Genomic DNA, 205,349 nt, shown 5'->3' with positions numbered 1-205,349 from the left:
CTCACCGGCGCCATCCTCAACGGATACAAACTCTCCGAAGCCGCAAAAGACGGAACACAATACGCATATTACAACTACAGATACGCCTATAAGTCCAAATCCTCCGACTGAAAACGGAAGCAATGCCGCGAAAGGCACGCCACCCTTGCCCGGGGCGCCAGTGCTGGGCTAGGGCTGTCGCAGGTCGCATCCGGAAGGGACATTGAAGACGATGAAGAAAGCCCTCATCACCGGCATCACGGGTCAGGACGGGTCCTACCTGGCGGAATTCCTGCTTGAGAAGGGCTATGAGGTGCACGGCATCAAGCGCCGGGCGTCGCTGTTCAACACGCAGCGGGTGGATCACCTTTACGAGGATCCCCATGCGCCCGCGCCGCGGCTGAAGCTGCATTACGGCGATCTGACCGACAGTTCGAACCTGATCCGGCTGATCCGCGACATCGAGCCGGACGAGGTGTACAACCTCGGCGCCCAAAGCCATGTCGCCGTCAGCTTCGAGGCGCCCGAATACACTGCCGATGTGGACGCGCTTGGCACCCTGCGCCTGTTGGAGGCGATCCGCTTCCTGGGGCTAGAGGGCAAGACCCGCTTTTACCAGGCCTCGACCTCGGAGCTTTACGGCCAGGTACAGGAGGTGCCGCAGCGCGAAACCACGCCGTTCCACCCGCGCAGCCCTTACGCGGTGGCGAAGATGTATGCCTATTGGATCGCGGTGAACTACCGCGAGGCCTACGGGATCTATGCCTGCAACGGCATCCTCTTCAACCACGAGAGCCCGCGCCGGGGCGAGACCTTCGTCACCCGCAAGATCACCCGGGGGCTGGCCAATATCGCGCTGGGGCTGGAGCCCTGCCTTTACATGGGCAATATCGACGCGCTGCGCGACTGGGGCCACGCCAAGGATTACGTCCGCATGCAGTGGATGATGCTGCAGCAAGAGGCGCCCGAGGATTTCGTCATCGCCACCGGCAAGCAATATTCGGTGCGCGAGTTCGTCACCTGGTCGGCGGCAGAGCTGGGCCTGACGCTGGAGTTTTCCGGCACCGGCGTGGACGAGACCGCAACCGTGGTATCGGTGGACGGCGACCTTGCGCCGGCGGTGCAGCCCGGCGACGTGATCCTGCGCATCGACCCGCGCTATTTCCGCCCCGCCGAGGTCGAGACGCTGCTGGGCGATCCGTCCAAGGCCAAGCAAAAGCTGGGCTGGGTGCCCGAGATCACCGCGCAGGAGATGTGCGCCGAGATGGTGGCCGAGGATCTGAAGGCCGCGCGCCGTCATGCGCTTTTGCGCGAACACGGGCTGGACCTGCCGGTCAGCCAGGAGGGCTAGGCGATGGCACGGATCTATGTTGCGGGTCACCGCGGGATGGTGGGCGGGGCGATCCTGCGCCGGCTGCAGGCGCGCGGCACGGATGAGGTGATCACCCGGACCTCGGCGGAACTCGATCTGACCGACCAGGCCGCGGTGCGCGCGTTCTTTGCCGCGGAACGGCCCGATGTGGTGATCCTGGCCGCCGCCAAGGTGGGCGGGATCGTCGCCAACGACAGCTACCCGGCCGAATTCATCCGCGACAACCTGATGATCGAATGCAACGTGATCCACGAGGCCCACGCCGCCGGGGTGCAGCATCTGCTGCAGCTGGGATCGTCGTGCATCTACCCGAAGATGGCGCCGCAGCCGATGGCCGAGGACGCGCTGCTGACCGGCCCGCTGGAGCCCACGAATGAGCCCTATGCGATCGCCAAGATCGCCGGGATCAAGCTGTGCGAAAGCTACAACCGGCAATACGGGCGCGATTACCGCTCGGTGATGCCGACGAACCTTTATGGTCCCGGCGACAACTTTCATCCGCAGAATTCCCACGTCCTGCCTGCCCTGATCCGCCGCTTCCACGAGGCCGTGCAGGACGGGCGCGACGAGGTGGTGATCTGGGGGTCTGGACGGCCGATGCGCGAGTTCCTGCATGTCGACGACATGGCCGAGGCCTCGCTTTTTGTGCTGGATCTGCCCAAGGCGGTCTATGACCGCGAGACCGAGCCGATGCTGAGCCATATCAACGTGGGCTCGGGCACCGACGTCACCATTCGCGAACTGGCCGAAACGGTGGCGCGGGTGACGGGGTTCGAGGGCCGGCTGAGCTTTGACGCGACGAAGCCCGACGGCACGCCGCGCAAGCTGATGGACGTAAGCCGCCTGGCGCGGTTGGGCTGGTGCGCGACGATCCCGCTGGAGCAGGGCATCGCCGAGACCTACCGCTGGTTCCTGGAACAGCCAGCGGATGCGCTGCGCGCCAAATAGGTCCGCCGCGGACGTCGGGGCTTGTTCAGTGACGCCATTTGGCCACAGCTTTTGGGGTTTGGTCTCTGGTTCGGGGTTTCTGGTCTGGGTTGAATTGCTGCGGCCTGGGCGCTTGCCTAATGTGCGGCGTCAGATGGGGGGCTTCGGCGTGGCACAGAAGAACGACAGATGGGGCAGGCTGCTGCCGGCGCTGCTTTCCAGCGCGGCGCTGGTCGGGGCGCCTGCGGTGCGCGCGCAAGCGGCCGTGACGGGCCCCGGTGCGCCGAGCCTGAACTTCTATGGCGTGTCGGGGCTGATCGACATGCCCTCGGCCCAGCCGCAACCCGATGGCCAGTTCGACCTGAGCGTGTCGCATTTCGGCGGCACCACCCGCACCACGATGACCTTTCAGATCTCGCCGCGGATTTCGGGAAGTTTCCGGTATTCCTCGATCTTGCACTGGGGGTCGCCCACCGGCCAGCACCTCTATGATCGCAGCCTCGACCTGCGGTTTCAGCTGCTGCGCGAACATGGCTACCTGCCCGATCTGGCCATCGGGGTTCAGGATCTGGCCGGCACCGGGGTCTATTCCAGCGAATATCTCGTGGCGACCAAGTCGCTCGGGCCCCGGCTGAAGGTGACGGCGGGGCTGGGCTGGGGGCGGCTTGGCAGCTATGGCGCGATCGGTTCGCCCTTTGGGCCGCGGCCGGCAAACAATTTCGGCTATGGCGGCACGCCGCATCCCGGCGAATGGTTCCGCGGCCCGATGGCGCCCTTTGGCGGGATCGAGTGGCAGGCGACCGACCGGCTTGACTTCAAGCTCGAATATTCCTCGGACGCCTATACGCAGGAGGTGAAGGCCGGCCTGTTCCAGCGCCGCTCGCCCTGGAACGCGGGGGTCGAATACCGCGTCAACAAGCAGCTGCGGCTGGGGGCCTATTACCTTTACGGTTCCAAGGTGGGGATCAGCCTGCAGATGGCGCTGAACCCGAACGACCGGCCGACCGGCGGGGTGCTGGGGCCGGGGCCGCTGCCGATCGCGCCCCGGCCCGCGCGCGCCGCGGACCCGGCGGCCTATGCCACCGGCTGGGTGGTGGAGCCGGGCAAGGTGGACAGCCTGCGCGACCAGACCGCCAAGCTGCTGGCCGCCGAGGGGCTGGAGCTGCAATCGCTGTCGGTCGATGGCACCACCGCGCAGCTGCGTATCGTCAACAAGCAGTACAAATCCGTGCCGCAGGCGATCGGGCGGGCGGCGCGGGCGCTGAGCCGCAGCATGCCGGCCTCGGTCTCGACCTTCCAGATCGTGCCGATGGTGGCTGGCGTGCCGGCCTCGATGGTGACGATCCGGCGCGCCGATCTGGAACGGCTGGACTTCGCCCCCGACAATGCCGTGGCGCTGCGCAAGCGGGTGACGATCGGCGATCCGACGGCGCCGTTCGCGCTGTCCGCGCCGGGCCACATCCCGCGCTTCACCTGGGGGATCGGGCCCTATGTCCGGGCAAGCCTGTTTGATCCCCAGGATCCGGTGCGCGCCGATTTCGGGCTGCGGCTGGGCGCGGGCTATCGCCTGGCGCCGGGGCTGATCCTGTCGGGCGCGGTGACCAAGAAGATCGTCGGCAATCTGGACCAGTCGACACGGGTGTCGAATTCCAAGCTGCCGCATGTGCGCTCGGACGCGAACCTTTACGACAAATACGGCGACCCGGCGCTGGAGCGACTGCAACTGGCCTGGTATCGCCACCCGGCGGAGAACATCTACACCCGGGTGACGGTGGGCTATCTGGAACGCATGTTCGGCGGCATCTCGGCCGAGGTGCTGTGGAAGCCGGTCGCCAGCCGCCTCGCCCTGGGGGCCGAGCTGAACTACGTCAAGCAGCGCGCCTACAGCGATGGCCTGGGCTTTCGCAATTACCAGGTGGCGACGGGCCATGTCTCGGCCTATTACCAGTTCAACGGCGGCTATTTCGGCGAGATCGACGCGGGCCGCTATCTGGCCGGCGACTGGGGCGCGACGGTGACCTTCGACCGCGTCTTCGCCAATGGCTGGCGGGTCGGGGCCTTCGTGACCAAGACCAATGTCTCGGCCGCGCAATTCGGCGAAGGCTCGTTCGACAAGGGGCTGCGGATCCAGATCCCGCTGTCCTGGGCCCTGGGCTATCCGACCCAGGCCGGCAAGCTGAGCGTGATCCATCCGCTGAGCCGCGACGGCGGCGCGCGTCTGGATGTGCAGGGGCGGCTTTACGAGATGCTACGCGACAACCACCGCTACGCGATCGACCAGGATTGGGGGAGGGTGTGGCGATGACCCCGATGGGACGCACGCTTGTGGTGCTGGCATTGGCCGCTGTCGGCCTGGCCGGCTGTAGCTCGAACAAGGTGGCCGAGGGGCAGGACAAGCTCTATCTGCGCACCGCCAAGCAGGTGCTGAGCTTCAAGAAACCGGCGCAGCCGCATCTGACGCGGGCGCAGATCACGTCGCTGAAGCGGCCGCTGTATCTGGCGGTGCTGCCGAAGCGCGGCGCGCGGGCCTATCTGCTGCACATCGGGGCGAATGGCGATGTGGCGACCTGGTCGTCGACCGACGGGATCATGATCTCGCTGCGCGACGGGGTGGTGGTGCGCACCCTGGGGCTGGGTCAGGATCTGATGTCGGCGCGCCTGCCTTCGGCGGCGGTGCTGCGCAAGGGCGCGGGGACGGTGAGCGCGACCTATTACTACCTGACCGGCGATGATCAGAGCTACGGCGTGCCGGTCACCTGCCAGCTAAGCCGCCTGGGCCGCCAGACGGTGCAGATCGCCGGGCTGAGCTATGCGACCATGCATGTGCGCGAGGCCTGCGCGGGCGAGGGCGGGCAATTCACCAACGACTACTGGATCGAGCCGAATGGACAGATCCGCAAGTCGCGCCAGTGGATCAGCAAGGAAGTCGGCTACCTCAAGCTCGAGGACCTGCGCCCATAGGCCGGGGCGAGATCAGCCCATTGTTCGCCGTCTCGCGATCGCCTAGGGAATAGCCAGCCCTTGAAACAGCAACACGGGATGGCCCGCGATGACAGAGATTGAGCTTGGCGATTTCACGATCGGCAACACCCGGCCGATGATCCTGATCGGCGGCGTCAACGTGATCGAATCGCGCGATCTGGTGATGCGCGCCGCCGAAAGCTTTGCCGAGACGACGCGCAAGCTGGGCATGCCCTATGTCTTCAAGGCCTCGTTCGACAAGGCCAACCGCTCCTCGATCCGTTCCTTCCGCGGGCCGGGCCTGGAAGAGGGGCTGAAGATCCTGGCCGAGGTCAGGGAAACTTTCGCGGTGCCGGTGATCACCGATATCCACGAACCGCATCAGGCCGCCCCGGTGGCCGAGGTTTGCGATATCCTGCAGATCCCCGCCTTCCTGGCGCGGCAGACCGATCTGTTGATCGCGGCGGCCCGGACCGGGGCGGTGATCAACGTGAAGAAGCCGCAGTTCATGAGCCCCGGCCAGGTGGGCAACCTGGTAGAAAAGCTGCATGAAGCCGACAATGACCGCGTCATGCTGTGCGAACGAGGCGCCAATTTCGGCTATGACAACCTGGTCGTCGACATGCTGGGCTTTCGCGTCATGCGCGATGTCACCAACGACGCCCCGGTGATCTTCGACGCCACCCATGCGCTGCAAACCCGCGAATCCGGGGCCAGCGCCTCGGGCGGGCGGCGGCGGCAGGTGGCCGATTTGTCGCGCGCGGGCTTGGCCGTGGGCATCGCGGGGCTGTTCATCGAGGCACATCCCGATCCGGACGCCGCACTTTGCGACGGCCCAAGCGCGTTGCCGCTGGATCTGCTGCCCGCCTTCCTGGCGCAGATGAAGGCGATCGACGATCTGGTGAAATCCCTGCCGCCGCTAGAGATCCGCTGATCCATTACCCCCGCCGCCCCGCGTGTCGTTGGGCATTTTAGGCGAAACCTCGAGATTTCCGCGCCGCCGGCCGGGCCGCTGTTGACGGCTCGGAAACTTTGCTCTGGCACAACGGGGATTGCACGGGGGTGCAGGGTGAAAAGGGGTGATGTGGTGGGCATCAAATATGCCGCGACCATCGTGGCGGATCCTGGCGTCATGTCGGCGGGGATCACGGATTTCTCGATCTTTGACAGCGGCGGCGGGCTGACGCTTTATTCCGCCACCGGGCCGGATGGTGGCCTGGCGGCCTATCGGATCGGGACGGATGGTACCGTCCGCGCGCTGAATCAGTTGCCTTTCGGGGCGGGTTCGACCCTTCCGACAGCCACCCGCCTGCTGCATGTGGATCTTGGGCTTGGAACCGATGGCCTGGCCGCGCTGGGGCGACAGGGTCCAACGCTAGACACGTTTCGGCTTGGCTTGGACGGGGCACTGGGGTCGGTGCGGGTGGATCTGACGCCGGATCTGGGCCTGGCCGAGACGCCGGGGCTGGGGCTGCAGCTGGGTGCTCATGTCGCGCTGGCGCAAGCCGATGGCGCCGTTCTGCGCAGCTTTGGCCGTGACGGCACGGGCCTGCTGGTGCAGCGCGACGCGGTGGATGTGATGGCGCAGACCGGGCTGAACCGGGGCGGCGGAATCACCGCGGTCTCCGGGGTCAGCGTCGGCGCGGATGATTATCTGCTGGTAGGTGTCGCGGGCGCCGATGTGGTGATGAGCTACGGCCTGGGCGCGGATGGCCGCTTGCAACTGGTCGATCAGATCGGGTTGACGTCGGGCCTGGGCATCGCCGATCCGACGGCGATCGAGACGGTCGCGATGGACGGGATCAGCTATGCGGTGATCGCCTCGGCCGGAAGTTCCAGCCTGACGGTGGCCCGGATCGGCGCCGATGGCAGGCTGACGCCGGTGGATCAGGTGCTCGACAGCCTTGCCACCCGGTTCGGCAGCGTGACCTCGCTGCGGGTGGTCCAGGCCGACGGGCATGTCTATGTCCTGGCCGGCGGGGCCGACGACGGGCTGAGCCTTCTGACCCTCACGCCGGGCGGACGGCTGGCGCATCTGGGCTCGGTCGAGGATACCGCAAGCCGCGCGCTTGCATCCGTGCAGGCGGTGGATCTGGGGGCCTTGGGCGGGGTGCTGAACCTGTTCGCCGCTTCAGCGACAGAGCAGGGGATCGCACATCTGACATTGTCCACGGCCGAACTGGGGACGGTGACCCGCGGCGCGCCGGGGGCGGTGACGGTTTCGGGGGGCGGCGGTGCCGACATCCTGATTTCCGGGGACGGCGCCAACAGCCTGCGCGGCAATGCCGGCGCCGATCTTTTCGTGTTCCGCCCCGAGGCGGCCCCGGCCGGCGGCAAACTGGGCGAGGTGCTGGATTATCAGCCGGGCGTGGACCGGCTGGATCTGTCGGCGCTGCCGCTGTTTCACGGCGTGTCGCAGTTGAGCGTAGCGCAGCAAAGCTGGGGCGCACGGCTGAGCTATGGCGATTGGTGGGTCGATGTGCGCAGCGACGGCGGCGGCGCGCTGACGGCGGCGGATTTCACCGATCGGGATGTGGCGGATCTGGACCGCGTCTATCTGGGCAATGCCGGGGACGAGGCGGTGGTTCTGTCCGATGCGACGGTCAGCGGGCAATCGGGCGATGGGTCTGGTCCGGCTTCGGGCACCGCCGGGTCCGATGTGCTGGTCGGCACGGACGGCGGTGATCTGATCGCGGGCCTGGAAGGTGCCGACATGTTGCGGGGCGGTGCCGGTGCCGACATGCTGGACGGCGGCTCCGGCAACGACACGCTGGAGGGTGGTCCAGGTGCTGATTGGCTGATCGGCGGCGAGGGACTGTCGGATGTCGCAAGCTATTACGGCGCGGCCCAGGGAGTGGGCGTCAATCTGAAATCGCCTTCCGCGAATACCGGCGATGCCATGGGCGACAGCTATTTGGGGATCGAGGTGGTTCTGGGCTCTGTCCACGCCGACGATCTGCGCGGCGATGGCTATTCGAACACTCTGGTCGGGCGCGAGGGCGACGATTTGCTGCTGGGACGGGCCGGTCGCGACATGCTGCGCGGCGATGCCGGCAACGACACGATGGACGGCGGCTATGGCAGCGACACGCTGCGCGGCGGCGACGGCAACGACGTGCTGTACGGCAGTCAGGGCAATGACCGGATTCTGGGCGAGGCCGGCAACGACCGTATCGTCGCGATGCTGGGCAACAACAAGCTGTTCGCCGGGGCCGGGGCCGATACTGTGATGGACGGGCCGGGCGCCTCGCGGCTGATTGGGAATGCGGGGTCGGATTTCCTGGTCGGGGGCGCTGGCAATGACACCATCGTGGGCAATTCCGCGCATGATCGGCTGGCCGGCGGCGAGGGGCGCGACAAGATCGTGGGCGGAACCGGCAACGATTACATGGTTGGCAACAGCGGCAATGACTGGTTCGTTTTCAACCCCGGCTACGGCCGCGACACGATCGGCGATTTCAGCGTGGCCGAGGGCGATCAGCTTTACATCAACAGCGGGTTCGGCGCCGCAGATGCGCGCGCCGTTATGATGCTGGCGCGCGACACGGCGAAGGGGCTTGATTTCACCTTTGCCGACGGCACCGAAGTGCTGCTTGCCGGCCTGCACGACACCGCCGGCCTGGAGGCGCAGATCGTTATCTTCGGCTGACGGTTTCGGTGCCAGGCGTGGCGATCACAGGGGGCTTGCGTGATCTTCGGGCTACCCTCGGGTCAGATTTCGCTGGTGGTGAAGGATCGCGTCGCGCAGGGTTTCGTGCCAGGTCAGACGCCCGCCTTCCAGAACCGCGCCGCAGGTGCACAGCTTGCGCACCTGGCCCAGCGAATGCGACACATAGATCGCCCCCGCGGTGCGCAGCCGGTCGCGCAGCATCCGCTCGCTCTTCTTGCGGAAGCGCGCGTCGCCGACGCTGGTGACCTCGTCGATCAGGTAGTGATCGAACGGCAGACCCATCGAGGCACCAAAGCTCAGCCTTGCGCGCATCCCGGAGGAATAGGTGCGGAAGGGTTCGTGGAAATGCCGCCCCAACTCGGCAAAATCGGCGACGAAATCGACCAGTTCGTCGCTGTCGACGCCGTAGATGCGCGCCACGAATCGCACATTCTGCGCGCCGCTCAGATCGCCATGGAACGAGCCCGCGAAGCCCACCGGGTAGGACACCGACCCCTGCGCCAGGATCTGGCCCGAGGTTGGCTCCATCGTGCCGGCGATCATCTTCAGAAGAGAGCTTTTTCCAGCCCCGTTGCGGCCCAGCAGGGCGACCGACACCCCGGCCGGGAATGTCGCGGTGATGCGGTCGGCCACCACATGGCGGCGGCCGTGGATGCGGTAGGATTTGCTTAGCTCCACCAGACGGATCATCGCCGGTCGCGCACTGAGTAATAGATCAATGCCGCCACCGCCCAGCCCAGAACCAGGAAGGCCGCCAGCATGTTGAGCAGCATCGAACGGCGCGGATATTGCGGCGAATCGGCCAGGGTGGGGCGGATATAGGCCGCCAGATAGCGCGATTGCTGCTGCGCCTGTGACAGCGCCATGTCATAGGCCGCCAGCGCCGAGGTATAGGCGCGCTGGGCGAAGTCCTGATCGGCCGAGAGGCGCTCGTATTCGGAGACGAGTTGGGCGTAATTCTCGCCCGAAGGGCCTTTGCCGTTGGCGCTGAACCGGTCGCGTTCTTCTTCCATGCGCTGGCGAATCAACGCGATGCGCCGTTCCGACTGGCTGATGCGCAGATCACCCTTCTTGGTGTTCTCGCGTAGCAGGTCCAGGGCGATCAGAGCCTGCGCAAGCTGTTCCTGCAGCGAGTTCAGCAGCCCCATCTTGCCCTGGATATCGGCCGCCGGATCGACGATCCGGCTGCGCATGCGAAAGGCCGTCAGCGCCTCGCGCACGTCCTTCAGGCGGATCTTTGCGGTTTCCAGTTCCTGGCGGGCGTAGCGGGTGGCATCCTCGCGCGCGATGTCGGAAAGCGCGTTGATGCGGCGGTGGCTTTCGTCGAAGATCGCCCGGGCGATGCTTTGGGCATCGGCCGCCGCGAAAGCGCGGGCGGTCAGTTCCATCAACCCGGTGGCAGGATCGTAGGAGAGGCTGATCATGCGGTTCCAGTAATCGGTCAGCCCCTCGATCCCGACCTGTGGGTCAAGGCCAAAGACCGGGTCCGTCGCATGGGCGGGCGACCAGAGGGCGCGCAGATCGGCCTGCTTGTCCACGGCGCGCACCATCTCCTGGCTCTGGATGAACTGATAGAGGATGTCCATGTCGGAAGATGAGGACGCCCCGCCCGCCAGCGCCGAAAGCCCGCCCAGCAGATCCAGGGACGAACGCATCTGTTCGGTGCGCACCGCAAAGCCCACGGTCGAGCCGTATTGATCCGCCGCAACCTTCCACAGATAGCCCCCGGCGATCAGCACCGGCAGCAAAACGACCAGGATGAAACTGATGATCAGCCCCTTGTGGCGCAACCGCAGCCGGGCGCGGCGGGCCACCGGGCGCAGCGCGGGCGGATCGGGCGCCACGATCCGCTGCACGCGGGGCATCTGCGTCGGGGCCTTCGCGGGCGGCTTGCGATGCGCCACGGGCAGGGGTTTGGCATCAGGGGCGTCGGTGATCGTCATGATCGCCAATTCACCACGGAAGGATTGAGCCTTCTTTAACCGCTTTGCCGCAGTCTCGCCCCTGACGGCCAGAATGGTCTCCGGCGTGGAAGGGAGGAACGCGTGCGCACAGCGGCATATCAGCCGGAAAACAAGCTCGGTCCCAGCGGACTGGGGCGATTCGCGCTGCCGCGCAGCGTGTTGGCCCTGATGCTGCGCGAAATGGCCACGACCTACGGGCGTTCGCCCGGCGGCTATCTGTGGGCGCTGATCGATCCGATCGGGGGTATCGCGATTTTGACCTTCGTCTTCACCTTCTTCCTGCATCGCCCGCCGCTGGGCGAGAATTTTCCTCTGTTCTACGCCACTGGCTATCTGCCGTTCCTGATCTACAACGCCATCGCGCAGAATCTGTCGCAGGCGATCCTTTATTCGAAACCGCTGCTGGCCTACCCGCGGGTCAGTTTCGTCGATGCGCTGCTGGCGCGATTCGTGCTGGCGTTCCTGACCCAGGTGCTGGCGATGTATCTGGTGATCCTGGGGATCGTCATCGTCTTCGACCTACGGTTGTGGCCACAGCCTTGGGCGATCCTGAACGCGCTGGGCATGGCGGCGGCACTGGGCGCGGGGGTGGGCGTGCTGAACTGCTATCTCACCACCGCCTTTCCCGCCTGGGCCCGGGTCTGGGCCATCGCCACGCGGCCGCTGTTCCTGATTTCGGGGGCCTTCTTCCTGTATGAGGGCCTGCCGCTGACCGCGCGAGAGGTCCTGTGGTTCAACCCGCTGATCCACGTCACCGCCGAGATGCGGGCCGGTTTCTACACGATCTACCCGGCGGCCTTCGTCACGCCGGCCTATGTCTACCTGCTGTCCTTGGTGTTGCTGGCAGCGGGGCTGATGCTGCTGAGGCGGCAGTCGCGCAACATGGCCGCGGAGGGTTGAGATGAGCGCTACCGGATGGATCGACCGTACCTTTTTGCACACCCCGATCTGGGGCCGCGGATTGCACCGGGCCCGGGTGCTCGTGCGTTTTCTTCTTCCGGCGCCCTGGCGCTGGTCCTACGCGCGAGAGATGCGATGCTCGCGTCTTTTCGACCGCCAGTTCTATCGCACGACCAATCCACATCTGCATCCGCTGTTCCGGGCCTGGCCCGAACGCCACTTCGCCATTTTCGGCGAAGCGATGGGCCTGCGCCCCAACCCCGATTTCTGTCCGCGCGCCTATCTTGCGCTCAATCCCGACCTTGCGGGTCAGACGGCCGCGCCCTTCCGCCATTACCTGCGTGCCGGCCGGCATGAGCTGCGCCCCACCAAGACCCTGCCGCCGGTGGACCGCACGCTGCCGATCCGGCCGCCGGTGCTGCGCCCAAGGCCCGCGACGGCCCCGATCGCCCTGGTGGTTCATATCTACTATCACGACATGTGGCCCGAGATCGCGGCGGCGATCGACGCGGCCGGGCTGGAACATGATCTGTTCGTGACCATCACCCACAAGGGCCCTCCGTCCGAGGCCCTGCGTGACCGCATCGCGCTCAGCCACCCGCGGGCCCGGGTGATCCTGATGCCCAATCACGGGCGCGACATCTTCCCCTTCCTGCATCTGGCCAATGCCGGCCTGCTGGACGGCTACAGCGCCATCGGCAAGCTGCACACCAAGAAATCCCCCCACCGCCAGGACGGCGACCATTGGCGTCGTCACCTGATCGGCGGCATTCTGCCCGGCTCCGACACCGCCGACCTGCTGGCGCGCTTCCTGGCAGATCCGCAGGCGGGCTTCTGGGTCGCGGACGGGCAGCAATACGAGGGCGATGAGTGGTGGGGATCGAATCGCCGCAAGGTCGCGCATCTGCTGCATCGGGTCGAGATCCGCGACGATGATTTCGCGCTCTCCTTTCCGGCCGGGTCGATCTACTGGATGAAGCCGTTGATGCTGACGATGCTGAAGGGTTTGCGGCTGAATCAGGCAATATTCGAGCCTGAAACGGGCCAGGTCGACGGGACGCTGGCCCATGCGGTGGAACGGGCGCTGGGGCATCTGGTGCAGGCCGCCGGGATGCGGATCGTTCAGACCTCGCAACTGATCGAGACGCCGCCGCCCCCCGCCCCGGTGCGGCCGGGTTTCGTCTCGGCCGCCTATTTGCCGCAGTTTCATCCGACCGAGGAAAATGACGCCTGGTGGGGCAAGGGCTTCACCGAATGGGCTTCGGTCACCCGGGCGCAGCCCCAGTTCCCCGGTCATCACCAGCCGATGCTGCCGGGAGAGTTGGGTTTCTACGACCTGCGACTGACCGAGGTGATGGCGCGGCAGGCGCAGCTGGCGCGCGGCGCGGGGATCGATGCCTTCTGCGTCTACCATTACTGGTTCGACGGAAAACGGGTTCTGCAGCAGCCGATGGAACGGCTTCTGGCCAGTCCAGAGACGGATTTCCCCTTCTATCTGTGCTGGGCGAACGAAAGCTGGCGGCGCAACTGGGATGGCCTTTCGGGCGAGGTGCTGCTGAAACAAGGTTACGCGCCGGGGTTCGAGGCGGCGCTGGCGCGCGATCTGATGCCCTACATGCGCGATCCACGCTATGCCCGCCCCGACGGCATTCGGCCGCGTTTCGTCATCTACCGCCCCGAAGACATGCCCGAACCCGCGGCAAACATCGCCCGGCTGCGGGCGGCCTGGCGTGATCTGGGCCTGGGAGAGGTCGAGCTGGGCGCCATCCGTTTCCATGTCGCGGGCGAAAATCCGGTGGAGCAGAGCCTTTTCGACTTCTGGATCGAGATGCCTCCGCATGGCTTGGTGCAGGGGCCCGATATCCTGTTCGGCGGGCCCAGAGGAAATCGGCTGGGCCTGGCCCCGGCCGAGGGATTCGAGGGGCTGATCTACGATTACGCCGCGGTGATCCGCAACAGCCTGCGCGCCGATGCCGCGCGTCCCGACAGGCTGATTGCCGGGGTCATGCCGTCTTGGGACAATACCGCGCGGCGCGGCGCGGCCGGCCATATCGCCTATGGTGCCAATCCCGCTCGTTTCAATCACTGGCTTTCGCAGCTGGGGGCGGCGCGGCTTGGCGCCTCCTATCGTGGAGAGCTGTTCATCAACGCCTGGAACGAATGGGCCGAGAAGGCAATGCTGGAGCCGTCCGAGCAATACGGCCGCGCCTGCCTCGACATCCTGGCCCAGTGGACCGGTGCAACGCAGAGGTAGAGATGGCCCGACTTGTCCTTCACATCGGTCTGCACAAGACCGCGACGACCACGATTCAGGACACGCTGTTCCACAATCGGGCGTTGCTGAGCGATTACGGCCTGATCTACCCTTTCGTGGGCGAAACCCGCGGCCATCATGGGCTGGTCTCGCGCTGGGTGCCGATGCCGCGGCCCTATTCGCTGCGCGGCGACCCCGAGGCCGAATGGATCCGCATCGCCAAGGATTACGCCGATGCGGAAGGGATTGTCTTCCTGTCGTCCGAGGAATTCTCGCGCGCGCATCCGCGCCGGGTGGACCTGGACGATCTGCGCCGCCTGTCCGAGCCTTACGAGTCCGTTCAGGTGATCTGCATGCTCCGAGGCCAGCGGGCGTTCCTGCAATCGGTCTATGCCCAGATTTCGCGCGACCGTCCGGCCCCCGAGGTTCGCGCCTTTATCCGCTCCGCGCTGTCCAGCGGCTTCGCCGACGGGTTGTGGATGGATTATAAGGCCCTGGCCGCCCATCTAGAGACCGCTTTCCAACCCGATGAGCTGACCTTCCTTAGCTACGAAGCCGCGGCCGCGTCCGAAGGTGGCGTGGTGGGCGAGATGCTGCGCCAACTGGGCTTGCCGCTGGAGGCATCGGCGCTCAAGCCCTTCGGCGCCGGCAATGGCCGTTCGAATGTCTCTGCGGACCCGCTGGCGGCGATGGTGGCGGCAGCGATTTCGCGCCCGGGCGTGGCGCCGGCGCCCCTGATCGGGCTGGTCGATTCGGTGCTGCGCGGTCAATTCGGCGCCGAGATGCGCGGCACGATCTTCACGCCCGACGAAAGCGCCGAGATCGTCCGGCGCTTTTCCCCGTTGAACGCCAGTTTCGAAAGCTGGCGCAGCGCACTGCAGCCGGACCTGAAGCTGGCCTCCCTGTCCGTGTCGGGCGAGGAGATCGGCCGAGATCGCCTGACCCGCCCCGTCTGGGAAAAGATCGCGCGTGCCGTGTATCGCTCAGGCGACACCGCCCAGGCGGCCCGGGCGCGGAAGGAAGCGATGGTCGGGGCGTCGCCGTAAACCGCTGCGTAAGACCTGGCGCTTAGGCTGTGTGAATCGGGACAGGCCGTGGGGGCCGGCCCGACCAGCTGCAGGAGGCGCAGATGCCGCGGCCCGCCCGATCCGACGAAGTCACCATTCTGCTGGCGCTGTATAATGGCGCCCACAGCCTGGCTGATCAGTTGCAAAGCTATTGCGATCAGACCCACTCGGACTGGCGGCTGATCGCGTCGGACGACGGCTCGACCGACACCGGGCCGCAGATGGTAAGGGAGTTTGCCGCATCCGCTGGGGGGCGGCCGGTCAGCCTGATCGACGGGCCGTGTCGCGGTTTCGGGCAGAACTTCCTGCATCTGATCCGCGCCGCCGGACCTGATACGCCTTACGCGGCGCTTTCTGATCAGGATGACGTCTGGCTGCCGGACAAGATCGCGCGCGGGCTTGCGCATCTGGCCCGGGTGCCACCCGAGGTGCCCGCCCTTTACGGCAGCCGCACCTGGGTGTGCGACCGTGATCTGCGGCGGCTGTGCCTGTCACCGCTGTCGCGCCGCCCGCCCGATTTTCGCAACGCGCTGATGCAGTGCATCGCGGGCGGCAATACGATGATGCTGAACCGCGCCGCACTGGATCTTGCCCAATCCGCGGCGGACGAGGCGCGGCAGATCGTCTCGCACGATTGGTGGCTTTATCAGATCGTCTCGGGTGTCGGCGGGCAGGTGATCTATGACGCGCAGCCAACGGTACTTTACCGGCAACATGGCGGCAATCTGGTCGGCGCGAATGTCGATTTCCGGTCGCGTATGCGGCGCTTGCGGATGCTCTTGCGCGGCAGGCTTCGCGATTGGAACGCGATCAATCTGCGGGCGCTCGACGCCTCTGCCCACCGCTTGACCGAGGAAAACCAGCATCTTCTGCGGGGGTTCGCCCGGCTGCGGGCGGCGCCGGCGGGGGCACGTTTCGCGGGGATGCGCAGGCTTGGTCTTTACCGGCAAAGCCGACCAAGCCAGGCTGCGCTGCTGCTGGCGGCGCCATTGGGCCTGATCTGAGTCACGCCGGCATATTTCCGCCCTGTGTCATCTTGCCTTGGTGCGGTGGCTTTGCGAAGGGACTAGGCAGGATTTGGATAGTGAAGCGGTGGGTCCATGGACGACAGCATCCCTGCCTGGGTGGACGGCGCGCTTACGCCGTTGGAAAAGCTTGCCGTGCATCGCCGCGGCTTGCGGCACAAGGCCGTTTCGGTCTTCGTGCTGGATGGCGAGGAATTGCTGATCCAGCGTCGGGCGATGGGCAAGTATCACACCCCGGGCCTGTGGGCGAACACCTGCTGCACCCATCCGAAATGGGACGAGGCCCCGGTGGATTGCGCCGTACGTCGGTTGCATGAAGAGCTGGGGATCACCGGTCTTTACCCCAACCACCGTGACCGCGTGGAATACCGCGCCGATGTCGGCGACGGGATGATCGAACACGAGGTGGTGGATATCTACATCGCCTATGCCTCATCCGACATGAAGATCGTCCCCAACCCCGAAGAGGTGATGGCCGTGCGCTGGGTCAATCTCTTTGATCTGGACGCCGAGATCGCGCGCCATCCAGAACGTTTCACGCCCTGGCTGCGGATCTACATGCGCGAGCACAAGGGCCTGATTTTCGGCACGCTGATGCGTGGCTAGGCGCCTTGCAGGCCCAAAGCCCGGGCCGTCGCGCGAAATCCGTCGGTCGCCTTCACAAGCTCGGCGCTGATGCCCGGTTCGGACAGGGCGTGGCCGGCCAAGGGGACCATCTTCAAGTCGGCCCGCGGCCAACCTTCGGCAAGGTCATAGGCCGAGCGCGGAGGGCAGATCATGTCATGGCGGCCCTGGACGATCACCGCGGGGATATGGCTGATGCGCTGCTTTTGCGCCAGGATCCATCCGTCATGGTCCAGAAAGCCCTGGTGGGTGAAGTAGTGGTTCTCGAGCCGGGCGAAGGCATGGGCATATTCCGATGGCCCCTCGCCGCGCAGGCCGCCGCCTTCGATCGTGGCCAGGGCGTTCTCCCAGCCGGCCCAGAGCCGGGCAAAGCGGGTTTCCTCGGCGTAGTTGCCGCTGAACAGGCGACGGTGATAGGCGGCGATCAGGTCTTCGCGCTCGGCTTCGGGAATGGCACCGGCGAAACGGTCCCAAAGTTCGGGCCAGAAATTGCCCGCGCCGCCGCCGTAGAACCAGTTCAGCTCTCGGGCGGTCATCAGGAAGACGCCGCGCAGAACCAGCGCCGCCGACCGCTCGGGGTGCCGAATCGCGTAGATCAAGGACAGCGTCGCGCCCCAGCTGCCGCCGAAGACCATCCAGCGGGTGATACCCAGGGTTTCGCGGATCCGCTCCATGTCGGCGACGAGATCCCAGGTGGTGTTTGCCTTGACCGAGGCATGGGGGCGCGAGCGGCCGCAGCCGCGCTGGTCGAACAGGATGGTGCGATAGACGGAGGGGTCGAAATAGCGCCGCATGGCGGGGCTGCAACCGCCGCCCGGGCCGCCGTGCACGACGATCACCGGAATGCCGCGGGGCTGTCCGGATTGCTCGACGTAGATCGTGTGTCCGCCGCCGACCTCCATCATCCGCTGGTCGAAGGGTTCGATCGCGGGGTAAAGGAAGGCGCCTGCGTGCTTTTGGCCTGCGGTTTTGTCCATGGTTGATCTATATAACGCAAAAGCGCCCTCCGCCACGGGGGACGTGCCCGATTGGACAGGAGTTGAGATGGAAAGTGCAACCACCGTCGACGCCGCCGAAGTGGCCAAGTTCGAGGCGATGGCCGCCGAGTGGTGGGATCCGAACGGCAAATTCAAGCCGCTGCATCAGATGAATCCCTGCCGGCTGGATTACATCACCCGCCAGATCGCCGCTGAATTCGGCCGAGACCTGACGGCGCCGAAGCCTTTTGCCGGGTTGCGGCTGCTGGACATCGGCTGCGGCGGGGGGCTTCTGTCCGAGCCGATGGCGCGGCTGGGGGCCGAGGTCTTGGGCGCCGATGCGGCCGCGGGCAACATCCCCGTGGCGCAGTTGCACGCGCGGCAATCGGGGTTGGAGATCGACTATCGCAACGTCACTGCCGAGGCGCTGGCTGCGGCGGGCGAGCGGTTCGATGTGGTGCTGAACATGGAAGTGGTCGAGCATGTGGCCGATCCGCTGGCCTATATGAGAGCCTGCCACGATCTGCTGAAGCCCGCGGGGCTGATGATCTGCTCGACGTTGAACCGCAACGCCAAGAGTTTCGCGATGGCGATCGTGGGTGCCGAATGGGTGATGCGCTGGCTGCCGAAGGGCACGCATGAATGGCAGAAATTCATCACCCCGGACGAGTTGTATGACTTGATCCGTCGCGCCGGCCTGGAGCCGGTCGATCGCAAGGGCATGGTGTTCAACCCGGTTGGGTGGACCTGGAGCCTGTCAGCACGTGACCTGTCGGTGAACTATGTCACCACCTCGGTGCGGCGCGGCTGATCCAGCGGCGCGCGCGTTGCGCGCAAGCCTTTCGTCGGGGGGCGCGGCCCCCCGGGTTGGAGTATTTTCGCCAAGGTGAAGACATAGGCGCCTTCCCTTTCATTGTTCCCCAAATACGCGGGCGGCGCTGTCAGCCCTCGCCCTCGGCGCAATGGCGGCGGAAGGCCTTTTTCAGCATGTCGAGTTCGGCGCGCAGCAGGGCGAGTTCGGCGCGCAGATCGTCTTCCAGTGCGGCGCCCGTGACGATGGTGATGTGTTCAAGCAGCGTGCCGCTGGGGCCGTGGCGGATCAGGATGGTCTGGACGCCTTCGCTCAGCGCCGCGGCGGGGATCGGGACCTCCAGCCGCCAGTTGCCCGGCGCGGCGGGGTCGGGGGTCAGGCGGGTGCCGGGGACCGGCCGGTCGAGATGGGTGATCTCCAGCGCCGGCTCGGCCTCGTCGGTCCCGCTCAGGCGGCCGGTCCAGAGGCCCTCGGCGAATTGCAGCTTTGTCAGGGTCGGCACCGGCATGGGATCCTCAAATTTCGGCCCGGGGGCGGCGGCTGAAGGCCACATCGCGCAGGGTGATCTGGTTCATCCGCGGAGTTTCGAAGATCAGGTCGACCCAGATCTTTTCCACCCGTTTTTCGTTGATGTCGGAATAGCCAAGGTCGAATTCCACCATCACGGCGGGCGTTTGCAGGGGCAGTTCGCGCACCACCTGATCGGTGTTGGGGCCGTGCTTGACGTTCAATCGGGCGAAGATCTCGATCCGGCGTTCCAGATCAACGATCGCGTCCATGCGGATCACATGGCGCCGGCCCAGGCCCTGGCAGGCCTCAGGCGGGAAATCGAGCACCAATGACAGGAAGCTTCCGTCGAAGCGGAACACGTCAAGGCGCGCTGCGAAGGGTGCGCGGTCCTCGGCGGCGTGGTTGCGCAACTGGCGCAGCGACAGCTCGGACTTGTCGCAATCGTGGAAGATCGTGGCCTCTTGGCCCAGCTGGGTCTGATTGACGATTTCGGTCAGGCCGGGCGGATCCTGCGGGCAGCGCCAGAGCGCGGGGCGCCAGGCCCAATCGGACCCGATGGGTCTGCGCGGCCTGTCCGCGTCCATTGCGATCAGCGCCAGCTTGCCGTCGGCGGCATGGGTCAGGCGGTCGATCTCGCGGCGGATTTGCCCCGCCTCTCCATGCAGGGCACGCAGGGCGTTCGGATCCAGGCTGTCCATCGTCTTGATCGCCTGGCGCCAGCGCTTCAGCATCCGGCGTTGCGCGAACTGGTCAAGGAACTTGCCGAACTTGCCCTGCATCTTTCGCTGTCGATCCCCTGACGGTCCCTGATCCTGCGCCGGTTTCGGGTCAGTTTCAGGATGTATCGCCGGAAAGGGTGAACAAAACCACCCCTTGCGATCATTCCTTAGCCCGTGGTCTTGCGCGGGGCAGGGTGGGGCGATGCCGCGCGGACCTGGGCCATGAACGCGCGCAACAAGGCTTCGGAATGGCGCGCCGAGATCGGTCGCCCCGGCAGCCCGACGACCGAAAGGGTGACGATATGGCCGTTGAGATCGAAAAGCACCCGCCAGCTGACGGTCGGGTCGGGGCGGGCCGAACTGTCGCGCAGATGCAAAAAGAAGGCACCGTCGCCGTCGTAATGGCCCAGGATCGTCACCGTCCGCGCCTTGCCCGATCGGCTGAGCGCGGCGCGGCCGGCGCGCGATTCGAAATAGCGCGCCAGGCGCTTTTCCGACCCCGCGATTCCGGCGCCGCTGCTGCCGGCCGAGACCGCCGCGGTCAATATCGCGGGGGCCTGGGGCCGCGGCTGGGTGCTGACCCCCGAGATAGAGGCGCAGCTGCCCAGCAGCACGAAGGTGCCTGCCGTCGTATCCCGGCTGCCCTTGGTGTCGATGCAATAGCCCGCCGGTCCTTCGATCACCACGCTGCCGCGGGCGACAGGCATGCTGCGCGGAGCCGGTAGGCTGGTACAGCCCGCCACCAGAAGCAGCAGGACCGCCGCGGATTTCAAGGCCCAGCCCCGCGCGATCGACGGCGCTTTCGGGGGCGTCGGGTGCGCCGTTCGGGTGGCGCCAACGCGGGCGGGGCGCCGCGCCATGTCGGAACAGCGGGTGCGCATTGCGTGCTCCATCAGCAGGGTCGCCTTTCGCATACTGGCCTGGTCGGGCGGGGGCAAGGCGCTTGCGGAACAAGTGTGCGATGGCCCGCCCAGGCGCACGGGGATGTGTGCCGACGGTTTCGCGCAGGCACGGCGCCCGCCCCGGGCAAGCGTTGACAAGCGTTGAAGAGCGCGCCGCCGGATTGATTGCAATTCCGCCGCACGGGGCTTATCTGACGGCCAGGATACCGCGACGCGAAGGCCTCAGCCCAGATGAACTGGATTTCGAACTACGTCCGCCCCAAGATCAACTCGCTGTTTTCGCGCCGCGAGGTGCCCGAGAACCTGTGGACCAAATGCCCCGAATGCGGGACCATGCTGTTCCACCGCGAGCTGACCGAAAACCTGAACGTCTGCGCGACATGTGATCATCATATGGCGATCACGCCGCGGGCTCGGTTCAGCGCGCTGTTCGACGGCGGCATCTTCACCGAGGTCGAGGCCCCCGAACCCCTGCCCGACCCGCTGCATTTCCGCGATCAGAAACGCTACCCCGACCGGCTGCGCGCGGCGCAGAAGGCCACCGGCGAGAAGGGCGCGATGCTGGTCGCCGAAGGCGAGATCGGGCGCACCCCGATCGTCGCCGCGGCGCAGGATTTCGCCTTCATGGGCGGCTCGATGGGGATGCAGGTGGGCAACGCGATCATCGCCGGCGCCGAGCGCGCGGTGAAGTTGAAGCGTCCGCTGATCCTGTTTTCCGCCGCCGGCGGCGCGCGGATGCAGGAAGGCATCCTGTCGCTGATGCAGATGCCGCGCACCACCGTCGCCGTGCAGATGCTGAAAGAGGCGGGCCTGCCCTATATCGTCGTGCTCACCCACCCCACCACCGGCGGCGTGACGGCAAGCTATGCGATGCTGGGCGATGTGCAGATCGCCGAACCCAACGCGCTGATCTGCTTTGCCGGACCGCGCGTGATCGAGCAGACGATTCGCGAAAAGCTGCCCGAGGGCTTCCAGCGCGCCGAGTATCTTCTTGACCACGGCATGCTGGATCGCGTCACCCACCGCAAGGCGCTGCGCGAGGAACTGATCACCATCGTGCGGATGCTCACCGGCCAGCCGCCGGCGGTGAAGGGCGATCTGCCGCCGCCGAAAGACGCGGCCCCCGCCCCGAAAGCCGACCCCGCCCCCGAGGCGCCCGAGGGGGATGCCCCGGCGTGAGCGACCTGCTGTCGTCGGATGCCCTGCTTGCACGGCTGCTGACGCTTCACCCCAAGAAGATCGACCTGACGCTTGACCGGATGCACCGGCTGCTGGCGGCTTTGGGCAACCCCGAACGCGCGCTTGCCCCGGTGATCCATGTGGCGGGCACCAACGGCAAGGGCTCGACCCAGGCGATGATCCGGGCAGGGTTGGAGGCCGCGGGCGAAAAGGTCCACGCTTATACCTCGCCGCACCTTGCGCATTTCCACGAACGCATCCGCCTGGCCGGCGAGCTGGTGAGCGAGCCGATGCTGGCGCGGCTGCTGGAGGAATGCGAGCGCGCAAACGCGGGGGCGCCGATCACCTTCTTCGAGATCACCACCTGCGCCGCCTTGCTGGGCTTTTCCAGGGTCGAGGCGGATCACGTGTTGCTCGAGGTCGGTCTTGGCGGGCGGCTGGACGCGACGAACGTGATCGACCGGCCGGAACTGACGATCATCACGCCGGTCTCGATCGACCATCAGCAATATCTGGGCGACACCCTGGCCCAGATCGCGGCCGAGAAGGCCGGGATTCTCAAGCGCGGCGTGCCCTGCGTGGTGGGGCCGCAGGACGAGGCCGCGCTCGAGGTGATCGAGGCCCGCGCCGCGCAGCTGGGCGCCCCGCTGCTGGTGCATGGCCAGCACTGGCACGCCTGGGAAGAGCGCGGCCGGCTGATCTTCCAGGATGAGAACGGCCTTCTGGACCTGCCGCTGCCCAACCTGCCCGGCCCTTTCCAGATCCTGAACGCCGGTGCCGCGATCGCCGCGCTGCGCCATCTGGGCCGCGACGACACCGCGGCCGAGGCCGCCGTTACCCGCGCCTATTGGCCCGCAAGGATGCAGCGCCTGCGGACAGGACCGCTGGTCGATGCCGCGGGCCGCGCCGAGCTGTGGCTTGACGGCGGGCACAATCCGGCGGGCGGCCAGGCGGTGGCGGCCGCGCTGGCGGGGCTGCCGCCGAAGCCCACGCATCTGATCTGCGGCATGCTGAACACCAAGGATGTCGGCGGCTACCTGCGCCCGCTGGCGCCGCAGGTGCGCGATCTGCACGCCGTTTCGATCCCCGGCGAAAGTGCCACACTCCCCGCCGAAACCACCCGTGACGCGGCGCTGGCCGAGGGTATCACGGCGACGACGGCGGCCTCGGTGGCCGAGGCGGTCGCCGATATCGTCGCCACGGACCCGCAATCGCGCATCCTGATCTGCGGCTCGCTCTATCTTGCCGGCGCTGTGCTGCGCGAAAACGGCTGACCCGAAGCGATCCGCCCCTTCATCTTGGCGAAAATACTCCGGGGGGGGTAGGGGGGGCAGAGCCCCCCTTACGTCTGCGTTCCCCAGGTCGCATCCTGCATTTCGCGCAACCTGCTGGCGGTGCGCTCGAATTCGAACGTGCCCGCGCCCTCGACATACAGCTGTTCGGGCTGGTCGGCGGCGGAACAGATCAGCCGCACCCTGGCCTCGTATAGCGCGTCAATGAGCGTGACGAAGCGCTTGGCCTCGTTGTAGTTCGAGGCCGACAGATGCGGGATGTTTTCCAAGATCAGCACCTTCACCCGGTCAGCGAGGGCCAAATAATCGGCGGGACCCAGCGGCTGGCCACACAGGTCCCAGAAGCTGGCCCGCGCGACACCGTTCAGGAAGGCGGGCAATACCACGCGCCGGCCGTTGACCTCGATGTCCAGCGGCGCACCGGCTCCGCCTCCGGTCAGGTCCTGCCAGACCTCGTCCAGCGCCGCGCCCGCGCTGCCTGCCGGGGTGAACCAGACCTGCGCGCCGGTCAGCCGGTGCTGCCGGTAATCCTCGGCGCTTGTCAGTTCGCGCACCTCCATCCGGTTCTGCAGCAGGTCGATGAAGGGCAGGAAAAGCGCCCGGTTCAGCCCATCCTTGTACAGATCCTCTGGCACCCGGTTCGAGGTGGTCACCACCACTACGCCAGCATCGAACAGCTTCTGGAACAGCCGCCCCACGATCATCGCATCGGCGATATCGGTGATCTGCATTTCGTCGAAACACAGCAGGCGCGTAGTCTCGATCACCGATCTCGCGACGGGTTCCAGCGCGTCGGGGATCTCCTGCTTGCGGGCCTCGGCCAGACCCCTCTGGATTTCCTGCATGAAGGCATGGAAATGGACCCGGCGCTTGCGGCGGATGTCGGTCGCCTCAAAAAACAGATCCATCAGCATCGACTTGCCGCCGCCGACCCCGCCCCACAGATAAAGGCCCTTCGGCGGCTCGGGCGGTTTCTGGAACAACCGCTTCAGCCCGCGGGCCTTTTCCGAGGTTTCCTCCAACGCCAGACGCACGGCTTCCAGTGCCGGCAGGACGGCGCGCTGGGCGGGGTCGGGGCGCAGGCGGCCCTTGGCGACCCGGGCATCGTAGATTTCGGTAAGTGTTTCGCGCATGGGGCCGATGTAGCCTGTGATTCCGACAAGGAGAAGGGCCGCCCCGATCGCTCGGGACGGCCCTTCGAATTCCGGCTGCGGGCAGCCTCAGCCCTGGCGGGCCTTGAACCGCTTCTGCGTCTTGTTGATCACATAAACGCGGCCCTTGCGGCGCACGATCTGGCAATCGCGATGACGCTGCTTGAGCGAGCGGAGCGAGTTGCGGACCTTCATCGGTCGATCTCCTGTTCGCGGCGCGCGTGCGCCTTGAAAAACGAATGTCCCCGGCGTGACGCCCCGGGGACGGTTAAGAATGGTGGGCGGTACTGGGATCGAACCAGTGGCCACTACGATGTCAACGTAGTGCTCTACCGCTGAGCTAACCGCCCACGCCCCGTGCATCCGCCCGTTTCCCGATCCCGAAAGAAAAGGACGCGGGGCGAACCGCGTCGGTCGCTGGGTCTATAAAAGGAGTCGTTCGCCGGTTCAAGGGGTTTTGGCAAGTTCGCAAAAGCAGACTATATTGCTGCCAAGAGGAAACGCATGACCCGCGCCAGCGCCGCTTACGATCTATATCTTCCCGCCCGGCGAGCGTCAGGCGTGGTTTTCTCCTCGCCGCATTCTGGGCAGGAATACGGGGCCGCGTTCCTGGCGGCCTCGGTGCTGGATCCACACGCGATCCGCTCGTCCGAAGACGCCTTCGTCGACCGCCTGTTTTCCGACGCGCCGAAACTTGGCGCGCCGCTGATCTGCGCCCGCGCGCCGCGCGCCTTCGTCGATCTGAACCGGGCCGTGGACGAATTGGACCCTGGGGTGATCGCCGGCATTCGCACCGCCGGGCACAACCCCCGCGTCACCTCGGGTCTGGGCGTGATTCCCCGCGTCGTCTCGAACGGGCGTGCGATCTACCGGGGCAAGATCAGCGCGGAAGAGGCACACCTGCGCCTGCACGGCTACTGGAAGCCCTATCATGACCGCCTGCGTGCCTTGATCGACGAGGGGCTGGCGCAGTTCGGGCAGAGCCTGCTGATCGATTGCCACTCGATGCCGCATGAGGCGATCCAGCACCACGGCCGGGTCGGCCGCCCGCACCCCGAGATCGTCCTGGGCGACCGCTTCGGCGCTTCCGCCGACGGTGCGGTGACGGAGGCGGTGGAAGCCGCATTCGCGGATCAGGGCTTTCGCGTCGCCCGCAACGTGCCCTTCGCGGGGGCCTATATCACCCAGGCCTATGGCCGCCCGATGCGGGGCCAGCATGTGGTGCAGGTCGAAATCGACCGCGCGCTTTACATGGACGAACAGACGATCCGCCCGCATCCGCATTTTGCCGAGGTCCAGGCCGCGCTGACCCGCGCGATGGCCACCATCGTCAGCACGCTGGGTCAAAGTGCACGCCCGCTGGCCGCGGAATAGGATCTGGCGGACGGCGACCTTGCCGTCTGCGCCCCCCAAGAAGCATATCGAGACCGAAGCAAGCGCGGGAAACGCCGCATTGCATTCTTTCCGGTCCAGATATCCCGCTGGGGTTTCGGGGGTGCGAAACCAGGGCGCGGACGTCCGCGAAGGGCCTGGCCCGCGGGCCGGCCGCCTGGGCTTCAGGCCCGGCGGCTGGCGATGTCGGTGATGCCCAGAACCTCCAGCACCCTGGCCTCGATCTGCTGGGCGTTCAGGCCCGCGACGGCATACATCGCGGCGGGGCTGGCCTGGTCGATGAAGATGTCGGGCAGCACCATCATGCGGAATTTCAGCCCATGGTCGAAGACGCCCGCTTCGGCCAAAAGCTGCGCGACCTGGCTGCCAAAGCCACCCACGGCGCCTTCCTCGATGGTGATCAGGGCCTCGTGCTCGGCGGCCAGGCGCAGGATCAGGTCGCGGTCCAGCGGCTTGGCGAAGCGGGCGTCGGCGATCGTTGGGGTGATTCCGCGCTGGCCAAGCGATTCCGCCGCCTTCTCGACCTCCGCCAGCCGGGTCCCGAAGCTTAGGATCGCGATACGCTTGCCCTCGCGGATCATTCGGCCACGGCCGATCTCCAGCGGTTGGCCGCGTTCGGGCATCTCGACACCCACGCCTTCTCCGCGTGGGTAGCGGAAGGCCGAGGGGCGGTCATCCAGCGCATGGGCGGTGGCGACCATGTGCACCAGCTCGGCCTCGTCGGCGGCGGCCATCACCACCATGCCGGGCAGGTTGGACAGGAAGGCCGTATCAAATGCGCCGGCATGGGTGGCGCCATCCGCCCCCACCAGCCCGGCGCGGTCGATGGCGAAACGCACCGGCAGCCGCTGGATCGCCACGTCATGCACGACCTGGTCATAGCCGCGCTGCAGGAAGGTGGAATAGAGCGCGCAGAACGGCTTCATCCCCGCCGCCGCAAGGCCGGCCGAGAAGGTCACCGCATGCTGTTCGGCAATGCCCACGTCGAAGCAGCGCCGCGGAAAGCGTTCGGCGAAAAGGTTCAGCCCGGTGCCGTCCGGCATCGCCGCGGTCACCGCAACCACCTTGTCGTCGGCCTCGGCCTCGCGGATCAGCGACTTGGCGAAAACCTTTGTGTAGGACGGCGCGTTCGAGGGCGCCTTCTTCTGCTCGCCCGTCACCACGTCGAACTTGGCCGTGGCATGGCCCTTGTCCATCGCGCGCTCGGCCGGGGCGAAGCCCTTGCCCTTCTTGGTGATCACGTGGATCAGCATCGGCCCTGTCGCCCGCGCCCGCACCGTGCGCAGCACCGGCAGCAGTTGCTCCATGTCATGTCCGTCGATCGGGCCGACATAGCTGAAGCCAAGCTCCTCGAACAGCGATCCGCCCACGGCCAGACCCTTGAGCACATCCTTGGCCCGCTTCGCGCCCATCTGGAAAGGTTCGGGCAGCAGGCTGACGGCGCCCCGGGCGGCGGCCTTCAGTTCCTGGAAGGGGGCACCGGCGTAAAGACGCGACAGGTAGGATGACATCGCCCCCACGGGCGGCGCGATCGACATCTCGTTGTCGTTGAGGATCACGAAGAGGCGGGTCTTCAGGTGGCCTGCGTTGTTCATCGCCTCATAGGCCATGCCGGCGCTCATCGCGCCGTCGCCGATCACCGCGATCGTGTCGCCCACCCCGTCGGCGCCCAGATCGCGTGCCACCGCAAAGCCCAAGGCCGCGCTGATCGAGGTCGAACTATGCGCCGCTCCGAACGGGTCATAGGCGCTTTCCGACCGCTTGGTGAAACCGCTCAGGCCGTTTTCCTGGCGCAGGGTACGGATCCGGTCGCGCCGGCCGGTCAGGATCTTGTGGGGATAGGACTGGTGGCTGACATCCCAGATCAGCTTGTCGCGCGGGGTTTCGAAGACCGCGTGCAGCGCCACCGTCAGCTCGACCACGCCCAGCCCCGCGCCCAGATGACCGCCGGTTTCCGACACCGCGCTGATCGTTTCGGCGCGCAGTTCGTCGGCCACCTGGCGCAATTCGCGGTCCGACAAATCCTTGAGATCGGCGGGCAGCGACACGCAGTCAAGCATCGGGGTCTGGGGTCTGTCACTCATTTTCGGGGCCCTCCCGGGGGCGCTTAGCTGTCGCGGGCAATAACGAAGCGCGCGGCCTGCCGCAAGCGTTCCGCCCCGTCGCCATAGCCGGCAAGCGCGGCTTCGGCCTGTTCGACCAGCGCCCGGGCCCGGGCGCGCGCGCCTTCCAGACCCAGAATCGATACGAAGGTGGCCTTGCCCGCGTGGGCGTCCTTTTGCAGGCGCTTGCCCGCCTTCTCTGCGTCGCCCTCGACATCCAGAATGTCATCGGCGATCTGGAAGGCAAGGCCCAAAGCCGTGGCATAGCGGCCCAGCGCCGACGGATCGGCGCCGGCCAGATGCGCGCCGGCCTCGGCCGACCAGCGGATCAGCGCACCGGTCTTGCCGGCCTGCAATTCGGTGATCTGGTCGAGCGTCAGCGGCACGGCGGCGGTTTCGGCGGCGATGTCAAGCGCCTGGCCCAGCACCATGCCCCCGGCCCCGGCGGCCCGCGCCATCGACCCCAGCAGCGCCACGCGCCGCTCCGCCGGACCCAGCGCCTCGCGCGACAGAAGCTCGAACGCCAGCGTTTGCAGGGCGTCCCCGGCCAGCACGGCGGTGGCTTCGTCCCATTTCACATGCACCGTGGGTTGGCCGCGGCGCAGGTCGTCGTCATCCATGCAGGGCAGATCGTCGTGGATCAGCGAATAGGCATGCATCGCCTCGATCGCCGCCGCCGCGATGACCGAGACCTCGGGCGCCAGCCCGTGCAACCGCGCGCCTTCCATCACCAGAAAGCCGCGCAGGCGCTTGCCACCCTGCAGGGCGTAGCGCATCGCGTGAATGACCGGCTGATCGGCGCGGTCGGCAAGTTCGGCGTCCAGAAACGACTGGATCAGGGCCGCGTCCGCGGCCAGGACGTCGGGGAACATGTCAGAGGCCTTCGGCGGGCGTGGTGCCCACCGCGCGGCCTTCCTGCGCGCGGATCAACTCCACCTTCTCCTCGGCTTCCTTCAGCTTTTCCTCGCAGCGTGCCTTCAGCGCCGCGCCGCGTTCGTAAAGCTTGATCGACTGCTCCAGCGGCACGTCGCCGCGCTCAAGCTGGCCCACGACCTGCTCCAACTCGGCCATGGCCTGCTCGAAGCTCATCTGATCCACCGGCTTGACCGTCTCGCTCATCCGCTGCGCTCCATCAATTCCCGCACATGCCGGGCACTGCTTTCGCCCAGGGCCTGCAAATCATATCCCCCCTCGAGTGTCGAGACCACCCGGCCGCCGCAATGGGCCTCGGCCAGGGCGCAGATCTCTGCCGTCAGCCAGCCGAAATCCTCGGCCCGCCATTCCAGCTGAGCCAGCGGATCGGCGGCATGGGCATCGAAACCGGCCGAGATCACGATCAACTCCGGCTTGAAGGCATCGACGGCGGGCAGGATCACACGCTGGTAGGCGCGGCGCATCTCGGCGCCGTCGCTGCCGGGCGCCAGCGGCAGGTTCAGCACGTTGTCATGCGCGCCGCGCTCATTCGCCGCGCCGGTGCCGGGATAAAGCGGCATCTGATGCGAGGAGCAGAACAGCGTGCGGGCCTCGTTCCACAAAAGGTCCTGGGTGCCGTTGCCGTGGTGGACATCGAAATCCACCACCGCGACGCGCGACAGGCCGTGGTGATCGAGCGCCCGCTTGGCCGCGATCGCGGCATTGCCGAACAGGCAAAACCCCATCGCCGTTTCCCGCTCGGCATGGTGGCCGGGCGGGCGACAGGCGACAAAGGCGTTGCGGTCCTCGTCGCCCAGCACGGCGTCCACGGCGGCGCAGACCCCGCCGACGCCGCGCAGCGCCGCGGCCCAGGAGCCGGGCGCAAGATAGGTATCGGCGTCGAGCTGGCTCCAACCCTGCACGGGCACCGCGCCATGTACCCGGTCGATGTAGCTTTCGGGGTGGCAGCGGGCGATTTCGGCGCGCGCGCCCAGGGGGGCGGTGCGGCGATCCAGCCCCGCGAAGCCTTCCAGTGCCGCCGCGACCGATTTCAGCCGCGCGTGTTGTTCGGGATGGCCTGCCGGCTCGACATGGCCCAGGCAGTCGTCGTGCATGTAGATGATGGTCATCCGACCCTCCTCCTGCGTTCACCTTGGAAGACATACTCCCAAGGTGGCCCGGATCAAATCCGCAGTGTGGGGCGCGGCCCTTTTGGGCCTACAATTTCGCGCCCCAGCTGATCGAGGCGCGCTGGCGGGTGTAGAATTCGCCCATCAGCCCGATCATCAAACAGGCGATGCAGACATAGATCGGATAGGAGATCGTCGAGTTGTGCGGGTTGTAGTTGATGAAGATGAAGCCGCGCGCCTGGTCGATGATATGGAACAGCGGGTTCCAGTCGAAATAGGACAACAGCGTCGGCGTCAGCGTGTTGGCCACGAACATCTTGCCCGAGGCGATCATGTTCGCCCGCCCGTAGACCAGCGCCAGCAGGCCGATCAGTTCAGGCTGCCAGGGCTTGAAGGCGCGAAACAGCATTCCGATCGACAGGCCCGAAAACCACGCCAGCAGCAGCATCCCCATGGATTGCACCGGCTCGTAGACCGTGAAGGGCGTCATCGCGCAATAGTAGAGCGTCAGCACGAAGGTCATCGACAGGATCTGGATATAAAGCGCGCTCAGCGCCGCCGCCCCGACCGCGACGATGGTGTTCATCGGCGCGTGCTTCATCATCTGCGAGGTCGGCCCATCCGCCCCCACCACCGCCTTCATGGTCTTGGTGTGGGTCATGTACATGAACACGCCCGACATGATGTAGAGGATGAAATCCCCACGGATCGCGCTAGAGCGCAGCTTCAGCACCACGATCAGGACGTAGAAGACGACGATCATCAAGATCGTCTGGAACATGTTCAGCAGCAGGCCGACGATCGCGTTGCGATGGGTCTTGCGCACATCGCGCACCGCGACGTGATAGATCAGCTCCAACTGGCCAAGGGCCAGCCTTAGGGTCGATGGCGGTAGATCCTGCCTGAACATGCCTGTCGCATTCCTGCTGCGCCTGCGGAACTCAGGCCCCCTTATCGCCGGCAAAGCTTGCCGAACCCTTGCGGGCGGATGATAAGGGGGCAACCCTTTATTATCAACTGCCGGGCGGGAAACCTTGCCGGCGCACAGGAGAAACAATGCCTAACCCCGACCTCGACCAGATGATCCTCGTCTTCCGCCGTCTCGCGCTGGCGGCAGGCGACCGGATCATGGAGATCTACAATGCCGAGGATTTCGAGGTACGCACAAAATCCGACGCCAGCCCAGTGACCGAGGCCGACCTGGCGGCTGATGCGCTGATCTCGGCCGGGTTGCGGGCGGCGTTTCCCCGGATCCCCCTGGTGACCGAGGAACAGGCAGCCACCCATGGTCAAAGCCTGTCGACCTTCCTGATCGTCGATCCGCTGGATGGCACCAAGGAATTCGTCAAGCGGCGTGGCGATTTCACCGTGAACATCGCCTATGTCGACAACGGCGTGCCCCTGCGCGGCGTGGTCTATGCCCCTGCGCGGGGGCGGCTGTTCTATACCCGGGCCGATGGCGCCTCGGTCGAGGAGACGGGCGATTTCGATCCCGACATCCCCGGCCCCGTCACACCGCTGCATGTCGCGGTCCCCGACAACGACGCGCTGATGGTCGTGGCCTCGAAATCGCACCGCGATCCCGCGACCGACGCCTATATCGCGCGCTACCGGGTGCGGGATCTGAAAAGCGCGGGGTCTTCGCTGAAATTCTGCCTGGTGGCGACGGGCGAGGCCGATCTTTATCCCCGGCTCGGCCGGACGATGGAATGGGACACGGCGGCGGGCGACGCGGTGCTGCGCGGCGCGGGCGGCGCCATGGTACGTTTCGACGATCACACGCCCTTCCGCTATGGCAAGCCCGGGTTCGAGAACCCGTTCTTCATCGCCCATGCCCCGGGTGTCGATCTGAAGCCGGCGGGCTGAGCCGATGAAGACCCTGATCGTCATTCCCGCCCGCTACGCATCGACCCGCTATCCGGGCAAGCCTCTGGTGGCGCTGACCGGCGCGACCGGCCAGTCACGCACGTTGATCGAACGTTCTTGGCGCGCGGCGATGGATGTCCGGGGCGTCGACCGCGTGGTGGTGGCCACCGACGACGACCGCATCCGCGACGTGGCGGAAGGCGTGGGCGCCGAGGTGGTGATGACTTCGGCCTCGTGCCGCAACGGCACCGAGCGCTGCGCCGAGGCGCATGATGCCCTGGGCGGAGGCTATGATATCGTTGTCAACCTGCAGGGCGACGCGCCGCTGACGCCCGCCTGGTTCATCGAGGACTTGGTCGCAGGGCTTTCCGCCACCCCCTCGTGCGAGGTCGCCACCCCGGTGCTGCGCTGCGATGGCCGCATGCTGAACAGCCTGATCGAGGACCGGCGCGCGGGCCGGGTCGGCGGCACCACTGCGGTCTTCGGGGAAGGCGGCAGGGCGCTCTATTTCTCGAAAGAGGTGATCCCCTTTACCGGCACCGTCTATGCCGATGCCGACGAGACCCCGGTTTTCCACCATGTCGGTGTCTACGCCTATCGGCGGGCGGCGCTGTCGGCCTATCCCGGCTGGCATCCGGGGCCGCTGGAAGGCCTCGAAGGGCTGGAACAATTGCGATTTCTGGAACAGGGGCGCGCGGTTCTGTGCGTCGAAGTCCAGGCGCGCGGCCGCCAGTTCTGGGAGTTGAACAACCCCGAGGACGTGGCCAGGATCGAGACGATGCTGGCGGCCATGGGCGCGCCCTAGGCAGGCAATGGGATAGGCAAGCGATGGGCGGGTCATGACAGAGCATGGGACCAGCATCGTCATCACCTCGCGCCACAGATCGGCGGCGCTGCGGCGCTGCCTTTGCGCGCTGCACCAGCAGGACCACCCCAGGATCGAGCTGATCGTGGTCGCCGACCCGGCCGCCTGTGCCGCGCTGGCGCTGCTGGCGGACCGGGTGAAGCTGATCCCTTTCGACAAGCCCAACATCTCGGCCGCCCGCAATCTGGGTCTGACCCAGGCGGCGGGGGAGGTAGTGGCGTTCATCGACGACGACGCGGTGCCCGAACCCAGCTGGATCCGGCGCCTGGCCAGGCCCTTCAACGACCACCGGGTCGCCGCCGCGACCGGCTTCGTGCGCGGGCGCAACGGGATTTCCTATCAATGGAAGGCTGCGTGGATCGACCACTTGGGCGAGGACACGCTGCTGGATGTGGACGCGACGGCGGCGACGCTTCATGCGGGTGACGCGCGGCGCGCGGTAAAGACGCAAGGCACCAACATGGCGTTTCGCCGGGCACCGCTGATGGCGGCGGGCGGTTTCGACCCGGCCCTGCATTTCTATCTGGACGAGGCACATGTGGATCTGACCCTGGCCGCCGCGGGGCATCTGACCGCCGTGGTGCCGGAGGCGCAGGTTCATCACAGCTTCGCCGCCAGCGAACGCCGCCGTGCCGACCGCGCGCCGCTGAGCCTGGCCGAGATCGGCGCGTCCACCGCCGTCTTCCTGCGCCGTCACGCCGCGCAGGAGGATCCCGCGCCGGCGCTTGCCCGGCTGCGTGCCGCGCAACGCAGGCGTCTGTTGACGATGATGGTGGATGGACGCCTCTCTCCGCCCGACGTGAAGCGGTTGCTGGCGACGCTGGAGGCAGGGCTGACCGAGGGCGCGGCACGGCCGCTGCCGGCGCTGGGGCCCCTGGCCGACGATCCGCCACCCTTCCGCGCGCTGCCCGGCACGGGGCCGCGCCCCGGCGTGGTGTTGGCAGGCAGGCCATGGTCGCGCCGCCAGCTGCGCCGCGCCGCGCTGACCCAGCTGGAGGCCGGGCGTATCGCTACGCTTCTGTGCCTTGGCCCCAATGCGCGCCCGCACCGGATGCGGTTCGACACCGAAGGTTATTGGGAGCAAAGCGGCGGGCTTTTCGGTCGTTCCGAGCGCAGCGGCCCGCGCTTTCGGTTTGCCCGGTTCAACGACCGCCTGCGCCGCGAAATCGGGCGTATCGGTCAGTTTCGGCCAGTCGGAACCGAATAGCGGGGGCGGGGGTTCTCAACCCAGGGCGCCCTTGCTAGACAATGACATACTTTTGGCGTGAAGGCGTACTATTCTTGCGATCCCATGATGCGGTCCGGGCCGCGGGATCGGTCTGTATTGGAACATGGTCGCCGCGACGGTGCGACCCAGGGGAAGAACAAGCATGAAGAGCAAGGTGACGAAGGCGGTTTTTCCCGTGGCGGGACTCGGGACCCGGTTCCTTCCTGCAACCAAGTCGATCCCCAAGGAAATCATGACGCTGGTCGATCGCCCGCTGATCCAGTACGCAATCGACGAGGCCCGCGCGGCCGGCATCAGGGAATTCATCTTCGTCACCTCGCGCGGCAAGGGTGCGCTGGAGGATTACTTCGACCACGCCCCGCAGCTGGAACAGGAACTGAAGCGCAAGGGCAAGACCCAGCTGCTGGAAGTGCTGAAGAACACCAATATGGATAGCGGCGCGATCGCCTATGTGCGCCAGCACAAGGCGCTGGGCCTGGGTCACGCGGTCTGGTGCGCGTCGCGCCTGATCGGCAACGAGCCGTTTGCCGTGATCCTGCCCGACGACGTGATCGCCGCCGAAAAGCCCTGCCTGCAGCAGATGGTCGAGGCCCATGCCGAGACCGGCGGCAACATGGTCGCGGCGATGGAGGTCCCGCCCGAGAAGGCCTCGGCCTACGGTGTTCTGGACGTGGCCGAGGACCTGGGTGACAGGGTGCGCGTCAAGGCGATGGTCGAGAAGCCCAAGCCCGAGGAGGCGCCTTCCAACCTGGCGGTGATCGGGCGCTATATCCTGACGCCCAGCGTGCTGCGCAACCTCAACCGCAAGAAGACCGGTTCTGGCGGCGAGATCCAGCTGACCGACGCCATCGCCGAGGAAATCACCACGTCGAACGATGTCTATGGCTACCGCTTTCAGGGCCAGCGCTACGATTGCGGGTCAAAAGCCGGGTTCCTGCAGGCGACGGTGGCCTTCGGGCTGGCGCGTGACGAATTGCGCGACGAATTGTCGGCCTATCTGCAGGAATTGGTCGGCCTGCAAAGGGCCGCGCAATAACGTCGGCCCGGCAATGCGACGACCCACCGGGGGCCGCGCCGCCCCCGCCGGTGCGACTGCTGGATCTTTCGCGGCTTGTCGCCCGGGCCGGCAAGGGGGCGGCCACTGGCGTCGACCGGGTGGAATTTGCGTATCTCGAGGCGCTTCTGGCGCGGCCCGAGCCGCTGTTCGCGCTGATCCGTAGCACGCTGGGCGTCGTCTTGCTGGGCCCCGACGGCACCGCCGCGCTGCGCGACCGCCTTGGCGGAGCGCGGCCCTGGGGCGCGCCCGACCTGCTGGGCCGGCTGTCGCAACGCCGCAACATGCCCCGCGCCGCCGCCGAGGCCGATCTGCGCCGGCTGGCCACCGGCCGGGCGCGTCCCTCGGGCCTGGCGCGGCTGCTTCGGCGTCACCTGCCGGCCGGGTTCGCCTATCTCAACACCGGCCATGCGCATCTTTCGGCACGGGTGTTCGACGCGGTTCACGCGGCGGGCGGGCGGGCGGCAGTGCTGTTGCACGACACGATCCCGCTCGATCATCCGGCGCTGTCGTCGCCCGGGATGCCCGAGGCCTTCGCGCGGCGCCTTGCCGCAGTGTCCCGGGGCGCCGATCTGGTGATCTGCAACTCGAACGCCACGCGGGCCGACGCCATGCGGCATTTCGCGCGGCTGGGCCGGGTTCCCGCGATCGTCGTCGCGCCCCTGGGCATTGATCCGCCGCGTCCCGACCGTTCCGCGCTGCCGCCGGGGTTGAACCTTCGGCCTCCATATTTCGTGTCGCTCGGCACGATCGAGCCGCGCAAGAACCATGCCCTGCTGCTGGACGTTTGGCAGGATTTCATGCGCGATCCGCCGGCCGGGGGCGTGCCCGATCTTTATGTCATAGGCCGCCGCGGCTGGAATAACGCGGCGCTTTTCGCGCGGCTCGAAGCCCGCCCGGACCATGTGCATGAGCTGGGCCCGCTGCCCGACGGCGCCGCGGCCGCGCTTCTGGAAGGCGCCGCGGGGCTGCTGTTTCCCAGCCTTGCCGAAGGCTTCGGCCTTCCGCCCGTCGAGGCCGCCGCCCTTGGGGTGCCGGTGCTTTGTGGCGATCTTGCGGTCTATCAAGAGACCCTGGGCAATTACCCGGTTTACGCAGACCTGAGCGACCGCTATCTTTGGCGTACAAAAATCGAGGCCATGGCTGCGCAGGCAGGCCCGGCGGAAGGGACGAGCGGTGGCGTGGCGCGGACATATCCGCGCCTTCTGACATGGGCGGATCATTTCAAGCTGGTGTTAAGCCTGACGTGATAGCTCTGCACGGACCATGACCTGCATGTGCCTGGAGGCAGAGAACGGTTGGGACTGTGGAATTCATATCTGCTGCGCCTCGCCCGCAGGCGCTGGAGACTCCGCGCCTTTCGCAAGCGGCGTGAACTGACCACCGTCGCCAATCGCACGGGTGAAATCGGCCGGCATGATATCTTGGTCTTTTCGACGCTGCGCAACGAACGGGTCCGTCTGCCCTATTTCCTGCAGTACTACCGCGACCTCGGGGTCAACCACTTCCTGTTCGTCGACAACGGTTCCGACGATGGATCGCGTGAATACCTTTGCGATCAGTCCGATTGTTCGGTCTGGACCACCACGCACAGCTACAAGCGGGCGCGCTTTGGCGTGGATTGGCTGAACTGGCTGCAATGGCGCCACGGCCATGGCCATTGGACCCTGGTCGTCGATCCCGACGAATTCTTCGTCTATCCGTTCTGCGACACGCGCTCGATCCGGGCGCTGACCGATTGGCTGGATGCGTCCTCGATCCGGTCCTTCGGGGCGATGCTGCTGGATATGTACCCCAAGGGCCGGATCGACGCGCAGCCCTACAGCGAAGGGGACGATCCGTTCGAGATCGCCAATTGGTTCGACAGCGGCAATTACATGATCGAACGGAACCGCCGCTATGGCAACCTGTGGATCCAGGGCGGGCCGCGGGCGCGGGTGTTCTTTCCCGAAAATCCCGAACGCGCCCCGGCGTTGAACAAGATCCCGCTGGTCAAATGGCACCGCCACTACACCTATGTCAGTTCGACCCACATGCTGCTGCCACGGGGGCTGAATCTGGTCTATGATGAATGGGGGGGCGAGAAGGCCTCGGGCTGCCTGCTGCATGCCAAGTTCCTGGACAGCTTCGCGAAGAAGTCCGACGAAGAGCTGGAGCGCCGCCAGCATTACGCCAACAGTCACGAATACCGTGCCTATGCTGCCGGATTGCAGGACGACCCGGACCTGTGGTGCAAATGGAGCGAGAAGTACATCAATTGGCGCCAGCTCGAGATCCTGGGCCTGATGTCGAAAGGCAATTGGGCATGAGGGCGCGCGCATGACGATCGGCTTCATCATGCTGTGCCACACGGCGCTGGACCGGGCGGCCGAGGTCGCGCGCTACTGGGCCGAACGTGGCTATCCGGTGGTGATCCACGTCGACAAGCGCGTCAGCCGCCAGGGCCACGGGCGTCTGACCCGGCTGCTTTCGGATCTGGACAATATCCGCTTCTCCGCCCGTCACCGCTGCGAATGGGGCACCTGGTCGCTGGTCGCGGCGACGCAAAAGGCCGCGACGGTCATGCTGCGCGACTTTCCCCAGGTGCGCCATGTCTATCTGGCCTCGGGGTCCTGCCTGCCGCTGCGCCCGGTCGAGGAACTGGAAGCCTATCTAGCCGCCCATCCGCGCACCGATTTCATCGAATCCGTCACCACCGAGGATGTCGGATGGACGGTGGGGGGGATCGACCTTGAACGTTTCACCCTGCGTTTCCCGTTCTCGTGGAAGCGGCACCGCCGGGCCTTCGATTGGTATGTGAAATTCCAGCGCCGCATCGGCTTCAAGCGGCACATTCCCGACGGTGTGGTCCCGCATCTGGGCAGCCAGTGGTGGTGCCTGACGCGGCAGACGTTGTCGGCCATCCTGCAAGACCCCGAGCGCGAGACGCATGACGCCTATTTCCGCCGCGTCTGGATCCCGGACGAAAGCTATTTCCAGACCCTCGCGCGGCTCTATTCCACCGATATCCAAAGCCGCTCTTTGACGCTGTCGAAGTTCGATTTCCAGGGCAAGCCGCATATCTTCTACGACGACCACCTGCAGCTTCTGCGCCGCTCGGACTGCTTCGTGGCGCGCAAGATCTGGCCGCAGGCGGACAGGCTGTATGATACCTTCCTGCGTGGCGCCGGGCCGCAGCAGCCGCGGGCCGAGCCCAGCCCCGGCAAGATCGACCGGCTTTTCGCCAAGGCGGTGGAACGGCGCACCCGGGGGCGCCCGGGTCTTTACATGCAAAGCCGTCACCCCAACGAGAACTGGGAAAACGGCCGCACCTGCGCGCCCTATTCCGTGTTCGAAGGGTTTTACGAGCTGTTCGAGGATTTCGAGACCTGGCTGTCGAAGACCACCGGAAGCCGCGTCCACGGCCATATCTATGGCCCCGAGCGCGTCGAATTCGCCGGCGGCGAGACCGTCTACAACGGTGCGCTGTCGAACAGCGCGAAGCTGCGCGACTACAACCCCCACGCCTTTCTGACCAACCTGATCTGGAACACGAGGGGAGAGCGCCAGTGCTTCCAGTTCGGCCCCGCCGACACGCAGGATGCCAGCTGGTTCATGGCGCTTGATCCCAATGCGCAGATCTCGGTCGTGTCGGGGGCCTGGGCGGTGCCGCTGTTCCGCTCGAACCTCGATTTCGCGGCGATCCGCAAGGAGGCGGCGCGGCTGCAGAAAATCGAGGGCGAACATCTGAACATCCTGCGATCGCCCTATGCCAAGGCGCGGGTACGGATCTGGACCATGGCGGACTTCGTCGAAAGCCCGATGGAGCCCATGCAGACCATCATCGACGAAATCAACCCCCGTGCCCTGCGCCGTCTGGCCGAGGCGCCGAAGATGGTGGATCTGACCGGCTTTGGCCAGTTCCTGCAGAACCTCAAGAACCAGGGAATGCAGCCCCTTCTGATGGGCGATTTCCCGGTGGGCGATCTGCCCCGCGCGCCCGGCGCCCGCCGGTCACGGCCCTATCTGGTGAAGTGAGCCCGCGAGATGCCGCAAAAGCCTTTCGATCTTTTCGTGGTCCTGGCCGAGATGCGGACGGGGTCGAACTTTCTGGAGGCCAATCTCAACGAATTCGGCACGCTTGCCTGCCTGGGAGAGGTGTTCAACCCCACCTTCGTCGGCCACAAGAACCAGTCCGAGCTGTTCGACATGGATCTGACGCAGCGCGAGGCCGACCCGCTGGAGTTGCTGCGCCGGATGGTGGCGCGCAGCGATGCGCTGCCGGGGTTTCGGTTTTTCCACGACCACGACCCGCGGGTGCTGGAACATGTGATGGCCGATCCGCGCTGCGCCAAGGTGGTGCTGACGCGCAATCCGGTGGAAAGCTATGTCTCGCTGGCGATCGCCAAACAGACCGGGCAGTGGAAGCTGACCAACGTCAAGCATCAACGCCAGGCCAGGGTGCATTTCGACGCGCCGGCATTCGAGGCGCATCTGGAACAGATCCAGGCCTTTCAGATCGAGATCATGCATGCGCTGCAGGTCTCTGGCCAGACGGCGTTCTACATCGACTACGAGGATATCGGTGATGTCGAGGTGCTGAACGGGTTGGCGAAGTTCCTGGGCCGCGATGAGCGGATCGAGGGCATTTCCGACAAGCTGAAGAAGCAAAACCCCGAACCCCTGTCCGAGAAGGTCGAGAACCCCGAGGAAATGGAGGCCGCGCTGACCCGCCTCGACCGGTTCAACCTGTCGCGGACGCCGAATTTCGAACCCCGGCGCGGCCCGGCGGTGCCAGGGTTCCACGCAGGGGCCGAGGTCGGGCTGCTTTACATGCCCGTTCAGGCGGGTCCGGAGGCGCAGATGCTGGCCTGGCTGGATAGCGTGGGGCAGGGGCTGGTCGGCGGCTTCACCCAGAAGGCGCTGCGGCAATGGAAGCGGCGCCATCCGGGGCACCGCAGCTTCACCGTGCTGCGCCATCCCGTGGCCCGCGCCCATGCGGCCTATTGTGCGCAGGTTCTGGATCCGGCGCGGCGCGATACCCGCGCGGCGCTGCGCCGCTATCAGGTGGCCGCGCCCGATGCCGGCGCCGATCGCGCCGAACTGCGCGCGGGGTTCCTTTCGTTCCTGTCGTTTCTGAAGAAGAACCTGGCCGGCCAGACCGGGCTGCGCATCAACGGCGCCTGGGCCAGCCAGGCGGCGTTGTTGCAGGGCTTCGCCCGGTTCCAGGGCCCCGATCTGGTGCTGCGAGAGGAACGCCTGCCCGAGGGCCTGGCCTATCTGAGCGCCGAGCTGGGCATCGACTGCCCCCCGCTGCCCGCCGCCGAGGATCCGCCCTTTGCCCTGACCGAGATCTACGACGACGAGGTCGAGGCAGCGACGCGAGACGCCTATCAGCGCGACTACATGTCCTTCGGCTGGGGGCCATGGCGGGGCTAGGCCCGGCGCAGGCCCCGCTTGCGGCCTGGGCGCGGCGTGCCCCAGGGGCCGCGGTCAGTCCAGCAGGTCCTGATCCTCGCCCAGCTTCGGCGAGGGGCGGGTCAGGTTCAGATCCGCCCCCGAGAAGCGGAAGGGAGAGCGCACGCCGGGGATGCCGTCCAGTTCCACCTTCATCTGCCGCGCCTTGATCTGCGGATCCTCGAATACCTCGGCCAGATCATTGATCGGCCCCGCCGGGATGCCTTGGGCCTCGCACGCGGCCAGAAGATCCGACTTGGTCCAGCGCAGGGTGGCTTCGGTGATGCGGCGGGTCAGATCGGCGCGGTTGCCCAGACGGTCGGCATTGGTGCGGAACTCTGGCGCCTCGGCCATGTCGTCGAGGCCCAGCACGGCGCAGAGGCGCCGGTATTGCGCGTCGTTGCCGGTGGCGATGATGATCCAGCCGTCGGCGCAATCATAGACCGCATAGGGCGCCAGGTTGACATGGGCGTTGCCCATCATCGGCGGCGCCTTGTCGGTGGCGAAATAGTTCAGCGCCTGGTTGGCCATGATCGCGGTGGCCACATCAAGCAGTGCCATGTCGATATGCTGGCCCTCGCCCGTCGTGCCGCGCTGATGCAGTGCTGCCAGAACCGCCGTGGCGGCATAGATCCCGGTGAAGATGTCGGTGACCGCGACGCCCACCTTCTGCGGCTGACCGCCGGGTTCGCCGGTGATGCTCATCAGCCCCGACATGCCCTGAATGATGAAATCATACCCAGCCCGATGGGCATAGGGCCCGGTCTGGCCGAAACCGGTGACCGAGCAGTAGATCAACCGCGGGTTCACCCGGCGCAGGCTGTCATAATCCAGCCCGTATTTGGCCAACCCCCCGACCTTGAAATTCTCGATCACCACATCGGCATCGGCCACCAGGCGGCGCACCTGTTCCTGCCCCTCGGGGGTGCGGAAGTCGATGGTGACCGACCGCTTGCCGCGGTTGGCCGCATGGTAATAGGCGGCCGAGCGGTCGCCGTCACGCTCGATGAACGGCGGGCCCCAGCGGCGCGTGTCGTCGCCTTCGGGGGCCTCGACCTTGATGACCTCGGCGCCAAGGTCGGAAAGGGTCTGGCCGGCCCAGGGACCGGCCAGGATGCGCGCCATCTCGATGACGCGGACGCCTTCCAGGGGTGCTGCCATCACCCTTACTTCTTCAGCAGCCCGTCGAGGATCTTCGAGAAGGCAGCGTAATCCATGTTGGAATATTTCTTCCCGTTGATCATGAAGGTCGGCGTGCCGTCGATCTTGTCGGCCGCGCTTTCCTTCTGGAACTTGGCCACCATCGCCTGCGCCATCGGCCCGTCCTTCAGGCATTGGTCCATCTGCCCGTCGGTCAGCCCGGCGCTGCGCCCGATGGTCTTGAGCTTGGCGATCACCTTTTCGGGCGATCCCGCGCCGACCCAGTCGGGCTGCTGGTCGTAAAGCATGTCGGCGATGCCGAAGAAACGCTGCTCGCCGCCGCAGCGGGCGATCATGTCGGCCCACAGACCATAGCGGTTGAAGAAGAAGGCGCGGAAGGTGAACTTCACCTTGCCGGTGTCGATGTAGTTCTTCTTCAGCTTCGGATAGACGGTGGCGTGGAATTCCGCGCAATGCGGGCAGGTGAAGGCCCCGTATTCGATCACATGGATCGGTGCATTGGGGTTGCCTTCGGAATAATCCGGCACGGCGGGCAGCTTGGCCTTGGCATCGGCCTTGGCGGCGGCGCCATTCTGCGTGGCCTCGGATTGCGCCACCTTGGTCTGGCCGGTGTCGGCCTGGGCGGCGGTGGCGACGGTACCGGCCCACATCAGGGCGCCGACGACCAGCAGGGCGGCGCGCAGTGTGCTCGGGAGTGACTTCAACATGACAATGCCTCTTTTATTTTCGGGGCCGAGTAAAGATGTTTTGTCCCAAGGCTTCAAGAGCCGCCCTCAGGCGCTCATCGGTGATCGCGCCCGAAACTTCGGCAGCCTTGCGCTGCACTTCGGGCGAGGGCGGGGCAGGTGCGGGTTTGGGCGCATGGGTAAATTCGACCTGCCCTTCGGCAAAACCGGTGGGTGCGGTCTGGGTGACATGGACCCGGCTGATCGCGGCGTAGCCGTAACAGGCGTTCACGCGTTCGCGAATCACGTCCTTCTTCATCTCGACGATAGGGGCCTGGGCGCCGGTGGTCAGCAAGGTCAGCGTCGCGCCGAAGCCGTCGCGCGGATAGCTGACCTTGACCGGGCGGGCCATGCCGGCGATCTCTTCGCCCGCGATTTCGGCCCAGTGGGTCAACAGCCGGGTCACCGCGAAGCCGCGGCTTTCGCCGGCCTTGCGAATCCGCTCCTTCAGCAGGCCCGAGGCCGGCTCGAACCCGCGCATCCGGCGGGACGGGGGAGAGGGGCGTTTGCTCATCCGGCTGTCAATCTCCATTCCAACCCGTATTGTAAAGCGCCTGGGGCCAAGAACCAGCAAGATGAATCGAGGGAGGCGTAATTTTGCGCGATGGAAAGGCCGAAGCGGCGGCGCTGCTGAGTTGGTACGACAGTCACGCGCGGGTGATGCCCTGGCGCGTGGGTCCGGCCGAACGCGCCGCAGGTATCCGCCCCGACCCTTACCGCGTCTGGCTGTCCGAGGTGATGCTGCAACAGACCACGGTGGCGGCGGTGCGCGACTATTTCCGCCGCTTCACCGGGCGTTGGCCGGATGTCGGCGCGCTGGCGGCGGCTGCGGATGCCGAGGTGATGGCCGAATGGGCAGGTCTTGGCTATTACGCCCGCGCCCGCAACTTGCTGAAATGCGCCCGCGTGGTGGCGGGGGATCTGGGCGGAGATTTCCCAGATACGCCGGACGGGTTGCGCGCCTTGCCGGGGATCGGCCCCTATACTGCCGCCGCGATCGCGGCGATCGCCTTCGATCGCCCCGCGACGGTGGTGGACGGCAATGTCGAGCGTGTCGTGGCGCGGCTTGACCGGGTCGAGGCACCGATGCCCGGCTCGAAGCCGGAGCTGGCGCGCCTGGCGGCGCGGCTGACGCCCGAGGCCCGGCCCGGCGATTTCGCCCAGGCGATGATGGATCTGGGCGCGACGATCTGCACGCCGCGCAATCCCGCCTGCGCGCTCTGTCCGCTAGAGGGGTTTTGCAAGGCGCGCGGCGCGGGGGTTCAGGGCGATCTGCCGCGCAAGAGCGCGAAGCCGCCAAAGCCCACGCGGCGCGGCTACACCTATGTGGCGCGCCGCGACGATGGCGCCTGGCTGCTGGAGGAACGCCCCGCGCGGGGGCTTCTGGGCGGCATGCTGGGCTGGCCCGGCAGCGATTGGGCCGAGGCCCCCGATCCCGCCCCGCCGGCCGAGGCCGAATGGCGGCCGGCGGGCGAGGTGCGCCATACCTTCACGCATTTCCACCTGATCCTGACGGTTCTGGCCGCCCGGCTTCCAGCGGATGCGACGCCCCGGCGCGGAACCCTTGTGCCGGGGCCGAAGTTCAGCCCCGGCGCGCTGCCCACGGTGATGCGCAAGGCGCACGACGCGGCCCGCGCGCTTGTGGAAAATTGAGCGCAGGCGCGGCGCGACGCTATAGTGGTGCCCTAGGGGCGAAAGGGGACAAGATGGAACCGGCGGCGGGCCAGGCGGATCAGATCTTGAAGCTGCGCAACGCGCTGCCGTTCTGGTTGTCGCTGGGCATGGTGCCGCTGATCTGGCTGGGGGTTGTGCAGGGCGGGCTCTGGGTTGCGGTGATGCCGTTCTACACCTGGGGGATGTTTTCGCTGCTTGACGCGCTGACCGGGCTGAACCTGGAAAACGCCGATCCCGCCACGCCCGAGACGCGGCTGTTCTGGTATCGTCTCATCACCTTGATCTGGGTGCCGATCCAGCTGACCGCCCTGTTCGGCGGCATCTGGTATGTCACCCATATGGGCCATCTGAGCGGGCTGGAAACGGTCGTGCTGTTCTTCGGCATGGGGGTGATGTCGGGTACAATCGGCATCAACTACAGCCATGAGCTGATGCATCAACAGCCCCGGATCGAACGCTGGCTGGCCGATATCTTGCTGGCCAGCGTGCTTTACAGTCATTTCCGGTCAGAGCATCTGCGGGTGCATCACCTGTATGTCGGCACACCGCGCGATCCGGTGACGGCGCGCTACAACGAGGGTTTCCACCGCTTCTTCGCCCGCGTGTTGCGCCAATGCCCGGCCTCCGCCTGGCGCGCGGAACGGGCGATGCTGGCGCGGGCCGGGCGCCCGGTCTGGCATCCGTCGAACCCGTTCTGGCGCTACGGCGCGCTGCAGGTGGTCATGCTGGCGCTGGCGCTGGTTCTTGGGGGCTGGCTGGGGCTGCTGCTGTTTCTGTGGCAGGCGCTGGTGGCGATCTGGCAGCTGGAGCTGGTGAATTACATCGAACACTATGGGCTGACCCGGCGCCATCAGGGGCAGGGGCGTTATGAGCATGTGCTACCCCGCCACAGCTGGAACGCGGCGCATCGGGCCTCGAACTGGCTGTTGATCAACCTGCAGCGCCATTCGGACCACCATTACAAGCCCGATCGCCGCTTTCCGCTGCTGCAGACCTATCCGCCGGAAGAGGCCCCGCAATTGCCCTTCGGCTATCCGGCGATGACCGCGCTGGCCATGATCCCGCCGCTGTGGCGACGCCGGATGAACCCGCGGGTGCGCGCCTGGCGGCGCAGCTATTACCCCGAGGTTTCGGACTGGACACCCTACAACAAGGGTACCAACCCGATGCCGCGCGGGGCCAGCTGATGGAGCTTCTGCTTTACAACCTGGCGCATCCGACACCGCTGTTTCTGGTTCTCGGCCTCATCCAGCTGGTCGCGATCTATTTCGTGTTCCGCGCGATCCGCACGGCGCGCACGCCGCAGGGCGCCGTGGGGTGGGTGGTCTTCCTGATCGCCACGCCGCATTTCGCGGTGCCTGCCTTCCTGTTCTTCGGCCATGCCCGCTATCCCGGCTATATCCGCATGCGCCGCGCCATGTCCGAGGTGATCGCGACGCTGCGGCGCGAGGGCAACAAACATGCCAACGACCCCGACATCCCCAGCGACAGCCCGCTTGCCAGCCGCATCTCCGGGTTCGAGCGTCTGGCCGGCTTCCCTTCGGTCGGCGGCAATTCCACACGGCTGCTGATCGACGGCGCCGCCACGTTCGACGCGATCTTCCAGGCCGTCGAGGCGGCGCAATCCTATGTCCTGGTCCAGTTCTACACGATCCGCGACGACGCCCTGGGCCGCGAGCTGGCGGCCTTGCTGAAGGCGCGGGTGAAGGCCGGGGTGGCGGTGCATGTGCTGTACGATTCGATCGGGTCGAGCGGCCTGAGCAAGAAATTCCTGCAAGATCTGCGCGACGCCGGCATCGATATCCGCAACTTCCACGCGCTGCGTCAGGCACGCAGCCGGTTTCAGGTGAACTTCCGCAATCATCGCAAGATCGTGGTCGTCGACGGCAACATAGGCTTCGTCGGTGGCCACAATCTGGGTGAGGAATACCTGGGCCACAGCAAACAGATGGGCGCCTGGCGCGATACCCACCTGCGCATCGACGGCCCGGCCGTCGCCCAGCTGCAGCTGGCGTTCGCGGAAGACTGGCTGTGGTCGTCGGGCAACAAGCTGGTGCTGAGCTGGAGGCCTGCACCCACCAAGGACGATCGGCGCATTCTGGTGATGTCGACAGGACCCGCGGACCGGTTCGAGACCGGCAGCCTGTATTTCTCGAACGCGATCGGCGCGGCGCGGGAACGGGTCTGGATCGCCTCGCCTTATTTCGTGCCTGACGGCGACGTGCTGACGGCGCTGAAGCTGGCGGCGTTGCGGGGTCTCGACGTGCGCCTGCTGTTGCCCGAAAAGCGCGATCATTGGCTGGTCTGGCTGGCCGGGCACGCTTATTTCGACGAGGTCCGCCGCGCCGGGGTCAAGCTTCTGCGCTATCCCGAAGAGGACGGGTTCCTGCATCAGAAGGTACTGTTGATCGACGACGAATTCGCGGCGATCGGCAGCCACAACCTGGACAACCGCTCTTGCCGGCTGAATTTCGAATCCTCCGCCCTGGTCTTCGACAGCGATTTCGCCGCCGAGGTGGAGGCGATGCTGAGCGCCGACATGGCGCGGGCGCGGCCGGTCAGACGGCGGCTTGACGAGATGGGATTCTGGCTAAGCAACGCAGCGCTGGCCGCGCGGATCTTCGCGCCGGTGCTTTAAGGTCGGGTGGTGCCGGACCGAAAAGGCCCCGGCCTGGGGTCAGGACGGGGCAAGTGGCGCCGCACAGGTCAAATCGCGGCGCAGGCATTCGCTTGGTGTGAGCTCAGTGCGGCCGATCGGCCATTTCGGCGCGGATCTGCTGACGCAGCACGTCGATCGGGATCGTCCTGCCCTCGCGCTTGAAATGCCAGTAGGTCCAGCCGTTGCAGCTGGGCGCCCCTTCCAGATGCGCACCCACCTGATGGATCGACCCCTTGATGTTGCCGTGGGTGTCCGATCCGACAAGCGTGCCGTCGGCGCGCACCTTCACCCGGTGGCGGCCGTTCATGGACCACAACTCTTCGCCCGGGCGCAACATGCCGCGCTCGACCAGCTGGCCGAAGGGCACCCGCGGCTCGGCGCGTTTCGAGGTGGAGACCTCCAGCGCGGACTTGTCGAAGCGGCGCACGCGGCTGATGCGCTTCTCGGCCACCGCGCGGTAGCTTGCCTCGCGCTCGATGCCGATGAAATCGCGGCCCAGCATCTTCGCCACCGCGCCGCTGGTGCCGGTGCCGAAGAACGGATCCAGCACCACGTCGCCGGGGTTCGTGGTCGCCACCAGCACCCGGTGCAGCAGGCTTTCGGGTTTCTGCGTCGGATGGGCCTTGTCGCCGTTGGCATCCTTCAGCCGTTCGTGCCCGGTGCAGATCGGCAGCACCCAGTCCGAACGCATCTGCACGCCTTCGTTCAGCGATTTCAGCGCCTCGTAGTTGAAGGTGTACTTGCTGCCCTCGGCGCGGCTGGCCCAGATCAGCGTCTCATGCGCGTTGGTCAGCCGCTTGCCGCGAAAGTTCGGCATCGGGTTGGATTTGCGCCACACCACGTCGTTGAGGATCCAGAAGCCCTGGTTTTGCAGTTCCGCGCCCATGCGAAAGACGTTGTGATAGCTGCCGATCACCCAGATCGCCCCGTCGGGTTTCAGCAGGCGCCGCGCGGCAGTCAGCCAGTCGCGGGTGAACTTGTCATAGGCGGCGAAGCCAGAGAACTGATCCCAATGGTCGTCGACCGCGTCGACCTTGGAATTGTCCGGCCGGTGCAGATCGCCCCTAAGTTGCAAGTTGTAGGGCGGGTCCGCGAAGATCAGGTCGACCGAGCCCGCAGGCAGGCTGTTCATGACCTCGATGCAGTCACCGTCCAAAATCTGATTGAGCGGAAGCGCGCGCGCCTCCGGGGCTTTTGTCTTCGTCATCTCTGCCTCTGAATGCCGCGCTTTTTCGCGCTGTCTTGATGGCAACAAAGATGAGTCAAAGCTGATTCGTCGTCAATTTCTTTTTTGAATCAAGAGTTTAACGATTTGTCTTGATACAAGATATTGTGGATGGGTTTGAATGAACGTCTATGGTGAGGGGTGATCCCCAAATCTCGAATCGCCTGTTTATGGGCGGGGCTTGGGTAGCCGGCGTTGCGTTCCCATCCGTAGCCGGGGTGCTGTTGCGCCAAATCCACCATCAGCCGGTCGCGCACCACCTTGGCCACGATCGAGGCAGCGGCGATCGACAGGCTTTTCGCATCGCCCTTCACCACCGCCTGGGCGGGCAGTTCCAGCCCGCGGGGGATCATGTTGCCGTCGATCAGCACCTGATCGGGCGGGCGGGGCAGGCCCGCGATGGCGCGCAGCATCGCCAGGTGGCTGGCGCGCAGGATATTGATCTTGTCGATCTCTTCCACGCTGGCATGGGCGACGAAGACCTCGGCCGTCGCCAGGATGGCGTCGTGCAGCGCGTCGCGTTGCTTCGCCCCCAGCGCCTTGGAATCGCGCAACCCCCCGGGGATGTTCGCGGGGTCCAGCACGACGGCGCAGGCGGTGACCGGCCCGGCCAGCGGCCCGCGACCGACCTCGTCGACGCCGGCGACACGGGTTGCGCCCTGGGCCAGAAGGGCGGATTCAAAGCTGAAATCTGGGAGGATCTTCATGGCAATGAGGGAAGCCCAACACCCTGTCCGGCGCAACCTGAAAATGGTCAGGCGGGGCTTCCCTCGCAGCCCGGTCGCCCGGGCATTCGGTAAGAAAGTGGGCGGATGAGGGGACATCCGCCCCAGTTGCGCGGCATTGGTGGCCGCGCTAGGGCCGCGGCTCTGACGGCCACGGCCCGATCCTGGGCCTAGTCGTCGTCGCGGGCGTGACGGTAGTAATCGGGGTCGTGGTAGCGATGGGCGCGGCGCCAGGCTTCGCGGCGCTCCTGTTCGCGGCGACGTTCGGCACGCCATTCGGCACGCTGGCGCTGTTCTCGCAGCCAGGCCCGGTGGCGCCATTCCGCGCGGCTTTGCCAATCGTCGCGATCCTGCGGCGGCGTGATATAGGCGGATTGCCGTTCGCGCTTGCGGTTGTTTTCGGCGTTGACGGCGGCGGCGATGGCGGCGATGGCCGCGGCGCCGACGACGAAGCGGGCGAAATCACGCTGGTCGGCCTGGGCGGGCGCGGCGGCGAACGCGCCCAGACCCAGGGTGGCGACAAGTGCGGCGGCGGTGGCTTTGGTGCGGAACATGGGGGCTTTCCTAACTCATGTTGCGGTTTCGATCTGCAGGCGGCCCAAGCGGGCCTGTCGCGGTGAGGGAAAGGTGGGGCCGGGGGGTGAAGTTAAGCAATATCGCCGCCCTGTTATCGGATAACAGCGCCCAGAACCCCCTGTGGTTATTGAATAACGCTGCGATTGCGCCCATGGTGGCGGGCATGAACAGACATCTGATCCTTACCGCCCTGGCCGCGCTACTGGCACTGACGCTTGCAGCCCCCGCGAGCGCCGATTGCTATGCGGATTACAAGGCCAAGAAGGGCGATCCGCTTCGGCTGTCCTACGGGGTGATCCAGCTTTCGGGCGGGGCCTGCGCGTCGAAACAGGCCGCCGCGCCGGAGATTTCCCGCCGCATCGCGAAAGGTGGCTGGACCTTGCTGACGGTCGTCTCCATCTTTGGGCCCGATGGGTTAGCGCAAAGGAAAGCCAGTGCCGGAGCCAACTTCCTCCGTTACTGATCCGGCCGAGACGCTGCGCGCGGGCAACCGTGTCGTGACCTTCGGCATCATCGCGATCGTGGTCATCCTGCTGGGGGCGGCGGTGCTGCTGTTCGTCAACCTGCCCGACGCCAATGCCTTCAACGCGCGGGTCGAGCGGATTTTCGTGCAGAACGGCAACCTCAACACCCAGGGCGAGGTGAAGCTGCTGGAGATCCTGGCCCAGTCGGGCACCGCCTTTGCCGATGTGCTGTCGAGCTATCGGGTGGTGATCTTCGTTCTGTTGATCTTTGCCACGGCGCTTTTGCTGGCGGCGCTGGTGTTTCTTGTCACGATCATCACGCTGAACCGGCGCATATCGGCGATTCAGCGGACCGGGATCCAGGTGTCGTCGCTGCTGATCAGCCGGGCCGACAGGGCCGTGTATCTGAACAACATGGAATTCAAGCTGACCGAGGCGGCGATCGAGACATTGGCGGTGCTGGCCGAGGCGCGGATGGACGACGAGGTGCTGTCGGGCGCCGAGATCGAGGCGATGATCTCTGGCCGCGACGCGGCCGAATGCGAAGAGGCCGCGGGTGCCACGCGGATCAAGCGGCTGCGCGACACGCTGGGCAACCAGATGGTCAGCGAGTTGCTGGTCAAGAACATCGCGCGACGTGGCTATATGCTGGCGATCGAGAAGGACGTGATCCGCATGGTCTGAGGCGCCGGCGGCGGGGGGCGCTGCCCCCCTGCACCCCCCGGCGTATTTGCGGAACAATGAAAGAGCATGGGTTGCACGGCGCTGGAGGGGGTTCTATACGCGGCCCCCTTGATCTTTCCCTTTGGTAGTTGGGGGATTCGCCCATGCAGACGCCGTTCTACCTGATCGACAAGGCAGCCCTGCGGCGCAACATGGAGATCGTCGCGCGGCTGCGCGAGGTCTCTGGCGCGAAGGCGCTGCTGGCGCTGAAGTGTTTCGCCAGCTGGTCGGTCTTCAATCTGATGCGCGACTACATGGACGGCACGACCTCGTCCTCGCTTTACGAGCTGCATCTGGGGGCCGAGAAATTCGGCGGCGAGACCCATGCCTATTCCGTCGCTTGGGCCGAGCACGAGATCGACGAGGCGGTGGGATATGCCGACAAGATCATCTTCAATTCCATCGGCCAGCTGGAGCGGTTCGGCGAGCGTGCCGGGGGGATCACCCGCGGGCTGCGGCTCAATCCGCGGTTCTCGACCAGCGGGTTCGATCTGGCCGATCCGGCGCGGCCGTTCTCGCGGCTGGGCGAGTGGGATCCGGTGAAGATCGAGGGGGTGCTCGACCGGATCTCGGGGGTGATGATCCATTACAATTGCGAGAACCGCGACTTCGCGCTGTTCGACCAGCAGCTGGGGCGGATCGAGGCGGAATTCGGGTCGATCCTGCAGCGGCTGGATTGGGTCAGCCTGGGCGGCGGTATCCATTTCACCGGCGAAGGCTATCCGGTCGAGGCCCTGGCCGCGCGGCTGAAGGCGTTCTCAGAGCGTTTCGGGGTGCAGGTCTATCTGGAACCCGGCGAAGCGGCGATCACCGACACCACCACGCTGGAGGTGACGGTGCTGGATATCCTGGAGAACGAGAAGAAGCTGGCGATCGTCGATGCCTCGATCGAGGCGCATATGCTGGATCTGCTGATCTACCGCGAAGCGGCCCGGCTGCCGCAGGAGGGCGATCACGCCTATCAGATCTGCGGCAAGTCCTGCCTGGCGGGCGATATCTTCGGTGACGCCCGGTTCGTGCGGCCGCTGCAGGTGGGCGACCGGGTCTCGGTGCGGGACGCCGCCGGTTACACGATGGTCAAGAAGAACTGGTTCAACGGCGTGAAGATGCCCGCGATCGTGCTGCGCCAAGAGGACGGAAGCCTCACCGTGGTGCGCGATTTCGGCTATGAGGACTACCGTGCGAGCCTCTCCTGAGGCGACCCACCCTGACACGAAAGGAGGCTTTCCGGAATGAAACGGAACGTGCTGATCATCGGCGCCGGCGGCGTGGCCCAGGTCGTCGCGCACAAATGTGCCCATCACAATGACGTATTGGGCGATCTGCATATCGCCAGCCGCACCAAGGCCAAATGCGACGCGATCGTCGCCAGCGTCCAGGAAAAGGCGGCGATGAAGGTGCCCGGGCCGTTCTCGACTCATCAGCTGGATGCGATGGACAGCGCCGCCGTGGCCGCGCTGATCCGCGATACCGGCTGCCAGATCGTCATCAACGTGGGGTCGGCCTTCATCAACAAATACGTGCTGGAAGCCTGCATCGAGACCGGCGCGGCCTATATCGACACCGCGATCCACGAGGAGCCCGACAAGATCTGCGAGACGCCGCCGTGGTATGCGAACTACGAATGGAAGCGCAAGGAGGCCTGCCGCGAGGCCAGCGTGACCGCGATCCTGGGCGCGGGCTTCGATCCGGGGGTGGTGAACGCCTATGCGCGGCTGGCGGCGGACGATTATGTCGAAGAGGTCGAATCGATCGACATCGTCGACATCAACGCAGGCTCGCACGGCAAGTATTTCGCCACGAACTTCGACCCCGAGATCAACTTTCGCGAATTCACCGGCACGGTCTATGCCTGGCAAAACGGCAACTGGACCGAGAACAAGATGTTCGAGGTGGGGCGCGAATGGGATCTGCCCGTCGTCGGCAAGCAGAAGGCCTATATGTCGGGCCACGACGAGATCCATTCCCTGGCGGCGAATTATCCGCAGGCGGATGTGCGTTTCTGGATGGGCTTCGGCGACCACTACATCAATGTCTTCACGGTGCTGAAGTCGCTGGGCCTGCTGTCCGAAAAGCCCGTGACCACCGCCGAAGGGCAAGAGGTGATCCCGCTGAAGGTCGTGAAGGCGGTGCTGCCCGATCCGGCCAGCCTGGCGCCCGGCTATACCGGCAAGACCTGCATCGGCGATCTGGTGAAGGGCAAGACCGGCGGCAAGCCGGTCGAGGTGTTCATCTACAACGTCGCCGATCACAAGGACGCCTACGAAGAGGTGGGCAGCCAGGGCATCAGCTATACCGCGGGCGTGCCGCCGGTCGCCGCGGCGATCCTGGTCGCAGGCGGCACCTGGGACACCGGCACCATGGTCAATGTCGAAGAGCTGGATCCCCACCCCTTCCTGGGCCTGTTGAACGTCATGGGTCTGCCGACCTCGATCCGTGATGCCAACGGCGACCGGCCGCTGTCCTTCGACTGAGGCGCAAACCGCGAATGCGCCGAGAAACGTCGCAGGCAGGCATTTGCAAGCGCGTGGGGCGGCGTTAAGTCGCCCCAATGTCACGCGCCAACGGAAACACCCCACATGACCTCCTACACGCTTCGCGTCACCTGCCCCACCGCCCGCGGGATCGTCGCCGCGACCTCGGCCTTCCTGGCCGAGCATGGCTGCAACATCACCGATTCGGCCCAGTTCGACGATGCCGAGACCGGGCGCTTCTTCATGCGCATGTCCTTCACCTCGGAAACCGGGGTGCCCCTGGCGGAGCTGCGCAAAGGCTTTGCCCCTGTGGCCGAGAAATTCGGCATGGAGGCCGAGATCCTTGACGCCAGCCGCCGCAAGAAGGTGGTGATCATGGTGTCGCGCTTCGGGCATTGCCTGAACGATCTTCTGTATCGCTGGCGCATCGGGGCGCTGCCGGTCGACATCGTGGCGGTGATCTCGAACCACATGGATTACCAGAAGGTCGTGGTGAACCACGACATCCCCTTCCACTGCATCAAGGTCACGAAGGAGAACAAGCCCGAGGCCGAGGCCGCCCAGATGCGCATCGTGCGCGAGACCGGGGCGGAACTGATCGTGCTGGCGCGCTACATGCAGGTGCTGTCGGATGAGATGTGCCGCGAGATGTCGGGGCGGATCATCAATATCCATCATTCGTTCCTGCCCAGCTTCAAGGGCGCGAACCCCTACAAGCAGGCCTATGAGCGCGGGGTGAAGTTGATCGGGGCGACCTCGCACTACGTCACCGCCGATCTGGACGAAGGCCCGATCATCGAACAGGACACGACGCGCGTGACCCATGCCCAGAGCCCGGCGGATTATGTGGCGCTGGGCCGCGATGTGGAAAGCATGGTGCTGGCGCGCGCGGTGCATGCCCATATCCACGACCGGGTGTTCCTGAACGGCGACAAGACGGTGGTGTTCCCGGCCTCGCCGGGTGGCTATGCCTCGGAACGGATGGGCTAGGGCGGTTTTCCTTCGGGCCGGCGGCGGCCGCGGATCGTCGCCTGCCCACCGACGGCGAACCCGTGGCATTGCTCGCCGCGACCGGGCGGGGCCGCGCTTTCGGTACCTCGCCTAGCTTATGCCGAGAAGCCCGATGCGAACAGCACAGGCAACCGCTTCCGAGGTGGTAAGCGCCGACAGCTTGCGCCGCAGGTTGCGGGCGTGCAGGTCTACCGTCGGCAACGAGATGCCGAGTGTCCATGCGATCCTGTCGCGCCGCAGCCCGCCCGCAAGCAGTTCGAGTACGTCCTGTTCACGCGCGGTAAGCTGCGGCCCGGCAACGGCTGTCTCCGACGCCGCCCGAGGCTGGACGAAAAGAACGACGCGGATGCGCCGGTGGCCGAGTGGCAGGATATTGACCTGCATGACCGATCCGGATTGGTGATCCTCCGGCCTTAGCACGCTTGGCGCGGGGCAGGTGCCATCGGCCGCACGCGCGAGCGCCGCGAAGAAGGCGCTTTCGGGCTCGACGACGAAGATGCCGCTGTCTCGGACAGCCGGGCCGACGACCTGCTGCGCCATTGCCTCGGCAAAGAGGATTCGGCCGTCAGGGGCAAGGTCCAGCCAGGTCAGGACCGGCCCCTGCGCGTCTTTCGCCTCTCCCTGGTATGCGCCGACCATCTTGCCGCTGTCTCTCTTGCCGCTTCCATTCCGCCCCGGCCGCACGGGGTGTCCGCGGTGTCAGACTAGTGTGCGCGATGATGGCGCTTCGCCCCCCATAAGGGGGGGCACCGGAAATTCGCCCGAAAAACAGGTTCCGGGCCTGGTTGCGCGAAGGATCCTGTGCCGTCCCCTTGTCGCGACGTGCCTGCTTCGGTTTACTCGCCTCACGAAAGGGAGAGAGGCCGTCATGTCCCAGTTGCCGCCGCGCCAGCGAGGTTCCCAGTTCTTCCAGACGCTGGTTTCGGTCCTTCCCAGGTCCCATGCGCTGTCATTGCCGCCCGAGGAAGACCTGCTGGAGCGGTCCGAACTCGAAACCATGAGCGAGCGCTTCTTTCACCGCAATTTCGCGGAGTGCGACCTTTTCGTGAACCTCTACGACCGATTTGGCATGCGCCAGATCGACCCGTTCATTGCCGAGGGCAAGCCCGGCTTTCCCGCGACGATGGCGGTGCCCGCGTCCTCGCCCAGCGGCTGCACGTTCGTGGTGGCAGAGGCGGCCCTGTTTTTTCTCTATGACCGGGTCGCGCAATGGGATGACGCGCCCGGCCATCTTGCCTTCGTCGCGGTGCGGATCGGGCCGGAACTGCTGCCCGCGCTCGGGGATGGCGCCCCCGCCGGGCCCGCCCTGTCGCGCAGCGAATATCTGCTGCTGTCACATCTGCTGTGCGGCGAAAACCTCAAGGCGGCGGCGGCGTCGCTGGGGGCTTCCTATGACACCAAGCGCAAGCAGGTGCAGCTGATCCTCGACAAGTTCGGCGCCGCCAGCCAGACCGCGCTGCTGCGGTCGCTGACGCTGGAGGTGACGGCAAGGGTGCTCGACGCGCTTCTGCCGCGGCAGCGGCGCCGGCCGGAGGCTCAACTGGTCAAGCGCCAGTTCGGGCGTGATGTCGTCGTCAACACGATCACAACGGACGACGGGCTGGATCTGCCGGTGTGGGAATTCGGCGCCCGGCGGGGCCGGCCGATCCTTTACTTTCACAACATGCTGACCCCGGTCGTGTTTCGCGACGACCTGCCCGAGGTCTTGCGCCGCCATAATTTGCGCTGGCTGGTCGTGCCGCGCCATTTCCTGGATGCGGCGAGCGGCCCGGGCGACACCGATCTTCGGGTGGCGCGGCTGATGCGGGCGCTGGCGGATACCGTCGCCCATCTTACCGATGGGCCGGTGACCTGCCTGGGCGAAAGCGCGGGTGTCTCTTGGGCGGTGCATTTCGTCCGTCGCAATCCCGACCTGGCCGAACACCTGTTCCTTCTGGCAACCCCGCAGCCGATGCCAAGCCTGGATGACGCGCACGGCCCCACGATCTATGCCGAGATCTCGGACAAGCTTCGACGCGATGCGCGGGTCACTGCGGGGCTTGCACGGGTCTACAATGCGCTGGCACGGGTGCCGACGCTGGCGCGCAGGGGCTTGCGCCATCTCTACCGCCAGTCCCCGCCGGACCTGGCCACGCTTGAGAAGATGTTCACACAGGCGCCTTTCTTCGACTGGTTGCGTCTGATCGCCAATGTGGCGACGCGCAGTTCGATGGAGGAGATTACCGTGCTGCAGCGCAACTGGCTGGCCGATCTTCGGGCGCTCAACTGCGCCGTCACCTTCATCCATGGTGCGCAGGATACGATCAGTCCGCCAGATGAGATCGAGATCCTCGCCGATAGCCTGCCCGTTGCCGAATTCCTGCGCATCGAGAACGCCGGCCATTTCGTGATGAGCCAGCATTTTCCAGCCCTCGCGGCGCATATCGCGGCGCTGCCCGGTGGCCAGGTCGGCTGATCGGCGCGGCCGGCCTCTTCATGGCGAAACCCCTCAGGCCCCGCGGCCCGGTGTCAGACGCATGGCGCAACGCAGTGCAGGGCAACAATACCCGGGGCCTGGGCGCTTCGGTCGGGATCATCGCGAAAACCCGGTAGCCGGCAAGATCGGCGGCCATATGCGATACTTCGCGCCCGGTGTGGCGCCTGGCGAATCGGCCTCTCCAGCCTCAAGCCCTTCGCGCCATGGCCGTGCTGGCAACCCTGCGGGAACCGGCCTAGCCCCCGGAATGCGCCCAAGCGCACGGCCTGTCGTGGATGGGCCGCGGCACCCCGTTCTTCGACCCCGAGACTATCTCGAAAGCCTATACGGACACCCGTCTGCGCGACGATGGCATGCCCCTGGGCCAGATCAAGCATCTGCTGGGGCACACAAGTACCGCAATGTCGGCCAAGTTTGCCCACCTGGAGAATCAGGGTGTGGCGGACGAGGCCCGGCAATGGATGCAGAGGTGGACGAACCGCTGACACAATATCGGCGCGTATGGGTTTTCCCTGCTCGCCGGTAGGCTGCTAGGAGAAGCTAGCCTGTTGTTGTTATCAGGTTTCAGTGGTGAGCCGTGCAGGATTCGAACCTGCGACCCACTGATTAAAAGTCAGTTGCTCTACCAACTGAGCTAACGGCCCACGCACGGGCGCCTCATTAGAAGGAGCGCCCCGAAGGGTCAAGAGGCCTGACGGGAAAATCGCGACCGCTCTGGCAAAAAACTCGGGCGGGGCGTATATCGCGCGGCATGAAGGACGCACTCTCTCTCTCCGGCCTGCCGTTCATGAAGATGCACGGTGCCGGCAACGACTTCGTGGTCATCGACCAGCGGGGACGGAAGAGCATTGTCTCGGCGGCGCTGGCGCGGGCGTTGGGCGACCGCCACCGCGGCGTGGGCTTCGACCAGCTCTGCACGATCGACGACGATGCGGGCGCCGATGCGCGGCTGGTGTTCTGGAATGCCGATGGTACGGTCGCCGGCGCCTGCGGCAACGCCACCCGCTGCGTCGCCCGCCACCTGATGGACGAGACCGGCCGCAACCGGCTGGAGCTGCGCACCGAACGCGGCCTGCTGACCGCCGAGGACGCGGGCGGCGGGCTGACCCGCGTCAACATGGGGCCGCCGCAGCTGGACTGGGCGGCGATCCCGCTGGCGCGTGCGGTGGACACGCTGCACCTGCCCCTGCCCGGCAATCCCGTCGCGGTGGGCATGGGCAACCCGCATTGCGTCTTCTTCGTCGAGGATGCCGAGGCGGTGGACGTCGCGGGACTGGGGCGGAAGGCCGAGCACGACCCGCTGTTTCCAGAGCGCACCAATGTCGAGTTCGCCTCGGTGCTAGGATCCGATCGCCTGCGCATGCGGGTGTGGGAACGCGGCACCGGCATCACCCTGGCCTGCGGATCGGGGATCTGTGCCGCTGCCGTGGCCGCCGCACGGCGCTCGCTGACGGGTCGGCAGGTCACGGTCGAGGTCGACGGCGGCACTTTGTCCGTCGACTGGCGCGACGATGGCGTTTGGCTGACCGGCCCCACCGCGCATGTCTTCGATGGGGTGCTCAGCCCCGCATTCCTTGCCGCCCACGCATGAAACCGCCGGTCTTTTCCACGCTCGGCTGCCGGCTCAACGCCTATGAGACCGAGGCGATGAGGGAGCTTGCCGCCGAAGCCGGGCTTGATGATCTGGTGGTCGTCAACACCTGTGCCGTCACCGCCGAGGCCGTGCGCAAGGCCAAGCAAGAGATCCGCCGCCTTTCGCGTGAGAACCCGGGCGCCCGGCTGGTCGTCACCGGCTGCGCGGCGCAGACCGAACCCGAGACCTTCGCCGCCATGCCCGAGGTCACCCGTGTCATCGGCAATGCCGAGAAAATGGAGGCCGCCACCTGGGCCCGGCTGGCGCCCGACTGGATCGGAGAGACCGAGCGCGTCCAGGTCGACGACATCATGTCGGTGCGCGAAACCGCCGGCCACCTGATCGACGGCTTCGGTCGCCACCGCGCCTATGTGCAGGTGCAAAACGGCTGTGATCATCGCTGCACCTTCTGCATCATCCCCTATGGGCGCGGCAATTCGCGCTCGGTCCCCGCGGGCGTGGTGGTCGAGCAAATCAAGCGCCTGGTCGATCGCGGTTTCCAGGAGGTCGTGCTGACCGGGGTGGACCTGACCTCGTGGGGCGCCGACCTGCCCGGCGAACCGCGGCTGGGCGATCTGGTGATGCGGATCTTGCGATTGGTGCCGGATCTGGCGCGGCTGCGCATATCGTCGATCGATTCGATCGAGGCGGACGAGAACCTGATGCTGGCAATCGCCACCGAACCGCGCCTGATGCCGCACCTGCATCTTTCCCTGCAGGCCGGCGACGACATGATCCTGAAGCGGATGAAACGCCGCCACCTGCGCGACGACGCAATCGCCTTTTGCGAAGAGGCCCGGCGCCTGCGCCCCGACATCGCGTTTGGCGCCGACATCATCGCGGGCTTTCCGACCGAAACCGAGGCGATGTTCGAGAACTCGCTGAAGCTGGTCGAGGATTGCGGTCTGACCTGGCTGCATGTCTTCCCCTACAGCCCGCGCAAGGGCACGCCGGCGGCGCGGATGCCGCAGGTCGTGGGGCCGGTGATCCGCGACCGTGCGGCGCGGCTGCGCGCCGCCGGGGCCGCGCAGGTGGCCCGGCACCTCGCGGCGCAGCAAGGTCGCAGCCATCCGGTGCTGATGGAAGGCCCGCGCATGGGCCGCACCCCGCAATTCGCCGAGGTGGATTTTGCCCGCGACCAGCCCGAGGGCCGGATCGTGACCGCCACGATAACCGGCATCGACGGCCAGCGGTTGACGGCCTGAAGTCCGCTTCCGCGCGCGCGCCGGGTCGGGCGTGGCGCGCGCCCGGGGCCGCGCCCCACGCGAACAGAACATGACGCCCGCGCAGGCCGCGCTAGGGCCCCGGCGGTATGTCCACCGGTTCAAGCCAGGGCTTGATATCGACCAGCGGGGTGCCATCGAAACAGTCAAGCGCATCGACGACCAGCACGCCGCTTTCGGCGTCGATCGCCACCACCGTCACCGCGCCCAGCGAAATCGGGTTCGGCCGTACCGGCGAGCGCAGGGTGAAGGTGCCGCGCAACTGGTCGGCATGGCCAGGGCGTTGCACGATCAGATCGCGCCGCGCGCGGTCCATCCAGTACAGCAAGATCACCTTCGATCCGGGCACCAGCCCCGTCAGGCCGGCGCGGTAGGGGGCGTCGACCTCTACCCGGAAATCGCCGCCGCGTTCGCGCGCCCGTGCCAGATTGCGCGGGCAATCGCCGCGCTGCCAGGGGCTGCGCAGCCTGCCGATGAAGGTCAGGCCCACATCGGGCGCCGCACCCGGATCGAAGCCTAGTTCAACCTCGCCTTCGCGTGTCGTGTAATCGCTCATGCCGTCTTCCGAACCGTGTCGCCCAGGTCGAGACGCGGGGTCAGTTCAATCGTGATGCCTGGCGCGTCGCCCGCCTTGCCCGCGACGATCTCGGCCGCGCCGCGGCCGATCTCGATCCGGCAGGCATCCATCGTCGCCAGCCGGCACGGCAGCCCGTCAAGCAGTTCAACCCCGTTGAAGCCCGCAAGCCCCAGCTGGCCGGGCACGTCAATCCCCCGTTCCAGGCACCAAAGCAACCCGCCGCCACCGATCATATCATTGGAATAATAGATGAAATCGAGATCCGGGCTGCGTTTCAGAACGGCTTCGGTCATCTCGCGGCCCTTCAGCAGCGCCGAACCGCCGGAATAGAATTCGCGGTCCGCCAGTTCCAGCCCCGCTTCGGCCAGCGCGGCCTCGAACCCCTGCATCCGCTTGCGGGCGCGGTGGTCATTGGGCATCTGGGTGCCCAGGAAAGCGATGCGCCGATAGCCCGCCGCAAGGATCGCCTTGGCCATCTCGCGCCCGGCCCGCAGATGCGAGATGCCGACCATCGAATCCACCGGCGTGCCGTCGACATCCATGATCTCGACCACCGGCACGCCGGCATTCGCCAGCATCGCCCGCGCCGCGTCGCTGTGCTCGATCCCCGCCACGATCAGCCCCGAGGGCCGCCACGACAGCATCTCATAGATCACCCGGTCCTCACGTTCCGGCAGGTAGTTGGTCACCCCCACCACAGGCTGCAATCCGGTGTCTTCCAACTCGTCGGAAATTCCGCGCAGAACCTCGGGGAAGACCATGTTCGACAGCGACGGGATGATCACCCCGACCAGATTCACCCGCTGCGAAGCCAGCCCTCCGGCGATCCGGTTCGGCACATATCCCAGCGCCTTCGCCGCCTGCAGTACCCGCGCCCGCGTCGCGGCCGATACCTCACCGCGGTTGCGCAGCACCCGGCTGACGGTCATTTCCGACACGCCCGAGGCTTCGGATACGTCGCGAAGCGTCAGCGTTCGGCGCTTGGGGGGGGGGCTGGTCAATGGCATCTGTCCGAATATTGCGCTGCTGGCCTCTTGTTAGCGATAAAGATTACGGCTTCCAAGTCACCTCGGTCCTCACCGGCCGCGCAGCAAGGCTGGCCCAGGCGATTTCCTGCACGGAAGGCGGCGCTGGCTGTGGCCGGTCCCTTTACTTGCAGTGTTTCGCCCCTGGTGGGGCCATCAGGCCGCGCGTTACTATGTTGCGGCTATCTGGGGAGCGGGATAGAACACCGTCAAGGAGGTTGTGTCCGCGTAGCTCAGCTGGATAGAGCACAGGATTCCTAATAACAAATTGGGCGTTGTACTTGGAAACGGTGCAACGGATCTGCTCAAAGTCGGGGAAAGCTACGGCCTATTCGTGCCTTGCCGATCCCGAGCCAAGCCTCGCAAGAGGAAGGTGTAGAGACTGGACGGGCAGCACCTAAGGGCTTGTGTCTAAGGTGAAGGGACAGTCCAGACCACGAACGCCGAACGGCGGCGGTGAAAGCCGAAGTGGTATGAATCCTGGGGCCGTGGGTTCGAATCCCGCCGCGGACACCATCCTTCCGTCGATCCGGGTTCATCGGGCCGGCATGCGCCGCGTCTGACCATTGGCAGGCGGCCATGTTGCCTGGCCCGGAAGTTGTCTTGGCGCCAAGCAGCAAGACACCATCTGGCCCGGCGGCGCGCGGCGCAGGCGAACCAGATGGCGCGGATGGTCTGTCCCCCGAAGGCGTGTGACGGATACGGTTGCTAGAGCGCCGCCACCGCGCGAGCCAGCACGTTGAGTCCGACGACAAGATCTTCCTCGCGCGTGTCTTCCTCGAAATTGTGGCTCACGCCGCCGATCGAGGGCACGAACAGCATCGCCACAGGCATATGACGTGCGACATTCGTCGTATCATGCAGCGCCCCCGAAGGCATCCGGCGCCACTTGCCCGGCGCCTCGGCTTCGGCGGCCTCGGCCAGCGCTTGTTGCAGGCGGTCGTCCATGGTCACCGGCTCCAACCCCAGCATACGACCGAATTCCAGACCAAGCCCGCGTTCCGCGGCCACTTCGGCGGCGGTCTCGCGAATGATGGTTTCCATCCGAGCCAGCCGGTCGGATTCGCCGTCGCGCCATTGCATCGAGAACGTCACCCGCCCCGGCACGATGGACGATCCGTTGGGGTGAAGGCTGACATGGCCGATGGTCCAGACGGTTTCGGGCCGCACGACATTGCGCAACCGGTCGTTGAGCTTCCGGTTGAAATCCGCAAGCCCCTGAAAGGCGTCGCGGCGCAGATGCATCGGCGTCGTGCCCGCATGGTTCGACTGCCCGGTCAGGGTGATCCGCATGTCGCGGATGCCGACGATCGAGGTGACCACGCCGACCTGCTCTTGCGCGGTATCAAGGTAGGGGCCCTGTTCGATATGCGCCTCGATGAAGCCGGTGAAGCGCGCGGGGTCGAGGAAACCGCCCGACACCAGATCGGCCATCCGGGCGCGGCCCTGGGCATAGGTACTGCCATCCGAGGCCGTCAGGCCATCGGCGTCTTCAAGGCTGCGTCCGCCGGCCCAGACGGTCGATCCGGTGGTGACGCCATAGCGCCCCTCCTCGTCCTGGAAGCTGACGACCGAGACCGCGGGGCCGCCGGCCTCTTTCGCGGCGCGCGCGACCTCCAGCGCGGCCATCACGCCATAGGCGCCATCCAGCCAGCCGCCCTCGGGCTGGGTGTCGGAATGCGAGCCCATCAACAGGCTGGGGCCGTCGCCCGCCAGCCCGAAAAGATTGCCCACCGGATCGAAATAGGGTGCGAGGCCGGCGTCGCGGAACTGCCCGGCCAGCCATTTGCGCGCTTCGATATCCTTGTCGGAATAGGCGGGGCGCACGACCCCCGTGCCCACCGCGCCGATTGCGCGCAGCGCATGCAAGCTGTCGAGGAAACGCTGCGGATTGGGGTGCATGATCTGGCCCTCCATCGGTCCGTTTTATCCGCCCCTCTACCAGCCCGGCGGCCCGATGGCCACTTGGCGGGCCGGAAAACTTCGCATAGGCAGGGGCGCAAGAGGGACGATAGATGACACATCTCTGGGTACGGGCCGAGCAGCGCCCGAACGAGGAACGGGTGGGCCTGACACCCGAGGGCGCGGCGATGCTGATCGCTGCGGGGCTGCGGGTGACGGTCGAGGAAAGCCATGCGCGCGCGATCCCGATCGAAGGCTACCGCGCCGCGGGCTGCGAGATCGCGCCCGAAAACAGCTGGTCCGACGCGCCACGGGATTCCATCGTCTTCGGCCTGAAAGAGCTGCCCGAAGACGGCACACCGCTGATCCATCGCCACGTCATGTTCGGCCATGCCTTCAAGGGCCAGCCCGCGGGGCAGGCGCTGTTGCGTCGCTTCCGCGCCGGGGGCGGCATGCTTTATGATCTGGAATATCTGGTCGACGAGGCCGGGCGCCGGGTCGCGGCCTTCGGCTACTGGGCCGGGTTCGCCGGCGCAGCCGTGTCGCTGAAATGCTGGGCGGCGCAGCTGCGGGGCGGTATCGCGGGCCCTGTACGCCAATACCCGGACAAGGACGCGCTGCTGTCGGATCTGCGCGCCGAACTGGACGCCATCGGTGCCGCCCGCCCACGCGCCCTGGTGATCGGCGCCCTGGGACGCGTTGGCACCGGCGCGGCGGATCTTTGCGCCGAGCTGGGGGTGGCGGTGACCAAGTGGGACATCGCGGAAACCGCCCATGGCGGCCCCTTCCCCGAGGTGCTGGAACACGAGATTTTCCTGAATTGCATCCTCGCCCGCCCGGGCTGTCCGGTCTTCGTGCCGGCATCGGCCACGACTGATCCGCGCAAGCTGCGGGTGATCGGCGATATCGCCTGCGATCCAAGTTCGGATTTCTCGCCGATCAAGGTCTATGACCGGGTGACCGATTGGGAAAAGCCGGCGCTGCGGGTGGCGCAGGACCCGCCGCTCGACGTCACCGCGATCGACAACCTGCCCTCGATGCTGCCGGTGGAAAGCTCGATCGACTATGCCAGCCAGCTTCTACCCGCGTTGCTGACCCTTGGCGCACTGTCCGAAGGCGTCTGGGGTCGGGCGAAGGCAGAATACGACCGCCACAGCGCAAATCTTCAGGAGGCATGACATGACGATCCATTGGTGCGGCACCGGCCTGTCCGCGATCCCCGGCCTGCGCCGCCTGATCGCGGCGGGACACAACGTGACGGTCTGGAACCGGACGGTGGACAAGGCACAGGCGGCGGTGGGCGATATCGCCGCCGATATCCGCGCCTATACACTGGAGGCGCTGACAGAGGCACTGAAGCCCGGCGACGTGGCGGTTTCCATGCTGCCCGCCGACCACCATGTGCCGATCGCCCAGGCTTGCCTGGGCCGCGGGGCGCATTTCGTATCCTCCTCCTACATCGCGCCCGAAATGCGCGCATTGGACGAGGCGGCGCGCGAACGTGGGCTGGTGCTGGTGAACGAGGTCGGCCTCGACCCAGGGCTTGACCACCTGATGGCGCATTGGCTGGTCTCGGATTACCGCAAGTCGAAGGCCTATGACGGCGCCAACGTGCTGTCCTTTACTTCCTATTGCGGTGGCATCCCGGCGCAGCCCAACGCGTTTCGCTACAAGTTCTCGTGGTCGCCGCTGGGGGTGCTGAAGGCGCTGCGCTCGCCCTCGCGCAGCTTGAAGAATTTCACCGAGCTGAAGGTCCAGCGCCCCTGGGACGCGATCAGCCGCTACGACGCGCCGCTGCCGAAACCCGAAAGCTTCGAAGTCTATCCCAACCGTGATTCGCTGCCCTTCATCGAGGATTACCGCTTCGATCCCGAGTGGAAGGTGAAGGATTTCGTACGCGGCACGCTGCGCCTGAACGGCTGGGCCGAGGCCTGGGCCCCTGTCTTCTCCGAGATCGAGACGCTTTCGGGCCCCGAGGGCGAGGCCCGGCTGAAGGAGATGTCCGATCAGTTCTGGCGCGATAACGCCTATGCCGAGGGCGAGGCCGACCGGGTCGTGCTGTTCGTCTCGCTCAAGGCCGAGAAGGACGGCGAGGCAGTCTATCACAAGACCTGGGCGCTGGATGCGCAGGGCGATGCGCGCGGCACGGCGATGGCGCGGCTGGTATCGCTGCCGGTGTCGCTGGCGGTGGAATCGGTGCTCAAGCGGGAGATCCCGGCTGGCGTTCATCCCGCGCCGCATGATCCGAAGCTGGTGGAACGCTGGCTGGAGAAGGTGAAGGGCCAGGCGCAGTACATGGCGGTGGTCGACCACCTGGCCTGAGGCGGGGTAGGCGGCCGGGGGTTTCACACCCCCGGACCCCCGTGGAGTATTTGAGCCAAGATGAAGTGCAAGGGGCGCTTTGCGTCCCGCAGTCTTGCCGGCGGATCCGCCCCGCCGGCGCGGCGCGCCCGGGCCGTCAGTCCGATCCGGGCAGTTCCACTGCCAAGCCGCGCGGTTCCACATCGACCTGGGCGATGCTGGTGGCGCCTTCGGCCGAAACCACGCCCATCGTCTCGAACTTGCGCGCCGATGGCAGGACGCGGGCCTCGAAGGAGCCCACGGCCCTGTTGAAATGGTCGACCGACTGGCGCAGCGACTTGCCGACCTTGTCGACATGGCCCGCGAAAACCCCGAGCCGGTCGTAAAGCTCCTTCGCGGCCTTCTGCACCTCGACCGCGTTCTCGGCCATCTTTTCCTGCTGCCAGCCATAGGCGATCGCCTTGACCAGCGCGATCAGCGTCGTGGGCGTCGCGATCAGCACCCGGTTTTCGAACGCATATTCCAAAAGCCCGGGGTCGGCCTCGACCGCGGCGGAGACGAAGGTTTCCCCGGGGATGAACATGACCACGAAATCCGGGGTTTCGGCGATCATGTCGTGATAGGCTTTCGAGGACAGCAGCTTCACATGTTGGCGCACCTGCCGGGCGTGGTGCACCATCTGCGCCTGCTGGGCATCCGGTGTCTCGGCTTCCAGCGCGTTGAGGAAGGCCTCCAGCGGGGTCTTGGCGTCGACCACGATCACCTTGCCGCCCGGCAGCCGGACGATCGCGTCAGGGCGCTGGCGGCCTTGATCGGTGTCGAAGCTGCGTTCCAGTTCGAAATCCACATGTTCCGCCATGCCGGCCATCTCGAACACCTGGCGCAGCTGCATCTCTCCCCAGCGGCCGCGGCTTTTGGGCGCGCGCAGCGCCTGCACCAGCTTGCGGGTCTCTTTTTCCAGGCTGGTGTTGTTGCGTGCCAGCGCCGCCATCTGTTCGCGGATCTGGCCATAGGCCTCGTTGCGGCTCTTCTCGATCTGGCCGATCATCGAGTCGAACTTGCCAAGCTTTTCGTTCAACGGCTTGACCAGCGCATCGATGGCGGTCTGGCGCTTGGCCAGATCCTCCTGCGCGGTGGATTGGTGCTGCTTGAAGCGCTCTGACACGAGGTTGAGGAAGCTTTCCGAATTCTTCTGCAACACCCCCGAGGCAAGCGACTGGAAGCGGTCTTCCAGCTCCTTTCGGATCCTGGTCATGTCCTCGATCCGGGCCTGATGCTGTTCCTTCTCGTTGCGCAGCTGTTGTTCCAGAAGCGCCACCGTCCTGTCCTGTTCGTTGAGCTGCGTGTTGGCCTCGCGCAACGCCTGTTCGGCCTCGGCCAGCCGCACGGCGTCGGCTTCCGCCACCTCCAGCCGCCGGGCCAGATCCTCGGCCGCGCGGGTCCGTTCGGCAAGGTGCCGACGGGTGCCCGCCAGCTTTCCGGCCAGCAGCACGATCAGCGCCAACGCCAGCGTCGCCGCGCCCAGCAGGAGGCGCGGGTCCGTCAGGGTGATCTCTGGTCCACCAAGGTCGATCATGTGCGGCCGAACAATCGTTCGATATCGGAAAGGCGCAATTCGACATAGGTCGGGCGGCCATGGTTGCATTGGCCGGACATCGGCGTCGCCTCCATCTCGCGCAGAAGCGCATTCATTTCCTCGGCGCTCATCCGGCGGCCCGAGCGGACAGAGCCGTGGCAGGACATGCGGCTTAGCACCGCGTCGATGCGGGCGCGCAGGGTCTGGCTGTCGCCCATGTCGGCCAGTTCGTCCAGGATGTCGCGGATCAGGCCCTGGGCATCCACCTGGCCCAGGATCGCCGGCGTCTCGCGCACCGCTATGGCGCCGCCGCCGAAGGGCTCGATCGTCAGGCCCAGGGTCGCCAGATCATCCGCCAGTTCCAGAAGGCGCGCCGCGTCGCTTTCGGACAGTTCCACGATCTCGGGGATCAGCAGCGCCTGTGCGGCGATGCCCCTGTCGGCCATCTGGGCCTTGAGGCGCTCATAGACCAGGCGTTCATGCGCGGCGTGCTGATCGACGATCACCATGCCCATCTCGGTCTGGGCGATGATGTAATTCTCGTGCAGTTGCGCCCGCGCGGCCCCCAGCGGGCGCCCGGTGTCCTCGGGGGTGGGCGCGGTGTCTTCCACCCGGGCCGAGGGCAGCGGCGTCTCGGCAAAGCCCGGCATCGGGGCGGGCGCGGGGGCCTGCATGCGGTAGGCCATGTCGCGCGCGGTGAAGCTGGGGCGGTCCATCTGGTAGACGCGGGGCGGGGTTCCCGGCTGCGGATCGGGTTCGGGCCGGAACGCCCCCAGCGTGGCGCCCGCCACGGTCGAAGAGGCGCGGTGCCCGGCCTCGGCCAGCGCGTGGCGCAGTGCCGAAACGATCAGCCCGCGCGCAAGACCGGGATCGCGAAAGCGGACCTCGGATTTCGCCGGATGGACGTTCACGTCCACCAGTTCCGGATCGCAGGTGAGGTAGAGCGCCGCGGCGGGGAACCGGTCGCGGCTGAGCACATCCATATAGGCCGCGCGCAGGGCGCCGATCAGCACCCGGTCCTGCACCGGGCGGCCGTTGACGAACAGGTATTGCGCGACCGAGGAGCCGCGCGAATAGGTCGGCAGCGCGGCATAGCCGGTCAGGCGCAGGCCCTCGCGCTCGGCGTCGATCTTCAGCGCGTTCTCTGCGAAATCCGCCCCGATCACCCGCGCCAGCCGGCCGTGCAGGGCGTCGAACAGATCGCCCGATTCGGCATCGGCGCGAAAGGTCACGCGGCCCCCGTCGTTTGATGTTGGGCCGCCGCCCGACACGTCGCGCAGGATGAAGGCGACGTGGGGTTCGGCCATCGCCAGACGCCTGATCACCTCGCCGATCGCCTGCGCCTCGGCCCGGTCGGAGCGCAGGAATTTCAGCCGCGCGGGGGTGGCGTAGAACAGATCGCGCAGTTCCACCACCGTGCCACGGGTCAGCGCCGCGGGCTTTACCGGCGCGATGCGGCCGCCCGCGACGGCGATCGTCGCGGCATCCGCCCCCGCCGCGCGCGAGGTGATCGTCAGCCGCCCCACCGCCCCAAGCGAGGGCAGCGCCTCGCCCCTGAAGCCGAAGGAATGGATGCTCAGAAGGTCCGAGCCGTCGATCTTCGAGGTCGCGTGACGGGCCAGCGCCAGCGGCAGGTCGTCGGGCGTCATGCCGCAGCCGTCGTCGGTGATGCGGATCAGCGTCTTGCCGCCGTCGGCCTGATCCACGTTGATCCGCGTGGCGCCCGCGTCCAGCGCGTTCTCGACCAGTTCCTTCACCGCCGAGGCGGGGCGTTCCACCACCTCGCCCGCCGCGATCCGGTTGATCGCGGATTCGTCGAGTTGACGAATGATCGGACGGTCGGCCGAGCCTATGTTGGGGTTTTGGACATTCATACCACCAGAACTAGCAGGTTCACAGAGATTCGGCCACAGGCGACCGGCATCGCCCGGCCGCGTCCGGTGCGGTCAGTTGCCGGCGCGCGCGCTGTCGGTCGCCTGCAGGCCGCGCGGCCGGCCGACCACCACGAAGCGCAGGGCATCGGGCCGGTAAAGCCGCTTGGCGACGCGGTCCAGATCGGCCAGCGTCAGCGCCTCGATCTTGGCGTTGCGGGTCGCGATATAGCTGATCGGCATCTCGTCCAGTTGCATCCCGGCCAGGATCTGCGCGATCCGGGCGTTGCCGTCGAAGCGCAGCGGATAGGCGCCGGTCAGATAGGTCTTTGCGGCGTCAAGTTCGGCCTGGGTCACGCCGTCTTGGGCCAGGCGATCCCATCCGGCGCGAATCACCGCGACCGCTTCGGCCGCCTTGGCGTTGTCCGAGGCCAGCGCCCCCAGGATCAGCGCGCCGTGGTCCATCGGCATCAGATAGGTGCCCACGCCATAGGTCAGCCCGCGCTTGACCCGGACCTCCTGCATCAGCCGTGCGGTAAAGCGGCGGCCGCCGAAGATCTCGTTCAGCACATAGGCGGCGAAGAAATCGGGATCGTGACGATCAAGACCCGGGGCGCCGAACTGGATCGCGCTTTGCGGGGTGTCGAAGGGTATGATCGTCACGCCGCCCGTCAACTGGTCGGTGGCGCGGGGCGGCATCGGCGCGCCCCGCGCGGGAAGGCCGGCGAAGAGGGTGTCGAGCATCCGGCCCAGGGCCTCGGGCGTGATATCGCCGACCGCCGCTACAAACAGCCGATCGCGTGCCATGCTGGCATGCCAGGCGGCGACCAGATCTTCGCGTGTCAGCGCGGGGACACTGTCCACCGTGCCGTCGCCCTTGCTGCCGTAGGGGTGGGCCCCGAAGGCCTGGGCGAAAAGCGTGGCACTGGCGATCGCCTCGGGATCTTTCGCCTCGGCCCGCAACGAGGACATGACCTGCGCCTTGACCCGCGCAATGGCCTGATCGTCGAAGCGCGGCGCGGTCAGCGCCTGGTGCAGCAGCGCCACGGCCTGGTCCCGGTTCTTGGTCAGGAACCGGGCCGAAACGCTGACCGAATCCGGATCGGCGCCAAAGCCGAACTCGGCGGCCAGCCCGTCGCGGGCAGCGGCGAAGGCCTGGGCGTCGCGGGTGCCGGCGCCTTCCTCCAGCAATCCCGCCATCAGGTTGACCGCGCCGCGCTTGCCCGGCGCGTCCAGGCTGGTGCCGCCGCGAAAGCGGATCTCGAGCGCGGTGAAGGGGATGTCATGCGCCTCGACCAGCCAGGCGGTGATGCCGCCGGGCGAGGTCACCTTCGCGATGTTGACCTCGGCCTTGGCGGGGAGGGCGGTGAAGGCGGCAAGGAACCCGGCGCAAAGCGTGACAAGGATCTGGCGGATCATTGGGTGACCTCGTTCTGGGGCGCGGGTATCCGGGCTGCCCGCGGGGCCGCGGTGGCTGCCCTGGCGCCCGGGGGCGGCGTCAGATAGCCGGTGACAGAATGTTCGGGCACCAGAACGGCGCGGGCCGCGTTGCGGACGTCCTCTGCCGTCACCGCGTCGAGCGTCCGGGGCCAGTCCTTCACGTCCTCTACCGTCAGACCCGCGCTCAGCGCCGCGCCATAGCGCCGGCCCAGCGCGGCCACGTTGTCGCGCGCGTAGATTTGGGCTGCGTTGATCTGGGTCTTGATCCGGGCCAGTTCCTGCGGATCCGGGCCGGTCGCAAGGAAGCGGGCAAGCACCTGGTCCAGCGCGGCCTCGGCCTGCGCCAGCGAAACGCCCTTGGCGGGTACCACGGTCAAGGAAAATGTCGTCGGGTCGACCGAGGTGCCGTCATAGCCCGCGCCGGTATAGACGGCGAGGTGCTGGTCGAATTGTAGCGCGCGGGCCAGAACCGAGGTCTGCGCGCTGCCGCCCAGCAATTCGGCCAGGACCGCCAGCGCGGCTGCCTGGCGCTGATCGCCGGCGCGGCGGTTGGGCGCCAGGTAAGAGCGGCGCAGATAGGCGTCGGCCACGCGCGGGTCGGACATGGTCAGGTGCCGGGCGGCCAGTTGCGGCGGTTCTTGCACGCGGGCGCGGGGCGGTAGATCTGGCGTCGGCTTCAGCGGGCCGAAGTGGCGCTCGGCCAGTTGACGGACCTGCTGGGGCGTGGCATCGCCAGCGACGATCAGCACCGCGTTATTGGGCGCATAATAGGTGTGGTAGAAGGCCAGCGCCTGGGCGCGCGACAGCGTTTCCATCTCGCGCCGCCAGCCGATCACGGGGGTGCCGTAGGGGCTGGCCAGGAATTGCGCCGCCCGCAACTGTTCGTTGAACAGCGCACCGGGGTTGTTGTCGGTGCGCTGGCTGCGTTCCTCCAGGATCACCTGACGTTCGGTCGCCACCACCTCGGGCGTCAGGTTCAGATGCCGCATCCGGTCGGCCTCCATCTCCATCATCCGGCCCAGGTGGCGCGCGGCGATACGCTGGTAATAGCCGGTATAATCCCAAGAGGTGAAGGCGTTGTCGCTGCCGCCCAGAGCGGCGACCGTGGCCGAGAATTCGCCCGGTTTCAGCCGGTCGGTGCCCTTGAACATCAGATGTTCCAGGAAATGCGCGATACCCGACTGGCCGGGTTTCTCATCCGCCGCGCCGACCCGATACCAAACCATGTTGACCACGACGGGGGCGCGGTGATCCTCGATCACCACCACCTGCATGCCGTTCTTCAACGAAAAGCTGGTCACCGCCTCGTCGGCGGCACGGGCACCCGGCGTCATGGCGAAAGTGGCAAGCGCCAGGGTCCACGCAAGCGCCACGCGACGCAAGAATCGCTGCATTCAACTCCCTCCAGATGCGAAGTCCGGCAAGACTACGCGCCGGGGGGCGGTGATCAAGCGATTATCACGGATGCGGCACTGCGCCGCTCATGCCGCCAAGCTATTTCTTGGTGACCTGGGGCGGCGCGCTGTCGGTGCGCACACCACGGGCGCGCCAGTATTCCAGCGCCTTGTATTGGTCCAGCGCCATCCGCTTGTAGGCCGAGAAATAGGTCGATCTCCCCATCAGCCGGAACAGCAGCTTCGGCGGGTGACGCTTGCGGAAGGCAAGATCGGCGGCGTCCAGCTCTTGCCGGATGCCGGGCTGGATGCCGAAGCGCGTGACCTGCGCCATCAACGCCCGGTCCGAGGCCGGGATCTTGGTGTCATGCAGTGCCGAGGCCCGGCCGCCCAGCGCCGTCACCGCATCGGCGACCGGCGTCGGATCGGCCAGATTGGAGCCGCCCGGGGTGGGCGGCGGCAGTTCAGCCAGGTTCTTTGGCATCTGCAACGGCTTGGTCGGCAGGATCGAGAATTCATCGGGTCCTGCCGATCCGGATTGCAGATTCAACAGATGCGGCGTCCGTTTTGACGCGCAGCCCGTCAGCGCCATCGCCGTCCCCAGGGCGATCGCCAGAGCGCCGAGCCTTGCCTGCATCCCTACCTCCACAGCCGTTTAGCCATTCCTTAGCCCAAACTCCGGGGCGCGTCACGGGGTCTTCTGGCCGGCGAACAGGACCAGTCCCAGCGCGCCGGCGAAGATCGCCACATCCGCCAGGTTGAACGAGAACGGATTCCGATAGCCACAGCAGGACATGTTCAGGAAATCTGCGACCGCACCGTAGACCAGCCGGTCGATCACATTGCCGACCGCGCCGCCGATCAGCAACCCCGCCGAAAAGCGGCTGATCCGCGAATGCCCTTCGCGCCGGATCCACACCCAGACCCAGGCCGAAATTCCCAGTGCCACCGCGATCAGCACCCAGCGCATCAGCTGCGCCGAATTGGCCAGAAGCCCGAAATTCACCCCCTCGTTCCACGCCATGCGGAAATTCAGATAGGGCGGCAGCACGTCGATCGCATGGCGCTGCGCCAGTCCCATCAGATGGACGACGACGAACTTAAATGCCTGATCAAGAGCAATGACGACCAGCGCGGTCAGGGACACAATCCGCATGATCCGCCCCTAGTGCCGGAAATGGCGCTGGCCGGTCAGCACCATCGCCAGGCCGGCCTCGTCGGCGGCCTTGATGACCTCGTCGTCGCGCATCGAGCCGCCAGGCTGGATCACGCAGGTGGCGCCTGCCGCGACGGCCTCCAGCAGCCCGTCGGCAAAGGGAAAGAATGCGTCCGAGGCCACGGCCGAGCCCTTGGCGGGGCTTTCGGGCAGGCCCATCGCCTCGGCCATGCGCTCGGCCTTCTTCGCGGCGATCAGGGCGCTGTCGACGCGGCTCATCTGTCCGGCGCCGACGCCGACGGTGGTGCCGCCCTTGGCATAGACGATGGCGTTCGACTTGACGTGCTTGGCCACGGTCCAGGCAAACAGCAGGTCGCGGATCTCGTCCTCGGTCGGCACGCGTTTGGTCACCACCTTCAAATCGGCGGCGGTGACATTGGCGATGTCGTGGTCCTGCACCAGGAACCCGCCCGCGACCTGGCGCCAGGCAATGCGCGCGGCCTTCGGATCGGGCAGCGCGCCGGTGGTCAGCAGGCGCAGGTTCTTCTTGGCGGCGAAGACCTCTTTCGCCGCGTCGGTCGCCTCGGGGGCGATCACCACCTCGGTGAAGATCTTCACGATCTCGGCGGCGGTCTCGGCGTCGAGGGTCTGGTTCAGCGCCACGATGCCGCCGAAGGCCGAGGTCCGGTCGCAATCGAAGGCGCGGGAATAGGCCTCGGCCAGGGTCGCGCCGGTGGCGACGCCACAGGGGTTGGCATGCTTGATGATCGCGCAGGCCGGGCCCTGGGCGGGGTCGAATTCCGCCACCAGCTCGAACGCCGCGTCGGTGTCGTTGATGTTGTTGTAGCTCAGCTCCTTGCCCTGATGCTGGGTGGCCGTCGCCACCCCGGGCCGGGCCGAGCCGTCATGATAGAAGGCCGCTTTCTGATGCGGGTTCTCGCCGTAGCGCATGGTCTGGGCGAGTGTGCCGGCAAAGGCGCGGCGGCGTGGGGTTTCGGTGCCGATCGCACCGGCCATCCAGGTGCTGACCGCGGCGTCATAGGCGGCGGTGCGGGCATAGGCGATCTGCGCCAGCCGCTTGCGGAAGGCCAGGCCGGTGCAATCGTCATGGGCGTCCAGCTCGGCCAGAAGGGTGTGGTAATCGGCCACGTCCACCACGGTGGTGACGAAGGCGTGATTCTTGGCGGCGGCGCGAATCATCGCGGGGCCGCCGATATCGATGTTCTCGATGCAGGTGTCGTAATCGGCGCCCTTCGCCACGGTGTCCTCGAACGGGTAGAGGTTGACCACCAAGAGGTCGATCGGGGCGATGTCATGGGCCTGCATCGCCGCCAGATGTTCCTGATTGTCGCGCAGCGCCAGCAGGCCGCCATGCACCTTGGGGTGCAGCGTCTTCACGCGGCCGTCCATCATCTCGGGAAAACCCGTCACATCCGCCACATCGGTGACATGCAGCCCCGCCTTGCGCAGCGCCAGCGCGGTGCCGCCGGTCGACAGGATCTCGACCCCGCGGGCGGCCAGGGCCTGGGCGAAGTCCACCAGCCCGGTCTTGTCGGAAACGGATATCAGTGCCCGTGTCAGCGGCATCAGGTCGGTCATGTCATAGGCCTTTCATTGCGGGTCCGCGGCAGAGCCTTCTTCAAGCGGCTCGTCGCGGTCGAGGTCGCGAATGGCCAGAGGGGTATCCTGTGCCTTCGCCAGCGTCCAGCTTATCTGGCTGGCATAGTCCGTCACGCTGGCGGCAAGCACGATCTGGCGAGACGTGCGGGGCTTCAGCCGACCCTTTTCCAGATAGACCGAAGGCTCGATGCGCAAATCGGCATGACCGTCGTGGCGGAATACCCAGATCTCTCCGCTTTTCAGGGCCAGCGACACCGCGGTGCCGCCCAGATCCAGCGCCGCGTCCACATCCGGGTGCAGGTGGAAATGCAGCGCATAGCGCACGCCGTCGTCGCGGGTCAGGCGCATGACGTCCTCGAACCGGCGGCGCTCTTCTTCCGTCAAGGCGCCCAGCGTGTCCTCGCCCAGCAGCATCCGCCCGTCCGAGGCCAGCGACAACCCGCGCATATGGGTCAGGCCATGGGTGCGGGAATAGCCACGGTGGCCAGCCAGCAGGCTGATGCCTTCGGGCGCGGCTTCCATCCTGGCGTGCACCACCTCGGCCAGATCGGTCAGCATCCCGCGCGGGCTGCTGAAGCCGGGCTTGCCCAGTCGCGACGAGGAATAGCCCTCGATCGCCAATACCGAATGCGAGGCGGTCGCGCGCCCGGCGCGGCGCCATTCCGGCCCGAAGGGCGCGCCCGAGCCGCAACTGACGATCACCGGCCGCCGCCCGGAAGTCATCTCGAATGCCAGCGTCGAGGCATGGGCGTTGAAACTGGCGCGACCGCTGGGCGGTGTGGCCGCGTCGATGATCGTGGTGGTGCGCCCGCACGAGAGCCGCGCGAAACCCATGGCCAGGCCTTGCGGGGCGCTGGCGCGGACGCCGGAATTGGCCAGCGCGTGGTCCAGCCGACCCTCGGCGCCCCGGCCGCCACCATGGAACCGGGCAAGCCCGCCGTCGGCGTGGCGCAGCGCGCGCAAGGTGGGGGCGATGCGCTCGATCGCGGCCAGGTGGGCGGCAGGGGCCATGCGTCCGGCCTCGGCCAGCGCCAGCGCAGCCCAGGTGAGCAGGGTGAAGACTTCCAGCAGTTCTTCGGGGTTGCGCGTCGGGATGCCGCCCTCGGCGTCGATACGCTCGGCGCATTCGCGCGCCAGCGCGGCCGAGGCCGGCGCCACATGACGTTCCATTCCGGTCAGGGCAAGGCCTGCGTAGATCAGACCGGTGAGCGCCTCGAACCGGGCCAGTCCGGGGCGCGCGGCGTGCCAGCGCCTGGACAGGAAGGCGGTCTGATGTGCGAGGCTGCGGAAATACAGATCCGCCGTCTTGCGCTGCTGGCCGTTCAGCAGCAGCAGCGCGTGGTTGATCCAGCGGATCAGGCGTCGGCCGGTCAGATCCGGTGTCCAGCCCGGGCCGCGGCCGCGGCCGAAGCGCAGGATCCAGCCGAAGGTCCAGTCCTGGGCGCATTGGCGTGCCGCCGCGTCGCCTACCGCCGCCAGATCGTCGAGCCAGGCAAAGCCGTGCTGCTCTTCCTCGAAGGTGGGGTCGGGCGAGGGCAGATCCCAAAGCGTGCGGCCCCGGCCTTCGATCAGGTATCCGGCGAACAGGAAATTGCCCGCCGTCAGCTGGCGGCCGCGGGCGAAAGAGCCGATCGTGCGCGGCTCGGGCTGCGAGGTGAAGCCGGTGGCCGCGCGCGAACGGGTGCTGGCGCGCGCGTAAACCCGGTTGAGAAACCGGGTCGAGCGGGCGGGATATCCGTCTTCGTCTAGGGCAGCCCCTGCCTTGCGTCGCTGCGCCATTCTTTCGGGCCTTCGCGTCTCTTGCCGGGACAGACCATAGAGGCGGGGGCTGGGCCTGTCACCGGCGAAAACGGCTATGGCCGCACCGATCGAGAGGCGAATGGCGCGCGCCGGGCACAGCGCTCAGGGCACAGGCGCGGCGCGGGCCAGAACCGCCATGTAGAAGCCGTCGATGCCGCCCCGGTCGGCCCAGTGATCGGGGCGGATCCGCAGCCCGCCCTCGGACGAGCGCCAGTCGGGCGCGATGCCGGGGGCTTCGGCGGGCAGGACGGCAAGGCCGGGGTGGCGGGCGAGCGCGGCGGTGATCTGGGCCTCGCCCTCTTCGGGCAGCAACGAGCAGGTGCAGAACACCAGCCGCCCGCCGGGGCGCAGGAGGGTGAGGGCGCGGTCGATCAGCCTGGCCTGCAGCGCGACCAGCGTGTCCAGTTCGGTGCCGTCCTTGACGAAGGGCAGGTCCGGGTGGCGCCGGATCGTGCCGGTGGCCGAACAGGGCGCGTCCAGCAGCACCGCGTCCAGCGGCGCCTGGGGTTGCCAGGACAGGGCGTCGGCGACATGGGTGCGCGCGGTCAGGCCGCAACGTGCAAGGTTTTCCGTCACCCGCGCCATGCGTGCGGCCGAGATATCCACCGCCTCGACCCGCGCGCCGGCGGCGGCCAGTTGCAAGGTCTTGCCACCGGGGGCTGCGCACAGATCGGCGACATGTTCGCCTGGTTGGGGCGCCAGCAGCAGCGCAGGCAGCGCAGCGGCGGCGTCCTGCACCCACCAGGCGCCCTCGGAATAGCCTGTAAGCGCGCTGACCTGGCCGGGCGCCGAGAGCCGCAGGCTACCGGTGGGCAGAGCCTCGGCGCCCAGTGCTTCGGCCAGGGCGGCGGCCTGCGCGGGGTCCTTCGGCGTCAGATCCAGCGGCGGGGCGGCGGCCTGGATGGCCTCGATCGCGGTAACGGAGGCCTTGCCCCAGGCGGTGATCAGGGGTTTGCGCAGCCAGCCGGGCAGTGATTGCGGCGGCAGCGTATCCCAACCCGGGGCCTGGCCGGCCTTGCGCAGCACGGCGTTGGCAAGGCCGGCGTAGCGGCCGGTCGCCTTGTCGCGGCGCAGCAGGGTGACGGCGGCATTGACGGCACCATGGGCCGGGGCGCCTTCGGCGTGGATCTCGACCAGCGCCAGGCGCAGGGCGTTCATCACCGGGGCGGGTGGCATCCGGCGCAGATGCGGCCCCAGCAGCCGGTCGGCGCGTTGCATCTGGCGCAGCGTGGCCAGTGCCAGCCGCTGTGCCCGCGCCCGCTCCGGCGGTGAGAGCGGCGCAAGTGCGCCGGCGGAATCGGCCAGCACCTCGGCCAGCAGGCGGTGCTCTTGCAGCACCGCGCCCAGCACCGACCACGCGGCCTGCCGTACTTCCTGCCCCGTCGCCATCGCACCCTCGGTTTGCCCTGATCGCCCAGGGGGGTATATCATGGCACCAGCCGAGACAAGGAATGCCGCCATGGCCGAGATGCCCGAGACCACCCGCCCCGATCTGCCCCCCGCCGCAAGGCGCGCCCTGGCCGAGGCCGAGGCCCGCCGCAAGGCCGCCGAAGCCGCCGCCCCCCTGCCGACAGAGCTGGGCGGCCGCGACGGCCCCGAGCCGGTGCGCTATGGCGATTGGGAAAAGAAGGGCCTGGCGATCGATTTCTGAGGCGTTTTGCCGGCGCCGTGCCAGCGTATTTGCGGAACAATGAAAGAGCAGGGGCCACGTTTCTGCGCTGCGGCGCATTTTGCCTTGCTGAATATGCCGCGGGTGTGGTCTGTGGCGAAAGATTGTTGCGAGGAGAAGAATCATGGATCCGCGGTCCCGCCCCTGGCGCTCGGTACTTTACATCCCCGGCTCGAAGGCGCGGGCACTGGAAAAGGCGCGCGGGCTGGAGGCCGACGCGATCATCTTCGATCTAGAGGATGCGGTCGCGGTGGAGGAGAAGGCCCGCGCCCGTGATCTTCTGGTGCGGACGCTGGCCGAGGGCGGTTATGGCCGGCGGGCGAAGATCGTGCGGATCAACGGGTTCGAGACGCCCTGGGGGGGCGATGACATCGCGGCGCTTGGCGGGGCCGAGATCGATGCGGTGCTGATCCCCAAGGTCGGATCGGCGCAGGATGTCGAGGCGGTCGCGCGGGAGATCCCGGGCGTGGCGCTTTGGGCGATGATCGAAAGCCCGCAAGGCGTGCTGAACGCCGCCGCGATCGCGGCGCATCCGCGGATGCAGGGCTTCGTGATGGGCACCAACGATCTGGCCAAGGATCTGGGCATGCGGTTCCGGCCCGACCGGCTGCCGCTGATGCATGCGCTGCAGGCCGCGCTGATGGCGGCCCGGGCCGAAGGGATCGTCTGTATCGACGGCGTCTTCAACGCCTATCTCGACGAGGAAGGGCTGGCCACCGAATGCGAACAGGGCCGCGACATGGGCTTTGACGGCAAGACCCTGATCCATCCGGCGCAACTGGCCTGCGCGAACAGGGCCTTTGCGCCCTCGGAGGCCGAGATCGATCTGGCCCGGCGCCAGATCGCGGCGTTCGATGCGGCCGAGGCCGAGGGGCTGGGCGTGGCCGTGGTGGATGGAAAGATCGTCGAAAACCTGCATATCGTGACGGCGCGGCAAACGCTGGCCAAGGCCGAGGCGATCGCCGTGATGGAACAGGGACAGGAGACGGCGTGATGACAATGCTCATTCTCGGGGTGGTGCTGTGGTGGGGCGCGCACCTGTTCAAGCGGTTGGCGCCCGGGGCGCGGGCCGGCATGGGGAATGCCGGGCGCGGCGCGGTGGCGCTGGTGCTGCTGGTGTCGCTTGTGCTGATGGTGCTGGGTTTCCGCGCCGTTCCCGCAGCGCAGAATTTCGTCACCATTCCCGGCAATGGCCATCTCAACAACCTGCTGATGGTGATCGCTGTGATCGTCTTCGGCGCGGGCATGTCGAAGGGCGTGCTGTGGACCAAGATCCGCCATCCGATGCTGTGGGGCGTGCTGCTTTGGGCGGTCGCCCACCTGCTGGTGCACAACGATGTGGCCTCGATCGTGCTGTTCGGTGGCCTGGGGCTGTGGGCGGTGGTCGAGATGGCGGTGATCAACGCCGCCGGGCCCTGGCTGCGCCCGGCCTCGGGCGGGTGGAAGCGTGATGCCGTGCTGATCGTGATCGCGCTGGTGATGTATGCGATCATTGTGGCGATCCATGTCGCCCTTGGCCTTAGCCCCAATACGGGAACGATCTACGGATGAAGCTGTACCGATTTCTGAGCGCCGATGACACTTCGGCCTTCTGCCACAAGGTCACAGAGGCCCTGAACAAGGGGTGGGAGCTGCACGGCGGCCCCACCTATGCCTATGACGCCGCCCATGGGGTGATGCGCTGCGGCCAGGCCGTGGTGAAGGAGGCGCCGGGCACTTATACCCCCGACACCAAGCTGGGAGAGCAGTGATGAAGACCAACCCGGGCCGGTTTTTCGAGGATTACCGCCTGGGAGAGGTGATCCGCCATGCCGTGCCGCGCACCGTTTCGGGTGGCGAGCGGGCGCTTTACCATGCGCTCTACCCGGCGCGCGGGGCGCTCTATTCGTCAGACGAATTTGCGCGGGGTTGCGGGCTGCCGGCCTCACCCATCGATGATCTGGCGGCGTTCCACCTGGTCTTCGGCAAGTCGGTGCCCGACATCAGCCTGAATGCGGTCGCGAACCTCGGCTATGCCGAGGGCCGCTGGCTGGCGCCGGTCTGGCCCGGCGATACGCTGAGCGCGGCGTCCGAGGTGATCGGGCTGAAGCAGAACTCGAACGGAAAGTCGGGGGTTGTCTGGGTGCGCACGACGGGTACCAACCAGCACGGAAGGAAGGTGCTGGAATATGTGCGCTGGGTGATGGTGCGGCGGCGCACGCCCGCCGACGATGCCCCTGACCCGGTGGTGCCGAAGCTGGCCGATGCCGTGGCGCCGGGCGATCTGGTGCTGCCAGAGGGGCTGCATTTCCGGGATTACGACAACGTCGCCGCGGGCGAGCCGCATCTGTGGGGCGATTACGCGATCGGCGAGGTGATCGACCATGTCGACGGCGTCACGATCGAGGAGGCCGAGCATATGCTGGCCACCCGCCTGTGGCAGAATACCGCCAAGGTGCATTTCGACGCCACCAACCGCGCCGACGGTAAGCGGCTGATCTATGGCGGCCATGTCATCAGCCTGGCCCGCGCGCTGAGCTTCAACGGGCTGGCCAACGCGCAGATGATCGCGGCGCTGAACGGCGGCGCCCATGCCAACCCCTGTTTCGCGGGCGATACGGTGCGCGCCTGGTCCGAAGTGCTGGACAAGGCCGAGACATCCGAGCCGTCGGTCGGTGCGATCCGGCTGCGGCTGGTGGCGGTGCGGCAGGGAAGTGAGCCGTTCGTGCTGCGCACCGCAGAGGGCAAATATGCGCCGGAAGTGCTGCTGGAGCTTGATTATTGGGCGCTTCTTCCCCGCTGATCACAAAAGCTTCACAAAGCGATTTGCCCGAGACGGGATCCCCGGTGATCAAGAGGTGTTCACAAACCCTTGGGGATCAACATGCGCTACCTCCTGTCTTCCGTCGCCCTCGCCGCCGCGCTTGCCGCCGGGCCAGCCCTTGCGGAGGGACTTACTGCCTCCGGCTCGATCAGCCTGACCAGCCGCTACTTCACGTATGGCCTGCCGCAGACCACCGGTGCCGCAGTCCAGCCCTCGGTCGAGTTCGGCTACAGGGGCTTCTATGCCGGGATCTGGGCGTCGAATACCTCGTCCAAGCTGGTCGGCTCGAACACAGAGGTCGACCTGTCCTTCGGCTTCCGCCACGATTACGGCCCAATCAGCATGGATCTGGGCTATGTGCGCTACACCTATTACGGGCCGCATAACAATTGCTGCGGTGAGGCGGTGCTGAGCCTGTCGACCTCGCCGGTCAAGGGCACCACGCTGGGATACCGCCTGTCCTTCGACCCGAAGTCGAAGATCGCAAACAACTCGGTCTCGGTCACGCAGGCGGTGATGCCGAAGATCGCGCTGAGCGCGTCCGTCGGCAAGGTCGCGCATGCCCAGACCTATTGGAAGTTCGGCGGCAGCTATGACCTGACCGATAAGACGAGCCTTGGCCTCGCCTGGTACGATACCACTGTCACCAAGGGTCTGGCCGTCCTGTCGGTGACCTACAATTTCAACCTGCTCTAGGCAGGCCGTGGCGGGGCCGCCCACGCGTCGCCCCGCCACAGATGCCCCGCAAGAGTTGCACAATCACGACCACGTTATAATTCATATTGTTTTTGTCAGGAATTATTGGCATCAGCATCCCGGTGTTCGAATCACTGAGGAAAAAGATGCGTATCCACCTGACCATGGCCCTTCTGTTGGCAGCCCTTTCCGCACCTCCTGCGCTGGCGGGGGATCTGGAGATCGGTGGAAACCTGACCTTCGCCAGCCGTTACCTGGCCAACGGGCAGCCGCAAAGCCGCGGCGCCGTGCTGCAACCGTCGCTGGAGATCGCATATCAGGGGTTTCATGCCGGGGTCTGGGCTTCGAACACGTCCTCCGCGCTGATCGGGTATCAATCCGAGGTCGATCTGACCTTCGGCTACCGCCGCGATTTGGGCGCGGTGAGCGTCGATCTGGGCTATGCGCGTTACCTCTACCGGGGACCGCAAAAGAATTGCTGCGGCGACGTGATCCTGGATCTGGTCGCCGAGCCGTCGCAGGGGACGGAACTGGGCCTGAACATCGCCTTTGATCCGAAGTCGAAAGTGTCGAATGTCTCGGTTTCCGCCAGCCGGGCGCTGACACCGCGCATCGCCACTGCCGGCGCGCTGGGCCGCGTCAAGGGCAGCCACACCTATTGGTCCCTGGGGGCAACTTACGCGGTGAACGACGCCACCACGGCCGAGCTTTTCTGGCATGACACAAATACCGGCAGCGGCCTTGCGGTGCTGTCGCTGAGTTACGATTTCTTCCTGCGCTGAGCGGGCCGCGCGACGGTGCCTTCGCGGCGTCAGGTTGCGATCAGCTTGCACAGGGTGGGGTGGTGCCCCGCCCTAGTCTTCCCCACCAGGAAGGCCCGCGTCTGAAAGCCAATGCGATCATAGGCCATCAATCTTTGCCAGCCGTCGCGAAAGCGCCGATATGTACCGCCGTCAGAGCGCATCCCCAGCGGCAGCGGGTTGAAGCCGATCACCACTGCATGGCGGGCGATCCGGCACATTTCGTCCACGATATCAACCCAGCGTTCCGGCGGGGCGTAGGCCTCTAACGCCTGATAGCAGATCACATAATCCTGGGACTTGTCGGCGAAGGGATAGGGGATGCTGCCCCCGTCATGCAGCGTGACGCCAAGGCCAAGCGATTCGATCAGGGGCTGATAGGGCCATCCCTGGACGCTTTCGGCCATCGGGTGATCGTGCCGGACCGACCTAAGCCGTTCGAGCAGGCGGAAATGCCAGTGCCGCCGTGGCGGCTTCACCTGCGCGGTAGAGCCGTCGACCGCCCAGGCGCAATCGGTGCCGGTGACGCGATGCCCCCCCCAGCGCAGGATCTCCAGCAGGCTGCCGTGGGCGGTCGACAATTCAAGAATGTCCTTCGGCGGGCCGCTGAGAAGCTCCGGCATATGCTGATGCAGTCTCAGCCATGAGCGCTCGCAGTTGCGGGGCCGCATCAGATATTTCCACATCACCCTTGTGATCCGATCGGATGCATAATTGCCCAGGCGATAGTCGGACCGAAACTGGGCGGGGAGTTCGGGGAACCATGCCTTGCTTTCGGTCAGTTCGAAGGGACGCATAAGGGATCTGCTTCCTGGTCTCGCTGCGAATGTCCGGCCGTGCGCGTACGCCGGTCGTTCCCAACTACCGTGAAATCGTGTTCGAAAGCTGAATCGGCGGCCGCTCCGGGTTCGAGCAGCCGGTGCGGGACTCTTGCGTCCGAAAGAGCGCGATGACTGTGATCACTAATCTGAAAGCTGTGATCACAAACTTAATCTTTTCGGCGTTTACGGTCTGAATCTGCGTCAAACTGGCGCGATCGCGCGTGACTCGGGCGAAAAAAGCGCTATTGGTCGGCTGCACAGGCGGCCCTGCGGCGCGTAAGACGTGCCCGGCCGCACAGCAAGAGGGACCCCTATGGCAGACCCAAAGCCGATCGAACGGCCACTTTCACCCTTCATGCTTGGTCAGTACTACCGGTTTCAGATGACCTCGGTGTCGTCGCTGCTGACGCGGATCACCGGCAACGCTCTGGTCGTTTCCTTCATCCTCGGCGTCTGGTGGCTGCTGGGCGCGGCGCTCGGCGGCGGCGCCTTTGACGCGGCGAACGCGGTCGCGACCTCGTGGTTCGGCGATCTGGTGTTCACGCTGTCGCTTCTGGGGATCTGGTATCACTATCTCGCCGGGCTGCGGCACCTGTATTTCGATGCGGGTCATGGCCTCGATATCGAGACCGCCGAGATGCTCGGCTGGGTCTGCATCATCGGGTCGGTCGTGCTGACCGTGCTGACCCTGATCGTCATTCAGTTCTGAGGGAGGCCGGCATGCGTTATCTCACCGACCGCAAGCGGGCCGAGCGCAAGGGCGCTTCGGGCACCGGCACCGAACATCACTGGTACATGTCGGTCAGCGCCGTCGCGCTGGCCTTCCTGATCCCGACCTTTCTTTACGTCTTCGGCCATGCGCTGGGGCAGGGGCGGGCCGAGGTGGTCGCCACCTTCGGCCATCCCTTCGGCGCGATCCTGACCGGGCTGGTGCTGTTCGTCTCGATGCAGCATTTCGCCAAGGGCGCGCAGATGATGATCGAGGATTACACCCAAGGCTCCTGGCGCCGCGGGCTGGTCATGCTGGTCTATTCGCTGGCTTACGTAATTACCGCGACCGGGCTTTACGCCCTGGTCAAGATGGCGATGTGAAGGGGCCGCGGACATGGCATCTTATGAGATCGAACAACATGATTACGACGTCGTCGTCGTGGGCGCCGGTGGCTCGGGGCTGCGGGCGACGCTGGGAATGGCGGAACAGGGGCTGCGCACGGCCTGCGTGACCAAGGTCTTCCCGACCCGTTCCCACACCGTGGCCGCGCAGGGCGGCATCGCCGCCTCGCTGGCCAACATGGGGCCGGACAACTGGCAATGGCACATGTACGACACCATCAAGGGGTCGGACTGGCTGGGCGATTCCGACGCGATGGAATACCTTGCACGCGAAGCCCCCAAGGCGGTGTATGAACTGGAACATTACGGCGTGCCGTTCAGCCGCACCGAAGAGGGCAAGATCTACCAGCGTCCGTTCGGCGGCCACACCACCGAATTCGGCGAGGGCCCGGCGGTGCAGCGCACCTGCGCCGCCGCCGACCGCACCGGCCACGCCATCCTGCACACGCTTTACGGCCAGTCGCTGAAGCAGAAGGCCGAATTCTACATTGAATACTTCGCCATCGACCTGATCATGTCCGACGACGGCGTGTGTCAGGGTGTGCTGGCGTGGAAGCTGGACGACGGCACGATGCATGTCTTCAACGCGAAGATGACGGTGCTGGCGACCGGCGGCTACGGGCGCGCTTTCTTCAGCGCGACCTCGGCCCATACCTGCACCGGCGACGGCGGCGGGATGGTGGCGCGCGCAGGCCTGGCCTTGCAGGACATGGAATTCGTGCAGTTCCACCCCACCGGGATCTATGGCGCCGGCTGCCTGATCACCGAGGGCGCGCGCGGCGAGGGCGGCTATCTGACCAATTCGGAAGGCGAGCGGTTCATGGAACGCTACGCGCCCCATTACAAGGATCTGGCCAGCCGCGACGTGGTCAGCCGCTGCATGACCCTGGAGATCCGCGAAGGCCGCGGCGTGGGCGAGCACAAGGACCACATGCATCTGAACCTGTCGCATATCCCGCCCGAGACCCTGGCCGAGCGGCTGCCGGGGATCTCGGAATCGGCGAAGATCTTCGCCGGCGTCGATGTCACCAAGGAACCGATCCCGGTGCTGCCGACGGTGCATTACAACATGGGCGGCATCCCCACGAACTATTTCGGTGAGGTGCTGAACCCGACCGCCGACAACCCCGACGCCGTGACCCCGGGCCTGATGGCGGTGGGCGAGGCCGGCTGCGCCAGCGTGCACGGGGCGAACCGTCTGGGTTCGAACTCGTTGATCGACCTGGTGGTCTTTGGCCGGGCGGCCGCGATCCGCGCGGGCGAGGTCGTTGACCGAGAGGCCGGCGTGGCCAAGCCGAACCAGGCCGGCATCGACGCGGCGCTGGCGCGGTTCGACGGGCTGCGCCATGCCGACGGCGGCACCCCCACGGCCGAGCTGCGGCTGGAAATGCAGCGCACCATGCAGCAGGACGCGGCCGTGTTCCGCACCGACAAATCGCTGGCCGAGGGCGTCAAGAAGATGGAGGCCGTCGCGGCCAAGCTTGACGACATCAAGGTCACCGACCGTAGCCTGGTGTGGAATTCGGACCTGATGGAGACGCTGGAGCTGACGAACCTGATGCCGAACGCGCTGGCCACCATCGTCGGCGCCGAGGCACGCAAGGAAAGCCGTGGCGCCCACGCGCATGAGGATTACCCCGAGCGCGACGACAAGGAATGGCGCAAGCATTCCATCATGCGGGTCGCGGGCAACAAGGTCGATCTCAGCTATCGGCCGGTCCATGTCGATCCGCTGACGCCGGAATCGGATGGCGGGATCTCGTTGGCGAAGATCGCGCCCAAGAAGCGGGTGTATTGACCAATGGGCCGCACGGGTCTGGTGTTGATGCCGCTGGGGGGCGTTCTGGCCCTGGCGTCCTGCGCACAGCAGGGCGATCTGGCGCAGCAATGCCTGCGCCAGCTGAAGCCTTACGGCGATTACCACTACCGGCAGGGGGCCGCCGTGCCCGAGGTGCGCCCGGGGCTGAACGGCACCTGGCCCGAGGCCAATGCCCTGAACGCCTGCATCCAGCAAAAGGCCGCGCGCCGTGCGAAGGCGGCGCCTGCGGCCCCGGCCCCGCGCGCGGCGGCCGGCAAGCTGCCCTTGCCCACGGCCTATCCGCTGATGCCGGGTGATGCCGCGCTTTGGCCCACGCTGACCCTGGCGCAGCAGCGACGCGCCCTGGTCTTCCTGCGCGATGGATCGACGATCCGGTCCTCGCTGGAGGGGCAGTGATGTCTCGTCCGCTGGCCGCTTTCCCGCCGCTGGCCGCCCGTTCCTTGGGTGGCGCGGCGGGTCTTGTAGATGAAACCTGCGTCATGCTGCAGTCCGGTCCGCGGCCGGTCCTGACCCGGCATGACCGCCCCGAACGGAAGGGATGATCCATGGTCCAATTCAAGCTTCCCCGGAATTCGACGATCCGCACCGGCAAGACCTGGCCGAAGCCCGCGGGCGCGAAGAACGTGCGCAAGTTCATGATCTACCGCTGGACGCCCGATGACGGCGAGAACCCGCGCGTCGATACCTATTTCGTGGATATGGACAAGTGCGGGCCGATGGTCCTGGACGCGCTGATCAAGATCAAGAACGAGATCGACCCCACCCTGACCTTCCGGCGTTCCTGCCGTGAAGGGATCTGCGGATCCTGCGCGATGAACATCGACGGCGGCAATCATCTGGCCTGCATCTACGGGCTGGACGAGATCAAGGGCGACGTGAAGATCTACCCGCTGCCGCACATGCCGGTGGTGCGGGATCTGGTGCCGGATCTGACCCATTTCTACGCCCAGCACGCCAGCATCATGCCCTGGCTGGAAACCAAGACGAACGCACCGCAGAAGGAATGGCGCCAGTCGATCGAGGACCGCAAGAAGCTTGACGGTCTTTATGAATGCGTGATGTGCGCCTCGTGCTCGACCGCGTGCCCCAGCTATTGGTGGAACTCGGACCGCTACCTGGGACCGGCGGCATTGCTGCACGCCTACCGCTGGATCGTCGACAGCCGCGACGAGGCCACGGGCGAGCGGCTGGACGATCTGGAAGATCCTTTCAAGCTGTATCGCTGCCACACGATCATGAACTGCACCAAGACCTGTCCGAAGGGGCTGAACCCGGCCAAGGCGATCGCCGAGGTCAAGCGGATGATGGTCGAACGCGTGGTCTGACGACCGGCGGCAGATGTCGAAGGGCCCGCCGGGATATCCCGCGCGGGCCTTTTTCGTCCCCGCTTAGAGGGTCCACAGCAACACGCCGCACAACGTCGTCGCCACGATCAGCGCGATGGTCAGCGGGGCATAGCTGTTGTGGATCGGTATGTCGCGCTCACGCTCCAGCATCCGGTGCAATCGCCGCGCCTGGACGTTGCCGCCGATGAACAGCGCCACCGCGATCAGCAGGAACAACGTGGCCGCGAGGCGCCCAAGCATCACCTGCGAAGGATCGCGGAACACCACATGCATCCCCAATGCGACGCCGATCGCGCCCAGACCGGTGCGGGCCCAGCTGGCCACGGTGCGCGCGATCCCCAGGGCGGTGCGCTCCTCGGCCCATTCGACCTGAAGCCGCAGCGCGTCCTCGCGTTTGTCATCCACATCCACATCCATATCGACCCTCACGAACAACGGCGCAGGAAGCACCCGGTTCCGGGCAACCGGGTCTAGGCAGGGGCAAGGGCGGTGATGGCGGGACGGGGTGAGAGGCTGGACAACGACCCAAGCGGGACTCGTTACGGCTGCTTCCTTCCGGACCTGACCGGGTTGGCGAGGCGCTCGCCCGCGCCAACCTCTCGACCGACCATCTAGGCGCTAAGGCGCGGATTCGCAAGGGCCTGTCGGGCTTGCCCCGGTCCCGGAGCGGCGGCCGGGATGGGCGACAAACCCCCGCCCGAACACTGGAAACGTTCAAGGAAATGCACTCGCCATTCGCCTAAGCCTTTGATAAATGGATTTCACGCGCCGGGCTGCCGGCGCCCGACGGCCCGCACAAGGAGAATGGATATGGCAATCACCCTTTACCAAGGTGACCTTCCGGACGGGCTGGATCTGGGGCAGGTCGTCGCCATCGACACCGAGACGATGGGCCTACTGCCGCACCGCGACCGGTTGTGTCTGGTGCAATTGTCCTCGGGCGACGGCAACGCGCATCTGGTTCGGATCGCCAAGGGGCAGACCGCGGCGCCGAACCTGCAACGGTTGCTGGCCGATCCCGGGGTGGTGAAGCTGTTTCATTTCGCGCGCTTCGATATCGCGGCGCTCTATCACGCGTTCGGTACGATCTGCGCGCCGGTCTATTGCACCAAGATCGCCTCGAAGCTGACCCGCACCTACACCGATCGTCACGGGCTGAAGGTGCTGCTGCAGGAACTGCTGGGCGTCGATATCTCGAAGCAGCAGCAGACCTCGGACTGGGGCGCGCAGGAGCTGACCGATGCGCAGCTGGAATATGCGGCCTCCGACGTTTTGTATCTGCATCAGCTGAAGGCGGTGTTCGACGAACGGCTGGCGCGCGAGGGGCGCGAGGAAATCGCGCGGGCCTCGTTCGACTATCTGCCGACGCGGGCGCAGCTGGATCTTCTGGCCGGCAACGAATTCGACATCTTCGCGCATTAGGGGGCCACCGGGCATGAGCGAAGCCAAGACGTTTCTGGATACCGCCCGCCGCGTGATCCGCGCCGAGGCGCAGGCACTTGCGGCGCTGGAAGCCAGCCTGAACGGCAATTTCTCGCGCGCTGTGCGGATGATCCTGGACGCGCCGGGGCGGGTGATCGTGTCGGGCATGGGCAAGTCGGGCCATATCGGCCGCAAGATCGCGGCGACGCTGGCCTCGACCGGGACGCCGGCGCATTTCGTCCACCCCGCCGAGGCAAGCCATGGCGATCTGGGGATGCTGACGCCCGGCGACGTGGCGCTGGTGTTGTCGAATTCCGGCGAAACGCCCGAACTGGCCAATATCATCGCCTATACGCGGCGCTTCGAGATCCCGCTGATCGGGGTGGCCAGCAGGCCCGAATCCACCCTTCTGCGCCAGTCCGACGTGGCGCTGGTCCTGCCGCCCGCGCCCGAGGCCTGCGGCACCGGGATCGTGCCGACCTCATCCACCACGATGACGCTGGCGCTGGGTGATGCTCTGGCGCTGGCGTTGATGGAACATCGCCGGTTCACCCCCGAGCATTTCCGCGTCTTCCACCCCGGCGGCAAGCTGGGGGCGCGGCTGGCGAAGGTGTCGGATCTGATGCATGGCGCGGCCGACGTGCCGCTGGTGCGCGCCGGCACCGCGATGGGCGACGCCCTGCTGGTCATGAGCCAGAAAGGCTTTGGCGTGGTTGGCGTGACCGATGCGAATGATTATCTGATCGGCATCGTCACCGACGGTGACCTGCGCCGCCACATGGACGGGCTGTTGGACCATACCGCGGATCAGGTGATGACGCCGAAGCCACGCACCATCGGCCCGGACGCTCTTGCCGAAAAGGCCGTATCCGAAATGAACGCCAGCAAGATCACCACCCTGTTCGTCGTCGAGCCCGCCATGGCGACCGCGGCCGCCGTGGGGGCGCGGGTTGTGGGGTTGATCCATATCCACGATTGCCTGAGGGCCGGGGTGGTCTGACATGGCCGCGCGCGACAACGTCCATTCGCGGCTGGTCGCCTGGCTCAAGATCCTGCTGCCACTGGCCGCGCTGGGCATGTTGTCGACGCTGTTTCTGTTTTCCCACAGCATCGACCCGACCAAGGCGATCCGCTATTCCAAGGTGGATGTGAAGAAGCTGGCGCGCGAACCCCAGGTGACGGCGCCCGATTATGCGGGGGTAACGCAGGACGGCACTGCCGTGACCGTCAGCGCGGCGGTCGCGAAGCCGATGACCAAGGCCGAAACCCCGGATCCCGCCCGCCCGGGCGCCAGTGCCAGCGGCATCCGGGCGCGGTTCGAGCGCAAGGATGGCGCCACTACCACCGTCGAGGCACCGCAGGGCCAGCTGGACCCGAACCGCCAGGAAATCAAGCTGGGCGGCGGCGTGCGGATCGACACTTCCGACGGCTACCGCATCCGGGCGCGGGCGCTGACCGGCGCGCTGGACCGCACCCATCTGCAAAGCGCGGGCGCGGTCACGGCAACCGGTCCGCTGGGCCGGATAGAGGCGGGCGGCATGGTGATCTCGGCCGAAGCACCACCCGCGCCGGCGAAATCCGCCGCCGATGTCGGTGCTGCGCCTGGGCCCTACGTTCTTGTTTTCAACGGCGGTGTGAAGCTGATATACACGCCCCCGGGAAAGGGGAATTAACGTGAACATGTTCCGCGCGTCACTGCTGGGGCTGGGTCTGGCGTTGCCGGTTCACGCCGCCATCGCCCAGGGCACCCAGGTTCCCCTGGGCGGGTTCAAGACCGATCCTTCCGCCCCGATCCAGGTGACCGCCGACAAGCTGCAGGTCAACCAGGCGGACGGTACGGCGCTGTTTTCGGGCAATGTGATCGTCGGCCAGGGCAAGATGCGGCTGTCCGCCGACAAGGTTCATGTCACCTATGCCAAGCCGGTCGATGGCCAGAAAGGCAAGATCCAGACGCTGGAAGCGACCGGCGGCGTGACCCTTGTCACCAGCCCGACCGAGGCCGCGCAGGCGAAGACGGCGGTCTATACGCTGCAAAGCGGTACCGTGGTGATGACCGGCTCGGTGCTGCTGACCCAGGGCCAGAACGTGCTGTCGGGGCAAAAGCTGGTGGTCAACCTGCCCAGCGGCATGGGCACGATGGAAGGCCGCGTCACCACCACCTTGCAGCCCAACGCCGCCCCGAAGGCCCCGCCTTCCAAGGCCAAGACCCCATGAGCAAGACGCCACAGCTATCGGTCTCGGACGGTTCGGCCGGGCTGCGGGTCATGGGGCTGCGCAAATCCTATCGCAAACGGTTGGTGATCCGCGACGTCAGCATGGAGCTGGGCCGCGGCGAAGTCGTGGCGCTGCTGGGGCCGAACGGATCCGGCAAGACCACCTGTTTCTACTCGATCGCCGGTCTCGTCACCCCCGAGGGCGGGCAGGTGATGCTTGATGGCCGCGATGTCACGCTGTTGCCGATGTACCGCCGCGCGCGGCTGGGGATCGGCTATCTGCCGCAGGAAGTGTCGATCTTTCGCGGGCTCTCGGTCGAGGACAATATCCTTTCCATCCTGGAAATTTCCGTCGCCGATCATCACAAACGCCGTGAACGGCTGGAGGAATTGCTGTCGGATTTCTCGATCACCCACCTGCGCAGGGCGCCCGCGCTGTCGCTGTCGGGAGGCGAGCGGCGGCGCGTCGAGATCGCCCGCTGTCTGGCGGCCGACCCGAAATATCTGTTATTGGACGAGCCCTTCGCAGGTGTCGACCCGATCGCGGTGGGCGAGATCCGGTCGCTTGTCGCCGACCTCAAGGAACGCGGTATCGGAGTTTTGATCACCGATCACAATGTTCGTGAGACGTTAGAGATCGTAGATCGTGCTTATATTCTGCACGATGGTAAGGTGCTTATGAGTGGCACGAGTGATGAGGTCGTGCGCGATGAAAACGTCCGCCGGGTCTATCTGGGACAGAGCTTCCGCATTTCCTGACCCGAGGCCAGGGGCGCGGGGACTTGGGGCATGGCAGTAGGCCCGCGCCTTTCGATCGGCCAGCATCCGGGGCTGGCGCTGACGCCGGGGATGCGGCAATCGCTGCGGATCCTGGCGATGCCGCCCGTGGAACTGGCCCTGGAAATCACGCGCGAGGCCGAATCCAATCCCTTTCTCACCGTCACCCCGCCGGCGCGCGGCGGACTTTCGGCTTTCGACATAGCCTTGGAGACCATGCCCGCGCGGCCCTCTCTGGGCGAGGGCTTGCGTCGCCAACTGGGCGAGATGAGCCTGCCGCCCGGTGTCCGTGCGGTCGCCGATTATCTGACCGGGGCATTGCGCGACGACGGCTATCTTGACGCGACCGAAGCGGAACTGGTTTCCGAGACCGGCCAGCCCCGTGCCGTCGTGGCCGAGGCGATCGCCGCGCTGCAACGCTGCGAACCGGCCGGGGTGGGCGCGCGCAGCCTGCCTGAATGTCTGGCGCTGCAATTGACCGATCGCGGGATCTCTCCGGGTCTGGCGGCGGAAGCCGTGGCGCATCTGGACCTGTTCGCGCAGGACGATTGGGCCGAACTGGGCAAGGTGCTGCACCTTGGCCCCGGCGAGGTCAGCGCGCTGGATGCGGCGCTTCGCGGCCTTTCGCCCCATCCGGTCGATCCCGGCGGGCCCGAGTCTTCCCCCTTGGTGCCCGATCTGGTGGTCGAGACCGCCCCGGGCGGCGGAATGTCCGTGCGCCTGGCCGAGGGCGTGATGCCCGCCATATCGCTGGACGAGGCGCTGCTGGCGCAGGTGCCGGATCCAGACGATCCGTTCGTCGTCTCGGCCCGGTCGCGCGCCGAGGCGCTGATCCGCGCCGTCTCCCATCGGGGCGAGACCTTGCTGCGAATCGGTCTGCGGCTGGTCGCCGATCAGCACCTCTTTTTTTCATGCGGGCCCGATCATCTGGCGCCGCTCAGCCGGCGCGTCCTTGCGGAAGAGCTTAGTCTGCACCCTTCCACCCTGGGGCGCGCTGTCGCAGGCAAGGTGCTGCTGACGGGCGGGGCGCTTTATCCGTTGTCGATGTTCTTTCCCTCGGGTCTGCCGATGGGGCACGGGGGCACGGTGTCCAGCCACGCGGTGAAGATCGCCATTCGCCGCATGGTCGAGCACGAACCCGCCGCGCAACCTCTGTCGGATGCGGTAATCCGCGAGCGGCTTGTCGCGGACGGCATTGACATCACCCGTCGATGTGTCGCCAAATACCGTGAAAGCATGAGGATCCCCTCATCGTTCGAGCGCCGCCGCCGCGCCGCGCGCCATCGAGGACAAGCGATGGAGGCTGGCGCTAGGGATTGAAAAAATGAACCGGGTCAAGGCCTTGCGAAATGCGGGCATCCCTGGCCCGGATAATCCGTAGGAGGCAATATGCGCTATCAGATCAGCGGTAAACAGATCGACATCGGCGAGGCCCTGCAATCGCATGTGAAGGCCGAACTGGGAGAAGCCGTTGCCAAATACGCCGGCCGCCCGACGGATGCTGTCGTGACGTTTTCGCGTGTCGCGCACGAATTCGTCTGTGAAGCCACGGTGCATCTTTCCACCGGCCTGTCGGCGGCGGCCAAAGGCCAGGCGACCGAGATCTACGCCGCCTTCGATGCTTGCGCCCAGAAGATGGAAAAACAGTTGCGCCGTTACAAGCGCCGACTGAAGGACCATCACCAGGGGCGCGCGCAACCGGTTGAATTTGGCGCGGGCTCGGCCTATATCCTCGCCGCGTCGGAAGGGACGGACGAGGCAGAGCCGGATTCGTTGCAGCCCATGATCATCGCCGAGATGGAGACGAAGATCCCTTCGCTCTCGGTCGGTGAGGCGGTGATGCAGATGGAACTGGCGCAGGCCCCGGTGCTGGTCTTCCGGAACGAGAAGCATAGTGGCGTGAATGTCGTGTACCGTCGGGAAGATGGCAATATCGGCTGGATCGACCCACGCAACAACGGTTGAGTTGAGCGCCCTTCACGGCGTCGGACAGAAGAAGGTTCATGGATCTTTCCAGCATTCTGAAGCCGGGCGCCGTCCGGGTTGTCGGGCATCTGACAAGCAAGAAACGCCTGTTCCAGGAAATCGGCGAGATCGCGGGCCAGGCCTACGGTCTGGAAGCCGCCGCGGCTGTGGACGGGCTGCAGGACCGCGAAAGCCTGGGGCCGACCGGCGTGGGCAACGGCATCGCCTTGCCGCACGCCCGGCTTGATGGGTTGGATCGGATCGTGGGCGTCTTCCTGCGTCTCGACCGGCCGCTCGATTTCGGCGCGGTCGATCGGCAGCCGGTGGATCTGGTCTTTGGCCTGTTCGCGCCGCGCGATTCCGGTGTCAATCATCTGAAGGCGCTCGCTTTGGTGTCGCGCACCATGCGCGACGCCGCCGTCTGCGCCAAGCTGCGCGCGAATGACGATGCGGCGACGCTTTATGCGGTGTTGACCGAGGACCGCGCCAGTCAGGCCGCCTGACCCGATGGTGCTGCCCTCGTTTTCCTTCGCCAGCGCCGCAGAGATCCGGTTCGGGCGTGGCCTTGCCGCCGAGGCGGCCAAGCACATTGCCGCCTTCGGCCACCGTGTGCTGCTGGTTCATGGTGCCGATCCCGCCCGGGCGCGATGGCTACGCGATTCCCTGCCGCATGTCATCTGCATTGCCTGCACGGGGGAACCGGATCTGTCCGCGCTTGACGCCGCATTGGCCAAGGCCCGCGCCGCAGAGCCCGAGGTCGTCGTGGCCCTGGGCGGCGGCGCGGTGATCGACATGGCCAAGGCGCTGGCGGCGCTGATCCCGGCGCCGGGCGCGATTCTGGATCATTTGGAGGTGGTCGGCCAAGGCCTGCCGTTGACGGTGGCACCGCTGCCGATGGTGGCGCTGCCGACCACCGCGGGAACAGGTGCGGAGGTGACCCGCAACGCGGTGATCGGCGTGCCGGAGGCACGGCGCAAGGTCAGCCTGCGCGATCTCGCCATGCTGCCGCGTCTGGCGCTGGTCGATCCGGCGCTGACCGACGGCTGCCCATGGGGGGTGACGCTGGCCTCTGGCCTTGATGCGCTGACCCAGGTGATCGAACCCTACCTGTGCACCCGTGCCAACCCGATGACCGACGCGCTGTGCCGCGCGGCCATTCCGATGGCGCTGCCCGCGCTGATGCGGCTGGACAAGGCCGAGGATCCGGACGCGCGCGATGCCATGGCCTATGTCTCGCTTAGCGGCGGGCTGGCGCTGGCGAATGCCGGGCTGGGCGCGGTGCATGGCCTGGCCGGGGTGATCGGCGGCGAGACCGGCGCCCCGCATGGCGCGATCTGCGGCGCGCTGCTGGCGCCGGTGCTGACGGCGCTGTCGGATGCGGCGGCGGCGGGCAGCCCCTTGCAGGCGCGGCTGGAAGAGGTCGCAGCCTGGCTTGCCCCGCCCCTGGGCGTTTCGCCCGACGCCGCCTTTACGGCGTTGGCTAATTGGGCCCATGGCGCGGGGCTGGCTGGACTGGGCGGGCTTGGCGTGGCCGTCGAGGCCCGCGATCGGATCGCCCGCCAGGCGCAGGTGTCGTCGTCGATGCGGGCCAGCCCCGTCACCTTTGACAGCGACGCGCTGGCCGCCATTCTTGAAGCCGCCCATAGCCCGCGCTGAACCCGTTCCCCGCAAAGGATCGCGTGAGGGTGACTTGCGGCCTCTTGATCGTTGCAACTGCAACATCTATCGTCGACCGCGCCCGCAGCGGGTGGGACGGACCGGGGGGAGGACCGGATGGGCCGCATCTTCGAGACACCTCTTTATCCTTACAGCCGTAGCCCCGATCAGGATGCGGTAGTACCTGCGCGGCACCGCGTGGTGGTCGTGGGCGCGGGGCCGGTCGGGCTGGCGACCGCGATCGATCTTGCGATGCAGGGCATCGAGGTCCTTCTCCTGGATGAGAACGATCGTGTCAGCTGGGGCAGCCGCGCCATCTGTTTCGCAAAGCGACCGCTAGAGATCCTCGACCGCCTGGGCGCCGCGCAGCGGATGGTTGACAAGGGCGTGGTCTGGCAGCTGGGCAAGGTGTTCTTCGGCGACAGGCAGGTCTATGATTTCAACCTCTTGGCGGAAGACGGCCACCGCCGTCCTGCCTTCATCAACCTCCAGCAATACCATTTCGAAAGCTTGCTTTGTGAACGTATATTCGAAATGAAGGCGGCGGACGCGCCGGTTGATCTGCGTGGCCGCAACAGCGTGACCAATATTACCGAACAAGAATTCGGATTGGAACTGGATGTGGACACCCCCGAAGGCCCCTACAAACTGCGGGCCGACTGGCTGATTGCCTGCGACGGCGCAGGATCGCCGATCCGCAAGATGATGGGGCTAGATTTCCCAGGCCAGGTGTTCGAGGACAATTTCCTGATTGCCGACGTGGTGATGGATGGCGATTTCCCGACGGAACGCTGGTTCTGGTTCGATCCGCCCTTCAACAGGGGCCAGTCGGCGCTGCTGCACAAGCAGCCCGATGGCGTCTGGCGGATCGATCTGCAGCTGGGCTGGAACATTGACCGCGAGGCGGCGGTAAAGCCCGAGAACGTCATCCCGCGCCTGCGCGCGATGCTGGGCGAGGGCGTCAAATTCGATCTGGAATGGGTTTCTGTCTATACATTTCAATGCCGCCGGATGGAACGGTTCCGCCACGGGCGGGTGATTTTTGCCGGAGATTCGGCGCATCAGGTATCGCCCTTCGGGGCGCGTGGTGCGAATTCCGGCCTCCAGGACAGCGACAACCTGTGCTGGAAGCTGGCGCTGATATGCGAGGGCAAGGCGCCGGAAAGCCTGCTGGACAGCTACGATGCCGAGCGCTTGCAAGGGGCGGAGGAGAACATCCTCAACTCTACCCGCTCGACCGATTTCATCACCCCGAAGACCGAAGTCAGCCGGATTTTCCGCGATGCGGTGCTGGATCTGTCCGCGGATCACGCCTTTGCGCGGCCGCTGGTGAATTCCGGGCGGCTGTCAGTGCCCTGTGTGCATGACGGATCACCCCTGAACACCGCCGACGCCCTGCCCGGCGCCCCGGCCCGCACCCGCCCCGGTGCGCCCTGTACCGACGCGCCGCTGGGCGAGGGCTTCCTGCTGGACCGGCTGGGTGGCGGTTTCGTGCTGATGACGATCGACGCCGAGTCACCCGATCAGGTGGCGGCCGGCGGCATCACCGCGCGGCGTCTGGCGCTGCGCGCGGGCGACGACGCCACCGGGGCGCTGGCGGCGCGTTATCTGGGGGCGGCGGCGCAGGGGGTGTATCTGGTCCGTCCCGACCAGATCGTGGCGGCCCGCTGGGCGGCCTTCGATCAGGCGTCGGTGCAGGCGGCATTGCTGCGCGCGACCGGAAGGGCATGAAGATGGCAAAGCTGATCACCACACCGAACCTGCCCGATCCGGACGGCTTCTACGAGGAATTGCTGGCCGCGCATGACGGGCTGTCGAAGGCGGAAAGCGATGCGCTGAATGCGCGCCTGATCCTGCTGCTGGCCAATCACATCGGCGATCTGCAGGCATTGCGCCAGGCGCTGGCGGCGGCGCGGCGGGAGGGGCCGGAGGCCGAATTAAAAGCGCCCTGAGCGTGCCCCACGGCGGCTTCAGCCCCAGGCGACTTCGCCCAGAAAGATGTAGCCTGCCCCATAGATCGTTTTGATAAGGCGTGGGTTTTTGGGATCTTCCCCCAGCTTTGTGCGCAGCCGCGAGATCCGCACATCCATCGCCCGGTCGAAACTGTCGCCGGCCGCGCCGCCCAGGGCCTCTTGCATCTGGGCGCGCGAGATCAGCCGTTTAGGTGCCTCCAGGAACAGCCGCAGAACCTCGCCCTCGGCATGGCTGAAGGGTACTTCGGTGCCGTCGGGACCGATCAGGACGTAGCGGTCGAAATGCGCGGCCCAGCCGTTGAAGCGGGCGATCTGAGGGCTGCGCCCGGCCTCGGCGCGCGGCTTGCGCAGCCGGGCGCGCACCCGGGCCACCACCTCGGCCGGATCGAAGGGCTTAATGATGTAATCGTCGGCGCCCAGTTCCAGCCCCGTCACCCGATCCTGCACCTGCGCGCGACCCGAGATGATGATGATCGCCGCCCCCGATTCCAGCGCCAGCCGGTGCACCAAGGCCAGCCCGTCGCGATCGGGCAGGCTAAGGTCGACCAGGCAGACATCGGGCGAGGCGCGTTTCAGCGCGGCCTCAAACTCGGTCGCGCGGCCGTAGCTGGTGGTGCGAAAGCCGGCCTCGGTCAGGGCCTCGGACAGCATGCGCCGGATCTCGGGTTCGTCGTCGAGGATGGCGACATGGGGGGGCGGATCACTCATGCGGGGCCTCGGCGGCTAGGAAGGCGGAAAGCTGGGCGGCGTCGAAGGGTTTGGCCAGCACCGCGACACCCAGCGCGGCGGCGCGCCGGCGCTGCGGATCGGCCGCGGGAAGCGAGGTCATCAACAGGCGCCGCACCCGTGCGCCGCGAGTTGCCAGGACCTCCATCAGGTCGACGCCGTTGCGCGCCCCGGGCAGGCCGATGTCGGACAGGATCAGGGCGATCTCGGGCAGGTCGGCGATGGTCAGGGCCTCATCGACGCTGCCGGCCTCGATCACCGCGTGGCCCATCTCGCGCAGCATCTCGCGCACCGAGGTGCGGATATCTTCTCGGTCCTCGACCAGCAGCACGAGGCCGGGCGCGGCGGCGGCGGTGGCGGGGGCATCCCCGGCCAGCCGCAGCGGCAGGCGCAGGGTGACGTGGGCGCCGCCCTCGGGACGGTTCGCCAGCCGCACTTCGCCACCGGCCAGCTTCGCCTGATCATAGACCATCGACAGGCCCAGGCCGGACCCTTCCGCGCCCTTGGTGGAAAAGAACGGATCCAGCGCATGTTCCAGCGCCTCGGGGGTGAAGCCCGGGCCGGTGTCGTCGGTGGTGATCTCGATCCAGGTGTCCCGCACGGGCCGGGCGTGCAGCGTGATCCGGCCAGCCGCCCCGCCGATCGCGTCGCGGGCGTTGAGGATAAGATTGACCAGCGCGTCCTGCAGCGTTCCCTGATCGACCAATACCGGCGCTTCCAGCCCGCCGGCGGTGATGCCCAGGGTGACGTTTTCGGGCAGGGTGGGGGCGGCCAGCACCCGCAGATCGCGCAGGAAGGCGGGCAGGTCGGTGGCCACCGGGCGCAATTTGCGCCGCCCCGAGATCCCCGCGATCCGGTCCAGCAGCAGCCCGCCCCTGCGCGCCGCCGCGTGGGTCGCGGCGACAAGTTCGGCGCCGTCGCCGGGCAGGTCCAGCCGCGCCAGCCGCGCCTGCAGCCCCAGGATCACCGTCAGCAGATTGGCGAAGTCATGCGCCAGCCCCGAGGTCAGCTGTGCCGCCAGTTCACGCTTGCGCGTCTGGACCAGCGCAGCGCGGGACTGGGCCTCTTTGGTCACGTCGGTGGACAGGATGTAGACGCCGTTGATCGGGCCGCCATCGATCCGGTCTGGGGTAAAGGCCACGCGGATGCGTCGGCCGCTGGTGCCGTCGGTGAATTCGAAGACATTGGCCTCGCCCGCCAGGGCGCGATGCAGGCTGGGCTCTATCCGGGCGAAGGTGTCGTCGCCCAGTGCCTCACGCCCGGTCAGGCCGATGATGCTGGCCGGGCGCTCTGGCAACACCGTCGCCAGGCGGCGGTTGGAATAGGTGTAGCGCAGGTCCAGATCCATATGCGCGATATGGGCCGGGGTCATTTCCGCGGTCAGGCGGATGCGGGCCTCGGTCTCGGTCAGCTCGCGCTTGGCCTCTTCCAGCGCCGCGTTGGTGGCGGCCAGCGCGCGGTTCGCCTGACCCAGCCGTTCGGCATGGGTCAGCAATTGGTCCGACAGTTCCGCCGAGCGGGCGCGCAGCAGCGCTTCCTGATGCTTGATCTCGGTGATGTCGGTATAGACCGTGACCCAGCCGCCCTGGGGCAGCGGGGCGCCTTCGACCGATATGGTGCGGCCGTTCGCCCGGGTCCGTTCAAGGTAGTGCGGCACGAAGGCGCGGGCGGTGTCGACGCGGGAGCGCACGGCCTCTTCCACATCGTCGACCGGGCCATATTCGCCACGATGCACAAGATAGCCGATCGTTTCCTCGAAGGAGGCGCCGGGGGTGCACAGGAAGTCGGGAAGGTCGAACATCTCCTTGTAGGCGCGGTTCGAGACGGCAAGCCGAAGGTCGCTGTCGAAGATCGACAGCGCCTGCTGGATCAGGTTCAGCCCCGCGCGCGTCAGCATGGCGGTCATCTCGACGCCGGCCTCGGGCATCCGTTCCTCCTCGTCCCTGTCCCCTGTCCCGTCCCTGTCGTGCAATCGGGCTAGCCGCCGCAGTTCATGCCGCCAAGGGCCAATCGCCAGTTGTTACAATTCGTAAGGATTGGGCAAAACTCGCGCAAGACTCGGTCCTCACGACTATTCACATGGTGGTGATGGCGCGCGCAGACGTGCCTTGCCCCGTGAAACCGGCAGCCGCCGGCTCTGGGAGGAGGAACGGCCTTGGTGTCTTCGAACGCCGGCGGAGAATATCCGTCGATCCCGGCATTGCTTGCCCGCAACGCCCGCGAGCATCCCGCCCTGGCGGCCTACCGCGAGAAGGAATTCGGCATCTGGCAAAGCTGGACCTGGGCCCAGGCCCAGGCCGAGATCCGCGCCCTGGCGATGGGTTTTCTGGCGTTGGGCATGGCGCGCGGCGATCATGTCGCCGTGATCGGCCGCAACCGCCCTGCGCTGTACTGGTCGATGGTCGCGGCGCAGATGTGCGGCGCCGTTCCCGTGCCGCTGTACCAGGAAGCCACCGGCGACGAGATGGCCTATGTGCTGGACCATTGCGGGGCGCGCTTCGTCGTCTGCGGCGATCAGGAACAGGTCGACAAGGTCATCGAGGTGCAGGACGAGATCCGGCATATCGAGCAGGTCGTCTATCTCGACAAGCGCGGGATGCGGAAATACGACCATTCCCACCTGAACGCGCTAAAGGATGTGGTCGCCGAAGGCCGCGCGGCCCACCACCGGTTCGAGGCCGAGCTTGACGCACGGATCCGTGAACTGGGCTACGACAGCACCTGCGTGATGCTTTACACCTCTGGCACGACGGGGCGGCCCAAGGGGGTGGTTCTGTCCAATCGCAACATCATCGAGACCTCGCGCGCGTCGTCGGAATTCGACCGGTTGCGGGCGGGAGACGAGGTGCTGGCCTATCTGCCGATGGCCTGGGTGGGTGATTTCATCTTCTCGATCGGGCAGGCGATGTGGACGGGGTTTTGCGTCAACTGCCCCGAAAGCCCCGACACGATGATGACCGACCTGCGAGAGATCGGCCCGACCTATTTCTTCGCCCCGCCGCGCATCTTCGAGACCATGCTGACCAATGTCATGATCCGGATGGAGGATGCCGGACGGCTGAAGAAGCGGCTGTTCGATCACTACATGGCGCTGGCCCGCCGCGTCGGCCCGGCGATCCTGGACGGCAAGCCGGTGTCGGCGTCGGACCGGCTGGGTTATGCAATCGGCAACCTGCTGATCTACGGCCCGCTGAAGAACACGCTGGGCCTGACGCGGGTACGCGTCGCCTATACCGCAGGAGAGGCGATCGGACCCGAGATCTTCGATTTCTACCGATCGCTCGGGATCAACCTCAAACAGCTTTACGGCCAGACCGAGGCCTCGGTCTTCATCACCCAGCAGCCGGATGGAGAGGTGCGTTCCGACACCGTGGGCGTGCCCTCGCCAGGGGTGGAACTGCGGATCGGCGACAGCGGCGAGGTGTTCTACCGTTCGCCCGGCACCTTCGTGGAATATTTCAACAACCCCGACAGCACCGCCTCGACCAAGGATGCCGAGGGCTGGGTGGCCACGGGTGATGCCGGCTTCATCGAGGCGGGCACCGGCCATCTGCGCATCATCGACCGCGCCAAGGACGTGGGCAAGATGGCCGACGGTAGCCTGTTCGCGCCGAAATACGTCGAGAACAAGCTGAAGTTCTATCCCAGCATCCTGGAGGCCGTGGTCTTCGGCGCCGGCCGCCAGATGTGTACCGCCTTCATCAACATCGACCTGACGGCGGTGGGCAACTGGGCCGAGCGCAACAACATCTCTTACGGCTCCTACCAGGAACTCAGCCAACATCCGCAGGTGATCGAGATGATCCGCGGCCATGTCGAAGAGGTGAACCGCTCGGTCGCCGAGGATCCGATGCTTTCGGGCTGTCAGGTGCATCGCTTCCTGGTGCTGCACAAGGAACTGGACGCCGACGACGGCGAACTGACCCGCACCCGCAAGGTGCGCCGCGCCACGATCGGCGAGAAGTTCGCCGATCTGGTCGAGGCGCTCTATGGCGGGGCGGCCAGCATCTACACCGAAACCGAAGTGACCTATGAGGACGGCCGCAAGGGCGCGATCAAGGCCACGCTGACGATTAGCGACGCGGCGGTGGTGCCGGTGTCGCAGAAGGTGGCGGCGGAATGAACCGGGGTGCGCCCTCAAGGACTGGCGTCCGGGCTTGTTGCCGTCCAGGGCGCATGCCCGATCGTTCGCGCGCCCTTTGCATGAAAAGCATCATTCGGGGAGATCAGGGAAATGCTTGACGCCAATCCCGAAGGCTACACCACCGCCGACGGACGCAAGATCGGCGGCGTGCTGATGGAGATGCGCAACATCACCCTGCGTTTCGGCGGCGTGAAGGCGATCACCGACATCTCCTTCGACATCCGCGAGGGCGAGATCCGCGCGATCATCGGCCCGAACGGCGCCGGGAAATCCTCGATGCTGAACGTGATATCCGGCTTCTACGTCCCGCAAGAGGGCGAGGTCTGGTTCCACGGCCAGCGCCGCGCGCCGATGAAACCCTATGAGGTGGCCCGCCAGGGCATCGCCCGCACCTTCCAGAACATCGCGCTGTTCGACGGGATGAGCGTGCTCGACAACATCATGACCGGCCGGCTGACGATGATGAAGACGGGCCTGTTTTCCCAGGCGCTGTGGTGGGGCCGGGCCCAGGCCGAAGAGACCGAGCATCGCGAGAAGGTCGAGCGGATCATCGACTTTCTGGAAATCCAGTCGATCCGCAAGACCCCGGTAGGGCGGCTTCCCTATGGGTTGAAGAAGCGGGTCGAACTGGCCCGGGCGCTGGCGGCAGAGCCGAAGCTTCTGCTGCTGGATGAACCCATGGCCGGGATGAACGTCGAGGAGAAAGAGGACATGAGCCGCTTCATCCTCGACGTGAACGACGAATTCGGCACCACGATCGCGCTGATCGAGCACGACATGGGCGTGGTCATGGACCTGTCGGACCGCGTGGTGGTGATGGATTACGGCAAGAAGATCGGCGACGGCACCCCCGACGAGGTGCGCGCCAACCAGGCGGTGATCGACGCCTATCTGGGGGTGGCGCATGACTGACCTGTCCCCGATCCAGCCCAATTACGGAGGCCGCCATGGTTCTGCCTGATCAAGTGCTCTTCGCGATGGAGGCCGCGCTGAACGGCCTGCTGTCGGGGGTGATGTATGCGCTGGTGGCGCTGGGTTTCGTGCTGATCTTCAAGGCATCGGGCATCTTCAACTACGCCCAGGGGGTGATGGCGCTGTTCGCCGCGCTGACGCTGGTGGGCATCCAGCAGGGGCAGGTGCCCTTCGCCGATCTGATCAACCTGATCCCCGGGGTCGAGGTGCACAGTTTTGGCTGGACGGTGCCCTCGGTCCTGGCGATCGTGCTGACGGGTTTGGTGATGATCGGCATGGCGCTGATCATCGAGGCGCTGATCTTGAAACATCTGGTCAACCAGCCGCCGATCATCCTGTTCATGGCCACCATCGGGCTTGCCTATTTCCTGGAAGGGCTGGGCGACACGATGTGGGGCGCCGATATCAAGACCATGGACGTGGGCCTGCCGCAGGGCATGTCCGGCACCATCGACAACGTCACCAACGCCTGGTTCGGCTACGGCTTCTATGTCGATCAGCTGAACATCGTGGCGACGGTGGTGGCGGCGGTGCTGGTCGCGCTGCTGATGCTGTTCTCGCAATATTCAAAGCAGGGCCGGGCGCTGCGCGCGGTGGCCGACGACCATCAGGCGGCGCTGTCGGTGGGGATTTCCCTGCGCTTCATCTGGGTGCTGGTATGGTCGATCGCGGGTTTCGTCGCGTTGGTCGCCGGGATCATGTGGGGCGCGCGCTCGGGCGTGCAGTTCTCGCTTTCGCTGATCGCGCTGAAGGCGCTGCCGGTCCTGATGCTGGGCGGCTTCACCTCGATCCCCGGTGCCATTGTCGGCGGGTTGATCATCGGGATTGGCGAACAATTGTTCGAATTCTGGGTGGGGCCCCTGGTGGGCGGCGCGACCGAGAACTGGTTCGCCTATGTGCTGGCGCTGGTGTTCCTCGTGTTCCGGCCGCAGGGCCTGTTCGGCGAGAAGATCATCGAGAGGGTGTGACGATGCGGCCGGGTCAAGACAACAAGGGAATGCGCTGATGTTCTACCGCGAAGCAGGCGACTTCAAGACCTCCTACAAGGACGACAGCCAGACCTTCCCGATCCGCTTCGACCGGCGCGGCTATTACGCGGCGCTGCTGCTGGGCTTTGCCGTGCTGCCGTTCCTGCTGAACGACTACTGGACCAACGCGGTCTTCATCCCGTTCCTGATCTACGCGATCGCGGCGCTGGGGCTGAACATCCTGGTGGGCTATTGCGGCCAGCTTAGCCTTGGCACGGGCGGGTTCATGGCGGTGGGGGCCTATGCCTGCTACAAGCTGACCACCGCCTTCCCCGACATCAACATCGTCTTCCACATCCTGGCCGCAGGGGTCATCACCGCCGGCGTTGGCGTGCTGTTCGGCCTGCCCAGCCTGCGCATCAAGGGCTTCTACCTGGCGGTGGCAACGCTGGCGGCGCAGTTCTTCCTGGTCTGGCTCTTCAACCGGGTGCCGTGGTTCTACAACTACTCGGCCTCGGGCCAGATATCTATGCCCGAGCGCACGGTGTTCGGCATCCCCGTCACCGGCGCGCAGGTGGCGCCCTGGGCGGGCTATCTGGTGTGCCTGGCGTTCGTCGTACTGCTGGCCTGGATGGCGCGCAACCTGACGCGGGGCGCGACGGGGCGCAAATGGATGGCGATCCGTGACATGGACATCGCCGCCGAGATCATCGGCGTGAACCCCTTGCGCGCCAAGCTGACGGCCTTCGCGGTGTCCTCCTTCTACGTCGGCATCGCCGGGGCGCTGTTCTTCTCGGTCTATCTCGGCGCGGTCGAGGTGGGCGAGGCCTTCGGCATCGAGAAAAGCTTCGCCGTGCTCTTCATGATCATCATCGGCGGCCTTGGCAGCATCTTCGGCAGCTTCGCCGGTGCTGCCTTCATGGTGGTGTTGCCGGTGCTGATCAAGCTGGTGCTGGTCGACAGCTGGGGCTGGCCCACCGATCTGGCGGCCCATATCCGGCTGATGATCGTCGGTGCCTTGATCATCATCTTCCTGATCGCGGAACCGCACGGCATGGCGCAGCTCTGGCGTCTGGCGAAGGAGAAACTGCGTCTTTGGCCCTTCCCGCACTAGGGCGGGCCCCAATCCAGAACCGGGCCCAAGCCCGGCGCACAGCAACCATCATGGGAGGAAAAACCTGATGAAACTGAAACTGGCAACCCTGGCGCTCGCCACCGGCCTGATGGGCGGTGTGCTGACGGCGGCGCCCGCGATGGCGGACCTGGTGTTCCCGTCGCTTTCCTACCGCACCGGCCCCTATGCCGCGAACGGCATTCCCTTCGCCGACGGCTATGCCGATTACATGACCCTCTTGAACGAGCGCGACGGCGGCGTCGGCGGTGAGAAGATCAAGCTGGTCGAATGCGAGACCGGCTACAACACCGAGAAGGGCGTCGAGTGCTACGAGTCGACCAAGGGCACCGGCGCGCTGCTGTATCAGCCGCTCTCGACGGGCATCACCTACCAGCTGATCCCCAAGGCCTCGGCCGACGGCATCCCTATGCTGACCTCGGGCTACGGGCGCACCTCGGCCGCTGACGGCAAGGTGTTCAAATGGATCTTCAACTTCCCCGCCAACTATTGGGACGGGGCGTCGATCATGGTCAAGTATCTGCTGTCGCAGAACAACGACAGCCTGAAGGGCAAGAAGATCGCGCTGGTCTACCACAACTCGGCCTACGGGAAAGAGCCGATCCGCACCCTGCAGGAACTGGAGAAGATGTATGGCTTCAAGCTGAGCCTGATCCCGGTCGATCATCCGGGCCAGGAACAGAAAAGCCAGTGGCTGCAGATCCGCCGCGACAAGCCTGATTATGTGCTGATGTGGGGCTGGGGCGTGATGAACCCGGTCGCGATTCAGGAGGCCGCCAACATCCGCTTCCCGATGGATCATTTCATCGGCATCTGGTGGTCGGGTTCGGAAAACGACGTGAAACCGGTGGGCGCCAAGGCCGATGGCTACAAGGCGCTGAACTTCAACGGCGTGGGGGCCGATTTCCCGATCTATGCCGATCTGAAGAAATACGTCTATGACGCGGGCAAGGCCGCCGGCGCCGGCGATCAGGAGGGCACCGTCCTTTACAACCGCGGCATGTACGCGGCGTTCCTGGCGACCGAGGCGGCCAGGCTGGCGCAGCAGATGTCCGGCAAGAAGCAGATCACCCCGGCCGATATGCGCGACGCGCTGGAGAAGCTCGATATCAGCGAGGCAGTGATGGACAAGGCCGGTCTCAAGGGCTTTGGTCCCACCTTCAAGGTGAGCTGCGCCAACCATGGCGGCCCGGGCGAGGCCAAGGTCAACCAGTGGGACGCCAAGGCCGGAAAGTGGAAGGTCGTGACCGACTGGATCACCTCGGACCGCAAGGTGATCGATCCGCTGATCGAAGAAGACGCCGCGGCCTATGCCAAGGAAAACAACATCACGCCCCGCGCCGATTGCAACTAGGCGCGTGACGAAAACCGCCCCGGCCCGGCCTCTGCGGGCCGGGGCACCCCACCCGCAACAGGGACGAAAAGATGCTGGACGCCGCCCCGCAATCCACTGAAACCCTCCTTGAGGTGAACAATATCGAGGTGATCTACAATCACGTCATCCTGGTGCTGAAGGGCGTCAGCCTGCGGGTGCCCAAGGGCGGCATCACCGCGCTGCTGGGCGGCAATGGCGCGGGCAAGACGACGACGCTGAAGGCGGTGTCGAACCTTCTGCATTCCGAACGCGGCGAGGTTACCAAGGGCTCGATCACCTATCGCGGCGATCGCATCCAGGCCATGGCCCCCGCCGATCTGGTGAAACGCGGCGTGATCCAGGTGATGGAGGGCCGCCATTGTTTCGAACATCTGACCGTCGAGGAAAACCTGCTGACCGGCGCCTATACCCGGCGCGACGGCAAGGGCGCGATCGGCGCCGATCTGGAGATGGTCTATTCCTATTTCCCGCGCCTCAAGGAACGGCGCAGGTCGCAGGCCGGCTATACCTCGGGCGGGGAACAGCAGATGGTGGCGATCGGCCGCGCGCTGATGTCCCGCCCCGAGATGGTGTTGCTGGATGAGCCGTCGATGGGCCTTGCGCCGCAACTGGTCGAGCAGATCTTCGAGATCGTCAAATCGGTGAACGAGAACGAGGGCGTGACCTTCCTTCTGGCCGAGCAGAACACCAATGTGGCGCTGCGCTTCGCCCATTACGGCTATATCCTGGAATCGGGTCGCGTGGTGATGGATGGCCCGGCGGCCGAGCTGCGCGAGAACCCGGATGTGAAGGAATTCTACCTTGGCATGTCGGACGAGGGCCGCAAGTCCTTCCGCGATGTGCGTTCGTACCGGCGGCGCAAGCGCTGGCTGGCCTGATGTGAGTGTGTCGTGGCGAAGGACAAGACCGCAATGAGCAGCTATTTCGACGATCTCGAAACCCGCAGCGCGGACCGCCGTGCCGCCGATCTGGCCCGCGACCTGCCCGCGCAGATCGCCCGCGCCCAGGCCGCGCCGGGCCTGGCGCGGCTGCTGGGAGAGGTCGACGCCAATGCCGTTACCTCGGCCGAGGCGCTGGCGGCGCTGCCGGTGATCCGCAAATCCGAACTGGCTGCGGCGCAGAAGGCCAACCCGCCGCTGGGCGGCCTGATCCCGGCAGGCGGCGGCTACGAGCACATCTTTCAGTCCCCCGGCCCGATCTATGAGATCGGGCGCACCACGCACGACTGGTGGCGCATGGGGCGGTTCCTGCATGCGCTGGGGATCGGCGCGGGTGACATCGTGCAGAACTGTTTCGGCTACCATCTGACGCCCGCGGGGATGATCTTTGAAAGCGGCGCGCGGGCGGTGGGCGCCGCCGTGCTGCCCGCCGGCACCGGCCAGACCGACCTGCAGGTGCGCGCCGCGGCCGATATCGGCTGCACCGCCTATGCCGGCACGCCGGACTACCTGAAGGTGATCCTCGACCGGGCCGAGGCGATGGGCGAGCGCCTGAAATTCAGCCGCGCGGCGGTGGGCGGCGGGGCGCTGTTTCCCAGCTTGCGCGCCGAATATGCGGATCGGGGCATCCAGTGCCTGCAATGCTATGCCACCGCCGATCTGGGCAACATCGCCTATGAAAGCCCGGCGATGGAAGGCATGATCGTGGACGACGGCGTGATCGTCGAGATCGTCACCCCGGGCACCGGCACCCCGGTGATGCCCGGCCAGGTGGGCGAGGTGGTGGTGACCACGCTCAACCCCGACTACCCGCTGATCCGCTTCGCCACCGGCGATCTTTCCGCCGTGCTGCCGGGCGAAAGCCCCTGCGGGCGCACCAACATGCGGATCAAGGGCTGGATGGGCCGCGCCGACCAGACCACCAAGATCAAGGGCATGTTCGTCCGCCCCGAGCAGGTCGCGGCGCTGGTCGCGCGCCACGACGAGGTCGCGCGCGCCCGTGTCATCGCCCAGCGGGAAGGCGAAATGGACCTGATGATCGTGCAGATCGAAACCAGAGCGGCCAATCCCGCGTTGTATGAGGGAAGCGTTCTGGAAACGCTGAAATTGCGGGGCAGGGTCGAGCTTGTGCCGCCGGGGTCGCTGCCCAACGACGGCAAGGTGATCGAGGACCGGCGCAGCTACGACTAGGGTGAAACCGGCCCTCCCCGCGCGACACGGAAATTTGGGAGGGACGCCATGAAACGTCTGTTCGCCGCCACCGCCGCCTGCGCGCTTGTTCTATCGACCCCGCCTTTGGCCTTCGCGCAATCGGCAGGTACGGGGCCGGGCCGGGCGCTGATCCTTGGGACGCCACGCGGCGCCGCGCAGGCTTTGCAACAGGCCGGGCTGCAGGTGACCTTCGACAGCAGCCTGCGCAGTGCCCAACTGCGCCAGGGTTTGTCCGCGTTGTACCAGAAGGGCGGCGACGGTCCGCTGGTGATCGTGCTGAACGGCAGCTTCGCCCATGGCGGCGGCGAGACGTGGTTCCTGGGCGCGGAGGCCGCCGATCAGGCCACCGCGCCGGATCTGGCGACGGTGGGCGCCGTGGGGGTGAACCTTGATACGGTGCTGGCGATCGCGGCCACCCGGCCGGGCCAGGCGCTGGTTGTGCTGGGCGATACCAATTCAAGCCCCGATCTGGGCGATGGCCTGAAGGTCGGGCTTGGGGATCTGGACGTCCCGCAAGGGGTGACCGTGCTGTGGGGGCCGGCAGACAAGGTCTCGGCCTTCGTCAGCGGCCCGCTGTCGCATCCGGGGCGCAGCCTGGCCGCGCTGGTCAAGGATGGCCAATCACTGCGCGCCGACGGCTATGTCTCGGGGGTGGCGCCGTTCCTGCGCGCGGCGCCGCAACAATCGGCGCAAACCCCGCCCTCGGGCGCGGCCGACGATGCTGCCTGGCAGGTGGCGATGCAGGCCGGCACCATCCCTGCCTTGCAGGCCTATCTGAACAGCTTCCCCCAGGGCGCCCATTCCCAGGACGCCAGATCCGAAATCGCCAAGATCCAGGCAGAGCCGGACCGCGCGGCGCGCCAGGCCGAACAGGCGCTGAACCTCAGCACCCGCCAGCGGCGCCAGATCCAGCGGAACCTGTCGCTGCTGGAGCACAATCCCCATGGGATCGACGGGGTCTTCGGTCAGGGCACGCGGTCCGCGATCAAGGATTGGCAACTGCACGAAGGCGGGGTGCGCGCCACCGGTTATCTGACCGCGCAGCAGATCGCCACGCTCAACGATCAGGCCCAGGCGCGGCAAAAGCAGCTGCAGGCCCAGGCCGAGCAGCGCAAGCAGGCCGAGGATGCCAAGGACCGCGCCTATTGGGACCAGACCGGGGCCAAGGGCGACCGGGCGGGGCTGCAGGCCTATCTCGACCGCTATCCCGACGGGCAGTATGCCGATGTCGCGCAGGCGCGGATTGACAAGCTGGACGCGGCGCGGACCGGGGCGGTGGCGCAGCAGGACCGAGACGCCTGGAACGCGGCGAAGGAACGTGACACGGTGCGCGCCTATCGCCGCTATTTGCGGGAGTTCCCGCAAGGTGCCTTTGCTGATCGGGCCGGCGAACAGATCCACCGCCTGACCGTCGACGCCGGCGGTTCGCAGGCCGAGCAGGCCGCGCGGACTGATGAGCAGAACCTCGCACTGACCGGGTTCACGCGCAATCTGGTTGAAAGGCGGCTGGCGGGGCTGGGCTTTGATCCGGGCGCGGTGGACGGGAAGTTCACCGCCCAGACGCGGCGCGCGATCCGCCGGTTCCAGCGGGCCGCGGGCCTGCCGCCGACGGGCTATCTCAATCAGCAGACGCTGGTGCGCCTTGTCGCGGGCGTGCCGAACTAGGGCCTGTGGCTACAGGCTGGCGTCCGACAGGAAATCCGACAGCGCGGCCATGATCTGGCGTGGATGGGTGAAGGGCAGGAAATGGTCCGCTTCGGGCAGGCAGACCTGGCGCGCCGTGCGGTTCAGCTGGGTCAGCCGGCCCAGGGTGGCCAGCGGGATGATCGCGTCGTCCTCGCCCCAGACGGCCAGCATCGGCAGGCCGGTGCGGTAAAGCTGGCGGTGGTCGTCGTCGCGGCTTTCGGCAAGCATGTGGCGCTGGCTGGACAGTACCGCGCGCAAAGAGCCGCGCAAGCCCATTTCGCCACGCATTCGGGCCGGGATCTCGGGGCTCTCTGTCGCAATCTGTTGCGGCCGGTCAAGACCGGAGCGGTAGGCGATGCCGCCCAGCAGCAGCATCGCACCGTCGCCCAGCACCGGCACCCGGCGACAGAATTCGAAGAAACGGCTAAGCTGGTGGCCCAGCCCCGCCGGCGCCAGAAGCACCAGCCTGTTCACCGCCGCCGGATGGCGTGCCGCGAAGGCGGTCGCGATCGCGCCGCCCATCGAATAGCCCATCAGCGTGAAATGGCTGGTGATCTGCTGATCCGCCAACAGCTCTGTCAACTGACGCAGGAAAAAGTCCGAATCCTGCGGCCCCGCGGGCCTGTCCGACAGCCCGCGGCCGAACAGATCGTAGGTGAGCACCCGAAAGCCCTTCTGTGCCAGAGCCTCGGCCAGCGGCGTCCACACATAAGAGGGGGTCGTCAGCCCGTGCACGCAGATCACGATCGGCCCGCGCGACGGGCCGCGCCATTGGTAATAGGTCAGCCCGTCGCTAAGTTCGGCGAAATCGCCGGTGGCCTGGCGCCGCGCACGCGCGTCGACGGGGCGGCGCCGCGCCTCGGCCAGCACCGGGGCGGCGGCGGTCAGCAGAACAAGGGCCGGCAGCGCCAGCCCAAGACCGCCCAGCCAGGTCATTTCTTGCGCATGGTTTCAAGGATGTGGCGCGCGGTCATCAGGTCAAGATGCGCGCCGCCCCCGTTCTTGCACAGGGTGATCTCGTCGGGGTCGGTGCGGGCGAAAAGACCCTTCTCGATATCGTAGAAATCGGCGATCACGTCGCTGTATTCGATCGTGCCGGCCTCCAGCGGGATCTTCAACTCTCCGATATGGCCCAGCGTCGTGTCGCGGGAATCGACGAAGATCCGGGCGCGGCGCAGGGTGTCGTCATCGACCTCGCGCATGTCGGGGGTGTAGGCACCGATCAGGTCCAGGTGGGTGCCCGGGCGCAACCATTTGCCCAGGATCACCGGTGCGTCCGACATGGTCGCGGTGGCAATGATGTCGGCGCCGCGCACGGCCTGTTCCAGGTTGGTCGTGGTCAAGGCGCCGGGGACCTCTTCGGCCAGCCGGGCCGCCGCCGCCATGGTGCGGTTCCAGATCAGGTACTGGGCGCTGGGGAAGACGCTGCGATAGGCTTGCAGCATAGCACGCCCCACCGCGCCCGCGCCGACGATCAGGATCACCCGGCTGTCGGGCCGCGCCAGAAGCCGTGCCGCCAGCAGGCTGCCGCCAGCTGTCTTCCACTTGGTCAGCAGCTTGAAGTCGATGAAGGCTTCGAGATCGCCATCCTTGTCAGAGAACAGCGAGACGCTGCCGCTGAGCGCGGGTTTGCCGTGGGCACGGTTGCCGGGAAAGATGGTCGCGGTCTTCACCGCAAGGCCCATCCCGTCGATCCAGGCCGAGCGCGACAGCATCTTGTCGGCGCCGCGTTCCAGCAGCACGTCGCCAAGCTTGGCCTTGGGCCGCGTGTGCCCGGCCTTGAGCGCATCGGTCAGCGGTATCCATTTCAGCTTCGAGTCGGCCTCTGGGCCGATGTAATCGATTTTCATTCCTGTCCTGCCTCCTTTTCAGTCAGAAGCCCGTCGCGAACCAGCCGGTCGGCCAGGCCCCCGGGCCCCTGAAACAGATGTGTCGCCCAACCGCGGGTGGCGGCGGCGGTAATGTTCTCGGGCCGGTCGTCGGTGAACAGAAGCTGCCCTGGCGCGATCCCCCAATCGGCCCCGCAATCGGCTTCAACCATCTCATAGATCCGCGCGTCTGGCTTGGCCGTCCCCAGGTGGCCGGAGATGTAGCGCCGGTCGAATTCAGTAAGGCATAGATAGCGATTCTCGGTCAGCGCGAAATTCTCTACACCGAAATTTGACAGGGCAAGAACAGGAATTCCCTTCGCCCGAAGCGCGCGCAGAAGCTTTATCGAGCCGGGGATCTCCGGGCCGACGATTTCCAGCCAGTCATCATGCCAGCACAGGATCATCTCGGCGAAATCGGGATAGCGTTTCGCATGGTCATGAACGATCGTTCGAAAATTGGCGCCGCGATCCCACGCTTCGTGCAACGCCAATGGATTTGTGGCGGTAAACATTTCCATCCGGGCGGGTTTTCCGAACTTTCGGTCGAAATGGCGGTGCGGCTGCCATTCGATCAGGACGTTTCCGATGTCGAAGACCACGGCGCGGATGTTCATTTCGCCGCCTCCCGTATCGCGCGTTCCAGCCCGTCGAGAAAACGCGTCCTGTCGGCGCGGGAAAATGGCCGGCCGCCGCCCTGCCGGAACGGATCTGCCGCGCGCAGATCGGTCATCAGATCGCGGGTCGCCAGTGCCGGGCCGATATTGGCCTGGGTCAGCGCCTCGCCGTTGGGCTTTACCACGTGCGCGCCGGCCTCGACGCAGCGCGCGGCCAGCGGGATGTCATTCGTCACCACCACATCGCCGCGGCTCGCGCGCGCGGCGATCCATTTGTCGGCCTCGTCGGGGCCCTCGGTCACATAGACCATCTCGACCAGCGGATTGTCCGAAGGCCGCAGGCCTCCGTTCGACACCAGGTACAGCGTCTGGCGGTGGCGGGTCGCCACGCGCTCGGCCTCGGCTTTCACGGGGCAGGCATCGGCATCCACATAAATCGCCATCAGGCGTAAAGCGCCTCGGCATGGAAGGCGACGTGGTCCTCCATGAAGGTGGCGACGAAGAAATAGCTGTGGTCGTAACCTTTCTGCATGCGCAAGGTGCCGGGCGCGCGGGCGCTGACCATCGCTTCGGCCAGGGCCTCGGGTTGCAGCAAGTCGAGGAAGGGGTCGTCTGTACCCTGGTCGATCAGCAGCGGCCGGTCGAACCCTGTCTCGCGCATCCGCAGGGTCGCGTCATGCGGCGCCCAGCTGGCCTGATCCGCGCCCAGATAGGCGGCCAGTTGCTTGCGCCCCCAATCCGAGGCCGAAGGATGGGCGATCGGCGCGAAAGCCGAGGCCGAGCGGTAGCGGTCGGGCAGGTTCATCGCCAGCGTCAGCGCGCCGTGGCCGCCCATGGAATGGCCGGTGATCGCCTGGCGCTCGCGCTCTAGCGGGAAGGTGTCGAAAGCCAGCTGGGGCAGTTCCTCGGCGACATAATCCCACATACGGAAATGCGGCGCCCAGGGCGCCTGGGTGGCGTTGACGTAGAACCCCGCGCCCTGACCCAGGTCATAGGCCTCGTCATCGGCCACGTCGTCGCCTCTGGGGCTGGTGTCGGGAAAGATCAGCGCGATGCCCTGTTCCGCCGCCCAGCCCTGCGCGCCGGCCTTCACCATGGCGTTCTCGTGCGTGCAGGTCAGGCCCGACAGGTACCACAGCACCGGGACCGGGCCGTCCCGGGCCTCGGCCGGCAGGAACAGACCGAAGGTCATGTCGCAGGCGCAGGCATCGGAATGGTGGCTGTACACGCCTTGCACGCCACCGAAGCAGCGGTTCTCGGAGATGGTCTTCATGAGGTTCCTTGTAACATATCCACCCAGGCGATGACGAACGGCACGGTCAGGATCGACACCACCGTGGAAATCAGGATAGAGGCCGACACCCGCTGTGGCGCGACCCCGTAGTGCTGCGCCAGCATATAGACATTGCCTGCGACCGGAAGCGAGGCTGCGGCGATCATGACAGAGGCCGACGCCAGATCGACGTGGAAGATCAAGAGCGCCGAGATGGCGACGGCCGAGGGGTGCAGCACCAGCTTGCAAAATGAAAGCCACCCCGCCACCTGCATTCGTTCCGCCGATTTCGACGCCAGCGACGCGCCGATCGCAAACAGCGCCCCGGGCGTGGCGGCGGCGCCCAGAAGCCCGGCGAAATCGTTCAGGGGCCCCGGCACCGGCGCACCGGTCGAGGCCCAGATCAGCCCCGCACCCATCGACACGATCATCGGGTTCGCCAGCAGGCCCCTGCCGATCACCTTGAACACCCGCAGCGTCACCCGGCCCGACCGCGCGACATTGATCAGCAGCGTGAACAGCGAAGAGAACACGATCAGGTCGATCGACAGGCACAAAAGGATCGGCCCCGCCGCCTGCTTGCCCATGATCGCTGTCAACATCGGCACACCCAGGAAACCGGTATTGCCGATGATCGCGCATTGCGCCTCTATCGCGGCCTCGCCCAGGCTCAGCCGCCGGAAGACGGCGACCGCAGTGGCCAGCAGGTAGACGGTGGTGCAGCCGGCCAGATAGGCAAGCGCGAAGCGGGTGGAATAGATGTCGCCCAGTGACAAGTTCGACGAAAACCGAAACAGCATCGCCGACAACGGGAAGTAGAACACGAATTTCGTGAGATAGGCGGTCGCTTCTTCGGTGAAGAAGCGCGTGCGCCCGGCCCAGTAGCCCAGCCCGATGATTGCGAAGAACGGAAGCGTGCGGATGAGAATGTCGATCATTTCCGCCCGTCCGGCCTTTCTTTCTGGAAAAGATATCCCCGCCGGAGGATAGAAAGTTCATGTCCTGGCGCGGGATGCAAGGCCCCGTGTTCGAAATTCTAGGCTTTGAGGACGCTCATGACCTGCGCGCAAGACTTCTTCAGCTTGGCGGCCGCGGGTACCGTCGCCGCATCGGCCGGATAGCCCACCGGCAGGATCATCACCGCCTTCTCCTCTGCCGGGCGGTGGCACAGCTCGGGCAGGAACTTCATCGGATTGGGTGTGTGTTCCAGGCAGACGAGCCCCGCATGATGAATTGCCGCGATCAGCATTCCTGTGGCGATGCCCACGCTTTCGGGAACATAATAGTGCTTGTAGCGCACACCCTCGGCGGTGACGCCCCAGCGCTGCGCGAAGACGACGATCAGCCAGGGCGCGATCTCCAGATGCGGCTTGTCCGCCCCTGTGCCGATCGGTTCCAGCGCACGCAACCATTCGTCGCCCGCGCCACCGTCATAGAAGGCGCGCTCTTCCGCCTCGGCGGCGGCACGGATCCGCGATTTCAGGGCCGGATCCGCGATCGCGGTGAAATGCCAGGGCTGGTGATTGGCGCCCGAAGGCGCCGAAGCCGCGGTCTCGATACAGGCGGCGATCACTTCCTCTGCCACTGGCGTCGGCGCGAAGTGGCGCACCGAATGGCGCTTCTTCATGTAGTCGCGAAAGGCGCGGACCTGCGCCAGCGAAGCCTCGGGCGGCACTTGCACCCGATCGGGCAGGGGCAGGGGGCGGTATTCCACATCGTCCTTCGAATACATCCGCCCCTCCTGCGCTGGCTCAGCCGCCGCCGATCAACACGCCGGTCGCGAACACCAGAGCACCGCCCAGCACCACTTGCAAGGCTGCGCGGAAGAACGGGGTCTCCATGAACTTGTTCTGGATCCAGGCGATCGCCCAAAGCTCGATCACCACAATCACCATGGCGACCATCGTCGCGGTCCAGAAATCCGGGATCAGATAGGGCAGCGCGTGGCCCAGACCGCCGAGGGCGGTCATGATCCCCGAGGCGAACCCGCGCTTGAGCGGCGAGCCGCGGCCCGAGATCTCGCCATCGTCGCCCACGGATTCGGCGAAGCCCATAGAGATGCCGGCGCCCACCGCCGACGCCAGGCCCACCAGCAGGGTCTGATGCGGGTCGCGGGTGGCGAAGGCGGCGGCGAAGACCGGGGCCAGGGTCGAAACCGACCCGTCCATCAGCCCCGCCACGCCTGGTTGCACCCAGGTCAGGATGAACTGGCGCCGCGAGGCACGCTCTTCGACGCCCTTGGTGTCTTCGTCCAGATGTTCGGATTTCAGCTGGTCGGCCAGGTCGCCATGATGCGATTCAGCCGCGGCCAGGTCGCCCAGCAGCTTGCGTGTGGCCGCATCCTGCGTTTGCGCGGCCGCCTTGCGGTAGAAGCGTTCCGCCTGCCGTTCCATCGCCTCGGCCTCGTCGCGGATCGTCTCGATCCCCAGGTTCTCGACCAGCCAGATAGGCCGCCGGGCGTAGAACCCCGCCACGTGTTCGCGTCGAATCAGCGGGATCGTGTCGCCAAAGCGGCTTTGGTGCAGTTCCACCAGACGGCGCCGGTGTTCGTCTTCCTCCTTCGCCATCCCGTCGAAGATCGCGGCAGAGGCGGGAAAATCACTGCGCAAGCGAGAGGCATAGGTGCGGTAGATCTGCGCGTCATCCTCTTCCGACGAGATCGCCAGCGCGAGGATTTCCTGCTCCGACAGGTCCGAAAAACGGCGGCGGCCGCCACTGACACCGGGGATCATCGAGTTCTCCTTAATTAGAATTATTCTAAACTAACGATATGGCGTGCGGATGCAAGACACGCCGGTGCCCGATTCGCGGCTTTGTGCGGGCGGTCTGGGTACACTTCGCCGTGCAGAACGCCACCGCGCCCTTCGATCCGGCTTAGAACGCTTGCCGGAACTGAACCAAGCGGTCTATTGTCCGGGCATGGGGGGATCATGACGACTACAGCAAAGGTCAAGCGGGGACGCAAGTTCGACCAGGTCATCGAAGGCGCGCGGCGGGTGTTTCTGCGCGACGGTTTCGACGGCGCCAGCGTCGACGACATCACGCGCGAGGCCGGGGTGTCGAAGGCCACGCTGTATAGCTATTTCCCCGACAAGCGGCTGCTCTTTCTGGAGGTCGCAAAGGGCGAATGCAGACGTCAGGCCGAAACGGCGGTGGAATTCGACGACACCGATTCCGCGCCCGAGACGGTGTTGACGATCGCGGGCCGCCGGATCGCGGAACTGGCGTCTTCGGATTTCGGGCGTAGCGTGTTTCGCGTCTGCGTGGCCGAGGCCGAGCGATTTCCGGAAATCGGGCATGAATTCTACAAATCGGGTCCCGGCCTGGTTCGGCAGCGGCTGATCGCCTATCTGGAGGGCGCGGTGGCGCGGGGACAGCTGGCGATCGACGATATCCCGCTGGCGGCGGCGCAGTTCGCGGAATTGTGCCGCGCCGAGGTGCATGTCCGCCGCCTGTTCCACCTGGACGAGACATTTTCCGCCAAGCGGCGCGACGGCATCGTCAGGGGGGCCGTCGAGATGTTCATGTCGCGCTATGGCGTGCGGAATCGCGATTAGGGCCGTGGCCCTGGCCGTGTCGGCCGGGCCAGGGCGCTCAGGCCAGGTCACGCACTTCCCAATGGTTGCCCGTGGCCTTGCGGATCTCGAACCGGCCGGACTTTCGGATCAGGTCTGACAGCTTGGCGCTGCCGTAGGTGCGGCTGTCGAAATCGGGATGCGCCTGCGATATGTACTGGCCGATCTGACCCAGGGAATACCAATCGTCCTCGTCCCCGATCGCGCGCATCGCCTCGACGATCAGCGGGATTGCATCCTTCGCCGGGGTCTTGCGCGACGGGTTTGCAGGCGCTTTCTCCGTCGTCGCGGTGCCGGGTTCGGGTTCATCGGCCTCGATGTTTTCGATATAGATGAAGCGATTGCAGGTCGAGCGGAAGGCCGCGGGTGTTTTCTGCTCGCCGATGCCGTAGACATCGATCCCCTGTTCGCGGATGCGGGCGGCGAGGCGGGTGAAATCGCTGTCGGAAGACACCAGCACGAAGGCGTCGAACAGCCCAGAATGCAGGAAATCCATCGCCGAGATCACCAGTCCGATATCAGAGGCATTCTTGCCCCTGGTGTTCGAGCTTTGCTGATCGGGCACCAGCCCCATTTCTGATGCCTTGTCGTGCCATTTGCGCAAACGCTCGCTGGTCCAGTCGCCATAGACGCGGCGAACCGAGGCCTCGCCCAGGCGGGCGATCTCGCGGAAGATCGCCTCGGCATGGCGGACGGGCACGTTGTCGGCGTCGATCAGGACGCACAGGCGCGGGGCGCGGGTATCGGGCATCTGGGCCTCCTTCACAGCGTCTTGTACATCACCAGGGCGTCGACATAGCCCAGCTTCGGATGGTTGAATGCGCCCGGCAGCCGGCCCGCGACGCGGAAATCATAGCTTTCCCAGATCGCGATGGCACGCTGATTGGTCGAGACGACGAAATTGAATTGCATCGCCCGAAACCCGCGCGACCGCGCCCGGCGCAGCGAATGTTCCAACATCAGCCGCGCCACCCCCATGCCGCGCGATTCAGGATCGGTGACGAAGCCGCAATTGGCGACATGCGCGCCGCCGCCCTTCTGGTTGGCGCAAAGGTAATAGGTGCCGCGGGCCATACCGTCCTCTTCGGCCAGAAAGACGTCATGGCCTTCCTCGAACCATTGCGCCAGCGCATCCTCGCGCCTGATGTCACGCGAAACGCAATAGGTTTCGCCTGCGCGGAACACGGGTTCCAGCATCGCCCAGATCGCGTCATGGTCGTCGGGAAGCGCGGACCGTATTTGCACGATGGCCTCCTGTGTCGCGGGTGCGCGAAAGCTCTCCTGCTTGATACAGGGCGCGACGCGGAAGGAAAAGCCCGGGGGGACGGCCCGTGTAACCTGGAACAAATCGACGTGATACCGGGCGGTTGCGCGGTTCACGCCCGGCGTCTTGGCCCATAGATCGTAGGCCGAGGCCCGGTGGCGGCCGCAAACCCGGGGCCGCGTCGTGTTCAGATCCTTCTTCCCGAAGCCGCGTCTGTTTTTCCCCAGCGTTCTGCTGTGGACCCTGTTCGCGGTGGTGGTCTGGTATGGCTATGCGCGTGACCTGGGCGCGGCCTTCGGCATGGGGCCACCCCCCGCTGACGCGCGCCCGGTCATCGGGCTGGGCTTTTTCTTCACGCCCGATTTCCTGTGGTTCTACATCTATTGCGCCCTGTTTCTGGGCCTGTTCACCGCCGCCTGGGCAATCTTCTCGCCGCATCCCTGGCAATGGTGGTCGATCCCCGGTTCGGCGCTGATCATCTTTTCCGATTACTTCAGCGTGCAGACCACGGTGGACCTGAACAATTGGCAACGGCCGTTCTTCGACGCGATCCAAAGGGCGCTGGACGGCAAGCCCGGCGTCACCCAGGGCGATTTGTACGGGATGCTGTGGATCTGGTTCCAGATCGCGGTGGTCTGGATGCTCGTCTACATCGCGACCCGGTTCTTCACCAGCCACTACGTCTTTCGCTGGCGCACCGCGATGAACGATTTCTACATGGCGCACTGGTCCCACGCGCGCACGATCGAGGGCGCCTCGCAGCGGGTGCAGGAAGACACCGCCCGCTTCGCGGCGATCGTGGAAGACCTGGGCGTGTCGATGGTGGATTCGGTGATCACCCTGTTTGCCTTCATGCCGGTGCTTGCGGGGCTCAGCCATTACGTGACCGCGCTGCCCCTGATCGGAAAGATCCCGGAACCGCTGCTGGTCGCGGCGATCTTCTGGTCGCTGTTCGGCACGGTCTTGCTGGCCGCAGCCGGGGTCAGGCTGCCGGGCCTGGCCTTCAACAACCAATTGACCGAAGCGGCCTATCGCAAGGAACTCGTCTACGGCGAGGACGACCCCGAGCGCGCCCACCCGATGACCGTGGGTGAATTGTTCGGCAATGTGCGGAAGTCCTATTTCCGCTACTTTTTCCACTTCGCGTATTTCAACGTCTTCCGAGGCTTCTACATCCAGGCCGACAACGTCTTCGCCAACATCATCCTGATCCCGACCATCGTGGCGGGCAAGATCAGCTTCGGGGTGATGCAGCAGATCCTGACTGCCTTCGGGCAGGTCACCGGCTCGTTTCAGTACCTGGTTGGATCCTGGACCACGATCATCGAGCTACTGTCGATCCACAAGCGGCTGCGCGGCTTCGAAAAGGCCTTCCCGAAAGGGGTTCTGGACTAGCGCTGTGGCCTTTGCAGGTGCGCGCGCCGGGGGTGTCACACCCCCGGACCCCCGCGGAGTATTTTTCCCAAGATGAAGACCAAAGCACCCTCTTGCCCTTCATCTTGGCGAAAGTACTCCGGGGGTGCGGGGGCAGCGCCCCCGCGCGAAGGGCCGTCAGGCCAGATCGTCCATCGTCTCGATGATCTTGCCGCACAGGCCGTAGTCGATCGCCTCCTTTGCGGTCAGCCAGAAATCGCGCTGGGTGTCCTGCGAGATCTTCTCGGGTGTCTGACCGGTGGCTTCCGCGAACAGCTTGTCGAAGCGTTCGCGCATGATGCGGATCTGTTCGGCCTGGATCTGCATGTCCGAGACCTTGCCGCCGATCCCGCCCGAGGGCTGGTGCAGCAGGAAGCGGGTGTTGGGCAGGCAGTAGCGGTCCGCGCGGTCGGCGCCGACGAAGATCAGCGCGCCCGCCGAGGCCACCCAGCCAGAGCCGATGGTGCGCACCTTCGGGCGAATGAACTTGATCATGTCGTGGACCATGTCACCCGATTCGACATGCCCGCCGGGCGACGAGATATACATGTTGATCGGCTCGTCGCCGTCCTGCGCCAGGGCAAGCAGCTGCTGGGTGACCCGGCTGGCGAGCTTGTCGTTGATCTCGCCGGCGACAATCACGCTGCGGCTCTTGAAGAAAAGCTGCTCGACCTGCGGGCTTTTCGTCTTGTCGTCCTTATCGTCCTTGGTCTCGGCCATCGGGGCGATCCTTCCTTAACTGGTCTGGCGACACCCTAGCGTGTGGCCGGGCGGTGTCCAGTGGCCGGACCGGAACAGACATGGCATCGGAAGGCTTGCGCCGGCGCCGCGAAGCGTCAAGACTTCGGTCAGGCAAGGATGGAGGCAGTGATGCGGTTGACGATGGCCGGTCTGGGGATGGCGGTGCTTTTGGCGGGGTGCGGCGGCGGGCCTGCGGACATGTCCGATGTGCAAGGCACGGTGGCACCCGCAGGCGCGGCTACGGTCAGCCCCGCGCGCTGCGGGGCCGAGAAACTTCAGGGCCTGATCGGCAAGAACGAGATGGTGCTGCAATCGACCGACCTGCCCAGCCCGGCGCGGATCTATCAGGTCGGCTCGCCGATCGTGAAGGATTACAATGCCCATCGGCTGAACGTGGAATTCAGCAAGGCACGGATCATCACGCGGGTCTATTGCGGCTAGGGGCCTGGGGCGGGGCGCTTACTGCTGCGATGCCGCCAAGCACCATGTCGGTGACCAGGTCGCCGTAATCGCTGCGGCTCATGCCGTGGCCGGGCCGGTGCCAGATGTAGAACCAGTTCAGCATGCCGAAGACGCTCATCGTCACGGGGCGCAGGTTGGGGGCATGGTCCAGCCCGGGGGCGGCCTCGGCCAGCACGCCGGAAAGCGCGTCGACCAGCCGGCGCTGCAGCATGACCAGCGGCGTGCGGCGGGCCTCGGGCAAGGTGGCCAGCGCGTCGATCTGCAGCTTGTGCTCGGCATCGGCGTCGCGATAGGCGGCCAGGATCGCCTGGATCAATGCCCGCAGGCGGAGGTCCGGGGCCAGATCCGAGGTCTCGGCCAACGCCGCGTCGACCACCCGCACCAGGTCCGACAGATGCGCCTCTAGAATGTCGTAGAGCAGCGCCTCCTTGCTGTCGTGGTAATGGTAGATCAGCGCCTTCGAGACGCCGCAGGCCGCCGCCGCGCCGGCCATCGAGGCGCGATCGTAGCCATGCGCGGCGAAATAGGCCGCCGCGCCCTTGCGGATCGCGGCGCGCTTTTCGTCGTGGTCGTGGGCAAGTCCCCTAGCCATTCCGAACCACCCCGGTCACCCCTTCGGCCGCTTGTCGAGGATGCGTATTGCCTTGCCCTGGCTGCGCGCCACCCCGCCGGGTTCGGCCACCGCGACGCGGACGCTGACGCCAACGCGATGCTTGATGCGGTGACCCAGGGTCTTTCCGGCGCTGTCGCGCCGATCGGGCGATGCGCATTCGGCCGTGGCCTCGACCAGCACCGTCATCTCGTCCATGCGGCCGGTACGCGTCAGCTCGATCTGGAAATGCGGCGCAAGTTCGGGGACCGCCATCAGCTGTTCCTCGATCTGGGTCGGGAAGACGTTCACGCCGCGCAGGATGATCATGTCGTCCGTGCGTCCGGTGACCTTTTCCATCCGCCGCATCGCCCGCGCGGTACCGGGCAGCAGGCGAGTCAGGTCGCGGGTGCGATAGCGGATGATCGGAAGGGCTTCTTTCGTCAGCGTGGTGAAGACAAGTTCGCCCTTCTCGCCCTCGGGCAGCACCTCGCCCGTCTCGGGGTCGATGATCTCGGGGTAGAAGTGATCTTCCCAGATATGCAGCCCGTCCTTGGTTTCCACACATTCGTTCGCGACGCCGGGGCCCATCACTTCGGACAGGCCGTAGATATCCACCGCATGCATATCGAACGATTGTTCGATTTCAGCGCGCATCGCATTTGTCCAGGGCTCGGCCCCGAAGACGCCCACGTTCAGCGGGCTTTCGCGCGGGTCGCGGCCCTGGGCGCGGTATTCATCGAGGATCGACAGCATGTAAGAGGGTGTCACCATGATCGTCGAGGCGCCGAAATCCTCGATCAGTTGCACTTGGCGCGCGGTCATTCCGCCCGACACCGGTACCACGGTACAGCCCAGTTTCTCGGCCCCGTAATGCGCGCCCAACCCCCCGGTAAACAAGCCATATCCATAGGCCACATGCACCACGTCGCCCGGACGGGTACCGCTGGCGCGCAGGCTGCGGGCAACGCAGTCCGCCCAGGTCTCGATATCGCGCGCGGTATAGCCGACAACGGTAGGTTGCCCCGTGGTGCCCGAAGAGGCATGCAAGCGCGAAATGTTCTCGCGCGGGACGGCGAGCAGGCCGAAGGGGTAATTGTCGCGCAAATCCTGTTTCACAGTGAAGGGGAATTTCGCCAGATCGGCGAGGCCGCGCAGATCGTCGGGGTGTACACCAGCATTATCGAATGATTGTTTGTAAAAGGCCACGTTGTCGTAGGCGTGGCGCAGCGACCATCTCATCCGCTGCAATTGCAGCGCCGAAATCTCATCGCGCGAGGCGATCTCGATCGGGTCCAGATCGCCCTTCTTCGGTGTCAGATCCTTCATGCCTTCCTCCCTTCGGCAACGCCGCGCCCGACGTGCCGCCCTAGGTATCTTCCTCAAAATGATGGCCGTTGACCTGACGCGAGGCACCGCGAAACAGCGCCACCTGGCGGCCGTCCTCTCCGGTCACCGTCACGTCGTAAAGACCCGAACGCCCCGTGCGGCTGATCTCTTGCGCGGTGGCGGTCAGGCGCTCGCCCTCGCGGCCCGGGCTGAGGTAGCTGATGGAATTGTGCTGGGCCACGACCTTGGTGTTGTAGCTGTTGCAGGCGAAGGCAAAGGCCGAATCCGCCAGCGTGAAGATATAGCCGCCATGGCAGATCTTCTGGCCATTCAGATGATGCGGCGCCACCGTCATCGACATCACCGCCGCACCGGGCGCGACCGCATCCAGGCTGGCGCCCAACCAATTCGAGGCCTGATCCTTGGCCCACATCGCCTGGGCGCTGCGTTCGGCCCGCTCCTGTGGCGTCATGCGATTCCTCCCCCTCGTCCCACGGGGATGCTGCACAAAACCGACCGGCCGGTCAATAGTGTTGCGCGGACTGCGCGAATGGCGCAGGATGCGCGGGACTCGAGGGAGGTTCTCATGCTGAAACCGGAAAGCTATCAGGCGGGGCGCTGGATCGGGCCGGGGATGGCGGCGCAGGTGCTGCGCAGCCCGGTGACCGGGGAAGAGATCGCGCAGGCGGGATCGGCGATCGACGCGCAAGCGATGCTGGACCATGGGCGGGGCGTCGGCGGCCCAGCGCTGCGGGCGCTGGGCTTTCATGACCGGGCGCGGATGCTGAAGGCACTGGGTCAGTATCTCGACGCCCGCAAGGAAGCGCTTTACGCGTTGAACCCGCTGACCGGCGCCACGCGGCGCGACGGCTGGATCGACATCGACGGCGGCATTCTGACGCTTTTCGCCTTTGCCTCGAAAGGCCGGCGCGAGATGCCCGACGGGCAGGTCTATCTTGATGGCGGGGCCGAAGGGCTGTCGCGCGACGGCGACTTCATCGGCCAGCATATCGCGACGCCCCTGCGCGGGGTGGGCGTGCATATCAACGCCTTCAACTTTCCGGTCTGGGGGATGCTGGAAAAGCTGGCGCCCTGCCTTCTGGCCGGGGTGCCAGCGATCGTGAAACCCGCGACCCAGACCAGTTTCCTGGCCGAGGCTGCGTTCCGCATGATCGTGGAAAGCGGCATTCTGCCCGAGGGCGCGGTGCAGCTGATCGTGGGCGGCACGGGGGACCTTCTGGACCGGTTGGGCGCGCAGGATGTTGTCAGCTTCACCGGCTCTGCCCAGACCGCGCTGAAGCTGCGCCAGAACCCGGCGTTGGTGCGCAATTCGACCCGGTTCATCGCTGAACAGGACAGCCTGAACGCGGCGATCCTGGGCGCCGACGCCACGCCGGACAGCGTCGAATTCAGCCTGTTCGTGAAGGAGGCGGTGGCCGAGATCACCACGAAGGCGGGGCAGAAATGCACCGCGATGCGCCGGCTTCTGGTGCCTGCCCCCCGGGCCGACACGGTGACCGAGGCGCTGGTCGAGGCGCTGCGCAAGGTTCCCGTCGGCGACCCGGCGGACAAGGCGGTGCGGATGGGGGCGCTGGTCTCGCTGGCGCAAAAGCGCGACGTGCTGGAAAAGGCCGCCCGGATCGGGGCCGAGGCCCGGCGGGTGACCGGCGATCCCGATCGGTTCGACCTGCTGGGTGCCGATCCGGCGCAGGCCTTCCTGCCGCCGATGCTGTTTCGCTGCGATGACCCCGACGCCGCCCGCGCCCTGCACGAGGTCGAGGCCTTCGGCCCCGTATCTACCGTGATGCCCTATCGCGATGCGGCCCATGCGGCGGCGTTGGTGAACCGCGGCGGCGGCAGCCTGGTGGCCTCTCTTTTCAGCCATGATCCCGATTTCGCCCGCACCGTCGCGCTGGAAACCGCCGCCTGGCACGGGCGGCTATACCTCAACGACCGCGACAGCGCGGCGGGCGCCACCGGCCACGGCGCGCCCTTGCCTATGCTGGTCCACGGCGGTCCCGGCCGGGCCGGCGGCGGCGAAGAGATGGGCGGCATCCGCGGTGTGATGCACTACATGCAGCGCACGGCGGTGCAGGGCAGCCCGCGGATGATCGCGGCGCTGACCGGCCAGTGGGCCCCCGGCGCGCCCGAGGTGAAAGGCCCCGAACATCCGTTCCGCCGCAGCTTCGAGGATCTGCAGATCGGAGAGACCCTCTGGACCGGAAGCCGCACGATCACGCTAGAAGACATCGAGCATTTCGCGCATTTCACCGGCGACACGTTCTACGCCCATATGGATCAGGCGGCGGCCGAGGCGAACCCGTTCTTCCCGGGTCGCGTCGCGCATGGCTATCTGCTGCTGTCCTTCGCGGCGGGGCTTTTCGTGCAGCCGGATCCGGGGCCGGTGCTGGCCAATACCGGCCTGAACGGCCTGGCCTTCAAGAAGCCGGTCAGCCCAGGAGACGCGATCCGCGTGCGCCTGACCTGCGCGCGCAAGACCCGCCGCACCGGGGAATATGGTGAAGTCGCCTGGGCGGTACTGTTGGTCAACCAAGACGCAGAGCCGGTGGCCGAGTATGAGCTTTTGACGATGGTCTCCTATCGCGGCTAAACCTGTGCGGATGGATCCGCTCGCACCGCTTTTGCAATCGCTCGCCGCCGAGGGCCGCCTTCGGGTGTGGTCGCTGGTGATTTCGTTCTTCGGCGATGCCGTGCAGCCGCGCGGCGGGCGGGTCGCGGCGGCCCGGCTTCAGCGGCTGATGGAACGGCTGGGGGTCGAGGGCGGCGCGCTGCGCACCGCGCTGTCGCGCCTGGCGGCCGACGGCTGGCTGGAACGCGACCGCGAGGGGCGCAACAGCTTCTACCGGCTCAGCAAGGGCGGTGTCGCTGAATTCGCGCCGGCATCGGGGCGCATTTATGCGCCGCCCCGGCACGAAAACCCCGGCGCCTGGGTGCTGGGTCTTTCCCCCGAGCCGCCCGAGGGCGCGCTGGATCTTGGCGGCGGCGCCTGGCTGTGTGCCGATGCGGACAGACAGCCGGCTGATGGCGGCATCACCGTTAGCGGGCAGCTGATGGCCTCGGCGGACACCTTGGCGGCGCGACTTCTGTCGGATCCGCATCGCGCGGCGCTCGAACGGCTGGGGGCGGATATCGAGGCCCTCTCGGCGATGCCGCAAGACCCGCTGTCGGCGATGGCGGCGCGGGTGCTGCTGATCCACCGCTGGCGCCGGATCGTGCTGCGGTTTCCCGAAATTCCCCAAGGTTTGCTGCCAGAGGGGCTGGACGATGCCCGCGGACGGGTCGCGGCCGTCTACGCACGGCTTTTGCCGCCGTCAGAAGCCTGGTGCGACGCGGAAGATCCCGGTTTTCCGGCGATGCCCCCGCCGCTGCCCGCAATGGCGCGGCGGTTCCGGGGGCCGGAATGAACGAAACCCCCGCCATGACCGGCGGGGGCACCCTCGTTCCGCGAAAGTCCCCGGTGCCGCAGACTGGATGGGGGCTGTTAACGCGCGGCACCGGGTAGCGTCTTTCGCTACGGTCGAAGATCGCGGCGAAACGCGGCACCATGAAGATCGCGGCAGGGCGTTTCGAGGGTGCTTTTAGGGCCGAAATCTGACGGCGCTTGATTTGCACAGCCGGCGCGGGCACCATCACGGATATGAACGCCCAGCCGCCGCCTCCGACATCGCTGCACCAGGTCATTCCCGAACAGGTCAGCTTCGACCGACGCGAATTGGGGGCGATCCTGGGCCTTTATGGGCGCATGGTCGCTGCAGCGGAGTGGCGCGACTACGGGATCTCCTGCCTGCGCGAGGTGGCGGTCTTTTCGGTGTTCCGGCGCACCGCCGAGCATCCGCTCTACCGGATCGAGAAGCGACCGCGTCTGCGCAACCGGCAGGGCATGTATTCGGTGGTGGGCATGGATGGCCAGATCCTGCGCCGCGGGCACGACCTGCCCACCGTGCTGCGGGTGCTTGAGCGAAAGCTGATCCGGCCTGTGGATTAGCGGGCCCGAAGCCACGGGCCTTCTTGGCTTCTGGGGGATATTTTTTCCGGAAAGAAGGCCCTTTCCGCCTGCTTTCTGGGGCGGATATCCCGCAAAGTGCCCCCGGCTATCCGTCGGGGGCCGCGATCCGCTTCATCGCGGTCACTGCGCCTTCGCCCGTCGCGGCAATGCGGTCGATCGCCTCCTGCAAGCCTTCCTCGGCGGCCGCCATCGCATGACCATTCGCATGGATGATCCGATCCGGCCCGGAGACGAAGGCAACATGACCCTTCCAGAATATCAGATCGCCTCTACGGGGCGGCTCGCCCTCTGCCAGCGGCCGTCCGAGACGGGCTTGTTGCAGATCGCTGTCGGCGGGGCATTTGATGCCGCAAGCCAGCAGTGACAATTGCACCAGGCCCGAGCAATCGATGCCGTCGCGCGAATCGCCGCCCCAGAGGTAGGGCGTGCCCAGCAGGCTTTCGGCCACCGCAACCGGATCGTCGGCCCAGGCGCCGATAGGCCGGATGTGGCGGGCGATCGCGAACTGGCCCTCTGCTGTTTCGGCGAATTGGCCGTGCTCGGTCACGATCGTCAGCCGCGCCCCCAGCGACAGCCGCGCGACCTCGGGCGTCTTGATCGAGGGCTCGGGATAAAGATGGGTGGCCGGGGCGCTAACCCAGTGGCTGGCCTGGGCGTCGGGGCCCAGCATACCAAGGGCGACATAACCGACATAGCCGTCACGTTCGGCCTGTAGGAAGGCGTGGCCTTCGAATTCCTCCAGCACCAGAACGCGGGCGCCGAACAGAAGCTGCCGGTCACGCGGGCCGTTGGGGCGGATCAGCAGATCCGCGACCGGCGCGATGACACGGTGCCAGCGGCCGGGGACGAACCGGTCGGCCGTGACCAGGCCCTGAAGCGAGACATGGGCCACACGGCCATTGGCGGGCATGAGGCGGCGGTCGTGCATGTCAGATCCCCAACAGGCCGGGCAGGGCGTCGAGGATCGCGCGGGCACCCTGGCCGACGCCGCCCTTGGGGCGGGCGGGGGCGGGTTTCGGCTGATGGCCATAGATGTCGAAATGGATGTAGCGCGTGCCCTGCGCGAAGCGGCGCAGGAACAGCGCCGCGGTGATGGAACCCGCCATTCCGCCCGAGGGCGCGTTGTCGAGATCGGCGATACCGGGTTCTATCATTTCCTCGTAGGGGTCCCAGAAGGGCATGCGCCACAGCGGATCGCCCACCCTGCGTCCAGCGTGCAGCAGGGTCTGCGCATCGCCGTCGTCATCGGTGTAGAAGGGGGCAAGATCCGGCCCCACCGCCACCCGCGCCGCGCCGGTCAGCGTGGCCATCGAGACCACCAGATCGGGGGCGTCTTCGCAAGCCAGCGCCAGCGCGTCGGCCAGCACCAGACGGCCCTCGGCATCGGTATTGTTCACCTCGACCGTCAGGCCCTTGCGGCTGGTCAGGATGTCGCCGGGGCGAAAGGCCTCGCCCGCGACCGAATTCTCGACCGCCGGGATCAACACCCGCAGCCGCAGCGGCAGGGCCAGCGCCATGATCATCCGCGCCAGTCCCAGCACGGTGGCCGCGCCGCCCATATCCTTCTTCATCAGCCCCATTGCCGACGCGGGTTTCAGATCCAGCCCGCCGGTATCGAAACACACCCCCTTGCCGACCAGCGTCAGCAAGGGCCCCGCTTCGCCCCAGGTGACCTCCAGCAGCCGCGGCGCACGGGGCGAGGCGCGGCCGACCGCATGGATCATCGGGAAGTTGTGCCTTAGCAGGTCTTCCCCCGTGACCGCGTTGAAGGCGGCGCCGAAGTCTTCGGCCAGGGCGCGGGTCGCGGCCTCCAGCTCTTGCGGGCCCATGTCGGAGGCAGGGGTATTGATCAGATCGCGGGTCAGCACCTCGCCGGCGGCGATCGCTTCGACCCGGGTGGCATCGACGCCCTGGGGCGCTTGTAGGAGGGCGCAGGGCGCGTCGGGGTCGCGGCTGTAGCGCGCGAAGCGGTAGCTGGCCAGAAGCCAGCCCAGGGCAGCCTCTTCCGCCTCATCGGGGGCCAGGGGCGAGGCGATCTTCCACACGCCCTGCGGCAACTGGCTGGCCGCGCGGGCCAGGCCAAAGCGACCCCGGACGCGTTCCTTGGGCCCGTCGGCGCCAATCACCGCGCCAGCCAGCGCACCGCTGCCGTCGGGCAGCAGGGCCAGCGCGCCCGGGGCCGCATCATAGGCGGTCGCCTTGATCCAGCGCGCCACCGGGTCCGGCTGATCGGTCAGCCAGGTCGCAAGCTCTGCTTGTGGCACGATGTAAAGCGGCAACGCAGGCGTGTCGCGCGGGGCGAAGCTGAGACTCATGGCGGCTCCTCTACCGGTCCGGTTCGGCATCGCCCGCAGGCTATCCGGTTCCTGGCCGCCCCGCAAAGGCTTAGCCCGAAAGATCCCGCGCATCCCAGTCGGAAAGCAGCGATTGTTCCCCCAGCCGCAGGCAACGCGCCCAGGTCGCGGCCAGCGCGGTGGAATCCCCGCGTCTGAGGCTGACCCTCACGCCTTCGGTCGCGCGCGACAGGGTCTGCATTCCGACCTCATCCGCCAGCCGACGCAAGTTGCGCAGACCCCGGGCGAAGCCCTTCAGATTGCCCTCGGAATACTGGCCGACCATCGCGGACAGCACCAGCGCCAGTTCTCCGACGACGCGAGCCATCAGGTTTTCGGCGCAGGATGTCCCGTGGCGTGCGCAGAGTTTTTCGAACCGCGCAGGATCTATCTGCACCTGCTCTTCAAGCCGCAAAACGGCGATATTGGATGTCATATCCCACCTATTCCCCATTTCTTCACCCAGGTGCAGGATGATCCGTGGGCTTGAAGAAAAGGTTGAACCAGGCTGGAAAACCGCTCGAATTTCCTGAAAATGCGCCCTAGGAAGGCCCAGAATGTTCGTGCCAGGAGATTCTCGATGCAATACGCGACACCGCTTCCCGCCTATCTGGTTCAGCGCTACCACGGCTGGAAAGCCACCGCCTATAACGACAACAAGGCGTGGTACAAGCGTCTCGCGAACGAAGGGCAGCATCCGCGCGCGATGGTGATCTCGTGCTGCGACAGCCGGGTGCATGTGACCTCGATCTTCGGTGCCGATCAGGGAGAGTTCTTCATTCACCGCAACATCGCCAACCTGGTGCCGCCGCATAAGCCCGATGGCGATCTGCACGGCACATCGGCGGCGCTGGAATACGCGGTGAACGTGCTGAAGGTGGCACATATCGTCGTGCTGGGGCATTCCAACTGCGGCGGGGTGAAGGGCTGTTTCGACATGTGTTCGGGCGCGGCGCCGGAACTGGAGGAAAAGGCCAGCTATGTCGGGCGCTGGATGGATCTGCTGCGGCCGGGATACGAGCGGACCGCGGATATCGCGGACCCAGCCGCGCGGACCTCGGCGATGGAGCGCGAGGCGGTGCTGGTCAGCCTGGAAAACCTGATGACCTTCCCCTTCGTGCGTGATGCGGTCGAGAGCGAGGTGATGACGCTACACGGCCTGTGGAACGACATCGGCGAAGGCGACCTGGAGCAATACGATCCCGCGAAGAAGGTGTTCGTCAAGGTCTAGCGGCGCGCGGGCTTCGAGCGCGCCGGCCGGTAGATGAAAAGCCCCGCGCCGGCTTGGTGCCGGTGCGGGGCATGTCCTTGTCGTGGGGCGCGTGTCAGCCCTTTTTCAGGCAGCGGTTGCCCAGGGTCTCGGCGATCTGCACCGCGTTCAGGGCCGCGCCTTTGCGCAGGTTGTCGGAAACGCACCACAGGTTCAGGCCGTTGTCGATTGTCGAATCCTGGCGGATGCGGCTGATGAACGTGGCGAAATCGCCGACGCATTCGACCGGCGTCGCGTAACCGCCGTCCTCACGCTTGTCGATGACCATAACGCCGGGCGCCTCGCGCAGGATGTCGCGCGCCTCGTCCGCGTCAAGGAAATCCTCGAATTCGATGTTGATCGCCTCGGAATGGCCGACGAACACCGGCACCCGCACGCAGGTCGCCGTCACCTTGATCTTGGGGTCGACGATCTTCTTCGTCTCGGCGACCATCTTCCATTCCTCCTTGGTCTCGCCAGAGTCGAGGAAGACGTCGATATGGGGAATGACGTTGAAGGCGATCTGCTTGGTGAACTTCTTCGGCGTCAGGTCGTCCGTCGGGTTGTAGACCGCCTTGGTCTGATCCCAAAGCTCGTCCATCCCCTCCTTGCCGGCGCCGGAAACCGATTGATAGGTGCTGACCACCACGCGCTTGATGCGCGCGCGGTCATGCAGCGGCTTCAGTGCCACGACCATCTGCGCGGTCGAGCAATTGGGGTTCGCGATGATGTTCTTCCTGGTGTAGCCGTCGACCGCTTCGGCGTTCACCTCCGGCACGACCAGCGGCACGTCGGGGTCGTAGCGGTAGAGCGAGGAATTGTCGATCACCACGCAGCCGGCCTTGGCCGCCCTGGGCGCGTATTCCTTGGTCGGGCCAGAGCCCACGGCGAACAGCGCGATGTCCCAGCCGCTGAAATCGAACGTGTCCAGGTCCTGGGTCTTGAGGGTCTTTTCGCCAAAGCTTACCTCGGTGCCCAGGCTGCGGCGCGAGGCCAGCGCGGCGATCTCGTCGACGGGGAATTGCCGCTCGGCAAGAATGTTCAGCATTTCGCGACCCACGTTTCCCGTGGCGCCGGCAACGACGACCTTGTAGCCCATCCGGACCTCCTGCAATCGATCTTGTCGAAAAGTTGCCGGGATGTAACGCGAAATGCCCCGATGTTAAAGGGGGCAAGCCACCTTCGGCTTTCGCGCCGGGGCCTATCCGGGCGCGCGCAGGGCGCTGATCGCGGTGGCCGCCACCTCGCCGCCGCCCTGCATCACCAGAACCGGGCCGCCGTCGCCCGCGCGCGCCTCGAGGATGCGGCCATAGGCGGCGACGGGTTCGGTCGCCACAAGGCTGTCGTCGCGGTAGCTTTCAAGCGCGAAGCTATAGGCCCCCGAGGGCAGCGGCGCCCCGTTGGCCTTGGTGCCCGCCCAGGCGATCTCGCCCGAGGTGCCGCCGGCCTCGGTGCGGGCTACCTCGGCGCCGGTGGCGTCGCGTGCCACCAATACGGCCCGGTCGGATCCCGCCTTTGGCGCGACCGATAGCGTCAGCGGGCTGCCGCCGAACCACACCGGTTCCGTCGTCTGCGCCTCCATCCCCACCCATCCGGCCAGCTGGGCCATGCCCATCGCGCCCATCTGCGACGACAGCCCATCCAGCAGTTGATTGGTCTTCATCTGCTGCTCGACCCCCGAGAAGGTGGCCAATTGCACCGCGTAGTCGGCGGAATCCATCGGGTTCAGCGGGTCCTGGTTCTTCAACTGCGTGGTCAGCATCTTCAGGAACGTCTCGAAATCCGGGCTCAGCGCGGCGGGCTGGGCCGCGGCCTGGTCGGCGGCGGCCTTCCCGGAGGTGGCGCTTGCCGGGGTTGCCGACGGGGAGGGATTTTGGCTTATCTGCATCGGCGGGTTCCTTTCTGAACGGGTATCAAAGCCGAAGGTCGAGGCCCTCGGCCACGCCGCGGGCGCGGTGCGCGGCCATCGTCTGCGGCGCCTGCGTAGCTGCCACCGAAGACGGGGATGGTGGCGGGGCGTCGGGCACGGGCGGACGATCCTGCCCGCCGGACGCGCTCCCATCTCCGCCGCTGAAGGCGAAGGCGGTGCCGCTGTAGCCCTGGGCGCGGAATTCCTGGGCCAGCACTTCCGCATGGCGCCGCATCAGATCGAGCGTGTCCGAACGGTCGGCGTGGATCGCGACATTCATCACCGCCCCGTCGTGATGGATCACCATGCGCACGCGCCCAAGCTCCTGCGGCGACAGGTTGACCTCGATCGTGCCGTCGGCATTGTGCCGCGCGGTGGCAGCGGCCAGTTGCACCGCCACCGGCCGCGCCGCGGGGCCCGAGTCCGAGGTGGCGGGCTGGGCCGCGGAATGTGCGCTACCGGCCGTCGAAACCTGCGGGGCGGCCCCTAGGCCGGCTTCGTCGGGCACGGCGCTATCCAGGCTGCGCGGAGCCGCAGCGACCGCCGTTTCCAGCGCGACGAAGCTTGCGGAACCCGGCCCCGGCAAGCCATGGGCAGAGCGCTGGGGCTGAGCCTGGTGGCTGTCCGCGCTGAACTGCGCCGCAAGTTCCGAACCCGTTTGCGGTGTCGCCGGTCGTGTCGGAAGCGGTGTCGTCTGCTGCGCGGTTCCTGGTGTCGCCAGTTGTGCTGGCGGCGGCGTTGGCAGCGAGGGCGGTTGTCGTGCCGCGGCTGCCATCCCGGCAACGGTTTGCGTCAGGGCAATTGTCGCGCTGGCGGAGCCTTCGGCCTTGATCTGTTGGGTACTCGTCGCCCCCGCATGCGGCGTTGAGGCGGCTTTGACAGGTGCGATGCCGGTTGTCTCGGGCGGCTGGGCCGTTGCCGGTTCGGAGGAAACGGCCTTCGTCGGTGCCTGGGTCGCGGCTGCCTCCGTCGCAGGCCGGACTTGGCCTGCGTCGTTGTCGCCTGGGCGTGGCGTGGTCGCCGGATTCGCCGCCGGATCCGGCACCGGTGGGCGCAGCGCGGAAGATATTGGAAGGTCGGCCCCAGACCTGTGCAACGCGCCGGAACGGACGGGCAGTGATCCTTCGCTTTCCACTGCTTCGCCCGCGCTGTTAGCGGTTCGAATGGCCCAGGCGTCCGGGCTGCTCGTTCCCGGTGCTGGCGGATCCGGCGTCGGTGCGGCGGATGGCACGGCTTGGACCTGGCCCCAAGCCAAAGCTGGGGTCTGATGCGCGTCGGCCGATGCTGCGGTGTCATCGCGCCAGGTTTCCGGTTCGGACGGGGCGGCTCCTTCCCCGGGCCGCGGTGCGGTTTGGCCGGAAGCAACCTTCGGCCTGTCCTGCAACGGGGCCGAGGCGGACCTGTCGAACACCGCCGCAAGAGGCGTCACGTCAGCGGAAGCCGACGCCTGGGATATATTGGGTTCTATGCCCTCGATGGTCGGTATGGGGGGCGTGGGCGCCGCCCGGGTTTCCCCCTCGTCCGTCTGCGGTTGGCGGGTAGCCTTTGACAGGGGCGGAGCGGGCGTGTCCCGCCCGGGTTCCGGCGAAGCCTTCGCCGCCGGGTCGATCCGCAGCGCGGCTTGCGCGGCCTTGCCGGCCTCGGCGTCAAAGCCTTGCGGCGGGATCGCCAGGTTGGCGAGGGCGTCGTATCCCGCAGCCGGTTCGGCACCGTCGCCCGCTGGGCCCGGGGCCTCGATTCGCGGGGCGACCGCGGCATTGCGCATCCCAAAGGGTCCGTTCCGCGTGGCCGCGTGGTCGAGCCCTTCCAGTTCGGAAAGAAAGTCCTCCACACCAGGGGCTTGCAGCTTCTCCGGCACCGGCGAGACAACACCTTTCGGTGCCACCGAGTGCAAGTTGTCCGAGAGGTTCTTCATCATGTCCAAGACTTCTGTCGTTGCCCGGCCATATTGTCCGCAAGAGGTTACCGGATGTTTACCTGGCCTCGGCTACGGTGCGCCGATCCAGAATGGAGGCGGCAGATGATCACATTCGAACCTGGCAGCGGTGCCTTTGCGGCGCGGCATCCTGTTGACGGGCCTGAACGCCGATCGGATCGTGCGGCCGATGGCGACCGGCATGAAGCCCGCCTGATGCAGGCGGCGCAGGCGCTTGAGGCCTCTTTCCTGGCCGAAATGCTGGGCCACGCCGGTCTGGGTGACACGCCCGAGGCGTTTGGCGGCGGCACGGGGGAGGCGCAATTCGCGTCGTTCCTGCGTGAGGCGCAGGCAGAGAAGATGGTCGCCAGGGGCGGGATCGGCCTGGCAGAGCAGCTGTTCCAGACGCTGAAGGAGCGGGCCGATGGCGGGGCATGATCCGATCGCGCGGCTTGGCGCATTGCTGGACGAGGAGGCCGAGGCGCTGCGGTGTGCCGATTTCGCCGCGCTGGCCGCGCTGACCCAGACCAAGGCCGAACTGACGGCCCAGGTGGAGGCCATCGCATCTGGCGACAGTCCCGAACTTGCTGCGCTGGCGGACAAGGCACGGCGCAACGCCGCCAGTCTGCGTGCCGCTATTGCCGGTGTGCGCGCCGCGCGCCTGCGTGTCGGAGAACTGGCGCGCGCAGCCCAGGGTACGGCCACCTACGACTGCCAGGGCCGCAAGAGCCTGCACCCCGCCGGGCCGGGGCGGGCCGATCACAGGGCCTGATATTTCGCGGCGGTCCGGTCTGTCGAAGATGGGCCGCATTTCGGGGCGTGTGACATCGACCGCATCGCGCGGCGCCTCCGGCCAGGAGCGGTCCGAATCATCCCGTGCGGGGCCGTGGGATCGAAATCGAGCCCGCCGATGCCGCGGCAAACCACCCTCCGGCCCCACGAGATCGCGAATTTTCCCAAAATTTCACCCATTCCACGGCCGCCGGTTAGCACTCCCTTAGGGATGGTGCGCTTCTATGACAGGGCATCCCGGAAGGGGGTGGCGCGGCCCGGGCCAAGCCCACGCCGCATTGGTCAGAACACCCCGATTGCCGCCCGATAGGACGGTGCCAATGCCGCGCGCGAAGCGCCGGCCACTAGTGAGGAAAGACACGATGTCGTCCATTCTGACGAACAACAGCGCCATGGTCGCGCTGCAGACCCTGAAGGGAATCAACCAGAACCTGGCCAAGTCCCAGTCGGAGATTTCGACGGGCAAGAGCGTGGGCTCGGCCAAGGACAATGCCGCGGTCTGGGCCATCTCGAAGGTCATGGAATCCGATGTGAAGGGTTTCAAGGGGATCTCGGACAGCCTGGCGCTGGGGGATTCGACCACCACCGTTGCCCGCCAGGCCTCGGAGACGATCACCGATCTGCTGACCGATATCAAAGGCAAGATCGTGGCCGCGCAGGAATCGAACGTCGACCGGGCCAAGATCCAGGCCGATATCAGCGCCCTGCGGGACCAGATCTCCTCGATCGTCGGGGCGGCGCAGTTCAACGGGCTCAACCTGCTCGATGGGACCGACGACGTGTCGATCCTGTCCTCGCTCGACCGTCAGTCGAACGGGCTGGTCAGTGCGGGCCACATCACGATCCAGCGTCAGGACATGTCGACGACCGCGGGCGTCTATGGAACGGGCACGTCGCTGAACGCCAACGCCACGGCCTCTGCCGCGGCTGTCGCCAATACCGGCAATACCGCGGTGGTCACCTTCAATGGCTCCGGTGCGGATTACAGCGCAGCAGCGGCGACGATTTCGGTCGCTGGCGTCGATCTGACCTTCACGGGTGCGGCCAGCCAGACCGAAACCGACGCGGCCTCGTATTTCGCGGGGGCGATCAACGCGCTTGGGCTTGACGGCATTACCGCCAGCTCCAGCGGCGCTGGCCTGACCGTGACCTCGACCCGCGCGTTCGAGACCGCCGATGTCACGATCTCCAACCTGGTCGGCAACGCGGGCGGCACGGTGATCACCTCGCTGAACGGGACCGGCAGCCTGTCGCTTGCCACCGGCGATATCGCCGAGCGGGCCGAGAACGTGGCCTTCTCCAGCTCGGCTGCGGTCCAGGCCGGCGACGGCTACAAGGTGACGATCGGTGCGGCGTCCTACAGCTATATCGCCGGAAAAGGCGAGACGATGGAGGATGTCGCCAAGGGCCTGAAGACGGCGATCGACTCGGGCGGGGTCAGCGGGATCACGAGCCAGGTCGCCTATGACACCGCCAATGCCCAGTGGCAGCTGAAGGTCGACAACAACGGGACCTCGGTTGCCTTCTCGGTCGTCGGCAACGCGGGCGGCGAGGCTTCGGGCGGTCTGTTCGGGCTCGACTCGATCAACGTGACCACCAATGCCGGGGCCAAGGCCGCGCTGACGAACATCGAGACGATGATCGGGTCCTCGATCGATGCTGCGGCGGAATTCGGCTCGGCTCAGGGGCGGATCGAGACCCAAAGCAACTTCATCAGCAATCTCTCGGATTCGATGAGGGCGGGGATCGGTTCTCTGGTCGATGCCGACATGGAAGAGGCCTCGGCCCGCCTGCAGGCGCTGCAGGTGCAACAGCAGCTCGGGGTCCAGTCGCTCTCGATCGCCAACCAGGCGCCGCAGAGCATCCTGTCGCTGTTCCGTTAACACGACAGGCGGGGCGCCGTTTCCGGACGGCGCCCCGACCACTTCCCGCCCCGCCCCACGGTAAGGCGCCAAGCGCCTGATCACCGATCGATCGGAAGGAGTCCGACGTGACCGCAATGAACCTCGCCCAGACGGCCTATGCCGCCCCCGACGCGCCGACGCGCACCGGTCGGGGCCTAGAATACGACGTATTTGCGCGTATCACCCACCGCCTGAAGGCCGCCGCGGAAAATGGCGGACGCAAGGGCAAGGGGGCGCTTGTCAGGGCGTTGTACGACAATCGCCGCCTCTGGACGGTGCTGGCCAGCGACGTGGCCGACCCGGGAAACCAACTGCCAGCCCAACTGCGGGCACGGATCTTCTACCTTCACGAATTCACGCAGACGCATAGTCGCAAGGTGTTGGCGGATGAGGCTACCGCGGATGTTCTGATCGAAATCAACACGGCCATAATGCGCGGCCTGCGCGCGGACGGCGGGGGGGCGGTATGAGCGGTCTTGTCCTCAAGCTCGGGCCCAAGGAACGGGTGCTGATCAACGGTGCGGTGATCGAGAACGGCGACCGGCGTTCGCGCCTGGCGATCATGACGCCGAACGCCCATATCCTGCGCCTACGCGACGCGATCCACCCCGAAGAGGTGAACACCCCGGTGCGGCGCGTCTGCTACATCGCCCAGCTGGTGCTGTCGGGCGATGCGGACCCGGAAGAGGCGCGGATGCAGCTTTTGCGCGGGATAGAGCAGCTTAGCCAGGTGCTGACCGATCACGACAGCCGCGCGCAGCTCAACGCTGCGACGGCGGCGGTGCTGGAGGATCAGCATTACCAGGCGCTGAAGGCGCTGCGCAGCCTTCTGCCACGCGAGGAGCGGCTTCTGGCCGCGCGCCGGCAATGAGCTTTCAACCGGTCCTTCCGTTCGGCGGCTACGCCGGTTGGAGGTTTCTGGACCGAACGTTGGAAAGCCAGCAGGCCGCCTTCGCCAAGGCGCCCGCCATGCAGCGCGACGCGGATTATTTCCGCGCCAATATCGCCAAGGCGACGACCGCCGAGGCGCTGGTCGCCGATCACCGGCTGATGAAGGTGGCGTTGGGCGCCTTCGGCCTGGACGACGACCTGCCCAACAAGGCTTTCATTCGCAAGGTCCTGGGTGAGGGAACATTGCAAGCCGAGGCGCTGTCGAATCGGTTGTCCGACAAGCGCTATGCCGCGATGGCCAAGGCCTTCGGCTATGACCTGCAGCCGCCCCGGGTGGGGCAAAGCGATTTCGCCGACAAGATCCTGGTCGCCTATGACAGCCGCCGGTTCGAGACCGCGGTCGGTGACCAGGACGGCAACATGCGCCTGGTTCTGGCGCTGCAGCGGGATCTGGGCGACGTTGCCGCGAAGACCACCAGCGAGGCGACCAAGTGGTTCACCATCATGGGCACGCCGCCGCTGCGCAGCGTGTTCGAGGGCGCGCTGGGCCTGCCGTCCAGCTTCGCCACGCTAGACATCGACAAGCAGTTGGAAACTCTTCAGGAAAGGACCGGCGCGCTGTTCGGGTCGCCCGACGTGTCGCAATTCAGCGATCCGGCGCAGATGGAGAAGCTGGCGCGTCTGTTCCTGGTCCGGGCCGAGCTGGCCGGTGGCGGCGCCAGCGCGGTCAGCGGTCAGTCCGTCGCGCTGCAATTGCTGCAAGGCACGCAGGCCGGCGGCGGCGTGCTGTCGCTGCTGGGGTGATCGCCCCTGCCGGGCGGTCAGTCGCGCAGCCCGTCCTCGTCCAACAGATGCCGGCCTTCGCGGCTTTCCACCTCGATCACCCAAAGATCGGGGTCGAAGCCTCGTTGCCGATTTATCGCTTCGTCGACCGCGCGTTCCTCGCCCTCGGCCAGCACGAGCCAGGCGCGTTCACCGCTCATCAGATCGAAACTGCGCTGGAAGGCGCGCGCCTTGCCGTCCAGAGTGGTCAGCTTCACCAGCACCGCGCCGGCCGTGTCGTCGCCATGGGCGGTGATGAAGGCCGGGATATCGGCCAGTTGCAGCCGTCGCAGATAGGCGCGCACCCAGAAATCCGACGTAAGCCGCGCCATCCTAATCCCCGTCGCGGAAATCGAGGCCCATTTCGGAATAGCGTTCGGCTTCGTCGAGCCAGTTCTCACGCACCTTCACCTGCAGGAAAAGATGCACGGTGCGGCCCAGGAATTCGCCCAGTTCGGCGCGCGCGGCCTGGCTGATCGCCTTGATCGTCTCGCCGCCTTTGCCCAGCACGATCCCTTTGTGGCCGTCGCGGGCGACATAGATCAGCTGGTCGATCCGGGTAGAGCCATCCTTGCGGTCCTCCCAATTCTCGGTCTCGACGGTCAACTGATAGGGCAGTTCCTCGTGCAGGCGCAGGGTCAGCTTCTCGCGGGTGATCTCGGCCGCGATCATCCGCATCGGCAGGTCGGCGATCTGGTCCTCGGGATAAAGCCAGGGACCTTCGGGCATCTCGCCGGCCAGCCAGTCGCGCAGATCCTCGACACCATAGCCGCGCTCGGCCGAGATCATGAAAGTCTTGGCGAAGGGATAAGCCTCGTTCATTTCCCGGGTCAATGCCAGCAGGGCCTCGGCCTTGACCTTGTCGATCTTGTTGATCGCCAGCGCGACCGGCACGCCCTGGGGCACGCGTTCCCGAAGGCTTTCGACGATCGTGCGGGCGCCGTCGGTCAGGCCGCGGTGCGCCTCGATCAAGAGCACGATCACGTCGGCATCGGCGGCCCCGCCCCAGGCCGCGGCGACCATGGCGCGATCCAGCCGGCGGCGCGGGCGGAACAGGCCCGGCGTGTCGACGAAGACGATCTGCGCCGCGCCCGCCATGGCGACGCCACGGATGCGGGTGCGGGTGGTCTGCACCTTGTGGGTCACGATCGAAACCTTGGCCCCAACCATGCGGTTGAGCAGGGTGGATTTGCCGGCGTTCGGCTCTCCGATCAGGGCGACGAAGCCCGCGCTTGTGGTCATGTGGGTCGGTCTCGCTGGATGGGTTGCTGCGCACATAGGCCAGTTGGGGTTCAAATGCCAGCCCCGGTGCGTGATCGGCGCCGCGCGGGCGGGCGGCTCAGCCCTGGCCTTCCACCTTTTCCAGCAGCGCCTTCGCGGCGGCCTGTTCGGCCTGACGCTTGGCGCCGGCGCTGGCCTCGGCGCTTTCGCCGGTGGCAAGCTGGGCGCGGATCGTGAAGACCGGCGCGTGATCAGGACCCTTGCGGGCGATTTCCTCGTAGGACGGCGGGGCGAGGCCGCGGGCCTGGGCCCATTCCTGCAGGCTGGTCTTGGCATCGCGGGCGTCGTCCTCGACGGTCTCGATCCGCGCACCCCAAAGCCGCAGGATCATTTCCCGGGCCGCCTCGATCCCGCCGTCGAGATAGACCGCGGCGATCACCGCCTCCATCGCGTCGCCCAGCAGCGCCTGCTTGCGCCGCCCCCCCGAAAGCATCTCGGATCGGCCAAGCTTCAGCACCGCGCCCAAATCGACCTGACGCGCGACATCGGCGCAGGTCTCCTTGCGCACCAGGGCATTGAAGCGGGGGGCAAGCTGGCCCTCGGAGGCGGCGGTGTCGGCGCTTAGCAGGGCCTCGGCCATCACCAGGCCCAGCACACGGTCGCCCAGGAATTCCAGGCGCTGGTTGTCGGGCCGTGTGGACGAGGAAATCGAGGAGTGGGTGACGGCGCGGACAAGCAATTCGGGCCGGGCGAAGTCGTGCCCGATCCGGTGGGCGAAGGCCGTCAGCTCCGCCGCCGGTGTCAATGGATCGCCTTGAAGAAGCGATCGGCGCGCCAGGTCCAGAAGTAGAACAGCGACCTCCCGGCAGAAGAGAAGACGATCCGATCGGCCCGGCCGATCAGGTTGACCGCGGGCACGAAGCCGACGCCGCCCACATCCTGGGCAAAGCGGCTGTCTTCGGAATTGTCGCGGTTGTCGCCCATGAAGAAATATTTGCCCTTCGGCACATGGAAGACCGGCGTGTTATTGGCATAGCCCTGATCGGTGATCTTCAGGATGTCGTGGGTCACGCCGTTCGGCAGGGTTTCTCGGTAACGCGTCTTGATGCAGGCCGCGCCCTCCCCCACGGGGGCGTTTTCGCAGCGCGGGTAGCTGCCCATCGGGCCCTGCGGGGCGTAGGTTTCAACGAATTGCCCGTCGGGTTTTTCCGGCACTTCCTTGCCGTTGATGTACAGCCGGCCCTTCTGCATCTGCAGGGTGTCGCCGGGCAGGCCGATCAGGCGCTTGATGAAATCCTCGCCATTGCCGGGGTTGCGGAACACGACCACGTCGCCGCGCTTGGGCGGGGTGAAGAAGATCCGCCCCGAAAAGGGGCACAGGTTGAACGGACAGGAATAGCGCGAATAGCCATAGGCCATCTTGTTGACGAACAGGAAATCGCCGATCAGCAATGTGTCCTTCATGCTGCCCGAGGGGATCCAGAAGGGCTGAAAGAACAGCGTGCGGAACACGCCGGCGATGATCAGCGCGTAGACGATCGTCTTGATCGTCTCCAGGAAGCCATCGCTCTTTTTCGCCTTGCTCGCCATGCCGATCCGCCCTTTGCCCATGCCGCAGGTTCGGCGCTACATGCGCGGGTTGGGACGATGCTGTCAAGCTGCGCTGGGGTCAAGTTCCCGCGGGCGTGACGCGGGGCCGCGCCTCGATCACAACGAAGGCCTGCGCCCAGGGGTGATCGTCGGTCAGGGTGACATGAACGATCGCCTCATGTCCCTCGGGCGTCATTTCGGTCAGGCGCTCGGCGGCCCAACCGGTCAGCTGCATCACCGGCTGGCCGCTGCGCAGGTTGGTCACGCCCATGTCGCGCCAACTGATCCCCATGCGCAGCCCGGTGCCCAGCGCCTTTGAGCACGCCTCCTTCGCGGCCCAGCGCTTGGCGTAGGTGCCGGCGGTGTCGGCGCGGCGTTCGGCCTTGCGCTGCTCGGTCTCGGTAAAGACGCGATTGCGGAAGCGGTCGCCAAACCGGTCGAGCGTGGCCTGGATGCGGTCGATATTGGCCAGGTCGGTGCCGATGCCCAGGATCACCTTGGGCCCCTCATGCGCCTGCCCGCGCGGCGTCCATGCGGGCGCGCATCTTGGTAATCGCGGCCTCAAGGCCCACGAAGATCGCCTCTCCGATCAGGAAATGGCCGATGTTCAGCTCTTTCACCTGGGGCAGGGCGGCGATCGGGGCCACTGTCTCATAGGTCAGGCCGTGGCCGGCGTGCACCTCTAGCCCCAGGCTGTCGGCCAGCGCGGCCATGTCGCGCAGGCGGGCAAGTTCCGCGTCGCGTTCGGCAATCTTGCCCTCGCAATGCAGGTCGCAATAGGCGCCGGTGTGCAGTTCCACCACCGCCGCGCCGATGCGGGCGGCGCTTTCCACCTGGGCGGCGTCGGCGGCGATGAACAGCGACACCCGGCAGCCGGCATCGCGCAACGGCGCGATGAAATGCGCCAGGCGATTTTCCTCGCGCGCGACTTCCAGCCCGCCTTCGGTGGTGCGTTCCTCGCGCTTTTCGGGGACGATGCAGACGGCATGGGGCCGGTGGCGCAGGGCGATCGCCTGCATCTCGGGCGTCGCGGCCATCTCGAGGTTCAGCGGCACGATCAGATGTTCGCGCAGCGCGGCGATGTCGGCATCGGAAATGTGGCGGCGATCCTCGCGCAGATGGGCGGTGATGCCGTCGGCGCCGGCGGCTTCGGCCAGGCGGGCGGCGCGCAGCGGATCGGGATAGGCCGCGCCGCGGGCGTTGCGCACGGTGGCGACATGGTCGATGTTGACGCCGAGGCGCAGGCGCGCCGGCCCACTGGTTCCCTTGGTGCTGGTCATCTTGCTAACCTCCTGACCCTTGGTGGCAGATCATCCCGCGCTGCGAGGAAGGTCAAGGGCAAGGGCCCTCATCCGCCTGGCTTGTTCATTCCGAAGGCTGGGTGTGGGGCTTGCGCGCCGCCTCTGCCGCGGCCCGGGCACGTTGTTCGCGCTGCTTTTCGATCCGTTCCCTGATCTTCTTCTTGCGGCGCTTCTGATAGGCGGTGATCAGCGGCAGCGACAGGTAGTAGCCGGTAAGCGCGGCGGCCAGGCCGGGCAGGATGCCACCGATCAAATAGGGCCAGAAGACATGGTGGAAGAACAGGATCAGGCTGCTCCAATGGGCGCTGTGATCAAGGAACAGGGCGGTGAAATTGTTCCATAGCTCGACCGAGGCGCGGGCGAAGGAATCGACGATCTGCCGCAGCGGGATACCGCCGCGCTTGCCCAGCAGGTGGCTGCCCAGCTCGACCGAGAGCGTCATGATGAACGGGAAGGTGATCGGGTTGCCGACGAAGGTGGCCAGCAGTGCCGCGACCATGTTGCCGCCCATCAGCCAGGCCAGCCCGGCGGCGATGACGAAATGAAAGCCGAAGAAGGGCGTGAACGAGATGAACACCCCTGCCGCGATGCCCCGCGCGATGCGATGCGGCTGGTCGGGCAGGCGGCGGATGCGGTGAATCACATACCAGATGGCCCGAAGATAGCCGCCGCGCGGATAGATCGCGGCGATCAGGCGCTGGCCGAAGCTTTGCTTGGTGCGTCGCTTGAATACCACCCGCCCCACTTCCTTCCAGCGCCGGTTCAGGGTTTCCGGCTGAGATCCCTGTAGCGCTCTAGCTGCGCCACGTCGCTTTCGGCTTCGAGCGCCGTCATCACGTTGTGCAGATGTTCGACATCCCGCAGGTCCACCTCTATCAGCAGACGGTAATAATCGGGTTTCCTGTCGACGAAGTGCAGATCCGAGATATTGGCCTTCTGTTCGCCGATCAAGGTGCAAATCCGCCCCAGCACCCCGGCGTCGTTGCTGATCGTGATATTGAGCGACACCGTATGTACCGGCGGGTGGCGGCCCTCGGTCCAGCGCACGTCGATCCAGCGCTGAGGCTCGTCCTCGAATTCGATCAGCGCCGGGCAGTCGATCGCATGCACGATCGGGCCCTGGCCGCGATAGGTGATGGCGACGATACGCTCGCCCGGCACCGGCTGACAGCAATTGGCGCGCCGGTAGGGCTGCCCCGGAGACAGGCCGACGACCGGACGGCGGGCGTCGATTTCCTCGGCCGGGTGGATGCGCGCGAGTTCGGGATACAGCGCCTCGACCACCTTGGAAGCCGAAAGTTCGGCACTGCCCAGGCGGGCCAGGAGTTCGGTCGAATCGGGCAGACCCATGGTGCGCGCGGCGGTGCGCAGGGCCTTTTCGGTGGCCTTCTTGCCGACATGTTCGAAAGCCACGCGCGCCAGTTCCTGCCCCAGCTTGACGAACCGGCTGCGATCCTCTTCGCGCAGGCTGCGCCGGATCGCGGCCTTGGCGCGGCCGGTCACCGCGATGTCGATCCAGCTGGCCTGCGGGCGCTGGCCCTCGGCGGTGATGATCTCGACCGATTGGCCGTTCTTCAGCCGCGTCCACAGCGGCACGCGCAACCCGTCGACCTTGGCCGAGACGCAGGAATTGCCGATCCGCGTGTGGATCGCATAGGCATAATCCAGCGGCGTCGCCCCCTTGGGCAGCTTGACCACATCGCCCTTGGGGGTGAAGCAAAAGACCTGGTCGGAATACATCTCGAGCTTGACGTTCTCGAGGAATTCGCCGTGGTCGTCGGCCGTGTCGAAGCGTTCGGTCAGGTTCGCGATCCATTTCGCGGGATCGACGGCAAAGGGGTTATGCACGCGCTCGCCGTCGCGATAGGACCAATGCGCGGCCACCCCGGATTCGGCGACCTCATGCATCTGGCGGGTGCGGATCTGCACCTCTACCCGCTTGCCGTCGCGCCCCGACACGGTGGCGTGGATCGAGCGATAGCCGTTCGACTTCGGCTGGCTGATGTAATCCTTGAACCGCCCCGGCACCGCGCGCCAGCGCTGGTGGATGACCCCCAGCACGCGGTAGCAATCGGCCTCGGACCCGGTGATGACGCGGAAGCCGTAGATATCGGACAGACGCGAGAAGGCCAGGTCCTTTTCCTGCATCTTGCGCCAGATCGAATAGGGCTTCTTGGCGCGGCCATAGACATCGGCCTCGATCCCGGCCTTCTCCAGCTCCAGCCGGATGTCGGCGGTGATGCGGTGGACGACATCGCCGGTCTCGCGCTGCAGCGTCACGAAGCGGCGGATGATCGAGGTGCGGGCCTCGGGGTTGAGCACCTTGAAGGCCAGGTCCTCCAGTTCCTCGCGGGTCTGCTGCATGCCCATGCGGCCGGCCAGGGGCGCGAAGATATCCATCGTCTCGCGCGCCTTGCGGGCCTGTTTTTCCGGCGGCAGCGACTTGATCGTGCGCATGTTGTGCAGTCGGTCGGCCAGCTTCACCAGGATCACCCGCAGATCGCGCGACATGGCGATCAAGAGCTTGCGGAAATTCTCGGCCTGCTTGGTCTCAGAGGACGACAGCTGCAGGTTTGTCAGCTTGGTCACCCCGTCGACCAGCTCGGCGACCTCCTCGCCGAACATCGCGGCCACCTCGGAATAGGTGGACTTGGTATCCTCGATCGTGTCGTGCAGCAGCGCGGTGACGATTGTGGCATCGTCCAGCGCCTGTTCGGTCAGGATCGCGGCAACGGCGACGGGATGGGTGAAATAGGGCTCGCCCGAGCGGCGGAACTGACCCTCGTGCATCTGCTGGCCGTAAAGATAGGCCTTGCGGATCAGATCGGCGTCGGTTCGCGGGTTGTAGTTGCGCACCAGCGCAATCAGGTCTTCGACGTCGATCATGCCGGCCGCATCCCGGGCGCCGGAGGGGCGCTCAGCCCTCTCCCTGCGCCTGCATCAGGGCGCGAAGAAGCTTTTCCTCGGACATGTCGTCCTGTTCGGGCTTGTCGGCCTTGCCGCCCATCAGAAGCGCCATCGCGTCCTCTTCGGGCTCGTCCACCTCGATCTGGGTCTGGTAGCTTTCGATCATGCGCTCGCGCAGGGCTTCGGCCGGTTGGGTCTCGTCCGCGATCTCGCGCAGGCTGACGACCGGGTTCTTGTCGTTGTCGCGGTCGACGGTCAGCGCCCCGCCGGCCGCGATCTCGCGCGCGCGGTGGGCGGCAAGCATCACCAGTTCGAACCGGTTGGGAACCTTGTCAACGCAATCTTCGACCGTCACGCGGGCCATGGGGCACTCCAATTCCTATCGGGGCTTGAAGTGGTCTATCTAAGGCCTCGTGCCGGGCTTGACAAGCAAGAAACACGGGGGTTTGCGGCGAACTTCTTCGAAATCGGGGCGTTCAGGCGCGCGCGGATACTTCATCGCGCGCGGTCTGCGGCAGATCGGCAAGCATCTGCGCAACTGTCCGGCCGGTCAGCGGATGGCGCCAATCGGGGGCGATCTCGGCCAGGGGGACCAGCACGAAGGCGCGGTCCTGCATGCGCGGATGCGGCAAGATCAACCGGTCCGGCGTGGTGCGGATCTGGGCCGCGGGCGGCAGGCTGCGCCATCTTGTCTGCTCTGCGGGGTCGGGCAGGACCGTGTCGCCCATCGCGATCAGGTCCAGATCCAGCGTGCGCATACCCCAGCGCTGCACCCGTGCGCGGCCAAAGCGCGCCTCGATCCGGTGCAGCGCCGCCAGCACCGCCTGCGGGTCGCCGGGCCCGTCGATCACCGCGGCCGCATTCACATAATCGGGGCCCGCGCCGGGCGGAAAACAGGGGGTGTCGTAAAGCCGGCTTGTCCTGATCGGGGTCAGCCCCTCGTCGGGGAGCGCGGCAAGCGCGGCCCGCAGGGTCTTTGCCGGAGATCCGGCTTCGGTCGGAAGGTTTCCGCCCAATGCGATGAGAATCAGCTTATTAAATTGCATGACTTTGCGACACTTTCGTATATGACGCCTTGTGCGGTTCCATGTTTCTCCGGCAACCTTGGGGAAGGTCCGCTATCGCAATCGAACGATGTTCGCATTTCTGACCTAGGCGATTGCCGTTGGACCCAATTCTTAGAGAGGACAGTAGATGTTCTACAAGGACGACCGCCTTGCATTATTCATCGACGGAGCAAACCTCTATGCTGCGGCCAAGGCGCTAGGCTTCGATATCGACTACAAACTGTTGCGGCAGGAATTCGTGCGCCGGGGAAAGCTGCTGCGGGCATTCTACTATACCGCGCTGCTCGAGAACGACGACTATTCGCCGATCCGCCCCCTCGTCGACTGGCTGCATTACAACGGCTTCTCGATGGTGACGAAGTCGGCCAAGGAATACACCGACAGCCAGGGCCGCCGGAAGGTCAAGGGCAACATGGATATCGAACTGACCGTGGATGCGATGGAGCTTGCGCCGCGGGTCGATCATATCGTCCTGTTCTCGGGCGATGGCGATTTTCGGCCGCTGGTGGAAAGCCTGCAGCGGCAGGGGGTGCGTGTTTCTGTCGTATCGACGATCCGCAGCCAGCCGCCGATGATCGCGGATGAATTGCGCCGACAGGCCGACAATTTCATCGAACTGGACGAGTTGCGCGAAGTGATCGGGCGCCCGCCGCGCGAACCCCGCGAGGTTCGGCCCGAGCGCGAGAACGCAGCCGCCGACAGCTAATAGGACGGACCGCCATCTACCACTCACGGACGGCGCGACGGTAAGGGCCGGGGTCCATAGGGCTTCGGCCCTTCGCTTTGCTCGCGCTGCGGATTGCCGCGGGGACAGGGGGGCTGGACGGACGCCGCGCCCGGGCTTACCTGTGGGGCCATGGAAAAGCCTGCCCTCACCCTTTATCTCGCCGCGCCGCGCGGCTTTTGTGCCGGCGTCGACCGGGCGATCAAGATCGTCGAGATGGCGTTGGAGAAATGGGGCGCGCCGGTCTACGTGCGCCATGAGATCGTGCACAATCGCTTCGTCGTGGACGGGTTGCGCGCCAAGGGCGCCGTCTTCGTCGAGGAACTGTCCGACTGCCCCCCCGACCGCCCGGTGATCTTCTCGGCCCATGGCGTGCCCAAATCGGTGCCGGCCGAGGCACGGGCGCGCGAGATGCTATATGTCGACGCCACCTGCCCACTGGTGAGCAAGGTCCATATCGAGGCCGAGCGACACCATCTGAACGGGCTGCAGATGGTGATGATCGGCCATGCCGGCCACCCCGAGACCGTGGGGACGATGGGCCAGCTTCCCGATGGCGAGGTGCTGCTGGTCGAAACCCCGGCCGATGTTGCCACGCTGAAGGTGCGCGACGCGCAAAAGCTTGCCTTCATCACCCAGACCACGTTGTCGGTGGACGATACGGCCGCGGTCGTCGCGGCGTTGCGCGCGCGGTTTCCGGCGATCGTGGGGCCGCACAAGGAAGACATCTGCTATGCCACCACCAACCGCCAGGCGGCGGTGAAGGCGGTCGCGCCGCGAATCGACGCGCTGCTGGTGATCGGGGCGCCGAATTCATCGAACTCGCGCCGGCTGGTCGAGGTCGGGCGCTCTTCGGGCTGCGCCTACAGCCAGCTTGTGCAGCGCGCCGAGGATATCGACTGGCGGGCGCTCGACGGCGCCCGCGCGGTGGGTATCACCGCGGGTGCCAGCGCGCCCGAAGTGCTGGTGGACGAGGTCATCGCCGCCTTCCGCGATCATTTCGAGGTAACGCTTGAACGGGTCGAGACCGCGCAGGAGAACGTCGAGTTCAAGGTGCCCCGCGTCCTGCGCGAACCGGCATGAGCGCCGATCGGGCAACCATTGCCTTCTATCAGGGCAATGCGGCGGATTACTCGGCGCGGATGAACCGGGTGAACGGCGGTGTCGGCACCCGCGACCTGGAGGAATTCGCCAAGGCGCTGGTCCCCGGGGGGCGGGTGCTCGATTTCGGTTGCGGCGGGGGCTGGGCGGCGCGCCTGCTGGCCGGGCAGGGCTTTGCCGTCACCGCATTGGATCCGACGCCCGAATTCATCGCCATGTTGGCCGATTGCGCCGGGATCGACACGATCCTGGGCGATATGGCCATGCTGCCGGAGGGTGCGCTGTTCGATGGGATCTGGGCGCATTTCTCGCTGCAGCACATTCCGCGCCAGGATCTGCCGGCGGCGCTGTCGCGGCTTGCCCAGGCGCTGGCGCCCGGCGGGGTGATCGCGATCGGCATCCACGAGGGAGAGGAAAGCCTGCGCGACAGCCTTGGACGGCTCTACAATCATTGGACCGAGGCGGCGCTGGGCAAGATACTTGCGGCCGAAGGGGTCGGGATCCAGTCCGCCCGTCGGCATCCCGACCGCGGCTTCGACGGGCGGCAATTCAGCGCGCTTCACCTGCAGGCCCGCCGCCGGCGTTGACGCGCGGTACAGCCTTCGACGACACTTCCCCGACCGCGAAGGAGGGACGATGCCGACCCAACTCGATTGCCGGATAAGACGGGAAGGCCCCAAAGCCAGGTCTGCGCCATGCCCCGCACGGTGCTGATCCTGGGCCTTATCGCGCTGGTCCCCTTCGTGTGGGGGCTGGCGACGATGCTGTCCGACGATCTGGCGGTGCTGAGCGCGCGCAATTTCGGGCCGCGGTTCCAGGGGCCCTATCTGCAGCTTGCGTGGGGGTCGGCGGTGCTGGCTTTTCTCAGCGGAGTGCTGTGGGGTTTTGCCTCGAAGGCGCCGGCGGGGGTGGCGGCGACGGGATATCTGATGGCGGTGATCCCGGCGGGGTGGGAATTCCTGTTCGTCGGCGGCGGGCCGGTGGCGGCCTCGGTCTATCTGGTGGCGGGGATGGTGGGGATCCTCGGGATCGACTGGCTGTTCTGGCAGCAGGGCCTGGCGCCGCATTGGTGGATGCAGGCACGGGCGATCTTCACCGCCGTTGCCGTGGTCTGCCTGTTGCCGATCGCGGCCTAAAGGTTAGGCGCGCGGCCGCGCCGGCGCCAGACAGGTTTCCAGCCGCGCGAAGCTTTCGGCGACGCCATCGGGCGCGTCCTCGGCCAGGAAGGCATCCAGCGCGGGCCAGACTTTCAGCGCGGCGTCGACCATCGGGTCCGACCCAGGTGCATAGAGCCCCGCCTGTATCATCATCTCGGCCCGGTCATAGGCGCCCAACAAGGCCCGGGCCTCCTTGATCAGCCGGTTTTCCGCGGCATCCGCCGCTTCGGGCAGCGCCCGCGAGACCGAGCGCAGAAGGTCGATCGCGGGAAACCGCCCACGTTCGGCGATCTTGCGGTCCATGACCACATGGCCGTCGAGCACGCCGCGCAGGATATCGGCGACCGGCTCTTCCATGTCCGATCCCGGCACCAGAACGGAAAAGACCGCCGTGATGTCGCCGGCCTGGCCCCGGCCCGGGCCCGCGCGTTCGGCCAGCGACATGATCATATGCGCGGTCGACGGCGGATAGCCGCGCAGGCTGGCGTTCTCGCCCGCCGCCAGGGCCACCTCGCGGTGGGCTTCGGCGAAGCGGGTGACCGAATCGGCCAGCAGCAGTACCTGCCGGCCCTGATCGCGGAAATGTTCGGCCACCGCCATGGCGGCCCAGGCGCAGCGCCGCCGCACCAGCGGCGACTGATCCGAGGTCGCGGCCACCACCACCGAGCGCGCCATGCCCTCTGGCCCCAGCACCTCCTCGACGAATTCGCGCAATTCGCGGCCGCGCTCGCCGATCAGGGCGATCACCACGATATCCGCCGCGACCCCGCGCGCGAATTTCGCCAGAAGCGAGGACTTGCCCACCCCCGAGCCGGCGAAAAGCCCGATCCGCTGCCCTCGCACCAGCGGCAACAGCGTGTCGAAGACCGCGACCCCGGTCGCCAGGCGTCCGCCCATCCGGTGCCGGGTGGCGGCCGCGGGTGCGGGCGTGCGCAGCGGACGAGAGCCAAGCCCGGGAAACAGGGGCCGCGCATCCAGCGGCGCGCCGAAAGGGTCGACGATGCGGCCGATCCAGCTGTCATCGGGGGCGATCCGTGCCGGGCCCAGCAGGGTGACGCGGTCGCCGATCGCCAGACCCTCTGGATCGCCGTCGCACAGAATCGTCACCGTTTCGGCGGACAGGCGCAGGATTTCGCCGCCGACCCGGTCGCCCGCGGCGCTTCGTATCTCGACCCGGTCGCCCAGTGTGGCGCCCTTGGCCAGGCCGCTTGCCTGCAAAAGCCCGCCCGCCAATTCACTGATCCGGCCGGTGCGGCGCACCGGCGTCAGGCCCGCGATCCGGGCGCGCAAGCTGTCGAAACCGGGGGCCGCTGCCTGTGGCATGATCCGTTTCTCCTGTGTCCGGCCTTACGGTTTCTAAAGGAATCACCATTAAGCCTTGATGAAACCGATCGAGGGAGAAGCCCCGATGTACCAGAATCTCGCCATCCTCAGGATGGCCGGCCAGATGGCAGGCAATGCCGCGCTCCGCCAGTCGGCGGTGGCGCAGAACGTCGCCAATGCCGACACCCCCGGCTACAAGGCCGTGGATGCCCCTTCCTTCGCTGAAACCTATCAAGCAGATCAGGCCCTGACATTGCGGACAACGCGGGCGGGGCATCTTGGCGCCGCGGGCGGGCAGGACACGCCCCGCCTGGCGCCGCGCAGCGATCCGGGCACCGAGTCCCCCAATGGCAACACCGTCTCGCTGGAGGGCGAGATGGTGCGCGCGGCCGAACTGCGCCATCAGCACGACATGGCGCTGGCGATCTACAAGACCGCGCAACAGGTGCTGCGCACCAGCCTCGGGCGGCAGGGTTAAGGGGGGCGCGCGATGACTGATCTGATGAAAAGCCTGGCGATTTCCGCCACCGGAATGGGGGCGCAGGCGCAGCGCCTTCGCCATGTGTCCGAGAATGTCGCCAATGCCGACACGCCGGGCTACCACCGCAAGACGATTTCATTTGCCGCGGAAATGCAGGGCGGCAAGGCCACCGGCGGGGTCTCGCCCGGCCCCGTCGCGCTGGATCGCGGCCCGCTGGCGCGGATCTTTGATCCGGGCAATCCGCTGGCGGACCAGACCGGCCACTACGACGGCTCGAATGTCGATCTGGTGGTCGAAATCGCGGACGCGCGCGAAGCGCAGCGCAGCTATGAGGCGAACCTCAAGATGTTCGACCAGGCGCGGCAGATGTCGTCCAGCCTGCTCGACCTGTTGCGCCGATAGGAGGGGTCCAGAATGGATATCAATACCTCGATCGCCGCCCGCGCCTATAGTCAGGCGCGTCCGGCAACCCAGCCGAACGAGGCGGAAAACGGCGCGGGCAAAGCCTTCGCCGACGCCGCCGATGGCTTCGCCCTGACGCTACAGAAGGGGGAAGAGACCGCGCGCGCCGCGATGGTCGGCAGCGCCGATCCGCAGGCGCTGGTTCAGGCCCTGGCCGAGACCCAGCTTGCCGTCGAGACCGCCGTGACCGTGCGCGACAAGGTGGTCGAGGCCTACCAGGAAATCCTGAGGATGCCGGTCTGATGCTGGGCGAGGCCATCATATACGACACGCTGCGCGCGGGGTTGTGGATCGCGGTGAAGATCTCGGCGCCGCTTCTGGCGGTGGCGCTGGTCGCGGGTGTCGCGGTGGGCCTGATCCAGGCGCTGACCTCGGTGCAGGAGATGACGCTGACCTTCGTCCCCAAGGTCGGCGCGATGATCGTGGTCTTCTGGGTGTCGATGTCGTTCATGACCTCGACACTGGTGGATTTCTTCACCCAGCGCCTGGTGCCGCTGATCGCCGGGGGGGGCTAGGCGATGGACAATGCAAGCTACACCACGCTGACCCGCCAGTCTGGCCTGATGCGGCAGATGTCGGTGGTGGCGAACAACATCGCCAATGTCTCGACCACCGGCTTCCGGCGCGAAGGGATGATATTTGCCGAACATATCGCGCGGCTCGACGGGGCGGAGCCATCGCTTTCCATGGCCACGGCCACCGTGCGGGCGGTGGATCTGCGTCAGGGCGGCTTGGCCCAGACTGGCGGCGCCTTCGATTTCGCGATCGACGGGGCGGGGTTCTTCCTGGTGCAAACCCCGCAGGGCGATCGGCTGACCCGCGCCGGCAGCTTTACCCCCAACCAGGATGGCGAACTGGTCACGCCCGATGGCCACCGCGTGCTGGATGAAGGCGGCGCGCCGATCTTCATCCCGACCGAAGCCAAGCAGATCAGCCTGGCCGCGGATGGCACGCTGTCGGCCGACGGCCAGCCGATCAACAAGGTCGGCCTGTACCGCCCCGCCGATCCAACCGATCTGAACCACGAGGCCGGCACGCTGTTTCGCGCCGACAACGGAGTGGAACCCGCGCCCGGGGCGAAACTGCGCCAGGGCTATGTCGAGGAATCGAACGTCGATCCGGTGCGCGAGATCAGCCGCATGATCGCCGTCCAACGCGCCTATGAACTGGGCCAAGGCCTGCTTGACCGCGAGGATCAGCGCATCCGCGGTGTCATCGAAACCCTTGGCCGATAGGAGGCCCGCATGAGAGCCCTGCAAATCGCCGCCAGCGGCATGACCGCCCAGCAACAGCGGGTCGAGGTCGTGTCGAACAACCTCGCCAACATGTCGACCACCGGCTACAACGCCCGCCGCGCCGAATTCGCCGACCTGCATTATCAGCAACTCGTCCGCCCCGGCACCGTGAACGCCGAGGATGGCACATTGCTGCCCACCGGGGTCCAACTGGGCCTGGGTGTGCGGCCCTCCGCGGTGTCGGTGACGCTGGCGCAGGGCTCATTGAGCCAGACCAACGGCGACCTGGACGTGGCGATCGAGGGCAGGGGCTATCTGGAGGTCACGCTGCCCTCGGGCGTGTCGGCCTACACCCGCGACGGGGGGCTGAAACGCTCGTCCGAGGGGCAGATCGTCACTCCGGACGGCTATCCGGTGGTGCCCGGCGTCACCATCCCGCGGGAGGCCAGCAGCATTTCGATCAACGGCGCGGGCGAGATCTACGCCTACTTCCGCGACCAGGTTCAGCCGCAGCTGCTGGGACAGTTCACGATGGCCAATTTCACCAATGAAAAGGGGCTGGAGGCGATCGGCTCCAACCTGTTCCTTGAAAGCGCGGCCTCGGGGCCGGCGCAGGTGGCGACGCCCGGGCAGAACGGGCTGGGCACGCTGCGCCAGGGATTTCTGGAGGAAAGCTCTGTCGATGCGGTGCGCGAGGTGACCGAATTGATCAAGGCTCAGCGCGGCTATGAGCTGAATGCCAAGGTGATCACTGCCGCCGATCAGATGCTTGGCGCAACGACACAGGTGCGCTGATGCGGGGAGTATTGATCCTTTTGCTGATGCTCGCGCCGCCCGCAGGGGCGCAGACGCTGATCGCGGCGCATACCATCCGGGCGCGCGCGATCCTGGGACCCGAGGACCTTTCGACCATCAAGGCGCGGGTGCCCGGGGCGCTGTCGCAGGCCGCGGACGCGCTGGGCAAGGAGGCGCGCGTAGTGCTTTACGCCGGCCGGCCTATCCGCGCGGGCGATATCGGCCCGCCGGCGCTGGTTGATCGAAACCAGCGCGTGCGGCTGGCCTATCGCCGCGGCGGGCTGATGATCCGCGCCGAGGGCCGCGCGCTGGGTCGCGGTGGCGTGGGTGACGCGATCCGCGTGATGAACACCGATTCGCGCAACACGGTATCCGGAATCGTCCAGGCGGATGGCTCGGTTGTCGTCGGCGATGCCCCATGAGGCTGAAGGAGAAAACGATGCCCCACCTGATCCTGCCCCTCATCGCGCTTTTCGCGCTGCTGACCAGTTCGGCCTGCGGGCGGCTGGCCGATGTCGGCAAGGCGCCGGCCTTCACGCCGCTGGGGACAGGCCAGCACAATGCGATCTACGATCAACCCACGGTGGCGGCCACCCGCGGCGCCGATCCCTCCGGTCATGCCTCGCTTTGGACGGGGTCGCGCAAGTCCCTGTTCGGCGACCGACGGGCGGGCAATCGGGGCGATATCCTGACCGTGGTGATCCAGATCGACGACAAGGCCGAGATCTCGAATTCCACCGGGCGCTCGCGCGACGGATCGGAAAGCATGGGCATCCCGCAGATGTTCGGCCTGCCGCAGCGCATCGACGCCCAGCTTCCCGCCGGCGCCTCGATGGCCGATGCGGTCTCGGCCTCGGGGTCGTCCAGCTACAAGGGCTCGGGCTCGGTCCAGCGCAACGAGAAGCTGACGCTGCGGATCGCGGCCACGGTGGTGCAGGAACTGCCCAACGGGGTGCTGCAGATCCAGGGCTCGCAGGAGGTGCGCGTGAACAACGAATTGCGCGATCTGGTGGTCACCGGCTATGTGCGCCCCGAGGATATCACCCGCACCAATGAGATCACCTATGACAAGATCGCGGGGGCCCGGATCGCCTATGGCGGGCGCGGCCAGATCAGTGATGTGCAGCAGCCGCGCTATGGCCAGCAGATTACCGACATCCTGTTGCCGTTCTAGGGGGATCGGATGCTGAGCATGCTGTTTCCCGTCGTCTTCCTGCTGGTCGGTCTTGGCGCCGGGGCGGGCGCGGGCGTCTTCCTGCGCCCCCCTGCCGAGGCCCCGGCTGAAACCGCCGCTGCGGGTTCTGGTGCGGCCCCGGCCGGAGGCCACGGCGACGCCGCCAAGGGGAAGGGCCACGACGGCAAGGGCGAAGCTGCCAAGGCCGATGATGGGCAGGGCGAGGGCACGGAGGATTCCGGCAGCCATGATTTTGTCAAGCTCAACAACCAGTTCATCGTACCGGTGCTCGAGCATGGGCGCGTCAGTTCCCTGGTGATCATGTCGCTCAGCCTCGAGGTTTCCGTCGGCGGGCGCGACCGCGTTTTCGCGCTGGAGCCGAAGCTGCGCGATGCTCTTCTGCGGGTGATGTTCGACCATGCCAATTCCGGCGGGTTCGATGGCAACTTTACCTCGGGCAACAACATGTTGGTCCTGCGCGATGCGCTGAAAGAGGCCGCCTTCAAGACCCTGGGCCCGATCCTGAAGAACGTGCTGATCATCGACATGTTGCGACAGGACGCCTGAGGCCGGCCTGCTGACCCCGCGCCGCTCTAATCTCGCGGTTTGCGGGGGGCGTTCCGGGCCGCCAGCCGCGACAGCGCCTCGGTCCGGCCGAAGGCGTGGGCGGCCTTGTCGCGGGCTTCCATCCACTCCGCCGTCTGCTTTGCGAGCCGGGTGTTCAGCTCGGCCCGCCGCAGATCGGCCCAGCGCTGATAGCGCAGCGCCGCAAGCCCCACCGCAACCGGGGACAGATCCGATGTGGCCTGTGCCGGTTGCGACAAAGTCTCTAATGCGGCCAATGAGGCCTCTTTGCGCCGCGCCGCCGCGCGCAGTTCGGCCAGATCGACCTCAAGTGCCATGCGGGCAAGACGGTGCAGGTCGACGAGGCGCGCGTCAGCCATCAGGGGCGCCTTGCCTTGGCCTTGGCGCGCATCGCCTCGGCGAATCGGATGGCGGCGGCGACGGGGCGATACAGGTCGCGCGGGATCTCCTGGCCGATTTCGACGGCGGCATGCAGCGCACGGGCAGTGGGCGGATCGCGCTGGATCGGCACGCCGGCGGTTTGAGCGGCCTCGCGAATGCGGGCGGCGATCTCGTCGGTGCCCTTCGCCAGGCAATGGGGCGCGCGGCCACTGTTGCGATCCCATTTCAGCGCCACCGCGTAATGGGTCGGGTTCACGATCACCACGTCGGCTTGCGGAACCTCGGCCAGCATCTTGTTCATGGCAATCTCGTACCCGCGCCGGCGGCGGGCCTGCTTCATGTGTGGATCGCCTTCGGATTGCTTCGTCTCGTCCTGCAGATCCTTGCGCGACATGCGGTTCTTGCGCAGATGTTCGTGCCGCTGCCAGAGGTAGTCGATGGCGCCCATCGCCGCGCTGAGCAGCAGCACCATGAACAGGAATTCCAGCAAAAGCCGTAGCAGAAGCGCCGTCGACTGGCCGGGCGCCAGCGCCATCGTGCCCAGGATCGAGGGCATCCGGGCGGTCAGGAAAATGCCCAGGATGGCCGAGACCAGGATCAGCTTGACCAGGCTCTTGGCGAACTCGAACAATCCCGAACGCCCGAACTTGTTCTTCGCCGTGGCGATCGGCGAGATCCGCGACAGTTTCGGCTTCAGCTTGTCGGGCGTCACGGTCACCGCGCGTTGGGCAACAAGCGCGACGATGACCAGAACGGCCGGAATCAGGAAGAACGGGGACGCGCCGGTCAGCACCGCGCCGATCAGGCCTCCCACGGGGGCGGTGGCGCCGTCGCGCAGCAGCGTGACCATCCGATCCGGCTGGTCGAGCAAGACGCTGCCGGCGCTGCCGATCTTCATCAGCGCCGCCGGCCCCAGCGCCATTCCCGCGACCAGCAGTCCCGCATAGCCCGCCGCCGTCGTCAGTTCGGGCGAGCGCGGCACCTCACCGCGTTCGCGCGCGTCGGCTAACCGCTTCTCGGTCGGCTCGAATTCCTTCTCTGTCTCGTCGTCGTCGGCGCCGCTCATTTTGGCATTCCGAAGGGATTGGCCAGAAAGGCCGAGAACGCCTCGGACCACAGCCCCAGCATCAGCGGCGCCGCGATCATCAGCAGCGCAAGGCCCCCGAAGGTCAGCGCCGGGGCGCCGACGAAGGCCACCATCAGCTGCGGCATGGCCCGGTTGATGGCCCCGAGCGCGGCGTTGTAGATCGTCGCGGCGATGACGAAGGGGGCGGCCAGGGAGAAGGCAAGAGAAAAGGCGCGGGCGATATGGGCGATGCCCCAGCGCGACAGATCCCCCGCCCCCGGAAATCGCCCCGGCGGCAACATGTCGTAGCTAAGGATCAGCGCCTGGGCCAGGCGGACGTGCAGCCCGGTCGCCACCGCCAGCGCGAAGCCCGCGATCATCAGGATCTGGGCGATGGCGGGTTGCGGATCGGCCCCCGCGCCGCCGAAGAATTGCGACAGAGAGGTTGCCTGCGCCGCCATCGTGCCCGCCATTTGCAATACCTGGATGAACAGCCGCAGGACCGCGCCCAGCGCCAACCCGATGACGGCTTCGGTCATGATCGGCCACACCCACCCGGCATCGACCGGCAAGCGGCCCTCAACCGAGGGCGTGACGATCGCGGTGAAGGCGAACGCCAGCACCAGGCGGATACGGGCGGGGATGCTTTGTTCGCCGAAGCCGGGAAGCAGCGCCATCGCCGCGCCGACGCGCAGAAACACCAGTGCGGCGGCGGCGAACCAGCCCCGTGTCTCGCCCGAAAGCTGGACCAGCGCGTCGATCATGCCGCGACGGTACCGACCAGGGCAGGGCGCGCCTCCAGTCCGATTTCCTCGAACGAAAGGACCGGTGCGTTCAACCCCTTGGCGGACATCACCGTGCGCAGGAAACGCCGCCGGCGGGTCGAGGTGACGATCGCGGGAAAGGTTCCGGCTTCGCCGGCGCTTGCCAGGTTTTCCGCCAGCGCGGTCGCCAGACGATTGAACCGTTCCGGCGGCAGCGCAACGTCGGGTGCGCCGCGGTCGCTGTCGATCTGATAGGTGGCGAAGGTTTCCTCCCACTCCGGGGCAAGTTGCAAGAGCGGCAGCGTTCCGTCCGGGCGGCGCAGTTCGGCGACCAGCTGAAACCCCAGGCGCTGGCGCACATGTTCGCAGATCGCCTCGGGCGAGGGGGCGGTCTGGCGGACCTCGGCGATCGCCTCAAGGATCAGCGGCAGGTTGCGGATCGAGACGCGTTCCTCCAGCAGAAGCTTCAGCACCGACAGCAGCTGATCCATGGGCACCTTTTCGGGGACCAATTCGTCCAGAAGGCGGCGGTTCGCCTCTGCCCGGGCGGGATCAGAGAGGTTCGCGAACTCCTCCATCAGCCGGCGCAGGCCCCGCAGGCTGAGCAACCGGGCCAGATTGGCGCGCAGCACCTCCAGCAGATGGGTGGCCAGAACCTCGGCCGGCATCACCACGGTGGTGCCGGAAATCGCGGCCTCTTCCTGCGCGTCGGGAGGCAGCCAGCGGGCGGGCGCGCCATAGACCGGTTCCTTCACGTCCTCGCCCGGCGGGGTGAAGGCGCCGTCGTCGGTCAGCAGCGCCAGCACCTTGTCGGGGTGCAGCCGGTCGCGCACCTGTTCGACGCCCTGGATGCGGATGCGGTAGGTGCCGGGGGGCAGGCTGGCCTCGTCCGTCAGGCGCATTTCGGGCAGGATCACCCCATAGGTCGCGGCGACATGCTTGCGCATGTTGGAGATGCGGGCATCAAGGCCGGTCGCGGGATCAAGCACCATCGTTACCAGATCCGGGGCGAATTCGACATGGATTTCATCCAGGTCCAGAACGTCGCCCAGCGGGCGTTCCGAGGTGGCTTCGTCGGGTTCCGGGGCTTCTGCCTCTTGCGTGGCGCGAAGGCTCAGCCGGTGGCTGTGGAACGCGGCGAACCCCAGCCCGACCGCCCCGACCACGAAGGGCAGGAAGGGCAGACCGGGTATCAGCGCAAGCAGCGCCATCAGCACGGCGACCGTCCCCAGCGCAGCCGGATGCCGCCCCAGCTGGCTGAACAGCGCCAGATCGGTTGCGCCGATCGCCCCCCCGCGCGCCAGCAGCAAGGCGGCGGCGACCGAGATGATGACCGCGGGGATCTGGCTGACCAGCCCGTCGCCCACGGTCAGGATCGCGTAGGTCGTGAACGCCTGACCCAGCGGCATGTGATGTACCGCCACGCCCATCACCAGCCCCATGACGATGTTAAGCAGCGTGATCAGAAGGCCGGCCACCGCGTCGCCCTTGACGAACTTCGACGCGCCGTCGAGTGAGCCGAAGAAGGTGGTTTCCTGTTGCTCGGTCTCGCGGCGGCGCTTGGCTTCGTCATGGTCGATGGCACCGGCGGACATGTCGGCATCAATCGCCAGCTGCTTGCCGGGCATCGCGTCCAGGGCAAAGCGCGCGCCGACCTCGGCCATGCGGCCCGCGCCCTTGGTGATCACGATGAAATTGACGATCAAGAGCACGCAGAAGACCACCAGGCCCAGCAGGACGGATCCGCCCATGATGAAGCTTGCGAAGCCTTCGATCACATGGCCCGCGGCGGCGGTGCCGGTGTGGCCCTGGCCGATGATCAGCTTGGTGGACGAGACGTTGAGCGACAGCCTCAGCATCAGCGACGCCAGCAGGATCGTCGGGAAGGCCGAGAAATCCAGCGGTCTTTCGATGAAAAGCGTCACGGTGAACATCAGGATCGCCAGCGCGAAAGAGGCGGCAAGGCCGATGTCCAGCACCCAGGCCGGCATCGGCAGGATCATCATCACGATCACCGCCATCAATGCGAGCGCCAGCAGGATCGTCGGGCGAAACAGGGTGGCAAGACTAAGTTTCGGCATGTGTCCGTACCCCTGTTCAGCCCTGTGGCGCCGATGCGGCAAAGAGCGACGGCCCAGGCGCGCGGCGTGGTACGATCGACCCAAGCCCCGCCGACTGGCCCGCCTGCAGCAGCGGATAGCGGTTGGGCCCAGAGCCGCCGCCGTCCGGCGCTGGGTTGCGCAGGGCGCCCTCGGACACGCGGGCCGCCTCGGTCGTCGGCTTGGCCCCGGTCAGAGCGGTGAAATATTGAGAGAACCGCGCTTTGTAGCGGCGCGCCAGTTCGGGCGTGCGTGAATGATAGGCCCCCGCGGCGCGGGTCCAGTCGCCGAATTCGTCATATAGGGTACGAAGGAAACGCGCTGCATATAGCGCGTTGGCTTGCGGGTTGAACATGTCGGTGAATGAGGCGAAGGCCCCGCCGTGCCAGCGGTAGTTGAGCTGGAAACAGCCCAGGTCAAAGCTGCGTGCCCCGGCTGAGTGACGCTCGTCGATGAAGGCGAGCGCGGCATCGCGGGTCGGGAACCAGTGGCCCTTGCCTTCCATGTTCACGGTCCAGGGCCAGGGGCGGGTGGTGCCGCCCCTGCGGCGTCCGGTTTCGGTCAACGAGATCGCCTGAAGAACGGAGACGGGAACACCGGTCGCGCGGGCCGCATGGTTGGTGGCGGCATCGCAAAGGGCCGACAGATCCGCCTTGTTTGCCGCAGCGGCACGGGCGGGAGTGGCGCCGGTCAGGAGGATGCCCGCGCAGACTAGGGCGCCCGCCAGACCACGGTCGAGCACCGAGATTACGGAGACCAGGGCGCGGACGATACCGCTATTGTCGGGCATTCTGCCATTTCTCTTGCAGCGTGATCCGGGGCGGGGTCCGGTCATGTCGGCTCCTTGTCGCGGGCAGCCTTCTGGCGTCCCGCGGCCAACCCTAGGCGCGATGTCTTGCGATTCGGTAAGCGGGGCTCAATTGGTCGGTGTCGCGGCTGGCTGCCCGGTGTGCGAGGCCCCGGCATCGGTTTGAAGCCGCTCTTCCAGCAGGTCGTCCAGCGCCGCGCGCGCCTCGCGACTGGAGGAGATCAGGGCGCGCCCATAGGCCAACGGGGCCGACGCGGCCTCTGCCGGTGGCGGGCGATCAGGCAGTGACAGAACCTTTCTTTGCACTTTGGTTCCCGTCTCGCGGGCGGTTGCCCAATCGCCCCCGCGCCAGGCCTCGACGCCCTGGCGATCGGTCTTGCCCAATGCGGCGTATAGCTGTGCTGCTGCCCGATGGGCCCCGGTCAGGCCAAGCGCGCGAGCACGCAGAAGCTGGGCTTCGGGCGCCTCCATCGCGCCTAGCGCATCCAGCGCCGCCAGACCGTCGCGGCGTTCCAGCGCCGCGCGGGCAAGGCGCAACCGGCGATCGTCGTCGGGCACTGGACCAGCGTCGAGCCAGGCCGTCGCGGCCCGAGCGAAGCCCAGCGCCAGCAGACGATCCGACAGCTGAAGGCGGATGCCCGCGTCAAGCTCGGGATCGGGTCCTTGCAAGGCGATCTTCAGCAAGGCTTCGTCATCGCCGTTCGCCGCGAGCATCTGCCAGAGGCGCTTGCGACCCGATGGATCCTTGCCGTTGACGGCGAAGGCCTCGGTGAAGCGGCCGACCGAGGCCAGGGCTGTCGCTTGGGCCCGCGTCAGCCGCGCGCCCATCTGGGTGCCGCGATGCACATGCGCCAGGGCGGCCACGGCCTCGATCCGGCGGGGATCGACCGGCTCGCCGCGATTGGTGCGGCTTTCGATCAACAACACCATCGCCTCGGCCGAAAGCGCACCGTCGGCGGCGACCACGCGCGCCGCCTGGGCCTCGGCCCGTTCGGGACGGCCCTCGGCGATATCGATCCGGGCGTCCAGCAGTTGGATGCCGGGGCCGGGCTTGCCGGCGGCGCGGGTGACCGAAGCGCGCAGTGCCCGGGCGGTTTCGGTATCGCCCAGCACCAGAAAGGCGTTCGACAGCCGCGGGCCCAGCATCCGGCGCAGATGCAGCGGCAGCCCCGAGAAATTGCGCCGCACCGCCTGGGCGTCGACCGGGTCGCCCGGGGCCGGGGGGGGCACGGCCAGCATCGACCATAGCGCCGCCTTGCCCGGACAGGCGGCCAGGCCGGACAGCGCATTGGCCAGCTTGGGGCGTTCCTCATCGAAGATCGCTGAAAGCGCCAGCAGGATTTCGTGCGTGTCGCCGCCGTCGTTTGGGAAGGCGGTCAGGACATTGCGCGCCTCCGCCCCGAAACCGAAATGAAGATAGGTGCGCGCAAGATCGCCTACCGCATCCGGGCCGGGGCGATCGAACTCTCCGACCAGGGCGCGGCGGCGGGTCGCGAATTGCCCGGCGGGCGAGGTGTCGTCGGCCCAGGTTTCGATGGCGAAGGCTTCGTCGGGCGGGCAGGAGCCGCCCTGGGCCGAAATGCCGGGCGCGGCGGAAGCCGCGGCGTCGCGGTCCAGGACCGTTCTGATACGCAGGCGGTCCTGGCCCCCGTCCGTGTCCCCCTTTGCGCCGGTCGGTTCGGCAGGGCCGGCCTGGGCAGGCATCTGCGCGGTGTCCTGGCCGGCCGTTTGCATCCGGGCGTCTGCCGTTTCAGAGGGCGGCTTCGCATGGGATTTCGGCGGCGGGGCAGAAGCGGGATCGGTGTGCTGATCATCCCCGTCTGTCGGATGCTGCGGCAAGGCGATCTGGCGCGGATCTATTTCGATGAGGCCCTGGGCGCCGGCTCGGGAAAGCTGATTGAGCAGTGCCGCCCGACCGCGGGCGATTGCGGGGTTCGGGGCGGCGGGCAGGTCGATCTTCGGAGGCGGAGGGGCCGGAAGCGGCACAAGAGGTACCTCGCGCCAGTCGTAGCCGGCCACCGGCGGCCTTGCCGGCACCGGGGGACGGGGGCGTGGCGCAACATCGGGTGGCAGGGGCCGCTCGAAGGGCGAATTCGCAGGCGCTGCTCCCGGGCGGATGTCGATCACCAGGCGGGTGCTGCGGAAGGGAAAAATCTCGGCGTGACAGGCGCAGGCCAGCCGCAGGGTCAGCCGGCCCGTCGCATCATCGGCCGAGATCGCGGCAAGTCGGGTCTTCGGGATCTTGTCGAAGGCACGCGATAGATCGAACTGCACCGCACCGCGCCCCAGGCGCAGCTGATAGCCATCGTCGAGACGGCCGAACTGCCATCCTTCGGCGGGTTCTGCAAGCGGCAGGACCACGCGCGAGAAACCATCATGTTCGCCCGTCCGCACCGCGATCACCTCGGCTTGTGCGGCCGGGGCGATCGCGGTCAGCGCGGCAGCAAGCAGCAGTCGCCTCATGCCGCGTCCTGCTTCAATTCGCGCAGGGCCTCTTCGAGATCGGTGAACGAGGGACGCACCTGGTGCGGCGCGTTCTGGCGCCCCACCTCGATGCAGATGTTCGTTGGATGATTGTAAAGATTGGCGATCAGCACTTCGCGGATGAGCTGATAGAAATGCGCATCCTCTTCGGTCACGGATTTCACCCTGCTCGCCATCGGGCCGATGAAACCATAGGCGATGAACACGCCCATGAAGGTGCCCACCAGCGCGCCCCCGATCATTCCGCCCAGGATCTCGGGCGGCTGGTCGATCGAGCCCATGGTCTTGATCACCCCCAGCACCGCCGCGACAATCCCCAGCGCCGGCATGCCGTCGGCCATCGACTGCAGGGCGTGGCTAGAATGCATCGCGTGGTGCTGATGGGTCTCCATCCGCTTGTCGAGCACCTCCTCGACCTGGTGCGGGTCGTCATAGTTCAGCGAGGCCGCGCGCAGCGTGTCGCAGATCAGCTCTACCGCCTCGTGATCTTTCAGGATCTTGGGGTACTTTGCGAAGATCGTCGAATCGTTGGCGGCCTCGATATGCTCTTCCAGGCCGACGGGGTTGGACCGGGCGACGCGGATCAATTCGTACAGCAGGCAAAGCAGATCGCGGTAGTCGCCTGGTTTCCACTTCACCCCCTTGAAGACCTTGCCGACGTCCTTCAGCGTGGCCTTCACGCCGCCGAAATCGTTCGACAGCAGGAAAGCGCCGATGGCGGCGCCGCCGATCATGGTCAACTCGTAGGGAAGCGAATGCAGGATGATCCCCATCTTGCCGCCGGCCATCAGATAGCCACCGAAGACCATGACGAAGACCGTGATGATACCAACGATTCCGAGCATCCGGGGGACTCCTGCGGGTTGCGATGCCTAGCCAGAGGCCAGACTCGCAGAACGGGGTTAAGATAGTCTCTCGGCCTGTCGGAAAGCGACTAGTCGCGCGGCGCGGCGGCGTTGCGTCCGGCCAGGATCACGCTGACGGTATAGGCCGTTTGCGGACTCAGCCCCGACAGGATCGCCGCGGCAGAGGTGGGGGGCATCCGGCCCAGGAAACCGGCGGCGAATTCGGGAGCCATCTGCTCGAACACGGCCGAGGCCTGTTTCGGCTTCATGGCCGCGTAGACCTCGGTCAGGCGGGCGACATCCTGATCCGCGGCGCTGTCGGCGATGGCGATGGTCTTGGCCAGTTTCTCTTCGGCGACCTTCAGGGCAGCCAGCTTTTCCGAAACCATCTTCTCGGTCACTGCAAGCGCCTGGCGCCGGTCGTTCAGCGCGGCTTCCAGCCGCGCGGCGCGGGCCTCGCGTTCCTGCAGCGCGGTGACCAGCGGCATGGCGAGGCCGTCGGTGGCCGAACAGGTCTTTGGCGTGGCTGCCGCGCCGTGATTCTGGTCGGACTGGGGCGCCGCGCCGACCGCGGCGCTGACGCCTGAGCCGACGCGGATCGCGCCGGCCAGGACGAACAGGACGATGATCACCGCCAGGGCCCCGCGTCCCGCGCGGCGGCGCGGCGCCGAGGCCTTGGTCTGCCGCGCGCTCATTCTGCCGCCTCCGTCAGGACCAGCGGATCCGTCCGGCGCGAGCGATGGCGCGTGAAGCGCAGCTTGCGCTCCGCGCCCGGGTCGTGCGGGGCATCGGAGGCCGGACCGGACACGGGCCCCGAAGCCTGGCCTGCGGCGGGCGCCTGGGGAAGGTCATGTAGCGACGCCAACAACAGCTCGATCCGGCCCGCGACCTCTTCGGCCCGGTTGGTCAGGCTGGTCAGGTTCTCGGACGAGGCCGCCGCCGTGCCCTGGGCGCGCGACAGCGCCCGGGTCAGGTCGTCGACTTGTGCGGACAGGACCGCGATCGCCCCGCCCATGCCCGATTCCAGCTTCGTGAACCGGGTCAGACGGCGCGACAGAACATAGCAGTAAAGCGCCGCCGCAAAGGCGCCAGAGGCCAGCAAGATATCGGAAATCACGGTCATCTAGGCCCCTCAGTTCAGAACGAATTCCGTCACCAGAAGGTCGCGCACGCGCCCCTCTCCGGTGACGATCTGGATGCGGCGCAGCATCTGGGCGCGCAGCCGGACCAATGCGGCAGGGTCTTCGATCTCATGCACCTCGATGGCACGGAGATAGCCGTTCAGCACATCCAGGATGCGCGGCATCAGTTTCGCCACCTCCTCTTGATGGCTGCGCTCGACTTCCAGCTGCGAGGAAAAGCGCAAATGCTTCGAACGGCTTGCCGGCCCAAGCGAGATGACCAGCGCATCGACCGGCACGAAGGCGATCTTGGCCAGTTCCGCCGCATTCGCTTCCCCCGCGGCCTTTTGATCCTTCGTCTGACCGCTGCCATGGCCATCGGCCGAGGCCGCGGAATCCGGCCCCCCCAGCAGCAGGCCGCTGTAGGTGGCGAAGAAGCCGCCCCCAGCGCCGGCCAGGGCCAGCACCAGCCCGATCACCAAGGGCAGTTTGGATTTCTTCTTGGGCTCGCCCTCTTCAAGGGCCTCGTCCTCGGGCATCGGATCCTCCGACATCGGGACGCGGATGGCCCCGACTTCACTGTGTCGAGAAACTTTCTACACGGTCCGGGCTAACCGATTCTTAAGCCCGATCGTTCATTCAGAACGTCGACCGGGGCAGAACGCCCCCCGAAACGGAGAAACGTCTTGGAGCAGATGCTGTCGCTTTGGCGCGGACTGGACGGACGGCGCCGGATGATCGTCGTGGCGGCGACGCTGGCGATGTTCGTTGCGGTGCTGGGCCTTTCGCGAATGGCGACGCAGCCGACGATGACGTTGCTATATGCCGGTCTCGACGCCAGTTCCGCGGGTGAAGTGGTGCGCGCGCTCGATCAGCGGGGCGTGGCATATCAGGTGCGGGGCGATTCGATCTGGGCCGACGGGGCGCAGCGCGATGCCCTGCGCATGACACTTGCCGCCGAAGGGCTGCCGGCCAACGGTGCCGCGGGCTATGAATTGCTGGACGGGCTGTCGGGATTTGGCACCACCTCGCAAATGTTCGACGCCGCCTATTGGCGGGCGAAGGAGGGCGAGTTGGCGCGCACCATCGTCGCCAGTCAAAACATCCGTGCGGCGCGGGTGCATATCTCCTCTAGCCAGCCGTCCCCATTCCTCAAGCGCCCGCGCCCTACTGCCAGCGTGACGGTGACGACGGCACAGGGAACGCTGCCCGAATCCCAGGTCAAGGCGCTGAAATATCTGGTGTCTTCCGCAGTGGCCGGCCTCCAGCATGAGGATGTCGCGGTGATCGATTCCGCAGGCGGGCTGCTTCAGGGGGGCGCCGACAAGCCTGGTGCTGTGCAGGCGGCGGGCGACCGCGCGGCCCGGCTGAAGCAGAACGTGGAACGCCTGCTGGCGGCCCGCGTGGGACCCGGCCATGCGGTGGTGGAAGTCAGCCTGGAGACCGTGAACGAGCGCGAATCGATCACCGAGAAGCGTTTCGACCCGAAAGGCCGTGTGGCGATCAGTTCGGACACGCAAGAGCGCAGCAATTCCTCGCAAGGCGGTGGCGGTGGCGGTGGCGGCGGCGCGGTGACCGTGGCGTCCAATCTTCCCACGGGCGACGCCGGCGCCGGCGGCATGAAAAGCCAATCGAGCGACACGGAAACCCGCGAGAGGGTGAATTACGAGGTGTCGCAGACCCAGCGTCAGCTGGAGCGTGGCCCCGGGGCGATCAAGCGGCTCAGCGTCGCGGTTCTTGTCGATGGTCTTCGTACGACTGGCGCCGACGGCACCAAAGGCTGGGCCCCCCGCCCCGAGGCCGAACTGCAGGCACTGCGCGATCTGGTGGCCTCGGCGGTCGGTTTCGACAAGGCGCGGGGCGATGTGATCACACTGAAGACGCTGCAATTCGAAACGCTGGCCGCCCAGGGGACCGCGGCGGGTTCGGGAATGTTCGCCGGAATGGCGCTCGATGTCATGAGCCTAATCCAGATGGCAGTACTGGCGCTGGTGGCGCTGGCGCTGGGGGTCTTCGTGCTGCGGCCGATTCTGAGCTCGGCGCGGCCTTCGGTCGAGGCCGGCGCGCCGCCGCCCGGCCTGCCAGCGCCGGACGGGCGGGGCGCGGGGAAGGATGCCGGATTGCCGGGGCTGGCCAGCGATCTGCCGCGCGTGGTCAGCGGAGAGATCGACATGGGTGGCCTGCCTGAGCTGCCGGCCTTCAACCCCGACATGCCGGGCATGGGGATGGGCATGGGCCTGGATGGCGGCGATGCCACGGGCGGCGAGGACGAGGACCCGGTCGCGCGACTGCGCCGCCTGATCGAAGAGCGCCAGGAAGAAACCGTCGAGATCCTGCGCAACTGGATGGAAGATCGTGACGACAGCAAGGAGCGGGCATGATGGCGGGCCGATTGCAGCTAGAGGTGTTCGAAACCGAAAAGGGTGCCACCGATGCACTGCTGATGGAGCAGGCCCAGATCGAGGAGATTCGGCTTGAATCCTTCGAGCAGGGCTACAAGGCCGGTTGGGACGATGCGGTTGCTGCAAACGCGCAAGAGCAGGAAAAGATCGGCGCCGATCTGGCGCGGCACCTGCAGGCATTGTCCTTCACCTATCATGAGGCACGGGCCAATGTGATGCGCTCGGTCGGGCCGCTGCTGTCGGATATCGCGGCCAAGCTGTTGCCCGCCGTGGCGGCGGAAAGCCTGGCGCCGATGATCGTCGAGCGGGTGATGTCGCTGGTCGAGGTCCGGGCCGAGGTGCCGGTGACGATACTGGTCAATCCGAAGACGCGCGCCGCCGTCGCCGCGGTTCTGGCGGCGCAAGAGGCGCTGCCCGTCGTGCTGGAGGATGAGCCGACATTGGGCGAGGGCCAGGCGGCCCTGCGTTTCGGCGCCGTCGAGGATCGGATCGACCTTGATGGGACGGTGGAGGCGATCTGCGCCGCGCTGGCCGAATATTTCACCCAGGCGGAACAGGAGCGCACAGATGGATGACGCGACCCCGGCGGCCGAAAGCGACCCGGTGAACCCCTTCACCCAGGTCCCGATCGAGATCGTCATCTCGGTGGGAAAGAGCCGCCCCCTGGTCAGGGACCTGTTGAAGCTGCAGGCCGATTCGGTGCTGCCGTTGGACCGGCGGGTCGACGACCCGGTCGAGCTATATGTCGGCGGCCGGCTGATCGCCCGGGGTGAGCTGCAGGAACTGGAAGGAGAGCAGGCGGGGCAGTTGGCGGTGCGCCTGACCGAGGTGGCCTCGCTTTCGGGAGGGCTCTAGTCGATGCGCGCCTGGGCGCTTGTGGGCCTGTTGCTGATGCTGGCTGTGCCCGCTTCGGCGCAGGAGATCAACCTGACGCTTGGCAATGACGCGACCCTTGCGGGACGGTCGATCCAACTGATCGCGCTGATCACGGTGCTAAGCCTGGTGCCGGGCCTGGCGATCATGGTGACCTGCTTTCCCTTTATCGTCACAGTGTTGTCGATTCTGCGCCAGGCGATCGGGCTTCAGCAATCGCCACCCAACATGTTGATCGTCAGCCTGGCGTTGTTTTTGACCTATTTCGTGATGGAGCCCACCTTCGTACGAGCTTGGGCCGACGGCGTGCAGCCGCTGCTCAACGGGGATGCCAACGTCTCGGCCGCGTTGCAGGCGACGATCAAGCCCTTCCGCAGCTTCATGGCGGCGCGGCTGGATCCGGCGACTTTCGATGCCATGCGGTCATTGCGCCCTGACGCGGCGGGGCTGTCGGCGGGTCAGGCGCCGCTGTCGGTCCTGATGCCGTCGTTCCTGCTATCCGAAATCCAGCGCGCCTTCGAGATCGGCTTCCTGATCTATCTGCCCTTCCTGATCATCGACCTGGTGGTGGCCGGGGTTCTTATGTCGATGGGGATGATGATGGTGCCGCCGGCGATCGTGTCGATGCCGTTCAAGTTGGCCTTCTTCGTCGTTGCCAATGGTTGGAGCCTGATCGCCGGGGCGCTGGTGCGCGGCTACATGTAGGCCCGTCTCGCGCCCGCTTGTACGCGCGTCGGCGGCCCGGCCACGCTCCGCTCTTCGGGCCGCTCGCTTCGCCGCGGCTGCCCGGAGCCGCTCATCTCCCGGGCCCTTCCCCTTTTCGCGGCCCCTTCCCGGCCCCGTCGAGGGTCCTCTCTGGGCCAGGTCATCGACCGATCTCAGGACAACCGCCTGCCGGGGCGTGCGGAGTGCGGCTTGGGGGATGGGCCGGAGCGGGGGCCGCGCGTCAACACCGCACGAAATCAACGCACTACGAATTCTGCGTGCAGGGCTCCGGCGGCGCTGATGCTTTTGAGAATGTCGATCATGTCATGGGGCGCCACCCCCAGCGCGTTCAGCCCGGCAACGACCTCGGACAGCGATGTTGTCCCGGCCACTTCCGCCAGACCCTTGCCCGGTTCGGTCTGTATCTGGGCGTTGGTGCGCGGCACGACGACCGTTTCCCCCTGCGCGAAGGGGTTGGGTTGCACGGCAATTGGCGCCTCTTCGATCCGCAGCGTCAGGTTCCCCTGGGCCACGGCGACGCGGCTGATACGTACATCTTGCCCCATCACGATCGTGCCCGAACGCTGATCGACGACCACGCGGGCCTTCTGCTCGGGCTCGACGGTCAGGTTTTCGATCCGTCCCAGCGCATGGGCGGGAGAGGCCATCCGAGTGGCGCCGATATCGAGTGCCACCGTGCCGGCGTCCGTCATCACCGCGACTCGGCGGCCGAAGCTGCGATTGATGCGCTGCTCGATCCGGGCGGCGGTGGTGAAATCGGGATTGCGCAGCGCCAGGCGCACGGCCTTCAGCCCGCCGAAGTCGAATTCCACCTCACGCTCGACCCGTGCGCCGGAGGGGATAGACCCGGCGGTGGGCACACCCTGGGTGACGCTGGCACCCTGGCCCTTCGCGGCAATGCCGCCGGCGATGATCGCGCCCTGCGCCACGGCATAGATCTTGCCGTCGGCACCGTTTAGCGGTGTCATCACCAGGGTGCCGCCGAGCAGGCTTGAGGCATCGCCGATCGCCGAGACCGTCACATCGACGCGGCCGCCGGCGCGGGCAAAAGGCGGCAGGCTGGCGGTGACCAGCACCGCGGCGACATTCTTGGGGCGGAACTGTTCGCCCGCCACGTTCACCCCCAGCCGCTCTAGCAGGTTGGCCATGATCTCTTCGGTGAAGGGAGCGTTGCGCAACCCGTCGCCGGTGCCGTTCAGGCCGACGACAAGGCCGTAGCCCACCAGATCGTTGCCGCGCACCCCGTCGAATTCGACCAGATCCTTGATCCGGATCGCGGCTGCCGAGGCAGGCGCTGGATCGGTGGCGGCGACACCGGCGATCAGCGCCAGAAACATGAAGGGACGGCGCAGCATCACAGATAGTCCGTCAGCGACAGGCGCGTCAGCCGCGCGGTGATGGAATATAGCGTCTCCAGCTGCATTTGCGTGGTCTGCAACTCGGTTGCCGTTTCGAACGGGTCGATCGACAGCAGGTCGTTGCGTGCCATCTGCAGGGCGAACTGTTCCGCGGTGTTGCGGGTCTGGGCAGAGGCGACGCGTTCCTGCGCGACCCCCAGCCGCGCCTGCAGGGCGGACCAATCGCCCTGGGCGGACAGCAGATCCTCGCCCGCGCGCGAGGCCAGCGCCGCGCGGGCCGCGGTGTCGCCGGGCAGGACCCCCTCGTCCAGGACCGCAGCCGTGGCCAGCGCCTTCAACGTGCCGCGCAGATCCTTGTCGTCGGCGCGCGCGCCGATCGAGACGCGCACGCCTTCGCCGATGGTCAGCGGGCTGAGCGACTGATTGCTGCCCAGATAGCCGATCGTTTCAAACCCCGCGGGGTCGTCGAACCAGTCCGAGACCGCCTGGGCCACATCGTCGGCCGTGGTGGCGCCCGCTGCTCCGATGGCGGTAACCAGGGCGGCCATGATCGTCGCCCCGTCGGCCACCGCAGGGGCGTTGGTGGTAGTCCCCGCAAACAGGCTGCGGTCGCCTACCCGCGTGTTGAGCCGTGACAGCGTGGTCTCGAAGCGGCTGCGGGCCTCGGCCCCGATCGCATCCACATGCGAGGGCTGCCCCGCCTGCGCGGCCGTCATCAGATCGGGGGCGAGCGAGGTCGCCTGATCACTGATCGCGCCAAGCGCGCTTTGCATGGCCTCCGTCAACACAGTCGCTTCGCGAGCGGCCAGGTTGAAGGCGTCGATCCGCGCCAGGCTGCGCTCCAGCCCCGCGAGCTGCGAGAAATCGCCCCCCACGCGGTGGCCCACATCCTGTACCCGGCCGGTGGACAATTCCTGGCTTTGCCGAAGCAGATCGCCCTTGAGCCGGGCGTTGTGGCTGCGCAGCAGGAAACTTTGCGCCATGTCACCAAGTGAGACGAGTGCCATCGCTTCCCTCCTAGATCTGCAACAGCTGGTCGAGCAGTCCGCCCAGCGTCTGAAGCACCTTGGCGTTGGCGCCATAGGCCTGTTCGAGGATAAGCATCTTCTGCATCTCCTGATCGGTATCGACGCCCTTTTCCAGCATCAGCGTCTGCAAGGTGTCGGACCGCGCCGCCGCATAGCTGGCCGCGCCCTCGGCGTTCTGGCGGTTGGTGCCGACGCGCGACAGCAGGTCCGCGGTCTGCGCGCCGAAGCCGATCGCCGAGTTGCTGAGTCCCCCGCTGACCGCGGCCCGCGGCGCGCCCAGAGCGGTTTCCATCGCGTTCAGGATCGCCGCGTTGCCGACCGGGCCGGGGACGGTGGCGCCGATCCCGTCGCGCAGCCGCCAAAGAGCGCCCCCAAATTCGGGCACCACCGCGCCGTGAACCGCGATGCGCCCGGCAAGGCCGGCCTCCAGCGTCGGATCGACGGCGACGCCAGCGTCGGTGAAAAGCCCCGGATCGCCGGGCGCCAGGGTCGGGTCGACGCTGGGGTCGGCGAAACGCTCGATCAGGTCGCGCGCAAGCCCGTCCAGCTGCGCCTGTGCTGTCGGTGCCAGACCGTCGCGCAATTCGAACTGCGCGGCGAGGGTGCCGCCCGCGATCAGCCGCGCGCCGCCATCGGTGGCGATATCCCGGCCATTCAGCGTCAGCCCCGAAAGTGCGCCAGAGGCCAGGGTCATGTCCGCCGTCACCAGCGAGACGGGCGTGAAGCCGAAGCGCGCGGTCTGCCCGTCCTGCAGCATGGCGCCGCCGGTGGTGAACAGCGCCACCTGGTTGTGGTCACGCGATATTTCGAGGATTGGCACGACGTCCGAGATCTGGTCGATCAATTGCTGGCGCTGGTCCATCAACGCCGAGGCATCGTGCCCGGCGGCGGTTTCCGATCGGATCTGCCGGTTCATCGTGGCCACGCGATCCAGCGCGTCGTTCAATTGTCCTACCTGGTGCGCGATCGCCTGTTCGGCGCCGGTGCGTGTGGCCTGGATCAGGTTCGAGACGCTGTGGAACTGCTGGGTGATGCGCTGGGCCTGGTTCAGAACCGAAGCCAGCCTGGCATCCGAATTGGGCATGCTCGCGGCCTGCAGCAGGGACGCGTCGAAGGCGTCCACGAGCTGGCTGAGCGCGCCCTGGCTGTCGGGCGTGCCCAGCGCGCCCTCTAGCGCAGCGTGGAATTTGGCAGCGACTCCGGTGGATCCGGCCGCGGCATTGGCGATGCGCCGGTCGGTCAACAGCGCCTGGTCGACCACGCGCGTGACACCGGCAACCTGCACGCCCGCCCCGGCGGTGCCCAGGGTGCGCGACGTCAGGCTCAACTCGCGCCGGCCGTAGCTTGGGGTGGAAGCGTTGGCGACGTTGGACGAGACCAGTTCCACCCCCCGCGAGGCGGCGTTCAGCCCGGATAGGGCGTTGTTGAGGGCGGAACCGATCGTCATTGCCTAGTCTCGATCATCGTTTGATGTTGGTGGTTTCCTGCAGCATCTCGTCGACGGTCTGGATCACCTTGGCATTCGACGAATAGGCGCGCTGGGTCTGGATCAGATTGGTCAACTCGCCCGCGACATCCGTGGCCGACCCTTCGCGCGCGTAGCCCACCACCGGCCCGGTCGGCCCGTCACCCGCATTCCACAGGAAGAACGATCCCGATTCGGGCGACACCTGGTAGGTCTGGTTGTTGCTCGCATAGAGGCCGTTGGGATTGGACACGTCGACCAGTGGGATCTGATAGATCCGCCGGGTAAAGCCGGTATCGTAAGTCGCGGTGATATAGCCGTTCTCGTCGATCTCGACCGCGGTCAGGTTGCCGACGGGAGAGCCGTCCTTGGTGATCGAGGTCGGCGCGAAGCTGTCAGACAACTGCGTCAGCCCGTTCGGATCGCCCAGTTTGCCGATCGTCATGGTCAGCGGACCGCCCGCAACGGTCAGGGCCAGCTGGCCCGAGGTGGCATCATAGGCGCCGCCCGAGATCGCGGTGACCGAAGACAACGTGCCGCCATTGCCGCGGCTGTCGTCAAAAGTCAGCGTATATTGCCCGATCACCGCGCCGGCCTGGGCGGAATCGGCGATCGTCATGGTCCATTCGTTCGAACTGCCGCTGGCCGGAACGGTGGGCGCGAAAGAGATATCCAGCGTCTCCGAGGTCCCGAGATTGCCGAAATATTCGACCGACAGCGGCAGCGTATCACCCGCAGACCCGGCTTCGGTTTCCGTGGCCGGCAGGTTGACGCCCAGGTTCATCGCGGTGGTCGGGTCGCCGGCGGTCTGGTTGGCATTGATCACCACCGGCTCCAGTCCCGAAACCGTGTCACGCGCGAAGGTCGGGATCGTGCCGTCGGCATCCGCCGGCCACCCCAGAAGCACCAGCCCGGATTCGGTGCGCAGCACGCCGTCGCTATCGGTGCGGAAGGAACCGGTCGTCGTCATCATCATCGGCTTGTCGCCGCCGGAGGTCGCGTTCATGCTGACCGCAGGGGTAACCGGAAGCATGCCGCGCCCGGCGATGGCGATGTCCAGCGGATGGCTGGTCGAAACCAGCGCGCCGCGCTCGTCGATCAACCGCATACTAGAGGCACGCACGCCCCCCGCGGAATAGGTGCCGCTGCCCGAGTTGCCCGAGATCACCATCGACTGGAATTCGGTCTCGGCGCGTTTGTAGCCGTAGGTGCCCGAGTTCGAGATGTTGTCGGCAATCGTGGCAAGCCGCGCGGAATTGGCATTCAACCCCGCGACACCCGCGTTGAGAGAAGAGGAAATCGTCATCAAGGCACCTTTCTGCTGCATCGACTCCTGTTGCAGGCAGAATGCGGGCGGGGTCTTAATATCGCGCTAATGGCGGAAGATCGCGTCGGCGAAGCCGGGTCAGCGGCGGCTTCGCAGCAAGATCATCTCGACACGGTTGTTGCGCGCGGCCTCGCGGTTGTCGGCGGCAGGCTTTCGATCGGCGAAGCCGGTGACCCGCTCGATCCGGCCCGGCGAAAGGCCGTTGGCTTCCAGCAGGTCGCGCACCGCGCCTGCGCGAGCGACAGACAGCGGCCAGACAGGGTTGTCCTTCAGAACGACGGGGTAAGAGCGCACATGCCCGGCCACCGCCACCTTGTTTCCAACCAGGGAGAAGACCTCGGCGATCATCTTGACCAGATCGCGCGTGGCTTTTTCGGGAACCGCGCTGTCGGCGCCGAAAAGCGGCTGCTTGGGAAGGTCGAACAACTCGACGATCAGGCCCTCGTCTGTCAGCTTTGTCACCACATGGCGCATGGCGTTGTCATCGCTCATGGTCTCGCCGCCAAGCGCGTGCAGGGTCTGTTCCAGCGCGCGCAGGCGTTGCTCTTCCTTGCGGCCGGCTTGGCCATCGGCACTGCTGGGGCTTGCCGCACCCGAGGCCTGACGCTGTTCGGTCGGATGGGTATTGCTGGCGCCGGTGCCCGCCTGGGCGATCTGGTTCTCGGAAAAGACCGTCTCGCCACCGAAGGCGCCGTCACCGCCGCCCGAGACCCGGTTGATCGGGATTGTCGGGCTGAAATAGTCCGCGATTCCCTTGCGTTGCTTTTCAGTCGTCGCGTTCAGCAGCCACATCAGCATGAAGAAGGCCATCATCGCGGTCACGAAATCCGCATAAGCCACTTTCCAGGCACCGCCATGATGGCCGTCAGCGCCTGCCTTCTTCTTGCGTTTGATAACTACTGGCGCGGCATTGCCATGCGCGTCCATCACATCACCCGTTCATTCACCCGTCGATCAGCATAGAGGGGGGAGATGAACAGCGGCTTAACCCGGGGTCGGGGCGACCGAAGTGCAAGCCAGGCGCGCCCGCGCCGGTTCGCGGCTGGTCCGCGAACGCGCAGACAAAGGCGCGACGCTTGCCCCCTTCTCGCGACAATATCCTGGGGGCCGCGGGGGCAATGTCCGCGCCGTGCCGGCATGGGAACGCGCTGGAAAACGTCAGGACGCGAACTCGGACCGGAAGGAACGCTAAGGCCCTAGGCCTCCGACGGCCCGGGATCTTCGCTCAGGTGCTTGAGTTCGAGCAGCACACCCGAAACGTCATCCCGGAAATCGCTGCCGCCGGAAAAGCTGTTCAGATCCCACATCATCGCCTCAAGAAGCGTCGGCCCGCACAGCTGGCGATTGGCGGTCAGGATGCGTGCCACGCCGGCCTCGGCCAGCTGCGCGCCCGCCGGATCTTCGCATTCGGTGATGCCGTCCGACATCAGGATCAGCCGATCCCCCGGCCGCAGCAGGACCGTGACATCCTGGTAGCGCGCGTTGGGGATCAGCCCGACCGGCAGCCCGCCATTGCCCAGGAATTCGATCCGCCCGTCGGCATGCTGCACCGCGGGATGGGGATGCCCCGCCTGCACCAGCGCGGTGCGGCCAGTGGTTAGATCGACCTCGGCATAAAGCAAGGTCAGGTACTGATCGGTCTTCATCTCGTCCAACAGCAGTCGGTTCAGTGCCGCCGCCACCTCGGCCGGGGAGCGCGCGCTGTGGCCTGGTCCCTCAGCCCGTAGCGCGATGTTCTGGTCCGGTGTCGCGGCCGAGAACAGGCCGGCAAGCCGGGCTGTCATGAGCGCCGAGGTCACGCCATGGCCCGACACGTCGATCGCATACAGCCCGATCCGCTGTGCGCCGATCGGAAAGCAGCCCACCAGATCGCCGCCGACATGCCCTGACGGCCGCAGCAGAAGCGAGACCTCGGCCGCGCCGAAATCGCGATGACGTTCGCGAACCAGCGATTGCTGCAGTTTGCGCGCCTCGATCAATTCACGGTCGAGCGAATCATAGAGCGAGCGGATCTCGGACAGGGCGCTGCCGATCACCCGGTTCTTCTCGGTCAGTTCGCGTTCCATTCGGACGATCCGTTCCCCCGCGGCGACTCGGGCGCGCAGTTCGTCGGGATTGACCGGCTTGGCCAGGAAATCGTCGGCCCCCGCGTCGAGCCCCAGCGCGACGTCGTGCTTGTCGCTTTTCGAGGTCAGCAGGATGAAATAGCCGTAGCTGTCGCGCTTCAGCGCGCGAAAGGCGCGGCAGAACGACAGGCCGTCCATTCCCGGCATCATCCAGTCGCTGACGACCAGGTCGACGGGATGGGCACGGCAGAACTCCAGCGCCTCGGCGCCCGATCCGGCCTCTGCCACCTGATAGCCCAGCCGCAGCAGCGCGGCCGACACCAGCCGCCGTTGGGCCCGGCTGTCATCGACCACCAGAACCTGGCGGATCGCGCCGGCCCCCTGCGAGGCGTGCGGCGCGCGGTTTTCTGACTGCAACGGTTGCAACGGTGCCTCGTTTCTTGCCTACCCGCCAGAATGGCCGAGACCGCTTAACAGCCTATGAAAGTTAAAATCCGCAGTGACTTGGCGGGCCCCGGAGGCGTGATCTCGCCGCCTCGTGCCCTGGATCTAACCCTTCTTTAAGGCATCTGGCACAGGCTGATCCGATGGTGGGCCGCTGCACGCGAAGGAGGGTGAAGATGATTGATTGGGGCCGGGTAGAGACCTTATTTGAAGAAATCGGTGGTGAGGATTTCCACGAAGTGGTGCAGATCTTTCTGGAGGAAGCCGATTCGGTGATCGCGCGGCTCGAGACCGCGCCGGATCCTGATTGCTATGAGGAAGATCTGCATTTTCTCAAGGGCAGCGCGCTGAACCTCGGGTTCTCGGACCTGGCCGCATTGTGCCAGGTGGGAGAGCGCCAGGCAGCGGCAGGTTCGGCGGAGCATATTGATATCGGCCCGATCCTTCGGTGTTATCGCGCCTCGGTCGACGCCTTTGCCGAGCGTGGCGGCCCGCCGAGCCAGCGCAGTAGCGCGGCCTGAGGCCGCAAGGGTGGTGAGAAGGCGCTTACATCGCGGGGCGAGGCAGCGGTTAGACCAGGAAACCCGAGAGGGTCTCGTCCGCGGTAATGTCGCGGTAGGTGAAGCCCGCGACCGCCATCCGTTCTGTCAGGCCGGTGAAATTCTCGGCCCGACTGGTTTCGATCCCGATCAGGACAGAGCCAAAGTTGCGGGCGGATTTCTTCAGATATTCGAACCGGGCGATATCGTCGTCGGGGCCCAGAAGCTCCAGGAAATCGCGCAGCGCGCCGGGGCGTTGCGGCAGGCGCAGGATAAAGTATTTCTTCACGCCGGAATAGCGCTGGGCGCGTTCCTTGACCTCGGGCAGGCGCTCGAAATCGAAATTCCCGCCAGAGGTCACGCAGACCACCGTCTTGCCGGCGATCGTCGCGGCCAGGTCGGGCAGCACGTCGACCGACAGCGCGCCGGCGGGTTCCAGCACGATGCCCTCGACATTCAGCATCTCGAGGATCGTGGTGCAGATCCGGTCCTCGGGTGCCAGCAGCACCTGGTCGGTGCCGAAATCCTTCAGCCGGGCGAAGGGCTCGTCGCCGATCCGTGCCACGGCGGCGCCGTCGACAAAGCCGTCGACCCGGTCCAGCGTGACCGGCGCCCCGGCCTTCAGCGCCGCGCTCAGGCTGGCACCGCCCTGCGGTTCGACGAAATGGAAACGGGTCTCGGGGGCCGTCTCGGCCATGTAGCGGGTGACGCCTGCGGCCAGACCGCCGCCGCCGACCGGCAAGATCACCGCATCGGGCGCGCGGCCCAGTTGCGCCAGCATCTCGACGGCGACGCTGGCCTGGCCCTCGATCACATCGGGATCGTCGAAGGGCGCCAGGAAATGCGCGCCCACCGCGTCGCAGAAACTGCGGGCCGAGGCCAGCGATTGATCGAAATAGTCCCCGACCAGGCGGATATCGACGTGATCGCCGCCGAAGGTACGGGTCTTGCCGATCTTCTGGGCGGGCGTGGTGACCGGCATGAAGATCGTGCCCTTCACGCCGAAATGGCGGCAAGCCCAGGCCACGCCCTGGGCATGGTTTCCCGCGCTGGCGCAGACGAAATGGCCCTGTGCCGCATCGGCCGCCAGCACCTTGCGCATCGCGTTGAAGGCGCCGCGCAGCTTGTAGCTGCGCACCGGGCTCAGATCCTCGCGCTTCAGCCAGATCTCGGCGCCGTAGCGGGCCGACAGGTGATCGTTGCGCAGCAGGGGCGTCGGCGCCAGCACGGCGCGCAGGGCGGTCTCGGCCCGCCGAGCGTCTTCGGAAAAATCCATCATCGCCAAGCTCTGGCCGGTTTGGCCCCGCCTGGCAAGGGGGCGCCCGCCGGCCGCCTTCCCGTTTTCCGCAACCAGGAGGTGCTTTGATGCAACCGATCTTTCCCCGCCCGCTTCTGATCTTCGTGCTGATCGCGCTGGCTGCTGCGACCTTCGGCGCCCGTGCGCAAACCACGCTGCGCCCGCTGACGCAGGTGCGTGCAGAACTGGCGATCCTCGACCCCTACGCGCCTGATTTCGAGGTCACGATCAAGCGTCTCCTGGCCGAAGAACGCGCGGCCCTGCGCTCTTATATGCGTATCGCGGGCTGAACCGCGCCAAAACCCGCCATTCCTGCCATCATCCGGCTCGGGCGCGCGGACCGTCCTTATGGGCGCGTGGCGCGCTGCCCGGCCGTTGCGGCCCGCCCGTCCAGATGATTTGGCATGGCCGTCTCCTTGCCCTCGGGGCCCAAACCGGCTAAGCGCCCAGCGTTCATCCGACGCAGGAGGGTTCCATGTCTGCTCCCAAGAAGGTCGTGCTTGCCTATTCCGGCGGTCTCGACACCTCGATCATTCTCAAGTGGCTGCAGACGGAATACCGATGCGAGGTGGTGACCTTCACCGCCGACCTCGGCCAGGGCGAAGAGCTGGAGCCGGCGCGCGCCAAGGCGGAGATGCTGGGGATCGCCCCCTCGAACATCTACATCGAGGACGTGCGCGAGGAATTCGTGCGCGACTTCGTCTTCCCGATGTTCCGCGCCAATGCGCTTTACGAAGGGCTCTACCTGCTGGGCACCTCGATCGCGCGGCCGCTGATCTCGAAGCGGCTGGTCGAGATCGCGCATGAGACCGGCGCCGATGCCGTGGCCCACGGCGCCACCGGCAAGGGCAACGATCAGGTGCGGTTCGAATTGTCGGCCTATGCCCTCGACCCGGCGATCAAGGTGATCGCGCCGTGGCGCGAATGGGACCTGACCAGCCGCACCAAGCTCTTGGAATTCGCCGAGGCGCACCAGATCCCGATCGCCAAGAACAAACGCGGCGAGGCGCCGTTCTCGGTCGACGCGAACCTGCTGCACACCTCGTCCGAGGGCCGCGTGCTCGAAGATCCGGGCCAGGAAGCGCCCGATTACGTCTATCAGCGCGTGACCCGCCCCGAAGAGGCGCCCGACGCCCCCGAGATGGTGGAGATCGCCTTCGAGAAGGGCGATGCGGTGGCGATCAACGGCGAAGCGATGAGCCCGGCCACGATCCTGACCAGGCTGAACGAACTGGGCGGCAAGCACGGTATCGGCATTCTCGATCTGGTCGAGAACCGCTTCGTCGGCATGAAATCGCGGGGCGTCTATGAGACGCCCGGCGGCACCATCCTGCTGGAAGCGCACCGCGGGATCGAGCAGATCACCCTCGATTCGGGCGCCGGCCATCTCAAGGATTGGCTGATGCCCCGCTATGCCGAGCTGATCTACAACGGCTTCTGGTTCTCGCCCGAGCGCGAGATGCTGCAAGCGGCCATCGACAAGAGCCAGGAACATGTCACCGGCACCGTGCGCGTGAAGCTCTACAAGGGCTCGGCCCGGACAGTCGCGCGCTGGTCGGATCATTCGCTCTATTCCGAGGCGCATGTGACCTTCGAGGAAGACGCCGGCGCCTATGACCAGAAGGATGCCGAAGGTTTCATCCGCCTCAACGCGCTGCGGCTGAAGCTGCTGGCGACCCGCAACGCCAAGTTCAAATAGGCTCAAACCCGGCCGAGAACGCGTCAGGGGCCGTCAAATCGCCGGCCCCTTCATCTTGGCGAAAATACTCCCGCCGGAGGCGTCACCGAATCCGCAGATCGGCCATCCGCCGGTAATGGGGCATGGCCTCCTCCATCAGCGCCTGGTCGCGCCCGTCCAACTCCGGCAACGGCCCCTCCTCGCCGGCGAAGCCGGTCGAGGCATGGATCGCCCCGTACCAATGCGCGGCCCAGACGCCATCGGCGGGGTTTCCCCCCGCGGGCCAGCGCGTCATCGCCGGCTCGAACCCGATCCCCAGACGCGCGCACAGCTTTGCCAGCATCCCGGCGGGGTCGCGGCGGATATCGGCGCTGTCCAGCACGATCGGCTCCGCCCCGCCGTAGACGTCGCACAGCTCGGCCAGCCGGCGAAAGCCCAGATCGGCCTCGACCGGCGCCTCGCGCTTCTGGGCGTAGCTGGCGATCACCCGGGCCGGGTGGCGGATCAGGAAGACGTTGGTTACCCGATGCGCCCAGTCCAGCGGCATGCCGGGCACCATGTGCTGGGCCATGTGTTTCTGGTAAAAAAGGCTCTGTCCTTGCGGAATCGGCCCCATGCAGGCGGCGGCCACCCGGGCCGGATCGGGTTCGCCCGCCGCAATGATCTCGTTGCGCATCGGATGGTCGAGCCCGGTGCTCCGCAGATAGGCTGCATAGAAGGGTTCGTCCCAGACCGCGCAATCGGGGCGCTGGGCAAAGGCATACATCATCGCGGTGGAAAGGTTCCGCGGCCCGGACCACATGGCGATACGCATCACGCGCCCCCGGCGATCAGCGCCTTGTAAAGCGCGCGGATGCGTTCGGTCACCGGCCCCATCCGGCCGGTGCCGATCACCCGCCCGTCGATCTCGGCCACCGGGGTCTGGGCGCCGAATGTGCCGGTCAGGAAGGCCTCGTCGGCGCCATAGGTCTCGACCAGGCTGAAGTTCTTTTCAAACACCGGAATGTCGTTCGCGCGGCACAGGTCGATCACCTTCTGACGGGTGATCCCGTTCATGCAATAATCGCCGGTCGAGGTCCAAACCTGCCCCTTTCGGACGATGAAGAAGTTGCAGGCGTTCGTCGTGTTGACGAAGCCGTGGACATCCAGCATCAGCGCCTCGTCCGCGCCCGCCTTCTCGGCGGCGATGCAGGCAAGGATGCAGTTCAGCTTCGAATGCGAATTCAGCTTGGGGTCCTGCGTCATCGGCAGGCCGCGGATATGCGGCACCGTCGCCAGACGGATGGGCCGCGGCAGCGACGGGCGCGAATGTTCGAGAATGATCACCACGGTGGGGCCCGAGCGCGACAGCGAAGGATGCTGGAACGGCCGTTGCTTGACCCCGCGGGTCACCATCAGCCGGGCATGGGCGTCGGTTTCCATCCCGTTCGCGGCGCGCAGGTCTTCCAGCGCCCGCACGACGCCGGCGCGGTCCAGCCCGATATCAAGGTCGATCGCCTTCGCAGCCTCGAACAGCCGGTCGAGATGATCGTCGAGAAAGGCCCAGCGGCCATCGTACAGGCGCAATCCCTCCCACACGCCGTCGCCCAGCATGAAGCCGCTGTCATAGACGCTGACCGTGGCCTCGGCCTTGGGAACGGTGCGGCCGTTCACATGGATCAGCAGGCGCTCGTTGCGGGCGTCCTCCTGCGCCTGGTGGGTGGTGACGTGAGAGGAGATATCCGGGCTCACGCCTGCTGCTCCAGAAAGCTGTCCACCTCGTCGCGAGAGGGCATGGCGTCGGCGGTGCCGGGGCGGGTGACCTGCAGCGCGGCGGCGGCGGCGGCGAAGCGCATCGCCTCGGCCGGCGGACGGCCCGCGTCAAGTGCGGCGGCGAGAAAGCCGGTGAAGCAATCCCCCGCGCCGGTGGTGTCGACGGGCTTTACCGCGAAGGCGGGCGCGAATACCGGCTCTGACCCCGCCGAAATCCATTCCGCCCCCTCGCCTCCGCGGGTGACGACGACGCCCTTCACCGGCAGTTCCGAAAGTTCCTGGCCCAAGGTGTCACGCAATTGCCGGGCCTCGACGGCGTTCATCACCAGAAGGCTTGCGTGGGGCAGCACCGCGCGCACCGCGTCGATGTCGAAAGGGGCGGCGGAATAGATCACCCGCATTCCTGCCTCGCGGGCCAGGCGGGCGGCCTCGACCTGATGCGAGGTCTCGTTTTGCAGCAGCAGCGTGTCGCTTGGGCTGGCGGCCTCCAGCGCGCGGGCGATGGCTTCGGGCGATTGGGTGCGGTTGGCACCGGGGAAGATGACGATCGTGTTCTCTCCGGCGGCGTCGACATTGATGATCGCATGGCCGGTCGGGATCTCGACACAGGCGATATTCGTGGCGTCGACGCCGTAGGATTCAAGCCGTTGCAAGGCCCAGTCGCCGTCCTCGCCGGTGGCGCCGACATGCAAGACCCGCGCCCCGGCCCGGGCCGCCGCGACAGATTGGTTCGCGCCCTTGCCGCCCAGGCCCGTGCTGTAGCCGCCGGTCGCCACGGTCTCGCCGGGGGCGGGCAATCGCGGCAGCTGGTAGAAATGATCAAGGTTGATCGAGCCCAGGTTGTAGATCGTCATATGCCCCCCTCTTCGTCCCTGTTTCCGCGAAGAACCGCCCCCCGGCCACGTTCGCCGGCCGCCCGCGCCGCCAGGCTGGGAAATTCGGCGATCGCCGCCCTGTCCAGTCCCCGTCTGCGCACTGCATTTACCACGCAAGTTCCTCCCTGCGACATCTCGCTTCTAGCGCCCCCCGTCGGCGGTGCCAACTGCGCTGATTTCGTGCTTTCAGGTGGGGGGTGGCTTTTGTAGGGTCTGCGCGGATCAAAGGGGGATTTCCGTGGCGGCCGAACCGAATGTCACGCCGATGATGGCGCAATATCTGGAGATCAAGGCGCAGCACAAGGATGCGCTGCTGTTCTACCGGATGGGCGATTTCTACGAGATGTTCTTCGACGACGCCGCCGCGGCCGCCGAGGCGCTGGACATCGCGCTGACCAAGCGCGGCAAGCATCTGGGCGAGGATATCGCCATGTGCGGCGTCCCGGTGCACGCGGCCGAGGGCTATCTGCTGACGCTGATCCGCAAGGGCTTTCGCGTCGCCATCGCCGAACAGATGGAGGACCCGGCCGAGGCCAAGAAGCGCGGCTCCAAATCGGTGGTGAAGCGCGATGTAGTGCGGCTGGTGACGCCGGGCACCCTGACCGAGGAAAGCCTGCTCGAGGCCCGGCGCCACAATTTCCTGGCCGCCTTTGCCGAGGTCCGCGATCAGGCGGCGCTGGCCTGGGTCGATATCTCGACGGGTGAGTTTCGGGTGATGGATTGCCCGCCGCACCGGTTGGGCCCGGAACTTGCGCGACTTGCCCCCCGCGAGGTGGTCGTAAGCGAGGCGAAAGAGGCCGATCTGGCAGGAATAGTGACGGAATCGGGCGCGGCTTCGACCCCGATGGCGCGGGCCAGCTTCGATTCCGCTTCGGCCGGGAAGCGGCTTTGTGCTCTTTATTCCGTGGGCTCGCTGGAAGGGTTCGGCAGCTTCTCGCGGGCCGAGATTTCGGCGATGGGCGCGATCGTCGATTATCTGGATCTCACCCAGCGCGGCAAGCTTCCGCTGCTGCGCGCGCCGGTGAAGGAAAGCGCCGCGCGCGTGATGCAGATCGACGCGGCGACGCGGCGCAGCCTGGAAATCACGACCGGCACGGGGGGCGGGCGCGACGGCTCGCTTCTGGCGGCGGTGGACCGCACGGTGACGGCGGCGGGCGGGCGGCTGCTGGAGCGCCGCCTTTCCAGCCCCTCGCGCGATCTGACAGAGATCCACGCGCGCCATCTGGCGGTGCGATTTCTGCTGGAACAGAGCCGTTTTCGCGATGACCTGCGCGCCCAGCTTCGCAAGGTGCCCGACATGGACCGTGCGTTGTCGCGGCTGGCGTTGGATCGCGGCGGGCCGCGCGATCTGGCGGCGATCCGCGGCGGGCTGACCCAGGCCGGAGAGGTCGCCGAGCGCATCGCCGCGGCCGAGGCGCCGCCGCTGCTGAACGCCGCCGGGACGGCGCTGGTGAACCACGAGGACCTTGTCGATCTGCTCGACACCGCGCTGGTGGCGGAACCCCCGTTGCTGGCGCGTGATGGCGGTTTCATCGCGCCGGGCCACGACGTGGAACTGGACGAGGCGCGCGAGCTGCGCGACGAGGGCCGCGGCGTGATCGCCCGGATGCAGGCCGACTATGCCGCGCAGACCGGGATCGCGTCGTTGAAGATCAAGCACAACAACGTGCTGGGCTATTTCATCGAGACGACCGCGACCCATGCCGAAAGGATGCTTTCGGCGCCGTTGAACGAGACTTTCATCCACCGCCAGACCACGGCCAATCAGGTGCGTTTCACCACGGTGCCGCTAAGCGAGATGGAAACCCGGATCCTGAATGCCGGAAACCGGGCGCTGGAGATTGAAAAAAGGCTCTATGACAGCCTGAAACAGGCCATCCTTGCCCGCGCACCGCAGATCGGAGAGGCCGCCCGCGCGCTGGCCGAGATCGACCTGGCCGCCAGTTTCGCCGACCTCGCCGCGGCCGAGGATTGGGTCGAACCCAGGGTCGATGACAGCCGCGGCTTCACCGTGACGGGCGGGCGCCACCCGGTGGTGGAACGCGCGCTGCGCAGGCAAGGGGCGGGGCCGTTCGTCGCCAACGATTGCGACCTGACGCCCGGCGACACCCCGGCGATCTGGCTGCTGACGGGGCCGAACATGGCGGGAAAATCCACCTTCCTGCGCCAGAACGCGCTGATCGCGTTGCTGGCCCAGGCCGGCAGCTTCGTGCCGGCGGCAAGCGCGCATCTGGGCCTTGTCAGTCAATTGTTCAGCCGCGTCGGCGCCTCGGACGATCTGGCGCGCGGCCGGTCGACCTTCATGGTCGAGATGGTGGAAACTGCGGCGATTCTCAATCAGGCCGACGACCGTGCGCTGGTGATCCTGGATGAAATCGGCCGCGGCACCGCCACCTATGACGGGCTTTCGATCGCTTGGGCGGTGCTGGAGCACCTGCATGACGTGAACCGCTGCCGGGCGCTGTTCGCCACCCATTACCATGAGATGACGGCGCTGGCGGGCAAGTTGCCGGGGGCAGAGAATGCCACCGTTGCGGTGCGTGAATGGGAAGGCGAGGTGATCTTTCTGCACGAGGTGCTGAAGGGGGCGGCGGATCGTTCCTACGGCGTGCAGGTGGCGCGGCTTGCGGGTCTGCCCGAGGCGGTGGTGGCCCGCGCCCGCACGGTGCTGGACGCGCTGGAGAAGGGCGAGCGCGAAGGCGGCGAGGCGAAAAAGGCGCTGGTCGACGATCTGCCGCTTTTCGCCACCCAGCCCCCCGCGCCGACACCCGCCCTGGCGAAGGGCTCGGCGGTCGAGGCGGCACTGCGCGAGGTGCATCCGGACGAACTGACGCCTCTCGACGCCCTGCGGCTGGTCTATGATCTGCGCGGAAAGCTGGAACAGGGCTGACTGGCCACTTCACCTTGGTGAAAATAGGCCAAACGCGCCGCCATCGGCGCGCGTGACGATGCGACGGGCTATGACACCCCGGTCCCCGTCCTGTCCCCGTGCGGGAAACCGCCGCGAAGTCTAGATCAGCGTGCCGAGATAGACACCCACCACGACCAGAACCGCCCCGAGCGCGATCCAGCCCAGCGGCGCAAAGGTGCTTTGGGTTTCGGGCGGCGCCTCTTCCTGCGACTGGCGGATCAGCGCGGCCTCGACCATCTGCGGCAGCCGGGGCCCGAAGCGGCCCAGGACGCGTGCGGTACGCGCCAGATCGCGCACCGCGGCATGGGGGCCGACATGCTGGCGGACGTAGCTTTCGACCACCGGACGCGCCACCTGCCAGATGTTGATATGCGGATCGAGCGAGCGCGCGACGCCCTCGACCACCACCATCGTGCGTTGCAGCAAGATCAGTTCGGTCCGGGTCTGCATCCCGAAGCGCTCGGTTACCTCGAACAGGTAGCTCAGCAGTCGCGCCATCGAGATGCGCGACGCATCCATGCCGAAAATCGGCTCTCCGACGGCACGAAGCGCGCGGGCGAAGGCGTCGATGTCGCGGTCGGCGGGAACGTAGCCGGCCTCGAAATGCACCTCGGCCACGCGGCGGTAGTCGCGGCGGATGAAGCCATAGAGGATCTCGGCATAGACGCGGCGGGTGTATTCGTCGATCGCACCCATGATGCCGAAATCGTAGGCCAGGATCTCACCCGAGGCGCCGACCTTCATGTTGCCCTGGTGCATGTCGGCATGGAAGAAGCCGTCGCGCAGCGCGTGCGACAGGAACAGCTGCAGCACCCGCGCGCCCAGCTTGGCGCGGTCATGACCGGCCGCGTCCAGCGCGGCGTTGTCGCCCAGCGGCAGGCCCTCGGCCCAGTCCAGCGTCATCACTCGGCGCGCCGAAAGATTCCAGCGCGGCTCGGGGATGGAAAAGCCTTCGTCCCGCGCCGTGTTGGCCGCGAATTCCGAGGCCGAGGCGGCCTCGAGCCGCAGGTCCAGCTCGGCCAGCACCACGCCTTCGAAATGGGCGACCACGTCGTTGGGGCGCAGCCGGCGGGTGCCCGGCAACAGCCATTCGATCAGCCCGGCGCCCAGATAGAAGGCGTCCAGATCGCGGCGAAAGGCGCGTTCGATGCCCGGGCGCAGAACCTTGACGGCAACGGCCTCTCCCGTCGCGGCCAGACGGGCGCGGTGGACCTGGGCGATCGAGGCGGCGGCGACCGGTTCGGAAAACTCGGAAAACACCTCGTCCACCGCGATGTCCAGCTCTTCCGCGATGGTGCGCTTGGCCTGGGCGGTGGGGAAGGGGGGCAGCTTGTCCTGCAGATAGCGCAACTGTTCGGCGATTTCGTCGCCGACCACATCGGGGCGGGTGGAAAGGATCTGGCCGAACTTGATGTAGGCCGGCCCCAACGCGGTGATCGCGCGGGTGGTGGGCGGCAGCGCGGGATCGCCCTTCAGCCCCAGCCATTTGAACGGCCAGCCCAGCACGCGGGCGGCCAGGCGGATGCGCGGCGGGGCATTCATCGCCTCCAGCACGACTTTCATCGCGCCGGTGCGTTCGAACGTGGCGCCGGTGCGGATCAGGCGCCAAAGGTTGTGCGGCCCCCTCACGTCAGATCTTCCAGCCCGAATGAAGGGCGGCGACGCCCATCGTCAGGTTGCGGTATTTCACCTGCTCGAACCCGGCGGCGCGGATCATCGCGGCGAAGCTTTCCTGATCGGGGAAGCGGCGGATCGATTCGACCAGATATTGATAGCTTTCGCGGTCATTGGCGACGATCTGGCCCATCACGGGGATCACGTTGAACGAATAGCGGTCATAGGCCCATTGCAGCAGGTCGTTGGGGATCTGGCTGAATTCCAGCACCATCAACCGGCCGCCGGGGCGCAGCACGCGGTAGGCCTCGGCCAGCGCGTCCTGGATGCGGGTGACGTTACGGATGCCGAAGCTGATCGTGTAGACATCGAAGCTGTTGGCGTCGAACGGCAGGGCCATGGCGTCGCCCACCACCCAATCCAGGCTTTCGGCCATCTGTTCGGCCTCGGCCCGCTTGCGGCCTTCGACCAGCATCGATTCGGTCATGTCGCAGACCGTGGCCGTCGCGCCCGGTGCCCGACCCAGGAAGCGGAACGCGACGTCGCCGGTGCCGCCGGCCACGTCCAGAAGCTTCTGGCCCGGCCGCGGTGCCAGCCAATCCATCAACTGGTCCTTCCAGACGCGGTGGATGCCCATCGACATCAGATCGTTCATCACGTCGTATTTCGAGGCCACACGGGTGAAGACCCCGTGCACCATGCCGGCCTTCTGATCCTCGGCCACGGTCTGAAAACCGAAATGGGTGGTCTTGTCGTCCTGCTCGGTCATCTCGGGCCTTGCCGTCTTGTTGTACGCCCCTTCTTATAGGCCGCTGCGGCGCAGGGGCAATGCACGCCACGCCGCAGGCGCATCAGAGGGGGAAAGACGTGCCCGAATTGCCCGAGGTCGAAACCGTCCGCCGGGGGTTGGAGCCGGCGATGGCGGGATTGCGAATCGTTCAGGTCGCGGTGAACCGCCCGGATCTGCGCTGGCCGTTCCCGCCGCGCATGGCAGAGCGGCTGACCGGTGCGCGGGTGGACCGCCTGCGCAGGCGGTCGAAATACATCCTGGCCGATCTCGATACGGGTGAGTCGCTTCTGGTGCATCTGGGCATGTCGGGGCGGATGCTGATTTCGGGCGCGACGATCGGTGACTTTCACCATCCTCATCCGGCGCCGGCCAAGCACGATCATGTGGTGCTGGACATGGCGGGCGGCGCGCGCGTCACCTTCAACGATCCGCGCCGCTTCGGGGCGATGGATCTTGTGCCGACGCAAGGCGCCGAGGCGCATCCCCTGCTGGCCGGGATCGGGCCGGAACCCTTGGGAAACGCTTTCGACGAGGATTACCTGATCGCCCGCTTCAAGGGCCGCAAGGCGCCGGTGAAGGCGGCGCTGCTGGATCAGTGCGTCGTAGCGGGTCTGGGCAACATCTATGTCTGCGAGGTGCTGCACCGTACAGGGATAGATCCGCGCCGCGCCGTCGGGCGGATTTCGGCGGCGCGGGTGGCGGGCCTGGTGCCGGCGATCCGGCAGGTGCTGGAAGAGGCCATCGCGGCGGGCGGGTCGTCCTTGCGCGACTATCGCCAGGCGGATGGCGAACTGGGCTATTTCCAGCACGACTTCCGCGCCTACGGGCAAGAGGGGCAGCCCTGCCGCACCCCCGGCTGCGGCGGCACGATCGCGCGGATCGTGCAATCGGGGCGTTCGACCTTCTTCTGCCCGGATTGCCAACGCTGAGCGGACGTTCGGCAACACTGATCCGAGAGATGGCTTGATCCCCGGGCCGGGCCTGCTATGGACTCGGGGCTGAGCTGCCAAGAAGGAGCCTAAGCATGGCCTACGAGACGCTGATCGTCGACGTCGACGATTATGTCGCGGTGATCCGGCTGAACCGTCCCGACGCGCTGAACGCGCTCAACAGCCAGCTTCTCGGCGAACTGGCGGATGCGCTGAGTGCTGCGGATGCGAACGAAAAGGTGCGCTGCATCATCGTCACCGGCTCCGAGAAGGCCTTCGCCGCCGGTGCCGACATCAAGGAGATGTCCGAGAAAAGCTTTGTCGATGTTTTCGCAGGCGACCTGTTCACCGCCGAGACCGATGCGATCTTGCGGGTGCGCAAGCCGATCATCGCGGCTGTCGCGGGCTATGCGCTGGGCGGCGGCTGCGAGCTGGCGATGATGTGCGATTTCATCATCTGTGCCGACAATGCCAAGTTCGGCCAGCCCGAGATCAACCTGGGCGTCGTCGCCGGGATCGGCGGCACCCAGCGCCTGACCCGCTTCGTGGGCAAGTCGAAGGCGATGGACATGCACCTGACCGGCCGTTTCATGGACGCGGCCGAGGCCGAGCGTTCGGGCCTGGTCAGCCGCGTCGTGCCGGCCAAGAAGCTGATGGACGAGGCGATGTCCGTCGCGCGCAAGATCACCGAGAAATCGGCGCTGACCGTGATGGCGGTGAAGGAATCGGTGAACCGCAGCTATGAGACGCCGCTGCGCGAGGGCCTGCTGTTCGAACGGCGCATGTTCCACGCCCTTTTCGCCACCGAGGACCAGAAGGAGGGCATGGCCGCCTTCCTGGAGAAGCGCGAAGCCCAGTTCCGCGACCGCTAAGGCCGTGGCGCCGGGGATGTCCCCGGCGCGCAGCCTTTACAGATAGGCCTCGCCCATCTCCTTGCCGAAGGCGTCGGGTTTGCCGACCCAGGCGATCTGACCGTGTTCCAGCACATAGATCCGGTCGGAATGGGGCAGGGCGAACGTCACGTTTTGCTCTCCCAGCAGCACGGTGATCGGGGTGGTGTCGCGCAGCTTGTGCAGCGCCTGCGACAGCTGGTCCAGGATCACCGGGGCCAGGCCAAGGGTCGGTTCGTCCAGGATCAGCAGCCGCGGCTTCATCATCAGCGCCCGCGCGATCGCCAGCATCTGCTGCTCGCCGCCCGACAGGGTGTTCGCCGCCTGCCGCTGGCGTTGCTGCAGCACCGGGAACAGCCCCAGCAGCCAGGCCATCTGCTTTTCGCGCTCGCCGTCTTCCAGGTGCGCGCCGCCCAGTTCCATGTTCTCGCGCACGCTCATATATCCGAAAAGTTCCCGGGTTTCGGGGCATTGCACGATGCCGTCGCGGGCGATCTGCGCGACCGAGCGGCCGGACAATTCGCCGGTGTGCCAGTTGATCTTGCCCTCATATCCCAGAAGGCCCGAGATCGCATTGAACAGGGTGGTCTTGCCGGCGCCGTTCAGGCCGACGACCGCCACGAATTCGCCCTCGTGCACGTCCAGAGAGACCTTGTGCAGCGCCTGGGCCTTGCCGTAGCGGACCGAGAGATCCTCGATATGCAAAAGCGCCTCACCGGCCTCGCGCGCAAGCTCCGGCCGGGCGTGAGAGACGATCTCTCCGCCCATGTAGACTTCGCGCACGCGCTCATTGCGGGTCACCTGCTCGGCGGTGCCCTCAGCGATCTTCTCGCCCAGATACATCGCCAGCGCCCGGTCGACCAAGGCCGCCACGCTCTTGACGTTGTGGTCGACCAGCAGCACCGCGCGCCCTTCCTCACGAAAGCCGTGGATCAGGGCCGAGAAATCGGCCACCTCGCGCGGGGTCAGGCCGGCGAAGGGTTCATCGACCAACACCACCTTGGGTTCGCGCGCCAGCGCCTTGGCCATCTCGATGCGGCGCAGATCGGCGAAGGGCAGGGTTGAAGGCAGCCGGTCCAGCACTGCTTCCAGCCCGACGCGCTTGGCGATGGCGCGGGCGCGTTCCTCGACGGAAGGGTCGGCGACCAGGCGCAGCAGGCTGTCGGGCAGAAGCGCCAGCTTGATGTTTTCCAGCACCGTCTGGCGGTGCAGCGGGCGCGAATGCTGGAACACGATACCGATGCCTTGATGCGCGATCTTCGCCGTCGGCCAGCCGGCCACGTCGGTGCCGTCGATCACCACCTTGCCGGTGTTGGGCCGTTCGATCCCCATCACCAGCTTCATCACCGTGGACTTGCCCGACCCGTTCGGCCCGATCAGGCCCAGGATCTCTCCGGGTTTCAGGGTAAAGCCGATGTCCTTCACCGCGACGAGGCCGCCGAAGCGCTTGCTGAGGTGTTCGACTTCCAGGATGTTTGCCGTTTCGCTGCTCATGCGCCTTCCTTCGTTCTGCTGAACAGACCCAACAGGCCGCTCGGGAACAGGATGATGACCGCAAGGGTAATGCCGGAGACCACGAAGATGTTGAGCTGACCCAGCGGGCGCAGCAGCTCATCCGCCAGCAAAATCACGATCGCGCCGACCATCGCGCCCAGGATCGTGCGCCGCCCCCCCAGCACCGCCGCAATGATGATCTGCACGCCGATCGAGATGTCGATCACCGTGCCGACCGAAGCGGTGCCCGAATAGAACACCATCATCCCGCCGGCCAGGCCCGAGAGCAGCGCCGAGATGCAGAAGGCCGCGAGCCGATGCTTGGCGACGTTGAACCCCAGCGCGGCGGCGGCGACCGGATCCTGCCCCGTGGCTTCAAGGATCAGGCCAAGCGAAGAGCGCGAGATGATCACCAGAAGCACCGCGCAGGCGACCATGAACCACAGCGCGTATTCGTAGTTCACGCTGGCGTTGATCGACAGGATATCGGGGGTCATCATGCCGATCTCGCCGCCGGTGTAGGCGGAAAAGATCACGATGACATATTGCAGCAGCAGCACCGCCACCAGCGTGACCAGGCCGAAATAGGCGCCGCGCAGCTTCAGCGCGGGCAGGGCCAGAAGGATGCCGCCGATGATCGACAGGAAACCGCCGAAGATCAGGCAGACGATGATCGGCATGCCGGCGTAATTGTTCAGCAGCGCCGCGCCGTAGGCGCCCAGGCCGATCAGGAAGGTCGGGCCGAAGTTGACCATTCCGGCATAGCCGAACAGCAGGTCCCACGACATCGCGAAGACGCCGTAGAAATAGGCCATGGTCAGCACGCCCAGGTAATAGGCCGACAGCCACCACGGCCCCAGGGCCGCGATCACCAGCGCCGGCAGCGACAGCCACAGCAGGCGGGATTTCAGAAATGTCGTCATGCCCAACTCCTTACCGGCGGCCCAGGATGCCCTGCGGGCGCAGGTAGACCACCAGCACCAGCACGATCAACGCCGGGATCGGGCGCAGTTGCGGCGAAATCAGATAGGCGGTGATGGTCTCGAGATAGCCCACCACATAAGCCGCGATCAGCGACCCCCAGACAGAGCCGAGCCCACCCAGCACCACGATCGAGAAGGCGCTGGCCGTCAGGCTTCCGGCGCTGGCCGAACTGACGCCCAGGAAGGAAGCCAGCAGCACCCCCGCGACCCCGGCGAGAATGCCGTAGATCGCCCAGGAAAACAGGTAGATGCGCGACATCTCGAAGCCCAGAAGGCCCAGGGCGCGCGGATTTTCGGACGCCGCCAGCAGCGGCTTGCCGATCTTGGTGCGGTAGACCACCAGCCACAGCAGGCCGATCACGACCCAGCACAGGATCCCGATCATGATCTCGTTGATCGGGGTGCGGTCGCCAAGGATATAGACCACGCCGGGCAACAGCGGCTTCATCGTCACGGGGTTGTCGGAAAACAGATAGGCCAGGCCTTCCTGGATCATCACCCCCCAAAGCAGGGTGCCGGTAAGGATGAAGATCTCGGTCTCGTCGCTGGGGATGGTGCGCGATTGCTGGATCGGGCGGATCACCACGAAATAGGTGATGAAGGCCGCGATCATCCCGGCCAGGACCCCGACCGCCGCCGCGGCATAAGGATCAAGGCCGAACTGGTTGGCCGCGTACCAGCCGACCAGCGCGGCGATTACCATGATGCCCCCATGGGCCAGGTTCAGAACCCCGGTGACGCCGAAGATCAGCGTGAAGCCGATCGCGCCGAGACCATAGAGCGCACTGATAACGAAACCATCTATCAATATCTGTATCGCAACCATGCTGTCTCCCGCCGGACGCCGTGCGCGCCCCTGATATTCCAATGCGAAGGAAGGACCCGGGTGGAGGTTGGATCAACCGCCGGGCCCGGGCATTCGGTCCGAGGCGGCCCCGGGATGCCGGGGCCGCCGTCGCGATCAATGCGTGGCGGTGGGAAGCTTTACGAAGCTGGGGAACTTGATCTTTCCGTCCGCCAGCTTGTCCGGCCAGACGGCGACCTGCTTGCCGTCTTGCCACTGGATGAACAGGCCGGTGACCAGGCCCTTGCCGTATTTCAGGCCATGGGCGTAGATCGAGTCCTTGCCGTAATACTGGATCCGGCCGACGGTGCCGACGTAATCGGTCTTCTCCATCGCCGAGACGATCTTGTCGGGATTGGTCGAATTGGCCCGCTTGATCGCGTCGGCGATCACATGGACATCGTCATAGGCGGCGTAGCCCACATAGGACGGGCTGTCGCCATAGGCCTTGGCGTAGGCTTTCGCGAAGGGGATGGTCTTGGGCGTGATCGCCACGGTGGGGGTCGCCCCGGTCTGGGTCAGCACGCCTTCGGCCGCGCCGTTGGTGTCCTTCCAGAAGGTCGAGGTGCTGGCTTGCGAACTGATCCCGGTCATCGCCAGCGGCACCTGCTGGTCATGCCACTGCACCGTGGGGCGCACGCCGACATGGCTGATCCCGGTGGTGATGAAATCCGGATGCAAGCCTTCGATCTTGTTGAAGATCGGGGTGAAATCGCTGGTGTCGGGGTTGAATCGGATCTCGTCCAGCACCTTCACGCCGACCTTGGGCAGGCATTTCTTGTAGGTCGCGTCCAGCGGCGCGGTCCAGGCGGCGTCCTCGCTCATGATCACCGTCGTCTTCATGTGGTACTTGTCGACGAAGACATCCTTGGTGAAGTCACACACCGATTGCGCCAGGAAGGCCGAGTTCAGCCAGCCCTGGAAGGTGTACTTGTACTGGTTGTAATGCTCATGCACCTGAAGCGGGATCTTGGTGCTGGCCGCACCGGGAGAGATATAGGGCATGTGCAGGCGCGCGGCCCAGGGCTCCAGCGCCAGCACGACCTCGCTCATGTAGCTGCCGACGATGGCATCGACCTTGTCCTGTGTCGCCAGGCGCTTGAAGGCGCTGACCGCGTCCGACGCAGAGGAATGGTCGTCGTAGGTGATGACCTCGACCTTGTGGCCGTTGATGCCGCCATGGGCGTTGATGTTCTCGGCCGCCAGCTTGGACGCGTTGATGATGGCCGCGCCGGCAACCGACGAGGCCTCGCCGATCACGCCGATCTTGATCGGGCCCTTGATGGCAGCGGCGGCCGGCAGGGCCGTGCCGAGCAGCGCAAGGCTGCTGAGCGCGGTCGCACCCAGGGCGAGCTTGCGCATATGCGAAGTCAATTTCATTTGGGTCTCCTCCTCTGGCGGACAATTTGATCCGGCGTCACAACGATTGCTGCTCGTTGACTTGTTTTTCGAAACGCTAGCACGCGACGGCCCATCATCTCGATCAAATTTGCTTAATTGCCAATTCTCACATTGATTTGAATATATGGGAGAATTGGTGATCTCTTATTGGATCACGAATGCTCGGTCAAAATTCATGATATCTCAATGAGATAAAATAAACGCCGCGGCGCAGCAATTCGGCGCGGTGAATTCGGCAATTGGATCCGAACCCGCGCGGACATCGCCGAGCGCAAGGCGAATTTGCTCGGCCTCTGGGGCCGTACGGACAGACGGCTTATGTCTCGCGCAGGGCCAGGGTGCGCTCGCGCAGCCAGGACATGAAACCCCTGGGATTGGTGGTCCAGGGGCTGATCTCTTCCGGGGGAATTGGGGCGCCGATGACCGGCGCTTGCGGTTTGTTCAGCGCATGTGCGATTTCATGCAGAAGAAGGCCTTGGCGCAACGTCGGCGACAGCTTGTTCGCAATGTGGTACCAGCGCGAATTCTGCCCCGGAAAGAAGATCGGCAGCACCGCCGCGCCGCTGCGCAGCACCATCTTCGCGGTAAAGGGGTTCCACTCGGCCTCGACCGCGGGGCCGAACCAGGTTTCCGAGGCCGCGACCTGTCCGGAGGGAAACAGAATCACCACGCCGCCGTCCTTGAGATGGTCCATCGCATGGCGGCGCATCTCCAGGCCCTTCTTCTGGGCGTCCTCTTCATGCGGGAAGGGAACCGGCACCATGTGATAGGAAATCTCCTCGATCCCGGTCAGGAGCGACCGGGTGAGGATCTTGAAATCCTGGCGGACCTGGCCCACGAGGCACCCCATCACAAGCCCATCGACCAGGCCGTGCGGATGGTTCGCGACCACCACGACGGGGCCTTCCTTCGGAATCCGCGCGATCTGTTCGGCGGGTGTTCGCAACGCGATCCCCATCACCTCGAGCGTGCGATCCCAGAATTCCTGGCCCCGCGCCGGACCCCGGGCTTCGAACTGCCGGATCAGATGCAGCAGCGTCAGCTTTCCGGTGGCCATCTCGATCGCGCGGATGGCGTTCGATTTCCACGGATTGGTGAAAGTCCCCGCGTAGGAAAGCCTGCGCTTCTCATAGGGTTTGTAGTCGGGGTCACCGATGAAGTTGTGGTTTTCTTGGCTATGGTCCGTCACAGGTGAACCGTCCCACGGGGTTTCTTGAATTGATACCCGATTAGAAATCTTCCCCGAACCTGTCGGCAACCAGAGCTTCCAGCGCATCGGCCAACTTCTCGGCCTCAGGTCCGCTGACTCGGATCTCAATAGAGCTTCCGCGCGGCGCTGCCAACATCAAAAGGCCCATGATCGAATCGCCCGACACGCACATGCCGTCCTTCGAGACCTCGGCCTCGGCATCATGCGCCTCGACCACTTCGACGAACTTCGCCGAGGCGCGGGCGTGCAGGCCTTTTTCATTGATGATCTGGATGGTCTTCGTGGTCATGGATCTTGGTCCCCTCCGCCGATCTCCATGCTATCTATATATTTTCGTCCCGCTTCCATAGCGGCCCTGACGGCATCGGTCACCGGAAGACGGCGTGATTTCGCCAATTTGACCAGCATGGGAAGATTTGCGCCGTAAAGGATGCGGCGGTCGCGCCCGGCGCAGGCCGGCAGGCTGAGGTTGGAGGGCGAAGAGCCGAACATGTCGGTCACCACGACAACGCCGGTGCCATCGTCGACCTCGTCGGCGGCGCGGATGATCTCGGCCTGCTTGGCGCTGCGATCGTGATCGTTCTCGATGGTGATCGCGCGGATGCCTGTCTGGGCGCCGACGACGTGCTCGACCGCAGCCAGATATTCCCGTGCGAGCCCGCCATGTGCGACGATCACGATTCCGATCAAGAACGCTCCTCCGTGCCGGTGATTGCAGAGCCCCGGCGCTCAAGCTCCCTATGCCGTTTTGCCACCGCCCAGCCCTGATCCGCAAGCGTCTGCGCAAGCATTTCCGCCATCGCGACCGACCGGTGCTGGCCACCGGTGCAGCCGAAGCCGATGGACAGGTGCGGCTTGCCCTCGTCGACCTGGGCCGGCATGGTGATCGCCAGCAGTTCCATGATTTTGTCGAAGAAGGCCTGCGCGTTCGGGTCTTGCCAGATATAGGCGGCAACCAGGGGGTCGCGGCCATCAAGGGCGCGCAGCGTGGCCTCCCAATGGGGGTTTCGCAAAAAGCGGGTGTCGAAGATCATGTCCACCCCGCGCGGCACCCCCCGACGGTAGGAGAACGAGTGAACCGAGACGGCCATTCGCGGGCCCTCGCCACTTCCGAACCAGCGCTCAAGCTCGGCGCGCAGATCGTGGGGGCTCATGTCCGTGGTGACGATCAGCACGTCGGCGCGCGTCCTGATCGGGGTCAGCAGATCGGCCTCGCGCCGGATACCTTCCGCCGGGTTCTCGTCCGGGGCCAGCGGGTGGCGCCGCCGGGTCTGGGAATAGCGGCGGATCAACTCGTCCTCGCTACAGTCGAGGTAAAGCAGTTCCAGCGCGATCTCGGGGCGTTCGGTCAGCCGGTCGATCAGGGTGATCAGCGCGGCGGCGCTGAAATCGCGGTTGCGCACGTCGATGCCCAGCGCTGTCGGGCGCTCCAGCGGGGGGCCGTCCAGCAGGCGCGGGATCAGACTGAGGGGCAGGTTGTCGATGGTCTCGAAGCCCAGATCCTCGAGCGCCGAGATCGCCGTGGAACGGCCAGCGCCCGAAGGGCCGGAGACCAATACGACACGATGTCCGGTTTCCTGGGCTGCCATTGTGGGCCTCATGCGATCCGTCCCGCCCGAAGATATTGCACGATCGCGGCAGGGAAATGGCCGCTCGAGATCCCGTGACAAAGTGGCACTGTGCATCCCATCAGCGTCAGCCGGCGGTCGGGCGGCAGGCGGTCGGTTTCGGTCTGGCCCAGATCGACCGCCAGGGCGACCACGGCCTCGCCCACGGCGTCGGCGGCGAGGATGCCAAGGCCGCGGGCTTCGATCCGGCCCGCGATGGCGGCGGGCGCGCGGGCGATCAGGCTGCCCGCGCGCGCGCTTAGGCGGGTACGGTCATCGGCGACCAGGCGTGCGCCCAGCGCCATCAGCTGCAAGGCAAGCCCTGATTTGCCCGCCCCCGAGGGCCCCAGGATCAGCACTCCGCGTCCGTCGAGCGCCACGCATGAGGCATGTAGGATAGGTTCGTCTTCCGATCCCGGCCCCGATTCGGACCCGGGTTCCAGCCTCGGTCCTGATCCGGGTGTCCTGGCCGCGCTCACACCGGCAGGCCCACGACGAAGCGCGCGCCCAGCGGGTCAGAGGTGACGTCGGCATCCGTGGGGCGGATGTTCTCGGCCCAGATGACGCCGCCATGGGCCTCTACGATCTGTTTCGAGATCGACAGGCCCAGGCCGGAATGGTCACCGAACTGGCCTGCGGGGCGTTCCGAATAGAAGCGCTTGAAGATCTTGCCCAGCGCCTGGTCGGGAATGCCGGGGCCGGTATCCTCGACCACGATCAGCACCCGGTTCTCGCGCTGGCGGGCCCAGACGCGGACCGCGTCGCCCTCTTCGCAGAAGGAGATCGCGTTGGAGATGAGGTTGACGAAGACCTGCGCCAGCCGCTGTTCCAGCCCGTGTACCATGATCGGCTGCGACGGCAGGTCGGTAATGAAATCCACCCCCTTCTCCTGGGCCTGCCTGCCCAGATGGTCACCGATATTGCCCAACATTTTCAGCAGGTTGAAACGCTCTTCCTCTTCCTTGACCAATTCGCTGTCAAGCCGCGAGGCGTTCGATATCTCGCTGACCAGCCGGTCCAGGCGGCGCACGTCATGTTCGATCACGCTCAGCAGCTTCTCACGCTGGTCCTCGCGCTTGGCGACGCTCATCGAGGCCACGGCCGAACGCAGGCTGGCCAGCGGGTTCTTGATTTCATGCGCCACGTCGGCGGCGAACTGCTCGTTCGCCTCGATCCGGTCATAAAGCGCCGCGACCATGCCGCGCAGCGCGATCGAAAGGCGCCCGATCTCGTCGGGGCGGGCGGCCAGGTCGGGGATGCGGACCCGCGCCGGGCTCATCTTGCGGGCCTGGCGGTCGCGGCCCAGCTCCGCCGCGGCCGCGAGGTCCGACAGCGGGTTGGCTATGGTCGAGGCCAGCACCAGCGACAGCCCGATCGACACCAGGATGGCGATGACGAACATCTGTAGCACCTGCTCGCGCTCGTAGCGCACCAGGCGGTCCAACTCGCCCGCGGCCGAGGCCGTGGCGACGACGCCGATCACCTTGCCCTGATGCACGATGGGGGTGGCGACCGCGAAGATCGTGTTGCCGTGACCATCGGTGCCGGTATTCACCTGGGTGCTGCCCTTCACCGTCGCCGCGAACAGCGCGCGGGCCTGATCGGCGGCATTATAGCCGGGCCGCGGCGCGCGATCGGGCGTCAGCACGCTGGAAATCCCGTCCCAGACCCAGTTGAGGAAGCCGGTGATGACGGTGTTGCGGTGCAACGCATCCTTCGTCAGCAGCGCGCTTTGCGCCTGGCCGACCGCCTTGGTCACCTGCAGCCCGTCCGCGTCGTAGACGAACAATTCCACCCCATGCGCCAGGCTTGCGGAGGCGCGCTGGGCGATCTGGTCGGTCGAGGGGGCGGCGCCGGACTGATCCGCCGCCGGCAGGCCGCCCGAGATCATCGTGGCGATCAACCGGGTCTGGGCCACCAACGCGTTTTCGCGCTGCTGTACCAGGCTGTCGCGGAACGGGTTGAGGTAGAGCACCCCCGCGACCAGCAGGATCAGCGCCATCAGGTTGAAGGTAATGATCTTGCGCGCCAGGGGCGAACGATTGAGCGACACGAACCCCGACCGGCGGCGCCTGTCACGCGCCTCCTTGTCGCCATCCGCGGCGACCCAGTCCTCGCCCAGCAGAACGTCGGCGCGGCCGCCGGCCTTCTTCTTCTCCGGGGCCGGCTCTACAGTATCGATCCGTGAGGTCAGCGTCATTCTTCGTTGTATCTGTAGCCGATGCCGTAAAGGGTCTCGATCGCCGAGAATTCCGGATCGACAGAGCGCATCTTCTTGCGCAAACGCTTGATATGGCTGTCGATCGTGCGGTCATCGACATAGACCTGATCATCATAGGCGATGTCCATCAGCTGATCGCGGCTTTTCACGAAGCCGGGCCGCTGCGCAAGCGCCTGAAGCAGCAGGAATTCGGTCACCGTCAGCGAAACATCCATGCCCTTCCACAGCACCGCATGGCGCAGCGGGTCCATTGTCAGGCTGCCACGTTCCATCACCTTCGTGTCTTCGGTGGTCGCGACCTCGCCCGTGCTGATCGCCTCTTGCCGGCGCAGAAGCGCGCGGATGCGTTCGACCAGCAGGCGTTGGCTGAAGGGCTTCTTCACATAGTCGTCGGCGCCCATGCGCAGGCCCAGGACTTCGTCGATCTCGTCATCCTTCGAGGTCAGGAAGATCACCGGCATCGAGGTCTTCTGCCGCAGCCGCTGCAGCAGATCCATCCCGTCCATCCGCGGCATCTTGATGTCCAGCACGGCCATGTCCGGCAGCCGCTTGTTGAACGCGTCCAACGCGGACTGACCATCGTTGTATGTCTCGACCTCGAACCCCTCTGCCTCCAGGGTCATAGAGACCGATGTCAGGATATTCCTGTCATCGTCGACAAGCGCGATCCTCGACATTTCACCAATCCCCTATACTGCTCTGATTGCCTGCTTTTTGCCATATTGTCGGTTTTCCGACATGCGGAATCAACTGGAAACTGCGAATCACCTGCACGGGCGGGTCCAGAAGAGGCGAAAATTCCAAATCTTTGACTAATTTGCCTCACCTTCCCGCGATGGTGGCGCTATCGTATCATTGGTTGCGCTAACGACACCCAAGCCCGCTGTTCCATCGTTTCGGACGCGTGTTATAGGGCGAGTGTCGGCTTCCTCGGGGGCCGATCGGCGCCACGCGGTACGACAGGGCGCCGCATGCTGACCAAAGTGAATGCCGCCGCCACGGCATCGGGAGCCTGCAGATGACCAATGGACATGTGAACCCGGCCAAAGGCCTTGAGACCCAGGGGATCGAAGGGCTGGGCAACGTCTATTACAACCTGATCGAACCTGCGCTGATGGAGCAGGCCGTGAAGCGCGGCGAGGGCAAGATCGGCCTTGGCGGCACGCTGCTTGCCGATACCGGCGTGCATACCGGGCGCTCGCCCAAGGACAAGTTCGTGGTCCGCACGCCCCTGGTCGAAGACACGATCTGGTGGGAAAACAACAAGCCGATGACGCCCGAGGCCTTCGACCGCCTTCAGGCCGACATGCTGGCGCATATGCAGGGGCGCGACTATTTCGTGCAGGACCTCTATGCCGGCGCCGACCCTGCGCATCGGCTGGACGTGCGCATGGTGACCGAACTGGCCTGGCACGCGCTTTTCATCCGCCACATGCTGCGCCGTCCCGAACGGTCGGAACTGGACGCGTTCGAGCCTGAATACACCATCATCAACTGCCCCTCGTTCCAGGCCGACCCCGAACGGCATGGCTGCCGCAGCGGCACGGTGATCGCGCTGAACTTCGACAAGAAGCTGATCCTGATCGGCGGTACCGAATATGCCGGCGAGAACAAGAAATCGGTATTCACGCTGCTCAACTACATCTTGCCCGGCAAGGGTGTGATGCCGATGCATTGCTCGGCCAATCATGCGCCGAACGACCCGACCGACGCGGCGGTGTTCTTCGGTCTTTCGGGCACTGGCAAGACCACGCTGTCGGCCGACCCTGCGCGCACCCTGATCGGCGACGACGAGCACGGCTGGTCGGATACCGGCAGCTTCAACTTCGAGGGCGGCTGCTACGCCAAGACCATCAGCCTGAGCCCCGAGGCCGAGCCCGAGATCTATGCCACCACGACGAAGTTCTCGACCGTGATCGAGAACATGGTGACCGACCCCGAGACGCTGGAGTTGGATTTCGAGGACATCTCGAAGACTGCGAACATGCGTTGCGCCTATCCGCTGCATTTCATCTCGAACGCGTCCGAGACCGGGCTGGCGGGGCATCCCAGGAACATCATCATGCTGACCTGCGATGCCTTCGGCGTGCTGCCGCCGATCGCGCGGCTGACGCCGGCGCAGGCGATGTACCACTTCCTGTCGGGCTTCACCGCCAAGGTGGCAGGCACCGAGAAGGGCGTGACCGAGCCCGAGCCGACCTTCAGCACCTGCTTCGGCGCGCCTTTCATGCCGCGCCGGCCCGAGGTCTACGGCAAGCTGTTGCAGGAAAAGATCGCGACGCATCAGGCGTCTTGCTGGCTGGTCAACACCGGCTGGACCGGCGGCGCCTATGGGGTCGGGTCGCGGATGCCGATCCGGGCGACCCGGGCGCTGTTGACGGCGGCGCTGGACGGGTCGCTGAACGAGGTGGAGTTCCGCAAGGATCCGAACTTCGGTTTCGACGTGCCGGTCCGGGCCGAGGGGGTGGCGGAAGTGCTGCTCGATCCGCGGCGCACCTGGGGAGACAAGGAGGCCTATGACCGTCAGGCCGCCAAGCTGGTGAAGATGTTCGCCGACAACTTCGCCCAGTACGTCCCCTATATCGACGCCGATGTGAAAGCCGCGGCGCTGGGCTGAGGGCCGGGGCCGACAGGGGAACGAAGGGTCCCCGCGGGGGCCCTATTGTTGCGGTTTCTGCAGCAGGGGCGCTGCCCCCTGACCCGACCGTCAGTTGCGGGTTGGATCTGAAACGACTGGCCCACGCAGCCCCATAGCCTCCGGCGGAAAGCAAAGAGCCGAGATCCCAAAGGATCTCGGCAGCCATGCCGTCCGGTGCTGTGGGATCTGGCCTGAGCGTGATCCGATGGATCAGGGCGTCCAGATGCTCGTGGGCCTGGTGGACGAAGTCCGGGTGGCCCAAGAGCTCCTCCAGTCGTCGGAGCACCACTTCGTAGGCCACGACCGGGTCGGGCGGCGGGGCCTTGGCCTCGCGGCTCTCGGCCTCGGCGGCAGCGAGCTTGATCTCACTCATCCGGTCCTTCACCTGCTCGAACAGCATGCCGTCCTCGATGGCCCTGAAGTAGTACTCGAGCTTTTTCTTCAACTCCTTATGCTGCTTGCGCAGCCGCTTGACCGGCTGGTCCGGGTCGCCCTTGCGCAGCGCTTTGCGCTCCGCCTGGATCGCGGCCTCGAAGGCCTCGGTCAACGCCGGCGCCAGCAGCGCCTCGCGGAGGCGGTTGGAGACGGGGTTCTCGATGCGGTCGCGGCGGATCGTCACCTTGTTCGTGCAGCTGCCATCGCGGTTGCCCTGGCAGCCGTAGCGGGTCTTGCCGCACATGACATAGGGCGCGCCGCAAGGAGTCGCAGACCATCAGCCCCGACAGCAGATAGCGGCTGCGATGGGCGGCGCGGGCGTTGCCCGCCGCCTTCCCCTTTTCCGCACTCTCGAGGGTCCGGGCCTGGGCCGCGTCCCAGTCTTCCTGCGGCACGATCCTGAGCTCAGGGATCTGAGCTTCGATGACCTCCTCCGGCGTGGCCGTGACCTTGCGCTTGCCGGTCTAGGGATCGTCCTGGCGATGCGTCTGCCCGAGCCGCGCGATCCCGATGTAGAGGGTGTTGCGCAACAGCCCGTCGTTGCGGGAGCCGCGCTCGCGCGCGGACGGCGAAGCTCGACGACGGGCGGCAGCGGCGCACGATCGGCCTTGCGGCGATCCCGAAGCTCGCGGCGGCGTTCGGCATGGTGCTCTGCGGCCATGTCGGCCTCGGCGAAGAGGCGGGCACGAACCGCGTTCAGCCGCTCCCGATCGGCGCCGATCATCTGGCCGAGCATCGGCGTGCCGCACTCGCCCAGGCTGAAGCCCGGGTTGTTCAGCGAGACCGTGATGCGCCGGGAGCCCACGAAGCGGGTGGGCTTGTCGAGGCCGATCGCGGCCAGGGCCTCGGGGCGGGTCACCCGGGTCTCATAGTCCTGGTTCGCCTTGCTGTCGGCGGTGGTGCCGTAGGCAAGCGTCGCGAAGCGCCGGCCCGCAAAGCTCACGACGTCGAGGACGGCGCAGGGCCGGACTTTCGGGCGGTAGCTGTCGTCGCGTTCCGAATGGGGGAAACGGAAGGCGACGACATCGCCCCAGGCGAGGTGGTCACGCCAGTTGGTCGCAGGGGTCTGGGCGATCTCAGCGGTGGTGGCATCAGACATTGGTTTCTCCGGTTGGGTTGCCGTGCCGACGCCCGCTTCAGCACTTCCCCTTTGGCGGGATCCGGTTCGGCGGCGCGAGCAGGTGGGGGTTCGGGGGCGGAATGCGGAACGACCTCCCCCGGGAGCCGGGGCCTCGGGGCGTCCGGAACGGTCCCCGAGCCGTCGGAGACGCCGGGGGTGTCCAGAGGGGTGGCGAATGCCCCTCGGTCCCGCGGACGGCGGCCAGGGGTGAAGGGCAGTGGCGAGCGACGCCCCTTCGAGCAGGGGGTGCAGGGGGAGTGCGGAACGATGACCCTGCTCCGGCGGACGGCCCCGGGCGGGTCAGGGAGGGCGGCGCGCGTCCCTGGCGGCGCGTCAGCGGCGCCGGGGTCCGGGGGCGCAGCCCCCGGCGAACGGCAGTGCGAGAAGGTGGCCGAAGGCCGACTGCGCGCACTGCCTAGGGTCAGGACCCATTGATTTCCGGTTGGCCGCGTGATTCACAGTTCGAAAAACGAGCGGTGAACATGTCTGATCTCTTCTGGCTGACGGATGCGCAGATGGCGCGTCTTGAGCCCTTCTTCCCCAAGTCACACGGCAAACCCCGCGTTGATGATCGGCGCGTGTTGAGTGGAATTATTTTTATCAATCGCAATGGTTTACGGTGGCGCGATGCCCCTGCTGCCTATGGGCCGCACAAGACGCTGTACAACCGTTGGAAACGGTGGAGTGACAAGGGCATCTTCGCCCGGATGATGGCCGGTCTGGCCGCCGAGCATGGCGAAAAGAAGACTGTGATGATCGACGCCACTTACCTGAAGGCACACCGAACAGCGACCAGCATGGGCGTGAAAAAGGGGGGCGTGGACGCCTGATTGGCCGGACAAAGGGCGGCATGAACACCAAG

Annotated in this window: 206 protein-coding genes, 2 tRNA genes, 1 other RNA gene and 1 pseudogene; 106 read left to right on the top strand and 104 right to left on the bottom strand. The window is 66.4% G+C overall.

Features of this window, described 5'->3' with window-relative positions; all coding sequences use genetic code 11:
* Positions 1–211 precede the first annotated feature (211 nt).
* The 6 genes from gmd to BLV97_RS09675 all read left to right on the top strand — a co-directional run bounded on the left by gmd (position 212) and on the right by BLV97_RS09675 (position 8,888).
* A complete protein-coding gene (gmd, locus tag BLV97_RS09700) occupies positions 212–1,330 on the top strand; it encodes a GDP-mannose 4,6-dehydratase (protein ID WP_035841355.1) in 1,119 nt (372 codons plus the stop codon).
* 3 nt (positions 1,331–1,333) lie between these two features.
* Positions 1,334–2,299 (top strand): GDP-L-fucose synthase, encoded by a 966-nt coding sequence (gene fcl / locus BLV97_RS09695; RefSeq protein WP_035841352.1) that lies wholly within the window; start codon positions 1,334–1,336, stop codon positions 2,297–2,299.
* A gap of 148 nt (positions 2,300–2,447) precedes the next feature.
* Positions 2,448–4,583 carry a YjbH domain-containing protein gene (locus tag BLV97_RS09690; protein WP_244521002.1) on the top strand — a complete coding sequence of 712 codons (2,136 nt, stop codon included), beginning with the start codon at positions 2,448–2,450 and terminating at the stop codon, positions 4,581–4,583.
* On the top strand, positions 4,580–5,239 hold the full coding sequence (locus BLV97_RS09685; protein ID WP_035845100.1) for a YjbF family lipoprotein: 660 nt from the start codon (positions 4,580–4,582) through the stop codon (positions 5,237–5,239). The genes BLV97_RS09690 and BLV97_RS09685 overlap by 4 nt, the downstream gene beginning before the upstream one ends.
* An 88-nt stretch (positions 5,240–5,327) precedes the next feature.
* A complete protein-coding gene (gene kdsA, locus BLV97_RS09680) occupies positions 5,328–6,173 on the top strand; it encodes a 3-deoxy-8-phosphooctulonate synthase (RefSeq protein ID WP_035845098.1) in 846 nt (281 codons plus the stop codon).
* 135 nt (positions 6,174–6,308) lie between these two features.
* Positions 6,309–8,888, top strand: a complete 2,580-nt coding sequence (locus BLV97_RS09675; protein ID WP_143037508.1) for a calcium-binding protein — start codon at positions 6,309–6,311, stop codon at positions 8,886–8,888.
* A gap of 51 nt (positions 8,889–8,939) precedes the next feature.
* Here BLV97_RS09675 and BLV97_RS09670 read toward each other — a convergent pair whose 3' ends face one another.
* On the bottom strand, positions 8,940–9,599 hold the full coding sequence (locus BLV97_RS09670; RefSeq protein WP_035845094.1) for an ABC transporter ATP-binding protein: 660 nt from the start codon (positions 9,597–9,599) through the stop codon (positions 8,940–8,942).
* Entirely contained in the window at positions 9,596–10,852 is a 1,257-nt protein-coding gene (locus tag BLV97_RS09665) for a KpsE/RkpR family capsule polysaccharide export protein (RefSeq protein ID WP_244521001.1), read from the bottom strand. The genes BLV97_RS09670 and BLV97_RS09665 overlap by 4 nt, the downstream gene beginning before the upstream one ends.
* 102 nt (positions 10,853–10,954) lie before the next feature.
* Here BLV97_RS09665 and BLV97_RS09660 point away from each other — a divergent pair, with 102 nt between their 5' ends.
* The 5 genes from BLV97_RS09660 to idi all read left to right on the top strand — a co-directional run bounded on the left by BLV97_RS09660 (position 10,955) and on the right by idi (position 16,725).
* The gene (locus tag BLV97_RS09660) at positions 10,955–11,773 is read left to right on the top strand and encodes an ABC transporter permease (protein WP_308430847.1); all 819 of its coding nucleotides are present in this window, start codon (positions 10,955–10,957) and stop codon (positions 11,771–11,773) included.
* 1 nt (position 11,774) lies between these two features.
* Positions 11,775–14,027 carry a glycoside hydrolase family 99-like domain-containing protein gene (locus BLV97_RS09655; RefSeq protein ID WP_081825144.1) on the top strand — a complete coding sequence of 751 codons (2,253 nt, stop codon included), beginning with the start codon at positions 11,775–11,777 and terminating at the stop codon, positions 14,025–14,027.
* 2 nt (positions 14,028–14,029) lie between these two features.
* Positions 14,030–15,073 (top strand): hypothetical protein, encoded by a 1,044-nt coding sequence (locus BLV97_RS09650; RefSeq protein ID WP_035845092.1) that lies wholly within the window; start codon positions 14,030–14,032, stop codon positions 15,071–15,073.
* 83 nt (positions 15,074–15,156) lie between these two features.
* Positions 15,157–16,098, top strand: coding sequence for a glycosyltransferase family 2 protein (locus BLV97_RS09645; RefSeq protein ID WP_035845090.1), 942 nt, complete (start codon positions 15,157–15,159; stop codon positions 16,096–16,098).
* Positions 16,099–16,194: 96 nt separating this feature from the next.
* Positions 16,195–16,725: an isopentenyl-diphosphate Delta-isomerase gene (gene idi, locus BLV97_RS09640; RefSeq protein WP_035845088.1), complete on the top strand. Its 531-nt coding sequence runs from the start codon at positions 16,195–16,197 to the stop codon at positions 16,723–16,725.
* On the opposite strand, the gene pip is transcribed toward idi, so the two are convergent.
* A complete protein-coding gene (gene pip / locus BLV97_RS09635) occupies positions 16,722–17,720 on the bottom strand; it encodes a prolyl aminopeptidase (protein WP_035845086.1) in 999 nt (332 codons plus the stop codon). The two genes, idi and pip, sit on opposite strands and share 4 nt — an antisense overlap.
* Before the next feature lie 67 nt (positions 17,721–17,787).
* Here pip and ubiG point away from each other — a divergent pair, with 67 nt between their 5' ends.
* Positions 17,788–18,531: a bifunctional 2-polyprenyl-6-hydroxyphenol methylase/3-demethylubiquinol 3-O-methyltransferase UbiG gene (gene ubiG / locus BLV97_RS09630; RefSeq protein ID WP_092164034.1), complete on the top strand. Its 744-nt coding sequence runs from the start codon at positions 17,788–17,790 to the stop codon at positions 18,529–18,531.
* A gap of 130 nt (positions 18,532–18,661) precedes the next feature.
* On the opposite strand, the gene BLV97_RS09625 is transcribed toward ubiG, so the two are convergent.
* From BLV97_RS09625 to BLV97_RS09615, 3 genes are all read right to left on the bottom strand, one after another.
* A complete protein-coding gene (locus tag BLV97_RS09625; RefSeq protein WP_035845077.1) occupies positions 18,662–19,039 on the bottom strand; it encodes a hypothetical protein in 378 nt (125 codons plus the stop codon).
* Positions 19,040–19,046: 7 nt separating this feature from the next.
* Entirely contained in the window at positions 19,047–19,820 is a 774-nt protein-coding gene (locus tag BLV97_RS09620; protein WP_035845075.1) for a DUF6478 family protein, read from the bottom strand.
* 107 nt (positions 19,821–19,927) lie between these two features.
* Positions 19,928–20,641 carry a hypothetical protein gene (locus BLV97_RS09615; protein ID WP_092164033.1) on the bottom strand — a complete coding sequence of 238 codons (714 nt, stop codon included), beginning with the start codon at positions 20,639–20,641 and terminating at the stop codon, positions 19,928–19,930.
* A 252-nt stretch (positions 20,642–20,893) separates the two neighbouring features.
* Here BLV97_RS09615 and accD point away from each other — a divergent pair, with 252 nt between their 5' ends.
* Both accD and BLV97_RS09605 read left to right on the top strand, forming a co-directional pair.
* The gene (accD, locus tag BLV97_RS09610; protein ID WP_035845073.1) at positions 20,894–21,841 is read left to right on the top strand and encodes an acetyl-CoA carboxylase, carboxyltransferase subunit beta; all 948 of its coding nucleotides are present in this window, start codon (positions 20,894–20,896) and stop codon (positions 21,839–21,841) included.
* A complete protein-coding gene (locus tag BLV97_RS09605) occupies positions 21,838–23,115 on the top strand; it encodes a bifunctional folylpolyglutamate synthase/dihydrofolate synthase (protein ID WP_244521000.1) in 1,278 nt (425 codons plus the stop codon). Before accD ends, BLV97_RS09605 begins: the two co-directional genes overlap by 4 nt.
* 68 nt (positions 23,116–23,183) lie before the next feature.
* On the opposite strand, the gene zapE is transcribed toward BLV97_RS09605, so the two are convergent.
* From zapE to BLV97_RS09590, 3 genes are all read right to left on the bottom strand, one after another.
* Positions 23,184–24,266: a cell division protein ZapE gene (zapE, locus tag BLV97_RS09600; RefSeq protein ID WP_035845053.1), complete on the bottom strand. Its 1,083-nt coding sequence runs from the start codon at positions 24,264–24,266 to the stop codon at positions 23,184–23,186.
* A gap of 87 nt (positions 24,267–24,353) precedes the next feature.
* Entirely contained in the window at positions 24,354–24,479 is a 126-nt protein-coding gene (gene ykgO, locus BLV97_RS09595) for a type B 50S ribosomal protein L36 (protein WP_013069105.1), read from the bottom strand.
* Between the two features lie 80 nt (positions 24,480–24,559).
* Positions 24,560–24,634, bottom strand: a tRNA-Val gene (locus BLV97_RS09590).
* 154 nt (positions 24,635–24,788) lie between these two features.
* Between BLV97_RS09590 and BLV97_RS09585 the strand changes: the two genes are divergently transcribed.
* Entirely contained in the window at positions 24,789–25,658 is an 870-nt protein-coding gene (locus BLV97_RS09585; protein ID WP_035845049.1) for an N-formylglutamate amidohydrolase, read from the top strand.
* 182 nt (positions 25,659–25,840) lie between these two features.
* Here the strand turns inward: BLV97_RS09585 and dxs are convergent, their stop codons facing one another.
* The 5 genes from dxs to BLV97_RS09560 form a co-directional block, all read right to left on the bottom strand.
* The gene (gene dxs / locus BLV97_RS09580; RefSeq protein ID WP_035845047.1) at positions 25,841–27,760 is read right to left on the bottom strand and encodes a 1-deoxy-D-xylulose-5-phosphate synthase; all 1,920 of its coding nucleotides are present in this window, start codon (positions 27,758–27,760) and stop codon (positions 25,841–25,843) included.
* Positions 27,761–27,783: 23 nt separating this feature from the next.
* On the bottom strand, positions 27,784–28,650 hold the full coding sequence (locus BLV97_RS09575) for a polyprenyl synthetase family protein (protein WP_035845044.1): 867 nt from the start codon (positions 28,648–28,650) through the stop codon (positions 27,784–27,786).
* Between the two features lies 1 nt (position 28,651).
* Positions 28,652–28,897 carry an exodeoxyribonuclease VII small subunit gene (locus BLV97_RS09570; RefSeq protein ID WP_081825140.1) on the bottom strand — a complete coding sequence of 82 codons (246 nt, stop codon included), beginning with the start codon at positions 28,895–28,897 and terminating at the stop codon, positions 28,652–28,654.
* Positions 28,894–29,820, bottom strand: coding sequence for a histone deacetylase family protein (locus tag BLV97_RS09565; RefSeq protein WP_035845042.1), 927 nt, complete (start codon positions 29,818–29,820; stop codon positions 28,894–28,896). Before BLV97_RS09565 ends, BLV97_RS09570 begins: the two co-directional genes overlap by 4 nt.
* A gap of 88 nt (positions 29,821–29,908) precedes the next feature.
* Positions 29,909–30,730, bottom strand: a complete 822-nt coding sequence (locus BLV97_RS09560; RefSeq protein ID WP_035845040.1) for an ABC transporter permease — start codon at positions 30,728–30,730, stop codon at positions 29,909–29,911.
* 146 nt (positions 30,731–30,876) lie between these two features.
* Between BLV97_RS09560 and cysQ the strand changes: the two genes are divergently transcribed.
* The 8 genes from cysQ to BLV97_RS09520 all read left to right on the top strand — a co-directional run bounded on the left by cysQ (position 30,877) and on the right by BLV97_RS09520 (position 40,251).
* Positions 30,877–31,686 carry a 3'(2'),5'-bisphosphate nucleotidase CysQ gene (cysQ, locus tag BLV97_RS09555; RefSeq protein ID WP_035845038.1) on the top strand — a complete coding sequence of 270 codons (810 nt, stop codon included), beginning with the start codon at positions 30,877–30,879 and terminating at the stop codon, positions 31,684–31,686.
* A gap of 4 nt (positions 31,687–31,690) precedes the next feature.
* Positions 31,691–32,491, top strand: a complete 801-nt coding sequence (locus tag BLV97_RS09550) for a 3-deoxy-manno-octulosonate cytidylyltransferase (RefSeq protein ID WP_035845036.1) — start codon at positions 31,691–31,693, stop codon at positions 32,489–32,491.
* Positions 32,492–32,525: 34 nt separating this feature from the next.
* Positions 32,526–33,758: a glycosyltransferase family 2 protein gene (locus BLV97_RS09545; protein WP_035845034.1), complete on the top strand. Its 1,233-nt coding sequence runs from the start codon at positions 32,526–32,528 to the stop codon at positions 33,756–33,758.
* A gap of 163 nt (positions 33,759–33,921) precedes the next feature.
* The gene (gene galU / locus BLV97_RS09540) at positions 33,922–34,815 is read left to right on the top strand and encodes a UTP--glucose-1-phosphate uridylyltransferase GalU (RefSeq protein WP_035845032.1); all 894 of its coding nucleotides are present in this window, start codon (positions 33,922–33,924) and stop codon (positions 34,813–34,815) included.
* A gap of 50 nt (positions 34,816–34,865) precedes the next feature.
* The gene (locus BLV97_RS09535) at positions 34,866–36,083 is read left to right on the top strand and encodes a glycosyltransferase family 4 protein (protein ID WP_035845030.1); all 1,218 of its coding nucleotides are present in this window, start codon (positions 34,866–34,868) and stop codon (positions 36,081–36,083) included.
* 48 nt (positions 36,084–36,131) lie between these two features.
* On the top strand, positions 36,132–37,142 hold the full coding sequence (locus BLV97_RS09530; RefSeq protein ID WP_035845024.1) for a glycosyltransferase family 2 protein: 1,011 nt from the start codon (positions 36,132–36,134) through the stop codon (positions 37,140–37,142).
* 10 nt (positions 37,143–37,152) lie between these two features.
* A complete protein-coding gene (locus BLV97_RS09525) occupies positions 37,153–38,850 on the top strand; it encodes a DUF5927 domain-containing protein (protein ID WP_035845022.1) in 1,698 nt (565 codons plus the stop codon).
* 9 nt (positions 38,851–38,859) lie between these two features.
* Complete coding sequence (locus BLV97_RS09520; RefSeq protein ID WP_035845020.1) at positions 38,860–40,251, top strand: nodulation protein NodH; 1,392 nt, start codon at positions 38,860–38,862, stop codon at positions 40,249–40,251.
* Between the two features lie 54 nt (positions 40,252–40,305).
* On the opposite strand, the gene BLV97_RS09515 is transcribed toward BLV97_RS09520, so the two are convergent.
* Genes BLV97_RS09515 through BLV97_RS09505 form a run of 3 tightly spaced genes read right to left on the bottom strand, consistent with a single transcriptional unit; the run spans position 40,306 to position 42,669 of the window.
* Positions 40,306–41,430, bottom strand: a complete 1,125-nt coding sequence (locus BLV97_RS09515; RefSeq protein ID WP_035845018.1) for a CaiB/BaiF CoA transferase family protein — start codon at positions 41,428–41,430, stop codon at positions 40,306–40,308.
* A gap of 5 nt (positions 41,431–41,435) precedes the next feature.
* Positions 41,436–42,137 carry a DsbA family protein gene (locus BLV97_RS09510; RefSeq protein WP_035845016.1) on the bottom strand — a complete coding sequence of 234 codons (702 nt, stop codon included), beginning with the start codon at positions 42,135–42,137 and terminating at the stop codon, positions 41,436–41,438.
* Between the two features lie 13 nt (positions 42,138–42,150).
* A complete protein-coding gene (locus tag BLV97_RS09505) occupies positions 42,151–42,669 on the bottom strand; it encodes a DUF721 domain-containing protein (RefSeq protein WP_035845061.1) in 519 nt (172 codons plus the stop codon).
* Between the two features lie 146 nt (positions 42,670–42,815).
* Here BLV97_RS09505 and BLV97_RS09500 point away from each other — a divergent pair, with 146 nt between their 5' ends.
* From BLV97_RS09500 to cls, 3 genes are read left to right on the top strand one after another with little or no spacing between them, the layout of a single operon-like run.
* Entirely contained in the window at positions 42,816–43,808 is a 993-nt protein-coding gene (locus BLV97_RS09500; protein ID WP_081825142.1) for an A/G-specific adenine glycosylase, read from the top strand.
* A gap of 53 nt (positions 43,809–43,861) precedes the next feature.
* Complete coding sequence (locus BLV97_RS09495; RefSeq protein ID WP_051646209.1) at positions 43,862–45,016, top strand: alkane 1-monooxygenase; 1,155 nt, start codon at positions 43,862–43,864, stop codon at positions 45,014–45,016.
* Entirely contained in the window at positions 45,016–46,467 is a 1,452-nt protein-coding gene (gene cls, locus BLV97_RS09490) for a cardiolipin synthase (RefSeq protein ID WP_051646208.1), read from the top strand. Before BLV97_RS09495 ends, cls begins: the two co-directional genes overlap by 1 nt.
* Before the next feature lie 103 nt (positions 46,468–46,570).
* Here the strand turns inward: cls and BLV97_RS09485 are convergent, their stop codons facing one another.
* The 3 genes from BLV97_RS09485 to BLV97_RS09475 form a co-directional block, all read right to left on the bottom strand.
* Positions 46,571–47,695 carry a site-specific DNA-methyltransferase gene (locus BLV97_RS09485; protein WP_035845012.1) on the bottom strand — a complete coding sequence of 375 codons (1,125 nt, stop codon included), beginning with the start codon at positions 47,693–47,695 and terminating at the stop codon, positions 46,571–46,573.
* Between the two features lie 89 nt (positions 47,696–47,784).
* Entirely contained in the window at positions 47,785–48,420 is a 636-nt protein-coding gene (locus BLV97_RS09480) for a ribonuclease HII (RefSeq protein ID WP_035845010.1), read from the bottom strand.
* A gap of 188 nt (positions 48,421–48,608) precedes the next feature.
* The gene (locus BLV97_RS09475; protein WP_035845008.1) at positions 48,609–48,992 is read right to left on the bottom strand and encodes a hypothetical protein; all 384 of its coding nucleotides are present in this window, start codon (positions 48,990–48,992) and stop codon (positions 48,609–48,611) included.
* 86 nt (positions 48,993–49,078) lie between these two features.
* Here BLV97_RS09475 and BLV97_RS09470 point away from each other — a divergent pair, with 86 nt between their 5' ends.
* The 5 genes from BLV97_RS09470 to purU all read left to right on the top strand — a co-directional run bounded on the left by BLV97_RS09470 (position 49,079) and on the right by purU (position 53,665).
* A complete protein-coding gene (locus BLV97_RS09470) occupies positions 49,079–49,477 on the top strand; it encodes a hypothetical protein (RefSeq protein WP_373296449.1) in 399 nt (132 codons plus the stop codon).
* On the top strand, positions 49,449–50,162 hold the full coding sequence (locus BLV97_RS09465) for a histidine kinase (protein WP_035845006.1): 714 nt from the start codon (positions 49,449–49,451) through the stop codon (positions 50,160–50,162). Before BLV97_RS09470 ends, BLV97_RS09465 begins: the two co-directional genes overlap by 29 nt.
* A gap of 143 nt (positions 50,163–50,305) precedes the next feature.
* A complete protein-coding gene (gene nspC, locus BLV97_RS09460) occupies positions 50,306–51,397 on the top strand; it encodes a carboxynorspermidine decarboxylase (RefSeq protein WP_035845005.1) in 1,092 nt (363 codons plus the stop codon).
* Between the two features lie 36 nt (positions 51,398–51,433).
* Entirely contained in the window at positions 51,434–52,675 is a 1,242-nt protein-coding gene (locus BLV97_RS09455; RefSeq protein WP_035845003.1) for a saccharopine dehydrogenase family protein, read from the top strand.
* Positions 52,676–52,780: 105 nt separating this feature from the next.
* Positions 52,781–53,665: a formyltetrahydrofolate deformylase gene (purU, locus tag BLV97_RS09450; protein WP_035845001.1), complete on the top strand. Its 885-nt coding sequence runs from the start codon at positions 52,781–52,783 to the stop codon at positions 53,663–53,665.
* A 111-nt stretch (positions 53,666–53,776) separates the two neighbouring features.
* Here purU and BLV97_RS09445 read toward each other — a convergent pair whose 3' ends face one another.
* Positions 53,777–54,325, bottom strand: coding sequence for a helix-turn-helix transcriptional regulator (locus tag BLV97_RS09445; RefSeq protein WP_051646207.1), 549 nt, complete (start codon positions 54,323–54,325; stop codon positions 53,777–53,779).
* Positions 54,326–54,554: 229 nt separating this feature from the next.
* Here BLV97_RS09445 and BLV97_RS09440 point away from each other — a divergent pair, with 229 nt between their 5' ends.
* Both BLV97_RS09440 and BLV97_RS09435 read left to right on the top strand, forming a co-directional pair.
* A complete protein-coding gene (locus BLV97_RS09440; protein WP_035844999.1) occupies positions 54,555–56,141 on the top strand; it encodes an alpha/beta fold hydrolase in 1,587 nt (528 codons plus the stop codon).
* Positions 56,142–56,437: 296 nt separating this feature from the next.
* Positions 56,438–56,647: a hypothetical protein gene (locus BLV97_RS09435; protein ID WP_035844997.1), complete on the top strand. Its 210-nt coding sequence runs from the start codon at positions 56,438–56,440 to the stop codon at positions 56,645–56,647.
* An 83-nt stretch (positions 56,648–56,730) separates the two neighbouring features.
* Here BLV97_RS09435 and BLV97_RS09430 read toward each other — a convergent pair.
* Positions 56,731–56,806: transfer RNA gene (locus tag BLV97_RS09430), tRNA-Lys, on the bottom strand.
* Positions 56,807–56,913: 107 nt separating this feature from the next.
* On the opposite strand from BLV97_RS09430, the gene dapF reads away from it, so the two are divergent.
* Both dapF and mtaB read left to right on the top strand, forming a co-directional pair.
* Positions 56,914–57,753 carry a diaminopimelate epimerase gene (gene dapF / locus BLV97_RS09425; RefSeq protein ID WP_092164032.1) on the top strand — a complete coding sequence of 280 codons (840 nt, stop codon included), beginning with the start codon at positions 56,914–56,916 and terminating at the stop codon, positions 57,751–57,753.
* The gene (mtaB, locus tag BLV97_RS09420) at positions 57,750–59,000 is read left to right on the top strand and encodes a tRNA (N(6)-L-threonylcarbamoyladenosine(37)-C(2))-methylthiotransferase MtaB (protein ID WP_035844967.1); all 1,251 of its coding nucleotides are present in this window, start codon (positions 57,750–57,752) and stop codon (positions 58,998–59,000) included. Before dapF ends, mtaB begins: the two co-directional genes overlap by 4 nt.
* Positions 59,001–59,091: 91 nt before the next feature.
* Here mtaB and BLV97_RS09415 read toward each other — a convergent pair whose 3' ends face one another.
* From BLV97_RS09415 to BLV97_RS09405, 3 genes are all read right to left on the bottom strand, one after another.
* Positions 59,092–59,574, bottom strand: a complete 483-nt coding sequence (locus BLV97_RS09415) for an SAM-dependent methyltransferase (RefSeq protein WP_035844965.1) — start codon at positions 59,572–59,574, stop codon at positions 59,092–59,094.
* Positions 59,571–60,596 (bottom strand): LacI family DNA-binding transcriptional regulator, encoded by a 1,026-nt coding sequence (locus BLV97_RS09410; protein ID WP_035844992.1) that lies wholly within the window; start codon positions 60,594–60,596, stop codon positions 59,571–59,573. Before BLV97_RS09410 ends, BLV97_RS09415 begins: the two co-directional genes overlap by 4 nt.
* Positions 60,597–61,328: 732 nt before the next feature.
* Positions 61,329–62,522: a hydantoinase/carbamoylase family amidase gene (locus BLV97_RS09405; protein WP_176992645.1), complete on the bottom strand. Its 1,194-nt coding sequence runs from the start codon at positions 62,520–62,522 to the stop codon at positions 61,329–61,331.
* Between the two features lie 113 nt (positions 62,523–62,635).
* Between BLV97_RS09405 and BLV97_RS09400 the strand changes: the two genes are divergently transcribed.
* Entirely contained in the window at positions 62,636–63,700 is a 1,065-nt protein-coding gene (locus BLV97_RS09400) for a saccharopine dehydrogenase (protein WP_035844963.1), read from the top strand.
* A gap of 1 nt (position 63,701) precedes the next feature.
* Complete coding sequence (locus BLV97_RS09395; RefSeq protein WP_035844960.1) at positions 63,702–64,844, top strand: saccharopine dehydrogenase family protein; 1,143 nt, start codon at positions 63,702–63,704, stop codon at positions 64,842–64,844.
* A gap of 136 nt (positions 64,845–64,980) precedes the next feature.
* On the opposite strand, the gene BLV97_RS09390 is transcribed toward BLV97_RS09395, so the two are convergent.
* The 9 genes from BLV97_RS09390 to BLV97_RS09350 form a co-directional block, all read right to left on the bottom strand.
* On the bottom strand, positions 64,981–66,399 hold the full coding sequence (locus BLV97_RS09390) for a DNA recombination protein RmuC (RefSeq protein ID WP_081825136.1): 1,419 nt from the start codon (positions 66,397–66,399) through the stop codon (positions 64,981–64,983).
* On the bottom strand, positions 66,396–68,273 hold the full coding sequence (gene mutL, locus BLV97_RS09385; RefSeq protein WP_035844958.1) for a DNA mismatch repair endonuclease MutL: 1,878 nt from the start codon (positions 68,271–68,273) through the stop codon (positions 66,396–66,398). The genes BLV97_RS09390 and mutL overlap by 4 nt, the downstream gene beginning before the upstream one ends.
* 72 nt (positions 68,274–68,345) lie before the next feature.
* The gene (locus tag BLV97_RS09380; protein WP_051646202.1) at positions 68,346–69,689 is read right to left on the bottom strand and encodes a M16 family metallopeptidase; all 1,344 of its coding nucleotides are present in this window, start codon (positions 69,687–69,689) and stop codon (positions 68,346–68,348) included.
* Positions 69,686–71,104 carry a M16 family metallopeptidase gene (locus tag BLV97_RS09375; RefSeq protein ID WP_081825135.1) on the bottom strand — a complete coding sequence of 473 codons (1,419 nt, stop codon included), beginning with the start codon at positions 71,102–71,104 and terminating at the stop codon, positions 69,686–69,688. Before BLV97_RS09375 ends, BLV97_RS09380 begins: the two co-directional genes overlap by 4 nt.
* Before the next feature lie 100 nt (positions 71,105–71,204).
* Positions 71,205–71,741 carry a DUF3035 domain-containing protein gene (locus tag BLV97_RS09370; RefSeq protein WP_035844956.1) on the bottom strand — a complete coding sequence of 179 codons (537 nt, stop codon included), beginning with the start codon at positions 71,739–71,741 and terminating at the stop codon, positions 71,205–71,207.
* Between the two features lie 51 nt (positions 71,742–71,792).
* A complete protein-coding gene (gene lspA, locus BLV97_RS09365) occupies positions 71,793–72,260 on the bottom strand; it encodes a signal peptidase II (protein ID WP_035844948.1) in 468 nt (155 codons plus the stop codon).
* Between the two features lie 9 nt (positions 72,261–72,269).
* A complete protein-coding gene (gene purH, locus BLV97_RS09360) occupies positions 72,270–73,859 on the bottom strand; it encodes a bifunctional phosphoribosylaminoimidazolecarboxamide formyltransferase/IMP cyclohydrolase (RefSeq protein ID WP_035844946.1) in 1,590 nt (529 codons plus the stop codon).
* Between the two features lie 12 nt (positions 73,860–73,871).
* On the bottom strand, positions 73,872–75,659 hold the full coding sequence (locus tag BLV97_RS09355) for a heparinase II/III family protein (RefSeq protein ID WP_051646201.1): 1,788 nt from the start codon (positions 75,657–75,659) through the stop codon (positions 73,872–73,874).
* Positions 75,660–75,782: 123 nt separating this feature from the next.
* Positions 75,783–77,069, bottom strand: a complete 1,287-nt coding sequence (locus BLV97_RS09350) for an RsmB/NOP family class I SAM-dependent RNA methyltransferase (protein ID WP_035844944.1) — start codon at positions 77,067–77,069, stop codon at positions 75,783–75,785.
* Positions 77,070–77,139: 70 nt separating this feature from the next.
* Between BLV97_RS09350 and BLV97_RS09345 the strand changes: the two genes are divergently transcribed.
* The 7 genes from BLV97_RS09345 to BLV97_RS09315 all read left to right on the top strand — a co-directional run bounded on the left by BLV97_RS09345 (position 77,140) and on the right by BLV97_RS09315 (position 81,630).
* Positions 77,140–77,331 carry a DUF1674 domain-containing protein gene (locus BLV97_RS09345; protein ID WP_035844936.1) on the top strand — a complete coding sequence of 64 codons (192 nt, stop codon included), beginning with the start codon at positions 77,140–77,142 and terminating at the stop codon, positions 77,329–77,331.
* A gap of 142 nt (positions 77,332–77,473) precedes the next feature.
* A complete protein-coding gene (locus BLV97_RS09340; RefSeq protein ID WP_035844934.1) occupies positions 77,474–78,343 on the top strand; it encodes an HpcH/HpaI aldolase/citrate lyase family protein in 870 nt (289 codons plus the stop codon).
* Entirely contained in the window at positions 78,343–78,900 is a 558-nt protein-coding gene (locus tag BLV97_RS09335) for an NnrU family protein (RefSeq protein WP_035844932.1), read from the top strand. Before BLV97_RS09340 ends, BLV97_RS09335 begins: the two co-directional genes overlap by 1 nt.
* On the top strand, positions 78,897–79,100 hold the full coding sequence (locus BLV97_RS09330; protein WP_035844930.1) for a DUF1737 domain-containing protein: 204 nt from the start codon (positions 78,897–78,899) through the stop codon (positions 79,098–79,100). The genes BLV97_RS09335 and BLV97_RS09330 overlap by 4 nt, the downstream gene beginning before the upstream one ends.
* Entirely contained in the window at positions 79,100–80,131 is a 1,032-nt protein-coding gene (locus tag BLV97_RS09325) for a MaoC family dehydratase (protein WP_092164031.1), read from the top strand. The genes BLV97_RS09330 and BLV97_RS09325 overlap by 1 nt, the downstream gene beginning before the upstream one ends.
* Before the next feature lie 81 nt (positions 80,132–80,212).
* A complete protein-coding gene (locus BLV97_RS09320; protein ID WP_143037506.1) occupies positions 80,213–80,848 on the top strand; it encodes a TorF family putative porin in 636 nt (211 codons plus the stop codon).
* Between the two features lie 146 nt (positions 80,849–80,994).
* On the top strand, positions 80,995–81,630 hold the full coding sequence (locus tag BLV97_RS09315) for a TorF family putative porin (protein WP_051646199.1): 636 nt from the start codon (positions 80,995–80,997) through the stop codon (positions 81,628–81,630).
* A 29-nt stretch (positions 81,631–81,659) separates the two neighbouring features.
* Here the strand turns inward: BLV97_RS09315 and BLV97_RS09310 are convergent, their stop codons facing one another.
* On the bottom strand, positions 81,660–82,445 hold the full coding sequence (locus BLV97_RS09310; protein ID WP_035844926.1) for a class I SAM-dependent methyltransferase: 786 nt from the start codon (positions 82,443–82,445) through the stop codon (positions 81,660–81,662).
* A gap of 337 nt (positions 82,446–82,782) precedes the next feature.
* Between BLV97_RS09310 and sdhC the strand changes: the two genes are divergently transcribed.
* The 5 genes from sdhC (at position 82,783) to BLV97_RS09285 (ending at position 86,726) form a co-directional block, all read left to right on the top strand.
* Positions 82,783–83,178: a succinate dehydrogenase, cytochrome b556 subunit gene (gene sdhC / locus BLV97_RS09305; protein ID WP_035844923.1), complete on the top strand. Its 396-nt coding sequence runs from the start codon at positions 82,783–82,785 to the stop codon at positions 83,176–83,178.
* A gap of 11 nt (positions 83,179–83,189) precedes the next feature.
* Positions 83,190–83,561 carry a succinate dehydrogenase, hydrophobic membrane anchor protein gene (gene sdhD / locus BLV97_RS09300; RefSeq protein WP_035844921.1) on the top strand — a complete coding sequence of 124 codons (372 nt, stop codon included), beginning with the start codon at positions 83,190–83,192 and terminating at the stop codon, positions 83,559–83,561.
* 13 nt (positions 83,562–83,574) lie between these two features.
* Positions 83,575–85,380 (top strand): succinate dehydrogenase flavoprotein subunit, encoded by a 1,806-nt coding sequence (gene sdhA / locus BLV97_RS09295; protein WP_035844919.1) that lies wholly within the window; start codon positions 83,575–83,577, stop codon positions 85,378–85,380.
* A gap of 3 nt (positions 85,381–85,383) precedes the next feature.
* Positions 85,384–85,797 carry a hypothetical protein gene (locus BLV97_RS09290; protein WP_035844916.1) on the top strand — a complete coding sequence of 138 codons (414 nt, stop codon included), beginning with the start codon at positions 85,384–85,386 and terminating at the stop codon, positions 85,795–85,797.
* A gap of 149 nt (positions 85,798–85,946) precedes the next feature.
* The gene (locus BLV97_RS09285) at positions 85,947–86,726 is read left to right on the top strand and encodes a succinate dehydrogenase iron-sulfur subunit (RefSeq protein ID WP_035844914.1); all 780 of its coding nucleotides are present in this window, start codon (positions 85,947–85,949) and stop codon (positions 86,724–86,726) included.
* A 63-nt stretch (positions 86,727–86,789) separates the two neighbouring features.
* Here BLV97_RS09285 and BLV97_RS09280 read toward each other — a convergent pair whose 3' ends face one another.
* Positions 86,790–87,152 carry a DUF202 domain-containing protein gene (locus tag BLV97_RS09280; RefSeq protein WP_160169189.1) on the bottom strand — a complete coding sequence of 121 codons (363 nt, stop codon included), beginning with the start codon at positions 87,150–87,152 and terminating at the stop codon, positions 86,790–86,792.
* A 99-nt stretch (positions 87,153–87,251) separates the two neighbouring features.
* Positions 87,252–87,348, bottom strand: an RNA gene (ffs, locus tag BLV97_RS09275) — signal recognition particle sRNA small type.
* Positions 87,349–87,557: 209 nt separating this feature from the next.
* Between ffs and BLV97_RS09270 the strand changes: the two genes are divergently transcribed.
* From BLV97_RS09270 to BLV97_RS09220, 11 genes are all read left to right on the top strand, one after another.
* Positions 87,558–88,169: a ribonuclease D gene (locus BLV97_RS09270; protein WP_035844912.1), complete on the top strand. Its 612-nt coding sequence runs from the start codon at positions 87,558–87,560 to the stop codon at positions 88,167–88,169.
* Positions 88,170–88,182: 13 nt separating this feature from the next.
* Positions 88,183–89,169 carry a KpsF/GutQ family sugar-phosphate isomerase gene (locus BLV97_RS09265; RefSeq protein ID WP_035844910.1) on the top strand — a complete coding sequence of 329 codons (987 nt, stop codon included), beginning with the start codon at positions 88,183–88,185 and terminating at the stop codon, positions 89,167–89,169.
* A gap of 1 nt (position 89,170) precedes the next feature.
* Positions 89,171–89,842 carry an LPS export ABC transporter periplasmic protein LptC gene (gene lptC / locus BLV97_RS09260; protein WP_035844908.1) on the top strand — a complete coding sequence of 224 codons (672 nt, stop codon included), beginning with the start codon at positions 89,171–89,173 and terminating at the stop codon, positions 89,840–89,842.
* Positions 89,843–89,849: 7 nt separating this feature from the next.
* Positions 89,850–90,383 carry a lipopolysaccharide transport periplasmic protein LptA gene (gene lptA, locus BLV97_RS09255; protein WP_051646204.1) on the top strand — a complete coding sequence of 178 codons (534 nt, stop codon included), beginning with the start codon at positions 89,850–89,852 and terminating at the stop codon, positions 90,381–90,383.
* Positions 90,380–91,141, top strand: a complete 762-nt coding sequence (lptB, locus tag BLV97_RS09250; RefSeq protein WP_035844906.1) for an LPS export ABC transporter ATP-binding protein — start codon at positions 90,380–90,382, stop codon at positions 91,139–91,141. Before lptA ends, lptB begins: the two co-directional genes overlap by 4 nt.
* 30 nt (positions 91,142–91,171) lie before the next feature.
* Positions 91,172–92,479 carry an RNA polymerase factor sigma-54 gene (locus tag BLV97_RS09245; protein ID WP_035844903.1) on the top strand — a complete coding sequence of 436 codons (1,308 nt, stop codon included), beginning with the start codon at positions 91,172–91,174 and terminating at the stop codon, positions 92,477–92,479.
* Positions 92,480–92,548: 69 nt separating this feature from the next.
* Positions 92,549–93,124 (top strand): ribosome hibernation-promoting factor, HPF/YfiA family, encoded by a 576-nt coding sequence (hpf, locus tag BLV97_RS09240; RefSeq protein ID WP_035844901.1) that lies wholly within the window; start codon positions 92,549–92,551, stop codon positions 93,122–93,124.
* Positions 93,125–93,162: 38 nt separating this feature from the next.
* Positions 93,163–93,627 (top strand): PTS sugar transporter subunit IIA, encoded by a 465-nt coding sequence (locus BLV97_RS09235; protein WP_035844899.1) that lies wholly within the window; start codon positions 93,163–93,165, stop codon positions 93,625–93,627.
* Between the two features lie 10 nt (positions 93,628–93,637).
* The gene (locus BLV97_RS09230) at positions 93,638–94,780 is read left to right on the top strand and encodes an iron-containing alcohol dehydrogenase (RefSeq protein WP_373296454.1); all 1,143 of its coding nucleotides are present in this window, start codon (positions 93,638–93,640) and stop codon (positions 94,778–94,780) included.
* Between the two features lie 117 nt (positions 94,781–94,897).
* Positions 94,898–96,511, top strand: coding sequence for an FAD-dependent oxidoreductase (locus BLV97_RS09225; RefSeq protein ID WP_092164030.1), 1,614 nt, complete (start codon positions 94,898–94,900; stop codon positions 96,509–96,511).
* Between the two features lie 2 nt (positions 96,512–96,513).
* On the top strand, positions 96,514–96,732 hold the full coding sequence (locus BLV97_RS09220) for a DUF2783 domain-containing protein (RefSeq protein ID WP_035844893.1): 219 nt from the start codon (positions 96,514–96,516) through the stop codon (positions 96,730–96,732).
* Between the two features lie 18 nt (positions 96,733–96,750).
* Here BLV97_RS09220 and BLV97_RS09215 read toward each other — a convergent pair whose 3' ends face one another.
* The gene (locus BLV97_RS09215) at positions 96,751–97,461 is read right to left on the bottom strand and encodes a response regulator transcription factor (RefSeq protein ID WP_035844883.1); all 711 of its coding nucleotides are present in this window, start codon (positions 97,459–97,461) and stop codon (positions 96,751–96,753) included.
* Complete coding sequence (locus tag BLV97_RS09210) at positions 97,454–99,406, bottom strand: PAS-domain containing protein (RefSeq protein ID WP_035844881.1); 1,953 nt, start codon at positions 99,404–99,406, stop codon at positions 97,454–97,456. Before BLV97_RS09210 ends, BLV97_RS09215 begins: the two co-directional genes overlap by 8 nt.
* Positions 99,407–99,637: 231 nt before the next feature.
* Here BLV97_RS09210 and BLV97_RS09205 point away from each other — a divergent pair, with 231 nt between their 5' ends.
* The 8 genes from BLV97_RS09205 to BLV97_RS09170 all read left to right on the top strand — a co-directional run bounded on the left by BLV97_RS09205 (position 99,638) and on the right by BLV97_RS09170 (position 109,885).
* A complete protein-coding gene (locus BLV97_RS09205; RefSeq protein WP_035844891.1) occupies positions 99,638–101,602 on the top strand; it encodes a long-chain fatty acid--CoA ligase in 1,965 nt (654 codons plus the stop codon).
* A 111-nt stretch (positions 101,603–101,713) separates the two neighbouring features.
* Positions 101,714–102,535, top strand: coding sequence for an ABC transporter ATP-binding protein (locus BLV97_RS09200; protein ID WP_035844878.1), 822 nt, complete (start codon positions 101,714–101,716; stop codon positions 102,533–102,535).
* 35 nt (positions 102,536–102,570) lie between these two features.
* On the top strand, positions 102,571–103,563 hold the full coding sequence (locus BLV97_RS09195) for a branched-chain amino acid ABC transporter permease (protein ID WP_244520999.1): 993 nt from the start codon (positions 102,571–102,573) through the stop codon (positions 103,561–103,563).
* Between the two features lie 37 nt (positions 103,564–103,600).
* Entirely contained in the window at positions 103,601–104,677 is a 1,077-nt protein-coding gene (locus tag BLV97_RS09190; protein WP_035844875.1) for a branched-chain amino acid ABC transporter permease, read from the top strand.
* Between the two features lie 67 nt (positions 104,678–104,744).
* On the top strand, positions 104,745–106,049 hold the full coding sequence (locus BLV97_RS09185; RefSeq protein ID WP_035844873.1) for an ABC transporter substrate-binding protein: 1,305 nt from the start codon (positions 104,745–104,747) through the stop codon (positions 106,047–106,049).
* Positions 106,050–106,120: 71 nt separating this feature from the next.
* Positions 106,121–106,948 carry an ABC transporter ATP-binding protein gene (locus BLV97_RS09180; RefSeq protein ID WP_035844871.1) on the top strand — a complete coding sequence of 276 codons (828 nt, stop codon included), beginning with the start codon at positions 106,121–106,123 and terminating at the stop codon, positions 106,946–106,948.
* A gap of 33 nt (positions 106,949–106,981) precedes the next feature.
* Positions 106,982–108,199, top strand: a complete 1,218-nt coding sequence (locus BLV97_RS09175; protein ID WP_035844869.1) for a phenylacetate--CoA ligase family protein — start codon at positions 106,982–106,984, stop codon at positions 108,197–108,199.
* A 48-nt stretch (positions 108,200–108,247) separates the two neighbouring features.
* A complete protein-coding gene (locus BLV97_RS09170; protein ID WP_051646197.1) occupies positions 108,248–109,885 on the top strand; it encodes a peptidoglycan-binding protein in 1,638 nt (545 codons plus the stop codon).
* Between the two features lie 9 nt (positions 109,886–109,894).
* On the opposite strand, the gene BLV97_RS09165 is transcribed toward BLV97_RS09170, so the two are convergent.
* From BLV97_RS09165 to mbfA, 8 genes are all read right to left on the bottom strand, one after another.
* Positions 109,895–110,842 (bottom strand): alpha/beta fold hydrolase, encoded by a 948-nt coding sequence (locus tag BLV97_RS09165; RefSeq protein WP_035844867.1) that lies wholly within the window; start codon positions 110,840–110,842, stop codon positions 109,895–109,897.
* The gene (locus BLV97_RS09160; protein ID WP_092164029.1) at positions 110,839–111,756 is read right to left on the bottom strand and encodes an ornithine cyclodeaminase family protein; all 918 of its coding nucleotides are present in this window, start codon (positions 111,754–111,756) and stop codon (positions 110,839–110,841) included. Before BLV97_RS09160 ends, BLV97_RS09165 begins: the two co-directional genes overlap by 4 nt.
* Positions 111,753–112,391 (bottom strand): HAD family hydrolase, encoded by a 639-nt coding sequence (locus tag BLV97_RS09155; RefSeq protein ID WP_035844860.1) that lies wholly within the window; start codon positions 112,389–112,391, stop codon positions 111,753–111,755. Before BLV97_RS09155 ends, BLV97_RS09160 begins: the two co-directional genes overlap by 4 nt.
* The gene (locus BLV97_RS09150; protein WP_035844858.1) at positions 112,388–112,834 is read right to left on the bottom strand and encodes a YaiI/YqxD family protein; all 447 of its coding nucleotides are present in this window, start codon (positions 112,832–112,834) and stop codon (positions 112,388–112,390) included. The genes BLV97_RS09155 and BLV97_RS09150 overlap by 4 nt, the downstream gene beginning before the upstream one ends.
* The gene (fghA, locus tag BLV97_RS09145) at positions 112,834–113,664 is read right to left on the bottom strand and encodes an S-formylglutathione hydrolase (RefSeq protein ID WP_035844856.1); all 831 of its coding nucleotides are present in this window, start codon (positions 113,662–113,664) and stop codon (positions 112,834–112,836) included. The genes BLV97_RS09150 and fghA overlap by 1 nt, the downstream gene beginning before the upstream one ends.
* The gene (locus BLV97_RS09140) at positions 113,661–114,602 is read right to left on the bottom strand and encodes an AEC family transporter (protein WP_035844854.1); all 942 of its coding nucleotides are present in this window, start codon (positions 114,600–114,602) and stop codon (positions 113,661–113,663) included. Before BLV97_RS09140 ends, fghA begins: the two co-directional genes overlap by 4 nt.
* A 98-nt stretch (positions 114,603–114,700) precedes the next feature.
* On the bottom strand, positions 114,701–115,396 hold the full coding sequence (locus BLV97_RS09135) for a nitroreductase family protein (RefSeq protein WP_092164028.1): 696 nt from the start codon (positions 115,394–115,396) through the stop codon (positions 114,701–114,703).
* A gap of 19 nt (positions 115,397–115,415) precedes the next feature.
* Positions 115,416–116,396: an iron exporter MbfA gene (mbfA, locus tag BLV97_RS09130; protein WP_035844810.1), complete on the bottom strand. Its 981-nt coding sequence runs from the start codon at positions 116,394–116,396 to the stop codon at positions 115,416–115,418.
* A 198-nt stretch (positions 116,397–116,594) separates the two neighbouring features.
* Here mbfA and BLV97_RS09125 point away from each other — a divergent pair, with 198 nt between their 5' ends.
* A complete protein-coding gene (locus BLV97_RS09125; protein WP_035844808.1) occupies positions 116,595–117,221 on the top strand; it encodes a TetR/AcrR family transcriptional regulator in 627 nt (208 codons plus the stop codon).
* 37 nt (positions 117,222–117,258) lie between these two features.
* Here BLV97_RS09125 and BLV97_RS09120 read toward each other — a convergent pair whose 3' ends face one another.
* Entirely contained in the window at positions 117,259–117,990 is a 732-nt protein-coding gene (locus tag BLV97_RS09120; RefSeq protein WP_035844806.1) for an NYN domain-containing protein, read from the bottom strand.
* A gap of 11 nt (positions 117,991–118,001) precedes the next feature.
* Positions 118,002–118,484: a GNAT family N-acetyltransferase gene (locus BLV97_RS09115; RefSeq protein WP_035844845.1), complete on the bottom strand. Its 483-nt coding sequence runs from the start codon at positions 118,482–118,484 to the stop codon at positions 118,002–118,004.
* Positions 118,485–118,686: 202 nt separating this feature from the next.
* Here BLV97_RS09115 and sbmA point away from each other — a divergent pair, with 202 nt between their 5' ends.
* Positions 118,687–119,898 (top strand): peptide antibiotic transporter SbmA, encoded by a 1,212-nt coding sequence (gene sbmA / locus BLV97_RS09110; protein WP_035844804.1) that lies wholly within the window; start codon positions 118,687–118,689, stop codon positions 119,896–119,898.
* A gap of 156 nt (positions 119,899–120,054) precedes the next feature.
* Here the strand turns inward: sbmA and BLV97_RS09105 are convergent, their stop codons facing one another.
* Positions 120,055–120,636, bottom strand: a complete 582-nt coding sequence (locus BLV97_RS09105; RefSeq protein ID WP_035844802.1) for an ATP-dependent Clp protease proteolytic subunit — start codon at positions 120,634–120,636, stop codon at positions 120,055–120,057.
* A 150-nt stretch (positions 120,637–120,786) separates the two neighbouring features.
* Between BLV97_RS09105 and BLV97_RS09100 the strand changes: the two genes are divergently transcribed.
* Positions 120,787–121,098, top strand: a complete 312-nt coding sequence (locus tag BLV97_RS09100; protein WP_035844800.1) for an I78 family peptidase inhibitor — start codon at positions 120,787–120,789, stop codon at positions 121,096–121,098.
* Here BLV97_RS09100 and BLV97_RS09095 read toward each other — a convergent pair.
* The 3 genes from BLV97_RS09095 to paaI are packed head-to-tail and all read right to left on the bottom strand — an operon-like array spanning position 121,076 to position 123,509.
* Positions 121,076–121,711: a TetR/AcrR family transcriptional regulator gene (locus BLV97_RS09095; RefSeq protein ID WP_035844798.1), complete on the bottom strand. Its 636-nt coding sequence runs from the start codon at positions 121,709–121,711 to the stop codon at positions 121,076–121,078. The genes BLV97_RS09100 and BLV97_RS09095 overlap by 23 nt on opposite strands.
* A 15-nt stretch (positions 121,712–121,726) precedes the next feature.
* A complete protein-coding gene (paaK, locus tag BLV97_RS09090) occupies positions 121,727–123,037 on the bottom strand; it encodes a phenylacetate--CoA ligase PaaK (RefSeq protein ID WP_035844797.1) in 1,311 nt (436 codons plus the stop codon).
* Positions 123,038–123,077: 40 nt separating this feature from the next.
* A complete protein-coding gene (gene paaI / locus BLV97_RS09085) occupies positions 123,078–123,509 on the bottom strand; it encodes a hydroxyphenylacetyl-CoA thioesterase PaaI (RefSeq protein ID WP_035844796.1) in 432 nt (143 codons plus the stop codon).
* A gap of 114 nt (positions 123,510–123,623) precedes the next feature.
* Between paaI and paaZ the strand changes: the two genes are divergently transcribed.
* The 3 genes from paaZ (at position 123,624) to BLV97_RS09070 (ending at position 127,043) form a co-directional block, all read left to right on the top strand.
* The gene (paaZ, locus tag BLV97_RS09080) at positions 123,624–125,648 is read left to right on the top strand and encodes a phenylacetic acid degradation bifunctional protein PaaZ (RefSeq protein WP_035844795.1); all 2,025 of its coding nucleotides are present in this window, start codon (positions 123,624–123,626) and stop codon (positions 125,646–125,648) included.
* Between the two features lie 10 nt (positions 125,649–125,658).
* Entirely contained in the window at positions 125,659–126,462 is an 804-nt protein-coding gene (locus BLV97_RS09075) for a PaaX family transcriptional regulator C-terminal domain-containing protein (RefSeq protein ID WP_035844794.1), read from the top strand.
* A 233-nt stretch (positions 126,463–126,695) separates the two neighbouring features.
* Positions 126,696–127,043, top strand: coding sequence for a DUF2794 domain-containing protein (locus BLV97_RS09070; RefSeq protein ID WP_035844793.1), 348 nt, complete (start codon positions 126,696–126,698; stop codon positions 127,041–127,043).
* Positions 127,044–127,149: 106 nt separating this feature from the next.
* On the opposite strand, the gene BLV97_RS09065 is transcribed toward BLV97_RS09070, so the two are convergent.
* The 3 genes from BLV97_RS09065 to BLV97_RS09055 all read right to left on the bottom strand — a co-directional run bounded on the left by BLV97_RS09065 (position 127,150) and on the right by BLV97_RS09055 (position 129,725).
* Positions 127,150–127,992 carry a C40 family peptidase gene (locus BLV97_RS09065; protein ID WP_035844791.1) on the bottom strand — a complete coding sequence of 281 codons (843 nt, stop codon included), beginning with the start codon at positions 127,990–127,992 and terminating at the stop codon, positions 127,150–127,152.
* 1 nt (position 127,993) lies between these two features.
* Positions 127,994–129,379 carry a leucyl aminopeptidase family protein gene (locus BLV97_RS09060; protein ID WP_035844789.1) on the bottom strand — a complete coding sequence of 462 codons (1,386 nt, stop codon included), beginning with the start codon at positions 129,377–129,379 and terminating at the stop codon, positions 127,994–127,996.
* Positions 129,380–129,449: 70 nt separating this feature from the next.
* Positions 129,450–129,725: a hypothetical protein gene (locus tag BLV97_RS09055; RefSeq protein WP_143037505.1), complete on the bottom strand. Its 276-nt coding sequence runs from the start codon at positions 129,723–129,725 to the stop codon at positions 129,450–129,452.
* Between the two features lie 252 nt (positions 129,726–129,977).
* On the opposite strand from BLV97_RS09055, the gene BLV97_RS09050 reads away from it, so the two are divergent.
* Entirely contained in the window at positions 129,978–130,628 is a 651-nt protein-coding gene (locus BLV97_RS09050; RefSeq protein ID WP_035844785.1) for a carbonic anhydrase, read from the top strand.
* Positions 130,629–130,722: 94 nt separating this feature from the next.
* Here the strand turns inward: BLV97_RS09050 and BLV97_RS09045 are convergent, their stop codons facing one another.
* The 3 genes from BLV97_RS09045 to BLV97_RS09035 all read right to left on the bottom strand — a co-directional run bounded on the left by BLV97_RS09045 (position 130,723) and on the right by BLV97_RS09035 (position 134,473).
* Positions 130,723–131,745, bottom strand: a complete 1,023-nt coding sequence (locus BLV97_RS09045; RefSeq protein WP_035844783.1) for an aspartate-semialdehyde dehydrogenase — start codon at positions 131,743–131,745, stop codon at positions 130,723–130,725.
* Between the two features lie 102 nt (positions 131,746–131,847).
* Positions 131,848–132,534: a flagellar hook capping FlgD N-terminal domain-containing protein gene (locus tag BLV97_RS09040; RefSeq protein WP_035844781.1), complete on the bottom strand. Its 687-nt coding sequence runs from the start codon at positions 132,532–132,534 to the stop codon at positions 131,848–131,850.
* 25 nt (positions 132,535–132,559) lie between these two features.
* On the bottom strand, positions 132,560–134,473 hold the full coding sequence (locus BLV97_RS09035) for a flagellar hook-length control protein FliK (protein WP_081825132.1): 1,914 nt from the start codon (positions 134,471–134,473) through the stop codon (positions 132,560–132,562).
* 102 nt (positions 134,474–134,575) lie between these two features.
* Between BLV97_RS09035 and BLV97_RS09030 the strand changes: the two genes are divergently transcribed.
* The 6 genes from BLV97_RS09030 to BLV97_RS09005 all read left to right on the top strand — a co-directional run bounded on the left by BLV97_RS09030 (position 134,576) and on the right by BLV97_RS09005 (position 138,861).
* Entirely contained in the window at positions 134,576–134,908 is a 333-nt protein-coding gene (locus BLV97_RS09030; protein WP_081825131.1) for a rod-binding protein, read from the top strand.
* Positions 134,895–135,242, top strand: coding sequence for a hypothetical protein (locus BLV97_RS09025; RefSeq protein WP_035844779.1), 348 nt, complete (start codon positions 134,895–134,897; stop codon positions 135,240–135,242). The genes BLV97_RS09030 and BLV97_RS09025 overlap by 14 nt, the downstream gene beginning before the upstream one ends.
* 382 nt (positions 135,243–135,624) lie before the next feature.
* Positions 135,625–137,145 (top strand): flagellin N-terminal helical domain-containing protein, encoded by a 1,521-nt coding sequence (locus BLV97_RS09020; protein ID WP_035844778.1) that lies wholly within the window; start codon positions 135,625–135,627, stop codon positions 137,143–137,145.
* Between the two features lie 116 nt (positions 137,146–137,261).
* On the top strand, positions 137,262–137,636 hold the full coding sequence (flaF, locus tag BLV97_RS09015) for a flagellar biosynthesis regulator FlaF (RefSeq protein WP_176992644.1): 375 nt from the start codon (positions 137,262–137,264) through the stop codon (positions 137,634–137,636).
* A complete protein-coding gene (gene flbT / locus BLV97_RS09010) occupies positions 137,633–138,037 on the top strand; it encodes a flagellar biosynthesis repressor FlbT (protein WP_035844776.1) in 405 nt (134 codons plus the stop codon). The genes flaF and flbT overlap by 4 nt, the downstream gene beginning before the upstream one ends.
* Positions 138,034–138,861, top strand: coding sequence for a DUF1217 domain-containing protein (locus tag BLV97_RS09005; protein ID WP_035844775.1), 828 nt, complete (start codon positions 138,034–138,036; stop codon positions 138,859–138,861). The genes flbT and BLV97_RS09005 overlap by 4 nt, the downstream gene beginning before the upstream one ends.
* Before the next feature lie 17 nt (positions 138,862–138,878).
* On the opposite strand, the gene BLV97_RS09000 is transcribed toward BLV97_RS09005, so the two are convergent.
* The 10 genes from BLV97_RS09000 to folK all read right to left on the bottom strand — a co-directional run bounded on the left by BLV97_RS09000 (position 138,879) and on the right by folK (position 146,944).
* Complete coding sequence (locus BLV97_RS09000) at positions 138,879–139,211, bottom strand: DUF1491 family protein (protein ID WP_035844773.1); 333 nt, start codon at positions 139,209–139,211, stop codon at positions 138,879–138,881.
* Position 139,212: 1 nt separating this feature from the next.
* Positions 139,213–140,121 (bottom strand): GTPase Era, encoded by a 909-nt coding sequence (gene era, locus BLV97_RS08995; protein ID WP_035844771.1) that lies wholly within the window; start codon positions 140,119–140,121, stop codon positions 139,213–139,215.
* 97 nt (positions 140,122–140,218) lie between these two features.
* Positions 140,219–140,905, bottom strand: coding sequence for a ribonuclease III (gene rnc / locus BLV97_RS08990; RefSeq protein ID WP_035844769.1), 687 nt, complete (start codon positions 140,903–140,905; stop codon positions 140,219–140,221).
* Positions 140,902–141,690, bottom strand: coding sequence for a signal peptidase I (gene lepB / locus BLV97_RS08985; protein WP_035844840.1), 789 nt, complete (start codon positions 141,688–141,690; stop codon positions 140,902–140,904). Before lepB ends, rnc begins: the two co-directional genes overlap by 4 nt.
* A 79-nt stretch (positions 141,691–141,769) precedes the next feature.
* Positions 141,770–142,186, bottom strand: a complete 417-nt coding sequence (acpS, locus tag BLV97_RS08980; RefSeq protein WP_035844767.1) for a holo-ACP synthase — start codon at positions 142,184–142,186, stop codon at positions 141,770–141,772.
* Between the two features lie 10 nt (positions 142,187–142,196).
* The gene (locus BLV97_RS08975; protein ID WP_035844765.1) at positions 142,197–142,970 is read right to left on the bottom strand and encodes a pyridoxine 5'-phosphate synthase; all 774 of its coding nucleotides are present in this window, start codon (positions 142,968–142,970) and stop codon (positions 142,197–142,199) included.
* A gap of 85 nt (positions 142,971–143,055) precedes the next feature.
* Positions 143,056–143,727, bottom strand: a complete 672-nt coding sequence (locus BLV97_RS08970; protein WP_035844763.1) for a DUF2062 domain-containing protein — start codon at positions 143,725–143,727, stop codon at positions 143,056–143,058.
* A 26-nt stretch (positions 143,728–143,753) separates the two neighbouring features.
* Positions 143,754–145,877 carry a RelA/SpoT family protein gene (locus BLV97_RS08965; protein WP_035844761.1) on the bottom strand — a complete coding sequence of 708 codons (2,124 nt, stop codon included), beginning with the start codon at positions 145,875–145,877 and terminating at the stop codon, positions 143,754–143,756.
* Positions 145,878–145,908: 31 nt separating this feature from the next.
* Positions 145,909–146,262 (bottom strand): DNA-directed RNA polymerase subunit omega, encoded by a 354-nt coding sequence (rpoZ, locus tag BLV97_RS08960; RefSeq protein WP_035844759.1) that lies wholly within the window; start codon positions 146,260–146,262, stop codon positions 145,909–145,911.
* A 112-nt stretch (positions 146,263–146,374) separates the two neighbouring features.
* Positions 146,375–146,944 (bottom strand): 2-amino-4-hydroxy-6-hydroxymethyldihydropteridine diphosphokinase, encoded by a 570-nt coding sequence (gene folK / locus BLV97_RS08955; RefSeq protein WP_035844757.1) that lies wholly within the window; start codon positions 146,942–146,944, stop codon positions 146,375–146,377.
* Positions 146,945–147,092: 148 nt separating this feature from the next.
* On the opposite strand from folK, the gene BLV97_RS08950 reads away from it, so the two are divergent.
* The 4 genes from BLV97_RS08950 to BLV97_RS08935 all read left to right on the top strand — a co-directional run bounded on the left by BLV97_RS08950 (position 147,093) and on the right by BLV97_RS08935 (position 149,926).
* Positions 147,093–147,671: a LabA-like NYN domain-containing protein gene (locus BLV97_RS08950; protein ID WP_035844755.1), complete on the top strand. Its 579-nt coding sequence runs from the start codon at positions 147,093–147,095 to the stop codon at positions 147,669–147,671.
* A 150-nt stretch (positions 147,672–147,821) separates the two neighbouring features.
* Positions 147,822–148,772 (top strand): 4-hydroxy-3-methylbut-2-enyl diphosphate reductase, encoded by a 951-nt coding sequence (gene ispH, locus BLV97_RS08945; RefSeq protein ID WP_035844753.1) that lies wholly within the window; start codon positions 147,822–147,824, stop codon positions 148,770–148,772.
* Complete coding sequence (locus BLV97_RS08940) at positions 148,769–149,377, top strand: class I SAM-dependent methyltransferase (protein ID WP_035844751.1); 609 nt, start codon at positions 148,769–148,771, stop codon at positions 149,375–149,377. The genes ispH and BLV97_RS08940 overlap by 4 nt, the downstream gene beginning before the upstream one ends.
* 108 nt (positions 149,378–149,485) lie before the next feature.
* Positions 149,486–149,926, top strand: coding sequence for a DUF3429 domain-containing protein (locus tag BLV97_RS08935; protein WP_035844749.1), 441 nt, complete (start codon positions 149,486–149,488; stop codon positions 149,924–149,926).
* 3 nt (positions 149,927–149,929) lie between these two features.
* Here BLV97_RS08935 and BLV97_RS08930 read toward each other — a convergent pair whose 3' ends face one another.
* Positions 149,930–151,270 (bottom strand): FliI/YscN family ATPase, encoded by a 1,341-nt coding sequence (locus BLV97_RS08930; RefSeq protein ID WP_035844747.1) that lies wholly within the window; start codon positions 151,268–151,270, stop codon positions 149,930–149,932.
* A 58-nt stretch (positions 151,271–151,328) separates the two neighbouring features.
* Here BLV97_RS08930 and BLV97_RS08925 point away from each other — a divergent pair, with 58 nt between their 5' ends.
* From BLV97_RS08925 to BLV97_RS08885, 9 genes are read left to right on the top strand one after another with little or no spacing between them, the layout of a single operon-like run.
* The gene (locus tag BLV97_RS08925; RefSeq protein WP_321196753.1) at positions 151,329–151,748 is read left to right on the top strand and encodes a FlgB family protein; all 420 of its coding nucleotides are present in this window, start codon (positions 151,329–151,331) and stop codon (positions 151,746–151,748) included.
* Positions 151,749–151,760: 12 nt separating this feature from the next.
* Positions 151,761–152,153, top strand: a complete 393-nt coding sequence (gene flgC / locus BLV97_RS08920; RefSeq protein WP_035844745.1) for a flagellar basal body rod protein FlgC — start codon at positions 151,761–151,763, stop codon at positions 152,151–152,153.
* 12 nt (positions 152,154–152,165) lie between these two features.
* Positions 152,166–152,456 carry a flagellar hook-basal body complex protein FliE gene (fliE, locus tag BLV97_RS08915; protein WP_035844743.1) on the top strand — a complete coding sequence of 97 codons (291 nt, stop codon included), beginning with the start codon at positions 152,166–152,168 and terminating at the stop codon, positions 152,454–152,456.
* Positions 152,456–152,728, top strand: coding sequence for a flagellar biosynthetic protein FliQ (locus tag BLV97_RS08910; RefSeq protein ID WP_373296451.1), 273 nt, complete (start codon positions 152,456–152,458; stop codon positions 152,726–152,728). Before fliE ends, BLV97_RS08910 begins: the two co-directional genes overlap by 1 nt.
* Positions 152,729–152,731: 3 nt before the next feature.
* On the top strand, positions 152,732–153,448 hold the full coding sequence (locus BLV97_RS08905) for a flagellar hook-basal body complex protein (RefSeq protein ID WP_035844741.1): 717 nt from the start codon (positions 152,732–152,734) through the stop codon (positions 153,446–153,448).
* A gap of 9 nt (positions 153,449–153,457) precedes the next feature.
* Positions 153,458–154,243 carry a flagellar basal-body rod protein FlgG gene (gene flgG / locus BLV97_RS08900; RefSeq protein ID WP_035844739.1) on the top strand — a complete coding sequence of 262 codons (786 nt, stop codon included), beginning with the start codon at positions 153,458–153,460 and terminating at the stop codon, positions 154,241–154,243.
* On the top strand, positions 154,243–154,665 hold the full coding sequence (gene flgA, locus BLV97_RS08895) for a flagellar basal body P-ring formation chaperone FlgA (RefSeq protein ID WP_035844737.1): 423 nt from the start codon (positions 154,243–154,245) through the stop codon (positions 154,663–154,665). The genes flgG and flgA overlap by 1 nt, the downstream gene beginning before the upstream one ends.
* Before the next feature lie 17 nt (positions 154,666–154,682).
* The gene (gene flgH / locus BLV97_RS08890) at positions 154,683–155,417 is read left to right on the top strand and encodes a flagellar basal body L-ring protein FlgH (protein ID WP_035844735.1); all 735 of its coding nucleotides are present in this window, start codon (positions 154,683–154,685) and stop codon (positions 155,415–155,417) included.
* Between the two features lie 9 nt (positions 155,418–155,426).
* A complete protein-coding gene (locus BLV97_RS08885; RefSeq protein ID WP_035844733.1) occupies positions 155,427–155,984 on the top strand; it encodes a flagellar basal body-associated FliL family protein in 558 nt (185 codons plus the stop codon).
* 26 nt (positions 155,985–156,010) lie between these two features.
* On the opposite strand, the gene BLV97_RS08880 is transcribed toward BLV97_RS08885, so the two are convergent.
* The 10 genes from BLV97_RS08880 to BLV97_RS08835 all read right to left on the bottom strand — a co-directional run bounded on the left by BLV97_RS08880 (position 156,011) and on the right by BLV97_RS08835 (position 166,109).
* Positions 156,011–156,361, bottom strand: a complete 351-nt coding sequence (locus tag BLV97_RS08880; protein WP_035844731.1) for a hypothetical protein — start codon at positions 156,359–156,361, stop codon at positions 156,011–156,013.
* The gene (locus BLV97_RS08875; RefSeq protein ID WP_035844729.1) at positions 156,361–157,449 is read right to left on the bottom strand and encodes an EscU/YscU/HrcU family type III secretion system export apparatus switch protein; all 1,089 of its coding nucleotides are present in this window, start codon (positions 157,447–157,449) and stop codon (positions 156,361–156,363) included. Before BLV97_RS08875 ends, BLV97_RS08880 begins: the two co-directional genes overlap by 1 nt.
* A complete protein-coding gene (locus BLV97_RS08870; protein ID WP_035844727.1) occupies positions 157,446–158,213 on the bottom strand; it encodes a flagellar biosynthetic protein FliR in 768 nt (255 codons plus the stop codon). The genes BLV97_RS08875 and BLV97_RS08870 overlap by 4 nt, the downstream gene beginning before the upstream one ends.
* Positions 158,210–160,294: a flagellar biosynthesis protein FlhA gene (gene flhA, locus BLV97_RS08865; RefSeq protein ID WP_035844725.1), complete on the bottom strand. Its 2,085-nt coding sequence runs from the start codon at positions 160,292–160,294 to the stop codon at positions 158,210–158,212. Before flhA ends, BLV97_RS08870 begins: the two co-directional genes overlap by 4 nt.
* A 16-nt stretch (positions 160,295–160,310) precedes the next feature.
* Positions 160,311–161,102 (bottom strand): transglycosylase SLT domain-containing protein, encoded by a 792-nt coding sequence (locus tag BLV97_RS08860; RefSeq protein ID WP_143037504.1) that lies wholly within the window; start codon positions 161,100–161,102, stop codon positions 160,311–160,313.
* Positions 161,103–161,228: 126 nt separating this feature from the next.
* Positions 161,229–163,583, bottom strand: coding sequence for a hypothetical protein (locus tag BLV97_RS08855; RefSeq protein ID WP_035844723.1), 2,355 nt, complete (start codon positions 163,581–163,583; stop codon positions 161,229–161,231).
* Complete coding sequence (gene motA / locus BLV97_RS08850) at positions 163,580–164,449, bottom strand: flagellar motor stator protein MotA (protein WP_035844721.1); 870 nt, start codon at positions 164,447–164,449, stop codon at positions 163,580–163,582. The genes BLV97_RS08855 and motA overlap by 4 nt, the downstream gene beginning before the upstream one ends.
* A gap of 89 nt (positions 164,450–164,538) precedes the next feature.
* Entirely contained in the window at positions 164,539–165,144 is a 606-nt protein-coding gene (locus BLV97_RS08845) for a MotE family protein (protein ID WP_035844719.1), read from the bottom strand.
* Positions 165,141–165,572: a hypothetical protein gene (locus BLV97_RS08840; protein ID WP_035844717.1), complete on the bottom strand. Its 432-nt coding sequence runs from the start codon at positions 165,570–165,572 to the stop codon at positions 165,141–165,143. The genes BLV97_RS08845 and BLV97_RS08840 overlap by 4 nt, the downstream gene beginning before the upstream one ends.
* A gap of 9 nt (positions 165,573–165,581) precedes the next feature.
* Positions 165,582–166,109, bottom strand: a complete 528-nt coding sequence (locus BLV97_RS08835) for a flagellar basal body-associated FliL family protein (protein ID WP_035844715.1) — start codon at positions 166,107–166,109, stop codon at positions 165,582–165,584.
* Between the two features lie 156 nt (positions 166,110–166,265).
* On the opposite strand from BLV97_RS08835, the gene fliF reads away from it, so the two are divergent.
* From fliF to fliP, 4 genes are read left to right on the top strand one after another with little or no spacing between them, the layout of a single operon-like run.
* Positions 166,266–167,951 (top strand): flagellar basal-body MS-ring/collar protein FliF, encoded by a 1,686-nt coding sequence (fliF, locus tag BLV97_RS08830; protein WP_051646193.1) that lies wholly within the window; start codon positions 166,266–166,268, stop codon positions 167,949–167,951.
* On the top strand, positions 167,948–168,547 hold the full coding sequence (locus BLV97_RS08825; protein ID WP_051646187.1) for a FliH/SctL family protein: 600 nt from the start codon (positions 167,948–167,950) through the stop codon (positions 168,545–168,547). The genes fliF and BLV97_RS08825 overlap by 4 nt, the downstream gene beginning before the upstream one ends.
* Positions 168,540–168,827: a FliM/FliN family flagellar motor switch protein gene (locus BLV97_RS08820; protein WP_035844711.1), complete on the top strand. Its 288-nt coding sequence runs from the start codon at positions 168,540–168,542 to the stop codon at positions 168,825–168,827. The genes BLV97_RS08825 and BLV97_RS08820 overlap by 8 nt, the downstream gene beginning before the upstream one ends.
* Before the next feature lie 3 nt (positions 168,828–168,830).
* Positions 168,831–169,550 (top strand): flagellar type III secretion system pore protein FliP, encoded by a 720-nt coding sequence (gene fliP, locus BLV97_RS08815; protein WP_035844709.1) that lies wholly within the window; start codon positions 168,831–168,833, stop codon positions 169,548–169,550.
* Between the two features lie 257 nt (positions 169,551–169,807).
* Here fliP and BLV97_RS08810 read toward each other — a convergent pair whose 3' ends face one another.
* The 6 genes from BLV97_RS08810 to BLV97_RS08785 form a co-directional block, all read right to left on the bottom strand.
* Complete coding sequence (locus BLV97_RS08810) at positions 169,808–170,926, bottom strand: flagellar basal body P-ring protein FlgI (RefSeq protein ID WP_035844707.1); 1,119 nt, start codon at positions 170,924–170,926, stop codon at positions 169,808–169,810.
* The gene (locus tag BLV97_RS08805) at positions 170,926–171,936 is read right to left on the bottom strand and encodes a flagellin (RefSeq protein ID WP_035844705.1); all 1,011 of its coding nucleotides are present in this window, start codon (positions 171,934–171,936) and stop codon (positions 170,926–170,928) included. The genes BLV97_RS08810 and BLV97_RS08805 overlap by 1 nt, the downstream gene beginning before the upstream one ends.
* A gap of 10 nt (positions 171,937–171,946) precedes the next feature.
* A complete protein-coding gene (gene flgK / locus BLV97_RS08800) occupies positions 171,947–173,404 on the bottom strand; it encodes a flagellar hook-associated protein FlgK (protein ID WP_035844703.1) in 1,458 nt (485 codons plus the stop codon).
* 13 nt (positions 173,405–173,417) lie between these two features.
* Complete coding sequence (locus tag BLV97_RS08795; protein ID WP_176992643.1) at positions 173,418–174,728, bottom strand: flagellar hook protein FlgE; 1,311 nt, start codon at positions 174,726–174,728, stop codon at positions 173,418–173,420.
* Between the two features lie 99 nt (positions 174,729–174,827).
* Positions 174,828–175,676 (bottom strand): flagellar motor protein MotB, encoded by an 849-nt coding sequence (locus tag BLV97_RS08790; RefSeq protein ID WP_035844698.1) that lies wholly within the window; start codon positions 175,674–175,676, stop codon positions 174,828–174,830.
* A 269-nt stretch (positions 175,677–175,945) separates the two neighbouring features.
* Positions 175,946–177,241 carry a PP2C family protein-serine/threonine phosphatase gene (locus BLV97_RS08785; protein ID WP_373296452.1) on the bottom strand — a complete coding sequence of 432 codons (1,296 nt, stop codon included), beginning with the start codon at positions 177,239–177,241 and terminating at the stop codon, positions 175,946–175,948.
* Between the two features lie 194 nt (positions 177,242–177,435).
* On the opposite strand from BLV97_RS08785, the gene BLV97_RS08780 reads away from it, so the two are divergent.
* Positions 177,436–177,780: an Hpt domain-containing protein gene (locus BLV97_RS08780; protein ID WP_035844695.1), complete on the top strand. Its 345-nt coding sequence runs from the start codon at positions 177,436–177,438 to the stop codon at positions 177,778–177,780.
* Positions 177,781–177,829: 49 nt separating this feature from the next.
* Here BLV97_RS08780 and ilvA read toward each other — a convergent pair whose 3' ends face one another.
* Positions 177,830–179,077 carry a threonine ammonia-lyase IlvA gene (gene ilvA / locus BLV97_RS08775; RefSeq protein ID WP_035844694.1) on the bottom strand — a complete coding sequence of 416 codons (1,248 nt, stop codon included), beginning with the start codon at positions 179,075–179,077 and terminating at the stop codon, positions 177,830–177,832.
* Positions 179,078–179,163: 86 nt separating this feature from the next.
* Here ilvA and BLV97_RS08770 point away from each other — a divergent pair, with 86 nt between their 5' ends.
* On the top strand, positions 179,164–179,385 hold the full coding sequence (locus BLV97_RS08770; RefSeq protein WP_035844693.1) for a hypothetical protein: 222 nt from the start codon (positions 179,164–179,166) through the stop codon (positions 179,383–179,385).
* A gap of 185 nt (positions 179,386–179,570) precedes the next feature.
* Positions 179,571–180,794, top strand: a complete 1,224-nt coding sequence (locus BLV97_RS08765; protein WP_035844692.1) for an argininosuccinate synthase — start codon at positions 179,571–179,573, stop codon at positions 180,792–180,794.
* 82 nt (positions 180,795–180,876) lie between these two features.
* Here BLV97_RS08765 and BLV97_RS08760 read toward each other — a convergent pair whose 3' ends face one another.
* Genes BLV97_RS08760 through BLV97_RS08750 form a run of 3 tightly spaced genes read right to left on the bottom strand, consistent with a single transcriptional unit; the run spans position 180,877 to position 183,379 of the window.
* On the bottom strand, positions 180,877–181,587 hold the full coding sequence (locus BLV97_RS08760) for a sulfotransferase-like domain-containing protein (RefSeq protein WP_035844691.1): 711 nt from the start codon (positions 181,585–181,587) through the stop codon (positions 180,877–180,879).
* On the bottom strand, positions 181,587–182,492 hold the full coding sequence (locus BLV97_RS08755) for a D-amino acid aminotransferase (RefSeq protein WP_035844829.1): 906 nt from the start codon (positions 182,490–182,492) through the stop codon (positions 181,587–181,589). The genes BLV97_RS08760 and BLV97_RS08755 overlap by 1 nt, the downstream gene beginning before the upstream one ends.
* Positions 182,493–182,500: 8 nt before the next feature.
* Positions 182,501–183,379 carry a ribokinase gene (locus BLV97_RS08750; protein WP_035844689.1) on the bottom strand — a complete coding sequence of 293 codons (879 nt, stop codon included), beginning with the start codon at positions 183,377–183,379 and terminating at the stop codon, positions 182,501–182,503.
* Between the two features lie 286 nt (positions 183,380–183,665).
* Between BLV97_RS08750 and mutS the strand changes: the two genes are divergently transcribed.
* On the top strand, positions 183,666–186,290 hold the full coding sequence (mutS, locus tag BLV97_RS08745) for a DNA mismatch repair protein MutS (protein ID WP_051646191.1): 2,625 nt from the start codon (positions 183,666–183,668) through the stop codon (positions 186,288–186,290).
* A gap of 120 nt (positions 186,291–186,410) precedes the next feature.
* Here mutS and ubiB read toward each other — a convergent pair whose 3' ends face one another.
* Both ubiB and ubiE read right to left on the bottom strand, forming a co-directional pair.
* The gene (gene ubiB, locus BLV97_RS08740) at positions 186,411–187,940 is read right to left on the bottom strand and encodes a 2-polyprenylphenol 6-hydroxylase (RefSeq protein WP_035844687.1); all 1,530 of its coding nucleotides are present in this window, start codon (positions 187,938–187,940) and stop codon (positions 186,411–186,413) included.
* A gap of 1 nt (position 187,941) precedes the next feature.
* On the bottom strand, positions 187,942–188,694 hold the full coding sequence (gene ubiE, locus BLV97_RS08735; protein WP_035844685.1) for a bifunctional demethylmenaquinone methyltransferase/2-methoxy-6-polyprenyl-1,4-benzoquinol methylase UbiE: 753 nt from the start codon (positions 188,692–188,694) through the stop codon (positions 187,942–187,944).
* Positions 188,695–188,792: 98 nt separating this feature from the next.
* Between ubiE and mutM the strand changes: the two genes are divergently transcribed.
* Entirely contained in the window at positions 188,793–189,644 is an 852-nt protein-coding gene (gene mutM / locus BLV97_RS08730; protein WP_035844825.1) for a bifunctional DNA-formamidopyrimidine glycosylase/DNA-(apurinic or apyrimidinic site) lyase, read from the top strand.
* Between the two features lie 95 nt (positions 189,645–189,739).
* On the top strand, positions 189,740–190,516 hold the full coding sequence (locus BLV97_RS08725; protein WP_035844683.1) for an enoyl-CoA hydratase: 777 nt from the start codon (positions 189,740–189,742) through the stop codon (positions 190,514–190,516).
* A 36-nt stretch (positions 190,517–190,552) separates the two neighbouring features.
* On the opposite strand, the gene BLV97_RS08720 is transcribed toward BLV97_RS08725, so the two are convergent.
* The 11 genes from BLV97_RS08720 to BLV97_RS08670 all read right to left on the bottom strand — a co-directional run bounded on the left by BLV97_RS08720 (position 190,553) and on the right by BLV97_RS08670 (position 200,971).
* Positions 190,553–192,028: an ATP-binding cassette domain-containing protein gene (locus tag BLV97_RS08720; RefSeq protein WP_035844681.1), complete on the bottom strand. Its 1,476-nt coding sequence runs from the start codon at positions 192,026–192,028 to the stop codon at positions 190,553–190,555.
* On the bottom strand, positions 192,025–192,951 hold the full coding sequence (locus BLV97_RS08715; protein WP_035844679.1) for a branched-chain amino acid ABC transporter permease: 927 nt from the start codon (positions 192,949–192,951) through the stop codon (positions 192,025–192,027). Before BLV97_RS08715 ends, BLV97_RS08720 begins: the two co-directional genes overlap by 4 nt.
* A gap of 10 nt (positions 192,952–192,961) precedes the next feature.
* Positions 192,962–193,837 (bottom strand): branched-chain amino acid ABC transporter permease, encoded by an 876-nt coding sequence (locus tag BLV97_RS08710; RefSeq protein ID WP_035844677.1) that lies wholly within the window; start codon positions 193,835–193,837, stop codon positions 192,962–192,964.
* Between the two features lie 135 nt (positions 193,838–193,972).
* Positions 193,973–195,235 (bottom strand): ABC transporter substrate-binding protein, encoded by a 1,263-nt coding sequence (locus BLV97_RS08705; RefSeq protein WP_051646185.1) that lies wholly within the window; start codon positions 195,233–195,235, stop codon positions 193,973–193,975.
* Positions 195,236–195,572: 337 nt separating this feature from the next.
* Positions 195,573–196,445 (bottom strand): lysophospholipid acyltransferase family protein, encoded by an 873-nt coding sequence (locus BLV97_RS08700; protein ID WP_035844675.1) that lies wholly within the window; start codon positions 196,443–196,445, stop codon positions 195,573–195,575.
* A 40-nt stretch (positions 196,446–196,485) separates the two neighbouring features.
* On the bottom strand, positions 196,486–196,755 hold the full coding sequence (locus BLV97_RS08695; protein WP_035844673.1) for an HPr family phosphocarrier protein: 270 nt from the start codon (positions 196,753–196,755) through the stop codon (positions 196,486–196,488).
* A complete protein-coding gene (locus tag BLV97_RS08690; protein ID WP_035844665.1) occupies positions 196,752–197,156 on the bottom strand; it encodes a PTS sugar transporter subunit IIA in 405 nt (134 codons plus the stop codon). Before BLV97_RS08690 ends, BLV97_RS08695 begins: the two co-directional genes overlap by 4 nt.
* Complete coding sequence (rapZ, locus tag BLV97_RS08685) at positions 197,153–198,055, bottom strand: RNase adapter RapZ (RefSeq protein WP_035844662.1); 903 nt, start codon at positions 198,053–198,055, stop codon at positions 197,153–197,155. Before rapZ ends, BLV97_RS08690 begins: the two co-directional genes overlap by 4 nt.
* Positions 198,056–198,063: 8 nt before the next feature.
* Positions 198,064–198,432 carry an HPr kinase/phosphorylase gene (locus BLV97_RS08680; protein WP_244520998.1) on the bottom strand — a complete coding sequence of 123 codons (369 nt, stop codon included), beginning with the start codon at positions 198,430–198,432 and terminating at the stop codon, positions 198,064–198,066.
* Positions 198,433–198,548: 116 nt separating this feature from the next.
* Positions 198,549–200,273, bottom strand: coding sequence for a sensor histidine kinase (locus BLV97_RS08675; RefSeq protein ID WP_092164026.1), 1,725 nt, complete (start codon positions 200,271–200,273; stop codon positions 198,549–198,551).
* Positions 200,270–200,971, bottom strand: coding sequence for a response regulator transcription factor (locus tag BLV97_RS08670; protein ID WP_035844654.1), 702 nt, complete (start codon positions 200,969–200,971; stop codon positions 200,270–200,272). Before BLV97_RS08670 ends, BLV97_RS08675 begins: the two co-directional genes overlap by 4 nt.
* 341 nt (positions 200,972–201,312) lie before the next feature.
* On the opposite strand from BLV97_RS08670, the gene BLV97_RS08665 reads away from it, so the two are divergent.
* Entirely contained in the window at positions 201,313–202,911 is a 1,599-nt protein-coding gene (locus BLV97_RS08665) for a phosphoenolpyruvate carboxykinase (protein ID WP_035844652.1), read from the top strand.
* Positions 202,912–203,644: 733 nt separating this feature from the next.
* On the opposite strand, the gene BLV97_RS08660 is transcribed toward BLV97_RS08665, so the two are convergent.
* Entirely contained in the window at positions 203,645–204,466 is an 822-nt protein-coding gene (locus BLV97_RS08660; protein WP_092164025.1) for a hypothetical protein, read from the bottom strand.
* 503 nt (positions 204,467–204,969) lie between these two features.
* Here BLV97_RS08660 and BLV97_RS08655 point away from each other — a divergent pair.
* A pseudogene (locus tag BLV97_RS08655) lies at positions 204,970–205,349 on the top strand (IS5 family transposase); the annotation flags it as partial.

Source organism: Allgaiera indica, from assembly GCF_900106675.1.
Classification (GTDB): domain Bacteria; phylum Pseudomonadota; class Alphaproteobacteria; order Rhodobacterales; family Rhodobacteraceae; genus Acidimangrovimonas; species Acidimangrovimonas indica.
This window is presented reverse-complemented; position numbering and strand designations above follow the sequence as displayed.

Bases quoted from the DNA above. Each gene is read 5' to 3' on its own strand.
- gmd (WP_035841355.1), top strand. From the start codon at position 212: ATGAAGAAAGCCCTCATCACCGGCATCACGGGTCAGGACGGGTCCTAC.
- fcl (WP_035841352.1), top strand. From the start codon at position 1,334: ATGGCACGGATCTATGTTGCGGGTCACCGCGGGATGGTGGGCGGGGCG.
- BLV97_RS09685 (WP_035845100.1), top strand. From the start codon at position 4,580: ATGACCCCGATGGGACGCACGCTTGTGGTGCTGGCATTGGCCGCTGTC.
- kdsA (WP_035845098.1), top strand. From the start codon at position 5,328: ATGACAGAGATTGAGCTTGGCGATTTCACGATCGGCAACACCCGGCCG.
- BLV97_RS09670 (WP_035845094.1), bottom strand. From the start codon at position 9,599: ATGATCCGTCTGGTGGAGCTAAGCAAATCCTACCGCATCCACGGCCGC.
- BLV97_RS09665 (WP_244521001.1), bottom strand. From the start codon at position 10,852: ATGACGATCACCGACGCCCCTGATGCCAAACCCCTGCCCGTGGCGCAT.
- BLV97_RS09655 (WP_081825144.1), top strand. From the start codon at position 11,775: ATGAGCGCTACCGGATGGATCGACCGTACCTTTTTGCACACCCCGATC.
- BLV97_RS09650 (WP_035845092.1), top strand. From the start codon at position 14,030: ATGGCCCGACTTGTCCTTCACATCGGTCTGCACAAGACCGCGACGACC.
- BLV97_RS09645 (WP_035845090.1), top strand. From the start codon at position 15,157: ATGCCGCGGCCCGCCCGATCCGACGAAGTCACCATTCTGCTGGCGCTG.
- idi (WP_035845088.1), top strand. From the start codon at position 16,195: ATGGACGACAGCATCCCTGCCTGGGTGGACGGCGCGCTTACGCCGTTG.
- pip (WP_035845086.1), bottom strand. From the start codon at position 17,720: ATGGACAAAACCGCAGGCCAAAAGCACGCAGGCGCCTTCCTTTACCCC.
- ubiG (WP_092164034.1), top strand. From the start codon at position 17,788: ATGGAAAGTGCAACCACCGTCGACGCCGCCGAAGTGGCCAAGTTCGAG.
- BLV97_RS09625 (WP_035845077.1), bottom strand. From the start codon at position 19,039: ATGCCGGTGCCGACCCTGACAAAGCTGCAATTCGCCGAGGGCCTCTGG.
- BLV97_RS09620 (WP_035845075.1), bottom strand. From the start codon at position 19,820: ATGCAGGGCAAGTTCGGCAAGTTCCTTGACCAGTTCGCGCAACGCCGG.
- BLV97_RS09615 (WP_092164033.1), bottom strand. From the start codon at position 20,641: ATGCGCACCCGCTGTTCCGACATGGCGCGGCGCCCCGCCCGCGTTGGC.
- accD (WP_035845073.1), top strand. From the start codon at position 20,894: ATGAACTGGATTTCGAACTACGTCCGCCCCAAGATCAACTCGCTGTTT.
- zapE (WP_035845053.1), bottom strand. From the start codon at position 24,266: ATGCGCGAAACACTTACCGAAATCTACGATGCCCGGGTCGCCAAGGGC.
- ykgO (WP_013069105.1), bottom strand. From the start codon at position 24,479: ATGAAGGTCCGCAACTCGCTCCGCTCGCTCAAGCAGCGTCATCGCGAT.
- BLV97_RS09585 (WP_035845049.1), top strand. From the start codon at position 24,789: ATGACCCGCGCCAGCGCCGCTTACGATCTATATCTTCCCGCCCGGCGA.
- dxs (WP_035845047.1), bottom strand. From the start codon at position 27,760: ATGAGTGACAGACCCCAGACCCCGATGCTTGACTGCGTGTCGCTGCCC.
- BLV97_RS09575 (WP_035845044.1), bottom strand. From the start codon at position 28,650: ATGTTCCCCGACGTCCTGGCCGCGGACGCGGCCCTGATCCAGTCGTTT.
- BLV97_RS09570 (WP_081825140.1), bottom strand. From the start codon at position 28,897: ATGAGCGAGACGGTCAAGCCGGTGGATCAGATGAGCTTCGAGCAGGCC.
- BLV97_RS09565 (WP_035845042.1), bottom strand. From the start codon at position 29,820: ATGACCATCATCTACATGCACGACGACTGCCTGGGCCATGTCGAGCCG.
- BLV97_RS09560 (WP_035845040.1), bottom strand. From the start codon at position 30,730: ATGTTCAGGCAGGATCTACCGCCATCGACCCTAAGGCTGGCCCTTGGC.
- cysQ (WP_035845038.1), top strand. From the start codon at position 30,877: ATGCCTAACCCCGACCTCGACCAGATGATCCTCGTCTTCCGCCGTCTC.
- BLV97_RS09550 (WP_035845036.1), top strand. From the start codon at position 31,691: ATGAAGACCCTGATCGTCATTCCCGCCCGCTACGCATCGACCCGCTAT.
- BLV97_RS09545 (WP_035845034.1), top strand. From the start codon at position 32,526: ATGACAGAGCATGGGACCAGCATCGTCATCACCTCGCGCCACAGATCG.
- galU (WP_035845032.1), top strand. From the start codon at position 33,922: ATGAAGAGCAAGGTGACGAAGGCGGTTTTTCCCGTGGCGGGACTCGGG.
- BLV97_RS09525 (WP_035845022.1), top strand. From the start codon at position 37,153: ATGACGATCGGCTTCATCATGCTGTGCCACACGGCGCTGGACCGGGCG.
- BLV97_RS09520 (WP_035845020.1), top strand. From the start codon at position 38,860: ATGCCGCAAAAGCCTTTCGATCTTTTCGTGGTCCTGGCCGAGATGCGG.
- BLV97_RS09515 (WP_035845018.1), bottom strand. From the start codon at position 41,430: ATGGCAGCACCCCTGGAAGGCGTCCGCGTCATCGAGATGGCGCGCATC.
- BLV97_RS09510 (WP_035845016.1), bottom strand. From the start codon at position 42,137: ATGTTGAAGTCACTCCCGAGCACACTGCGCGCCGCCCTGCTGGTCGTC.
- BLV97_RS09505 (WP_035845061.1), bottom strand. From the start codon at position 42,669: ATGAGCAAACGCCCCTCTCCCCCGTCCCGCCGGATGCGCGGGTTCGAG.
- BLV97_RS09500 (WP_081825142.1), top strand. From the start codon at position 42,816: ATGCCCTGGCGCGTGGGTCCGGCCGAACGCGCCGCAGGTATCCGCCCC.
- BLV97_RS09495 (WP_051646209.1), top strand. From the start codon at position 43,862: ATGGAACCGGCGGCGGGCCAGGCGGATCAGATCTTGAAGCTGCGCAAC.
- cls (WP_051646208.1), top strand. From the start codon at position 45,016: ATGGAGCTTCTGCTTTACAACCTGGCGCATCCGACACCGCTGTTTCTG.
- BLV97_RS09485 (WP_035845012.1), bottom strand. From the start codon at position 47,695: ATGACGAAGACAAAAGCCCCGGAGGCGCGCGCGCTTCCGCTCAATCAG.
- BLV97_RS09480 (WP_035845010.1), bottom strand. From the start codon at position 48,420: ATGAAGATCCTCCCAGATTTCAGCTTTGAATCCGCCCTTCTGGCCCAG.
- BLV97_RS09475 (WP_035845008.1), bottom strand. From the start codon at position 48,992: ATGTTCCGCACCAAAGCCACCGCCGCCGCACTTGTCGCCACCCTGGGT.
- nspC (WP_035845005.1), top strand. From the start codon at position 50,306: ATGCAGACGCCGTTCTACCTGATCGACAAGGCAGCCCTGCGGCGCAAC.
- BLV97_RS09455 (WP_035845003.1), top strand. From the start codon at position 51,434: ATGAAACGGAACGTGCTGATCATCGGCGCCGGCGGCGTGGCCCAGGTC.
- purU (WP_035845001.1), top strand. From the start codon at position 52,781: ATGACCTCCTACACGCTTCGCGTCACCTGCCCCACCGCCCGCGGGATC.
- BLV97_RS09445 (WP_051646207.1), bottom strand. From the start codon at position 54,325: ATGGTCGGCGCATACCAGGGAGAGGCGAAAGACGCGCAGGGGCCGGTC.
- BLV97_RS09440 (WP_035844999.1), top strand. From the start codon at position 54,555: ATGTCCCAGTTGCCGCCGCGCCAGCGAGGTTCCCAGTTCTTCCAGACG.
- BLV97_RS09435 (WP_035844997.1), top strand. From the start codon at position 56,438: ATGGGCCGCGGCACCCCGTTCTTCGACCCCGAGACTATCTCGAAAGCC.
- dapF (WP_092164032.1), top strand. From the start codon at position 56,914: ATGAAGGACGCACTCTCTCTCTCCGGCCTGCCGTTCATGAAGATGCAC.
- mtaB (WP_035844967.1), top strand. From the start codon at position 57,750: ATGAAACCGCCGGTCTTTTCCACGCTCGGCTGCCGGCTCAACGCCTAT.
- BLV97_RS09415 (WP_035844965.1), bottom strand. From the start codon at position 59,574: ATGAGCGATTACACGACACGCGAAGGCGAGGTTGAACTAGGCTTCGAT.
- BLV97_RS09405 (WP_176992645.1), bottom strand. From the start codon at position 62,522: ATGCACCCCAATCCGCAGCGTTTCCTCGACAGCTTGCATGCGCTGCGC.
- BLV97_RS09400 (WP_035844963.1), top strand. From the start codon at position 62,636: ATGACACATCTCTGGGTACGGGCCGAGCAGCGCCCGAACGAGGAACGG.
- BLV97_RS09395 (WP_035844960.1), top strand. From the start codon at position 63,702: ATGACGATCCATTGGTGCGGCACCGGCCTGTCCGCGATCCCCGGCCTG.
- BLV97_RS09390 (WP_081825136.1), bottom strand. From the start codon at position 66,399: ATGATCGACCTTGGTGGACCAGAGATCACCCTGACGGACCCGCGCCTC.
- mutL (WP_035844958.1), bottom strand. From the start codon at position 68,273: ATGAATGTCCAAAACCCCAACATAGGCTCGGCCGACCGTCCGATCATT.
- BLV97_RS09380 (WP_051646202.1), bottom strand. From the start codon at position 69,689: ATGATCCGCCAGATCCTTGTCACGCTTTGCGCCGGGTTCCTTGCCGCC.
- BLV97_RS09375 (WP_081825135.1), bottom strand. From the start codon at position 71,104: ATGCAGCGATTCTTGCGTCGCGTGGCGCTTGCGTGGACCCTGGCGCTT.
- BLV97_RS09370 (WP_035844956.1), bottom strand. From the start codon at position 71,741: ATGCAGGCAAGGCTCGGCGCTCTGGCGATCGCCCTGGGGACGGCGATG.
- lspA (WP_035844948.1), bottom strand. From the start codon at position 72,260: ATGCGGATTGTGTCCCTGACCGCGCTGGTCGTCATTGCTCTTGATCAG.
- purH (WP_035844946.1), bottom strand. From the start codon at position 73,859: ATGACCGACCTGATGCCGCTGACACGGGCACTGATATCCGTTTCCGAC.
- BLV97_RS09355 (WP_051646201.1), bottom strand. From the start codon at position 75,659: ATGGCGCAGCGACGCAAGGCAGGGGCTGCCCTAGACGAAGACGGATAT.
- BLV97_RS09350 (WP_035844944.1), bottom strand. From the start codon at position 77,069: ATGGCGACGGGGCAGGAAGTACGGCAGGCCGCGTGGTCGGTGCTGGGC.
- BLV97_RS09345 (WP_035844936.1), top strand. From the start codon at position 77,140: ATGGCCGAGATGCCCGAGACCACCCGCCCCGATCTGCCCCCCGCCGCA.
- BLV97_RS09340 (WP_035844934.1), top strand. From the start codon at position 77,474: ATGGATCCGCGGTCCCGCCCCTGGCGCTCGGTACTTTACATCCCCGGC.
- BLV97_RS09335 (WP_035844932.1), top strand. From the start codon at position 78,343: ATGACAATGCTCATTCTCGGGGTGGTGCTGTGGTGGGGCGCGCACCTG.
- BLV97_RS09330 (WP_035844930.1), top strand. From the start codon at position 78,897: ATGAAGCTGTACCGATTTCTGAGCGCCGATGACACTTCGGCCTTCTGC.
- BLV97_RS09325 (WP_092164031.1), top strand. From the start codon at position 79,100: ATGAAGACCAACCCGGGCCGGTTTTTCGAGGATTACCGCCTGGGAGAG.
- BLV97_RS09320 (WP_143037506.1), top strand. From the start codon at position 80,213: ATGCGCTACCTCCTGTCTTCCGTCGCCCTCGCCGCCGCGCTTGCCGCC.
- BLV97_RS09315 (WP_051646199.1), top strand. From the start codon at position 80,995: ATGCGTATCCACCTGACCATGGCCCTTCTGTTGGCAGCCCTTTCCGCA.
- BLV97_RS09310 (WP_035844926.1), bottom strand. From the start codon at position 82,445: ATGCGTCCCTTCGAACTGACCGAAAGCAAGGCATGGTTCCCCGAACTC.
- sdhC (WP_035844923.1), top strand. From the start codon at position 82,783: ATGGCAGACCCAAAGCCGATCGAACGGCCACTTTCACCCTTCATGCTT.
- sdhD (WP_035844921.1), top strand. From the start codon at position 83,190: ATGCGTTATCTCACCGACCGCAAGCGGGCCGAGCGCAAGGGCGCTTCG.
- sdhA (WP_035844919.1), top strand. From the start codon at position 83,575: ATGGCATCTTATGAGATCGAACAACATGATTACGACGTCGTCGTCGTG.
- BLV97_RS09290 (WP_035844916.1), top strand. From the start codon at position 85,384: ATGGGCCGCACGGGTCTGGTGTTGATGCCGCTGGGGGGCGTTCTGGCC.
- BLV97_RS09285 (WP_035844914.1), top strand. From the start codon at position 85,947: ATGGTCCAATTCAAGCTTCCCCGGAATTCGACGATCCGCACCGGCAAG.
- BLV97_RS09270 (WP_035844912.1), top strand. From the start codon at position 87,558: ATGGCAATCACCCTTTACCAAGGTGACCTTCCGGACGGGCTGGATCTG.
- BLV97_RS09265 (WP_035844910.1), top strand. From the start codon at position 88,183: ATGAGCGAAGCCAAGACGTTTCTGGATACCGCCCGCCGCGTGATCCGC.
- lptC (WP_035844908.1), top strand. From the start codon at position 89,171: ATGGCCGCGCGCGACAACGTCCATTCGCGGCTGGTCGCCTGGCTCAAG.
- lptA (WP_051646204.1), top strand. From the start codon at position 89,850: ATGTTCCGCGCGTCACTGCTGGGGCTGGGTCTGGCGTTGCCGGTTCAC.
- lptB (WP_035844906.1), top strand. From the start codon at position 90,380: ATGAGCAAGACGCCACAGCTATCGGTCTCGGACGGTTCGGCCGGGCTG.
- BLV97_RS09245 (WP_035844903.1), top strand. From the start codon at position 91,172: ATGGCAGTAGGCCCGCGCCTTTCGATCGGCCAGCATCCGGGGCTGGCG.
- hpf (WP_035844901.1), top strand. From the start codon at position 92,549: ATGCGCTATCAGATCAGCGGTAAACAGATCGACATCGGCGAGGCCCTG.
- BLV97_RS09235 (WP_035844899.1), top strand. From the start codon at position 93,163: ATGGATCTTTCCAGCATTCTGAAGCCGGGCGCCGTCCGGGTTGTCGGG.
- BLV97_RS09225 (WP_092164030.1), top strand. From the start codon at position 94,898: ATGGGCCGCATCTTCGAGACACCTCTTTATCCTTACAGCCGTAGCCCC.
- BLV97_RS09220 (WP_035844893.1), top strand. From the start codon at position 96,514: ATGGCAAAGCTGATCACCACACCGAACCTGCCCGATCCGGACGGCTTC.
- BLV97_RS09215 (WP_035844883.1), bottom strand. From the start codon at position 97,461: ATGAGTGATCCGCCCCCCCATGTCGCCATCCTCGACGACGAACCCGAG.
- BLV97_RS09210 (WP_035844881.1), bottom strand. From the start codon at position 99,406: ATGCCCGAGGCCGGCGTCGAGATGACCGCCATGCTGACGCGCGCGGGG.
- BLV97_RS09200 (WP_035844878.1), top strand. From the start codon at position 101,714: ATGCTTGACGCCAATCCCGAAGGCTACACCACCGCCGACGGACGCAAG.
- BLV97_RS09195 (WP_244520999.1), top strand. From the start codon at position 102,571: ATGGTTCTGCCTGATCAAGTGCTCTTCGCGATGGAGGCCGCGCTGAAC.
- BLV97_RS09190 (WP_035844875.1), top strand. From the start codon at position 103,601: ATGTTCTACCGCGAAGCAGGCGACTTCAAGACCTCCTACAAGGACGAC.
- BLV97_RS09185 (WP_035844873.1), top strand. From the start codon at position 104,745: ATGAAACTGAAACTGGCAACCCTGGCGCTCGCCACCGGCCTGATGGGC.
- BLV97_RS09180 (WP_035844871.1), top strand. From the start codon at position 106,121: ATGCTGGACGCCGCCCCGCAATCCACTGAAACCCTCCTTGAGGTGAAC.
- BLV97_RS09175 (WP_035844869.1), top strand. From the start codon at position 106,982: ATGAGCAGCTATTTCGACGATCTCGAAACCCGCAGCGCGGACCGCCGT.
- BLV97_RS09170 (WP_051646197.1), top strand. From the start codon at position 108,248: ATGAAACGTCTGTTCGCCGCCACCGCCGCCTGCGCGCTTGTTCTATCG.
- BLV97_RS09165 (WP_035844867.1), bottom strand. From the start codon at position 110,842: ATGACCTGGCTGGGCGGTCTTGGGCTGGCGCTGCCGGCCCTTGTTCTG.
- BLV97_RS09160 (WP_092164029.1), bottom strand. From the start codon at position 111,756: ATGAAAATCGATTACATCGGCCCAGAGGCCGACTCGAAGCTGAAATGG.
- BLV97_RS09155 (WP_035844860.1), bottom strand. From the start codon at position 112,391: ATGAACATCCGCGCCGTGGTCTTCGACATCGGAAACGTCCTGATCGAA.
- BLV97_RS09150 (WP_035844858.1), bottom strand. From the start codon at position 112,834: ATGGCGATTTATGTGGATGCCGATGCCTGCCCCGTGAAAGCCGAGGCC.
- fghA (WP_035844856.1), bottom strand. From the start codon at position 113,664: ATGAAGACCATCTCCGAGAACCGCTGCTTCGGTGGCGTGCAAGGCGTG.
- BLV97_RS09140 (WP_035844854.1), bottom strand. From the start codon at position 114,602: ATGATCGACATTCTCATCCGCACGCTTCCGTTCTTCGCAATCATCGGG.
- BLV97_RS09135 (WP_092164028.1), bottom strand. From the start codon at position 115,396: ATGTATTCGAAGGACGATGTGGAATACCGCCCCCTGCCCCTGCCCGAT.
- mbfA (WP_035844810.1), bottom strand. From the start codon at position 116,396: ATGATCCCCGGTGTCAGTGGCGGCCGCCGCCGTTTTTCGGACCTGTCG.
- BLV97_RS09125 (WP_035844808.1), top strand. From the start codon at position 116,595: ATGACGACTACAGCAAAGGTCAAGCGGGGACGCAAGTTCGACCAGGTC.
- BLV97_RS09120 (WP_035844806.1), bottom strand. From the start codon at position 117,990: ATGCCCGATACCCGCGCCCCGCGCCTGTGCGTCCTGATCGACGCCGAC.
- BLV97_RS09105 (WP_035844802.1), bottom strand. From the start codon at position 120,636: ATGGCCGAGACCAAGGACGATAAGGACGACAAGACGAAAAGCCCGCAG.
- BLV97_RS09100 (WP_035844800.1), top strand. From the start codon at position 120,787: ATGCGGTTGACGATGGCCGGTCTGGGGATGGCGGTGCTTTTGGCGGGG.
- BLV97_RS09095 (WP_035844798.1), bottom strand. From the start codon at position 121,711: ATGGCTAGGGGACTTGCCCACGACCACGACGAAAAGCGCGCCGCGATC.
- paaK (WP_035844797.1), bottom strand. From the start codon at position 123,037: ATGAAGGATCTGACACCGAAGAAGGGCGATCTGGACCCGATCGAGATC.
- paaI (WP_035844796.1), bottom strand. From the start codon at position 123,509: ATGACGCCACAGGAGCGGGCCGAACGCAGCGCCCAGGCGATGTGGGCC.
- paaZ (WP_035844795.1), top strand. From the start codon at position 123,624: ATGCTGAAACCGGAAAGCTATCAGGCGGGGCGCTGGATCGGGCCGGGG.
- BLV97_RS09075 (WP_035844794.1), top strand. From the start codon at position 125,659: ATGGATCCGCTCGCACCGCTTTTGCAATCGCTCGCCGCCGAGGGCCGC.
- BLV97_RS09070 (WP_035844793.1), top strand. From the start codon at position 126,696: ATGAACGCCCAGCCGCCGCCTCCGACATCGCTGCACCAGGTCATTCCC.
- BLV97_RS09065 (WP_035844791.1), bottom strand. From the start codon at position 127,992: ATGCACGACCGCCGCCTCATGCCCGCCAATGGCCGTGTGGCCCATGTC.
- BLV97_RS09060 (WP_035844789.1), bottom strand. From the start codon at position 129,379: ATGAGTCTCAGCTTCGCCCCGCGCGACACGCCTGCGTTGCCGCTTTAC.
- BLV97_RS09055 (WP_143037505.1), bottom strand. From the start codon at position 129,725: ATGGCTCGCGTCGTCGGAGAACTGGCGCTGGTGCTGTCCGCGATGGTC.
- BLV97_RS09050 (WP_035844785.1), top strand. From the start codon at position 129,978: ATGCAATACGCGACACCGCTTCCCGCCTATCTGGTTCAGCGCTACCAC.
- BLV97_RS09045 (WP_035844783.1), bottom strand. From the start codon at position 131,745: ATGGGCTACAAGGTCGTCGTTGCCGGCGCCACGGGAAACGTGGGTCGC.
- BLV97_RS09040 (WP_035844781.1), bottom strand. From the start codon at position 132,534: ATGCAGATAAGCCAAAATCCCTCCCCGTCGGCAACCCCGGCAAGCGCC.
- BLV97_RS09035 (WP_081825132.1), bottom strand. From the start codon at position 134,473: ATGATGAAGAACCTCTCGGACAACTTGCACTCGGTGGCACCGAAAGGT.
- BLV97_RS09030 (WP_081825131.1), top strand. From the start codon at position 134,576: ATGATCACATTCGAACCTGGCAGCGGTGCCTTTGCGGCGCGGCATCCT.
- BLV97_RS09025 (WP_035844779.1), top strand. From the start codon at position 134,895: ATGGCGGGGCATGATCCGATCGCGCGGCTTGGCGCATTGCTGGACGAG.
- BLV97_RS09020 (WP_035844778.1), top strand. From the start codon at position 135,625: ATGTCGTCCATTCTGACGAACAACAGCGCCATGGTCGCGCTGCAGACC.
- flaF (WP_176992644.1), top strand. From the start codon at position 137,262: ATGAACCTCGCCCAGACGGCCTATGCCGCCCCCGACGCGCCGACGCGC.
- flbT (WP_035844776.1), top strand. From the start codon at position 137,633: ATGAGCGGTCTTGTCCTCAAGCTCGGGCCCAAGGAACGGGTGCTGATC.
- BLV97_RS09005 (WP_035844775.1), top strand. From the start codon at position 138,034: ATGAGCTTTCAACCGGTCCTTCCGTTCGGCGGCTACGCCGGTTGGAGG.
- BLV97_RS09000 (WP_035844773.1), bottom strand. From the start codon at position 139,211: ATGGCGCGGCTTACGTCGGATTTCTGGGTGCGCGCCTATCTGCGACGG.
- era (WP_035844771.1), bottom strand. From the start codon at position 140,121: ATGACCACAAGCGCGGGCTTCGTCGCCCTGATCGGAGAGCCGAACGCC.
- lepB (WP_035844840.1), bottom strand. From the start codon at position 141,690: ATGGCGAGCAAGGCGAAAAAGAGCGATGGCTTCCTGGAGACGATCAAG.
- BLV97_RS08975 (WP_035844765.1), bottom strand. From the start codon at position 142,970: ATGACCAGCACCAAGGGAACCAGTGGGCCGGCGCGCCTGCGCCTCGGC.
- BLV97_RS08965 (WP_035844761.1), bottom strand. From the start codon at position 145,877: ATGATCGACGTCGAAGACCTGATTGCGCTGGTGCGCAACTACAACCCG.
- rpoZ (WP_035844759.1), bottom strand. From the start codon at position 146,262: ATGGCCCGCGTGACGGTCGAAGATTGCGTTGACAAGGTTCCCAACCGG.
- folK (WP_035844757.1), bottom strand. From the start codon at position 146,944: ATGCAATTTAATAAGCTGATTCTCATCGCATTGGGCGGAAACCTTCCG.
- BLV97_RS08950 (WP_035844755.1), top strand. From the start codon at position 147,093: ATGTTCTACAAGGACGACCGCCTTGCATTATTCATCGACGGAGCAAAC.
- ispH (WP_035844753.1), top strand. From the start codon at position 147,822: ATGGAAAAGCCTGCCCTCACCCTTTATCTCGCCGCGCCGCGCGGCTTT.
- BLV97_RS08940 (WP_035844751.1), top strand. From the start codon at position 148,769: ATGAGCGCCGATCGGGCAACCATTGCCTTCTATCAGGGCAATGCGGCG.
- BLV97_RS08935 (WP_035844749.1), top strand. From the start codon at position 149,486: ATGCCCCGCACGGTGCTGATCCTGGGCCTTATCGCGCTGGTCCCCTTC.
- BLV97_RS08930 (WP_035844747.1), bottom strand. From the start codon at position 151,270: ATGCCACAGGCAGCGGCCCCCGGTTTCGACAGCTTGCGCGCCCGGATC.
- BLV97_RS08925 (WP_321196753.1), top strand. From the start codon at position 151,329: ATGAAACCGATCGAGGGAGAAGCCCCGATGTACCAGAATCTCGCCATC.
- flgC (WP_035844745.1), top strand. From the start codon at position 151,761: ATGACTGATCTGATGAAAAGCCTGGCGATTTCCGCCACCGGAATGGGG.
- fliE (WP_035844743.1), top strand. From the start codon at position 152,166: ATGGATATCAATACCTCGATCGCCGCCCGCGCCTATAGTCAGGCGCGT.
- BLV97_RS08910 (WP_373296451.1), top strand. From the start codon at position 152,456: ATGCTGGGCGAGGCCATCATATACGACACGCTGCGCGCGGGGTTGTGG.
- BLV97_RS08905 (WP_035844741.1), top strand. From the start codon at position 152,732: ATGGACAATGCAAGCTACACCACGCTGACCCGCCAGTCTGGCCTGATG.
- flgG (WP_035844739.1), top strand. From the start codon at position 153,458: ATGAGAGCCCTGCAAATCGCCGCCAGCGGCATGACCGCCCAGCAACAG.
- flgA (WP_035844737.1), top strand. From the start codon at position 154,243: ATGCGGGGAGTATTGATCCTTTTGCTGATGCTCGCGCCGCCCGCAGGG.
- flgH (WP_035844735.1), top strand. From the start codon at position 154,683: ATGCCCCACCTGATCCTGCCCCTCATCGCGCTTTTCGCGCTGCTGACC.
- BLV97_RS08885 (WP_035844733.1), top strand. From the start codon at position 155,427: ATGCTGAGCATGCTGTTTCCCGTCGTCTTCCTGCTGGTCGGTCTTGGC.
- BLV97_RS08880 (WP_035844731.1), bottom strand. From the start codon at position 156,361: ATGGCTGACGCGCGCCTCGTCGACCTGCACCGTCTTGCCCGCATGGCA.
- BLV97_RS08875 (WP_035844729.1), bottom strand. From the start codon at position 157,449: ATGAGCGGCGCCGACGACGACGAGACAGAGAAGGAATTCGAGCCGACC.
- BLV97_RS08870 (WP_035844727.1), bottom strand. From the start codon at position 158,213: ATGATCGACGCGCTGGTCCAGCTTTCGGGCGAGACACGGGGCTGGTTC.
- flhA (WP_035844725.1), bottom strand. From the start codon at position 160,294: ATGCCGAAACTTAGTCTTGCCACCCTGTTTCGCCCGACGATCCTGCTG.
- BLV97_RS08860 (WP_143037504.1), bottom strand. From the start codon at position 161,102: ATGCCCGACAATAGCGGTATCGTCCGCGCCCTGGTCTCCGTAATCTCG.
- BLV97_RS08855 (WP_035844723.1), bottom strand. From the start codon at position 163,583: ATGAGGCGACTGCTGCTTGCTGCCGCGCTGACCGCGATCGCCCCGGCC.
- motA (WP_035844721.1), bottom strand. From the start codon at position 164,449: ATGCTCGGAATCGTTGGTATCATCACGGTCTTCGTCATGGTCTTCGGT.
- BLV97_RS08845 (WP_035844719.1), bottom strand. From the start codon at position 165,144: ATGAGCGCGCGGCAGACCAAGGCCTCGGCGCCGCGCCGCCGCGCGGGA.
- BLV97_RS08840 (WP_035844717.1), bottom strand. From the start codon at position 165,572: ATGACCGTGATTTCCGATATCTTGCTGGCCTCTGGCGCCTTTGCGGCG.
- BLV97_RS08835 (WP_035844715.1), bottom strand. From the start codon at position 166,109: ATGCCCGAGGACGAGGCCCTTGAAGAGGGCGAGCCCAAGAAGAAATCC.
- fliF (WP_051646193.1), top strand. From the start codon at position 166,266: ATGCTGTCGCTTTGGCGCGGACTGGACGGACGGCGCCGGATGATCGTC.
- BLV97_RS08825 (WP_051646187.1), top strand. From the start codon at position 167,948: ATGATGGCGGGCCGATTGCAGCTAGAGGTGTTCGAAACCGAAAAGGGT.
- BLV97_RS08820 (WP_035844711.1), top strand. From the start codon at position 168,540: ATGGATGACGCGACCCCGGCGGCCGAAAGCGACCCGGTGAACCCCTTC.
- fliP (WP_035844709.1), top strand. From the start codon at position 168,831: ATGCGCGCCTGGGCGCTTGTGGGCCTGTTGCTGATGCTGGCTGTGCCC.
- BLV97_RS08810 (WP_035844707.1), bottom strand. From the start codon at position 170,926: ATGCTGCGCCGTCCCTTCATGTTTCTGGCGCTGATCGCCGGTGTCGCC.
- BLV97_RS08805 (WP_035844705.1), bottom strand. From the start codon at position 171,936: ATGGCACTCGTCTCACTTGGTGACATGGCGCAAAGTTTCCTGCTGCGC.
- flgK (WP_035844703.1), bottom strand. From the start codon at position 173,404: ATGACGATCGGTTCCGCCCTCAACAACGCCCTATCCGGGCTGAACGCC.
- BLV97_RS08795 (WP_176992643.1), bottom strand. From the start codon at position 174,728: ATGACGATTTCCTCTTCTCTCAACGCGGGTGTCGCGGGGTTGAATGCC.
- BLV97_RS08790 (WP_035844698.1), bottom strand. From the start codon at position 175,676: ATGGACGCGCATGGCAATGCCGCGCCAGTAGTTATCAAACGCAAGAAG.
- BLV97_RS08780 (WP_035844695.1), top strand. From the start codon at position 177,436: ATGATTGATTGGGGCCGGGTAGAGACCTTATTTGAAGAAATCGGTGGT.
- ilvA (WP_035844694.1), bottom strand. From the start codon at position 179,077: ATGATGGATTTTTCCGAAGACGCTCGGCGGGCCGAGACCGCCCTGCGC.
- BLV97_RS08770 (WP_035844693.1), top strand. From the start codon at position 179,164: ATGCAACCGATCTTTCCCCGCCCGCTTCTGATCTTCGTGCTGATCGCG.
- BLV97_RS08765 (WP_035844692.1), top strand. From the start codon at position 179,571: ATGTCTGCTCCCAAGAAGGTCGTGCTTGCCTATTCCGGCGGTCTCGAC.
- BLV97_RS08760 (WP_035844691.1), bottom strand. From the start codon at position 181,587: ATGCGTATCGCCATGTGGTCCGGGCCGCGGAACCTTTCCACCGCGATG.
- BLV97_RS08750 (WP_035844689.1), bottom strand. From the start codon at position 183,379: ATGACGATCTACAACCTGGGCTCGATCAACCTTGATCATTTCTACCAG.
- mutS (WP_051646191.1), top strand. From the start codon at position 183,666: ATGATGGCGCAATATCTGGAGATCAAGGCGCAGCACAAGGATGCGCTG.
- ubiE (WP_035844685.1), bottom strand. From the start codon at position 188,694: ATGACCGAGCAGGACGACAAGACCACCCATTTCGGTTTTCAGACCGTG.
- BLV97_RS08725 (WP_035844683.1), top strand. From the start codon at position 189,740: ATGGCCTACGAGACGCTGATCGTCGACGTCGACGATTATGTCGCGGTG.
- BLV97_RS08720 (WP_035844681.1), bottom strand. From the start codon at position 192,028: ATGAGCAGCGAAACGGCAAACATCCTGGAAGTCGAACACCTCAGCAAG.
- BLV97_RS08715 (WP_035844679.1), bottom strand. From the start codon at position 192,951: ATGACGACATTTCTGAAATCCCGCCTGCTGTGGCTGTCGCTGCCGGCG.
- BLV97_RS08710 (WP_035844677.1), bottom strand. From the start codon at position 193,837: ATGGTTGCGATACAGATATTGATAGATGGTTTCGTTATCAGTGCGCTC.
- BLV97_RS08705 (WP_051646185.1), bottom strand. From the start codon at position 195,235: ATGAAATTGACTTCGCATATGCGCAAGCTCGCCCTGGGTGCGACCGCG.
- BLV97_RS08695 (WP_035844673.1), bottom strand. From the start codon at position 196,755: ATGACCACGAAGACCATCCAGATCATCAATGAAAAAGGCCTGCACGCC.
- rapZ (WP_035844662.1), bottom strand. From the start codon at position 198,055: ATGGCAGCCCAGGAAACCGGACATCGTGTCGTATTGGTCTCCGGCCCT.
- BLV97_RS08675 (WP_092164026.1), bottom strand. From the start codon at position 200,273: ATGACGCTGACCTCACGGATCGATACTGTAGAGCCGGCCCCGGAGAAG.
- BLV97_RS08670 (WP_035844654.1), bottom strand. From the start codon at position 200,971: ATGTCGAGGATCGCGCTTGTCGACGATGACAGGAATATCCTGACATCG.
- BLV97_RS08665 (WP_035844652.1), top strand. From the start codon at position 201,313: ATGACCAATGGACATGTGAACCCGGCCAAAGGCCTTGAGACCCAGGGG.
- BLV97_RS08660 (WP_092164025.1), bottom strand. From the start codon at position 204,466: ATGTCTGATGCCACCACCGCTGAGATCGCCCAGACCCCTGCGACCAAC.